Consider the following 228921-nt stretch of genomic DNA (forward strand, 5'->3'; position numbering starts at 1 on the left):
TGGACCACTCGCCAACGGCGCGCACTTCTTCCACGAGGGTCTTGATCACCTCGGGATTTTTCTGTGCGTAAGGCTTGGTCGCGAGGTAGAACTGGTGGTTGTCGACGATGCCTTTGCCGTCACGCAGGGTGTGCGCTTGCAGTTGTTTCTCGGCCGCAGCCTGATACGGATCCCAGATGACCCAGGCGTCGACGCTGCCACGTTCGAACGCGGCGCGGGCATCGGCTGGCGGCAGGAATACGGTTTGAATATCGGTGTACTTGAGGCCGGCGTCTTCCAGTGCGCGCACCAGCAGGTAGTGCACGTTGGAACCTTTGTTCAGGGCGACTTTCTTGCCCTTGAGATCAGCTACCGATTTGATCGGCGAGTCTTTCGGCACAAGGATCGCTTCGCTGTTCGGCGCTGGCGGTTCGTAGGCAACGTAAAGCAGATCGGCGCCGGCCGCCTGAGCGAAGACGGGCGGGGTTTCGCCGGTGACACCGAAGTCGATCGAGCCGACGTTCAGGCCTTCCAACAGTTGCGGGCCACCGGGGAACTCAGTCCATTGCACGTCGACGCCTTGAGCGGCCAGACGTTTTTCCAAAGTGCCCTTGGCTTTGAGCAGCACCAGCGTGCCGTATTTCTGATAACCGATGCGAAGGGTCTCGGCTTGAGCTTGAGTGATGGCGCCGAAGGTGACAGCCGCAGCAAACAGAGCGACCAGACCACGACGCAAAAATACAGTGCGCATAGCGCTCTCCTTTTTGCTGTTGGGTTTTGGCTGCACCTGCTTGACCGTTAGCGGCGAAGTAAGGTGAGTTACATCAAATGCGGGTGTGGCTTAAATGCTCCAGCGAGCACTCAACAAACGTTCGTTCAACAGGCCCGGTTCCAGCGGTTTCGGCCGGCGGGCCATGGCGCCGACAAACTGATCCAGCGCTTCATGCAGTCGCTGCTCCAGCGCCGGTGCCAGTTGTGCTGCGGCACTGCCTTCGCCGTAAGCGATCTGGCTGTCCTCGGCGAAAATCCCTTGGAGCATTTCCTGGGCTTTCAGCGCGGACAACACAGGCTTGAGCGCGTAATCGACCACCAGCATGTGGGCGATGCTGCCGCCAGTGGCCATTGGCAAAACAATCTTGTGGTTCAGGGCACGCTCCGGGAGCAGATCCAGCAACGTCTTCAACGCGCCGGAAAACGAAGCCTTGTACACCGGCGTGGCGATCAACAGGCCGTCGGCGTTTTCGATCTGTTGCAGCAGGTCGAGCACCTTCGGGCTGTCGAAGCGGGCGTGAAGCAAATCTTCGGCCGGGAAGTCCCGCACCTGATAACTCACCACTTCCACCCCTTGCGCCTGCAACCAGCGTTGCGAGCGTTCCAGCAGCACCCCGGAACGGGAGCGCAGGCTGGGACTGCCACCGAGTGAGACGACCAGCATTGAGACAATTCCTTAAGCGTTTCAGGCGATTCGCGGGTTGCAATCTCGCTTCGATGGAGTGACCTTACCAGCTGATTTATATATCCATAAATCATATTTATTCATTTGGTTATGCATTTTGGAGATATGCGATTCGCTTTGTTTCGGGCGAAAAAAAAGGCCGTCGAAACGGCCTGAAATCCCCTGCTTAGTAGCAACCACTGATCGTTCCCACGCTCTGCGTGGGAATGAATCCATGGACGCTCCGCGTCCACTGTGACGCAGAGCGTCACGGGCGGCATTCCCACGCGGAGCGTGGGAACGATCTGCCCGGTGAGATCACTTGTTCGGCTGCGGCGTCAGGCGCAGGTACGGCTTCACCGCGCGATAGCCCTTCGGAAAGCGCTGCTTGATCTCGTCCTCATCCTTGAGCGACGGCACGATCACCACCTCTTCACCGTCCTGCCAGTTGGCCGGCGTAGCCACCTTGTAGTTGTCGGTGAGCTGCAGCGAATCGATCACCCGCAGAATCTCGTGGAAATTACGCCCGGTGCTCGCCGGATACGTGATGGTCAGACGAATCTTCTTGTTCGGATCGATCACGAACAGCGAACGCACGGTCAGCGTGTCGTTTGCGTTCGGATGGATCAGGTCATACAGATCCGAAACCTTGCGATCGGCATCGGCGAGGATCGGGAAGTTGACGACCGTGTTCTGGGTTTCGTTGATGTCTTCGATCCACTTGTGGTGCGAATCCACCGGGTCGACCGACAGCGCGATGGCTTTGACGCCGCGCTTGCTGAACTCATCCTTGAGCTTGGCGGTGAAGCCCAGCTCAGTGGTGCACACCGGAGTAAAGTCCGCCGGGTGGGAGAACAGCACGCCCCAGCTATCGCCCAGCCATTCGTGGAAACGAATCTTGCCGGCGCTGGAATCCTGTTCGAAATCGGGGGCGATGTCGCCGAGTCTGAGGCTCATGGTGCTGCTCCTGATGAGTTGTTCGAGACCTCAACTGTAGCCCGTGATTTGCCATCATGAAAAAGAATAAATAATGAGATATCTAGATCATAAGTGAATATTAAACATCTGTTCATTGGACGCTGGCAGGCATCCCGACGAATATCGGTCGCAAGGTTCGAGAAGGCCTTGAGTTGCTGTAAAGAGGGAAATCGGGGATGGCTTACGGGGGTGGGCCTGACTCGAAAACGCAAAAGCCCCGTCCGGCGCGATGCCGGACGGGGCTTTTTTACATCAGCGAATCGAGGCGCGCTATTACAGCAGCGGGATCGAGTAGCTGACGATCAGGCGGTTTTCATCCTGGTCGCGCTGACCTGGGATGTCGTTGCGCCACATGGCGTTTTTCCACATCACGCCAACGTTTTTCAGCGGGCCTTCTGGTACGACGTAACCGATGGTCAGGTCGCGTTCCCACTCGGAACGGCCGGTCGCGTTGGTGCTGACTTGGCGGTCGCCGACTTTACCGGTGGTGTCGATGTTATCGCCACGCAGGTAAACCACACCGGCGGTCAGGCCAGGTACGCCAACTTTGGCGAAGTCGTACGAGTAGCGAGCTTGCCAGGTACGCTCGCCAGCGCGGGCGAATTTGGCAATCTGCATGTCGGTAGTGATGTAAGCCGACGAGCCGTCACCCTGGTTCAGCCAAGGGAAGTCGCTGTTGCCGTTGCTGACCTGATAACCGCCACCGAAGGTGTGACCTTCAACGGTGTACAGGAACAAGCCGCTGTACAGGTTGTTGTCGACTTTACCTTTGGTGATGCCAGTGCCGTAGTCACCGGTGGTGTAATAGGCAGGGTCGTTACCGTTGGCGCCATCGTCACGGCTGTTGAAGTAACGGAAGTCAGACTTCAACACACCCGGGCCGATTGCCCAGTTGTGCACCAGACCGAGGAAGTGCTGCTTGTAGTAATCCTGCAAGTTGCCGTAGTAGTACTGGGCAGTCAGGTCTTTGGTGATTTTGTAGTCACCACCACCGTAGATGAACTTGTTGCTGTCACGACCGGCAGCGGTGTGAGCGTTGGAGCCAGCAATCGACAACTCTTCGTTGTTGCTGGAGTTACGGCCCTTGGCGTGCTCGATTTGACCAGCAACCAGCGTCAGATCCTTGATCTCATTGGAAGTGATCTGGCCACCCTGGAAGGTTTGCGGCAGAAGACGACCGTCGTTGGTCACGATAACCGGCAGTTTTGGCTGCAGAGTGCCGAGCTTCAGTTCAGTCTGGGAGATCTTGGCTTTGGCCGTCAGACCCAGGCTGGAGAAGTCATTAACCGCTTTACCGTTGGATTCGCTTGGGAAAACGGTGCCGCCGTAGGAGGTCTTCGAGGCGCCGTTGGTGCCGCCACCCGAATCCAGACGCACGCCCAACAGACCGATAGCGTCGATACCGAAGCCTACGGTGCCTTGGGTGTAGCCGGAGATGAAGCGCAGATCGAAGCCTTGGCCCCATTCTTCTTGCTTGTTCTGAGCGCCGGCAGCCTTGGTATCGCCATCACGGTTGTCAGTGTTGATGTAGAAGTTACGCAGCCCCAAAGTAGCTTTGCTGTCTTCGATGAAACCGGCGGCGCCTGCCTGCTGCGCCATAACCCCTACGGCCACAGCCAGGGCCAAGGTGGACTTGTTCATGTAAAGCTCCTCTCGTTTCTAATTCTTGTGTTCCTGGCCCTGGGTCTGATGCCCTGGGTCCTAAGATGCGCGATTAGCGCCAGACCGTGACTGACAAGTCAATCGTAACCTTGTGTGTCTACGACCAAGGTCTAATCGCAGTGATTTGGTCCGTGCAGAGTAAAGATTTCCTGATAAACCCAAAAAGAATTTATTCATTCTTTTTCATACCATTTCGGAATATGGCCAGTATCTTGCCACCTCCGCCGGGAAACAGCGTATCGGCGACTAAGCTCATTCCTAAATGGTATTTGTTGGCCTTTTTTTATATCGATTAGCTTTGGCGCAACCGCAATTCGTCAAACCCTATCGAAAAGGCGACGCCATGATGGCCAAACGCGCACTATCTAGTCAATTTGTTACAGTTTGTGTGTCGGCGATGATTAGTTTTTCCGCCCATGCCGCCAACCTCACCGTCGGCTATCAAACCGGTATCGACCCGAGCAAAGTCCCCCAAGCCGACGGCGTCTACGAGAAAACCATCGGCGAGAAAATCGACTGGCGCCGCTTCAACAGTGGCCCGGAAGTTGTGACAGCCATTGCTTCCGGTGATGTGCAGATCGGCAACCTTGGCTCCAGCCCGTTGGCCGCTGCCGCTTCGCGCAATCTGCCGATTGTGGCGTTCATCGTTTCGGCACAGATCAATGCCGCCGAAGCCTTGGTGGTGCGCAATGGCAGCGGCATTAACACACCGCAGGATCTGGTCGGCAAAACCATCGCCACACCTTTCGTCTCCACCTCACACTACAGCTTGCTCGGCGCCCTCAAGCACTGGGGCCTGGACGCCTCGAAAGTCAAAGTGGTGAACCTGCAACCTGCAGAAATCGCTGCCGCGTGGAAACGTGGGGATATCGATGGTGCGTTTGTCTGGTCGCCGGCGCTTGGGGAAATTCGCAAGACCGGCAAGACCCTGACCGATGCGGCGCAAGTGGGCCAATGGGGCGCGCCGACCTTCGAGGTCTGGGTCGCGCGCAAGGACTTCGCCGAGAAGCATCCTGACGTTGTCGCGAAGTTCGCCAAGGTTACGCTGGATTCATTTGCCGATTACGCGGCGCATAAAGACAGCTGGACGGCTGACTCGGTGCCGGTACAGAAAATCGCCAAACTGACCGGTGCCAATGCCGCTGATGTGCCGGAATTGCTCGCAGGGTCGGCGTTCCCGGACGCCAAGGCGCAGCAAACCACGGCGCTGCTGGATGGCGGCACGGCGAAAGCGATTGGCGAGACGGCGAAGTTTTTGAAGGAGCAGGGCAAGGTTGAAACGGTGCTGCCGGATTATTCGCCGTATGTCAGCGCGAAGTTTGTGGCGCAATAAAAGCTTCGCGAGCAGGTCGAATCGTCGCACCGTCGCTCCCACAGGAGTGGGAGCGAGCCTGCTCGCGAATGGAGCAACTCGGTTAAAGGGTTTTTTCGAAGATTTTCGAATTGCGCTGGAAGTTGTACAACGAAGCCCGCGCCGCTGGTAGGCGTTCAACGCTGCTTGGCTCGAACCCACGCTCACGGAACCAGTGCGCGGTGCGTGTGGTGAGGACGAACAGCGTCTTCAAACCTTGCGCCCGCGCACGGGTTTCAATGCGCTCCAGCAGTTCATCACCGCGACCGCCATGGCGGTACTCCGGGTTCACCGCCAGGCACGCCAGCTCACCGGCATCGGAATCGGCAATCTGATACAGCGCCGCGCAGGCGATGATCATGCCTTCACGCTCGACCACGCTGAACTGCTCGATCTCACGCTCCAGCACTTCGCGCGAACGACGCACCAGAATCCCCTGCTCTTCCAGCGGGCTGATCAAGTCGAGCAAACCGCCGACGTCTTCAATCGCCGCCTCACGCACCAGTTCGAATTGCTCTTGCGCGACCAGCGTACCGCCACCGTCACGGGTGAACAGCTCGGTCAGCAGCGCGCCGTCTTCGGCGTAACTGACGATATGGCTGCGCGCCACGCCGCCACGGCAAGCCTCGGCAGCGGCATCCAGAAGCTCTGCCTGATAGTTGCTGCTGCCCAGACGCTGTAAATGCGCCGGCACTTGCTGTGGACGCAACTCACGCACCAGTTTGCCGTTCTCGTCGATCAGACCGAGATCAGCACCGAACAGCAGCAGCTTGTCAGCGCCCAGGTCGATAGCGGCGCGGGTGGCGACGTCTTCGCAGGCGAGGTTGAAGATTTCACCGGTCGGCGAGTAGCCCAAAGGCGACAGCAACACGATCGAACGCTCGTCGAGCAGGCGATTGATGCCCTTGCGGTCGACCCGGCGCACTTCGCCGGTGTGGTGATAGTCGACGCCTTCCAGCACACCGATCGGCCGCGCGGTAACGAGGTTGCCGCTGGCCACGCGCAGACGCGAGCCCTGCATCGGCGACGAAGCCATGTCCATCGACAGGCGCGCTTCGATGGCAATGCGCAATTGGCCGACTGCATCGATCACACATTCCAGGGTTGCGGCATCGGTGATGCGCATGCCGTGGTGGTAATGCGGGGTCAGGCCACGGGCGGCGAGGCGGGTTTCAATCTGCGGGCGCGAACCGTGCACCAGCACCAGGCGCACGCCGAGGCTGTGCAGCAGGACGATGTCGTGGACGATGTTGCCGAAATTCGGATGCTCCACGCCGTCGCCAGGCAGCATGACGACGAAGGTGCAGTCGCGGTGGGCATTGATGTAAGGAGACGCGTGACGAAGCCAATTGACGTATTCGGGCATGAACCTGGGCCTGTAATAAATAGCAGCCGAAAAAGGGGCGAAACGGAAAACGCACAGCGGGCTGATGGTTATCGTCGGAACAGGCTTGGCGACACGCGTGCTCTCCTCATGAATACGGGTTGGATTCCCACTAATTTAACGACTTGCCCCTGTAGGAGTTGCCGCAGGCTGCGATCTTTTGATCTTCTGAAACAAAAGCAAAAGATCGCAGCCTTCGGCAGCTCCTACAAGGGATGCGTTCAATTCTTCAGGCAGTAATGTTCAATCAGTTGCCGTAATAGATGCACGGTAGGCTGCAAACGTGACATTTCAAGGTACTCGCCGGGCTGATGCGCACAGGCAATGTCACCGGGGCCAAGCACGATGGTTTCGCAACCAAGGCGCTGAAGATAAGGCGCTTCGGTGCCGAACGCTACTGCTTCGGCGCAGTGGCCGGTGAGCTTTTCGGCGATGCGCACCAGTTCGGCATCTTCAGACTGCTCGAACGACGGCACTTCCGGGAACAAAGGTTTGTAGTCGATCTTCACCTGATGCCGCTCAGCCACCGGGTTGAGTTTGCGCAGAATCTCCGCACGCAGGACTTTCGGGTCCATACCCGGCAATGGCCGCAGATCGAACTCCAGCGAACACTGGCCGCAGATACGGTTGGGATTGTCGCCGCCGTGGATGCAGCCGAAGTTCATCGTCGGTTGCGGCACGCTGAACTGCGGATTGTTGAATTCACGCTGCCACAGCAGACGCAGGCCGCGCAGTTCGCCGATCGCATCGTGCATGGCTTCGAGCGCGCTATGGCCCAGACGCGGATCCGACGAATGGCCGCTCTGCCCGAGAATGTCGATGCGCTCCATCATGATGCCTTTGTGCATGCGGATCGGTTTGAGCCCGGTCGGCTCGCCGATCACCGCTGCGCGGCCGATTGGACGCCCGGCCTCGGCCAATGCGCGGGCACCGGACATCGAGCTTTCTTCATCGCAAGTGGCGAGGATCAACAGCGGTTGTTTGAACGGTTGCTCAAGCAGCGGTTGCACCGCTTCGATGATCAACGCGAAGAAGCCCTTCATGTCGCAACTGCCCAAGCCGACCCAACGGCCATCGACTTCAGTCAGCTTCAGCGGATTGGTCTGCCACAACGCATCGTCGTACGGCACCGTGTCGCTGTGTCCGGCCAGCACCAGCCCGCCGGGGCCGCTGCCGAAACTGGCGAGCAGATTGAATTTGCCGGGGCTGACCTGCTGGATATCGCAATTGAAACCCAGGTCGCCCAGCCAGCCGGCGAGCAAATCGATCACCGCGCGGTTGGATTGGTCGAGGTTCGGTTGGGTACAGCTGACCGATGGCGCGGCGATCAGCGCAGCGAACTGGTCTTGCATGGACGGCAAAGGCATCGCTGACTCCAACTCCCGATTTGAAGTCCATCATAGAACCATCCGGCGTCAGGAATAAACCGTCGCAGGGCGTAGGACGAATCAGTCCTGTACACTGCACGGCCTTGGCAGCCACATATTCCCCGGCTGCGCTCCCGATCCTGGATTTTCCGGCCATGCAGAAAGAAACCGAAATCAAACTCCGCGTCAGCCGCGAAACCCTCGCCGCCCTGCGCGAGCACCCGTTACTGAAAAAACGCAACAAAAGTGGCTGGGAACGCCGTGAGTTGATGAACCAGTACTTCGACACCCCCGAGCGCGATCTGGCCCAGGCCAAAGTCGCCCTGCGCCTGCGCAAGGACGGTGACGAAGTGATTCAGACCCTCAAGACCCGAGGCCAGAGCGTTGCTGGTCTGTCCGAACGCAATGAATACGACTGGAAGTTGCCGAAAGCCAAGCTCGACGTGAAAAAACTCGACGGCGAATGCTGGCCCGAGTCGCTGGCCGAGCTGGACAAGAAAACCCTGAAGCCGATCTTCACCACCGACTTCGTCCGCGAGCGCGCCGAAATCGCCTGGGGCCGTGGCAAGACCAAAGTGGTCATCGAAGCCGCGCTGGATCTCGGTCACGTTGTGGTAGGCAAGCAGAAAGAAGAAATCTGCGAGCTGGAACTGGAGCTGCGCGAAGGCGAGCCTGCCGCGCTGCTGGAACTGGCCGCCGAACTGGCTGAAACCCTGGCGTTGATGCCGTGTGACATCAGCAAGGCTGAGCGCGGCTACCGTCTATACGACGCCAACAGCTACTCGTTGAGCCTGCCGGCGCCGGAGCTGACCCCGGAAACCCAACTCGACGACGCCTTCGCCGCGCTGAGCTGGCATTTGCTCGGCAGCAGCCAGCGTCTGGCCGAACAGTACCGTTTCAACGGCCACTGGCGCCTGTTGCTCGACTGGGTCGAGAACCTCGCGGAAATGCGCGCCCTGCTCAGCAGCCTCGGCCAGGCCGCGCCGCGTCAGTCGACTCACGATTTGCGCGTCGCGCTTGATGCATTGCTGGAAGACTGGCGTCCGCTGGTACAGGCCGGCATCGAAGATGAAGACGTACGCAAGGCTGCGCCGGAGCAGTTCCTCGAAGAACTGGAAGATCCGCGCTGGGGTCTGTTCTCGCTGAGCACGTCACGCTGGTTGCTGGCCCGTACCTGGACCGCCGACCGCAACGTTCGCGGCAATCGTCAGGGCGGTGCGCAGTTGCATAGCTGGTTGCCGCGCCTGTTGGGCGAAGAAGCTACGGCCCTGCAATTGCAGCGCTATCAGCAGCAGCCGGAAGATCTGGCTGAACAACTGCCGCGTATCGAGCGCATTCAGGTCTGGCTGCACCACGCGCGCAACGTGCTGGAAATCCCGGAAATGGATCGTCTGTACGGCGAGCTGAACAAGTTGGCGCAACTGGCCAACGAGCCGACGATCACTGACGAACTGCTCGACGCGCGCAAGCAACAGGCGATTGCGGTTTACCAGAATCGCGCATGGAAAATGCTCCTGCGTATGTGATGACCCTGTGGCGGGGGGCTGCCCCCGTTGATGATCGTTCCCACGCTCCGCGTGGGAACGATCAGGGTCAGACAGGCAAACTGGTGGTGGACTTGATCTCCGACAACGCCACAATCGAATTCACTTCCTGAATCCCCGGCACCAGCGACAGCTTCTCGAAAAAGAATCGCTCATACGCCTCGATGTCCGCCGCAACAATCCGCAGCAAAAAATCCACCGCCCCCATCAGCACATAACATTCCAGCACTTCCGGAAAGCCACGAATCGCTTCGGTGAACTCAGTGAAGTTCGAACGCCCGTGCGCGTTGAGTTTGATCTCGGCGAAGATCTGCGTGTTCAGGCCAATCTTCTTGCGATCGAGCAAGGTCACCTGGCCACGAATGATGCCCTCCTCCTTCATCCGCTGAATCCGTCGCCAGCACGGTGATTGCGACAGGCCGACCTGCTCGGCGATCTGCGCGCTCGACAGTGAAGCGTCCTCTTGCAGCAAGGCGAGAATCTTGCGGTCGTAGCTGTCCAGCTCACTGTGCATAGAAAAACCTCGATTACGTAATTCCGCGAATTGATCATTTCGATCAATCGTCAATAACGACGATCATAGCCAAGAAATACCCGGCGTCGAATGTAAAAATTCCTCCAGAGATTTTGGAGACTCGCCATGCCGCACCTCGAAGCCGTCACCACCGTGCCAACCCGCGCCGATGTCTGGAACGTCAACAACGCCCATTGCCTGGCGCAGTATCAGATCCTCGCCGAAGCCGAGCCCGACTTGCTGGTGCGGGTGCTCAACCTGTTCGCCCTGCAATTCCTCACACCGGAGCAGGTCAATGTGCAGCGCATGGATGATCTGCTGTCGATCGACCTGGTCATGGGCGGTCTCAGTTGGCATCGCGCGCAAGTGATCGCGGAAAAACTTCGTAACCTGATCAGCGTCTGCTCGGTCAATCTGCAAAACGCCGACAGCGCTTGGGATGCGCGGACGCAAGCGGCCGGCTGACAAGTTCGGCAACGGCTTCGTCGGGTAGTGGCCCAACGGTCTGCGGGGCCGCGACTATCCTTTTGCGCACTGTCGCTCAAAAGGAAGCCCGCATGTCCGTTCAACTTGCCACTCAGGACCGCTGGCTGGAACTCAACGAAGTGCTGCGTGAACTGGTCGCCCAAGGGTTTATTTGCCAGGACTCGGCGGAGCAGGCGCTGAATGCCCGCCGCCGTCTCGCGGCTCATGCTCAGATGCATCCGCTGGAGTTCATCGCCAGCCAGCAACTCGACGACCTCAGCCGGCCAGGCAAACACCTCGACCTGGAAAGCCTGACCCTGTGGCTGGCGCAACAGGCCGGCCAGCCGTACTTGCGTATTGACCCGTTGAAGATCAACGTCGCCGCGATCACACCGTTGATGTCCTACGCCTTCGCACAACGGCACAAGATTCTCGCCGTGGCGGTCGACCGCGATTCGGTGACCGTGGCCAGCGCCCAGCCTTATGTCACCGGCTGGGAGGCCGATCTCACCCACGTATTGAAGCTGCCGATCAAACGGGTGGTGGCCAACCCGGCGGATATCCAGCGCTTCAGCGTCGAGTTCTTCCGCTTGGCCAAATCGGTCAGCGGCGCCAGCAATGCCGATCAGCAGAGCGGTAACCTCGGCAACTTCGAACAACTGCTCAACCTCGGCGCCAGCGATCAGGAGCCGGATGCCAACGATGCGCACATCGTCAACATCGTCGACTGGCTGTTCCAGTACGCCTTCCAGCAGCGCGCCAGCGATATCCACATCGAGCCTCGGCGTGAACAAGGCACGGTGCGCTTTCGCATCGACGGCGTGCTGCACAACGTCTATCAATTCCCGCCGCAGGTGACCATGGCAATTGTCAGTCGCCTGAAAAGCCTCGGGCGGATGAACGTCGCCGAAAAGCGCAAACCCCAGGACGGCCGGGTCAAGACCAAGACCCCGGACGGCGGTGAAGTGGAGCTGCGCCTTTCGACGCTGCCCACCGCGTTCGGCGAAAAAATGGTCATGCGGATTTTCGACCCGGAAGTGCTGCTCAAGGATTTCGACCAGCTGGGTTTCAGTGCCGACGATTTGCGCCGCTGGCAAGACATGACCCGCCAGCCCAACGGCATCATTCTGGTCACCGGGCCGACCGGCTCGGGCAAGACCACCACGCTGTACACCACGCTGAAAAAACTGGCGACGCCGGAAGTGAACCTCTGCACCATCGAAGACCCGATCGAAATGGTCGAGCCGGCGTTCAACCAAATGCAGGTGCAGCACAACATCGACCTGAGCTTCGCCGCCGGGGTGCGTGCGCTGATGCGGCAAGACCCGGACATCATCATGATCGGCGAGATCCGTGACCTTGAAACCGCTGAAATGGCGATTCAGGCGGCGCTCACCGGACACTTGGTGCTGTCGACCCTGCACACCAACGACGCCCCCAGCGCGATCAGTCGTCTGCTCGAACTCGGCGTGCCGCACTACCTGATCAAAGCCACCGTGCTCGGGGTCATGGCCCAGCGTCTGGTGCGCACCTTGTGCCCGCATTGCAAGGCACCGCTGACGCTGGCAGAGGAAGACTGGCAAACCCTGACCCGCCCGTGGCAGGCGCCGCTGCCGGGCAATGCACAACGTGCCATTGGTTGCGTGGAATGCCGCGACACCGGTTATCACGGCCGCGCCGGGGTCTACGAGATCATGCAACTGAGCGACAGCCTCAAGGCGTTCATCACCCCGGACGCCGACCTCACGGCGATTCGTCGGCAGGCGTTCAAGGAAGGCATGCGCAGTTTGCGTCTGTCCGGGGCACAGAAAGTCGCAGCAGGGCTGACGACGGTGGAAGAAGTGCTGCGGGTGACGCCGCAGAGCGAGCAGAAATAAGCCGCCACGGAACCGGATCAGGGAATGGCGATCCAAGGCCCTAGTTAACCCCCTGGAGTCATCTCATCATGCGTCTCAAACTTGCTGTCGCCACTCTGGCCTTGCTGTCCCTTCCCGTTGGTTCGGCCATGGCGGACAGCTTTTGGCGTAACGTCATCTCGTCCGGTGCCACTACCGGTTCGACCTACCTGACCTTCAAGGATCACAAGCTGATCATCGCCGCACAGGACGATGCCGGCAGCTTCGTTGCCAGTGATGGCGGCATTCGCGGACCGTATCTGGAAGCGGCGATGCAGAAAGTCCGCGCCGACAATCCGGGCCTTCAGGCGACCGATATGGAATTGGCGAATGCGATCCTGGCGAAGAACGCCGTGGCTTCCGAGTAAGCCGTTCGCCGAAGCAAAAATGCCGCTCAACAGAGCGGCATTTTTTTGCCCGGATTTCAGGCTTACCACAATCCCTTGTAGGAGTGAGCCTGCTCGCGATAGCGGTGAATCAGTCACCGGAGAATTTGCCTGATACACCGCTATCGCGAGCAGGCTCACTCCTACAGGGGAACTGTGTGAACCTACATATCAGCGGTAATCATCCACCGGTACGCAGGCGCAGAACAGGTTGCGATCGCCGTAAACGTTATCCACCCGATTCACCGCCGGCCAATACTTGTGCGCCTTGGTGTGCGCATCCGGGGTGATGCCCTGCTCGATGCTGTAGGGTCTCTCCCAAACCCCGGTGACATCCGCCAGGGTATGCGGCGCCCGTTTCAACGGGTTGTCCTCGGCCGGCCAGTTGCCGTTTTGCACTTCAGTGATTTCTGCACGAATGCTCAGCATCGCACCGATAAAACGATCCAGTTCAGCCTTCGATTCGCTCTCGGTCGGCTCGACCATCAACGTGCCCGGCACCGGGAAGGACATGGTCGGCGCATGGAAGCCGTAATCCATCAGGCGCTTGGCGACGTCTTCTTCGCTGATCCCGGTCAGCGCCTTTAAGGGCCGCAGGTCGAGAATGCATTCGTGAGCGACCCGCCCGTTGCGCCCGGTGTACAACACCGGGAATGCGCCGGATAAATGCTGCGCCAGATAGTTCGCCGCCAGAATCGCCACCTCGCTGGCATCCGCCAATTGCGGGCCCATCATGGCGATGTACATCCAGCTGATCGGCAGAATGCTCGCGCTGCCCCAGGGCGCCGCGCTGACCGCGCCGTTCTGCGCCAGCGGCCCTTCAATTGGCACCACCGGGTGATTGGCGACAAACGGTGCCAGATGCGCGCGAATGCCGATCGGCCCCATGCCCGGCCCACCGCCGCCGTGAGGGATGCAGAAGGTCTTGTGCAAATTCATGTGCGACACGTCGGCGCCGATGTCCGCCGGCCGCGCCAGCCCGACCTGCGCATTGAGGTTGGCGCCGTCCATGTAGACCTGACCGCCGTACTTGTGGATAACCTCGCAGATCTCGCTGATGCCCTCCTCGTACACACCGTGGGTCGACGGATAGGTCGCCATCAGGCACGACAACTTATCCCCAGCCTCGGCGGCTTTCGCTTTCAGATCCTCCAGATCGACGTTGCCCGCCTCGTCGCACTCGACGATCACTACGCGCATCCCGGCCATTTGCGCCGAGGCCGGGTTGGTGCCATGGGCCGAGGACGGAATCAGGCAGATCTCCCGCGCCCCCTGCTGACGGCTTTCGTGGTATTTGCGGATCGCTAGCAACCCGGCGTACTCGCCCTGAGCGCCGGAGTTGGGCTGCATGCAGATCGCATCGAACCCGGTGATTGCGCACAGCCAGCGCTCCAGCTCCTCGATCATCAGCGTATAACCGACCGCCTGCTCACGCGGCACGAACGGATGCAGGTCGGCGAATTGCGGCCAGGTAATCGGGATCATTTCGCTGGTGGCGTTGAGTTTCATCGTGCACGAGCCCAGCGGGATCATCGACTGATTGAGCGCCAGATCCTTGTTCTCCAGTTGCTTGAGATAACGCAGCATCTCGGTTTCGCTGTGATGGGCGTTGAACACCGGGTGACGCAGGTAAGGGGTGTTGCGCTGGAGATTGTCGGGGATACCGGAATAAAGGGTTTCGGCGTCGAGTTCCTCGACGTTCAACCCATGATCGGCACCGAGCAGCACATCGAACAAATTCGCCACGGTGCGTTCATCGCAGGTCTCATCGAGACTCAACCCGACCCGACCGCGCCCGAGAATCCGCAGATTTATCTGCGCAGCCTGGGCACTCTCGATGATCGCCGTTTGCGCACCGCCGACGTCCAGCGTCAGCGTGTCGAAGAATTGTGCGTTGACCCGACTGATGCCCTTGCGCTCAAGCCCAGCCGCCAAAATGCAGGTCAGTCGATGCGTGCGCTGGGCGATGCGCTTCAAGCCTTCCGGGCCGTGATAGACCGCGTAGAAACTGGCAATGTTGGCCAGCAGGACTTGTGCGGTACAGATGTTCGAATTGGCCTTCTCACGACGAATATGTTGTTCGCGGGTTTGCAGCGCCATGCGCAATGCGACGTTACCCCGAGCGTCCTTCGACACGCCGATGATCCGCCCGGGAATCGCCCGTTTGTATTCCTCGCGGCTAGCAAAGAATGCTGCGTGCGGCCCGCCGTATCCCATCGGCACGCCGAATCGCTGGGAGGAACCGAACACTACATCGGCACCCAACTCGCCCGGCGGCGTCAGCAACAGCAGACTCAATAAATCCGTCGCGACACAAGCCAGCGCCTGTTGCGCATGCAGGTGGTCGATCAATGGCCGCAGATCGTGAATCTCGCCGTGGGTGTCGGGATACTGCAGCAATGCGCCGAACACCTGATGTTGTTTCAAGTTATCCACAGCGTCGATGATCAGCTCGAAACCGAAGCCTTCGGCACGGGTCTGCACCACGGAAATGGTTTGCGGGTGGCAGTTCTCATCGACGAAAAACAGATTGCTCTTCGACTTCGCCACACGCTTGGCGAGTGCCATGGCTTCGGCAGCCGCCGTCGCTTCATCGAGCAGCGAAGCGTTGGCCAACTCGAGGCCGGTGAGGTCGATGGTCAGTTGCTGGAAATTCAACAGCGCTTCGAGCCGGCCTTGAGCGATCTCCGGTTGATACGGCGTGTACGCGGTGTACCAGCCGGGATTTTCCAGCACATTGCGCAGGATGACGGTTGGCGTCAGGGTGCCGTGGTAGCCCATACCGATCAGGCTGGTCCAGACCTGATTCTGCTCGGCGTAACTGCGCAGCTTGGCCAGCGCGGCTTGTTCATCCAGCGCGGGTGGCAGCTCGAGCGCGCGATTGAAGCGAATGCCTGGCGGCACCGTTTGCTCGATCAGTTCAATTCGACTACCGAGGCCAAGGCTGTCGAGCATCGCCTGTTGCTCGGCTGCATCGGGGCCGAGGTGACGGCGCAGGAAGGCATCGGGATCGCGTAACTGGCTCAGGGACGGCAACTGGGACATGACGGGCTCTCTCTTGGCTGGCGCTCGGCGTCAATGCAACACGGTCAAACCAGCATAGCAGCCGATGTGGCAACCCATTTTCAGTGCACCCCGTCCCCCTGTAGGAGTGAGCCTGCTCGCGATTGCGGTGTGTCAATCGCATTAATGAGTCTGAAAGAACGCTATCGCGAGCAGGCTCACTCCTACAGGGGATTTGTATCGTGCATAAAAAAGCCCCGACAAGTCGGGGCTTTGGGTATTGCTTAGAACTTACTCGCCGATAGCAGCCTTGTAAGCGCCGGCATCCAGCAGCTTGTCCAGCTCAGCCTTATCGCTTGGCTTGAGCTTGAAGATCCATGCGCCGTACGGATCGGAGTTCAGCAGCTCTGGCGAACCGCCCAGCTCTTCGTTGATCGCGATGACTTCACCGCTGATCGGCGAGTAGATGTCGGAAGCAGCTTTCACCGATTCAACGACGCCAGCCTGATCTTCAGCGGCGAACACCTTGCCTACTTCGGTCAGCTCAACGAACACCACATCGCCCAGCGCTTCCTGCGCGTGATCGCTGATGCCCACGGTGACGGTGCCGTCGGCTTCCAGACGTGCCCATTCATGACTTTCGGCAAAACGCAGTTCAGCGGGAATATTGCTCATCTTCGGTGTCCTCTGGAATTGGGTCAGCGGTCATGCCCGCCGGAAAAAGGTTAGATCAAAGTTTTGCCATGGCGTACGAAGGTCGGTTTGACCACCCGTACCGGGTACCACTTGCCACGGATTTCCACTTCGGCGCGGTCGGCGGTGGCCATCGGAACACGCGCCAGGGCAATCGATTTGCTCAGCGTAGGAGAGAAACTACCACTGGTGATCTCCCCTTCGCCAACATCGGCGATGCGAACCACTTGATGAGCGCGCAAAACACCACGTTCTTCCAGGACCAGACCAACCAGTTTGTGCGCAATGCCGGCAGCTTTTTCCGCCTCCAGCGCAGCACGGCCGATGAACTGGCGGGTGGCCGGTTCCCAGGCAATGCTCCAGGCCATGTTCGAGGCCAATGGCGAAACGTCTTGGTGAATGTCCTGACCGTAGAGGTTCATACCGGCTTCAACCCGCAGGGTATCGCGGGCACCGAGGCCGATCGGGGAAATGCCGGCACCGACCAGATCGTTGAAGAACCCCGGCGCCTGATTGGCCGGCAGGCAGATTTCCAGGCCATCTTCACCGGTATAACCGGTACGCGCGATGAACCAGTCACCGTCGGTATAGCCTTCGAAGGGTTTGAGGTGCTGGATCAGCGTGGCGCGCGACTGGGTCACCAGTTCGGCAATCTTGTGCCGGGCCTGTGGGCCTTGGATGGCGAGCATCGCCAGCTCGGAGCGCTCGTGCAGCTGCACGTCGTAATCGCCGCGCTGCGCGCTCATCCAGGCCAGATCCTGATCGCGGGTCGAAGCGTTGAACACCAGTCGATAAGCGCCGTCGAGGCGGTAGACGATCATGTCGTCGACGATGCCGCCACGCTCGTTGAGCATGGTGCTGTACAACGCACGACCGGGGCGGTGCAGGCGGTCGACATCATTGGCCAGCAAATGCTGCAGCCAGGCCTTGGCCTGGGTGCCGGTGACATCGATCACGGTCATGTGGGAAACATCGAACACCCCGCAATCGCGGCGCACTTCGTGGTGCTCCTCGACCTGCGAGCCGTAATGCAGTGGCATGTCCCAACCGCCAAAATCGACCATCTTCGCGCCGAGGGCGAGATGCAGGTCATACAGAGGCGTACGCTGTCCCATGGGTTTCTCCTTCCGGGCGTGGCGAAGGTGCGGACAGCCGCTGTACGGGGTGAAAGCCGCGAAATAGAAGGCTTTCAGCCGATTTCAGCGAACGGGTCTGTCAGACGAACCGCACCGAATGCCGCGCATTGTAGCCGCATGATTCAGGACTGACGACTAAGTGTTTCGGTGCGCCGAGCGGCGGATCAGTCCGATGACCGGCAATAGACCGACCAGAACCAGGGTCAGCGCTGGCAAAGACGCCCTCGCCCATTCACCTTCACTGGTCATTTCAAAGATCCGCACCGCCAGCGTGTCCCAGCCAAACGGGCGCATCAGCAGGGTCGCGGGCATTTCCTTGAGCACATCGACGAACACCAGCAGCGCCGCGCTCAGCGCGCCGGGCAGCAACAGCGGCAGATACACTTTGAAAAACAGTCGCGGCCCACTGACACCCAGGCTACGTGCTGCTTCGGGCAAAGAGGGCCGTATACGCGCCAGACTGCTTTCCAGCGGCCCGTACGCCACCGCAATAAAACGCACCAGATAGGCCATCAGCAACGCCGCCAGACTGCCAAGCAGCAGCGGTTTGCCCGCGCCGCCGAGCCAACCGGAGAGTGGAATCACCAGCTCGCGATCCAAATAACTGAACGCCAGCATGATCGACACGGCCAACACCGAACCCGGCAAGGCGTAGCCCAGGTTGGCCAGACCAACACCAGAGTTGATCGCCTGCGTCGGCGCCAGCCGCCGGGCAAACGCCAACAACAGCGCAACACTGACGGTAATCAGCGCCGCCATGCCGCCCAAATACAAGGTGTGCAGGATCAGCCCCGCGTAGCGCTCGTCCAGATCGAAACGGCCGCGCTGCCAGAACCAGACGATCAGTTGCAGCAGCGGAATGACGAAGGCGCAGGCGAACACCAGTGCGCACCAGCTCATCGCCGCGAACGCCTTGAGCCCGCGCAAGTGATACAGGGCTTTCACCCGTGGCCGCTCGTTGCCCGCCCGATTGGCGCCACGCGCGCGACGTTCGCCGTAGAGCACCAGCATCACCACCAGCAGCAACAGACTGGCCAGCTGCGCCGCACTCGACAGGCTGAAGAAGCCGTACCATGTCTTGTAGATGGCGGTGGTGAAGGTGTCGAAGTTGAACACCGAGACCGCGCCGAAATCCGCCAGGGTTTCCATCAGCGCCAGTGCCACGCCGGCGCCAATGGCCGGACGCGCCATCGGCAACGCCACACGCCAGAACGCTTGCCACGGCGATTGGCCAAGCACCCGCGCCGCTTCCATCAGGCCTTTACCCTGAGCGAGGAATGCGGTGCGCGCCAACAAGTAAACGTAGGGATAGAAGACCAGCACCAGCACGATGATCACCCCGCCGGTGGAGCGCACCCGTGGCAGGCGCAGATCGGTGCCGAACCATTCGCGCAGCAGGGTTTGTACGGGGCCGGCGAAGTCGAGCAGGCCGACGAAGACGAACGCCAGTACGTAGGCCGGAATGGCAAAGGGCAGCATCAGCGCCCAGTCGAGCCAGCGCCGCCCGGGGAACTCGCAGAGGCTGGTGAGCCAGGCGAGGCTGACACCCAGCAGCGTCACACCGACACCGACGCCAACGACCAGCGTCAGGGTATTGCCCAGCAGGCGCGGCATCTGGGTTTGCCACAGGTGCGACCAGATCTGTTGATCGATGGTCTGCCAGGAGAGCAGCAGAACGCTCAGGGGCAACAGCACCAGCGCGGCGATGGCGAAGACGATGGGATACCAGCGGCGTTGGGCGGGGTGGGCCAAGGAAACAGTCTCGTTCAAATGATTGTGCCCACGCTCTGCGTGGGCACACATCCTGTGACGCTCTGCGTCACGCTGTCGGCGGCACGACGCAGAGCGTCGATGGATGCATTCCCACGCAGAGCGTGGGAACGATCACAAGTCTATCGAAAAAGCCTCAATTCCAACCCGCCCGATCCATCATCCGGATCGCTTCAGCCTGACGCTTGCCCGCCACTTCCACCGGCAAGGTGTCAGCGACAAACTTGCCCCACGCCGCCACTTCTTCCGAAGGCGCCACCGCCGGGTTGGCCGGGAACTCCTGGTTCACGTCAGCAAAGATCTTCTGCGCCTCAGGTGTGGTCATCCACTCAACCAAAGCCTTGGCCGCTTCCGGGTGCGGCGCATGCTTGGTCAAGCCAATGCCCGACAGGTTCACGTGCACGCCACGATCCGCCTGGTTCGGCCAGAACAGTTTCACCGGCAGCTCGGGCTTCTGCTTGTGCAGGCGGCCATAGTAGTAAGTGTTGACGATGCCGACATCGCATTGCCCGGCGTTGATCGCTTCGAGCACCGCGACATCATCGGAGAACACGTCGGTGGAGAGGTTGTTGACCCAGCCCTTGAGGATCTTTTCGGTCTTCTCGGCGCCATGGACTTCGATCATGGTCGCGGTCAGCGACTGGTTGTAGACCTTCTTCGCCGTACGCAGGCACAGGCGCCCTTCCCAGTTCTTGTCGGCCAGTGCTTCGTAGGTGGTCAGCTCGCTCGGCTTCACGCGTTCAGTGGAGTAGGCGATGGTCCGCGCGCGCAGGCTCAGGCCAGTCCAGGCGTGAGTAGACGAGCGATATTGCAGCGGAATGTTGGTATCGATGACTTTCGAAGTGAACGGCTGGAGGATGCCCATCTGCTCGGCTTGCCAGAGGTTGCCGGCGTCAACGGTGAGCAGCAGGTCGGCGGTGGCGTTCTCACCTTCGGCCTTGATGCGCTGCATCAGCGGCGCTTCCTTGTCGGTGATGAACTTGATCTTCACCCCAGTCTTGGCGGTGTACGCATCGAAGACCGGTTTGATCAGCTCATCGATGCGCGACGAGTAAACCACCACCTCATCAGCGGCCTGGGCCGTTGTGCTGCCGATCAGGGTCAGGGCCAGTGCGGTCAGAAGACGCTTGGGTGCCAACATGGGAGTGGTCTCTCGGTCGGGAAATGTGGGCCAAATGATAAGGACTCACATTTACCACCTCAATCGAACTCTTTTTGAAGGAGTTACCAGATGTTGCACAGTTTGAAAATTGTGGTGCCTGGCCGGGCGCCATTGCGAGCAGGCTCACTCCTACAGTTGGAATGCGTTCCCCTGTAGGAGTGAGCCTGCTCGCGATGAGGCCATCAGCAGCAACGAAGAGATCAGGGTTTGGCGAGGGCCGGAAGATCCCCGGTCAACCCAAGGGCTTCACGCACAAACAGCGCCTTCGCTTCCGGCATCTGCTCCACCAGCTTCAACCCGGCATTACGCAACCACCTGACCGGCAACGGATCCGCCTGGAACAACCGCTCAAAGCCTTCCATCGCCGCCATCAGCGCCAGGTTGTGCGGCATGCGCCGACGCTCGTAACGGCTCAGCACCTTCGCATCCGCCAAACGCTCGCCACGCTCGGCCGCCTGCAATAGCACTTCGGCCAACACCGCCGCATCGAGGAAGCCAAGGTTCACACCCTGCCCCGCCAACGGGTGAATGGTGTGCGCCGCATCGCCGATCAACGCCAGGCCTTCAGCCACGTAACGTTTGGCATGACGCTGACGCAGCGGCACGCACAGTCGCGGATCGGCACTGATGACTGCGCCGAGGCGGCCTTCAAAGGCACGCTCCAGCTCTCGGCAGAACGCCGCTTCATCCAGCGCCATCAAGCGCTCGGCTTCGCTCGGCGTGGTCGACCAGACGATCGAACACCAATCCTGCTGCCCGTCACGCTCCAGCGGCAGAAACGCCAATGGCCCGTGATCGGTAAAGCGCTGCCACGCGGTCATCTGGTGCGACTTGCTGCTGCGCACGCTGGTGACGATGGCGTGGTGCATGTAATCCCACTCGCGCGTGGCCATCCCGGTGAGGCGGCGAACGGCCGAGTTGGCACCGTCAGCGGCAATCACCAATGGCGCGCGCAACTGACGACCGTCAGCCAGCGTCAGCAACCAGTCATCGCCCGAGCGGCGCATCTGTTCCAGCCGCGCATTAGCGAGCATGCCCAGATCGCAATCGTGCAAACGGTCGAGCAAGGCGTCCTGCACCACACGGTTTTCGACGATATGACCCAGCACCTCGGCGTGCACACTGCTCGCCGAGAAATGGATCTGCCCGGTGCCGCTGCCGTCCCAGACGTGCATGTCGGTGTACGGGCTGCTGCGGCGCTTGGCGATGCCGTCCCACACGCCGAGGCGTTCGAGGATGCGTTGGCTGGCTGCCGACAGCGCGCTCACACGCGGTTCAAATGCCGCGTCGGCATCGAACGGCTTGACGCTCAGCGGGCTGCCATCGAGCAGCAGGACTTCCAGCCCGCTGTCCTGCAACGCCAACGCCAGGGCGCTGCCGACCATTCCGGCTCCGACAATCAGCAGATCTGCGCGCATTTCCATGCTTTAAGCCTGTCTCGCTTGCGGCTTGAGCCGCACGTATAGGGTTTTACCGACCCGCGCCACCAGATTGCCGGCGCCGTCATGAATGTCGACCTGCAACTGCGGCAGGTATTTCTCGCCGTTGGCGGTTTGCCGGCGAATCTCGGCGAGCAAGGTCTCGTCGATATTGAAGCGGGCGAATACCGGGCCTTTGCCCGGTGCAATGAAATCGATGTCGGCAGCCTTGTCCCAGACAATGTACTTCGAGCCGAGGTTTTCCATGAGCATCAGCATGAAGAACGGGTCGACCATCGAATACAGACTGCCGCCAAACTGAGTGCCGACGTAGTTGCGGTTGTACCAGCCCAGCCCCATCGACACCTGAACGTCGCGGAAATCATCGCTGATATGCCGAACCCGTACACCGGCGCCAAGATACGGCGGGTAGAACGTCATCACCCAACGCATCAACCGCGCCCTGCCGAATTTAGCGGTCAACCACTTAAGCATCCGGACGTGTTCCCAAACCCATGGCCTGACGGGCAAACCAGCGCTTGGCCGGCGGCAACAGATCAAGGCCGAGCAGGCCGATGTTACGGCCCAACGAAACCAATGGCTGCGTGCTGCCGAACAGGCGTGTGACCTGATCGGAAAAACCGACGGTGAGATCCTGATCGAGACGTTGACGCTCGCGATAAGCCTGCAATGTGGCGAAGTCGCCCAGCGGCTTTTCACTGGACAACAATGCGGCGGCCAAGGCATCGGCATCACGCAGTGACAAGTTGAAACCCTGACCGGCAATCGGGTGCAGGCTGTGCGCCGCGTTGCCGAGCACAGCCAGATGCGAGCGCACCTGTTCTTCGGCCTCGACCAGCGTCAGCGGATAAAGATGCCGCGCGCCAACCTGTTTCAACGTGCCGAGGCGATATCCGAACACGCCCTGCAATTCGCTGAGGAAATCGCGCTCGCTCAAATCGGCCAGGCGCTGCGCGTCCATGCCCAAACGGGTCCAGACCAGAGCACAGCGGTTTTCCGGCAGCGGCAGCAAGGCCATCGGCCCTTCGTCGGTGAAACGCTCGAAGGCCATGCCGTTGTGCGCTTCGCTCGGGGTGATGTTGGCGATCAGCGCGCTCTGGTTGTACGGACGCTTGCGCACGTTGATGCCCAACTGCTCGCGCAGACCGGAGCGACCGCCATCGGCGAGCACCGCGAGGTCGCATTCAAGGGTGGTTTCATCATTGAGGGTCAGGCGATAGCCATCGGGCAGCGGTTCCATACGCGTGACTTCCGCCGGGCAGCGCCAACTGATCACGTCTTTATCGATGTGCTGCCACAGGCACTGGCCGAGCCAGGCGTTTTCCACCACATAACCGAGCGCTGGCACACCCTCTTCCATCGCCGACAAGCGCGCGGTAGAGAAACGGCCACGATCGGAGACGTGAATCTGTTTGATCGGCTCGGCGCGACGGGAGATTTCCTGCCACACGCCCAGCCGTTGATAAATCTGCCGCGAGCCGAAGGACAGCGCCGACGAACGTGCGTCGTAGCTCGGCTGCCAACTGTCGCCGGGAGCGAACGGCTCGATCAGGACGATCTTCCAGCCACGCGCCTTGGCCCCGGCCTGCAAGGCCAACGCCAGACTGGCGCCGACCAGACCGCCACCGATGATTGCCAGATTGACTCGACTCATGCCGCGTGGGTCCTTGCTTGCGCCATCAGCGCTTCGATTCCAGCGACGGTTTTCGGCACGCCGCTGGTGAGGATTTCACAACCGGTTCTGGTCACCACCACGTCGTCCTCGATACGTACACCAATGCCGCGCCATTTCTTCGCGACGTTCTGATTGTCCGGGGCGATGTAGATGCCCGGCTCTACGGTCAGCGCCATGCCGACCTCGAGCACTCGCCATTCGCCGCCGACCTTGTACTCACCAACGTCATGCACATCCATACCCAGCCAGTGGCCGGCGCGGTGCATGTAAAAAGCTTTATAGGCTTCGCTGGCGATCAACTCGTCGACCTCGCCATGCAGCAATCCCAGTTTCACCAGCCCCGTGGTAATCACTCGAACCGTGGCTTCGTGCGCTTGATTCCAGTGCTTGTTCGGGGCGATTTCGGCGAACGCGGCTTCCTGCGAGGCCAGCACCAATTCGTAGATCGCTTTCTGCTCGGGCGAAAACTTGCCGTTGACCGGCCAGGTGCGGGTGATATCGCTGGCGTAGCAGTCGATCTCGCAACCGGCGTCGATCAACACCAGATCGCCGTCCTTGAGCAACGCGTCATTCTGCTGGTAATGCAGGATGCAGCTATTGCGCCCGGCGGCGACGATCGAACCATAAGCCGGCATTTTCGCCCCGCCCTTGCGGAATTCGTAGTCGAGTTCGGCTTCGAGGCTGTACTCGTAGAGCCCGGCCCGACTGGCCTGCATCGCGCGGATGTGGGCTTGCGCCGAGATCCGTGCGGCTTCGCGCATCACCTTCACTTCTGCCGCCGATTTATACAGACGCATGTCGTGCAGCAGATGATCCAGGGCAACGAATTCGTTCGGCGGCTGGGCGCCGAGGTGCGCCTTGGAGCGGATCACGTTGATCCAGTCCATCAGGTGACGGTCGAATTCAGGGTTGCTGCCCATCGCCGAATACACCCGGTCGCGGCCTTCGATCAGGCCGGGGAGGATGTCGTCGATGTCGGTAATAGGGAAAGCGTCGTCGGCACCGAAGTCGCGGATCGCGCCCTCTTGCCCGGCGCGCAAACCGTCCCACAATTCGCGTTCGGCGTTGCGCTCACGGCAGAACAGCACGTATTCGCCATGTTCACGGCCGGGCATCAAAACGATGACGGCTTGCGGCTCGGGAAATCCGCTGAGGTACTGGAAGTCGCTGTCCTGACGGTAGACATGCTCGACGTCGCGGTTGCGAATGGCGACCGCGGCGGCGGGCAGGATCGCGATGCTGTTGGGTTCCATCTGCGCCATCAGGGCCTTGCGGCGACGGCTGTATTCCGCTTTCGGGATATGGGTCATGGGCAGATGGCTTTCCCTGGCACGCGATTAATGCAGCGACGGCTTGGCGGCTGGCGGCACGTCGGCTTTCTTGGTTTCCGAGAACAGCAGCAACGGCGCAACGCGCAGGTACTCCATGACTTCCATGTAGTCGGTTTCGCCGTCTTCGGATTCTTCGAGAGCATCCTGCACTTGGGAAATGGCGGCCAGATCCTGCAGCACTTCGGTGGCTTCAGTGCTGAGCATGCTGCTGTCGCGGCAGTTCAGGCCGAAACCGCTGAGGAAGCCCTGGCACCATTGGCCCAGTGCAGCGGCGCGGTCAGCCAGCGGTGCGTCATCGGTCGGCAGCAGCAGAACGACAGTGACGTCGTCGCCGGTCAGCTCGCCTTTGACCATCTCTTGCAGGCCGATGAGGGCGTTACGGACGTTGTCCTGGATATCGCCTTCGAGCAGTTCGGCGGCGTCGATCAACCAGCCTTCGTTATCGAAGCCGGCACCGGCGCAACTGCGCCCGAGCAGCACGCCGTGCAGTTCGGCAGGCGAAACGTTGTGGCCGCTGGAAGTCAGCAGGGTGGCAAAGGCTTGGTACGGGGAATTCGCATTGGTCATGGGCAGCTAGGCGCCAGACGGCGCTATGTCTAGAATGAAGGCCTTGTATCCTACATCGACAGACTCGCCAAGACTATTAAAGGCTGTCCGCCAGCTACCCCCCATCAGACGAACACGTGGACACAATGGAAGACACCGACCTGCAAGCGCTGATGGCCAGACTCGAACTGTTGATTGGCCGAGTCGAGCAACTAAAGAGTCAAAATGCACTCTTACTAGCTCAGGAAAAGACCTGGCGCGAGGAACGCGCTCACCTCATTGAAAAAAACGAAATCGCCCGGCGTAAGGTCGAATCGATGATTTCGCGCCTCAAGGCCCTGGAGCAAGACTCATGAGTTCAAGCAATAGCGTCACCGTGCAGATCCTCGATAAAGAATATTCGATCATCTGCCCGCAGGAAGAACGCAGCAATCTGGTCAGTGCCGCGCGCTATCTGGATGGCAAGATGCGTGAGATCCGCAGCAGCGGCAAAGTCATCGGTGCCGACCGTATCGCCGTGATGGCCGCGCTGAACATCACCCATGACCTCTTGCACAAAGAAGAGCGTCCGGACATCCAGGCCAGCGGTTCGACCCGTGAACAGGTGCGTGACTTGCTCGATCGTGTCGATCTGGTGCTCGCCGACGATCAGAACACCAGCAAGGGCTGATTCAACTGGCCGCTTGCGGTATACTCGCGGCACTCCCTGGGGTGCTTGCCAGTTGACGATGTCCCTGAGCCGATTCGCACTACCCTGGAAGTTGCACGTTGGGCTGGTGTGCATGTCCGCTAGACGGAAAGCCTTAAAGTCTACTGCATCTTCCACCTTGAACTTTCGGGTTCAAGGGCTAAGTTGACAGCGGTTCATCCGGGGAGCCTGATTCGAATCCGATGTCGGTGAAAACCGCCATCGGATTTTTTATGCGTACGTTTTCGTCCAACCTGCCGAAGCCGAACCATGACCGAACCCGCGCTGCTGCCCCGCCCGCAACTCCGCCGCCTGCTGCGCAAGGCGCGTCGTGCGCTGACCAAGAGCGAACAACGCCAGGCCGCCAAGGGCCTGTACCGGCAACTGGCGCAAGACCCGCACTTTCGCCGGGCCAGACATATCTCTTTGTATTTGCCCACCGATGGTGAAATCGATCCGCGCCTTCTGCTGCGCGAAGCCCAACGTCGGGGTAAATCGACTTATCTGCCGGTGCTCAGCGCCTGGCCACGCACCAAGATGGTTTTCCAACGCATTCGTCCCGGCGAGAAACTTAAACCCAATCGCTTCCGCATTCTCGAGCCGCGAGCCAATCTGGCACAGCAACGCAAGGTCTGGGCACTGGATCTGGTGTTATTGCCGTTGGTAGGGTTTGACGATGTCGGCGGGCGACTGGGGATGGGCGGCGGTTTCTATGATCGCAGCCTGGCGTATCTGGCTCGGCGAAAAAGCTGGCGCAAGCCTACGCTACTGGGCCTGGCCCATGAATGTCAGAAAGTCGAACGCTTGGCGCAGGCAAGCTGGGATGTACCGTTACAAGGCACGGTCAGCGACAAGGCGTGGTATTTCGCGGGATAGGACGCCGCGCAGATCAGCGGCGTCGAGAAAGCCGTTTCAGCGTTTGAAGGCTGTCGACTGTTGCACCTGTTGCGCGACTTCAATCGGCGCGTCGGCCTTGTTCGACCACAAGCTCTGCGCATAACCGGTGGTTACGACGCCCAAGCCAAACAAAATTACCAAAGTCCATAGTAGATCCGGTTTGCGTTTCATCGATTGCCCCCCTCAAGGCACATCATCACGATGACAGCAGCGGTTTCCGTTCGTAGGCCGTGCAGCAGCGTCAAGCTTTAAAGGCCGGCATTTTGCGACAACGTGAACCTGCGCGCAAACGCTGACGTCAACCGACTGTCGGTTTGTCATAAAATTGCCCGACAACCTGCCCAATGACCGTTTCAGGAGCAAAAACCATGGCCTATTGGCTGATGAAGTCCGAGCCCGACGAACTCTCTATCAAAGGTCTGGAAAAGCTCGGCACAGCGCGCTGGGACGGAGTTCGCAACTATCAGGCGCGTAACTTCCTGCGCTCGATGGCCGTGGGTGACGAGTTCTTTTTCTACCATTCCAGCTGCCCGGAGCCGGGGATTGCAGGGATTGGCAAGATTATCGAAGCGGCGTACCCGGATCCCACCGCACTGGAGCCGCAGAGTCATTACTTCGATGCGAAAGCTACACCCGAGAAAAACGCCTGGAGCGCGATTGATGTTGCCCACGTAGAGACGTTCGCCCGGGTATTGAAGCTGGATTACCTCAAGCAGCAAACCGCGCTGGCCGACATGCCACTGGTGCAAAAAGGCAGTCGCCTGTCGGTCATGCCCGTGACGGCCGAACAGTGGGCCGCCGTGCTCGGCTTGCGCTGAGAACTGCCCGGTCACGGTTATTAGCCGAAAAAGGGGCTAGGCTTGGCGCTCGGTTGACTGACATCAAGCGACTGCAACGCTTGAACAGTCAGACTGCACGCCACAGCCGCAGGATGCCCCCATGTCGACGCACAGCCGCTCTTCACTTTTATACGCCGGGTCGCTTCTGGTGTTACTCGCCGCCGCCGGCGGGCTCGGTTACTGGATGTCGATCAGCAGCCGTCTGGTCGAAGGGCTGTCGATGGGCAACGGGCGGCTGGAAGCCACCGAAGTGCAGATCGCCAGCAAGACACCTGGACGCCTGGCCGAGGTGCTGGTCGATGAAGGCGACAAGGTCAACAAGGGCCAACTGCTCGCGCGCATGGATACCCGCACCCTCGAAGCCCAGCGCACTCAAGCCGAAGCCGAAGTCTTGCGCGCCCGGGAAAACCTCAACGCCGCCGAGGCCAATGTGCAATTGCGCCAGAGTGAATTGCTGCTGGCCCAGCAGGAACTCGGGCGCTCTCAGTCGCTGTTCAAGCACGGTTTCGTCAGCGCCCAGGTTATCGATCAATTGCAGTCGCGTATCGGCACCGGCAATGCTGCCGTGACGGCGGCCCGCGCCCAAGTGTCGGCGGTCGCTGCAGCGATCGGCGCGGCGCAGGCACAGGTCGCTCAACTGACCAGCGAAATCGACGACAGCAGCCTGCGCGCGCCGATTGATGGGGTGATCCAGTTGCGCATGGCCGAACCCGGCGAAGTGCTGGGGGCCGGTGGCCGCGTCCTGCTGTTGATTGATCCCAACGATCAGTACATGAACCTCTACCTGTCTGCCTCGGTGGCCGGGCGTCTGGCCGTAGGCGATGAAGCCCGGGTGCTGCTCGATGCCCTGCCCGACAAACCCTTGCCGGCGAAGATCAGTTTCGTCGCCGGCAAATCGCAGTTCACCCCCAAAGAGGTCGAGACCCGTGACGAGCGGCAAAAACTGGTGTTCCGCGTCAAGCTGCGCCTGACCCAACCCAGCGCCGTGCCGCAAGCCAAGCCCGGCATGCCCGGCGCCGGTTATGTGCGCACCGCGCCGATTGCCTGGCCGGCCAATCTGCAATGAACAGCCTCGCGGTTCAGGCGAACGCTATCGCGCACCGCTACGGCAAACAGCAAGCACTGAGCGATATCACCTTCAGCCTGCCAGCCGGCACCCGTTGCGGGCTGATCGGCCCCGATGGCGCGGGCAAGTCCAGCCTGCTCGGGCTGATCGCCGGCGTGAAGGCCTTGCAGCAAGGGCAACTGGACGTCCTCGGCGGGCCGATCCAGCAGCGCCGCCACCGCGACACGCTGTATGCGCGCATCGCCTTCATGCCCCAGGGCTTGGGCGGCAACCTGTATCCCGAGTTGTCGATCCGCGAAAACATCCAGTTCTTTGCCACGCTGTTCGGCCTGTCGAAAGCCGACAGCGAGCAACGCATGCACAATCTGCTGCTCGCCACCGACCTGCTAAAGTTCGCCGAGCGCCCTGCAGGCAAGTTGTCCGGCGGCATGAAACAGAAGCTGGGCCTGTGCTGCGCGCTGATCCATGAGCCGGATCTGTTGATTCTCGATGAGCCGACCACCGGCGTCGACCCGCTCTCACGCCGACGCTTCTGGGAGCTGATCGACGATGTACGGCGCGAGCGCCCGCAATTGACCCTGCTGGTCGCCACTGCGTATATGGAAGAAGCTGAACAGTTCGAGCATTGCCTGATGCTCGACAACGGCCAGTTGATTGCCACCGGTCTGAGCCGCGAGCTAGCGGCCGTCACCCCCAGCGGCAAACTCGATGAAGCCTTCACACACTTCCAGGGCGACAGTCATCACGACGCTCAGCCGTTGGTCATTCCGCCGCGTACTGGCGGTACCACCGACATTGCCATCGAAGCCCACGACCTGACGCTGCGCTTCGGCGACTTCACTGCGGTGGATCACGTCAGCTTCGCCATCGGTCGCGGCGAGATTTTCGGTTTTCTCGGCTCCAACGGCTGCGGCAAGACCACGACCATGAAAGTCCTGACCGGGCTGATGCCGGCCAGCGAAGGCAGCGCGACACTGCTGGGCAATCCGGTGAACGCCAAGGATCTGGCCACGCGCAAGCGGGTCGGCTTCATGTCCCAGAGCTTTTCGCTGTATGGCGAACTCAGCGTGCGGCAGAACCTTGAGCTGCACGCCCGTCTGTTCGACTTGCCCAAGTCCGAAAGCGCGCAACGCATCGACGCATTGATTCAGCGCTTCAACCTGCTCAGCGTCGCCGATCAGCCGTCCGGTGCCCTGCCTCTCGGGCTGCGTCAACGCCTGTCGCTGGCGGTCGCGGTGTTGCATCGTCCGGAAGTGCTGATCCTCGATGAGCCGACCTCCGGCGTCGACCCGGCAGCCCGTGATGACTTCTGGCGACTGCTGATCGAACTGTCCCGCGAGCAAGGCGTGACGATTTTTCTCTCCACCCACTTCATGAACGAAGCCCAGCGCTGCGACCGCATTTCGCTGATGCAAGCCGGCAAAGTCCTCGCTTGCGACACCCCGGCAGCGCTGCAGCGTCAGTTTGCCGGAGAGACGCTGGAAGCCGCTTTCGTGACGTGTCTGGAACAGGCCCAAGGCACTGCCCCATCGCCTCCCGCGAGTGAATCGCCGACAGCGCCGACAGCGCCATCAGCGCCAGCCGCCGCGCCGCCAGACCAGCAACGCGGTTTCAGCCTCGGTCGCCTGCTGGCCGTGGCCAGTCGCGAAGGCAAGGAGCTGCTGCGCGACAAAGTGCGCATGGCTTTTGCGCTGGCGGGGGCGATTTTCATGATGGTGATTTTCGGCTATGGAATTTCCCTCGACGTAGAGAACCTCGCGTTCGCCGTTTACGATCAGGATCAAACCCCGCAGAGCCGAACCTATCTGGAAGCCTTTCGCGGCTCGCGCTACTTCGATGAACGGCCAGCCATCCACGACGCTCAAGAGCTGCACCGCCGCCTGCAACGCTCGGAAATCAAACTGGCGCTGGAAATCCCGCCCGGATTTGGCCGCGACCTGTACGCCGGACGCCAGCCTGCGGTGGCGGCGTGGCTGGACGGCGGCATGCCGTTTCGCGCCGAGACCAGCCGCAATTATGTCGAAGCAGTGCACCTGGCCAACCTGCAACAGTTGGCCGAACAGAGCAGCCCCGCCATCAACCACCAGGCGGGTGCCAGCCTGGAAACGCGCTTTCGCTACAACCAGGATGTGGTCAGCGTCAACGCTATTGGCCCCGGGGTCATGGCGCTGATTCTGGCGTTCATTCCGGCTATGCTCACCGCACTCGGCATCGTGCGCGAAAAAGAACTCGGCTCGATCACCAACTTCTACGCCACGCCCCTGACCCGCCTGGAGTTTCTGCTGGGCAAACAGGCGCCATACCTGCTGGTCAGTCTGGTCAATCTCGCGCTGCTGGTGGCGATGAACCGCTGGCTGTTTGGCGTGCCGTTCAAGGGCAGCCTGCTGACGCTGGCGTTTGGCGGCCTGCTGTATGTGCTAGCGACCACTAGCATGGGCCTGCTGATCTCGGCGTTCACCCGCACGCAAATCGCCGCGATCCTCGGCACCATGATCATTACCAGCCTGCCGACCATCCAGTTCTCCGGACTTATCGTGCCGCGTTCTTCACTGGAAGGAGCGGCTGCGGTGATGGGCATGCTGTTTCCGGCAGGACACTTTCTCGACATTGCCGTGGGGACGTTCACCAAAGCGCTGGACCTGCGGCAGCTGTGGCCGCAGTGCCTGGCGCTGTTCGGGTTCTTTGTCGGGTTCACCGGGCTGAGCCTGATCATGCTGAAAAAGCAGGAGGCCTGATGCACAAGTTCGCGCACATCCTGCGCCTGGGGCTCAAGGAACTGACCAGCCTGCGCCACGACAGCGTGTTGCTGCTGTTCCTGTTCTACGCCTTCACCGTGGCGATCTACATGCCTGCCGCCGGCTCGGTGATCGGCGTGCACAACGCCAGCGTGGCGATCGTCGACGAAGACCACAGCGCCCTCTCGCGCCAGTTGGCCCAGGCCCTGCAACCGCCGGAATTCCAGACGCCAGTGCTGCTCCCCTACCCGCAACTGGACCAGGTCATGGACAGCGGCCAGTACACTTTCGTGATCAACATTCCGGCGGGGTTTCAAACCGATCTACTGGCGGCGCGGCAACCGGCCATTCAGGTCAACGTCGATGCCACCGCGATGAGCCAGGCGTTCATGGGCGCTGGCTACATCAGCCGGATTTTCCAGCGCGAGCTGCAGGCCTATGGCGACCAGGGCGATGCCGCGAGCAAAACGCCGATTCAACTGACCACCCGCGCGCTGTTCAACACCAACCTGGAGGGTGGCTGGTTTCTGGCGGTGATTCAGATCGTCAACAACATCACCATTCTGGCAATCATCCTCACGGGCACGGCGCTGCTGCGCGAACGCGAGCACGGCACGCTTGACCATTTGCTGGTGCTGCCGCTGACGGCGCTGGAAATCATGCTGGCGAAAATCTGGAGCAACCTGCTGGTGGTGGTGCTGTGCACCTGGCTGTCGCTGGAGGTGGTGGTCAAAGGCGCACTCGGCGTGCCGCTGTCCGGCTCGATGAGCCTGTTTTTGCTGGTGACTGCGGTTTATCTGTTTGCCAGTACCGCGTTGGGGATCTTTCTGGCGACACTCGCACGCTCGACACCGCAGTTCGGCTTGCTGGCGATTCCGGTGATCATCCCGATGTTGCTGCTGTCGGGTGGCAGCACGCCATTGGACAGCATGCCGCAATGGCTGCAGTGGGTCATGCAGGGCTCGCCGTCCACACATTTTGTCAGCCTCAGCGCCGCGATTCTGTTTCGCGACGCCGGGCTGAGCGTGGTCTGGCCGGACTTGCTGGCGCTGACGGCCATCGGCCTGCTGTTCTTCGTCATCGCGCTGGCGCGCTTTCGCAAAAGCCTGGCGTCCTGAACAGCAGCCAACGCACTTACTGAATGATCAGGTTATTGAACAACAGATCCTCAACCACCGGCTTGCCGGTCTCGTCATTCATCACTTGCTGGGTCTGCTTCAACGCTTCCTGACGCAGCTTCTCTTTACCCTCGATGCTGCCCATCGCCTCGGTGGTCTGCTGGGTGAACAGTGCCACCAGCTGATTACGGATCAGCGGCTCGTTGGCCTTGACCAGTTTGGTCGCCTCCTCACCGGTCACGCGCAATGCCACATCGGCCTTGTAAACCTTAAGCTTCGGCGTGCCGTCCAACCCGTAGTTGCCCACGAACGGCGGGCTCAGGGTGATGTAGTTGACCTTCGGCGCCTCGCCTTCTTTAGCTTCTTCGGCCAGCGCTGCCACAGGCAGAGACAGGGCCAGCAACAACATGATCCACGCTTTCACAATTCGCTCCTTATCCGGTTTGCGGCCTAGCATAACGACCCGCCACGCAAGCACAAGCTTATGGCTGACTATCAGGGCCGGGCATGCTCGTTGACCCGTTGACTGACACACCTACACTTATCGGCCATCACTCCCAAAGGAATAGCCCTGATGAAAGCCGTGCTGTGCAAAGCCTTCGGCCCTGCCGAATCGCTGGTGCTGGAAGACGTCGCCAGCCCTGTCGCGAAGAAGAACGAAATCCTCCTGGAGGTGCACGCCGCCGGGGTCAACTTCCCGGACACGCTGATCATCGAGGGCAAGTACCAGTTCAAGCCACCCTTCCCGTTCTCGCCGGGTGGTGAAGCGGCTGGCGTGGTCACGGAGGTCGGGGAAAAGATCAGCCACCTCAAGGTCGGCGACCGGGTCATGGCCCTGACCGGTTGGGGCAGCTTCGCTGAACAGGTCGCGGTGCCGGGCTACAACGTGCTGCCGATTCCGCCGTCGATGGACTTCAACACCGCCGCCGCGTTCAGCATGACTTACGGCACCTCGATGCACGCCCTCAAGCAACGCGCCAACCTGCAAGCGGGGGAAACCCTGCTGGTACTCGGTGCATCCGGCGGCGTCGGCCTGGCGGCGGTGGAAATCGGCAAAGCCATGGGCGCCCGCGTCATTGCTGCCGCCAGCAGCGCGGAGAAGCTCGCCGTGGCCAAGGCTGCCGGCGCCGATGAGCTGATCAACTACAGCGAAACCAGCCTCAAGGAAGAAATCAAACGCCTCACCGACGGCCAGGGCGCCGACGTGATTTACGACCCGGTCGGCGGTGATCTGTTCGACCAAGCCATCCGCGCCATCGCCTGGAATGGTCGCCTGCTGGTGGTGGGCTTCGCCAGCGGGCGCATTCCGGAACTGCCGGTAAACCTCGCCCTGCTCAAAGGCGCGGCGGTACTCGGCGTATTCTGGGGTTCCTTCGCCCAGCGCCAGCCGCAGGACAACGCGGCGAACTTCCAGCAGTTGTTCGGCTGGTTTGCCGAGGGCAAGTTGAAACCGCTGGTATCGCAGGTGTATCCGCTAAGCAATGCGGCGCAGGCGATCAATGATCTTGGCCAGCGCAAGGCCGTGGGCAAGGTTGTAGTGCAAGTGCGCTGAGTAATCTTTCGATGCAGGCCAGAATGCCCGGTTCGGTCGTTCTGGCCTGTGTTATCAAAGCAACTCACGAATCTCCGCTGGTAACAGGCTTATGAATTTACGCGTCGGACTCTGCCGACAAGCCCTGACGATCTTTTCAACCTGCCGATTCATCTTGGCAATCATCGCCAGACGTTGTGCGTCCGGTAGCTGAGTTTTATGGAAGACGTTCGAGAGATAGGCGCGGGTTTGAGCAAATACCGCCGAATCGATCCATGAGTACTCTGCAATGTTGGCGAGGTTCTCGTTAACCGTACGGCATCGCAAGGCTTTCAGTTGCTGATTGACGTGAATGGGCAGATCCAGATCGAGCCTGAAAATCATTGGCGCGATGATTTCCTGCTGTTCAGGTTTATTCCCTTCAACCGTCCAAGGCTTGAAACGCCACTGCGCTATAGCGTCTCGAACCGCATCGGCCAAGTCAGGATGAGTGCTCTCTCGAATGCTGATTTCGCTGACTGAACCATCCGCACTGGCAATGAAACTAACCTTCACCTCGCCCGTTACACCCGCCCTTTGCAGCTCCAGCGGGTAAATCGGCTGGGGATTGTTTTCCGGTATCAAAAACACTTCTGAGGCCAGCGCAGAACCGCCGATTACCAACAAAAGCCCAGCAAAAATCCAGCGCATGATCCTGCCCCTCCCTAGTGAGTTGCCCCCTCCGGCAACAACACAAAGGTTACTGAGCAGTGACTTTTAACTGAATGGCGCACCTTCGCCGCTGCATGCAGGACGTTTCCCTGATCCCCTCGGGAAACCGGGAAAATCCGCTGCGCGAATAGTCGCAGGTAATTTTTCCGACGGATGTTTAGCTGCCGTTTGCGCCTGCAACGTCACCGGGCATCAACTGTTCCTGAACCTTCCGACTACGAGATTGGACCAACTGCCCCTTGTCATCGAAGCGCAGAACAATCAGCCAGTCATACACATCCACTGGCCATTTCGCCTGACCGATCAGCGCCGGGCCATCGCCGCCGAAAGCGGCAATCAGCTTATTGATGTGCCCATGGTGCCAGGCAATCAGCACGGTTTTTGCCTGATTGTGCTTGCGCAGCCGAGTGACCAGCTCGTCGACCTGGTTATTGGCGCAGGGCTGTTCGATGGGCAGTTGCAGGCGCTGGGACAGCGGGATCAGTGTCTGCCGTGGCCGCATACTTTCCGGGCTGTCGGCGGTAGCGATCAGACGCTGAGGGGTGAGCGCCTGGCCATCCAGTTTCAACGGCGTGAAATAGTCGGCATAAGCCGCAGCGCGTTGTTCGCCCCGGGCATTCAGTTCACGGCCTACATCAGGCTTTTCCGCATGACGAACGATCAACACGGTGACATTGCGCAGGCCTGGCGCCGCAGAACCTTGGGCGAAGCTCAGTGCCAACACTGAAACAGTCACCACTGCGACCATCAACAGTCTGGGCAATAGCCTGCGAACTTTCGGGGTCATCGTTTATCTCGCGAAATCAGTCGATCCATAGATCGCGAGTCTAAGACACAACATTCCAGGCGCGACAAAAACGCCCTGTTCTTACAGCTGAGCGACAGGTTCGTAAAGGAACGCGCGACTTCCAACATTTTCCGCTATTTGCTCGATGCGAACCGGTGCTATTTTCGGTAACGAAACTGTAACATTCGCATCCGCAGTCAAAACAAGAAATCTGGAGCTCTTGAATGTTTGCTTTCTTTCGTCCTGCCGCACATCAGGCTCCATTGCCTGAAGAAAAAATAGACAGCACGTACCGACGCCTGCGCTGGCAGATCTTCGCCGGTATCTTCTTTGGCTACGCGGGTTACTACCTGCTGCGCAAAAACTTCTCGCTGGCCATGCCGTACCTGATCGACGAAGGCTACAGCCGTGGCGATCTGGGCCTGGCGATGTCGGCGATTGCCATCGCCTACGGCCTGTCGAAATTCCTCATGGGCCTGGTGTCCGACCGTTCCAACCCGCGCTACTTCCTGCCGTTCGGCCTGCTGGTCTCGGCTGGGGTGATGTTCATTTTCGGTTTCGCGCCTTGGGCAACGTCCAGCGTGACCATGATGTTCATCCTGCTGTTCATCAACGGCTGGGCCCAGGGCATGGGCTGGCCGCCAAGTGGCCGGACCATGGTGCACTGGTGGTCGCAGAAGGAACGCGGTGGCGTGGTATCCGTGTGGAACGTGGCGCATAACGTTGGCGGCGGCCTGATCGGCCCGCTGTTCCTGCTCGGCATGGGCTTGTTCAACGACTGGCACGCGGCGTTTTACGTACCGGCAGCAGTGGCGCTGGGCGTGGCGGTATTTGCCTTCATCACCATGCGCGACACCCCGCAATCGGTCGGCCTGCCGCCCATCGAGAAGTACAAGAACGATTACCCGGAAGGGTACGACGCCAGCCACGAAGACGAATTCAGTGCCAAGGAAATCTTCGTCAAATACGTGCTGCGCAACAAAATGCTCTGGTACATCGCCATGGCTAACGTCTTCGTTTACCTGCTGCGCTACGGCGTACTGGACTGGGCGCCGACCTACCTGAAAGAAGCCAAGGGTTTCACCGTCGATAAAACTTCGTGGGCTTACTTCTTCTACGAGTGGGCGGGCATTCCGGGCACGCTGCTGTGCGGCTGGATGTCGGACAAGATCTTCCGTGGCAACCGTGGCCTGACCGGTATGGTGTTCATGGCGCTGGTGACCGTGGCGACCCTGGTTTACTGGCTGAACCCGGCCGGTAACCCGACCGTCGACATGATCGCGCTGTTTTCGATCGGCTTCCTGATCTACGGCCCGGTGATGTTGATCGGTCTGCAGGCGCTGGAACTGGCGCCGAAGAAAGCCGCCGGCACGGCTGCGGGTTTCACCGGCCTGTTCGGCTATCTGGGTGGTTCGGTCGCGGCCAGTGCGGCGATGGGCTACACCGTTGACCATTTTGGCTGGGACGGCGGTTTCGTCCTGCTGGTGGGCGCTTGCCTGCTGGCGATGGCCTTCCTGGCCCCGACGCTATGGCACAAGCAAGTCGCCAGTCAGAGCCGTGAAGCAGTCGCTTGATCGCTTTGTGATTTACAGCGCTTGAGCCGCGCCTCCAGATTACGGTCTGGCATGGCGTGGCTGCGCAGGGCGTGGGCGGTCTGCTCGACATAATCGCGAGTGGTGCCGTAACGCCCGCAAGCGCTTGCGAACACCTGGCTCAGCACGTGATCCGGCAAGTTGCCGGCATAGCTGGGCAGGTGTCGCTCCAAAACGAATCCCAACGCCTGAACCTGACTGCCATCTTCGAGCCGGCAGTTGAGCCAGTGTGGCCGGTAGGAAGGCACTGGCATCTCGCGTTTCCACAAGGCGTACAGCGCCGCGTCGAGATTATCTTCCGGCAAGCGATAGGCGAAGCCACTGCACGAACCGCCGCGATCCAGACCAAACACCAGACCGGGCATTTCCGGCGTGCCGCGATGCTCGTGCGACCACAGGTACAAACCGCGATGGTAACCATGCACGCGTCCGCGCACCCGCTCCACCGCCGAGCATTCAGGCCGCCAGATCAGTGAGCCATACGCGAACAGCCACACCGGCCCGCCCTTGTGGCGCGCCATGGTTGATTGCATGGAAGCGAGAAGTTGTTCGTGCGTCAGCTGCGGCCCAAGATCGAGCCGCGGAGGGTAATTCAAATTCAGAAAAGCGTTTTCAATGGCGCTCATGGCGAATAGCGTTCAGCTCCCCGCGGGTGAAGAATTACTTAATAGAACGCACCGCTGTAACAATAAGGCACATATGTTTTAAGGCAATTTGAGTGCCATGGCACAGTTCTTAATTGATTGCCTGATTGATATATAACCTAGCGGTATTTATGCGATTACATAAATACCGATCGGCTATATAGCGAGTTATAACGAATCAGGAGCGGGGGGCGTAAGCGAACACGTCGGCGCGCATTTGATGGGCGTCCATGCCCGCTTCAACCAGTGCGTCCAGAGTGCCGTAGACCATGGCCGGCGAGCCGCTGGCGTAGACGTGCAGCGGTTTCAGATCCGGGAAATCTTCACAGACTGCCTCGTGCAGCATGCCGCAGCGCCCTTCCCAACCGCATTGATCGCTGACGACTTTATGCAGGAACAGATTGGGTAATTTCAGCCACTCGTCCCAATGTTCGATCTCATAGAAATCTTCCGGACGGCGCACGCCCCAGTACAGATGCACCGGGTGTTTGAAGCCTTTAGCGCGGCAGTGTTCGATCAGGGCGTGAATCTGGCCCATGCCGGTGCCGGCGGCAACCAACACCAGCGGCCCGTCGGGCAGCTCGGCCAGATGCGTATCGCCGAACGGCAACTCGACCCGCACCATCGCGTTGCGTTGCAGCTGTTCGATCAGGCTCAGTGCACTGGCTTCGCGCGCCAGCACGTGGATTTCAAGATCACGCCCGCCGTGCGGTGCCGAGGCCATGGAGAACGCTGACTTCTCACCGTTCTCGCGCTCGATCATCAAATACTGCCCGGCGTGATAACGCGGTGGCTTGCCCGCCGGAGCGCGCAGCCGCACACGCCAGGTGTCGCCACCCACGTCGCGGCATTCGATGACCTGACATGACAGGCTGCGCACCGGCAGTTCTCCCAGCGCGAGCACGCCATCCCACAGCAGGATGCAGTCTTCCAGCGGCTCGGCTATGCAAGTGTAGAACTCGCCGTGGTCGTGCACTTTGCCATCCTGCGCGACGCGGCCTTCAACCAGCAACGCCGCACACACATGACAATTACCGTTGCGGCAGCTTTGCGGGCATTCGTAGCCCAGACGCCGCGCGCCGTCGAGAATCCGCTCACCGGGCTGTATCTCAAGCACTGCTCCGGAGGGCTGCAGGGTTACACGCATCAATCTATTCCTAACTGATTCCAGATGGCATCGATCCGTTGGGTGACGGCGTCGTCCTTGACGATCACACGGCCCCACTCGCGAGTGGTTTCGCCCGGCCACTTGTGGGTGGCATCGAGGCCCATTTTCGAACCCAGGCCGGAGATCGGCGAGGCGAAGTCGAGGTAGTCGATCGGCGTGTTATCGATCATCACCGTGTCGCGCTTGGGGTCCATACGCGTGGTGATGGCCCAGATCACGTCGTTCCAGTCACGGGCGTTGATATCGTCGTCAGTGACGATAACGAACTTGGTGTACATAAACTGTCGCAAAAACGACCAGACACCGAGCATCACGCGCTTGGCGTGCCCCGGATACGACTTCTTCATCGTCACCACAGCCATGCGGTACGAACAGCCTTCCGGCGGCAGGTAGAAGTCGGTGATCTCCGGGAACTGCTTCTGCAGGATCGGCACGAACACTTCGTTCAACGCAACGCCGAGGATCGCCGGCTCATCTGGCGGACGACCGGTGTAGGTGCTGTGGTAGATCGGTTTGATCCGGTGGGTGATGCGCTCGACGGTGAACACCGGGAAGCTGTCGACTTCGTTGTAGTAACCGGTGTGATCGCCGTAAGGACCTTCGTCAGCCATCTCGCCCGGGTGGATTACGCCTTCGAGGATGATTTCGGCGGTGGCCGGCACTTGCAGGTCGTTACCACGGCACTTGACCAGTTCGGTGCGGTTACCGCGCAAGAGCCCGGCGAAAGCGTATTCGGACAGGCTGTCCGGCACTGGCGTCACGGCGCCGAGAATGGTCGCCGGATCCGCACCCAGGGCGACGGACACCGGGAACGGCTGGCCCGGATGCTTCTCGCACCACTCGCGGAAGTCGAGAGCGCCGCCACGGTGGCTGAGCCAGCGCATGATCACCTTGTTGCGGCCAATCACTTGCTGACGGTAGATACCGAGGTTCTGGCGATCCTTGTTCGGGCCTTTGGTGACGGTCAGACCCCAGGTGATCAGCGGGCCGACGTCGCCGGGCCAGCAGGTCTGCACCGGCAGCATGGCCAGATCGACGTCGTCGCCTTCGATGACCACTTCCTGGCACACCGCGTCTTTGACGACTTTCGGCGCCATCGAGATGATCTTGCGGAAGATCGGCAGTTTCGACCATGCGTCTTTCAAGCCCTTCGGTGGCTCCGGCTCCTTGAGGAACGCTAGCAGCTTGCCGATTTCGCGCAGCTCGCTGACCGATTCGGCGCCCATGCCCATCGCCACCCGTTCAGGCGTGCCGAACAGGTTGCCGAGCACCGGGATGTCGTAGCCGGTGGGTTTCTCGAACAGCAACGCCGGGCCCTTGGCCCGCAGCGTGCGATCGCACACCTCGGTCATTTCCAGCACCGGCGAGACGGGAATCTGGATGCGTTTCAACTCTCCGCGCTGCTCAAGCTGCTGCACGAAATCCCGAAGATCCTTGAATTTCATTGACGATGGCACCCTCAAAATAGGCGTACATCCTACCTGCTCTGACGGGCAAACAGCAGCCCGTCAGAGCCTGGCATCAATCAATTGTCGCTGGTGCCCAGCATCAATGGCGCAAACAACGGGCTCAGTCTGGCGCTGCCAACGTCCGAAAGATGATCGGCATCCTTGTATTGCGAGTGGCCATCGACATCGATGGCGCACAAGCCGTCCTTGCACATCAGCGGCGTCGGATCGATGACATGAATGCCGGAATCAGCGGCGCTCATCGAGCCGAACAACGAAGTGAAAAACTGCTGGCGAGCCAAATGTTCGTTGAGCGGGCGACCGAGACCTTCTGCCGAACGGCCGATGCGCGCCAGACTGGTCAGACGGTCGATGAAGCTCTTGTGTTGCAGTGGCACTTCCTTGAACAGCCAGACTTGCACACCCGCTTCACGCAACTCGGCCACTTGCGCCTTGAGGGCGGCAGCCATGCGCTGCTCTGCCTGGCGCGGGTTGTCCTTGCGATCAAGCAGGAACTGTATATCGCCATCGCCGTCTTCACGACCATAAACGTACAGGCTCCAGTTCGCCGCCAACACCACGTCCTTGATCCCCAGACTCCTGACGCGGTCCATGTTGCGCTGGTTGAAGTCTTTGCACTGAGGGCGTAAGTGGTCATCGATGATCGGCGGGCACCCGGTCAAGCTGTACAGCCACACCGGCTGCACGTTGCGCCCGGCATTGCCTTCGATGGCTGGCAACAACGCGGCGGCGTGACTGTCGCCCCAGAACATTTTCGTCGCCGTTATATGTTGATCACCACCCACAAGGCAGGATTTGGTCAGTGCCTTGTCCGTGCTCAAGTGCATGCAGTTCGACTGCCCCGCATTCCACTCGCGCGATTGCGCATATTCCAGTGCCTTGCCGGTCAGGCGCTGCGGCACGCCGTCTGCCGAACGAATGGCCGAACCGGTAATCGCCAGCACGGCGATCGACACCAAACCTCCTATCAACACTGAGTTACGGCTGGCGAATACACGCTTTTCACGGAAGGGTAGTTCGATATAGCGCAGGCTCAGCCAGGCCAGCGCCAATGCCAGGGCCATCCAACCGAGCGCTTCCAGCGGCTGGATACCGTCGATGGAGATCGCATTGGCATACACGTAAACCGGCCAATGCCACAGATACAGCGAATAGGAGAGCAAGCCGATCCACACCAGAACCCGGATACTCAACAACCGGCCCGCCCACGTTGGGCCCTGTGCACCCGACCAGATCAGCGCCGTCGTGCCCAATACCGGCAACAGCGCCGCCCAACCCGGGAACACTGTGGTTTTGTCGAAGGTAAACACCGCCACCAGCACCGCCGCAAGCCCGACAAGGCCAACGGACTGCCGCAGCCATGGCCGCGCAACATGCTTAGGCACGGGTATTACCGCCAGCATGGCCCCGCAGAGCAGCTCCCACGCGCGGGTCGGCAACGAGAAAAAGGCAAACTCCGGCCGGCGTTCGATGTAGATGATGTTCAGGCCGAACGACACCAGCAGCACGGCGAACAGCATCCAGCGCCAATGACGGAGGTAGCGCATCAGCAAGACCATCATCAACGGGAAGAAGATGTAGTACTGCTCTTCCACCGCCAGCGACCAGGTATGCAGCAACGGCTTGAGTTCCGACGCCGGCGCAAAGTAGCCGTCTTCACGCATGAACAGGATGTTGGAAATGAACAGCGACTGGTAACGAATCGTTCGCCCCAGTTCGGCAAGGTCCTTGGCCGTCAGCAACAGCCAGCCTAATGCCAGCGTCACCACCACAACCACAGTCAACGCCGGCAGGATGCGTCGGGCGCGACGCCCCCAGAAGTCGAGGAAGCTGAAGCGCTGCGCGCTGATTTCACGAAACAGGATTGAAGTGATCAGAAAACCGGAAATGACGAAGAACACATCAACGCCGACAAAGCCGCCGCTGAATGTGTTGAATCCGAAATGAAACAGGACGACGGGAATAACCGCCAGCGCCCGTAATCCGTCGATATCACGGCGATTGCCAAACGTGTGCATAACCTTTCTTATCCTTGTAGGTACAAACCGCTCCAGACAAGGACAGTAGCGCGTTACGAAAGTTATGCGGCGCGTACGCAAAAAAAACGCCCCCTTTCGGGAGCGTTCTTTTTTACAGCGTGTGTATTACTTACGCTTCATCGACAAGAAGAACTCGTCGTTGGTCTTGGTCGTCTTCAGCTTGTCGACCAGGAACTCGATGGCAGCCACTTCGTCCATCGGGTGCAGCAGCTTGCGCAGGATCCACATACGCTGCAGTTCGTCGTCGGCGGTCAGCAACTCTTCGCGGCGGGTGCCGGAGCGGTTGATGTTGATGGCCGGGAACACACGCTTCTCGGCGATCTTACGATCCAGAGGCAGTTCCATGTTGCCGGTACCCTTGAACTCTTCGTAGATCACTTCGTCCATCTTCGAGCCGGTTTCAACCAGCGCGGTGGCGATAATGGTCAGCGAGCCGCCTTCTTCGATGTTACGCGCGGCACCGAAGAAACGCTTTGGCTTCTCGAGGGCGTGGGCATCGACACCACCGGTCAATACCTTGCCGGAGCTCGGGATCACGGTGTTGTAGGCACGGGCCAGACGGGTGATGGAGTCGAGCAGGATCACCACGTCTTTCTTGTGCTCGACCAGGCGCTTGGCCTTCTCGATCACCATTTCGGCTACCTGTACGTGACGGGTCGGCGGCTCGTCGAAGGTCGAGGCAACCACTTCGCCGCGCACGGTGCGCTGCATTTCGGTTACTTCTTCCGGACGTTCGTCGATCAGCAGCACGATCAGGTGAACTTCAGGGTTGTTACGGGCGATGTTCGCGGCGATGTTCTGCAGCATGATCGTTTTACCGGCTTTCGGCGGTGCAACGATCAGACCACGCTGGCCTTTGCCGATCGGGGCGCACAGGTCGATGACACGACCGGTCAAGTCTTCGGTGGAGCCGTTACCGGCTTCCATCTTCATGCGCACGGTCGGGAACAGCGGAGTCAGGTTCTCGAAGAGAATCTTGTTTTTCGCGTTCTCGGGACGATCGAAGTTGATCGTGTCGACCTTGAGCAGGGCGAAATACCGCTCGCCTTCCTTCGGAGGGCGGATCTTGCCAACGATGGTGTCACCGGTGCGCAAGTTGAAACGGCGGATCTGGCTTGGCGAGACGTAGATATCGTCCGGGCCGGCCAGGTAGGAAGCGTCAGCGGAGCGCAGGAAGCCGAAGCCGTCCTGGAGAATCTCCAGCACGCCATCACCGGAGATTTCCTCGCCGCTTTTCGCGTGCTTTTTCAGCAGGGAGAAAATCACGTCCTGCTTGCGCGAACGGGCCATATTTTCTATGCCCATCTGTTCGGCCAATTCGAGCAGTTCGGTAATCGGCTTTTGCTTGAGTTCAGTCAGATTCATATAGGAATGACGTAATCATTTATGGAGGGGGGGAAATTAAGCTTTTGGCTTAATGAGGCCGCGCCGCGGAGAAGGCGACAGGATCGCGAACTAATTCGAAAAGGAGTGCGTCGGCGACGGCTAGCAGGGGGCAATGGAGAAACCAGTGCGGGGCCGAATGTACCACCTGAGTTTCGGAGCGTCTAGCCCTGAATACGCAAAAAGCCCCGCTAATTTGCGGGGCTTTTTTTCAGGCACTTTACAGCGACGCTTAGATGTTGGCGTCGAGGAAAGCCGCCAGTTGCGACTTCGACAGGGCGCCGACTTTGGTCGCTTCAACGTTGCCGTTCTTGAACAGCATCAGGGTCGGGATACCACGCACGCCGTGCTTGGCCGGGGTTTCCTGGTTTTCGTCGATGTTCAGTTTGGCAACGGTCAGCTTGCCTTTGTAAGTCTCGGCAATCTCGTCCAGAACCGGAGCGATCATTTTGCAAGGACCGCACCATTCAGCCCAGTAATCGACCAGGACAGCGCCTTCGGCCTTGAGTACGTCGGCTTCGAAGCTAGCGTCGCTAACGTGTTTGATAAGATCGCTGCTCATGGAATTCTCCAGGTTGTAAGCAAAAAAACGTGGCCCATCATAGCCGCCCTTCCCCTGTTCAGGAAGCCGCAGTTGATTGAGTCTTGCTATGGCACTCGATGAGTTTGGGTATAGCTCAAGTCACGTCGTGGCGGGGGCAATGAAAGCAATTCCGGTACGCAGGGCGGCGTTGCGCACGTGTTCCTGCATGGCTTTTTGTGCAGCACCGGAGGCGCGGCGTGTAAGGGCCCGGAGGATCTTGCGGTGTTCCTGCCAGGTTTCCATGGCGCGCTCGGTGCGGATGAACGGTAGTTTCTGGCTCTCGAGAAAGATCTCGGCGCTGGCAGTGAGGATGCTCAACATCGCCTGATTGCCGCTGGCCAAGAGGATTCGGCGGTGGAATTCGAAGTCCAGTTTTGCTGCTGCCTCAAAGTCACCAGCCCTCAATTGGTCACGCATGGCCGCAACGTTGTCTTCGAGCGCATCCAGATCGAACGTGCTTAACGTGACCGCCGCCAGCCCTGCGGCGAAGCCTTCCAGCGCATAGCGCAACTGAAAGATATCCAGCGGTGACGCTTGCGCCGCAAATGGCCAGCCCGGTGCCTGCGCGCCACGCGGCAACTCTACGGGCGACTGCACGAACACGCCTTTGCCCGGCTGAATACTGACCACACCCAGCGCACTCAGCGAGGACAACGCCTCACGCAACGACGCCCGGCTGACGCCCAGTTGCAGCGCCAGGTCCCGTTGCGACGGCAACGCATCGCCCGCACCGAAACCCTGCTCAGTGATCAGTTTGCGGATCGCTTGCAGCGCCACTTCGGGTACCGCACGGGAAATCGAGTTCATGGTTTTTCAGACGCGCCAGGCCAATGTGCGGCTAGTTGTAAAGCTATTCGCCGAGTCCGGCAAGTCGTGCCCCAGCAGGGTTCGGCGAACCACACCGGTGCGCCATGGCAGTGCGAAAAACAACCTGACTGTTCAGACCAGTAAGACCGAACAAAGCCGCTGAAACCGCGGTCTGCCGCGTCGAAACCGGTGTATTGGCACGGCCCATGCTCTGTCCGATCGCAGAAATCACTTCCCGCCGATCCGGAGATTGTCCATGACCAAGCGTTACAGCGCCCTCCTCGCCGCTCTGTTTTCCAGCCTGTTGCTCAGCCAGGCCCCCGCGCACGCCGACGGTCTCGACGACGTGGTCAAACGCGGCACGCTGAAAGTCGCCGTGCCCCAGGACTTCCCGCCATTCGGCTCGGTCGGCCCGGACATGAAACCGCGCGGCCTCGATATCGACACGGCAAAACTGCTGGCGGACCAGCTCAAGGTCAAACTCGAACTGACCCCGGTGAATAGCACCAACCGCATCCCGTTCCTGACCACCGGCAAAGTCGATCTGGTGATCTCCAGCCTCGGCAAAAACCCTGAGCGCGAAAAAGTCATCGACTTCTCCCGTGCTTATGCGCCGTTCTACCTCGCCGTGTTCGGCCCGCCAGATGCGGCCATCGCCAGCCTCGACGACCTCAAGGGCAAAACCATCAGCGTCACCCGTGGCGCCATCGAAGACATCGAACTGAGCAAAGTCGCCCCCGAAGGCGTGACCATCAAGCGCTTCGAAGATAACAACTCGACCATCGCCGCCTACCTCGCCGGCCAGGTTGATCTGATCGCCAGCGGCAACGTGGTGATGGTCGCGATCAGCGAAAAGAACCCGAAACGCGTCCCTGCGCTGAAAGTGAAGCTCAAGGATTCGCCGGTCTACGTTGGCGTGAACAAGAACGAAGCGGCGCTGCTGGCCAAGGTCAACGACATCCTGACCACCGCCAAGGCTGACGGCGCACTGGAAAAGAATTCGCAGACCTGGCTGAAAGAGCCGCTGCCGGCCGATCTCTGATCGACTGCGCGGGAGACCTTCATGGCTTATCAGTTCGATTTCATGCCGGTGGTGGAAAACACCGACCTGTTGCTGCGCGGGGCGCTGTTCACCCTTGAGCTGACGGCCATCGGTGCGTTGCTCGGGGTCGGTGTCGGAGTTGTCGGGGCTTTGGTGCGGGCGTGGAACATCCGCCCGTTCTCGGCAATCTTCGGCGTCTACGTCGAGTTGATCCGCAACACGCCGTTTCTGGTGCAGTTGTTCTTTATCTTCTTCGGCCTGCCGTCGCTGGGCGTGCAGATTTCCGAGTGGCAAGCGGCGGTGCTGGCGATGGTGATCAACCTCGGTGCTTATTCGACGGAAATTATTCGCGCCGGCATTCAGGCAATCCCGCGCGGACAGCTGGAAGCCGCAGCGGCATTGGCGATGACGCGTTTCGAGGCGTTCCGCCACGTGGTGCTGCTGCCGGCACTGGGCAAGGTCTGGCCGGCCCTGAGCAGCCAGATCATCATCGTCATGCTCGGCTCGGCGGTGTGTTCGCAAATCGCCACCGAAGAGCTGAGTTTTGCCGCCAACTTCATTCAGTCGCGCAACTTCCGCGCCTTTGAAACCTATGCGCTGACCACGCTGATCTACCTGTGCATGGCGCTGCTGATTCGCCAGTTGCTGAACTGGATTGGCCGACGCTATATCAGTCGAAGCGGGAGCCGCGCATGAGCGATTTCACCTTTTGGGACATCCTGCGCAACCTGCTCACCGGCCTGCAATGGACACTGGCGCTGTCGCTGGTGGCGTTCATTGGTGGCGGGATCGTCGGGCTGCTGATCCTGGTCATGCGTATCTCGAAAAACTCTGTGCCGAGCAGCATCGCCCGCACCTGGATCGAGCTGTTTCAGGGCACGCCGCTGTTGATGCAGTTGTTTCTGGTGTTCTTCGGCGTAGCGCTGGCCGGGATCGAAATCTCGCCGTGGATGGCCGCAGCGATTGCCCTGACCTTGTTTACCAGCGCTTATCTGGCGGAGATCTGGCGCGGCTGCGTCGAGTCGATCGCCCATGGCCAGTGGGAAGCCTCGGCGAGTCTGGCGCTGAATCCGCTGGAACAACTGCGCTACGTGATCCTGCCGCAAGCACTGCGCATCGCTGTGGCGCCGACCGTGGGTTTCTCGGTGCAGGTGGTCAAGGGCACTGCCGTGACCTCGATCATCGGCTTCACCGAACTGACCAAGACCGGCGGCATGCTCGCCAATGCCACGTTTGAACCGTTCATGGTCTACGGCCTCGTCGCCCTCGGCTACTTCCTGCTCTGCTACCCCTTGTCCCTCAGTGCGCGCTACCTGGAAAGGAGACTGCATGCCTCTGCTTAGAATTTCCGCCCTGCATAAATACTACGGCGATCACCATGTGCTTAAAGGCATCGACCTCAGCGTCGAGGAAGGCCAGGTCGTGGCAATCATCGGCCGCAGCGGATCGGGCAAATCCACCCTGCTGCGCACCCTCAATGGTCTGGAATCGATCAATGACGGCGTGATCGAAGTCGACGGCGAATACCTCGACGCCGCCCGCGCCGATCTGCGCAGCCTGCGGCAGAAAGTCGGCATGGTGTTTCAGCAGTTCAACCTGTTCCCGCACCTGACCGTGGGCGAAAACGTCATGCTCGCGCCGCAGGTGGTACAGAAAGTGCCGAAAGCCAACGCTGCGGAGCTGGCCAGGGAGATGCTGGAGCGCGTGGGGCTCGGGGAAAAGTTCGATGCCTTCCCGGATCGGTTGTCTGGGGGCCAGCAACAGCGGGTAGCGATTGCCCGGGCGCTGGCGATGTCGCCAAAAGTGTTGCTTTGCGATGAAATCACCTCGGCGCTCGACCCGGAACTGGTCAATGAAGTGCTCAGCGTGGTGCGACAACTGGCCAAGGAAGGTATGACGCTGATCATGGTCACCCATGAAATGCGCTTTGCCCGCGAGGTCGGCGACAAACTCGTGTTCATGCATCATGGCAAAGTCCATGAGGTGGGGGATCCGAAGGTGTTGTTTGCCCATCCGCAGACGGCAGAGCTGGCGAACTTTATTGGCACGGTGGAAGCGACAGCCTGAATCTGCCTCATCCTGATCGTTCCCACGCTCCGCGTGGGAATACAGCCAGGGACGCTCCGCGTCCCAAAAGCGGACGCAGAGCGTCCGGTGAGGCATTCCCACGCAGAGCGTGGGAACGATCAGGTTCGGGGTGCGCGCTCCGGCGGTTTGAACCATGCGCGTTGGCGCCAGCGTTTGATCGTGGCACGATGACGGGGTTATCGACCGAGACCCCCTGACCATGCCGCAATCCCAAGCCAAGAATCTGTCCCTGATCGCCGCAATCGACCTGGGCTCGAACAGCTTTCACATGGTCGTGGCCAAGGCCCAGAACGGTGAAATCCGCATTCTCGAACGCCTCGGCGAGAAGGTTCAACTTGCCGCCGGCATCGACGATGAGCGCCATCTCAACGAAGAATCGATGCAACGCGGCCTCGATTGCCTCAAGCGTTTTGCCCAACTGATCAACGGTATGCCGCTGGGCGCCGTGCGCATCGTCGGCACCAACGCCCTGCGTGAAGCGCGCAACCGCCTCGAATTCATCCACCGCGCCGAAGAAATCCTAGGTCATCCGGTGGAAGTCATTTCCGGCCGTGAAGAAGCGCGCCTGATTTATCTGGGCGTGTCGCACACCCTCGCCGACACCCCGGGCAAACGTTTGGTCGCCGATATCGGCGGCGGCAGTACCGAATTCATCATTGGCCAGCGCTTTGAGCCATTGTTGCGCGAAAGCCTGCAAATGGGCTGTGTCAGCTTCACTCAACGCTACTTCAAGGACGGCAAGATCACCCCGGCCCGCTACGCCCAGGCGTATACCGCGGCGCGGCTGGAGATCATGAGCATCGAACACGCCCTGCATCGCCTGACCTGGGATGAAGCCATCGGCTCCTCGGGCACCATCCGTGCCATCGGCCTGGCGCTGAAGGCCGGCGGTCACGGCACTGGCGAAGTGAATGCCGAAGGCCTGGCGTGGCTCAAGCGCCGCCTGTTCAAGCTCGGTGACGTCGACAAGATCGATTTCGAAGGCATCAAGCCTGATCGCCGGACAATCTTCCCGGCGGGTCTGGCGATTCTCGAAGCGATTTTCGACGCCCTCGAACTGCAACGCATGGACCACTGCGACGGCGCTCTGCGTGAAGGCGTGCTCTACGACCTGCTCGGCCGTCATCATCATGAAGACGTGCGCGAGCGCACCCTGACCTCGCTGATGGAGCGTTACCACGTCGACCTGGAACAGGCGGCGCGGGTTGAGCGCAAAGCCTTGCACGCGTTTGACCAGGTGGCAGTGGACTGGGAGCTGGACGACGGCATCTGGCGCGAACTCCTCGGTTGGGCAGCGAAAGTGCACGAAGTCGGTCTCGACATCGCGCACTATCACTACCACAAACACGGTGCTTACCTGATCGAACACTCGGACCTCGCCGGGTTCTCCCGCGAAGACCAACAGATGCTCGCGCTATTGGTGCGTGGTCATCGCCGCAACATTCCCAAGGACAAGTTTGCCGATTTCGGCGACGACGGCGACAAGCTGATTCGCCTCTGTGTGCTGCTGCGCTTTGCGATCCTGTTCCACCACATTCGCGGTACTCAGGCGATGCCGCAGGTGGTGCTGCATGCCAAGGGCAACACCCTCGATGTGGAATTCCCGGAGAACTGGCTGGATGAGAACCAGCTGACTCAGGCGGATTTCGGGCTTGAGGCGGATTGGCTGACGCGGGTTGGTATCGTCCTTACCGTCCACTGAGTCGGGCAGGCACAAAAAAGGCGATCCACAGGGATCGCCTTTTTTATTGGGTTCGGCTTGAAATTGGAGGTGGGCCTTCCCCCTCACCCCAGCCCTCTCCCGAGGGAGAGGGAGCCGATCTCCGTTGGCTTCAAGGCCTGAGTTCGACTCGGTAGTTCAGGTCGGCGTAACTCGCCCATCCAACCCGGTCAGTCCCCTCTCCCTCTGGGAGAGGGTTAGGGTGAGGGGCTTTTGACCTTCAAGGCCTCAACTGCTCACCGGCAAGATCGGGCTACCCAACCGCTCCAGCAACGTCGCCTGCGCACTCCGCGGGTTCTGGTTGCCGGTCGGCGTGTTGCGGATGTAACGACCATCCGACTGCAAACTCCAGCTGTGGGTATTGTCGGTCAAATACAGCTCCAGTTCTTTCTTCACCCGGGTCAGCAGCTTTTTACCTTCGACCGGGAAGCAAGTCTCGACGCGCTTGTCGAGGTTGCGCTCCATCCAGTCGGCGCTGGAGAGGAACATCTGCTCATCGCCGCCATTGAGGAAGTAGAACACGCGGGTGTGTTCCAGGAATCGGCCGATGATCGAGCGCACATGGATGTTGTGCGAAACACCGGCGATGCCCGGACGCAGGCAGCACATGCCGCGCACCACCAGATCGATGCGCACGCCGGACTGGCTGGCCTTGTACAGCGCGCGGATGATCTTCGGATCGGTCAGCGAGTTGAACTTGGCGATGATGTGCGCCGGTTTGCCGTCGAGCGCAAATTGCGTCTCGCGGGTGATCATGTCGAGCATGCCCTTCTTCAGGGTGAAGGGCGCATGCAGCAGCTTCTTCATGCGCAGGGTTTTACCCATGCCGATCAACTGGCTGAACAGTTTGCCGACGTCTTCGCACAAGGCATCGTCGGAGGTCAGCAGGCTGTAGTCGGTGTAGAGCTTGGCGTTACCGGCGTGATAGTTCCCGGTGCCGAGGTGCGCGTAACGGACGATCTCGCCGGCCTCGCGACGCAGGATCAGCATCATCTTGGCGTGGGTCTTGAAGCCGACCACGCCGTAGATCACCACCGCACCGGCCGCTTGCAGACGGCTGGCCAGTTGCAGGTTGGACTCTTCGTCGAACCGTGCACGCAGCTCGATGACTGCCGTCACTTCCTTGCCGTTACGCGCGGCATCCACCAGCGCATCGACGATCTCGGAGTTGGCACCGGAGCGGTACAGCGTCTGGCGCACAGCGAGCACGTGCGGGTCTTTCGCCGCCTGACGCAGGAGGTCGACCACCGGGGTGAACGACTCGAACGGGTGCAGCAGCAGGATGTCCTGCTTGCTGACCACGCTGAAAATGTTTTCGCTGTTCTGCAGCAGTTTCGGGATCTGCGGGGTGAACGGCGTGTATTGCAGCTCCGGATGACTGTCCAGACCGGTGATGCTGAACAGCCGCGTCAGGTTGACCGGGCCGTTGACCTGATACAGCTCGCTCTCGCTCAGGTTGAACTGCTTGAGCAGGTAGTCCGAGAGGTGTTTCGGGCAGGTGTCAGCGACTTCCAGACGCACCGCGTCACCGTAACGACGCGAGAACAGCTCGCCACGCAGGGCGCGGGCCAGGTCTTCGACGTCTTCGGAATCGAGCGCCAGGTCGGCATTTCGGGTCAGGCGGAACTGATAGCAGCCTTTTACCTTCATGCCCTGGAACAGGTCATCGGCGTGGGCGTGGATCATCGACGACAGGAACACATAGTTGTCACCCGGGCCGCCGACTTCTTCCGGCACCTTGATGATTCGTGGCAGCAAACGCGGTGCCGGGATGATCGCCAGACCGGAATCGCGACCGAAGGCATCGATGCCTTCGAGCTCGACGATGAAGTTCAGACTCTTGTTCACCAGCAACGGGAACGGGTGCGTCGGGTCGAGGCCGATCGGGGTGATGATCGGCGCGATCTCGTCGCGGAAATAGCGGCGCACCCAGGTTTTGATCTTGGTCGTCCAGTGGCGGCGACGAATAAAGCGCACCTGATGCTTTTCCAGCTCCGGCAACAGGATGTCGTTGAGGATCGCGTACTGACGGTCAACGTGACCGTGAACCAGCTCGCTGATCCGCGCCAGCGCTTGATGCGGCTGCAAGCCGTCAGCACCGGCTTGTTCACGGGCGAAGGTAATCTGCTTCTTCAGGCCGGCGACGCGAATTTCAAAGAATTCGTCAAGGTTGCTGGAGAAGATCAGCAGGAACTTCAGGCGTTCCAGCAACGGATAGGACTCGTCCAGCGCCTGTTCCAGCACGCGGATGTTGAATTGCAGTTGCGAAAGCTCACGGTGGATGTACAGGCTGCTGTCATCCAGGCCCGGTATGGCAATCACTGGCGCCGCCGCGACAGGTTCGGCGACTGGCGCGGGTGGCGCAGGCTCCAGCTCCGGCGGGGTCTCGGTGATTTGCTCGACCACCGGTTGAGCTTCTTTTACTGCAACTTCCGTGAGTCCTTCGGTATTCATTGAATGTTCCTGGGAGGGCTATTTCTGCTCTCGTAACAATTGAGCGGCGCGGACAGCAAAGTAAGTCAGGATGCCATCAGCGCCGGCACGTTTAAAGGCGGTCAGTGATTCGAGAATCACCGCCTCGCTCAACCAGCCATTCTGGATCGCCGCCATGTGCATGGCGTATTCGCCGCTAACCTGATAGACGAAGGTCGGCACTTTGAAGGCATCTTTTACCCGGAAAAGAATGTCCAGATACGGCATGCCGGGCTTGACCATGACCATGTCCGCGCCTTCAGACAAGTCGGCGCCGACTTCGTGCAGCGCTTCGTCGCTGTTGGCCGGGTCCATCTGATAAGAGGCCTTGTTGGCCTTGCCGAGGTTCGACGCCGAACCGACAGCATCGCGGAACGGGCCGTAATAGGCGCTGGCGTACTTGGCCGAATAAGCCATGATCCGCACGTTGACGTGGCCGGCGATTTCCAGCGCTTCGCGGATTGCCTGAATGCGACCGTCCATCATGTCCGACGGCGCCACCACCTGCGCGCCAGCTTCAGCATGGGACAACGCCTGACGGACCAGTGCGTCGACGGTGATGTCGTTCTGTACGTAGCCTTCTTCGTCGAGAATGCCGTCCTGGCCGTGGGTGGTGAATGGATCGAGCGCGACGTCGGTGATCACGCCCAGCTCAGGGAAACGCTCACGCAGAGCGCGGGTGGCGCGCTGAGCGATGCCTTCGGGATTCCAGGCCTCAGCGGCGTCGAGGGATTTCAGCTCGGGCGGAGTGACCGGGAACAGCGCCAGCGCCGGAATCCCCAGTTCCACCCACTTGGCCGCTTCTTCGAGCAGCAAATCGATCGTCAGCCGCTCTACCCCAGGCATCGAGGCCACGGCTTCGCGGCGGTTTTCACCGTCGAGCACGAACACCGGCAGGATCAGGTCATCGACTGTCAGCACATTTTCCCGCACCAGCCGACGCGAAAAATCATCACGACGGTTGCGACGCAGGCGAGTGGCAGGGAACAGACGATTGGCAGGGGTAAAGCTCACGGCGGACTCCTGAGCCCGCGCAAACGGGCGAGCGTGACAGTTATAGACGGCCATTATGACGAACAGATGACAGTTATGTGTGCCCCGTGACATGTAGCCGCATTCCATTGTCAGTGTAGGAATTGTTCACGTCGAGACACATTTGGACACTTTCATGAATGTGTCCGAAGGGTTAGGCTGCGCGTTCATTTCGCCAGCACCCAGACAATGCTCCAACAATTTCTGCATGACTTTGGCTACTTTGCCTTGTTCCTCGGCACGTTCTTCGAAGGCGAAACCATTCTGGTGCTCGCGGGCTTCCTCGCGTTTCGTGGATACATGGACATCAACCTGGTGGTGGTCGTGGCGTTCTTCGGCAGCTATGCCGGCGATCAGCTGTGGTACTTCCTCGGCCGCAAGCACGGGCGCAAATTACTCGCGCGCAAACCGCGCTGGCAGCTGATGGGCGACCGCGCGCTGGAGCACATTCGTAAGCATCCTGACATTTGGGTACTGAGTTTCCGTTTCGTTTACGGTCTGCGCACAGTGATGCCGGTGGCGATCGGTCTGTCGGGGTATCCGCCGGGACGTTATCTGCTGCTCAACGGCATCGGTGCGGCGATCTGGGCGACCGCATTGGCTGCCGCCGCTTACCACTTCGGTGCGGTACTGGAAGGCATGCTCGGCAGCATCAAGAAGTACGAGTTGTGGGTACTCGGGGCGCTGCTGATTCTTGGCGTCGGCCTGTGGCTGCGCCGCCGCTTCAAGAATGCGCGGCTGGCCAAACAGGTTTACGCCGACGAGCAAGCCGCGAAAGCTGCACTGCTGAATCAAGCCGAAGAACGCAAGCCTGCCGCACCGAAGACGCCAGCCGAATAACTCGCTGGCGACTTGCTACAGCCCGCCGGCACTGAGCGGGCTGGCCGACCCTTTCAGTCAGACGGATCACTTTTATCCTCGCTACTCTGGGGCATTCAAGTTCGCCAGCGGCGTTGTCACGCCAAAAATCTCCCGCTCGTTACGCCGCAGGCAACCCCAAATAATGAACACCCCGCCGTCGTTGCGATCCATGTAGAAAGCGCTCCATGCAGGTGCAGCCGCCACTTGGGCCTATGGCAACGCGCGACAATTTAGTGGACATTTAGCGCCATGAATCTGGAGAGAAACCCATGAGCAAAAAAGTTGCAGTGATCCTGTCCGGCAGTGGCGTGTACGACGGCGCCGAGATCCATGAAAGCGTCATCACCCTGCTCCGTCTCGACCAACGCGGTGCGCAGGTGCAGTGCTTCGCCCCGAACATCGCGCAATTGCACGTGATCAATCACCTGACCGGCGAAGAAATGCCCGAGTCGCGCAACGTTCTGGTGGAATCGGCGCGCATTGCCCGCGGCAACATCAAGGACATCCGCGAAGCCGACGTCGATGACTTCGATGCGCTGATCGTGCCGGGTGGGTTTGGTGCGGCGAAGAACCTGTCGAACTTTGCTGTTGAAGGCGCTGGCTGCAGCGTGCAGCCGGAAGTACTGGCGCTGGCCGAGGCATTTGCCGAAGCGGGCAAACCGGTCGGTCTGATGTGCATCTCGCCGGCACTGGCGGCGAAGATCTACGGCCCGGGCGTAACCTGCACCATCGGCAACGACGCCGACACCGCCACGGCGCTGAACAAGATGGGCGCCACCCACGAAGACTGTGCGGTGACGGAAATCATCGAAGACAAGGCGCGCAAACTGGTGACGACCCCGGCTTACATGCTGGCACAGAACATCAGTGAGGCGGCTTCGGGGATCAACAAACTGGTCGACCGCGTGCTCGAACTGACCCACGAAAACGACGCCTGATACGGTCTACTGTAGGAGTGAGCCTGCTCGCGATGTCGGTGTATCAGGCAACATATCTGTTGAATGACCGGCCGCTATCGCGAGCAGGCTCACTCCTACAAGGGGATTTGTGCAAGGCTTAAGGTTTGCGGGTCAGGCGCGTGAGAATGCGATCCAGCGCATTGGCAAACGCCTGCTTCTCACGATCGCCAAACGGGGCCGGTCCGCCGCTCATCTGGCCTTGTTCGCGCAGATCAGTGAACAGGTTGCGCACGGCCAGGCGCTCGCCCATGTTCTGCGCATCGAACTCCTTGCCGCGCGGATCCAGCGCCGCGACGCCCTTCTTCACCAAACGATCGGCCAGCGGGATATCGCTGCAAATCACCAGCTCACCGGGCACTGCGTGTTCGACCAGATAATCGTCTGCCGCATCCGGACCGCTCGGCACCACGATCAGTTTGACGATGGCCAGTCCCGGCTTGATCTGCGGCTGCCCGGCCACCAGCACTACTTCGAACTGGCGCTTGAGGGCGAACTTCACCACCAGATCCTTCGCCGCCCTTGGGCAGGCGTCGGCATCGATCCATACACGCATTTTTCTAATCTCCAAAAACAATTCGCTAGCAGGTCGAATCGTCGCACCGTCACTCCCACAGGTTACGCGTAAACCCTGTGGGAGCGAGCCTGCTCGCGAATGTGAGCGCAGCGAATGCTATTCAGGCGACTACCCGCCGCTTTTCCGCCATCCAACTACGCCCATACAACACAGCAATCGCCAGAATCGCCACCGCCTGCGCCGTCAACGAATACGCATCGGCATGAATCCCCAGCCAATCGAATTCAAAGAACGCCACCGGCCGCGTGCCGAAGATCCCGGCTTCCTGCAACGCCTTCACGCCATGCCCGGCAAACACCACCGACAACGCGCAGAGCAGCGCCGCGTTGATGCTGAAGAACAGCGTCAGAGGCAGCTTCGCCGAACCGCGCAGAATCACCCACGCCAGACCGACCAGCAGCACCAGCGCCGTGGCGCCACCCGCGAGCACCGCGTCATGCCCGGCCGGGCCGGCTTGCAGCCACAGGGTTTCGTAAAACAGGATCACTTCGAACAACTCGCGATACACCGAGAAGAACGCCAGAATCGCGAAGCCGAAACGCCCGCCGCCGCCGACCAGGCTGCTCTTGATGTAATCTTGCCAGGCCGCAGCATGGCGACGGTCATGCATCCACACGCCCAGCCACAAGACCATGACACTGGCGAACAGCGCCGTCGCACCTTCGAGCAGTTCACGCTGCGAACCGCTGACGTCGATCACATACGCCGCCAGCGCCCAGGTGCCGAGGCCGGCCAGCAACGCCAAGCCCCAACCGACGTTGACGCTGCGCACCGCCGATTGCTGGCCGGTATTGCGCAGGAAAGCGAGGATAGCTGCCAGCACCAGAATCGCTTCCAGACCTTCACGCAGCAGAATCAGCAAACCGGAGATGTAGCTCAGCGACCAGCTCAAGCCGTCACTGCCGAGCAACCCGGCGGACTCTTTAAGCTTGGCTTTGGCGGCGTCCAGGCGCTGCTCGGCCTGCTCGACCGACAAACCGTCCTGCAACGATTGCCGATACGCCATCAGTGATTTTTCGGTGTCCTTGCGCACATTGGCGTCAACGTTATCCAGCGAGCTTTCGACCAGCTCAAAGCCTTCCAGATACGCCGCCACCGACAGGTCGTAAGCCTGATCGTGTTCACCGGCGCGATAGGCGGCAAGGCTCTTGTCCAGCGTTGCGGCGGTGTAGTCGAGCAACTGCGCCGGGCCACGCTTGACCTGCGGCGGCTGCGCGCGTTGTGCACGGAACGTCGCTGCAGCTTGCGGACCATCGGCGGCCTGCACTTCGGCCGGTGTCTGGCGCGCCAGATCGGCGATGTTGTAGGTTTTCTCGGCTTTGGCCGCCGCCGGATCAGCGCTGAACCCGGCGATGTAGGTCGCCAGATCCCAACGCTGCCGATCATCGAGCTGATCGGCAAACGCCGGCATGTCGGTGCCTTCGACGCCTTGGCCGAGGGTGTTGTAGATCGCGTACAGACTCAGGTGATCCAGCCGCGCCGCATCACGCAGATTGGCCGGTGCCGGGGTCATGCCGAGGCCCGCCGGGCCGTCACCGGCGCCACTGTCGCCGTGGCACACCGAGCAATTCTGCGCATAGAGCGGCGCACCCCGGGTGGGATCGGGGGTGATGATCGGCGCTTGGCTGACCTCATACGCCACCGCCAGTTGCGCGCCCAGTTGCCGTGCCTGCCGGGCCACTTCGGCGCCATCCTGCCTGGCAGTGATTGCCGCGTGCAAAGCGCTGACACCCTGCTCCAGCGCAACCTTTTCAGGCTTGGCCGGCATGCCGGCGATCAAGCCTTGCAGCGCCCGCGTGAACTCCAGTTGCTCGCGGTATTCGGAATCATCGACAACCTTGCCCGCCGCTACCGTCGGCGGGTAGTCGGCGCTGATGTAATCGAGCAGGTGCAGCGCTTGCGGCGCGCCTTCCACGGTATCGGCCAGCAGATTAAAGCTGCTCAGGGCAAACAACGGGAACACCAGCCAAGCCAGAAAACGGGACGAGGCAGTCATGAATGAGTCTCAAATGGAAATGCGAAGTTACATATTGTTCACTTCGAACGCGTTTCCCTCAAGCTTTGTCGACGTAACGCCACACAAGACGCGAGCCATCGGCCTGCAAAAACGCCACATCACTTAGCCACTATTGCACCCTATACTGCGCGACCTGTCGCATTTCCCGCTCAAGGATGAACCGCTTTCATGCGCCACCGCTTGCACTTGCCCCTGTTGATCGCCGCCGTTGTGCAACTGAGCGGCTGCGGTGCATATCGCAACTACGATCTGGAACTGCAACAGACCACCGACCCGTTAAAGGCCGGCAACATCAACAGCGCCCTGGCCGTGATCGAAGCGAACAATCCGGCTGCGGAAAAAGACCTGCTCTACTATTTCGAAAAGGGCGCCGTACTGAGTGCGGGCGGCGAGTTTGCGCAGAGCCAGACAACCTGGCGCAGCGCCGAGCAGATGATCATCGAGCGCCAGGACACGATCCAGACCACCGGCGACAAGTTGCTCGCTGCCATGGGCGATCACTGGGGCAGCATCATCAATGACAAGCTGCGCCGCTACGATGGCTACGACTACGAAAAAGTCATGCTGACCACGCAAATGGCCCTCAACCAACTGGCCATGAATGATTTTGACGGCGCCCGTGCCGACATCAAGAAAACCCACGAGCGCGAAGCGCTTATAGCCCGACAGCGGGAGCTGGAATACGAGCGTGTCGAAGCAGCGGCCAAGGCCCAGGGCGCGCGCGTGCATTACAAGGACCTGCAAGGTTACCCCGTGGTGATGCTCGAATCGCCTGCGGTGATTGCGCTGAAAAACGGCTACCAAAGTGCATTCAGTCACTATCTCGCCGGCTTCACCTACGAAGCACTGGGCGAGAAAGATCTGGCAGCGCCCGGCTATCGTCAGGCAATTGAACTGCGTCCGGACATGGCGTTTTTCCAACAGGCACTGCGCGACCTCGACAGCCCTGGTCTGAAGGCAGATGAAAGCGATGTGCTGATCATCGTACAAAGCGGCCTGGCGCCGGCCCGCAGCTCCGTGCGTGTGCCCTACCCGGTGAAGCTCGCGGACGGTCAGGTCATCGTCGCCAATATCTCGTTCCCCATAATGGTGCCCGACACCTCGACGCCTTCATTCAACCAACTGAGCATCGATGGTCGTCAAAAAAAGCTGATTGCGGTCAACAGCATTGCCGACATGTCCTTGCGCACCCTGCGTGACGACATGCCGGGCATTATTCAGCGCACAACCTATCGGGCATTTCTGGCAGCCGATGTTCAGGCCAGGGACAATCGACGCGATCCGAGCAAAGCCTCCTACGTCACCCACTGGGATGCTTTCGAGCATGCCGACACGCGCACTTGGCGCACCTTGCCCAACCTCACCCAAGTCGTGCGCCTGCGCCTGAAAAAAGGTGAGCACCTGATCAGCCTGCCCAACGCTCCCGGCGCTACGCCCATGAAAATCCGCATCGACCAGAGCCGCCAGGTCATCGGCCTGCGGGCTTTGGGTGAGCGAGTGTTTGCCAATGGCAGCGCATTCCAGCCCAGCGGAGCGCCGACCGGCAGTGCGGTATCCGACCTGAAATAAGTAATGGCACCAAACTAACAAGTGCAATTAAAAAGATATTACATAGCCACCACCGCCCGCCTATAATGCCGCGCCCTCGCTATCGCGAAACGGCATTAAAGCTCCTCAGGTTATGAGGAATTGGCAGGAGGCCAGCGCCACTGTCGATGGGTCACACCAGCCCGACCAGCATTCGCGGCTGTATTACTCCAGGGAAGAAGTACCCCCATGGCATTCCGCGCTCCCACTCTGATTGCGCTCAGCGCCGTCACTCTGCTGTCCGGCTGTTCGGCGTTTCGCAACTACGACTCCGAACTCGCCCAGACCAATCAGCAACTGGCCACCGGCAATGTTGACGCCGCGCTGACTCTGCTGGAAAAGAACAACACCGGCCCGGACAAAGACCTGCTCTATTACTTCGAGAAAGGTGAATTGCTGCGCGCCAAGGGCGACCTGTCCGGCAGCCAGAACGCCTGGACCAGCGCTGATCAGGTGGTGGGCAAGTGGGAAGATTCGGTCAAGCTCGACACCGACAAATATCTGGCCCAGTTCGGCAGTTTCCTGGTCAACGACAAGGTGCGTCGCTACGAAGGCTACGACTACGAAAAAGTCATGCTGACCACACAGATGGCCCTGAACCTGCTGGCGGTTAATGACTTCGACGGCGCGCGTACCGCGATCAAGAAGACTCACGAGCGCGAAGCGGTGATCGCCGAGCTGCGTGACAAGGAATACCTCAAGAGCGAAGAAGAGGCCGAGAAAGAAGGCATTAAAACGCAGTACAAAGACTTGCAGGGTTATCCGGTCGCCAGCCTCGACGCACCGGAAGTGGTCGGTCTGAAGAACAGCTACCAGAGTGCTTTCAGCCATTACCTGTCCGGGTTCGTCTATGAAGCACTGGGCGAAAAAGGCCTGGCTGCACCGGGCTACCGCAAGGCTGCCGAATTGCGTCCGAACACGCCGCTGCTGGAACAGGCGCTGGTCAACCTCGACAAGCCGGGCAAATCCGACGACAGCGACATTCTCATCGTCGTCCAGAGTGGTCTGGCGCCAGCCCGCGACTCGATCCGCGTGCCGCTGCCATTGCCGATCTCAAACAATGTGGTGATTACGCCGCTGTCGTTCCCGATCATCAAGCCAGACACCTCCACCGCGCCGTTCGCGCAGATCGGTGTCGATGGCCAGCAGGTCGATCTGACCGCCCTCAACAGCACCACCGCGATGTCCCGCCGCGCCCTGCGTGACGACATGCCGGGGATCATCCTGCGCACCACCGTGCGGGCAATCACCAAGGGTGTTGCGCAGAAGCAGATCAACGAAACCAACCCGCTGGCAGGTCTCGCCGTCGGTATCTCTTCAGCTGTGCTCGAAGGTGCCGATACCCGTACGTGGCGCACCCTGCCGGACAACACCCAAGTGGTGCGTCTGCGTCTGAAAAAGGGTGAGCATCAGGTTACCCTGCCAAGCGCCGTGGGCGGTTCGGTGGTCAAGGTCACCGTCGATCAGCGTTATCAAGTGATCACTCTGCGCGCCGTGGGCAACCAGGTGTTCGCCGGTGGCCTCGCCGCCCACGTCATCCCGAGCGCCAGCGCGACCAACGTCGCCAGCCTCAAACAACCTTAAGAACGGAGTCTTTGCATGCGCTTCAAACTCATCGCCGTCGCCGCCCTCGCCTTGCTGGCGAGCGGCTGCGCCACCCCGCCACCGCCAGAGCCGGGCAGCGCCGCGAGCAAAGTCGTGGCCATGGGTCCACAGAAACACATTGTCGTCGGCGCCATGCGCGTGGCCCGCGAAAACGGCTTCATGACGGTCAACGTGCAGTTGAGCAACACCCTCAACAGCAACAAGATTTTCTACTACCGCTTCGCCTGGCTCGGCGCGGAAGGCTTCCCGATTGCCGAAGAAGAAGTGTGGAAAAGCCAAATGATGTACGGCGCCCAGACCAGCTTCATCCAAGGCATCGCCCCGACCCCGAAAGCCGTGGACTTCCGTCTGGAAATCAAGACGCCGTAAGCCTGTCACCCTATTCCTGTTTTAGAGAGCATTCCCATGTTTGCACGCTTTTCCTGCATCGCTGTTATCGCCCTACTGGCCTCCGGTTGCGCCAACACCTCGCCGACCCTGGGCAGCAAGAACATCAGCTACGGCGACACCAAAGCGGTTGAAACCGTGACCAACGAATTCGGTTCGACCGACCTGCAAATGATCGCCGAGTCGATGACCCGCTCGCTGGCCCAGTCCGGCATTCTGCAGGGCCGTCCGGTGGTTCAGGTCTACGACGTGAAGAACAAGACCAGCGAATACATCGACACCCGCGAAATCACCACCAGCATCAAGACGCAGCTGATGAAAACCGGCGTGGCCCGCTTCGCCAGCGACAACAACGCCATGCAGAGCCAGGTTGACCAGCTCAAGCTGCAAAACCAGAGCGGCCTGTACAAGAAAAGCACCGTGGCCAAGACTGGCAACATGGTTGCCGCCAAGTACCGCATCGAAGGCTCGATCAGCTCGATCGTCAAGCGCAGCAGCGATTACAAGGACGTCTTCTACAAATTCAGCCTGCAACTGATCGACGTTGAAAGCGGTCTGGCCGAGTGGATGGACGAAAAAGAGATCCGCAAAACCACGGAGCGTTAATTGATGCGCGCATGGATTGGCATGATGGCCCTGGCTTGCGCGTTCAGCGTGCAGGCGGCCCCGAAAGTCGCGGTGACGGATCTGGCCTATCAGGAGCGTGTGGAGCAATACATCCACATCGTTTCGGCCCAGAGCAATCATCGCGAGGGTTACTACAGCTCCAGCGGCTCTTCGAGCTATAACGAGATCGAAGCGAGCACCAGCTACATCGAGCAAGGCGAGTTGCGCAAATTCACCGGCGACATTAAGGGTGAAATTTTGCGCACCGGCATGTTCCAGCTAGTGCAAGGCACGCCGTACACCGCGTCGTCCAAGGGTGACGTCTACGACGTGATCAAGCGCATCAAGGCCGGCAACTTCAAGGGCGCCGACTATGTGCTGTTTGGTACGGTGTCGGACATCGACTTCACTCAGGACATCAACGAACTGGCGCACACCGACAGCTATTCGGCGGTACTGGGCCTGACGCTGGTGGCGGATTTCAGCCTGATCAACACCAAGACCTTCGAAATCACCTCGGCCTTCACGGCGATGGGCGAAGCGCAGGACACCAAACTGGTGAACCACCGCGACATCAAGATCTCGCTGAACCGCCCACGGGTGGTGCGTGACGTGTCGAAGGCGCTGGGTGAGGACGTGGCCGGGCAACTGAGCATGCAGCTCGGTGGCGGCGGTTACGAGCAGCCGCGCGAAGCACCACAGCGCAACAATCTGCCGCGTGATACTGCGCCGGTGATTTTGCGCTGATGACTGGCGCCTGATCGTCCCCGTGCTCGACGTGGGAATGCATCCCGGGACGCTCTGCGTCCCAGCCACAAAAAAGGCGACCCGCAAAGGTCGCCTTTTTTGTGCTCGCGAGGTTTACGCCGCCGCTTTACGCAACGTCGCCATAAACGCCGCCGCACCGATGAACAGTCCGGCAAACGTGCGGTTCATACGCTTCTGCTGCTGCGGGGTGCGTAGCAAACGCAGCACCTTCGACGCCAGACCGGTGTAGCCCGCCATGACAATCAGGTCGACGAAGATCATCGTTACACCGATTACTACATACTGAATCAGCAACGGCGCATGCGGGTTGATGAACTGCGGCAGCACCGCGAGCATGAACACCAAAGCCTTGGGGTTGCTGATGTTCACCAGAAAGCCGCGGAACACCAGCGCCAGCGGCTTGCCGATCGGTCGTACCGCCGCGTCGTCGCTCATGTCCATGGGCAGCGCGCGCCATTGCTTGATGGCCAGATAAACAAGATAAGCCACACCGAACCACTTGATCGCGTGGAAGGCGGTGGCCGAGGCGGTCAGGATCGCGCCAACACCGGCGCCGACGATCGCGATTTGCACCGCCAGGCCAATCTGCAGGCCGAGGGCGTTCCAGTAACCGCGCCAGAAACCGTATTGCAGACCGCTGGACATCGACGCAATGGCGCCAGCACCCGGGGACAGACTGATCACCCAGCAGGCGGCAAAAAATGCCAGCCATGTTTGAAGCTCCATCGCACACCTCGCATCTGAATCGTGACAGACGCTCAAGCTAATGCGGATTGGGCCTAAAAGCAAAAGATCGCAGCCTCCGGCAGCTCCTACTTTGGAATGCGATCCCTGTAGGAGCTGCCGAAGGCTCGGGCCGCGATCGGACGATCTTTTGATCTTGCTGTAAGACTTACTTCTCAAACCCGCTGGAAGGAAACACATCAGTCCCGCGCCAACGTCGCACCGAGCGCTGGAAAAACAAGCTGTTCGGCACCTGCACCATCGCGCTGCCAGTCCCCAACTCTTCCGCCTCGATCAACGTGGTGTAAAGCAGATTGATCGCCACCACCCGGCCTTTGACACCAGGCTTGTCCGTGGTGTCCACCAGCTCAACGATATCGCCCAGCCGGAACGGCCCAACCGTGAAGATCAGAATCGCGCAGAGCAGATTCGACAGCACACTCCACATCGCGAAGAACGCCACCGCCGCCACGGCGACGAACCCTGACAGCGCCGTCCACAGCACCGTGGCCGAGACACCGAGGCGTTCCAGAACAAAGATCAGCGCACTGCCCATGATCAGCCAGCGCAACACGCCGCGCAGTGGCATCAGCAACTGCGGCGGGAATGGATAGCGCTCACCCAGGCGGGTCAGGGCTTTGGCGACGAAGCGCTGGGTGAGATAACCGGCCAGCAGGATCAGCAGAATCTGCACCGCGAACCAGATCGGCTCGACCCACTCCGCCGGCAGCGGCAGCTTGAACGCTTCCATCAGGACAGCGCCTCCAGCTCCGCCTGCATGCTTTCCAGCACCTCTAGGGCTTCCATCCACGCTTCTTCCAGCTCGCCTTCGCGAACCTTCAATTTGGCCTGCTCAGCGAGCAGATCACGCAGTTCGTTCTTACGCGCCGGCTCGTAAATGTCGCTGTCGCCAAGGCTGGCGTCGACCTTGGCCAGTTTCTCGTGAAGCTTGCCCAGCTCGGCTTCAAGCTTGTCGGCTTCACGCTTGTGCGGGGCCAGTTGCTGACGCAACGCAGCAGCAGCCTGACGCTGGGCCTTTTTGTCGGTCTTGTCCGGATTCACCGGGGTGGTGCTGACCGGCGCGTTGCGCTGGCGGTATTCCACCAGCCAGCGCGCGTAGTCTTCGAGGTCGCCATCGAACTCTTCGACTTTGCCATCAGCGACCAGGTAGAAGTTGTCGGTGGTGCTCTTGAGCAAGTGACGATCGTGAGACACCACCAGCACCGCGCCGCTGAATTCCTGCAGCGCCATGGTCAGCGCCAGGCGCATTTCCAGGTCGAGGTGGTTGGTCGGTTCGTCGAGCAGCAACAGGTTCGGGCGTTCCCAGGCGATCAACGCCAGGGCCAGACGCGCTTTTTCACCACCGGAGAAATTCAGTACCGGCTCATCAATGCGCGCGCCACGGAAGTCGAAACCGCCGAGGAAGTCACGCAGAGTCTGCTCGCGCTCGGTCGGCGCCAGACGCTGCAAGTGCAACAACGGGCTGGCCTTGGAATCCAGCGAATCGAGCTGATGCTGGGCGAAGTAGCCAACCACGGTGTTTTCGCCACGGGTCAGGCGCCCGGCGATCGGTGACAGCTCGCCGGCGAGGTTTTTGATCAGCGTCGACTTACCTGCGCCGTTCGGGCCGAGCAGGCCGATCCGCGCGCCCGGGGTCAGTTGCAGCTTGACCTTCTCCAGGATGGTTTTGTCGCCATAGCCCAGACGCGCATCCGACAGGTCGATCAGCGGGCTGGAGATCTTGGTCGACTCGCGGAAGACGAAGTCGAATGGCGAATCGACGTGGGCCGCCGATAGCTCTTCCATCCGCTCCAGGGCTTTGATCCGGCTCTGCGCCTGACGGGCCTTGGTCGCTTGCGCCTTGAAGCGGGCGATGTAGCTTTCCATGTGCGCACGTTGCGCCTGCTGCTTCTCGTAGGCCTGTTGCTGCTGCGCCAGACGCTCGGCACGGGCGCGTTCGAACGCGGTATAGCCGCCGCGATACAGGGTGATTTTGCGCTGATCGACGTGGGCCACGTGATCGACGACTTCATCGAGGAAATCACGGTCGTGGGAGATCAGAAGCAAGGTGCCCGGGTAGCTTTTCAGCCACTCTTCGAGCCAGATGATCGCGTCGAGGTCCAAGTGGTTGGTCGGTTCGTCGAGCAACAACAGGTCGGACGGGCACATCAATGCCTGCGCCAGATTCAGACGCATCCGCCAGCCACCGGAGAAATCTCCTACCTGGCGATCCATCTGCTCGTTGGTGAAGCCGAGACCGGCGAGCAATTTGCGCGCCCGCGCGTCGGCGGTGTAGCCGTCGGCGCTGTCGAGTTCCGAGTGCAGGCGGGCCTGAGCGGCACCGTCGTGCGCCGCTTCGGCGGCGGCGAGGTCACGTTGCACCTCGCGTAGACGCAAATCGCCATCGAGCACATAGTCGACGGCAAGACGCTCAAGGGTCTCGATCTCCTGGCGCATGTGGGCGATGCGCCAGTCAGCCGGCAGGAAGCAATCACCCGAGTCGGGGTGCAGTTCGCCCCGAATCAAAGCGAACAGGCTCGATTTGCCGGCGCCGTTGGCACCGATGAGGCCGGCTTTGTGGCCGGCGTGCAGGGTCAGCTCGGCGTCTTCTAGCAGACGTTGCGGGCCACGCTGTAAAGTCAGGTTCTGAAGTCGGATCATAATGGCGGCGGAGTCTACCAGCTTCGCTCACAACTGGCGCGAGTAGCACGATGTCCTCTGACCTGTGGAGCTTTTCCCTTGCCACCTACGCCCGCCCGGGCGTGGAAGATGCCTGCCTGCGACTGCAAACGGCGGGCGCCAATGTGTGCCTGCTGCTGTGCGGTTTATGGCTCGAACAACGCGGGGTGATCTGTGATGAACAACGTGTAAGCCAGCTTCAGACGCTGACCGAGCCTTGGGATACCGAGGTGGTACAGCCGCTGCGCTCCCTGCGGATGCTATGGAAAGTACGGGCCGTTGATGATGCGGTGCTGAAAGGCATGCGCGAGCAGATCAAATCACTGGAGCTTGAGGCTGAGCGAGCGTTGCTGTCACGGCTTGAAGGGGTGGCGCAGGAATGGGCGCTAAACGATGCAGGCTCGAAGACCTGGCTTGAAGGATTGGCCGGCATGGCGGCCAGCCCGAACCGCGACGCGCTGCAAGTGCTGCGCGTCGCGGCAACCGGCACTTAGGAAGCGCTGGTCGGGTTGTTGCTGACGCTCGACGCAGCGGCTGGCGATGGCGCAGTCGAAGGAGTCGAGGTGGCGGCGGCTGGAGCAGCGGCGGCTGGCGTGGCCGGAGTGGCTGGCACGGCAGGCTTGGCAGCTGGAGTGGTAGCCGGTTTGGCGGCAGCTGGTTTGGCAGCGGCAGGCTTTTTCACGGCTGGTTTGGCGGCAGGTTTGGCAGTTGGTTTGGCGGCCGGTTTTGCAGCAACAGGCTTGGCAGCAGTGGTCGCTGGTTTAGCAGCGGCGGCCGGTTTCGCGGCTGGCTTGGCGGCGGCTTTCACTGCTGGTTTTGCAGCCGGCTTGGCGGCAGGTTTTGCGGCGGCTTTTACAGCGGGTTTAGCGGCAGCCGGTTTTGCGGCTGGCTTGGCAGCGGCGGTTTTGGCAGCAGGTTTTGCGGCTGGTTTCGCCACAGCTTTCGCCGCAGGTTTAGCGGCCGGTTTGGCAGCTGCAGCTTTCGCCGGAGCAGCTTTGCTCGCGGCTGGTTTTGCAGCCGGTTTGGCGGCGGCCGTTCTAGCGGCTGGCTTGGCAACAGCTGGTTTTGCAGCAGTGGTTTTAGCCGCCGGTTTGGCAGCGCTCGTCGCAGCCGGTTTTTTCGCCGCAGGTTTTGCCGCGGTTTTGGCAGCTGGCTTGGTCGCCGCTTTCACCGGTGCCTTGGCAGCAGGTTTGGCCGCCGTTTTTGCCGCAGGTTTAACCGCTGCGGTTTTCGCTGCAGGCTTGGCTGCAGCCGGTTTGGCAGCCGCTTTCTTCGCCGGTGCCGCTGCCGGTTTGGCGGCGCGGGTGGACAGTACTTTGCCCACGGCTTCTTGAACGCGACCCACACCCTGGGCCAGTTTCAGGCTTTCCTGTGCATCGCGCTTGAGTTGCAGAATGTAGCTGCGAGTGTCGGACTGACGATCCTTCAAGGCATCGAGCAGGTCTTCCAGTTCTTTCACTGCGGCCTTGGCTTTGTTCTGTGCCTTGGCTTTACCGGCAGTGGCTGCGTCCTGCAATTTGGTGCGGGATTTGTGCAGTTTTTCTTGCGCCTTGCCGCGTTGCTTTTCCAGTTTGGCGAGCAGTTTTTCAGCATCAGCCAAGGCTTGGGAGCAAGCGTTTTCCAGATGCTCGAGCAGGCTGCCCGAGAGTTGTTGGAGTAAGTGCAACGGAGTATTTACAGGCTTCTTGGTGGCCGACATGGTTTACCTCCTGGCTGACGTGAGTGCGGCTCATACTAGACCTCTGCAGTTACCGCCGCTAGGGCATCTTGACAGTATCGATTGCGTTGCGTTGCACCGAATCGAAAATGTTCTGCGCGAAGTCAAAAGCAGTTCACCGTTGCAGACGTTCGCGCTGGCATAATCCACCGCATCTCAGGACGGAGTGTGCCCATGTCGCGCTACTTTTTTTTATCCCTCTGCATGGTTTTTTCGGCCGTTCACGCTGACGAAAAAAACACCGCGAACGATGCTCACGATCTGGCCTACAGCCTCGGTGCCAGCCTCGGTGAACGACTGCGTCAGGAAGTCCCGCAACTGCAGATTCAGGCGTTGGTCGATGGCTTGCAGCAAGCCTACCAAGGCAAGCCGCTGGCGCTGAGCGAAGCACGCATCGAGCAGATTCTGGCTGATCATGAAGCGCAAAACGCCGAGCACTCTGCACAGCCTTCAAGTGATGCGGCGATGGAAAACGAGCAACGCTTTCTCATCGCTGAAAAAGCCAAACCGGGTGTTAAGGAACTGGCTGACGGCATCCTGCTCACCGAGCTGACACCGGGCACTGGCGGCAAGGCTGGCCCCGATGGAAAAGTGCAGGTGCTGTATGTCGGACGGCTGCCGGATGGCACCGTGTTCGATCAGAACACTCAGCCACAATGGTTCAACCTCGACAGCGTGATTGCCGGCTGGCGCACCGCGTTGCAGAACATGCCGGTAGGCGCGAAATGGCGCCTGGTGATTCCATCGGATCAGGCCTATGGCGCTGACGGTGCCGGTGACCTGATTGCGCCGTTCACACCGCTGGTGTTTGAAGTGGAATTGCGTGGAGCGACGAGTTGATCAGGCAATAAAAAACGGTGCGCTTTCGGGCGCACCGTTTTTTTTGATCAGGGTTCGGGATCAGGCCTGAACCGGATCTTCTTCCTTGTGTGCTGTGTGCAGCACTTCAATCAGGCAGTCTTCAAGTTCGAAGCGTTCGTGGAGCAGGCCACCTAGCTCTTTGAACTTCTCTGCAACGCATTTGCCTTCATCGCACAGGTCGTTGAAGGCTAGAAGCTTCTCGGTGATGACATCGATGCGCGGATAGATCGTCTCGGCGAGTTCGAGGCCGCGCTTGTCGTTGAACGCCTTGGCTTCGCCAGTCAGCTGTTCGTAGATTTCGAAGTGCCCGGCCGACACGTAATCGACCAACACGCCGCAGAACTCCTGCAAGGGCTTGCGGCTCTCGGACAGCGAATCAGGCTCTGCGCCGAGCTTGTCGTAGGCACCGATCAGCTCTTCACGCTCTTGCAACCAGCGGTCGATCAGCAGATGAACCCCACCCCAACGTTCCTGAGCATTCTGACAACTTTCGAGCATGGCGATCTCTCTTCCCTTGTGGGTCATGCTGCTCTACACCCGCGCCCCTCTTTTGATTCTGGCTTGGGGGTCGGCCGGGCAGAGCGTCATCGAGCAACATAAATCCAATGACACGTGCGGGCCAGATTATGCCCGCACGCCTATGGCTTCAAGGTACGCAGGAGATAAAGTTCATACAAGTGTTTAATCCCGCAACAGCACCGGGTGCGACGCTTGGCCGCTGAGCGGGCGTTGCAGAGCACTCCATACCAGCCGCAACAATTGATACACCGCCAGAATCGATACCGCGACAAAGAACAGCAGGCTCCACTCCGGGACACTCAGGTCGAACAGCGTCCAGGATATTTCCGCACAATCGGTACCGCCGCTAAACATTGTTTGCAGGGCACAGATCCATGGCAGACCACTGAACAAGGCCTCGGGAGCAGGCGAGCAATTGAGCAGGTGCAGCATCGGATCGCTCTGTATCAGTACCTGCCGCCAGGCCGCCGTGGTCCCACCCAGGCTGGCGCCCAGGGTCAACAGCCAGTAGAACCACAAACCGACACGTTTGGGACCGTGCACCGCCGCCAGACCACTGACTACGCACAACAGCGTGAGGAACAGGCGCTGCACCAGACACAGGCTGCACGGCGTCAGGCCGACTGCATATTCAAGATAATAGGAAGCTCCCAGAGCAAAGGCCCCCGCAGTGAAAGCCATGAAGAACAAGGAGCGTGAGCAGGCCAACGACATGGCTTTTCCGTAACAGTAGAGACAGACGGTTACGGTAGAGGAAAGCGTGTCAGCCTTTCAAGGCAAGGCCCTGCCGACAGTTCACCAGAGGTGTAGGGAAAACCCGACAGGATCGAGAGGAATTGGTGTAGACCGCTGTAGGAATTTGCCTCAAGCGCTCAACGAAGTGGAAAAATCAGCCACAAAAGGTAAGCGAGGGAGCGAACTCCCTCGCCACTTCAGACATGGGCCGGAACCGGCAACGGCGCGGCCAGCAGGCGCTCGTCCAGCAGACCAAGGCCTTCCTGGAACAACTGATTGCTGCGCTCGGTATCGCCCAACTGGGCGAGTAGGCGCGCCAGCTCCGCACAGGCCTCGGGATTGCGCTGCACACGCAGACTGCTTTCCAGGTAATCCCGTGCCTTGCCCCACAGACTGGTTTGCAGACACAGTCGGCCGAGGGTCAACAGCAGGCTTGGATCGTTCGGATGCTCCTTCAGCCAGCCTTCGGCGGTTTGCAACTGGCGGGCCGGATCGCTGCCGCGCACCAGCCCGTAGAGACGGGCCAGATGGCTGTCGTACTTGCGTTTGAGGGCAGTGCGCAGCACTTCTTCCGCTTCGACCTGGGCGCCCAACTGCCGCAACTGTTCGGCGTACGCCAACACCAGCGGCGGCTCCTGCCGTTGCGCCGAAGTGAGCTGCTCCCAGGCGCGCGTGAGCGACTGCAAACCCACGCTGCCATCCTCTTCCCGTTGCGCAGCCAGCGAGAGGTTTTCACCCCAGGCGCGGCGCTCGAGTTCAGCCAGTTCGGCGCGCGGCAGGACTTTGTCCTTGCGCAATTCCGGCAGCAAACGAATCACCGCCGACCATTCGCCGCGCTGCTGATACAAGCGCTGCAACTGACGCAACGTCTGCGCATTGTGTGGATGGCGATCGTGCATCGCTTGCAGCGTCACCAAGGCACCGTCGGTGTCGCCACGGTCAGTCTGCAACTGCGCATGACTCAAAGCGATGGCCAGCTCCGCCTGGGGCTGACGCTCAAGCGCCCGCTCCAGCAAACGATCGCACTCTTCGTAAAGACCTTGCTCGTTGGCTGCGCGAGCAGCACCGAGGTAGTACAGCAATGGCTGGCGCTCGGCTTCAGCCGCTCGAGACAGGTGACGCTGAGCGCTGGCCCAGCGACCTTCGGCCAGATCCAGTTGACCGTGCTCGATCGCCACCTGCACGCGCCGACTGCGGTTGCGGCGCGACCATGGGTTGACTACGCCACTGGAGGCCATGACCAATTCGACCAGTGCCTTGATCCCCCAGATCAGCAGCCACAACACCGCGATGACCGCCAGCGTCGCCCACAGGCTGGACTCGTAGCGGAAGCTTTTGTAGGCCACCAGCACGTAACCGGAATGCTCGGCAATCGCCAGACCCAGCGCCGCTGTCGCAGCGATCACCAGAAACACGATCACATACAGGCGTTTCATGGCGTGATCTCCTGCGCGGTGTTGGCGGCAGGCTTGGCGAAGGGTTTCACCGACTCTTCGGCGTTAACGTTGCGCCGCTCAAGGTAGGCTTGCACCGCACTCAGCGTGCCGGCCAGATCAGGCGTCGTGACCGTGACCGGTTCCTTGCTCAACTCACCGACCTGTTCGAGCATCACTTTGCTTTGCGGATTGTCCGGGTTGAAATTGCCCTTGAGCACATCGCGCGCTTCGGCCAGCGCCTGGGTATAGACCGGCGCCTGACCGTTGAGGGCTGCCCACTGCGCCTGCTCAAGCGCAAGGCTCAGGGCCAGACGCACCTGACTCAGGCTCTGCCCGGCCAGCAGCGGCCGCACATTCTTGTCGGCATTGAAATCGATACGGATATAGCGCGAGACCTGATCCCACCACTGCGCCCAACGACTGGCGCCGTCACCGTCAGCAGTCAGGCCCAGCAGCGATTCGCCACGATCCTTGTACTCCGGCGCAAGCTCGGTGAGGTCGATGACTTGATCACGCAGCGCACCGAGGCGCAGGAACAGACCGGTGCGATCCGGTTGCGAAGTACTGCGCAGCGCCACCAGGGTTTTCGCCACTTGCTCGCGGGCGGCGAAAGAGCCTGGATCGTTTTGCTCACGGAGGATTTCGTCAGCGCCTTGGACCAGCGCCTGAGCGCTGCTGATGTCCTGCAACGCCGAAAGACGCAGACTGGCTAGACGCAGCAAATGCTCAGCCTCAGCCAGACGCCAATCCTTGCGGCTGGCGCCAAGAACGGTTTCCAGGCGCTGATTTAGGCGCTGTTGATCACCTTGAAGCTGGGTCACCAGACGCTGGCGCTCGACAAGTTCGTCAGCACCCGGCAGTTGCGCGAGGCGCTCGGTCAGACGCTGTTCATTGAGCTTCAGGCTCTGCGCCTGATCGTTCAATGCCTGCACTTCACCGGACTGCTGTTGAGTGTTGGTCTGCAGGTGACGAACCTGCCAGACACCCCAGCCGCCGATCGCGACACCGGCGGCGCCGAGCAACAAGGCGACGATGGCCAATCCATTGCCTCGGCGCGGCTCTGTGGCCGGCGGTGGAGTTTCAACCTGGGGTTCAATCACAGGCTGGACGTCATCTTTTGGCAAGGCTGTTTCGCTCACGTATCCATCCTTTGCATTAGAAAACGGGTTCGGGATACTCCCGCAACGCCGTCAGCAAAGCCGCGGCACTCGCGCCGCGGCAATCCACAACTGTTTGAGCCCCGGCGGCACGTGCCAGCTCGGCGACCCTTGGGCTTGGTACAAACAACGGCAACGACGCGATGGCCGGCCAGGTATTACCGGCCATTTGGCGCAGGTGCTCGAAACCCTGTCCACTGCTGACCACCAGCCCGTTCAAGCGTTCCGCTTCGATCCGCCGTGGCAGCTCATCCGGGGCATAGGCTGGCAGGTCGCGTCGATACAATTCCAGATACTCGACACTAGCACCTAGCTCACGCAAGCGCTCGGCGAGCAGTTCACGCCCACCCTCCCCGCGCAAGATCAACACCTGCGCTCCGGGCTGGCTGACCGCCTCACGCAGACGCGGCAATTGCAGCAAGGCTTCGCTGTCATCGCCGGTGGCCGGGAAGCTCGCGTCCAGACCGTGATCCAGCAAAATCTGCGCAGTCGCCGCGCCGACACTGAACCACGGCATCGTCAGCGCAGATGCACCTTCGAGCAGATCCAGCGCAATACGCGCCGCCGGTTTGCTGACGACAATCACTGCACTGCAACTTGGCAACTGCGTAATCGCCTGACGAATTTTCTCAGAGACTGGCAGCGGGACAATGTCCAGAAGCGGCAAACAGCTACTGAAAACGCCCTGCCCAGCCAACGTCTGCGCCAGCGCCGCACAGTCTTCCGCGGGGCGCGTCAGCAGCAGGCGCCAATCGGTCACTCGTGACCTGCCTCGCCGTAGACCGCTTTGAGAATGTCGTCGGCGCCCTGGCTGAGCAGGTCTTCGGCGACCTTCACCCCCAGTGCTTCGGCATCGGCACGTGGCGCGCGGGCTTGGGCGCTGAGCAGCTTGCCGCCGCTTGGCTCACCGACCAGACCACGCAACCACAACTGCTCGCCTTCGAGCACGGCATAGCAGGCGATCGGCACTTGGCAGCCGCCATTCAAATGTTTGTTGAGAGCACGCTCGGCAGTCACACGCGACGAGGTGTCGGCGTGATGCAGCGGTGCGAGCAAGGCGTGGATTTCGGTGTCGGCGCTGCGGCATTCGATGCCGACTGCACCTTGGCCACCGGCCGGCAGGCTGTCATCAACACTGATCGCCGAAGTGATGCGATCTTCGAAGCCGAGGCGGATCAGGCCGGCGGCGGCGAGGATGATCGCGTCGTACTCACCGGCATCGAGTTTGGCCAGGCGGGTGTTGACGTTGCCGCGCAGAAAGCGGATCTGCAGATCCGGACGACGGGTGAGCAACTGTGCCTGACGACGCAGACTCGACGTACCGACAATGCTGCCGGCAGGCAATGCTTCCAGGCTGGCATAAGTATTGGAAACGAAGGCATCACGCGGATCTTCACGCTCGCAGATGCAGAACAGGCCGAGGCCTTCCGGGAAGTCCATCGGCACATCTTTCATCGAGTGGACGGCGATGTCGGCTTGGTTTTCCAGCAGCGCAGTTTCCAGCTCCTTGACGAACAGGCCCTTGCCACCTATTTTCGACAGTGGCGAATCGAGCAGTTTGTCGCCGCGACTGACCATGGGCACCAGCGTCACCAGCAGGCCCGGGTGGGCCGCTTCAAGACGGGCTTTGACGTATTCGGCCTGCCAGAGGGCAAGCGCACTTTTACGGGTGGCGATGCGGATTTCGCGAGAGGACATGGATCAATCCGTACTGAATAGATACGGCGGATAATAACAGCTCAGCCAAATCCACTTTGACTTGAATCAGAGTCGGCGCGGCCTCCCTGGCCCGCAGTGCCTGGTAAAAAGGAGCTGGAGCTGTCCGGAATGACCGGGTTACAGGCCCTGCATCATCTTGCGCACACCGGCCACGTGCCGACGACTGACGATCAGCGCGTCACCATTTAGACCCTTGAGAAACAGCTGGAAATGCCCCAGCGGCGTACGCTGCAGACGTTCGATGCGGTCGCGGGCGACCAGCGCGTTGCGATGGATACGCACAAAGCGCTCGCCGAATTCGTCTTCGAGGGCTTTGAGCGGCTCATCCAACAGCACTTCACCGGCCTCGTGGCGCAGGGTCACGTACTTGTGGTCGGCGATAAAGTAGACAACCTGATCCAGCGGGATCAGTTCGATGCCTTTGCGGGTTCGGGCGCTGATATGGCTGCGCGGGCCGTTGCCACTTTCGGCAGCGGGACGGGTCAGGGCTGAGAGTTGCGCCCGATTGGGACGTTCAGCCCGTTTCAGGGCGTCATGCAGATGTTCGGTTCGCACGGGTTTCACCACATAGCCCACGGCGCTGGCCTGCAGGGCTTCCACGGCAAATTCATCGGGGCTGGTGCAAAACACCACGGCCGGCGGCGTTTCACGTTCGCACAGACGGGCAGCAACCTGCAGGCCATCGAGACCCGGCATGCGAATATCGAGCAGCACGATATCCGGCTTGTGGCTGTCGATCAGTGCCAACGCCTCTTCGCCATTCGTGGCGCCGGGCTCCAGAACTGTATAACCCTCGAGCTCGCTCACCATTCGGCTGAGGCGCTCGCGAGCCAGTGGTTCGTCATCAACGATCAGGACATTCATATTGCGCTGGATTCCTGCGTGAGTCTCGCACAAGGATAGCGTAGACAGGTGAAGTGACGTCCGTCACCGCGATCCACGCTAAGACTAGCCCGAGCGCCAAAAAGTGCCGTACGTCGGCCAGCAATATTTGCCAGTGTCCGGGTCGTACTGCTCAAAGCCCGCTGTTTCCTGCGTTTCTCACGGGGTTTGCCGAAGGACAAAACACCCACCCCCTCTTCTTATAGTCGCCGGCCAGACCTTTGCGCGATCCAGAGCCGCGTCGACCCTTATGTCCAACTGTAGACGCTCGCCGGGCCGATATTGCTCAATCGAAAAATATCCTTGTGCAAATCTCCCAGCACCAGCGGCCACTATGGCTGACGCAATGAGAAAAAAACGTATCGACCAGTGTCAGCGACAGGATTGGCAACCCTGTTATTATCCGCGCCAGCGTTTCACGCCTTCTTTCTTCAAGCCGATACGAGCGAATTCATGAGCACTGACAAGACCAATCAGTCCTGGGGCGGCCGCTTCAGTGAACCCGTCGACGCCTTCGTCGCCCGCTTCACCGCCTCCGTCACTTTCGACCAGCGCCTGTATCGCCACGACATCATGGGCTCGATCGCCCACGCCACCATGCTGGCCAAGGTCGGCGTGCTGACCGATGCCGAGCGCGACAGCATCATCGACGGCCTGAAGACCATTCAGGGCGAAATCGAGGCCGGCCAGTTCGACTGGCGTGTCGACCTCGAAGACGTGCACATGAACATCGAAGCACGCCTGACCGACCGCATCGGCGTTACCGGTAAAAAGCTGCACACCGGCCGTAGCCGTAACGACCAGGTCGCCACCGACATCCGCCTGTGGCTGCGTGACGAAATCGACCTGATCCTCGCCGAGATCACCCGCCTGCAGAAAGGCCTGCTGGAGCAAGCCGAGCGCGAAGCCGCGAGCATCATGCCGGGCTTCACCCACCTGCAGACCGCGCAGCCAGTGACCTTCGGGCACCACATGCTGGCCTGGTTCGAAATGCTCAGCCGCGACTACGAGCGTCTGGTCGACTGCCGCAAGCGCACCAACCGCATGCCACTGGGCAGCGCCGCGCTGGCCGGCACCACCTACCCGATCGACCGCGAATACACCGCGCAACTGCTGGGCTTCGACGCAGTTGGCGGCAACTCGCTGGACAACGTCTCCGATCGCGACTTCGCCATCGAATTCTGCTCGGCCGCGAGCATCGCGATGATGCACTTGTCGCGCTTCTCCGAAGAGCTGGTGCTGTGGACCAGTGCGCAGTTCCAGTTCATTGATCTGCCGGACCGCTTCTGCACCGGCAGCTCAATCATGCCGCAAAAGAAAAACCCTGACGTACCGGAGCTGGTGCGTGGCAAGACCGGCCGTGTGTTCGGTGCACTGATGGGTTTGCTGACCCTGATGAAAGGCCAACCGCTGGCCTACAACAAGGACAACCAGGAAGACAAAGAGCCGCTGTTCGACGCCGCCGACACACTGCGCGATTCGCTGCGTGCCTTTGCCGACATGATCCCGGCGATCAAACCGAAACACGCGATCATGCGTGAAGCGGCGCTGCGCGGTTTCTCCACCGCGACCGACCTGGCAGATTATCTGGTGCGCCGTGGTCTGCCGTTCCGTGATTGCCACGAAATCGTCGGTCACGCGGTGAAGTACGGCGTCGACACTGGCAAGGATCTGGCCGAGATGAGCCTGGAAGAACTGCGTCAGTTCAGTGATCAGATCGAGCAGGACGTGTTTGCCGTGCTGACCCTGGAAGGCTCGGTGAATGCCCGTGATCATATCGGCGGCACTGCGCCGGCGCAGGTCAAGGCAGCGGTGGTGCGCGGTCAGGCGCTGATCGCTAGCCGCTAAAGGCCAAAAGCCAAAAGCTTCGCGAGCAGGCTCGCTCCCACAGGGGATTTTTGTCGGCCACAAATTTTGTGTTCAACAAAAATCCAAATGTGGGAGCGAGCCTGCTCGCGAAGGCTTCCTTCAGAGCGCTATAAAACTCACTTCTTGGCAGCGATCATCGCCAAAAACGCCGGCATCGCAGCTTCCTTGTCTGCCGCGATCTTCTGCACATGCGGATTCTGCTCCAACCGCTCCAGCAGCGCCTTCGCCTGCGGCATCTCCGCCAGCAAATCAATCCCGAACAGCTTCTGCCCGACCGCATAGGCCAGCGGCACGCTGTAGAGGAAATACAAATCGGCAATGCTCATACTGTCGCCCGCCACGTACGGAGAAAATTTTCCGTGTCGTCCCAGCGCGGCGAAACCCAGCTGCAATTCAGTCTTGGTCTTTTCCTTGATCGCCTCCGGCAGGGTCATGCCGAAGAACGCCTCGCCGTAACAAGCGCGTCCCGGCAACTCGATGTACAGCTCGATTTCCTTGGCAATCGCCAGCACCTGCGCGCGTTGGAACGGATCGCTCGGCAGCAGCGGCGTGCCTTTCTGGGTCTGTTCGAGGTATTCGAGGATGATCGCGGTTTCGTTGATAAAACCATCGTCTACACCCAGCACCGGCACTTTGCCGCGCGGGCTGATGGCCAGAGACTCCGGTGTCTGCGTCGGGTAGAACGTGACCTCTTCGAACGGCAGGCCTTTTTCCAGCAGTGCCAGTTTGACCATGTTGTAGTAGTTGCTGACTGAGAATCCGTAGAGCTTGAACATCACATAGCCTCCAGGCCGTGCGGGGTGGGCAGTGCCTGTTTATAGATCGCTCAAGCCTTTCCCGCCAGCAGCATCACGCCACTGAATGCGGGTAAACTGGCGCCTTTCCATGAGGAGCCTGCCATGAGCGAGCCGACAGACATCGACAATGACAACGACGAAGAAGAGTTCACCGAAGCGACGTTGATCGAAGCCATCGAAAACCAGATCGAAAGCGACAATCCGCCGGCCGCCAAAGCGACGTTCAACAAGCTGACCCTGGTGGGTGTCGAGCGCGAAGAAATCCTCAATCTGATGGCTCACGTGCTGGCTTACGAAATCGACGCGATGCTCGATGAAGACCGTGCGTTCAATACCGAATGGTACGAAGCGGCGCTGCGCGCCTTGCCGGAATTACCGCCAGAAAAGCAGTAAGCCAAACACATCCCCCTGCTCGCGAATGCCGTGCATCAGCAAAAACAACGCTAAATGACACACCGCTTTCGCGAGCAGGCTCGCTCCCACACAATTTGTCACCCATCCATCCAGCCAACTCCCGCCTCCCGACTACACTGCAATCCGCCTCAAGACAAAATCCCTGATCTGAGCACTGGACATGCCGCAAAAGCGGGTTCACCTTAGGGACGCTGTCGTCCAATTCCTAGAAAGTCTGGAGTCCTTATGTCGCTTACCCCTGAGTTGGTTGCCGAACTGGAAGTCCTCGCACTCTTCAACCTGGACAGTTCCCAGGAAGGTCTGAAAATTCATCAGACCGCTGCCCCGAAACACATCGCCGCCGCCAAACGCCTCTTTGAAAAAGAACTGACCGACCAGCCCGATGGCGGGTATCTGACCAGCCTCGGTCGCGATGCCGCACAAAGTGTGCAAACCGTGCTGACCATTCTGAGAGAGCAGGAAACCGCCTGATTCCCCCTGACTTCGCCCACGGGAACTCCTGCCACGGGATTTCCGCGGGCTTGCCCGGCCATCCGCGATAGAAATCTGACGTCAAAAAACAAATTCAGCTTAAAAGTCCCGCTGCGCAAAGGCTAAACTGCCTCCCATTCCGAGACCCTCTTCGTCCGAGCTTGCGAGCCGGTTTGAGCTGACATGACGCGCACCCACGAAATCCGCCCCGACCTGGACGAAGGCATCGACCGCAAGGTACTCAGCCAGCTGCGCGCGCGTTTTCTCAAACTCAATGAAGGCCGCCTCGGTCGTGCCCTTGAAGGGCTGTCGACACGCCAGCAAAGCGTACTGACGCTGTTGCCGCTGTTCTTTCATGTTAATCACCCGCTGCTGCCGGGCTACGTGTCGGGCAGCACGCCGGCCGGCCTGTCGAATTACGAGCCCGACGCCAACGTGCTGACCGAAGCACAGCGTCTGACTCGTTCGTTTTCGTACAAACCGCGTCACGGCAGCAATCCGCCGCGACCGATTCACGGCCTGTTCCTGATGGGCAGCCTTGGTACGCTGGCGCAAGCCGATCAGAGTGACATGGACGTGTGGGTCTGCCACGCGCCGGACCTGAGCGAAAGCGAGCTCGCCGAACTGCGCAAAAAATGCCAGTTGCTGGAAGCCTGGGCGGCGAGTCAGGGCGCCGAAGCGCATTTTTTCCTGATCGACCCGGAGCGCTTCGTCAAAGGCGAACGCGACACCCAGCTCAGCTCGGAAAACTGCGGCAGCACTCAGCACTATCTGCTGCTCGACGAGTTTTATCGCACTGCAATCTGGCTGGCAGGGCGCACACCGATCTGGTGGCTGGTGCCGGTTTACGAAGAAACCGCGTACGACCTTTACACCCACACCCTGCTGTCCAAGCGTTTTATCCGCGCCGACGAAACCCTCGACCTTGGTCATCTGGCGCGGATTCCGCCGGGCGAGTTCATCGGCGCCGGATTGTGGCAGTTGTTCAAGGGCATCGAGTCACCCTATAAATCGGTGCTCAAGCTGCTGCTGACCGAGGTCTACGCCAGCGAACACCCGCAGGTGCAGTGCCTGAGCCTGCGCTTCAAAAAAGCCGTGTTCGCCAACCAGCTGGATCTGGATGAACTGGATCCGTACATGGTCGTGTACCGGCGTATCGAGGAATACCTCACCGCGCGCAACGAGCCGGAACGGCTGGAGCTGGTTCGTCGCGCGTTGTACCTGAAGGTCAACCGCAAGCTCACTGGCAACAGCCGCACCCAGAGCTGGCAACGCACGTTGCTGGAACGACTGGCCAGCGAATGGCATTGGGATCAGCGACAACTGACGCTGCTCGACAGCCGCAGCCAGTGGAAAGTCCGCCAGGTCAGCGCCGAGCGTCGCGCACTGGTCAATGAGCTGAACTACAGCTACCGCTTCCTGACCCAGTTCGCCCGCACAGAACAAACCGTCAGCCTGATCAATAAACGCGATCTCAATGTGCTGGGGCGCCGGCTCTACGCAGCCTTCGAACGCAAGGCCGACAAGGTCGAGTTCATCAACCCCGGCATCGCCCCGGATCTGGCCGAAGACACCCTGACCCTGGTGCAGTCGCGCAACAAGAAGGAACCGGGACAAACCCAGTGGGGCTTATATAACGGCAGCCTGACCGCACTGGAGTGGGAACACTTCGCACCGATCAAGCGCAGCCGCGAGTTACTGGAGCTGCTGACCTGGTGCCACCGCAACGGCGTGATCGACAGCAGCACCCGCCTGGCCCTGCATCCCGGCACCAGCGACCTGAGCGAGTTCGAGCTGTTCAACCTGCTCGGCAGCCTGCAACAGTGCATCGCCCTGCCCTTGCCCACCGTCGCGGAAGAACCGTTGCTGCGTGCAGCGGTGCCAAGCGAAGTGCTGATTCTGGTCAACGTCGGCGTCGACCCGCTCAAGCATCACCGCGACCTCAATATCCTGATGACCACCGAGCGTACCGACTCGCTGAGTTACGCCGGGGTGCGCGAAAACCTCGTGCTGACGCTGGATCAGGTCACGCTCAACAGCTGGAACGAAGTACTGGTCAACCGCTTCGACGGCCCGCATGCGCTGCTCGACTGCCTACGCGATTACCTCAACAACCTGCCGCGCGGGCCGTTGCAGCCGTCATTGAAGGTACGCTGCTTCTGCCACAACCGCGCGCAGTTCATTGCCCGTCGCGTTGAAGAAATCATCGACACCGCGCAGAACCTGTTGCTCAGCGAGTTGAACCATCGCTACCTGATTCAGGTGCAGCAGCATTATCACGTGCTGGAATTGGTGCCGGGCCAGGTCAACCATGTGGCGCTTGCCACCCTTCCGGCCCTGCTCGATTACCTTGGCGAAGAACAGCCGCGCTACAGTCCGCTGCACCTGGATCCCATGGCACTGGAAGATCACGACCTTGCACTGATCCTGCCGATGGGCCAGCCGGAGTGCATTCAAGTGTTCTATCGGATCACCGAGCAGCAGGCCGAGCTGTACGTGCTGGATGAGTTCAACGCGCTGTGGCAGCAACATTTGCCCTATCACGACGAGCAGAGTCTGTTGGTGCCGTTGCAGCGCTTCCTGCAATCGATTCTGTTTCGCCGCGAAGCCGTGCTGCCGATGGACGCCGGTCCCGACGGCCGTCTCGACACTTTGTATTACCAGCTATTGCCTTCAGGTCCGGGGCGCGCGCGCCGGGTCGAAGCGCGGCCGGCACCGCAGACGCCAGTGAACAAGCCGTTCTACGACGTGCAAGCGATCGTCGGCAAAGCCGCACCGGGCGAAGTGCAGGTCACCCTGTATTGCAATCAACGGGAATTCAGCGAACTGGAACATGGCGACCAGCTGTTCAGCGTGGTCGCCCGGGAGATCGTCGAGCAGCGCCGCGAGAGCGAACGCTATCGCTGCTACATCACCGACCTCGACCTTTCGGGCCTGCTCGGTGACGGGCAGAGTTCAAGCAATCTGTATCTGCGCTACAAGGCTGATCTGGAGCGCGCCCTGAACGAGGCACTCGAACAGGTCTGAGGCGGGTTACTCGGGAAACGCGCCACCGTTGGCCGGTTGCGATTCGACTTCCAGCAAAGTCAGTTTGAGGGTCTTGCCACCGGGTGCCGGCCAGTCAATGTGCTGACCGACTTTCAGGCCCAGCAACGCGCTGCCGACCGGAGCCAGGATCGAGATCTTGCCTTCATCGGCGTTGGCGTCCTTCGGATAGACCAGCGTCAGGTGGTAATCCTTGCCACTGCCTTCTTCGCGGCAATGCACACGGGAATTCATCGTCACGACATCGGCGGGCACTTCATCGTGACCGACCACGGTGTCGGCGCGATCCAGCTCGGTTTGCAGCGCAATCACGCCCGGCAGCGTGTCATCCAGGCTGTCGATCAGGCGCTCCAGACGTTGCACGTCCAGACGGGTAAGGGTGATGGAAGGTGCGGTCATGATCCGGGCAGACTCCTTTCTTCTGCACACAAAAAAAGCAAAACCCCGCCAAAAAAGACGGGGTTTTCACCAGGCCTCGATGGGTTGAGGCGTGTTCGGACACTATCACAGCTCAAAAAATATACAAGTCACGCCCCGCCGCACTGTTTGCGCTGCGACGCCTGCGCGCAAATCACACGTCGCCGGTCATCGTCTGCCGAGCGCCATTCGCGAATGTCTTCGACATGGCGGAAGCAGCCGAGGCAGACCTTCTGCTCATCCAATCGGCAAACGCCGCTGCACGGCGAAGGCACGGCCGGGCTGATGTTGCTGTACAGCGGCTTCGGTGGACGAACGGGAGCGGTGTCAGTCACGGAATCACAGACCTTCGAAATCGAATTCAGCGCCAGCCTGCTGCTTGACGATGCGCTCTAGCATTTCGCCCAGTTGCTCTTCGCTCTTGTCGCACATCCAGCGCTCGCTTTCTTCGTCGTAATCGAAGTGGAAACCACCGGACACCGCTGCCAGCCACAGCTGACGCAGCGGCTCCTGGCGGCTGAAGATCAGCTGCGAGCCGTTTTCGAACTTGACGGTCAGCACACCGGCCGAACTTTCCAGATCGATGTCCAGGTCGCTCTCGTCAAAGATGTCTTCCAGTTTTTCCTGGGTTTCATCGACCAGATCGTGGAAACGGGCTTCGGACAAACTCATTGCGGCAACCTCAAAAAATGTCTGATCAGGCTCAAGCGCCGAAAGATACGGACGCTGCCGGCCGATTGCAAAGATTAACGACCAAGCACCGGTCAGGGCATCGAACACCCAACCCTGTGGGAGCGAGCCTGCTCGCGAATGGCCGGCACATTCAACATTATTGTTGCCTGACACACCGCCATCGCGAGCAGGCTCGCTCACACAGGGTTACCAGTGCTCACGGGCAAGCCCCGCCGGACGGGAAGGCCATCACATAGGCAAGCCGCCGGGTGGCCGGTATACTCCGGCGCAATTAACGCATTTTCAAGGATTTCGCCATGAAGCGCCTGATCTCTTCCCTTGCTGCGCTCGTCGCGGTTGCCTGCCTCGTTTCGGCCTGTGGTCAAAAAGGCCCGCTGTACCTGCCGGATGACGATCAGGACCCGGCCGAGCAAGCCCAGTCTTCGCAGAAGCAACCGTCCAAAGCACATAAGCACGACGTTTACCAATAAGGGATCGCCATGGACGCTTTTAACTACCGTGGCGGGGAACTGTTCGCGGAAGGTGTGGCGCTGTCCGCCATCGCCGATCGTTTCGGTACGCCTACTTATGTGTACTCGCGCGCGCATATCGAAGCTCAGTATCTGGCTTACGCCGATGCTTTGGCCGGCATGCCGCACCTGGTCTGCTTTGCGGTCAAGGCCAACTCCAACCTCGGCGTACTGAATGTCCTGGCCCGTCTCGGTGCCGGTTTCGACATCGTTTCCCGTGGCGAGCTGGAACGCGTTCTGGCCGCTGGCGGCAGCGCTGACAAGATCGTCTTCTCCGGTGTCGGCAAGACCCGTGACGACATGCGTCGCGCCCTCGAAGTCGGCGTGCACTGCTTCAACGTCGAATCCACCGACGAGCTGGAGCGCCTGCAAGTGGTCGCCGCCGAGCTGGGCGTTCGCGCCCCGGTTTCGCTGCGCGTGAACCCGGACGTCGATGCCGGCACCCACCCGTACATTTCTACCGGTCTCAAAGAGAACAAGTTCGGCATCGCCATCGCCGACGCCGAAGACGTGTACGTGCGCGCCGCGCATCTGCCGAACCTGGAAGTGGTCGGTGTCGACTGCCACATCGGTTCGCAACTGACCACCCTGCCACCGTTCCTTGATGCGCTCGATCGCCTGCTGGATCTGGTCGACCGTCTGGGCGACTGCGGCATTCACCTGCGCCACATCGATCTCGGTGGTGGTTTGGGCGTGCGCTATCGCGATGAAGAGCCGCCATTGGCTGCCGACTACATCAAGGCTGTGCGCGAGCGTTTGAACGGACGTGACCTGGCGCTGGTGTTCGAGCCGGGCCGTTTCATCGTCGCCAATGCCGGCGTGCTGCTGACGCAGGTCGAGTACCTCAAGCACACCGAACATAAAGACTTCGCCATCGTCGACGCGGCGATGAACGACCTGATCCGCCCGGCGCTGTATCAGGCGTGGATGGACGTCACCGCGGTCAAACCGCGTGACACCGCTGCGCGCAAATACGACATCGTCGGCCCGATCTGCGAAACCGGTGACTTCCTCGCCAAGGACCGTGAATTGGCCCTGGCCGAAGGCGATCTGCTGGCCGTGCATTCGGCCGGTGCCTACGGTTTTGTGATGAGTTCCAACTACAACACCCGTGGCCGTGCTGCCGAAGTGTTGGTAGACGGTGCTCAGGTTTTTGAAGTGCGCCGCCGCGAAACCGTGGCCGAGCTGTTTGCCGGCGAAAGCCTGCTGCCGGAGTAACCCATGCTGCTGCGTTTTACTAAAATGCACGGCTTGGGCAATGACTTCATGGTTCTCGACCTGGTCAGCCAGCACGCGCATATTCAGCCAAAGCACGCCAAGCAGTGGGGCGACCGCCACACCGGCATCGGTTTCGACCAGTTGCTGATCGTTGAGGCTCCGAGCAATCCGGACGTGGATTTCCGTTACCGGATCTTCAATTCCGATGGCTCGGAAGTCGAGCAGTGCGGCAACGGTGCGCGCTGCTTTGCACGCTTCGTGCTCGACAAGCGTCTGACCGCCAAACGGCAGATTCGCGTCGAGACCAAGGGCGGCATCATCGAACTGGACGTGCGTAACGACGGCCAGATCGGCGTGAACATGGGCGCCCCGCGTCTGGTGCCAGCGGACATTCCGTTCGAAGCGCCAGCGCAAGCGACCAGCTATCAGCTGGAAGTCGACGGCACCACGGTCGAACTGGCAGCCGTGTCGATGGGCAACCCGCACGCCGTGTTGCGCGTGCAGGACATCAACAGTGCACCGGTGCATGAGCTGGGGCCGAAAATCGAACACCATCCGCGCTTCCCCGCGCGAGTGAATGTCGGTTTTCTCCAGGTCATCGACCGTAACCGTGCGCAGTTGCGCGTGTGGGAACGCGGTGCCGGGGAAACCCAAGCCTGCGGTACCGGCGCCTGTGCAGCGGCTGTCGCTGCGATCAGCCAGGGGTGGATGGATTCGCCGCTATTGATCGACCTGCCCGGCGGGCGCCTGTCCATTGAATGGGCAGGCCCTGGCCAACCGGTGCTGATGACCGGTCCGGCAGTGCGTGTATACGAAGGACAAGTACGTCTTTGAGTGAGCAGAAACCATGACCGATAAGCCTCAGGTACCCGCCCGACAGTCCGACGAATCAGCGTCCGAGAGCCTGGAGGCGGCAGCGGTTGCCGCATACCTCGAGGCTCATCCGGACTTCTTCGTCGAGCACGAAGAACTGCTGCCCGCCCTGCGTATTCCCCACCAGCGTGGCGATACCGTTTCGCTGGTCGAGCGGCAGATGACCCTTCTGCGCGACCGTAACATCGAGATGCGCCATCGCCTCTCGCAGTTGATGGACGTCGCCCGCGACAACGATCGCCTGTTCGACAAGACCCGCCGCCTCATACTGTCCCTGATGGACGCCGCCAGCCTCGAAGACGTGGTGATCAGCGTCGAAGACAGCCTGCGCCAGGATTTTCAGGTGCCCTTTGTCAGCCTGATCCTGCTCGGTGACAACCCGGCGCCGGTCGGTCGCTGGGTCACTCACGCTGACGCCCAAGTCGCCATCGGCGGCTTGCTTACCGAAGGCAAAAGCGTCAGCGGCAGCCTGCGTGAGCATGAACTGGACTTCCTCTTCGGCGAAGAACAACGCAAGCAGATCGGCTCCACTGCCGTCGTCGCGGTCAGCCATCAAGGCATCCACGGCATTCTGGCGATCGCCAGCCGTGACCCGCAGCACTACAAGAGTTCGGTCGGCACGCTGTTCCTCAGCTACATCGCCGAAGTCATGGGCCGTGTGCTGCCACGGGTCAATAGCTCCCTGCGCTCGGTACGCTGAGCATGGAACGGCAACTGGACGCTTACTGCGAACACCTGCGCAGTGAGCGACAGGTGTCGCCGCACACGCTCTCGGCCTATCGCCGCGACCTCGATAAAGTCCTTGGCTGGTGCGTCAAACAGAACATCGGCAGCTGGGCGGCGCTGGACATTCAGCGCCTGCGCAGCCTGATCGCCCGTCTGCATGCGCAGGGGCAATCCTCGCGCAGCCTCGCGCGGCTGCTCTCGGCAGTACGCGGGCTCTATCACTATCTGAATCGCGAAGGTCTTTGCGACCACGACCCGGCGACGGGTCTGGCACCGCCAAAAGGCGAGCGCCGACTGCCGAAAACCCTCGATACTGATCGCGCACTGCAACTGCTTGAAGGGGCGGTCGAGGATGATTTTCTCGCGCGGCGCGATCAGGCGATTCTTGAGTTGTTCTATTCTTCCGGCCTGCGCCTTTCCGAACTGACCGGACTCAATCTCGATCAACTCGACCTCGCCGATGGCATGGTTCAAGTCCTCGGCAAGGGCAGTAAAACCCGGCTGCTGCCGGTGGGCAAAAAGGCCCGCGAAGCCCTCGAACAATGGCTGCCTCTGCGGGCCATGACCAACCCCGCAGACGACGCCGTATTCGTCAGCCAGCAAGGCCGACGCCTCGGTCCACGGGCGATTCAGGTGCGAGTGAAACTCGCCGGCGAACGCGAACTGGGGCAGAACTTGCACCCGCACATGCTGCGCCACTCCTTCGCCAGCCACCTGCTCGAATCCTCGCAGGATCTGCGCGCGGTGCAGGAATTGCTCGGCCACTCGGACATCAAGACCACGCAGATCTACACCCACCTGGACTTCCAGCACCTGGCGGCGGTCTACGACAGCGCCCACCCCCGGGCCAAACGCATGAAAGGCGATGATTCATGAGCATCCAGTTGATCACCTTCGACCTCGACGACACCTTGTGGGACACCGCTCCGGTGATCGTCAGCGCCGAAGCGATATTGCGCGAATGGCTGAGCGAACATGCGCCGAATCTGGGTGCGGTGCCGGTGGAGCATTTGTGGGGGATTCGTGAGCGGGTGCTGGCCAATGAGCCGGGGCTAAAACATCGCATCAGCGCGCTGCGCCGGCGGGTGTTGTTCCATGCACTGGAAGAAGCCGGGTACGCCCATGACGAGGCGTCGACGCTGGCGGACAAGAGTTTTGAAGTGTTTCTGCATGCTCGGCATCAGATCGAAGTGTTCCCTGAAGTCGAACCAGTACTGGAGATTCTCGCCAATCATTACTCGCTTGGCGTAGTCACCAATGGCAATGCCGATGTGCGTCGGCTGGGTTTGGCGGACTACTTCAAGTTTGCGTTGTGCGCGGAAGACATCGGCATTGCCAAACCGGATGCCCGGTTGTTTCATGAGGCGTTGCAGCGTGGTGGTGCTACAGCCGAAACTGCCGTGCATATTGGTGATCATCCGGGCGATGATATTGCCGGCGCGCAGCAGGCCGGGTTGCGGGCGATCTGGTTCAACCCGGCGGGGAAAGTCTGGGAAGCGGATCGTCTGCCGGATGCTGAAATCCGTAGCCTCACGGATCTGCCAGCCGTACTCGCGCGCTGGAATGCCACCTCAAACTGATCTACTACCCCCTGTGGGAGCGAGCCTGCTCGCGAAGGCATTCTGTCATTCAATACTGATGTTGACTGACCCACCGCTTTCGCGAGCAGGCTCGCTCCCACAGGGAATTGCATTCGTTTCGATAGCTTTATTCCAGGCATGAAAAAGCCCGCAGCGACGGCGGGCCTTTTCAGCAAGCCAGCGGCACGCCTCAGATAGGGCGGCTGCCGTACTTGTTGTCCGGCTTTTTCGGAGGATCGGCGACCACGTTGGCCTCCACTTCCTGAACCTTGCCGCCACGCGACAGGAACTCTTCCATGGCCTTGGCCAGGGCGTCGCGTTCCTTGTTCTTGGCTTCAATGCTCGGCAATTCGTCAACCGACACCGCAGCCTTGGCTTTGCCTTTGGCAGCCGGGGCCGGCGTATCGTCACCGCCATCGTCGTCAGCAACGTCTTCCGCTGCTGCTTCCAGGCCTTCTTCGGCCTCGTCTTCGTCGCCTACTTCGAGGTCGTCGTTTTCCAGATCATCGTCGCTCATGTTCTACCTCATGACTTGCGAAAAGCAGATTAGTTATAGACCAGCTTTGGCAACTGTCGAAAGTCGCCGTTAAAAAATCAGTAACCATTGATGACCAACGGTTTACGCCCCTTCACCGTGCAAGGTGGCGAGGACTTTTCGGGCACCGCCATGATCACGGTGCTCGCCCAGATAAACGCCTTGCCAGGTTCCCAGTGCCAGGCGACCTGCCGAAACCGGCAGACTGATCTGGCAGCCAAGCACACTGGCCTTGAAGTGCGCCGGGAGGTCGTCCAGGCCTTCGTCGTTATGCTCATAGCCGTCTGTTCCTTGTGGGATCAGACGATTGAAAAATCGTTCGAAGTCGCGACGTACCGCCGGATCGGCGTTCTCGTTGATGGTCAACGACGCCGAGGTATGCTGCAGCCACAAATGCAACAGACCGACCCGACACTGCCTGAGTTCAGGCAGCCCGGCGAGTAACTCGTCCGTTACCAGATGAAAGCCCCGGGGCCGCGCCCGCAGGGTTATCAGAGTCTGTTGCCACATACAGTTCTCCGCACGTTCGGGGCGCATTCTAGCGCGCTCTGGGAAAAAACAAAGGCCCTAATATTCCTGCAATGATGTAAGCCATTGGCCGCAGAAAAACGCTCGTCGTAAACACGACCAAAGCCGTACGAAAAATCCTTTCAGCTATTCTCTCTGCGACAAATTCCAGACAAAAAAATGCCCGGCGAACCGGGCAAGTTTTTTAGTGCGCGTACTTACAGGTTGTAGCCGCGTTCGTTGTGTTGTGCCAGATCGAGGCCCACCGACTCTTCTTCCTCGGTCACACGCAGACCCATGACGGCGTCCAGGACCTTGAGGATGATGAAGGTGACGATCGCGGTGTAGATCACCGTGAAGCCCACGCCTTTGACCTGAATCCAGACTTGCGCACCGATATCGGTAACGGTGCCGAAGCCACCCAGCGCCGGCGCAGCGAACACACCGGTGAGGATCGCGCCGAGGATACCGCCGATACCGTGCACGCCGAACGCGTCCAGGGAATCGTCATAACCGAGTTTGCGTTTCAGGGTTGTGGCGCAGAAGAAGCACACCACGCCTGCGGCCAGACCAATCACCAGTGCGCCCATCGGGCCCACGGTGCCAGCAGCCGGAGTAATCGCTACCAGACCGGCAACCACACCCGATGCGATACCCAGTGCGCTTGGCTTGCCGTGGGTGACCCACTCGGCAAACATCCAGCCCAGTGCCGCAGCAGCGGTAGCAATCTGAGTGACCAACATCGCCATGCCGGCAGTGCCGTTGGCCGCCGCAGCGGAGCCGGCGTTGAAGCCGAACCAGCCGACCCACAGCATCGCCGCGCCCATCAGGGTGTAACCGAGGTTGTGCGGCGCCATCGGGGTGGTCGGGAAGCCTTTGCGCTTGCCCAATACCAGGCAGGCAATCAGACCAGCCACACCGGCGTTGATGTGCACCACGGTGCCGCCGGCGAAGTCGAGCACGCCCCAGTCCCACATCAGGCCGCCGTTGCCGGACCAGACCATGTGCGCGATCGGTGCATAAACCAGGGTGAACCAGATAGCCATGAAGATCAGCATCGCGGAGAACTTCATCCGCTCAGCGAACGCACCGACGATCAGCGCCGGGGTGATGATCGCGAAGGTCATCTGGAAGGTGATGAACACCGCCTCAGGGAACAAAGCCGCTGGGCCGGTCAGGCTCGAAGGCGTGACACCGGCGAGGAACGCCTTGCCCATGCCGCCGAAGAACGAGTTGAAGTTGACGACGCCCTGCTCCATGCCGGTGGTGTCGAACGCAATGCTGTAGCCATAAATGACCCACAGGATGCTGATCAGACCGGTAATGGCGAAGCACTGCATCATCACGGAAAGAATGTTTTTCGAGCGAACCATGCCGCCGTAGAACAGCGCCAGGCCCGGGATGGTCATGAACAGCACGAGGGCTGTCGAGGTGAGCATCCAGGCAGTGTCGCCGGAATTGAGGACCGGGGCCGCCACTTCGTCTGCCGCCATTGCAAGGCTTGGCATTACGATGGACAACAGGGCTCCTAGCCCTGCGAATTTACGCAGAGTCATATTGTTTTCTCCTGGGGCGTTGGGGTTTGTGGCGGCGCTTAGATCGCGTCGGTATCGGTTTCGCCGGTACGGATGCGGATCGCCTGTTCCAGATTGACCACGAAGATCTTGCCGTCACCGATCTTGCCGGTGTTGGCCGCTTTGGTTATCGCCTCGATAACCCGATCCAGATCCTTGTCGTCGATGGCCACGTCGATTTTCACCTTGGGCAGAAAATCGACCACATATTCCGCGCCGCGATACAGCTCGGTGTGACCCTTCTGCCGGCCGAAGCCTTTGACTTCAGTAACGGTAATGCCCTGCACGCCGATTTCGGACAGCGACTCGCGCACGTCGTCCAACTTGAACGGCTTGATGATGGCAGTGACTAGCTTCATGAAACTCTCTCCCGAATTGGTGGACTTGCCCCAGGAAAACAAACCCGACTCAAGTCTAAGCGCAGTGCCTGGCTTTGTAACGCATCGTCGGCCTTACCTGCCCGACTGACGCCAGCTAACCGCTGCTGACGAAACTCCCCGCTCCGTCTGCCGCACTGCATTCGTCACAGCGACTGCATCAGTGCATGGGTCGAAGGTGACTAAGCAGAAAGCTTGCCATCTCGCCAAAATCCCCTGATTTCAATCCCTTGGCCGCTGCCGCAAGCCATCCCGTGCAGAAGGCACAGCGGATACGCACAACAACGGTGCGTCGCCGTCCGTCCGCCTGCGCGAAAAGCGTGCATCCCTGACCACGAGATTGACTATAGACACTGCGTGATACACTGCCGGCCATTGTTTCCAGGACATCCACCATGCTCGCGCCCAAAGACTTCCTCGACGCCCTGAGCGGCACCGCCTCCCGCCTGTTCAACGGCGACACCCCGCTGCCAAAAGCCGAAATCGAAAGCCAGTTCAAGATGCTGCTGCAGAGTGCGTTCAGCAAACTCGACCTGGTGAGCCGTGAAGAATTTGATAGTCAGATGGTTGTGTTGGCGCGTACTCGCGCTCGACTTGAAAGCCTCGAAGCCAAAGTTGCCGAGATGGAAGCGAAGCTGACGCCGTCCGCTGAATAATCCGCGCCCCCTGTAGGAGCTGCCGAAGGCTGCGATCTTTTGATCTCCAGCCCTTCAACCATCCCGGCAACGTCCTACAACCTGCACCACCGCCGTCCGATTGCGCCGAAAAGCCCAGGTTTCTAAGCTCATCCGATGCTGAATGTTCAGCAGCGGGTTTGGCGACCCGGATCGAATTTGACGCAATGCAACTAAACTCACAGAGATTTTTTCTCTCAACGAGTTATGGCGGCTTTGCGTGGGAGACCTCAGGGTCTGCCGGTTTCGAATTCACCGGTTCGCCAACCCGCGCATAGCTGCCACCCTTTTCGTTTGGCGACGAACAGAAGCAGTTTTCTTCACTTGAATTCGAGAACTGAACCATGGACGAAAACTACCTGACACCTAGCATCTTCACCCGCCACAAACTCCCCCTCCACGCTCTCCTCATCCAGAACCAACCCTGGTTCTGCGCCCGAGACCTGAGCCGCCTGCTGCACATCTACCTCAACGAACGCATGCTGCGAAAACTCGACCCCGACCAATACCAGACCAGCAAAACCCTGATCCACAATCAAATCGAAAACACCCTGCTGATCAGCGAATCCGGCATCTACGCCCTCCTCGTCTACCACTACTGCCCCGAATACCGGCCCTGCGCGAATGGCTCACCCACCAAGTCATCCCCACCCTGCGCGACGCCCAACACCCCAGCACAAGCGAACGTCCACACCTCAGCTTGCTCAGTTGGCCGGACATGACGTTGAGTTTGTTGCATTGGAATAATCAGCCGTGGATACGGTTGCAGGATGTGCCGTTGATGGTGGTGGAACGAGAGCAGGTAAAACGTCCGATAGGAACAGCAGGTTCTTGGTGGAAAAAGGCATTGCAGTTGATATGAATACCCAACCTAAACGCCAAAAGCACAAGGTCCGTATGAGTCTAAAAAAGCGAAAAGCAAAGCTGCTTAAAATTTTTGAACTGCGCGCAGAAACGCTTAGTTTGAGCGTGCGCCCTTCAGCCAATCAACTGAGGTTTATTGAAGTTGCCGTGACGTGTGGGCCAGAGCTTGAGCCAAGTGGCCTGCTGGCTGGAAGAAGACAGTGAATTTGACTAGATAGCAAAAAAAGGCGTCCAAAGGACGCCTTACAAATGTTCTCTGAGAAATAGTTACCGCAACTCTTGAGCTCCCAACCGTCCGACCTTGAATTCGGATTCAAGCGCAATGTGCCAGCCGTTCAACTTGATCACGGATGGAAGCTCCTTTCTCAATTTCAGCTTTTCGCAAATCGTAAGTCGATTGCAGGTTCAGCCAAAATTCAGGGGTGGTGTCCAGGCAGATAGAAAGCCTTAACGCCATATCAGCGCTGACACCTCGCCGCCGTAGAACAATATCGTTCACCGTCGGAGTCGACACATTTAGTGCTCTCGCCAACGCAGCTGCTGTAAGGCTCAAAGGCTCCAGGTATTCCTCTTTGAGGATCTCACCGGGATGAACCGGACGCATACCATTCTTAGTCATAGTCACCTCAGTGATAATCGACGATTTCCACACCCTCAGGGCCATTAAGCCCCCAAACGAAGCAAATTCGCCATTGGGCGTTGATCCGAATGCTGAATTGCCCTTTTCGATCTCCTTCCAGAGCTTCGAGCCGATTTCCCGGAGGAGACCGGAGATCAGCTAATGCCGCTGCCGCATCAAGCATCGTCAGCTTGCGTTCCGCGACACTCAATATGGCTGACCAGAAACGGGTTTTACCGCTGCGGAACAGGTATTCGGTTTCAGAACATCCGAAGCTAACGATCATAATTTAAAGCTTAACGTTATGCATTAATCTTGAGTGTATTCGCGGAAATCATCAAAGCAAACAGTCCATCTTGTGATTTGGGTGTTCTTTCAAGACTCTCAGAAATGGACTACTCACGCGGCTCGGTCCTCACCGAATCCGTTGCTTTTTCCTACACAAACAACTCGCATGTCCGCTTGCAGTACTGGATAGATTCCTTGCGACTTGTTCCAGCAACATCCTGAGAAATTTTCGCGCTCCGCTCGATCCGCTTAAGCGTCTTCTCCCAACTACCCTTAAAAAACCCGCAGGAAGCGGCTCCCCGATTCAGCTCAAGGAACGACCATGTCCCTCTCCATCGTCCACAGTCGCGCCCAGATTGGCGTGGAAGCCCCCGCTGTCACCGTCGAAGTCCATCTGGCCAACGGCCTGCCGTCGCTGACCATGGTCGGTCTGCCCGAGGCGGCGGTGAAAGAGAGCAAGGATCGGGTGCGCAGCGCGATCATCAATTCCGGGCTGCAGTTTCCGGCGCGGCGGATCACCTTGAATCTGGCGCCGGCGGATCTGCCCAAGGATGGCGGGCGGTTTGACCTGGCGATTGCCTTGGGAATTCTATCGGCGAGTGTGCAGGTGCCGTGTCTGACGCTGGATGATGTGGAATGTCTGGGTGAGTTGGCGTTGTCCGGCGCGGTACGAGCGGTGCGTGGGGTGTTGCCGGCCGCACTGGCGGCGCGCAAGGCGGGTCGTGCGCTGGTGGTGCCGCGAGCGAATGCTGAGGAAGCCTGCCTGGCATCGGGGTTGAAAGTGTTTGCGGTGGATCATCTGCTGGAGGCGGTGGCGCATTTCAATGGGCATACGCCGGTTGAGCCCTATGTATCAGACGGGTTGATGCATGCCAGCAAGCCTTATCCCGACTTGAATGAAGTGCAGGGGCAAGTGGCGGCGAAACGGGCGTTGCTGATTGCTGCTGCGGGTGCCCATAACCTGCTGTTCAGTGGGCCGCCGGGAACGGGTAAGACATTGCTGGCCAGCCGATTACCGGGACTGTTGCCGCCGCTGGCCGAGAGTGAAGCGCTGGAGGTTGCGGCGATTCAATCTGTCGCCAGCGGCGTGCCGTTGACCCATTGGCCACAGCGGCCGTTTCGCCAGCCGCACCATTCCGCATCCGGCCCGGCACTGGTCGGGGGCAGCTCAAAACCGCAACCCGGCGAGATCACCCTCGCCCACCACGGCGTGCTGTTTCTCGATGAGCTGCCGGAGTTTGATCGCAAGGTGCTGGAGGTGCTGCGCGAGCCGCTGGAGTCCGGGCATATCGTGATTGCCCGGGCCAAGGATCGCGTGCGTTTCCCGGCGCGATTTCAGTTGGTGGCGGCGATGAACCCGTGTCCCTGTGGATATCTTGGCGAGCCGAGTGGCAAGTGTTCCTGCACGCCGGACATGGTGCAGCGCTATCGCAACAAACTGTCGGGGCCGTTGCTGGACCGGATCGACTTGCACCTGACAGTGGCGCGGGAAGCGACGGCATTGAACCCGCAGGTGAAGCCGGGAGAGGACAGCGCCAGCGCTGCGGCGTTGGTAGCCGAGGCTCGCGAACGACAGCAGAAGCGTCAGGGCTGTGCCAATGCGTTTCTCGATCTGCCGGGATTGAAGCGGCACTGCAAGTTATCCACAGCCGATGAGAAATGGCTGGAATCAGCCTGTGAACGGCTGACGCTTTCGCTGCGCTCGGCCCATCGCCTGCTCAAGGTCGCCCGCACTCTGGCAGACCTCGAGCAAGTCGATGCAATCAAACGTGAACACTTGGCCGAGGCACTGCAATACCGGCCGGCGACACCTTAATGCTCGGTCAGATCAACCAGCGGCGTCTGCCGCACTTCGGTTTCGCGCCCGGCCTGAATCTCAGTCACGCGCTTCAAGGCGTTATCCACAGCACCTTTGTCCGCGAGCAGGCTGTAGCTGATCTGGAACTGTTTGTGTTCCTTGGGTGCAATGGTCGGCACCAGATTCAGCGGACGCTGATAGCGACGGTTGTAGGAAAAACTGGTGCCCGGCTCCAGCCCGGTGACATAGCCCTGGCCTTGAGTGTCGGTATTTTTCCACAGGGAGAACACCGGCAACTGCTGGGTATTGAAGCCAACAGAAACACCGAGGCTGCCAGCCTTGTTGTGCAAAACAGTGAGGGTTTCGCCTTTGGCGTCAGCATAGGGCACGACGTTGTAGACGGTTTCGTCATAGTCCTTGGTCGGCGCGCGATAGGTCTGCCAGTCGGCCAGATCACCCTTGGCCTTGTCGTTGAACGGCGACACCTGTTTTACCGGCGCAGCAAATCGTGCGCCTTGCTCGAGGAACGGCGTACTGAAGTTGCTGTGATACAGCGCCTGGTATTCCTTCGGATAGTCGCCGTTGTTGGTCAGCGTATCGTTGAGTGCAAAGCGCACGCTGCCAGGCTCGGTGACCAGTTCAGTAACGACCGAGAAGTCGACTTTCTTGAAGGCTTGCTCTTGCAGCTCACCACGCAGACTGATGGCGTAGGGCGGCTTTTCATCGATGTGCAGCGTGACGGTGCTGGCCGGAATGTTGGCGGCGCGGCCATGCAAGGTCAGCAGTTCGCCATTGTCGATGCCGGGATGGCCGACCCATTCGTAACCGCAGCGGGCGACCAGTTCATTGAAGCCCTCCAGCCAACCCAGCCCACCACGCCCGTTGAGCTCGATAAAGGCCGGGTTGACCACGTCCTTGACCGGCGAATCCCAACCCATCCGCACGTCGCCGACAGAAGCCTGCAAGACGTTCATGCCTCGGGTGGGCACCACCGAGAGTTTCATTGTGCCGTTATCGATATCAACGATGCTGACACCTTCCTGCCGCCCACCGTGCAAGGTACGCAGGCTCACGGAGAAGGGTTTGGCGGTTTTCACGCCGAGCTGCTCACTGGTGATGGTCCAGTTTTGCGCGGGCTTGTTGGTATCGAGAAGGACGTAATCCCAGGCCATGGCGTGGGAAGCAGCGGAGAATGCGCCGAGGGCGACGGCGAGTTTGAGCGGGGTCATGGCAGCAGCCTTTATTGGAGTTGTGTCATTTTTATAGCGCTGCGGAAACGTTTCAGCAAGTGTATTAGATCGACAGATTGCAGGTTCAGCCGAAGATCTGCAGTGTTGCATTCGCAAGCAGGCTCACTCCTACAGGGGATCCGGGTCTTCACAAAATCTGTGATTCGCACCGGACACTGTGGGAGCGAGCCTGCTCGCGAAAGCTATATCAAGGCTGTATCAACGAAAGCGATCAACCTCGGAACGCAGATCCGCCGCCAGCTTCTCAAGCTCCTTGGCGGTAACAGCCAGGTTCGACACAACCTCACGCTGCTCACTGTTGGCCAGTGCGATGCTCTGCAAATTGCTGCTCAACAGAGTCGCGGTGCTGCTCTGCTCCTGAGTGGCCGTGGTAATCGCGGCAAACTGCTGCCCCGCCGAACGGCTCTGTTCATCGATTCGCGCCAGCGCCGACGCGACGTTGGCGTTGCGCGACAAACCTTCCTGCATCAGCACATTGCCCTGCTCCATGGTGCTGATCGCGTTACCGGTTTCCTGCTGGATGCTGTGGATCATGCTGGAAATTTCATCCGTCGCCTGACGGGTGCGCGAGGCCAGGCTGCGCACCTCATCGGCCACCACAGCAAAGCCACGACCCTGCTCACCAGCACGGGCAGCTTCGATTGCTGCGTTAAGTGCCAGAAGGTTGGTCTGCTCGGCGATCGAGGTGATCACACCCACGATGCCGCCAATTTCCTGCGAGCGCTGACCGAGGGTGTTGATCACGGTGGCGGTGCTGTTCAGGGCGCCAGCGATTTGCTCCAGCGAGGACGACGCTTCTTCCATCGAGCTGCGGCCAATCTGCGTTTGCTGGGCGTTTTCCTGCGCCAGACGCTGGGTTGCGCCCATGTTGTCGGCAATGTTCAGCGACGTTGCGCTGAACTCTTCCACCGCGCCGGCCATGCTGGTGATTTCGCCAGATTGTTGCTCCATGCCTTCATAGGCACCGCCGGACAAACCGGACAGGGCCTGGGCACGGCTGTTGACCTCTTCCGAAGAGCGGCGGATGTGCTCGACCATGGTCGACAGCGCCTGGCTCATCTGGTTGAACGCGCGAGACAGCTGACCGATTTCGTCGTTGCTCGATACGTTCAGGCGCACGCTCAGATCACCGGCGCCCAAGGCCTCGGCCTGACGCACCAGATCCCCCAGAGGCGCCAGTTTGCTGCGCAGCAGCCAGACCACAGATCCGACCGCCAGCAGCATCGCCAACAGACTGCCAATGGCCAGTTGCGTACCCACGCTCCAGGTCACCGCGCGGATCTCAGCTTTCGGCATGCTCGCCACGACCGACCATGGTCCGCCATCGAACGGCACGGCAATGCTGTAGAAATCTTCCGAGGTGTCGCTCCAGAACTCACCCTTGCCCGGCTTTGCAGCCAAACCTTTGATCACCGGAACGGCTTGATCCAGCGCCTGCACCCCCGCTGGCGCGACCAGCCATTTGTTTTGCTCGTCGAGCAACGCCAGCGAACCGCTCTGGCCAATGCGGAAGCGCTTGAGGTTATCGAACTGGATGTTCTGCGCGTCGGTGTAATCGAAGCCGACGAACAGCACCGCAATCACCTTGCCGCTGCCATCACGCACCGGGGTGTATTGGGTCATGTAGGAGCGATCGAACAGCAAGGCGCGACCGACGTAACCCTGCCCCGCCATCAACTTCGCGTAGGCCGGGTGCGCGTGATCGAGCAAGGTGCCGATGGCACGGGTGCCATCCTGTTTGGTCAGCGAAGTGCTGACGCGGATGAAGTCTTCGCCGCTGCGCACGAACAGGGTGGCGACGCCGGCGGTCATCTGCTTGAACTCGTCGACTTCCTTGAAGTTGTTGTTCAGCACTTCGCTGCCCAGATGCAGACCCGGGGTCTGGGTGCCGGCAACATTCACCGGCTCACTCGGGTGAATGCTCAGACCTGCGCTGAAACGCTTCTCGAACAGCCCGCTCAGGCGCTGGGTGCTTTCACGCAGCGTGCCGTGGAAGGTGCTCAGTTGGTCGGCCAGCAGCCGCGCCTCACTGGCCAGATGCTCTTCACGAGTGGCGAGGTTGGCGGAGTCCAGCGAACGCAAGGCGAACACCGTACTGCCACTGATAACTATCGCCAGTATTACAGCGAGCGCGAGGCCCAGCTGCGAGGCGATCCGAGCGCGAGGTTGAGACATGGACAGCTCCTGGCCGAGCCACGGGATCCTCCTTGATCTCGACTCGGAAATTTTTCTGGTTGTGGGGGTGAATCGTGGATACCGGCACGACGGTTCCACAAGCACGTATTCGGCGGTGGATCCAAATACTTGAGCGGAAAACAAGGTTATGGCACAAGGCCGGCATTGTGGCGGCTCTAACGTTTCAGCTCAAGCGCGCGACCGCCGGCAACTCCATGGCGCGGACTTCGCTTTGCAGAAAGTCGCTGAGACGGCGCAAACGTTCACCTCCCGGGCGGGTCTTTGGCCACACAAGGTAGTAATTCAAACCGCTGGCGACCGCGGTTGGCCACGGCAGGCTCAGCCTTCCCTGCGCCACATCTTCGGCGACCATTAACAGGTCGCCCATCGACACACCGTACCCGCGCGCCGCCGCGATCATGCCCAATTCGAGGGTATCGAACACTTGCCCACCCTTGAGTGACACCTGATCGGACAGCCCCATGTGTTCCAGCCAACTGCGCCAATCGCGACGGTCCGGTGTCGGGTGAAGTAATTCGGTGCAAGCCAGTCGAGCCAGATCCCACGGTTGATCATTCAGCAAGTTTGGCGCCCCCACCGGAATCAGCTCTTCGGGAAACAATAAACTCGCCTCCCAATCCGGCGGAAAATGCCCGTCACTCAACAAAACAGCGCAGTCGAAAGGCTCATCGTTGAAATCCACCGAATCGACGTCCATCCACGCACTGGTCAGTTGCACTTCGTTGCCAGGCTGCAAATGGCGGAAGCGACTCAGGCGCGCGAGCAACCAGCGCATAGTCAGGGTCGAGGGCGCTTTCATGCGCAAAATGTCGTCCTCGGCACGCAAGGTATTGCAGGCCCGCTCCAGCGCACTGAAGCCTTCGCGGATCCCGGGCAGCAGCAACCGCGCCGCTTCGGTCAGCTGCAGATTGCGACCGCTGCGATGAAACAGCCGACAGGCGAAGTGTTCTTCGAGGGTCCGAATATGCCGACTTACCGCACTCTGGGTGATCGACAGTTCCTCGGCAGCCCGGGTGAACGAACTATGTCGCGCCGCCGCTTCAAATGCGCGCAGGGCATACAAGGGAGGAAGACGACGAGACATGCAGAAAGCTCCGATAGCGGGATAAAGCCAATCTTAAACCGTTTATCCAGGATGAGTTTTAATCATGCTACCCATCCTTTTTATCCCTTTGTGCAAAGCCCGCCAAGCGCCGAGAATCGACGGTCTCCTGTTCCCTCTGAAATTGAGTGGTGATGACCATGCAGCATCCTGTGCGTACCGAACTCTGGGCCATTCTGCGGCTGGCAGGGCCGTTGATTGCTTCACAGTTGGCGCACATGTTGATGGTGCTGACTGACACGTTGATGATGGCGCGCCTGAGTCCTGAAGCGCTCGCGGGCGGCGGTCTCGGTGCGGCGACTTATTCGTTCGTGTCGATTTTCTGCATCGGCGTGATTGCAGCGGTCGGCACATTGGTGGCGATTCGCAAGGGCGCCGGCGACATCATTGGCGCTGCGCGTCTGACCCAGGCCGGATTGTGGCTGGCGTGGCTGATGGCGCTGGGCGCCGGGTTGCTGCTGTGGAACCTGAAACCGGTGTTGCTGCTGTTCGGCCAGACCGAAACCAACGTCAACGCGGCCGGGCAATTCCTGATTGCCCTGCCCTTCGCCCTGCCCGGCTACCTCAGTTTCATGGCCCTGCGCGGTTTCACCAGTGCAATCGGCCGGGCGACACCGGTGATGGTCATCAGCCTGGCCGGCACGGTGGCGAATTTCCTGCTCAATTACGCGCTGATCACCGGCATGTTCGGTCTGCCGAAAATGGGCCTGACGGGCATCGGCCTGGTCACAGCGATTGTCGCCAATTGCATGGCGTTGGCGCTGGCCTGGCACATCCGCCGGCATCCGGCCTATGACGCGTACCCGCTGCGCGCGGGCCTGTCGCGGCCGAACCGGCAGTACCTGAAAGAGTTGTGGCGCCTCGGCCTGCCAATCGGCGGCACGTATGCGGTGGAAGTCGGTTTGTTCGCGTTCGCAGCTCTGTGCATGGGCACCATGGGTAGCACGCAGTTGGGCGCGCACCAGATTGCCCTGCAAATTGTCTCGGTGGCGTTCATGGTGCCGGCGGGGATGTCGTACGCGATCACCATGCGCGTCGGCCAGCATTACGGCGCCGGGCAACTGAGTGATGCGCGGATGTCCGGACGGGTCGGGATCGTCTTTGGCGCGGTGGTGATGTTGGGATTCGCGATGGTGTTCTGGCTGTTGCCCAACCAGTTGGTCGGGTTGTTCCTCGATCACAACGATCCGGCGTTTGCCGAGGTGATTCGCCTGGCGGTGAGCCTGCTAGCAGTGGCGGCGTGGTTCGAGCTGTTCGACGGCACGCAGACGATTGCCATGGGCTGCATCCGTGGACTCAAGGATGCGAAGACCACGTTTCTGGTCGGGCTCGCTTGCTATTGGCTGATTGGCGCACCGGCGGCGTGGTGGATGGCGTTCCACCTCAATTGGGGGCCGACGGGCGTCTGGTGGGGATTGGCGTTGGGCCTGGCGTGTGCGGCGGTGAGTTTGACGCTGGCGTTCGAGTGGAAAATGAAGCGGATGATTCGGCTGGAGCCTGCGTCATCAAGTCAGTTTACGGTCCCGCAGACCGACTGAGATCCCTTGTAGGAGTGAGCCTGCTCGCGATTGCGGTGTGTCAGTCGAAGCAAATGTTGACTGGTAGATTGCTATCGCGAGCAGGCTCACTCCTACAGGGGTTATGTGTTCAGCTTACGATCTCGAGGGCTGGCTGCTGGCTTGAGCCGAAAGTGAGATATTCAACCAATTCCGCCAAGGGCAACGGCCGGCTGATCAGATAACCCTGCACCTGATCGCAACCAAACCCGCGCAACAGTTCTAGCTGTTCAGGGGTTTCCACCCCCTCCGCCACCACTTCCAGATGCAGGTTGTGCGCGAGATTGATCATCGCGTGCACCAGTTTGCGGTTCTCTTCGCGCTGCTCCATGCCGCCGACAAAGCTTTTGTCGATCTTCAGCAAGGTGATCGGCAGGCTGTTGAGGTGCACGAACGACGAGAACCCGGTGCCAAAGTCATCCAGCGAGAAGCGCACACCGAGACGGCCGAGAGCGTCCATGGTCTGCTTGACCAGATCGCTACGGCGCATCACGGCGGTTTCTGTCAGTTCGAATTCCAGCCACTGCGCCTCAACGCCACGCTCGGCAATCAACCGGCTCAGCGTCGGCAACAACTGACTGTCTTGAAACTGGCGGAATGACAGGTTGATCGCCATGTGCAGCGCCGGCAGCCCGCGCTCGCGCAACGCCTGCATGTCACGCAAGGCCCGGGAAATCACCCAGTAACCCAGCGGCACGATCAAACCGCTCTGCTCGGCCAAAGGGACAAATTCACTCGGCGGCAGCAAACCGCGCTCGCCATGACGCCAGCGCACCAACGCTTCGAGGCCGACAATCTGGCCATCCTCAAGATTCAGGCGTGGCTGGTAATGCAATTCCAGCTCATCGCGACGCAACGCTCGGCGCAACTCGCTTTCGAGGTCGGCCATGCTCCGCGCATTGCGGTTGATGCGTTCGTTGAAGATATGGAAGGTGCAGCCCTGGGTGCTCTTGGCCTGCTGCATGGCGATGTGGGCGTGCCACATCAGCGGATCGGCGCCGCCCTGCGCACGGGCGTGGGCGATGCCGAGACTGGAGCCGATCAGCAGGCTTTCGCCATCGACCCAATACGGTTCGGCGAGCGCTTCGGTGATGCGTTCGGCCATCCACTCGGCGCGCTGCGGTGCACGGCGGGTGTCGATCAGCAGGGCAAACTCATCGCTGCCCAGCCGCGCCAGTTGATCACCGGCTTCGAGCTGACTTTTCAGCCGTGCGACCACTTGCAGGATCAAGCGATCGCCCGCCTGATGGCCAAGCGCATCGTTGGCGTGGCGGAAGTTGTCGAGATCGAGATGCCCGAGGGCCAGGCCGCGACCGTCGTTTTCCGCGAGGCGCGCAGCAAGCAAGGTCTGGAAACCCTGACGGTTGGCGATGCCGGTCAGCGGATCCTGCTCGGCGAGGCGTTGCAGGGTGTTTTCGAGAACGCCGCGTTCGCGCACATGGCGCAGGCAGCGGCGCAGCATGCCGGCGTCGAGGGCGTCGAACACCAGCCAGTCACTGACGCCAACCGGCGCGGTGTCCGGTTCATGTTCCAGCAGCAAGACCGTCGGCAGGCTGCACCGGCCCGGTGCCGGTTGCAATGCCGGAAGGGTCAACAACACCGCATGGCGGTTGTCTTCGAACAAACTGCTGACCGAATCCCAGCTCGGCGCGCTGATCAGCACCGCCGCGCTCCCCATCGGAGCCAGACACTCACGCAATAACGCTGTCCACGCTGGCTCTTCGGCCAGTAGCAGCAAACGCAAGGGTTCGACAGGCGTAGACAAGCTAGCTCCCTAGACTCTGCAATGATGTGGGCGGGGCATTATGCCGTTGCGCCGTTCAATGACCAAATGACAACGGTTATCAAAACGTTATTTTGTGTCACGAATGAGAACATTAGCCGCAAAATCACCGCGCATCCTCCGCGAAAGTAACAAAACCGGCAAATTTGAATCGCGTGGTACGTCACAAGTCGGAGAGAGCAGCACAAATCGCTGAGCCTGTTAAAATGCCGGCCCATTTCGTCAACGACTCCCGAATTTTCGTATGTCCCGACTCAATCCCCGGCAGCAAGAAGCCGTGAACTACGTCGGCGGCCCTCTATTGGTGCTCGCCGGTGCTGGCTCCGGCAAGACCAGCGTGATCACGCGCAAAATCGCGCACCTGATCCAGAACTGCGGCATCCGTGCCCAGTACATCGTCGCCATGACCTTTACCAACAAGGCCGCGCGCGAGATGAAAGAGCGGGTCGGCACCCTGCTGCGGGCCGGCGAAGGTCGCGGCCTGACGGTCTGCACGTTCCACAACCTCGGTCTGAACATCATCCGCAAGGAACACGTGCGGCTGGGCTACAAACCCGGTTTCTCGATCTTCGACGAGACCGACGTCAAAGCCCTGATGACCGACATCATGCAGAAGGAGTACGCGGGAGACGACGGCGTCGACGAGATCAAGAACATGATCGGCGCCTGGAAAAACGACCTGATTCTGCCGCCTCAGGCGCTGGAGAACGCGCGCAATCCCAAGGAACAGACCGCCGCCATCGTCTACACCCACTACCAGCGGACGCTGAAAGCGTTCAACGCGGTGGACTTCGACGACCTGATCCTGCTGCCGGTAAAACTCTTCGAAGAACATGCCGACATCCTCGAAAAGTGGCAGAACAAGGTGCGTTACCTGCTGGTCGACGAATACCAGGACACCAACGCCAGCCAATACCTGCTGGTAAAAATGCTCATCGGCAAGCGCAACCAGTTCACCGTGGTTGGCGACGACGACCAGTCGATCTACGCCTGGCGCGGCGCGCGGCCGGAAAACCTGATGCTGCTCAAGGACGACTATCCGTCCCTGAAAGTGGTGATGCTCGAGCAGAACTACCGCTCCACCAGCCGCATCCTGCGCTGCGCCAACGTGCTGATCTCGAACAACCCGCACGAATTCGAAAAGCAGCTGTGGAGCGAGATGGGCCACGGCGACGAGATCCGCGTGATCCGCTGCCGCAACGAGGACGCCGAAGCCGAGCGCGTGGCCATGGAAATCCTCAGCCTGCACTTGCGCACCGACCGTCCGTACAGCGATTTCGCCATCCTTTATCGCGGCAACTACCAGGCCAAGCTGATCGAACTGAAGCTGCAGCACCACCAGGTGCCGTACCGCCTGAGCGGCGGCAACAGCTTCTTCGGCCGCCAGGAAGTGAAAGACCTGATGGCCTACTTCCGCCTGATCGTGAACCCGGATGACGACAACGCCTTCCTGCGCGTGATCAACGTGCCACGCCGCGAAATCGGCTCGACCACCCTGGAAAAACTCGGCAACTACGCCACCGAACGCAAAATTTCGATGTACGCCGCCACCGACGAAATCGGTCTGGGCGAACATCTGGACAGCCGCTTCACCGATCGCCTGTCGCGCTTCAAACGCTTCATGGACAAGGTCCGTGAGCAGTGCGCCGGCGAGGATCCGATCTCGGCGCTGCGCAGCATGGTCATGGACATCGACTATGAGAACTGGCTGCGCACCAACAGCTCCAGCGACAAGGCGGCCGATTACCGGATGAGCAACGTCTGGTTCCTGATCGAGGCGTTGAAAAACACCCTTGAAAAGGACGAAGAAGGCGAAATGACCGTCGAGGACGCCATCGGCAAACTGGTCCTGCGCGACATGCTCGAACGTCAGCAGGAAGAGGAAGACGGCGCCGAAGGCGTGCAGATGATGACGCTGCATGCGTCCAAGGGTCTGGAATTCCCTTACGTGTTCATCATGGGCATGGAAGAGGAAATCCTCCCGCACCGCTCCAGCATCGAAGCCGACACCATCGAAGAAGAACGCCGACTGGCCTACGTGGGCATCACCCGCGCGCGCCAGACCCTGGCCTTCACCTTCGCCGCCAAGCGCAAGCAGTACGGCGAGATCATCGACTGCGCGCCGAGCCGCTTCCTCGATGAGCTACCGCCGGACGATCTGGCCTGGGAAGGCAACGACGACACACCGACCGAAGTCAAAGTCGTGCGTGGCAATAGCGCATTGGCTGATATACGCGCGATGTTAAAGCGCTAGAATTGACCACTTTTTTTACTAGACCTTCGGCGCACAAAGCGCCAAAAGAGGACAGCTTCATGGAAGCATTGCACCAGAAAATCCGCGAACAAGGCATTGTGCTTTCCGACCAGGTCCTGAAGGTCGACGCCTTCCTGAACCACCAGATCGACCCGGCCCTGATGAAGCTGATCGGCGACGAATTCGCCTCGCTGTTCAAGGACTCGGGCATCACCAAGATCGTCACCATCGAAGCCTCAGGGATAGCCCCGGCGATCATGACCGGTCTGAACCTCGGCGTGCCGGTGATCTTCGCCCGCAAGCAACAGTCCCTGACCCTGACCGAAAACCTGCTGTCGGCGACCGTTTACTCCTTCACCAAAAAGACCGAAAGCACCGTGGCGATCTCTCCGCGCCACCTGACCAGCAGCGACCGCGTGCTGATCATCGACGACTTCCTGGCCAACGGTAAGGCGTCGCAAGCGCTGATCTCGATCATCAAGCAGGCCGGCGCGACCGTTGCCGGTCTGGGCATCGTGATCGAGAAGTCGTTCCAGGGCGGGCGTGCCGAACTGGATTCGCAGGGCTACCGCGTTGAATCGCTGGCTCGGGTGAAATCGCTGAAGGATGGCGTGGTCACTTTCATCGAATAAAGCCACACCGCAGCCCCCCTGTAGGAGTGAGCCTGCTCGCGATAGCGTAGTGTCAGTCGATATATTCGTCGGTTGAAACACCGCTATCGCGAGCAGGCTCACTCCTACAGTTGTTTTGGGTCAGGCAGTTATTGGGTGGTGGCTTTGAGGCCGGTGAGCAGCAGGCGTTGGAAGAGGTCTTCTTTCAGGCCTTCCGGGTTTGTCAGCTGCATGCGTTCGAGGTGTTCGGGGTATAGCGATGCCTCGGGCGCATCGAGGGCTGCTTTGCCGAGATCGAGGATTTCGGTGAGTTTGAATTTGCTCTTCAGCCAGTTCAGCGCCCGCAGCAAATCCCGTTCGATCGCAGTGAAATCACAGCCCAGCGGATACTCCGGAAACAGGTTCGGATGCCGTGCGGCGATCGCCTGCAGACGCTGCGGTGTGTTATCGGCAAAGCGTGGGTCGAGGCGGAAATCCTTTGGCAGCTTGCCGACCTTTTGCGCTTGCTCGATCAAACCCTGCTGGAAGCGGGAATCGCTGATATTCAGCAATGACTCGATCACCAACGCATCGGACTTGCCGCGTAGGTCGGCGATGCCGTATTCAGTCACGACGATATCGCGCAAATGCCGTGGGATCGTGCAATGGCCGTATTCCCAGACGATGTTGGAACTGACGTCACCACCGGATTCGCGCCAGCTACGCAGGATCAGAATCGATCGGGCATCGTGCAGCGCGTGGCCCTGCGCGACGAAGTTGTACTGCCCGCCGACACCGCTGAGTACCCGTCCATCCTCCAGTTGATCCGCCACACCGGCACCGAGCAAAGTCATGGTGAACACGGTGTTGATGAATCGCGCGTCAAGACGCTGCAAGCGCTTGAGCTCTTCCTGCCCATACAACTCGTTGATGTAACTGATGCGGGTCATGTTGAATTCGAGGCGTTTGCTCTGCGGTAACTCACGCAGGCGCTCGTAGAAACTGCGCGGGCCAAGGAAGAAACCGCCGTGCACCGAGATGCCGTCAGTCTGCGCCGCCTCGTCGAGGGTGCCGGCGTTGGCCTGTTCCTGCGTTGGCACATCGGGGTAGACCTTGCGGCGGATGATCCCGGCATCCGCCAGCACCAGCAGGCCGTTGACGAACATTTCGCTGCAACCGTACAGGCCTTTGGCGAACGGCCCCGTGCCGCCCTCGCGTTCGATCAATTGCGCCCACTGGCTGAGGTTGATGTCGTCGAGCAACGCCTTATAACCGGTGTTATCCGCCTGACGCGCCAGCAATGCGGCGGTCAACGCGTCGCCCATCGAACCGATGCCGATCTGCAACGTACCGCCGTCGCGCACCAGCGTACTCGCGTGCAAGCCAATGAAATGATCCTGAAATCCCACCGGCATGTTCGGCGTGGAAAACAGCGTGCTGCTGTCCTTCGCGTCGATCAGCAGGTCGAAGGTGTCGATATCGACTTCGGCATCACCGGGCATGTACGGCAGATCGGTGTGCACCTGACCGACCAGCAAAATGGTCTCCCCGGCGTGGCGGCGCTTGGCGATCATCGGCAACAGGTCGAGGGTGATGTCGGGATTGCAACTCAGGCTCAGTCGATCGGGATGCTCGCTGCTGCTGGCCAGTAATTGCGCCACCAGATTGAGCCCGGCGGCGTTGATGTCGCGGGCGGCGTGGCTGTAATTGCTGCTGACGTAATCCTGCTGGGCCGGCGCGCTGTTGAGCAGGCTGCCGGGCTGCATGAAGAATTGTTCGATACGGATGTTGGCGGGCAAGCTGTCGCGGTGCAGGTCGCCAAGGAAATCGAACTCCGAGTAGTCACCGAATACGCGTTCGACGAAGGGTTCGATAAAGCGCTTCTGCAAACCATCGCCCAGGTTCGGCCGGCCGAGGCACAGCGCGGTGTAGATCGTCAGTTGCCGCTCGGGCAGGCCTTTGATCCGCCGGTACAGCGCGTTGACGAAGTGATTGGGTTTGCCCAGGCCCAGCGGCATGCCCATGTGGATATGCGCCGGCAACCGCGCCAGCACGTCGTCCACCGCCTGTTCGATCGAACACAACTGCACCATCTGAAGCCTCCTGCCCGTTCCGTGAATAGGGGTAGACCGAGCTTGCCGGGGATTTACTTCCGAGGGAAGGCAATTAATGCGAAAAAAACGTGAAGTAGGCGAGTGCAGTGCTTGGCGCAACCACACCCAGAGAACTTTCAACAATAACAATGAATTAACAACACCAAAAGAATCATCGCACAAGCCCGTGACTTCTTTCCTACATTGGCTCGAATTTAATCACGCAGAACTTCAGGACACTTCTGAATTGAAGTTATCTGAGTCACAGCTAGCATTAAAAACGTAACACTTCATTAGCAATCAATACTTTTAGGCCAAACATAAACTTATAAGGAAAAATTATGGAAATCGACTTCTTAGCAATCCGTAGTGCGAGGGCACACATTCTAAATTCAAGCGCACCTATTTCAACGCTGGCAATTCAAGCATTCAGCAACTTAAGCGCAGCCAGCAGCGGTTCGCGACCATGCACTAGTTGTTGCTCACAATGTTGGCAAGGGTGCTGCTACGCGACTTACATGTAGTTATGAGCCGGGGGCGGTCAATACGTGCCGCCCCTTTCAATTACTTTAGGATTCTTTACATTGAAAACGCCGATTGAGTTTTTAACTGAACCCTTGAACTCGCACCGAAGCCTGACCACAGACTGCCCGCTATGGCCATACCTGTCTTACTATATTTACCACATCGAAAATAAACTTCCAAAAACATCCGGAAGCGCCTTGGAAACTCAGTCAGTTATTATCAGCGGTTTCGCAACAAACCTGGCAGCGAGAATTACCAACGCAGCTAATAACGTTTTAATCACCGAAAAACAAATATTTGAAAAATCCATCATCGGCAGAGAGATGGAAACCTCCTCTTACTACAAGTTAGTTAGCGAAAATAAAAGCTATCTCACCGACATCATTAAAGCTTATCCAGAGCTAGATCGAGTCCTCACCAAAATATCACAAAATTTTGTCGAATTTACATTACAGTTTTTTACTCATTTAAAAGAAGACAGACAGGAGATTAACGAAGTATTCAATATTGGGTCTGACGTCAACCTCTCCGCTATTGATGTCGCGACTAGCGAAACGCATTACGGATCGAGGACCGTTTGCACGCTTTCCTTTAACTCCATAAAAATAATTTACAAACCAAGAAATCTTAAACTTGAAGCGGAAGCTTCCGGTTTTCTACTGTCTTTGAGCAGTGCCGCAGGCACTGACTTTTGCGAATGGAAAATACCAATTTATTTGGTGAAAAAAGAACATGGATGGTCAGAGCATACACCTCAAAAGCAGGCAGAAACTGAAGAAGAGGTACATCAATACTTTAAAAGAGCAGGATTTTTATTAGGTTATTGCACGGCCTTTATGGCTGCGGACATTACCTCTGACAATCTGATTGCGCATGGATCAAGCCCTATACCCATTGATCTGGAGACAATTTTTTACAGCACCTTAAACATTGAGACAATCCCGAGAGAAGTTCGGTGGAACGTTACCCAAACAAGCATTCTTCCGAATTGGACTTGGAAAGGCACCGATGGTATCGGTGTAGACTTGAGTGCGCTGGGTGGATTATCAGAGCAATATGTCAGCCTAAACCTGTACCAACACTTAGAAGACGAAACTGGTCACAGTCAATTTGGCATGGACGGAGTTAAAATATTCCCAAATCAGAATGTTTTATATCTTAACGGGAAACCGGCGCAGCCGTGGGACTACGAAAATCAAATCATTGATGGCCTAACCACTCTATTTTCTATATTGAACAATGCGCAACCGTCAATTATCGAAACAATTAAATCTTTTAGAGGCCGACAAAACAGGTATATCCCCAGACCGACCGCGACATATCACTACGCCATTCAATGCTCCCTGCATGCAACCTTAATGCGTTGCACTGACAAACGAACGGCCTTCCTGGAAAATATCCTTAATAACGACACAGCTCCCGCGATAGGCTTTCTCAACGCGGAGGTCTCAGCTTGCTTGGATCTGGACATACCTTTTGCTCGAGGACAAGCCGGTGTTCTTGAGTTCTACGAACCCGGTTACAGCGGTTCAGGGCACCTCGATAGTAAAGATTATATAAACGGAATAGACAACAGTATCCAATACATCAAAACCTTGGACAAAAACAGAATTGCATTTGAAGAGAAACTAACTTCAAACACCCTTTTAGCAATGAAAAACATGTATGAACACGGAAATAAACTCACGGACCACTCCTTCAAACAACACGACGATGTGAGAGACCCTCGTTATTCAAATACAGACGAGATCATTAACAAAATCAGGACATCATCGAAAATCAACGCATGCTTGATCAATGAACTGTTACGCACCGAAATTTCAAGTAATGGGCTCTGGCTAGGATTTCACTCATCACCAGGTGGCTATATGGAGTTCTCGGAGTTAGGAGATGACTTCTACTACGGATTGTCTGGTATTCTTTATGGCTGCGTAGTGGCGGCCAGTCATAGCAGCGCCATAGATAAAGCTCTGGTAACTGAACTACTAAATCATTGCCACAGTAGAATAGTTAAAAAACTGACAAATAAGGGTACGCACTTAGGGGGCTTTCACTTCGGTCTATCGTCCGCAATCGTTCCGCTCCTGATAGGCTTAAATTATTTCGACGATGAAAGGCAGAGCCAACTACTACAGCTGTATAAAAAATATGTTGAAGACGTACTGGGAGAACCATGGTGGCAAAAATATTTTTGGGGCTCTGACTTTCTTTCTGGAATGTTCGGCACTCTAAATGTACTCACGCTATTATTCGATCTTACTAAAGATTTATCGTTTTCCGATTTAGCCAACTCCTTATACAAAAAAATAGAGACCGAACTCACCTTTATATCTGGAAGCAAACTACCCACATTCGACAATGCAATCACAACGAGAAGCGACGCTTTATTGAGTGGCCTGTCTCACGGAATAATGGGGTGCGCATACTCATTATTTTACTTTAATAAACTTATCGCAAAAAAAGATTCAATCCACGAATTATTCCTAGGCTTTTTGTCTTGGGAGCTTAACGAATATGATGAGTCAATTGAAAATTGGCGCGACTACAGAAAACGCTCGGAATCAAGCGCCGGTGAGTTTGCGTGGAGCCACGGTTTACCTGGTAATTATTTGGCGATCAGTTATTTCGCAAACAATGGAGTACAGCCTGCGCTAGATTTCTTGGAAAAGCACCCATCAAAAGCCGCATTCTCATATTCGAATCTCGAAAAACGAAAGAGACCCGTCAATGACTCTTTATGTCATGGCGCTTATGGGATTCTGAATATCATGAAAAAGATCTCACCGGAATCGTTGCTCGACCCACAAGTTTTTCTATGGTCGAACATCGTTAACTTAAGTGAACAAAATTCGAGAATCTTGAGAACAAAAACTGCCGATCCATTAGGATTATGGATCGGACGCGTGGGTTCACTACTTGGCTCTATTGGTTTGACTGACCGTAACTACGAGTTTCCATTTCTTCCGCACCAAATGGAATTTATCAAACCATGAAAAGCAACCTAATACTTTGCTGCTTTGGCCTAGGCATCTCAGTTCTAACAAGCGCATCGCCCTACCTAATCGGCAGTTCAATTAATTTTTACCTATCCCAAGACCGCTCATATTTATATGCACTCGCAGGCGCTTCGCTTCTTATCATCGCGACGCCCCCCTTGAAACTAGCAGCCAACATTTATCTACAAAGGACTGCTGCCAAGACAAGATATATCCTGAAAAGGACAATTCTAACGCACCTGCGAAGCAAGGCAACCACATATAGGGGAAACCCAGGTGAGCAGATCGAACTTATCGACGGTGATGTTGACGGCTCGATATATCTATACCATTCGGCATTCTTTGACACTTCACTCAACTTCAGCATCATAATCTTCGCGCTGATTATAACGGCTCAGTATCATCCTCTTCTGGTGCTCGCCCCCCTTAGCGGCCTGCTATATGCCTCAGCTGCATATTTTATAACCCGGAGAAAGAGCGACACCCTTTTTGAAGAATACGTCCAAGAAAACACCGTTATAATCGGGACAATCTGTGCGCATGTATGCGATGCCAAACCGTACAACGACAGAGTCAAGCTGGACATCAAAAAAATTGAGCGCCTCGCTTTTCGTTCAAACCTGAAGGCATCTTTTTTCGAATCAATTTCAGGCACATGTTACTTGGTAGCGATAGTTGTTTTATTCTTGATATCCGCTCATTTAATAAGTGAAAGCGCTTTGACAACAGGCGCTATCTTTGCCTCAGCCATCTACCTTGAGCGTGTGCTCAGCCCAACAATGTCACTTATATCCATTTACTACTCAAGCAGAGAGGCCTCTTATCGCCGCAATCGAATTCTGAGCTATAAACTACAACTCGGGAGGCGCTGAATTATGCTTATGTGCTTGCGAAAAAACGGGGCATTATTTTTGTTTTCAACAGTATGCCTGAGTTTAGCAGCTGCATGTCAGTTGCTAATACCTTCGATCGTGGCAGAGGGACTTACAGCTCTCAGTAGTGGTGCTGTCAGCACTAATCTGTATTTCCTTCTCACCGTTATTTTTTTATCTAAACTCGCGACTCAAACTCTGGGCAGCTCCATGGCGGCGCTCATGGAAGCGAAATCTCGCTTTTCACTCATCAATTTCATTGTGCATGATGAAAGACCTCGCCCGTTAAGCTCTCGCGTGACGATGATCAAAGAAGATGCCGAGAAAATTGCTTCAGTCCTTCATGACTTAATTCATCTGGCAGGATCTTGTATTTTGACCTTTGCCACAGCCTATATCTTACTTCGTGAAAACGCTTATTTTCTCATCCCCTTGATATTTATTACGACATTGACTTGTGTGCAGTTGAAATTTGCAAAACCACAAATCCAGAGTCTGTATAAAGACGAAATGAGTAATGAAGACCTGTACAAGGAATCGTTAATCAGCACTTTCAGCACACCCACAATTGATGAGCAAAGTTTTCAATCACTTATCAGCAATAGTAATGGATGTTTGAGCAACACAATACAAGCACGTTACAAATATCAAAAAGCCAACGCAATTCAGTGCTTCTGGCCGGAAATGGCTATCTCGGCCGGGACAGTATCAGTCATCATTTTTAGCGCCACTGCGACGCCGGAGTTATTCGGCGAGCGTCTTATTGCTTACCTTGGTTACGTCGGAATTTTTACCATGGCCAGCACGAGTTCGATAAGACTTGGTATAACAATGATTGGAGTAAAGGTATCCGTCGGTAGAGTATTCAGGGGGCACCAATATGAATGATTTGTTCATTCAGCAGATACGCCTTAAGTTAGACAGAGTTGCGGCTCATTTTCTACGCGGCCTTTTTCCGCTTCAATTCAATAACAGAATTACCGTATTTATCGGAGAAAACGGTTCTGGAAAATCCACCCTGCTTGAAGCACTTGCCATCAAATTGGGATGCAATCCAGAAGGCGGTGGGAAAAACTTCAATTTCTCGACTGAGAACACCCATTCGAAACTGCACGAAACCCTGACGCTTTCAAAAGGCTACCGAAGGGAGAAGGACGTTTTTTTCTACAGAGCAGAAACCTTCTATAACTTGAACACTGCGATCCGCAAGCTTGATGCAGAGGGGAGCTTTGATCCCGAAATAAAGACCTATTACGGCGGCGTGGATATGCATTGCATGTCGCACGGTGAAGCAATGGAGGCGCTGTTTCAAAACCGATTCAAAGCCCAGGGACTGTACGTTCTCGATGAACCGGAAGCGTCGTTATCCCCATTGAGGCAATTAGTTTTTATCAACCGAATGATGGAGCTGGCACGCAAGGGCGCACAGTTCATCATCGCCACTCACTCACCTCTCATTATGTCGATCCCGGGATGTGATCTGAGACAGATATCGGAAGGGCGCTCCGAACCAATAACTCCGGCAGATACTGATGCTTATGCTGTGTACAAAGCCGTACTTAATTCTTCCGGTGCCTTTATCGCGAAAAGCATGCAGTGATGCTGCAGACACAAAAAAACCGTCCGAAGACGGTTTTTTTCGTCAGAAGTGCGCCTTACTTCAGGCCAGACATCTTCTGGATCGCGCCCTTCAACTCATCATCCGAGCAATCGGCGCAGGTGCCTTTCGGCGGCATGGCATTGATGCCGGTAATGGCCTTGGCCAGGATGCCGTCGAGGCCACCCTGATGATCAGCACGCTCTTTCCACGCTGCGGTGTCACCGATCTTCGGCGCGCCCAACAACCCGGTACCGTGGCAAGCATTGCAATGCTTGGCAATCACCTCATCCGGGGTTTTCGCCCCGCCACCGCCGCCTGCGGAAGCGGCAACTTCCATCCCCTTGCATTCCTGACCTTGTACACACACCTGGCCAACCGGCTCCAGGCGTTTGGCAATGTCGTCATTCGTCGCAGCTTGAGCGCTGACAGCCCAGAGGGCCAGTACGGTTGCTGGTGCGGCCAGCATTTTCATAATTAGGTTCACGCGTTCACCCTCAATGGTGGCTATTCACGCCTGCGGCCACGGTTCGCAGGCGGGCGGAAGTATAGCGGGTAGCCCGCCACACTGAAACAACCCCATAGTCGAAGGGGTTATACCGCACGGTAGATAAACGGTCCGGATGCCTTTGCCATCATGGCTTGGCACCTCTTTGTTAAAAATTCGCCGGCGTGGCTGCGCTGATTAGTCGCGCAGGCGCGTCGAACGGATTACGAAAACGGTGCGGCTTGGTACTTTCAAAGTAGTAGCTGTCGCCGGCTTCGAGAATAAAAGTTTCCAGACCCACCACCAGTTCCAGACGACCTTCCACCAGAATCCCGGTTTCTTCGCCTTCATGGGTGAGCATTTCTTCGCCGGTGTCGGCACCCGGTGGGTAGATTTCGTTGAGGAAGGCGATGGCGCGGCTGGGGTGCGCGCGGCCGACCAGTTTCATGGTCACGGCGCCGTCGGAAATGTCGATCAGCTCGTTGGCCTTGTAGACGATCTGGGTCGGGACTTCCTGCAGGATTTCTTCGGAAAAGAACTCGACCATGGACATGGGAATCCCGCCCAGTACCTTCCTCAGCGAACTGATCGAAGGGCTGACGCTGTTCTTTTCGATCATCGAAATGGTGCTGTTGGTGACGCCCGCGCGTTTGGCGAGTTCACGCTGGGAAAGCCCTTTGAGCTTGCGGATCGATTGCAGTCGTTCACCGACGTCCAAGGCGGGAGCCTCCTGATGTTGTAAGAATATTGAGCGTTATCATGGCGACAGCGTTCAGTATTTACAACACTTCGCCCCCGCAGCGGCGTCAACCCTCGGAATAGAGCCTTGGCACTCGGCGCAGATTGCAAAAGATCTGGTACGGAATGGTGTCGGCCCACTGCGCCACTTCGCTGGCGAGGATGTTTTTGCCCCACAGCTCAACGCTCGAACCGAGGCCAGCTTCAGGCACATCGGTGAGGTCGATGCAGAGCATGTCCATCGACACGCGACCGAGAATCCGGCTGCGTTTACCCGCCACCAGTACCGGCGTTCCGGTCGGCGCCTGACGCGGGTAGCCGTCGGCGTACCCCATGGCGACCACGCCGATGCGCATCGGTTTGTCGGTGATGAATTTGGCGCCGTAGCCGATCGGCTCGCCAGCGGGCAGCTCACGCACACAGATGACTTTCGATTCGAGGGTCATCACCGGTTGCAGGCGCTCGGCCACAGCGTTGGCTTCTTCAAACGGCGTCGCACCATAAAGCATGATGCCCGGGCGCACCCAATCGCTGTGAATCTGCGGCCAACCGAGCACAGCCGGCGAGTTGCGCAAGCTGACTTCCGCCGCCAGGCCCTGACGCGCCGCTTCAAACACCGCGACTTGTTCGGTGCTGCTCTGCGCGTGCAGCTCATCTGCACGGGCGAAGTGGCTCATCAACACGATCTTCGCCACTTTGCCGCTGGCCAGCAGACGCTGATAGGCCGCCGGATAGTCCTTCGGATGCAGACCAACGCGGTGCATGCCCGAATCGAGCTTCAGCCACACGGTGATCGGCTTGCTCAGTGTCGCCTGCTCGATCGCTTCGAGCTGCCACAGCGAATGCACCACGGTCCAGAAATCATGCTCGACAACCAGCGCCAGCTCATCGGCTTCGAAGATGCCTTCGAGCAACAACACCGGGGCCTTGATGCCGGCCGCGCGCAACTCCAGCGCTTCTTCGATGCAGGCGACGGCAAAACCGTCGGCCTCGGCTTCCAGTGCCTGGGCGCAACGCACCGCGCCATGGCCGTAGGCGTCCGCCTTGATCACCGCAAGCGCCTTGGCGCCAGTGACTTCGCGGGCAATTCGGTAGTTGTGGCGCAGGGCTTCTAGGTCGATCAGGGCACGGGCAGGACGCATGGCGGCAGACTTCTAGGCGGTCATGGGAAGAAAAACCGGCGCCGACTGACGACGTGAACCGCCAACAGCGCCGGGAGAGGGATCTTTACAACGGCTACGGCAGCGCGGCGACGATGGAAATTTCCACCAGAATGCTCGGCTTGGCCATTTTCGCTTCGACGGTGGCGCGGGCCGGGGCGGCGCCTTTGGGCAGCCACTGGTCCCACACCGAGTTCATCCCGGCAAAGTGGGCTTCGATATCGTTCAGGTAGATCGTCGCCGACAGCAGATGCTGTTTGTCGGTGCCGGCCAGATCGAGCAAGCGCTCGATATTGGCCAGTACCTCGCGAGTCTGCTGTTCAATCCCGGCGTCGAAGTCGTCGCCGACCTGCCCGGCCAGATACACGGTGCCGTTGTGGCTGACGATCTGACTCATGCGCTCATTGGTGAGCTGGCGCTGGATTGCCATGTTTTGCGGACTCCTGGGTCTTGTTGCCGTAACGGGAAATATCGAGGCCTTCGGCGCTGATCTGCGGCTTTTTCTTCGCCATCAGATCGGCCAGCAAACGACCGGAGCCGCACGCCATGGTCCAACCGAGCGTGCCGTGACCGGTGTTGAGGAACAGGTTCTTGAACGGCGTGGCGCCAACGATCGGCGTGCCGTCCGGGGTGGTCGGACGCAGGCCGGTCCAGAAGCTCGCCTCGGCCAGATTGCCGCCCTGAGGATAAAGGTCGTTGACGATCATCTCCAGGGTTTCACGGCGACGCGGATTCAACGACAGGTCAAAACCGGCGATCTCGGCCATGCCGCCCACACGGATACGGTTATCGAAACGGGTGATCGCGACCTTGTAGGTCTCGTCGAGAATTGTCGAAGTCGGGGCCATCGCCGGGTTGGTGATCGGCACGGTCAGCGAGTAACCCTTGAGCGGATACACCGGCGCCTTGATGCCCAGCGGCTTGAGCAGTTGCGGCGAGTAGCTGCCGAGCGCCAGTACGTAGCGGTCAGCGGTTTCCAGCTTGCCGTCGATCCACACACCGTTGATGCGATCACCGGCGTAGTCGAGTTTCTGAATGTCCTGGCCAAAGCGGAATTCGACACCGAGTTTCACGGCCATTTCGGCGAGGCGCGTGGTGAAGATCTGGCAGTCGCCGGTCTGGTCATTCGGCAGGCGCAGGGCACCGGCGAGGATGTCAGTGACACCCGCCAGGGCCGGCTCTACGCGGGCAATGCCGGCGCGGTCGAGTACTTCAAACGGCACGCCGGATTCTTTCAGCACGGCGATGTCTTTGGCGGCGTTATCCAGTTGTGCCTGGGTGCGGAACAATTGAGTCGTACCGAGGCTGCGGCCTTCGTAGGCGATGCCGGTTTCGGCGCGCAATTCATCGAGGCAGTCGCGGCTGTACTCGGACAGACGCACCATGCGCTCCTTGTTCACCGCGTAACGGCTGGCGGTGCAGTTGCGCAGCATCTGCGCCATCCACAGGTACTGGTCGATGTCGGCGGTGGCTTTTATCGCGAGAGGGGCGTGGCGCTGCAACAGCCACTTGATCGCCTTCAGCGGCACGCCCGGCGCGGCCCACGGCGAGGCGTAGCCCGGCGAGACCTGGCCGGCGTTGGCGAAACTGGTCTCCATGGCCGCGGCTGGCTGTCGGTCGACCACCACCACTTCAAACCCGGCACGGGCCAGATAGTAAGCACTGGCGGTACCGATGACGCCGCTACCCAAGACCATAACGCGCATTTTGTATCCCTCATCGCGGCTTTTCGCCGAGCTGTGTTGTTAGAGCAATGATGGGCGCAGTGTAAAAAAGAAATGCCAGTGCTTTTCACTATATAAGCGCCTATATTTGGCGACAATTCTCGGCAAAAACCCTTTTCACGGAGGCGCATCCCCTATGCGTACCAACACTCAGACCAAACGTGAGCTGGACAAGATCGACCGCAATATCTTGCGGATCCTGCAGGCGGACGGGCGGATTTCCTTTACCGAACTTGGGGAAAAGGTCGGCCTCTCTACCACGCCCTGCACCGAACGAGTACGGCGTCTGGAGCGCGAAGGAATCATCATGGGCTACAACGCCCGGCTGAATCCGCAGCATTTGAAGGGTAGCTTGCTGGTGTTCGTCGAGATCAGCCTCGACTACAAATCCGGCGACACTTTCGAGGAGTTCCGACGCGCGGTGCTGAAGTTGCCGCACGTGCTGGAGTGTCATCTGGTGTCGGGGGATTTCGACTATCTGGTGAAGGCGCGGATTTCCGAGATGGCGTCTTACCGCAAGCTGCTCGGCGACATTCTGCTGAAGCTGCCGCATGTGCGCGAGTCGAAGAGCTATATCGTGATGGAAGAGGTGAAGGAGAGCTTGAGCTTACCTATTCCGGATTGAAGATCGCTGGCGCTCCACTCGCGAGCAGGCTCGCTCCCACAGGGGGAACGCATTCCAAATGTGGGAGCGAGCCTGCTCGCGATGGCGTCGACTCGGTTCCGAGTGAACGCGCTAAACCAAAACCTGCCGATTCGCCGCCATGTACTCGAATATCTGCTTCTCCACTCTCGGATGAATCAGCTCCACCGGGCGCCGCTCATTCGGGCAAGGCAAGGTCTTGGTCGTGCCGAACAAACGGCAAATCAACGGCCGCTCTTCATACACCGTGCAGCCGTTCGGCCCCAGGTGCACACAGTTCAGCTCTTCCATCGCCGCATCTTGCTCGGCGCGGGTCTTGCGTGGCAGGCGGGCCATTTCTTCCGGCGAAGTGGTCACCGGGCCGCAGCAATCGTGGCAGCCGGGCACGCACTCGAACGAGGGTATCTGCTGGCGCAAGGTGCGGATTTTCTGGCTGTTGCAGCTCATTGCAGCGATGACCGAGGAGGAATAGGCGACAATTGTGCCGCAAAAGCCGAGATCCAGACACCGCAGGCCGACCAATGTTGCCCACATTCGGGCGTGCGGCTTATGCTCCGTCAAATTTTCTCGACACTTAGCCGTTGGATGACGCCCATGACTGCCCGCGCCTTTACCTCCGCGAGCCAACCCCACGTTGCCTCTTACTACGCCGCCAGCAGCCTGCCGCAGCCCGATCACCCGGTGTTGCAAGGTGACGTGCTGACCGACGTCTGTGTGGTCGGCGGCGGCTTTTCCGGGTTGAACACGGCGCTGGAACTGGCCGAACGCGGCCTCAGCGTGGTGTTGCTGGAAGCGCACAAGATCGGTTGGGGCGCCAGCGGTCGCAACGGCGGGCAGCTTATTCGCGGCGTCGGTCACGGCCTCGATCAGTTCACCAACGTCATCGGTGCCGACGGCGTGCGCGAGATGAAACTGATGGGCCTGGAAGCAGTGGAAATCGTTCGCCAGCGCGTCGAGCGTTTTCAGATTGCCTGCGACCTGACCTGGGGCTATTGCGACCTCGCCAACAAACCGTCCGACCTCGAAGGCTTTGCCGAAGACGCCGAAGAACTGCGTGGCCTTGGCTATCGCTACGAAACCCGCTTGCTGCAAGCCCACGACATGCACACGGTGGTCGGTTCCAAACGCTATGTCGGCGGCTTGATCGACATGGGCTCCGGGCATCTGCATCCGCTGAACCTGGCCTTGGGCGAAGCAGCAGCAGCGCAGCAACTGGGCGTTAAACTGTTTGAACACTCGGCAGTGACGCGTATCGATTACGGCCCTGAAGTCAAAGTCCATACAGCTCAAGGTTCGGTGCGCGCCAAGACCCTCGTGCTTGGCTGCAACGCGTATCTCAGTGATCTGAATCCGCAACTCAGCGGCAAGGTCCTGCCCGCGGGCAGCTACATCATCGCCACCGAGCCGTTGAGCGAAGAACAGGCGCATAACCTGCTGCCGCAGAACATGGCGGTCTGCGACCAACGTGTCGCGCTGGATTATTACCGACTCTCGGCGGATCGTCGTTTGCTGTTCGGCGGCGCCTGCCACTATTCGGGACGCGATCCAAAGGATATCGGCGCCTACATGCAGCCGAAGATGCTCGAAGTGTTCCCGCAACTCGCTGGCGTGAAAATCGACTATCAGTGGGGCGGCATGATCGGTATCGGCGCGAACCGCTTGCCGCAGATTGGCCGGCTCGCGGACCAGCCGAACGTGTATTACGCCCAGGCCTATTCAGGCCACGGGGTGAATGCCACGCACCTGGCGGGCAAGTTATTGGCCGAAGCGATCAGCGGGCAGCAAAGCGGGGGCTTTGATCTGTTTGCCAAGGTGCCGCACATCACCTTCCCGGGCGGCAAGCATTTGCGTTCGCCGTTGTTGGCGTTGGGGATGTTGTGGCATCGCCTTAAAGAGTTGGTCTGAGTGATCGTTCCCACGCTCTGCGTGGGAATGCATCCAGTGACGCTCTGCGTCACAGCGGACGCGGAGCGTCCGGCGCGGCGCTCCCACGCAGAGCGTGGGGGCGATCAGTGGTTGTCAGATCCGCCAGAACGGCTTCAACCCCTCCTCCTGCGCCTGCTCACGCGTCAGCCCGATGTCCTTGAGCTGATCCGCCGTCAGCGCCAGCAACGCCTTGCGCGTGTGCAGACGATGCCACAACAGACTCCAGCGACTCAGGCCGGACGGCGTATTGCGCATGATCTCATTGCGCGCACTGTCCTTCTGCCCTGCCGCCAGTTCCTGACCGTGTAACGTCAACCGCACATCGCTCAAGCCGTTCATTTTCAATGCTCCTGTTTACTTGGGTAGCCAGAGATTCCATGATGCGCGGGCGAGCAAAACCATTACAGATTCAAAGACACTGTATTAACTACATACAGATTTGCCGCTTTGTCGACTGAATTGTCGATTTTTGCGAGATCTGTACTGGTTTATCGAATCACCGCACCGAGGCAGCGCCATGACCCTTTATGTAAACCTCGCCGAATTGCTCGGCACGCGCATCGAAAACGGCTTCTATCGCCCAGGTGACCGGCTGCCATCGGTGCGCGCCTTGAGCGTCGAACACGGGGTCAGTCTGAGCACGGTGCAACAGGCCTATCGCGTGCTCGAAGACAGCGGCCTGGCCACGCCGAAACCCAAGTCCGGCTACTTTGTGCCGGTCGGCCGCGAACTGCCGGAGCTGCCCGCCGTCGGCCGTCCGGCGCAGCGCCCGGTGGAGATTTCGCAGTGGGATCAAGTGCTGGAGTTGATTCGTGCGGTGCCGCGCAAGGATGTCGTGCAACTGGGTCGTGGCATGCCGGACATCAGCTCGCCGACGATGAAGCCTTTGCTGCGTGGGCTGGCGCGGATCAGCCGCCGTCAGGACATGCCCGGTCTGTATTACGACAACATCCACGGCACTCTAGAACTGCGCGAACAGATCGCTCGACTGATGCTCGACTCCGGCTGCCAGTTGAGCGCGAGCGATCTGGTGATCACCACCGGTTGCCACGAAGCGCTGTCTACCAGCATCCACGCGATCTGCGAACCGGGCGACATTGTCGCGGTGGACTCGCCAAGCTTTCATGGCGCCATGCAGACCCTTAAAGGCCTGGGCATGAAAGCCCTGGAAATTCCCACCGACCCGCTCACCGGGATCAGCCTCGAAGCGCTGGAACTGGCACTGGAACAATGGCCGATCAAGGTCATCCAGCTCACGCCCAACTGCAATAACCCGCTCGGCTACATCATGCCGGAGTCGCGCAAACGCGCCCTGCTCAACCTCGCGCAGCGCTTCGACGTAGCGATCATCGAGGACGACGTGTATGGCGAACTGTCCTACACCTACCCGCGCCCTCGCACGATCAAATCCTTCGACGAAGACGGCCGTGTGCTGTTGTGCAGTTCGTTTTCCAAGACCCTTGCGCCGGGGCTGCGCATTGGCTGGGTCGCGCCGGGTCGATACCTTGAGCGGGTGTTGCACATGAAATACATCAGCACCGGCTCGACCGCGCCGCAGCCGCAGATCGCTATCGCCGAATTTCTCAAGGCTGGCCATTTCGAACCGCATTTGCGGCGCATGCGCACGCAATACCAGCGCAGTCGCGACCTGATGATCGATTGGGTGACCCGCTACTTTCCGGCGGGCACCCGCGCCAGCCGGCCGCAAGGCAGCTTTATGCTGTGGGTCGAGTTGCCGAAAGGTTTCGACACCCTGAAACTCAATCGCGAGTTGCTTGACCAAGGCGTACAGATTGCCGTCGGCAGCATCTTTTCCGCCTCAGGCAAGTACCGCAATTGCCTGCGGATGAACTACGCTGCCAAACCGACAGCGCAGATCGAAGAGGCGGTGCGCAAGGTCGGCGAGACCGCTGTCAGATTGCTGGCGGAAGCCGACTGACCTTTTTCCAGAGAACCGCGTCCATATGCCGACCCTTGCCGCCAACCGGAATGATCCTACGTGAGCTTCAGACAGCCCCTACTCGCTTCGCTGTTACTCGCCTCGTTCCTGAGCGGCTGTGCCAGTCTCGATGTCCCGCGCGAGCCAAGTCAGGCGTTGCCGGCATCCGATTCCAGCTTCGGTCGTTCGATTCAGGCGCAAGCGGCGCCCTACCATGGCCGCTCAGGGTTTCGCCTGCTGTCCAACAGCAGCGAGGCGTTCACCGCCCGCGCCGAACTGATCCGCAACGCCCAGACCAGCCTTGATCTGCAGTACTACATCGTCCATGACGGCATCAGCACGCGAATGCTGGTGGAGGAACTGCTCAAGGCTGCCGATCGCGGCGTGCGCGTGCGCATTCTGCTCGACGACACCACCAGCGACGGTCTGGACCAGATCATCGCCACGCTGGCGGCGCATCCGCAGATCCAGATTCGTCTGTTCAACCCGCTGCATCTGGGCCGCAGCACCGGCGTCACCCGCGCGGCAGGCCGCTTGTTCAACCTGTCGCTGCAACACCGGCGCATGCACAACAAGTTGTGGCTGGCGGATAACAGCGTGGCCATCGTCGGCGGGCGCAATCTCGGTGACGAATATTTCGACGCCGAGCCCAACCTGAATTTCACCGACATCGATATGCTCAGTGTCGGGCCGGTGGCCGAGCAGCTCGGGCACAGTTTCGACCAGTACTGGAACAGCGCCCTGAGCAAACCGATCGACGAATTCCTTACCAGCCAACCGACCGTCAAGGACCTGGAGAACACCCGCACACGCCTGGAAGAATCGCTGGAGGAAACCCGCAAACAGAATCACGCGCTGTACCAGCAGTTGATGACGTTCAAGACCGCACCGCGCATGGACATCTGGCGCAAAGAGCTGATCTGGGCATGGAATCAGGCGCTGTGGGATGCGCCGAGCAAGGTCTTGGCCAAGGGTGAGCCGGATCCGCAATTGCTGTTAACCACGCAGTTGGGTCCGGAGCTGCGCGGCGTCAGCAAAGAACTGATCATGATTTCGGCGTATTTCGTGCCGGGCCAGCCAGGGCTGGTTTACCTGACCGGTCGTGCCGATGCCGGCGTCTCGGTAAGCCTTCTGACCAACTCGCTGGAAGCCACCGATGTGCCAGCGGTGCACGGCGGCTATGCGCCGTATCGCAAAGCGTTGCTGGAGCATGGCGTGAAACTGTATGAACTGCGCCGTCAGCCTGGGGATAACTACGGCAGTGGCCCGCATGTTTTTTACAGCAAATCGTTTCGCGGCTCTGATTCAAGCTTGCACAGCAAAGCGATGATCTTTGATCGGCAGAAGTCGTTTATCGGCTCGTTCAACTTCGACCCGCGTTCGGTGTTGTGGAACACCGAGGTTGGGGTCTTGGTCGACAGTCCGGAGTTGGCCGAGCATGTGCGTGAGCTGGCCTTGCAGGGGATGGCGCCGGCGCTGAGTTACGAGGCGAAGTTACAGGATGGCCAGATCGTCTGGATCACTGAGGACAACGGCCAGATGCACACCCTGACCAAGGAGCCGGGGAGTTGGTGGCGGCGGTTCAATGCGTGGTTCAGCACCACGGTAGGGCTTGAGCGAATGCTTTAAAAAAGCAAAGGATCGCAGCCTTCGGCAGCTCCTACAGTTGAAGTGCATTCCTCCTGTAGGAGCTGCCGAAGGCTGCGATCTTTTGATGTCAGGCAGGCTCAGTAACTGCGCCAAATGCACCTTGGCGCAACAGCAATATCACCAACCCGAACGCTCCGATCGCCATCAACAACGGCAACGCATGCCCACTGATCCACTGGCTGCCCGCCCCCGCGGCCAGCGGCCCGACCAGACAACCGACACCCCACAACTGCGCAATGTGCGCATTCGCCCGCACCAGCGCATCGTCACGATAACGCTCGCCAATCAGAATCAGCGACAGAGTGAACAAACCACCGGCACTCGCCCCGAACAATACCCACAATGGCCAGATCAGTAGCGTGTCGAGCAACAGCGGAATCGCCAGACTCGACACCATCAACACCACCGCACAACCGGCGAATAGCGTACGCCGTGACAGATAATCGGCCAGCGCACCAATCGGCAGTTGCAGCAGCGCATCACCCACCACCACCGTGCTGACCATCGCCAGCGCAATCTCGGCAGTGAAGCCCTGTTGCAGGCAATACACCGGCAGTAACGTCAGGATCATCGCCTCGAATGCGGCGAACAACGACACCGCCCAGGCAATCGCCGGCAATTCACGGGCGAAGCCCCACAATTCCTTGAACGTTACGCTGCTGGCTTCACTGCTCGGCGCACCGCTGCGACCCAGCAAGAGCAATGGCGACAGCAACAGCAAAGCGACACCGACCCAGAAACCGTAATCATGCTCGGTACCCAGCGCGCCCAACAGCAACGGACCCGACAGTTGGCTCAACGCATAGCTGCTGCCATACAGCGCCACCAGTCGCCCGCGCCAGTTCTCGACCACCAGTTGATTGATCCAGCTCTCGCCGAGGATGAACACGATGGTCAGGATCACCCCGATCATCAGCCGTAGCACCAGCCAGATCGGGTAGCTCGGCAGCAACGCCAACAGACCGATCGACAGCGCCCCGGCCCACAGGCACAGGCGCATCAGGTTCGCCGTGCCGAAACGTGCCGCCAGATGACTGGAAATCTTCGCGCCCAACAACACGCCAATTGCTGGCATCGCTGCCATTACGCCAATGGCGAAGGAGCCGTAGCCCCAACCTTCGAGGCGCAACGATACCAACGGCATGCTGACCCCCAGGGCCAGGCCGACACTCAAGACAGACGCCAACACGGCGAAATACGTCGCCCACCGCATGTTCCACGCTCCTGTGGATTATTTTTTTAGAGGCCACATCAAACAAATGTGGGAGCGAGCCTGCTCGCGAATGCGGCTGCACATTCAGCACATGGGCTGACTGATACACCGCTTTCGCGAGCAGGCTCGCTCCCACAGGGATCTGCCTCGTCTGGAGGATCTGCTCTTGCGAACAGACCCTCCTAACGGCTTACAGCTTGATCCACGTCGCTTTCAGCTCGGTGTACTTGTCGAACGCGTGCAGCGATTTGTCGCGACCGTTACCCGACTGCTTGAAGCCGCCGAACGGTGCGGTCATATCACCACCATCGTACTGGTTAACCCACACGCTGCCGGCGCGCAGTGCCTTGGCGGTCAAATGCGCCTTGGAGATGTCCTGGGTCCATACCGCAGCGGCCAAGCCATACGGCGTGTCGTTGGCGATCTGGATCGCTTCTTCAGCCGTATCGAAAGCGATGACCGACAGCACCGGGCCGAAGATCTCTTCCTGAGCGATCTTCATCGCGTTGCTCACGCCATCGAAAATGGTCGGCTCAACGTAAGTGCCGCCGGTTTCCTGAAGAATGCGCTTACCGCCAGCCACCAGTTTGGCGCCATCGGTGTGCCCGGATTCGATGTACGACAGCACGGTGTTCATCTGCTGAGTGTCGACCAGCGCACCGACGTTGGTCGCCGGATCCAACGGATTGCCCGGCTTCCAGGTTTTCAGCGCCTCGATCACCATCGGCAGGAATGTGTCCTTGATCGAACGCTCGACCAGCAGACGCGAACCGGCGGTGCAGACTTCGCCCTGGTTGAACGCGATGGCGCTGGCAGCGGATTCGGCAGCCGCTTGCAGATCCGGCGCATCGGCAAAGACGATGTTCGGGCTCTTGCCGCCGGCTTCCAGCCAGACGCGTTTCATGTTCGATTCGCCGGAGTAGATCATCAGTTGCTTGGCGATTTTGGTCGAACCGGTGAACACCAGCGTGTCGACATCGTTGTGCAGGGCCAGCGCCTTGCCGACGGTGTGACCGTAGCCCGGCAGCACGTTGAGCACGCCTTTCGGAATACCGGCTTCAACAGCCAGCGCAGCGATACGGATGGCGGTCAGCGGGGATTTTTCCGACGGCTTGAGGATCACCGAGTTACCGGTCGACAGTGCCGGGCCGAGTTTCCAGCAGGCCATCATCAGCGGGAAGTTCCACGGCACGATGGCGCCGACCACGCCTACCGGCTCGCGGGTTACCAGACCCAGCTGGTCGTGCGGCGTAGCGGCGACTTCGTCGTAGATCTTGTCGATCGCTTCACCGCTCCAGCTCAGCGCTTGCGCCGCACCCGGAACGTCGATGTACAGCGAATCGCTGATCGGCTTGCCCATGTCGAGGGTTTCGAGCAGGGCCAGTTCTTCGGCGTGCTGCTTAAGCAGGCCGGCAAAACGAATCATGGTGGCTTTGCGTTTGGTCGGCGCCAGGCGCGACCAGACGCCGGAATTGAAAGTAGCGCGGGCGTTTTCCACGGCGCGCTGGGCGTCGGCGGCGTCACAGCTGGCGATCTTGCCAAGCAGACGGCCATCGACCGGACTGATGCACTCGAAGGTCTCGCCGGAGACGGCGTCGGTGTATTCGCCATTGAGGTAGGCGCGGCCTTCGATTTTCAGGTCGCGGGCGCGTTGTTCCCAGTCGGCACGAGTCAGGGTGGTCATTTCGAGTGTCCTCCGCTTGTTGAATACGAGCGCCGCGCGATCTTCGCCAGCGTCCTCAGGAATTCTGCCCGGCCAGCCGGTTTTTCGGCCAGAGGCACCCGCCACCCTAAACCAGCGGCCGGGGTTGTTTCAATATATTTGACATAAGGTGGTCATACGGCCTTGCGGTGTTGATTTTAATCAACATAGACTTTGACCCTTTCCAGCCAATCGCGCCGTATTCACGGGGGATAACAACAATGAACATCCAGAACGTCGTCGACATCAGCCTGACCAGCAGCGAAGCCGAACGCTATCGCCCGGACCCGGCGAAGGTGCTGAAGGGAGATCCTGAGCAAGCGGTGTTCCATCAGTACGAAAGCCCCTGTGGGCAGATGGGCGTTGGCGTTTGGGAAGGTGCGATCGGGCAGTGGACGGTGAATTACACCGAGCATGAGTACTGCGAAATCCTGCAGGGGGTCTCGGTGCTGCGTGACGGCGAGGGCAATGCCAAGACGTTGCGCGTTGGCGACCGGTTTGTGATTCCGGCAGGGTTTCGGGGCACTTGGGAAGTGCTTGAGGCTTGCCGCAAGATCTATGTGATCTTTGAACAGAAGGCTTGAGGATTTTCGCTGGCTGATCCGGCCCTATCGCGAGCAGGCTCACTCCTACAGGTGACCGCATTCCAATTTAGGAGTGAGCCTGCTCGCGATAGGGCCAGAACAGGAAACACAAAATCCGAGGCAACAAAAAAGGCCCGTATCGTGAGATACGGGCCTTTTTCGTAAGTCGGGAAAAATCAATTACTTGATTTTGCCTTCCTTGTAGATCACGTGCTTGCGAACAACCGGATCATATTTCTTGATCTCGATTTTGTCCGGGGTAGTACGCTTGTTCTTGTCGGTAGTGTAGAAGTGACCAGTACCGGCGCTCGAGATCAAACGAATCAATTCACGCATGATTAGCTCCCTTAAATCTTGCCATCGCGGCGAAGTTCGGCGAGCACGACAGTGATGCCACGCTTGTCGATGATACGCATGCCTTTGGCAGATACGCGCAGACGCACAAAACGTTTCTCTTCTTCAACCCAGAAGCGGTGATGCTGCAGGTTCGGCAGGAAACGACGACGGGTTTTGTTGTTTGCGTGGGAAATGTTATTCCCAGTCACCGGACCCTTACCGGTAACTTGACATACTCTCGACATGCCTCAGCCCTCTAAAACCACATGCCCAACCCGGCATGGGTTGGCCGCTTAATCTCTCAGTCATTTGGCGCCAGGCGCCGCGTTTCTTTAGAGGTCTTACCGGCTACACCTACAGTGAAGGAACCGGGCCCCTAGAAAAGAGCGCTGCTTTATACCAGAAAGACTTCAGAGCAACAACATTCGGTGTGCAAACAATCCACAAAAAGGCGCTTTTTCAGCCTGCGAACGGCTTGGATAAAGGCTGGCATCGATTTTTACCACTCGTCGCAGAAAACCACCCTTGCGGGCGATTCAGACTTTTTACCGCGCACCGCGGTCTGAAAAACCGCCATCACTGTGCCCCGAAAATGCAAAAAGGGGATAGTCATTTGTAATCCAGACCTCTAGGGTAGGCCTTTTCCAGACTGCACTTGCAGATGGGCCTTCGATCTGTAAAAGGAAACCGACCATGCGCCTCGCTGCCCTACCCCTGTTGCTCGCCCCGCTCCTGCTGAGCCCCCTGGCCCAGGCCGCCGCGCTGAGCGTCTGCACCGAGGCCAGCCCTGAAGGGTTCGACGTGGTGCAGTACAACTCGCTGACCACCACCAACGCCTCGGCCGACGTGCTGATGAACCGTCTCGTTGAATTCGACACCGCCAGCGGCAAAGTCGTGCCGAGCCTGGCCGACAGCTGGGAAGTCAGCACCGATGGCCTGACGTATGTCTTCAAGCTACACCCGCAGGTGAAGTTTCATACGACTGACTACTTCAGGCCGAGCCGTGAGCTGACCGCAGAAGACGTCAAATTCAGCTTCGACCGCATGCTCGACCCGGCCAACCCGTGGCACAAAGTCGCCCAAAGCGGCTTCCCCCATGCGCAATCGATGCAGTTGCCAGCGCTGATCAAGAAGATCGACGCGCTCGATCCGCTGACCGTGCGTTTCACCCTTGATCACCCGGACTCGACCTTCCTGGCGACACTGAGCATGGGCTTCGCCTCGATCTACTCCGCCGAATACGCCGACAAATTGATGAAGGCCAACGCCACGGACAAGCTCAACAGCCAGCCGATCGGTACCGGCCCGTTTGTGTTCAACCGCTTCCAGAAAGACGCGGCGATTCGCTACAAGGCCAACCCGGATTACTTTGGCGGCAAGCCTTCGGTAGACCCGTTGATCTTCGCCATCACCCCGGACGCCAACGTGCGCCTGCAAAAGCTACGGCGCAACGAATGCCAGATCGCCCTGTCGCCAAAACCTTTGGACGTACAGGCCGCGCTGAAAGAGCCGACACTAAAAGTCGAAAAGACTGACGCCTTCATGACCTCTTTCGTTGGCATCAACAGCCAGCATCCGCCGCTGGACAAGCCAGAGGTGCGTCAGGCCATCAACCTCGCCTTCGACAAGGCCAACTACATCAAAGCGGTGTTCGAAGACACCGCCGAAGCGGCCAATGGCCCTTACCCACCGAACACCTGGAGTTATGCGAAGAACCTGCCGGGTTACCCGCATGACGTGGCCAAAGCCAAGGCGCTGATGGCCAAGGCCGGTTTGAAAGACGGCTTCCAGACCACCATCTGGACGCGTCCATCAGGCAGCCTGCTCAACCCGAACCCAAGCCTCGGTGCACAGTTGTTGCAATCGGATCTGGCGGAAATCGGTATTCAGGCGGAAATCCGCGTGATCGAGTGGGGCGAACTGATTCGCCGCGCCAAGGCGGGCGAGCATGACCTGCTGTTCATGGGCTGGGCCGGCGACAACGGCGACCCGGACAATTTCCTGACACCGCAGTTTTCCTGCGCCGCGGTCAAATCGGGCACCAACTTCGCGCGCTACTGCAATGCCGATCTGGACAAGCTGATCAGCGCCGGCAAGACCACCAGCGAACAAGGTGTACGCACCAAGCTGTACGAGCAGGCGCAGGCGCAGATTCAGCAGCAGGCGTTGTGGTTGCCGCTGGCGCATCCGACCGCGTATGCGCTGACACGTAAGGACGTGCAGGGTTACTCGGTAAGCCCCTTTGGCCGCCAGGACTATTCGAAGGTAAACCTGAAATAACCTGCCCTGCACATAACGTGTAGGAGTGAGCCTGCTCGCGATGGCGTCATTTCAGTCAACCCATTCGGTGACTGGAAAATTGCTATCGCGAGCAGGCTCACTCCTACAGGGGTTTAGCGTTTTTCCCCTGAACTTTACATCCAGCCACACTCAGCCATCGACAACGGCTCACCATCGCCGACGATGAAGTGATCGAGCACCCGCACATCAATCAGCTCCAGTGCCTTTTGCAGTCGCTTGGTCAGCAGCCGATCTGCCTGACTGGGGTCAGTGTTCCCCGATGGATGGTTGTGGCACAGGATCAACGCAGCGGCGTTATTGGCCAAACATCGCTTCACAACCTCGCGTGGATGCACGCTGGTGTTGTCGATTGAGCCGCGAAACAGTATCTCGAAATTCAGTACTTGATGTTTGGAGTCGAGAAACAGGCAACCAAACACCTCATGCGGTTCGTGACGCAGCATCGATTTCAGATAATCGCGAACGACCTGAGGGTTTTCCAGGGCTGGTTTCTGCCGTGATTTCTCAGCCAGATGCCGCCTGTTCATTTCCTGAGCAGCTTGCAGTTGCGCAAACTTCGCCGGCCCGAGCCCCAATTGTTTGCTGAATTCGTCCTGATCGGCCTCAAGCAGCAAACGCAGGCTGCCGAATTGAGTCAACAGATTGCGCGCCAGATCCACAGCACTTAGTCCGGGCAACCCGGTGCGCAGAAAAATCGCCAGTAACTCAGCGTCTGAAAGGCTCGCTGCCCCGTGTTCCAACAACCTTTCCCGCGGACGTTCCGCCGCAGGCCAATCGCGAATACTCATAGCACTTCCCTGTCTGTGGGCGCCGCTGTTCCGTAGCGGTCGCTGTGATATCGTAGCCCATCTTTTTTGCGGGCGAATTCACCCTGGGGAGGGGGTTTCGCCACGTATGTCACCCACGAAATGAAAGGCAGACCTATGCAGCGGCTGTATCGGAAACGCATCGTGCTCGGCGTCGGCGGCGGCATCGCGGCCTACAAGAGCGCCGATCTGGTTCGTCGCCTGATCGATCAGGGTGCCGAAGTACGCGTGGTCATGACCCATGGCGGCGCCGAGTTCATCACCCCGCTGACCATGCAAGCGCTGTCCGGCCACCCAGTCCACCTCGACTTGCTCGACCCGGCTGCCGAAGCCGCGATGGGCCACATCGAGCTGGCGAAATGGGCCGATCTGGTACTGATCGCCCCGGCCACCGCCGACCTGATCGCCCGCCTGGCCCAAGGCATCGCCAACGATTTGCTGACCACCCTGGTGCTGGCCACCGACGCCGTTGTGGCAGTCGCGCCGGCAATGAATCAGGCGATGTGGCGTGATCCGGCGACCCAGGCCAACCTGCAACTCCTGGAAAGTCGTGGCCTGAAGACCTTCGGCCCGGCCTCGGGTAGCCAGGCCTGCGGCGACGTCGGCATGGGCCGCATGATGGAGGCCACCGACCTCGCACAATGCGCGGCGGACTGCTTCCAGCGCCAGGCGCTGACCGGCAAACACGTCGTCATCACCGCCGGCCCGACTCAGGAAAACATCGACCCGGTTCGCTACATCACTAACCACAGCTCCGGCAAAATGGGCTTCGCCCTCGCTGAAGCCGCAGTTGAGGCCGGCGCCCGCGTCACGCTGATCAGCGGCCCGGTGCACCTGCCGACACCGGATCGCGTCACGCGTATCGACGTGGTCAGCGCCCGCGACATGCTCGCGGCTTGCGAGTCGGCGATCCCGTGCGATGTGTTCATCGCCTCGGCAGCCGTTGCGGACTACCGCCCGGAAGTCGTCGCCCCGCAAAAACTCAAGAAAGATCCTACGAGCGGTGACGGCTTCGTCCTGCAAATGGTGCGTAACCCGGACATCCTGGCCACCATCGCGACGCGTCCCGACCGTCCGTTCAGTGTCGGTTTCGCCGCCGAGACCGAACACCTGCTCGACTACGCTGCACGCAAGCTGAAGGACAAGAATCTCGATTTGATCGTCGCCAACGACGTCGCCAACCCGAGCATCGGTTTCAACAGCGAAGAAAACGCCTGCAGCGTGATTGACCGTGCGCTGCACGCCACGGTTTTCGCCCAGACCAGCAAGAGCAAGATCGCTCGCCAACTGGTCACCTTTATCGCCGAACGTCTGAACCAGGTTTAATTTACATGCACGCTTTGCAAGCCAAGATCCTCGACCCACGCATCGGCACCGAATTCCCGCTGCCGCAATACGCCACCCCGGGTTCCGCCGGCCTCGACCTGCGCGCCATGCTGGATCAGGACATCGTGATCAAGCCGGGTGAAACCGTGCTGATCCCCACCGGTCTGTCGGTTTACATCGGCGACCCGAACCTCGCCGCGCTGATCCTGCCGCGCTCGGGCATGGGCCATAAGCACGGCATCGTGCTGGGCAACCTCGTGGGTCTGATTGACTCGGATTATCAGGGCCCGCTGATGGTGTCTTGCTGGAACCGTGGCCAGACCGACTTCACCATGACCGTCGGCGAACGTCTGGCGCAACTGGTGCTGGTACCGGTGGTACAGGCGCATTTCGAAATGGTTGAAGAGTTCGTCGAAACCGAACGCGGCACTGGCGGATTTGGCCATACCGGCACCAAATAACCGGAGCCATCTTCTGTAGGAGCTGCCGCAGGCTGCGATCTTTTGATTTTTAAGATCAAGATCAATAGATCGCAGCCTGCGGCAGCTCCTACAGGGGGAAGTTTCAGCAGATCAGCTGAAAGGTTTAACACCGAAAATCAAGGTTTTGCCGGCCGAAAGCCACGCCCGCCGAGGCATCATGGCCCTTTCATACCACGAACTCTCCGTGGAAAACGCCGTCATACCCTTCAGTTTGAGCCTGCCGTCGAACGATTCGTCGGTCTGTCCCGCCACTTTCGAGATGGAGCATTTCCGTAGATGAGCACCCCAGCCAAGATCGCCCCGAAGCTGCCCGACAGCATTTTCCGCGCCTATGACATTCGCGGCACCGTGCCGGAATTCCTCAATGCCGAAACCGCTTACTGGATCGGCCGCGCCATCGGTTCGCAGAGCCTGGCCCAAGGTGAGCCGAACGTTTCCGTCGGTCGCGACGGCCGCCTGTCCGGCCCGGAGCTGGTTGCAGAACTGATTCGCGGCATCGCCGAAAGCGGCTGCCACGTCAGCGATGTCGGCCTGGTGCCAACGCCCGCGCTGTACTACGCCGCCAACGTCCTGGCCGGCAAATCCGGGGTGATGCTCACCGGCAGCCACAACCCGTCGAACTACAACGGTTTCAAGATCGTCATCGCCGGCGACACCCTCGCCAACGAACAGATCCAGGCCCTGCACGAGCGCCTCAAGACCAACAACTTGAGCAGCGGCACCGGCAGTGTCACTCAGGTCGAGATCCTCGACCGCTACAACACCGAAATCGTCCAGGACATCAAACTGGCGCGGCGCATGAAGGTCGTGGTCGACTGCGGCAACGGCGCGGCCGGTGTGATCGCCCCGCAACTGATCGAAGCGCTGAATTGCGAAGTCATCCCGCTGTTCTGCGAGGTCGATGGCAACTTCCCGAACCACCACCCGGATCCGGGCAAGCCTGAAAACCTCGTCGATCTGATCGCCAAAGTCAAAGAAACCAACGCCGACATCGGCCTGGCTTTCGACGGCGACGGCGACCGTGTCGGCGTGGTGACCAACACCGGCAGCATCGTTTACCCCGATCGCCTGCTGATGCTGTTCGCCCGTGACGTGGTCGCGCGCAACCCGGACGCGGAAATCATCTTCGACGTCAAATGCACCCGTCGCCTGGTGCCGCTGATCAAGGAATACGGCGGCCGTCCGCTAATGTGGAAGACCGGTCATTCGTTGATCAAAAAGAAAATGAAACAATCCGGTGCACTATTGGCCGGTGAAATGAGTGGGCACATCTTCTTCAAGGAGCGCTGGTTCGGTTTCGACGACGGCATCTACAGCGCCGCACGGCTGCTGGAGATCCTCAGCAAGGAAAAATCCACCGCGGAAGAGCTGTTTGCGACCTTCCCGAACGATATTTCTACGCCGGAAATCAATATCCATGTGACCGAAGAGAGCAAATTCAGCATCATTGATGCACTGCACGACGCACAGTGGGGCGCAGGCGCTGACCTGACCACCATCGACGGCGTGCGAGTCGATTACGCCAAAGGCTGGGGCCTGGTGCGCGCGTCCAACACCACACCGGTGCTGGTGCTGCGCTTCGAGGCCGATGACGAGGCAGAACTTGCGCGTATCAAGGACGTATTCCACGCCCAATTGAAACGTGTTGCACCTGATCTCCAACTACCGTTCTGATCCACCCGGAGCCCTGAATGACCCTCGAACGCGAAGCCGCCGCCCATACCGCCCAGGTCCTGTCCGAAGCGTTGCCTTACATCCGACGTTATGTCGGCAAGACCCTGGTGATCAAATACGGCGGCAACGCGATGGAAAGCGAGGAGCTTAAAACCGGCTTCGCCCGCGACATCGTGTTGATGAAAGCCGTGGGCATCAATCCGGTGGTGGTTCATGGCGGCGGCCCGCAGATCGGTGATCTGCTCAAGCGCCTGTCGATCGAAAGCCACTTCGTCGATGGCATGCGCGTCACCGACGCGGCGACCATGGATGTGGTGGAAATGGTCCTTGGCGGCCAGGTCAACAAAAGCATCGTCAACCTGATCAACCGTCACGGCGGCAGCGCCATCGGCCTGACCGGTAAAGACGCCGGGCTGATTCGTGCGAAGAAGCTCACCGTCACCCGTCAGACCCCGGAGATGACCCAGCCGGAAATCATCGACATCGGTCAGGTCGGCGAAGTGGTCGGGATCAACACCGAACTGCTGAACCTGCTGGTCAAAGGCAACTTCATTCCGGTGATTGCGCCGATTGGCGTGGGTGAGAACGGCGAGTCGTACAACATCAACGCGGATCTGGTGGCTGGTAAAGTCGCCGAGGCACTGAAAGCCGAGAAGCTGATGTTGCTGACCAATATTGCCGGCCTGATGGACAAGTCGGGCACCGTGTTGACCGGCCTGAGCACGCAGCAGGTCGACGACCTGATCGCCGACGGCACTATCTACGGCGGTATGCTGCCGAAGATCCGTTGCGCACTGGAAGCGGTTCAGGGCGGCGTGGGCAGCTCGCTGATCATCGACGGCCGCGTGCCGAACGCGATCCTGCTGGAAATCTTCACCGACACCGGTGTGGGCACGCTAATCAGCAATCGCAAGCGTCCGTAAGCGCAGACGCAAACAAAAAGACCCCGCTCAGCCAGGCTGAGCGGGGTCTTTTTTTGCCTGCAACCTCAGACTTCTGCACCTCTCCTGTGTAGGAGCTGCCGAAGGCTGCGATCTTTTGATCTTGCTCGCAAATGCCAAAATCAAAAGATCGCAGCCTTCGGCAGCTCCTACAGAGAAGGTGTGTCAGACGCCGAATTGGGCGCGGTAGGCTTCCACGGCTGGCAGGTGCTGCTTGAGTTGCGGGTCGTCAGCGAGGAATTCCAGCACCTGGTTCAGCGAAACAATGCTGATGACGGGGATGCCGAAGTCGCGTTCTACTTCCTGAATCGCCGACAACTCACCGTTGCCACGCTCCTGACGGTTCAGCGCGATCAGCACGCCCGCAGCTTTGGCGCCGTCCTGGGAAGCGATGATTTGCATCACTTCGCGGATTGCCGTACCAGCGGTGATCACGTCGTCGATGATCAGCACATCGCCAGTCAGCGGCGCGCCGACCAGACTGCCGCCCTCGCCGTGGGCCTTGGCTTCCTTGCGGTTGAAGCACCATGGCAGATCACGGTCGTGGTGCTCGGCCAACGCGACAGCTGTGGTCGCTGCCAACGGGATGCCTTTGTAGGCCGGTCCAAACAGAACGTCGAAGGGAATACCGCTTTCGGCAATGGCTGCAGCGTAGAAACGCCCCAACTGCGCCAGGGCCGAACCCGAGTTGAACAGGCCGGCGTTGAAGAAGTAAGGACTGGTGCGCCCGGACTTCAGGGTGAACTCACCGAAGCGCAAAACGCCGCGATCGATGGCAAAACGAATGAAATCGCGCTGATACGCTTGCATGAAAAAAACCCCAAATACCACGGATTTAGCTAATTAGCTTGACGCCGTGTATCATACACGCACGCGATTTTTGGGGCCATTTATGCGGATCATCAGTGTGAACGTCAATGGTATTCAGGCTGCAGTCGAGCGTGGTTTGCTCAGTTGGCTGCAAGCACAGAATGCCGACGTCATCTGCCTGCAGGACACCCGTGCCTCCGCCTTTGAACTGGATGACCCAGCCTTCCAACTGGATGGCTACTTCCTTTATGCCTGCGATGCTGAAGTCCCTGCCCAAGGCGGCGTGGCTTTGTATTCGCGGTTGCAACCGAAGGCTGTCATCAGCGGTCTCGGTTTCGAGACGGCCGACCGCTACGGGCGCTACCTGCAAGCAGATTTCGACAAAGTCAGTATTGCCACCTTGCTGCTTCCTTCGGGGATGAACGGCGATGAGGACTTGAACCAGAAGTTCAAGCTCATGGACGACTTCGGCAAGTACCTGGACAAACAGCGGCGCAAACGTCGCGAGTACATTTATTGTGGCTCGCTGTACGTGGCGCAGCAGAAGCTCGACATCAAGAACTGGCGCGACAGCCAGCAATCCCCGGGCTTCCTGGCGCCAGAACGCGCCTGGATGGACGAGATTGTCGGCAACATGGGCTATGTCGATGCCCTGCGCGAAGTCAGCCGCGAAGGCGACCAGTACAGCTGGTGGCCGGACAACGAACAGGCCGAGATGCTCAATCTCGGCTGGCGGTTTGACTACCAGATCCTGACCCCGGGCCTGCGGCGCTTCGTGCGCAGTGCTCGCCTGCCGCGTCAACCACGGTTCTCGCAGCACGCACCGCTGATCGTCGACTACGACTGGACGCTGACCATCTAAGCGTCGTTTCGCAGTTAAAAATGCCCGTATCGCAAGATACGGGCATTTTTTGTGCGTCAGTGCCAAGCCGATTCGGACTCAGACAGCGGCGAAGAACGGTAAGGTCAGGTAGAGCTTGATCACGACGACATTAATGATATCGATGAAAAACGCTCCGACCATCGGCACCACCAGAAAGGCAATCTGCGACGGCCCATAACGCTGCGTCACTGCCTGCATATTGGCAATCGCCGTCGGCGTCGCACCCAATCCGAAACCGCAATGCCCTGCCGCCAGCACGGCCGCGTCGTAGTTGCGCCCCATCATCCGGAATGTCACGAAAATCGCGAACAACGCCATGACCAGCGCCTGTACAGCCAGAATGATGAAAATCGGCAACGCCAGTGCGGCCAGATCCCACAACTTGAGCGACATCAGGGCAATCGCCAGAAACAGCGACAAGCTGACATTACCCAGCACCGACACCTCACGCTCGAACACCTGATACAGACCCAACGCCGAAAGCCCGTTGCGCAAGACCACGCCAACAAACAGAACACAAACGAACGTCGGCAACTCGAATGAAGTACCGTGCAGCCAGCCATTCAGAAGATTGCCCGCCAACAAGCTGACTGCAATCAGGGCGAGTGTTTCTATAAACGAAAACGGGGTAATCGAGCGTTCTTTGTTTGGTTGCTCGAAGCCTCTTGGCAACCGCGGCGTTTGCTGATTCTGACAACCGGGCACCTGCACTCGCTTGATGAGCAACCGTGCGACCGGTCCACCAATCAAACCACCCAGCACCAGACCAAACGTCGCGGAGGCGATCGCCAGCTCGGAGGCAGAGGCCAGACCGTATTTCTCACTGAATACCGTACCCCACGCAGCCCCAGTGCCGTGACCGCCCGCCAAGGTGATCGATCCGGTCAGCAGTCCCATCAATGGATCGAGCCCGAGCATTGTTGCCAGCCCGATCCCCATCGCATTTTGCACCACCAACAATCCGGTGACTGCCAACAGAAATATCCCGACAACGCGCCCGCCTTTCTTCAAGCTGGCAAAGTCTGCACTTAGACCAATGGTGGCAAAAAAGGCCAGCATCAAAGGTGTCTGCAGCGAAGTATCGAAACGAATTTCAATATTTAGCGTTCGCAGCAGCAACAAGATCAAGGCAACTACCAGGCCACCCGCGACCGGTTCAGGGATATTGTAACTGCGCATGAAGCCAACACGCATAACTAGCCCGCGCCCTAGCAAAAGAACTAAGGAGGCGGCCACAAGTGTTCCGTAAAAATCGAGCTGAATCATTGGGATTATTCTTGGCTATATATTCAGAGGCGAGCTGTTTACCTGCACGCACCTCATGAACCGGCTGATTGTCTCAACACTGATTACTCGGAAATTCAATAGCCTTCGATGGCTTGAATATATCTTAATATTTCAGGAGAAATATTATCCGAGCAACTTTAACAATCGTCGCCTTTGATTCCAAGGCCATGAATCCGAACTAAGCCGATGCAGTTGTGACTAAAAGTGTATATACAGAAAGAGTATCGACCGATCATCGCGATCAGATCATTCCTACCCATAATAGCGATTAATTTTGTTGCATTAATAAAATGCCCTGACAGGTCAGGGCATTTGTTTTAAAACTTTTCGAGCGCCTTATTTGATCAGTCGCCAGGTAAACGGATATCGGTAAGGAAAACCTTCATTGGCCTTCACACCGGCGATGATGGTCAAAACGAGCGCACCGATAGCCAGTATCCCCAACAGGAAGAACCCGATGATCAGCACCATCAGCAGGAAACAGATCAACGAGGCGATGGCGACGGTGATCTGAAAATTCAGCGCCTCCTTGCCTTGAGCGTCGATGAACGGGTCCGTTTCGCGCTTCATCTGCCAGAGGATCAACGGCCCGATCAGATTGCCGAACGGAATCCAGATCCCCAGCAAGGCCGACAAATGACAAAACATCGCCCACTGGCGAACCTCCTGGCTCGGTTTGGGCAGCAACTCTTGTTCGTCACTCATCGCGTCCTCCTTGCGGTTATGAACCTGCTCAGTCGGCCAGTGCTGCCTTTTGCAGTTCGAAGATTTCGTTCATGCCTTGCTTGGCCAGTTCCAGCATGGCGTTCAAGTCTTCAGGCTGGAACGGCGCGCCTTCAGCCGTACCCTGCACCTCGATGAAACCACCGGTGCTGGTCATCACCACGTTGAGGTCAGTCTCGGCGGCGGAATCTTCAAGATAGTCCAGATCCAGCACAGCCTCACCCTGATACATGCCGACCGACACGGCACCGATCATCTGCTTGAGCGGATCGCCACCCTTCAGGCCGCCACGCTTCTTGATTACTTTCAGCGCATCAACCAGTGCAACCATGGCGCCGGTGATCGAAGCCGTGCGAGTACCACCGTCGGCCTGGATCACGTCGCAGTCGACGTACAGGGTCACATCGCCCAGCTTGGACATGTCCAGCGCAGCGCGCAGGGAACGGCCGATCAGGCGCTGGATTTCCAGGGTGCGGCCGCCCTGCTTGCCACGGCTCGCTTCACGCTGGTTACGCTCGCCAGTGGCGCGCGGCAGCATGCCGTATTCGGCGGTCAACCAACCCTGGCCCTGGCCTTTGAGGAAGCGCGGCACACCGTTTTCGACGCTGACGGTGCAGATGACTTTGGTATCACCGAATTCGACCAGTACGGATCCCTCGGCGTGTTTGGTGTAGTTGCGGGTAATGCGGATCGAGCGGAGCTGATCGGCAGCGCGACCACTTGGACGTTTCATAGGGAATACCTGTACTGGGGACGGAAAACTGCCGAGCATTATAGAGCGCTGCACCGCGCGTGGGCACTCGTTAAAAATCCAGCCCGACGATCGAAGGCCCTGAAACACCCGTTACCGACGGGATGCAGCCCTTTGTCACACCGTGTGTTTGGGCGCATTCGCCGCACTGCGCTACAATCCTGCGCCTTTGCTGCCAGTCGGCTTAAATTCATACATATCGCGCCTGCGGAACACAGGTTTCGCGCCGATCTGCATTTGCGAGGTCACCGCCATGGTGCACAGCATGACCGCCTTCGCCCGCGTCGAAAAAGCCGGCGCACAGGGCACCCTGAGCTGGGAACTGCGCTCGGTGAACAGCCGCTATCTGGAACCCCACCTGCGCCTGCCGGAGTCGTTTCGCGACCTCGAAGGCGCGGTGCGTGAAGCGCTGCGTCAGGGCCTGTCGCGGGGCAAACTCGAATGCACCCTGCGTTTCACCGAAGAAAGCACCGGCAAAACCCTGCAAGTCGATCGCGAGCGCGCCGCGCAGCTGGTTGCTGCAGCCGAGACCGTTGCCGGGCTGATCAAAAACCCTGCCGCACTCAACCCGCTGGAAGTGCTGGCTTGGCCCGGCGTACTGGTGGGCGATGCGAGCGACCCGCAGGCGCTGAATGCCGACGCACTGGCGCTTTTTAATCAAGGCCTGAAAGAGCTGAAGGCCGGCCGCGAGCGCGAAGGCGCGGAGCTGGCACGCCTGATCAACGAGCGTCTGACCTCCATCGAAGAAGACGTCGTGACCCTGCGCGAACTGGTGCCGCAGATGCTCGCGACCCAGCGTCAGAAAGTCCTCGATCGCTTCGCTGACATGAAGGCCGAGCTGGATCCGCAGCGCCTGGAACAGGAAATGGTCATCCTCGCGCAAAAGAGCGACGTGGCCGAAGAACTGGATCGCCTGAGCACCCACATCATCGAAGTTCGCCGGGTGCTCAAGTCCGGCGGTGCCGCTGGTCGGCGCCTGGACTTCCTGATGCAGGAACTCAACCGCGAAGCCAACACACTGGGCTCCAAGGCCTTCGACCCGCGCAGCACCCAAGCCGCCGTCAACCTCAAGGTGTTGATCGAGCAGATGCGCGAACAAGTGCAGAATATTGAGTAAGGCTACCCCGACATGACCCACAGCACCGGCACCCTGTACATCATTTCCGCGCCATCGGGCGCGGGCAAGAGCAGTCTGGTCAAGGCGTTGACCGATGCCATACCGGAAATTCGCGTTTCGGTTTCCCACACCACCCGCGCCATGCGTCCGGGTGAAGTGGACGGCGTGAACTATCACTTCGTGACCCGCGAAGAGTTCGTGAAGATGGGCGAGCATGGCGACTTCCTCGAACGCGCCGAAGTCTTCGGCAACTTCTACGGCACCTCGCAAAGCCGCCTGCAGCAGACGCTGGACGAAGGTCACGACCTGATTCTGGAAATCGACTGGCAAGGCGCCGAGCAAGTGCGCAAGCTGATGCCGCAAGCACGCTCGATCTTTATCCTGCCGCCGTCGCTTCAGGCCCTGCACCAACGCCTGACCAATCGCGGCCAGGACAGCGACGAGATCATTGACGGGCGGATGCGCGAAGCGGTCAGCGAGATGAGTCACTATGTCGAATACGACTACCTGATCATCAACGACGATTTTGCTCACGCACTGGACGATCTGAAGGCGATTTTCCGCGCCAATCAACTCCAGCAGAAACGCCAGCAAGTACGTTTCGGCAAATTGCTGGCCGAATTGCTCGGATAATCAGCACTTCCCAAAACAGCTGCAAGCGCTTTACATTGGTGCTTGCAGCGCGTTGAAGGGCTTGGTCAAAAAATCAGCGCTTCCCTAATCGCTGGTGATTTTTTAAACTGTTGAGTCCGCTCGCCCAACCGGGCAGCGCGCATATTGCATTCGCTCCGAGGAATACCATGGCCCGCGTAACCGTTGAAGACTGCCTAGAACACGTGGAAAACCGCTTTGAGCTGGTCATGCTCTCTACCAAGCGTGCCCGTCAACTGGCCACCGGCGGCAAAGAGCCATTGGTCCAGTGGGAAAACGACAAGCCGACTGTTGTCGCACTGCGTGAAATCGCTGAAGGCCTGATGAGCTACGAGTTCATCGCCGAGCAGGAAATCGTCCAGGATGAGCCGCTGTTTGCAGCGTTCGAGGACGAGTCCAACGAGGCCGTCTAAGCCTATGCCTGGTCGACGTAGCACGGCGCGGGATCACAGCTTACGGCAGGAATTATCATGCCGAGCATAGACGCCCTCGCCGATCGCTTATCGACCTACCTCGGCAACGACCAGGTCAACCTGGTCCGCCGAGCGTATTTCTACGCCGAACAAGCCCATGACGGTCAACGCCGTCGCAGCGGCGAGGCGTACGTCACGCATCCCCTTGCCGTGGCCAATATTCTTGCCGACATGCACATGGACCATCAGAGCCTGATGGCGGCGATGCTGCATGACGTGATCGAAGACACCGGTATCGCCAAAGAAGCGCTGCAAGCGCAGTTCGGTGAAACCGTGGCCGAACTGGTCGACGGGGTCAGCAAACTGACCCAGATGAATTTCGAGACCAAGGCCGAAGCCCAAGCCGAAAACTTCCAGAAAATGGCCATGGCCATGGCACGCGACATTCGCGTGATCCTGGTCAAACTCGCCGACCGCCTGCACAACATGCGCACGCTGGAAGTGCTGTCCGGCGAAAAGCGCCGACGCATCGCCAAGGAAACCCTGGAAATCTACGCGCCCATCGCCAACCGGCTGGGCATGCATGCCATTCGTATCGAATTTGAAGACCTTGGCTTCAAGGCCATGCACCCGATGCGTTCCGCGCGGATCTACCAAGCGGTCAAACGCGCCCGGGGCAACCGCAAGGAAATCGTCAACAAGATCGAAGAATCCCTCGGTCACTGCCTTGCCATCGACGGCATCCAGGGCGAAGTCAGCGGTCGTCAGAAACACCTCTACGGCATCTACAAGAAAATGCGCGGCAAGCGTCGGGCCTTCAACGAGATCATGGACGTCTATGCGTTCCGGATCATCGTCGACAAGGTCGATACTTGTTACCGCGTGCTGGGTGCTGTGCATAATTTGTACAAACCGTTGCCAGGGCGCTTCAAGGATTACATCGCGATTCCCAAGGCCAACGGCTATCAGTCGCTGCACACCACGCTGTTTGGCATGCACGGCGTGCCGATCGAAATCCAGATCCGCACCCGCGAAATGGAAGAGATGGCCAACAACGGCATCGCCGCCCATTGGCTGTACAAATCCAGCGGTGACGAGCAGCCAAAAGGCACTCACGCCCGCGCCCGTCAGTGGGTCAAAGGCGTGCTGGAGATGCAGCAACGTGCCGGCAACTCGCTGGAATTCATCGAGAGCGTGAAGATCGACCTGTTCCCGGACGAGGTCTACGTGTTCACGCCAAAAGGCCGGATCATGGAGCTGCCGAAAGGCTCCACGGCGGTCGACTTTGCCTACGCGGTGCACACCGATGTCGGCAACAGCTGCATAGCCTGCCGGATCAACCGCCGTCTCGCACCGCTGTCCGAACCACTGCAAAGCGGCTCCACAGTCGAGATCGTCAGCGCCCCGGGCGCACGGCCAAACCCGGCGTGGCTCAATTTCGTCGTCACCGGCAAGGCACGCACGCACATCCGCCATGCGCTGAAACTGCAACGTCGCTCCGAGTCCATCAGCCTCGGCGAACGCCTGCTGAACAAGGTGCTCAACGGTTTCGACAGTTCGCTGGAGAAGATCCCGGCCGAACGCGTCAAGGCGATGCTCACCGAGTACCGCCTCGAACTGATCGAAGACCTGCTCGAAGACATCGGCCTCGGCAACCGCATGGCCTATGTGGTCGCCCGCCGCCTGCTCGGCGAAGGCGAACAGTTGCCAAGCCCGGAAGGCCCGCTGGCGATTCGTGGCACCGAAGGCTTGGTGCTGAGCTACGCCAAGTGCTGCACGCCGATCCCAGGCGACCCGATCGTCGGGCACCTGTCGGCGGGCAAAGGCATGGTCGTGCACCTGGACAACTGCCGCAACATCAGTGAAATCAGGCACAACCCGGAAAAATGCATCCAGCTCTCGTGGGCCAAGGATGTCACCGGCGAATTCAACGTCGAACTGCGCGTCGAGCTGGAACACCAGCGCGGCCTGATTGCCCTGCTGGCCAGCAGCGTCAACGCAGCCGACGGCAATATCGAGAAAATCAGCATGGACGAACGCGATGGTCGCATCAGCGTGGTCCAGTTGGTGGTCAGCGTTCACGACCGTGTGCACCTGGCCCGCGTGATCAAGAAACTGCGCGCCTTGACCGGGGTGATCCGCATCACCCGCATGCGTGCATAACCTGCCTATTACAAGGAGTCATATATGACCAAAACCGTAATCACCAGCGACAAGGCCCCGGCCGCCATCGGTACTTACTCCCAGGCGATCAAGGCAGGCAACACCGTTTACATGTCGGGCCAGATTCCTCTGGACCCAAAAACCATGGAACTGGTTGAAGGCTTCGAAGCCCAGACCGTCCAGGTGTTCGAGAACCTCAAAGCCGTGGCTGAAGCCGCTGGCGGCTCGTTCAAGGACATCGTCAAACTGAATATCTTCCTCACCGACCTGAGCCACTTCGCCAAGGTCAACGAGATCATGGGCAAGTACTTCGACCAGCCATACCCGGCCCGCGCCGCCATCGGCGTGGCTGCCCTGCCAAAGGGTTCGCAGGTTGAAATGGATGCCATTCTGGTCATCGAGTGATGCGCACGGCGCGGCCTCCAAAGCCGCGCCGACTGCTCTGCAAGAAAAGGTTTTGAAAGGATTCCACCATGCGCAAAGCGCTAGCTCTCCCGCTGCTCGCCATTTTCCTCGGCGGCTGCGCCAGCAACCCTGCCGACCGTGACATCAGTGGCACCTGGATCAATCAGGTGGCGATCGATGCCGCAGCCAAGGGCGGCCCCCTGCGCGAAGCGCTTCAGGCTTACGGCCCGAACCTTGAGTGGGACGTCAACACCAAGGCCAGTCAGGCCCGCTACACCAACGGTTTTGAGAACGTCGAAGGACGGCTGCTGGGTGAAAAATCCGGCGCCTGGAAAGTCGACTTCTATGGCAGTTCTGCTAGCGAGCTGAAACGCGACGGCGGACAACTGCAGCAAGCCGCCAGCGAGAACGAACCGGAGCAGGTTTTCGACCGTGCACAGATTCCGGTGCCGGAAGGCGCACCGATCGGTGCCAGTTTCGAACGTGCACTGTATTCCGCCTACATGGGCGGCAACTGGACAATCGCCAGCGGTCAGGGCGAAGGCGGCACCGTGCAGTTTCAGGCTGACGGCCAGGTCTCCGGGCTGCCAGGAGCCGACCGTTATGCCTTGTGCCTGGCAGGTGATTGCGCGTCGATGAGTAGCACCAACGACAACATGTGGTTGCAGCTCAACGGTCAGGGCAATGCCTACATCTTTGCGCGCAAGGGCAAGGAACTGGAGATTTTCCAGGCCGTGAACACGGCGCTGGCAGATGAAATGCCGCAGTACACGCCGGGCGAGCGCAAGTGGTTGCTGGAGAAGCAGTAACCTGCTTCTGAATTCGCAGATATCCCCTGTAGGAGTGAGCCTGCTCGCGATAGCGGTGTAACAGTCAGCACAAGTGTTGAATGTTATGACCTCATCGCGAGCAGGCTCACTCCTACAGTTGTTTTGGGGTGTCAGGAAGTCAGCATTTACCTTCTAGGATCGCGGCATAGCCTTCGCGGTAGCTCGGGTAAATTGGCGTCCAGCCCAACGCTTTAGCCCGGGCATTGCTGCAACGCTTGCTGCCCGTGCGCCGAACGCTCGCGTCTTCCGACCATTCGGTAACGCCCAGATACTCACGCAACCAGCCCACTACCTCGGCCAAGGGTGCCGGCGCGTCGTCGACGCCGATGTAGAAATCCTCCAGCTTCACGCCCTGCCGATCTCTCTCCAACAGGAACGCCAGCAACCCTGCCGCGTCGTCAGCATGAATCCGGTTGCCATACAGCGGCGGCTCGACCGCCACGCGATAGCCGCGACGCACTTGAGTCAGCAGCCACTCGCGGCCCGGTCCATAGATCCCGGTCAAACGCAGAATGCTTGCCGGAATACCGCTGTTGAGCGCGACCTGCTCAGCCTCCAGCATCAATCGCCCGGAATAACCGGCAGCGATGGTCTCTGAGTTCTCATCGACCCACTCACCCTCCTGCTGCCCATACACACTGCTGCTGGAGACGAAGATCAGCCGCTCAGGCACCTGCCCATAGTCGTCGAGCCAGCTCAGGACATTCTGCAAACCCTGCACATAAGCCGCGCGATAACCGGCCTCATCGTGATCAGTCGCTGCAGCGCAATACACCAGATAGTCCACGGCCCCCACCGGCCAGGTCGCCGGGCAGTCCTCATTGAACAAGTCGCCGGCAACGCCAATCACCCCGTCGGGCAGCTTCGAAACATCCCGGCGCAAGCCATGAACTTCCCAACCAGCCGCCAGCAATTGCCTGGCCAGACGACTGCCGACATCACCACAACCGGCAATCAAAACAGAAGGCGCGGACATCAAAAAACTCCTATCGGAAAGACACAGACTAGCGCTGGCAAAGGACGGGCGGCTAGCAATGAAGGAAAAAAAGATACTCTATTACTTTTGTTAACAAGAATTACTTGCAATAATGCACCTCACTTTTGTTCTCGGCCTCACGAGGCCTGGAAGAGCATCAACGTTTTTCTATCTCAGGTCCGGCCAGCATGACACGCAATCAAATCCCCGCTTCGCCAACCAATCGACCTCGCGCCTGGAGCGCGCTGGCGGCTCTGCTGCTCAGCCTGATGCTGGCGCCGACCGCTGCATTCGCCGACGCCCAGGCGCCTGCAACGCCAGCCGCCACCGAGCAAAGCGCACCAGCCGCTGCTCCGGCTGCCCCGGCCGCTACCGATCCGGTGCAAGCGGTTGACGCTGCCGACGTCCCTGAAGTTCTTGAAGCCGACAACAGCCTGGGCATGGCTCACGACCTGTCGCCGTGGGGCATGTACCAGAACGCCGACATCATCGTGAAAATCGTGATGATCGGTCTGGCCATCGCTTCCATCATCACCTGGACCATCTGGATCGCCAAAGGCTTCGAGCTGATGGGCGCCAAGCGTCGCCTGCGTGGCGAGATCGCCGCCCTGAAGAAAGCCACCACCCTTAAAGAAGCCAGCACCACTGCCGGCAAGGAAGGCACCCTCGCCAACCTGCTGGTGCACGACGCCCTCGAAGAGATGCGCCTGTCGGTCAACAGCCGCGAGAAGGAAGGCATCAAGGAACGCGTCAGCTTCCGCCTCGAGCGTCTGGTAGCTGCCTGCGGTCGCAACATGAGCAGCGGCACTGGCGTCCTCGCCACCATCGGTTCCACCGCGCCGTTCGTCGGCCTGTTCGGTACCGTGTGGGGCATCATGAACTCCTTTATCGGCATCGCCAAAACCCAGACCACCAACCTTGCTGTCGTAGCGCCCGGTATTGCTGAAGCACTGCTGGCCACTGCATTGGGCCTGGTTGCGGCGATTCCTGCGGTAGTGATCTACAACGTCTTCGCCCGTTCCATCGCCGGTTACAAGGCGCAGGTTTCCGACGCGTCGGCAGAAGTTCTGCTGCTGGTCAGCCGCGACCTCGATCACCAGCCTGAGCGCAGCTCGCAACCGCACATGGTGAAAGTGGGGTAATCGGCCATGGGCCTGCATTTGAAAGAAGGCGCAGACGACGATCTGGCCGAGAACCACGAAATCAACGTCACGCCGTTCATCGACGTGATGCTGGTGCTGTTGATCATCTTCATGGTGGCCGCTCCATTGGCCACCGTGGACATCAAAGTCGACCTGCCTGCCTCGACCGCCAAACCGGCGCCGCGGCCAGAGAAACCGGTGTTCCTCAGCGTCAAGGCTGACCAGCGCCTGTACATCGGCGACGATGAAGTGAAAGCCGAAACCCTTGGCGCCGTGCTCGACGCCAAGACTCAGGGCAAGAAAGACACCACCATCTTCTTCCAGGCCGACAAAGGCGTGGATTACGGCGACCTCATGAGCGTGATGGACAAGCTGCGCTCCGCCGGTTACCTGAAGGTCGGTCTGGTCGGACTTGAGACGGCAGCCAAGAAATGATCACGACGCGCCATAAGCTGACGCGTTACAGCGGTAGCCTGGCCGTGGTGCTGGGCGTTCACGCGCTGGCCATCGCGCTGGCGCTGAACTGGACCGCCCGCCCGCCCATCGAATTGCCCCCACAGGCAATGATGGTCGAGCTGGCCCCGGTTCCGGCCCCGCCACCGCCTGCTCCGCCGAAAGTCGTCACACCGCCGCAGCCACCGGCTCCGGTTGAAGAGTTGCCGATTCCGAAACTGGCCGAAGCACCGAAAGCTGAAATCGCGGTGCAGAAACCCAAGCCAAAGCCCAAGCCCAAGCCTAAACCGCCGAAGCCGGTCGAGAAGAAGCTGCCAGATCCGCCGAAGGAAAAACCTTCCGAGGAGAAACCGGCTGACACTCAACCGACTCAGGCACCGACGGAGAAATCCGCCCAGCCTGCACCGGGTCCGTCGCCGGCTCAGATGGCTGCCAAGGCCAGTTGGCAAGGCACCCTGCTCGCGCATTTGGCCAAGTACAAAAAGTACCCGGCCAGTGCTCAGGCACGCGGTAAAGAAGGCTTGAACCGTCTGCGCTTCGTGGTGGATGCCGAAGGCAATGTGTTGTCGTTCGAACTGGTGGGCCGCTCCGGCAACGCCGATCTGGACCGGGCTACCCTGGAAATGATCCGCCGCGCGCAACCGCTGCCCAAGCCACCGGCCGACATGCTGAACAATGGCTCGATTGAAATTGTTGCGCCGTTTGTTTACTCCCTCGAACGCCGCCGCTAAGTAGCAAGATCAAAAGATCGCAGCCTCCGGCAGCTCCTACAAAGGATCGCATTCCAATGTAGGAGCTGCCGAAGGCTGCGATCTTTTGCTTTTTGCAGTAGTCGCATTGAGCGCTCAGTCTGATAACGTGCGTCTATCGATTGCAGCCGGTATGCTTGGCCCGCATCTTCATGGACGCTTGCTATGACCCTCACAGAATTACGCTACATCGTCACCCTCGCCCAAGAGCAGCATTTCGGCCACGCCGCCGAACGTTGCCACGTCAGCCAGCCGACCCTGTCGGTGGGCGTGAAAAAGCTTGAAGACGAACTCGGTGTGCTGATTTTCGAGCGCAGCAAAAGCGCCGTGCGCCTGACCCCGGTCGGCGAAGGCATCGTCGCCCAGGCGCAGAAAGTCCTCGAGCAAGCGCAAGGCATCCGCGAACTGGCCCAGGCCGGCAAGAACCAGCTGACCGCGCCGCTGAAAGTCGGCGCGATCTACACCGTCGGCCCGTACCTGTTCCCACACCTGATTCCGCAACTGCACCGGGTCGCCCCGCAGATGCCGTTGTACATCGAAGAAAACTTCACCCACGTGCTGCGCGACAAACTGCGCAACGGCGAGCTCGACGCGATCATCATCGCCCTGCCGTTCAACGAAGCTGACGTGCTGACCCTGCCGCTCTACGACGAGCCGTTCTACGTCTTGATGCCGGCCCAGCACCCGTGGACACAAAAAGAAACCATCGACGCCGGTCTGCTCAACGACAAGAGCCTGCTGCTGCTCGGCGAAGGCCACTGCTTCCGCGACCAAGTGCTGGAAGCCTGCCCGACCCTGACCAAGGGCAACGATGGCGCCAAGCACACCACGGTTGAATCCAGCTCGCTGGAAACCATCCGCCACATGGTCGCGTCCGGTCTGGGCATCTCGATCCTGCCGCTGTCGGCGGTCGACAGCCATCACTACGCCCCCGGCGTGATCGAAGTGCGCCCACTGTCGCCGCCGGTGCCGTTCCGCACCGTGGCCATTGCCTGGCGCGCGAGCTTCCCACGGCCAAAAGCCATCGAGATCCTCGCCGACTCCATTCGCCTGTGTTCGGTGGCCAAGCCAGCGGCACCGGTTACAGCCGGTTAAGCGAGCGTCATGACGGAGCTGTCGCAAGTGTCGGTGACGGCACTCAAGGGTGTCGGCGAAGCCATGGCCGAGAAACTGGCCAAGGTCGGTCTTGAGAACCTTCAGGACGTGCTGTTTCACCTGCCGCTGCGTTATCAGGATCGCACCCGTGTGGTGCCGATCGGCGCGCTGCGACCGGGACAGGACGCCGTGGTCGAAGGCACCGTCAGCGGCGCCGACGTGGTCATGGGCCGCCGGCGCAGCCTCGTCGTGCGTTTGCAGGACGGCACCGGCGGTCTCAGTCTGCGCTTCTACCATTTCAGCAACGCGCAGAAAGAAGGCCTCAAGCGTGGCACGCGGGTTCGCTGCTACGGCGAAGCCCGGCCCGGCGCATCAGGACTGGAAATCTACCACCCGGAATACCGCGCCATCATCGGCGACGAACCGCCGCCCGTGGATGAAACCCTGACCCCGGTCTACCCGCTCACCGAAGGCCTGACCCAAGCGCGTCTGCGCCAGTTGTGCCTGCAGACGCTGACAATGCTTAAGCCAGACACCTTGCCCGACTGGCTGCCAACCGAACTGGCCCGCGACTACCAACTGGCGCCACTGGCCGATGCGATCCGCTACCTGCACAACCCGCCCGCCGATGCCGACGTCGACGAACTCGCCCTCGGCCATCACTGGGCCCAGCATCGTCTGGCCTTCGAAGAACTGCTGACGCACCAACTGTCGCAACAACGCCTGCGCGAAAGCATGCGTTCGCTGCGCGCGCCAGCGATGCCGAAAGCGAAAAAGCTGCCGCCGAAATACCTGGCCAACCTCGGTTTCAACCCGACCGGCGCGCAACAGCGCGTCGGTAACGAAATCGCCTACGACCTCAGCCAGCACGAACCGATGCTGCGGTTGATTCAGGGCGACGTCGGCGCGGGTAAAACTGTGGTCGCCGCCCTCGCTGCATTACAGGCGCTGGAGGCCGGTTATCAAGTCGCGCTGATGGCGCCGACCGAGATCCTCGCCGAACAGCACTTCATCACCTTCAAGCGCTGGCTCGAACCGCTGGGCATTGAAGTCGCGTGGCTGGCCGGCAAGCTCAAGGGCAAGAACCGCGTCGCCGCGCTGGAGCAGATCGCCAGCGGCACGCCGATGGTGGTCGGTACCCACGCGCTGTTCCAGGACGAAGTGCAGTTCAAGAACCTCGCGCTGGTGATCATCGACGAACAACACCGCTTCGGCGTGCAGCAGCGTCTGGCGCTGCGGCAGAAAGGCGTCGGCGGGCGCATGTGTCCGCATCAACTGATCATGACTGCCACGCCGATTCCGCGGACGCTGGCGATGAGCGCCTACGCCGACCTCGACACCTCGATCCTCGACGAACTGCCGCCCGGGCGCACCCCGGTCAACACCGTGCTGGTCACCGACACCCGTCGCGTCGAAGTCATCGAACGCGTGCGCGGTGCCTGCGCCGAGGGCCGTCAGGCCTATTGGGTGTGCACGCTGATTGAAGAATCCGAAGAGCTGACCTGTCAGGCCGCCGAAACCACGTTTGAAGACCTCACACTTGCCCTCGGCGAACTGAAAGTCGGGCTGATTCACGGGCGCATGAAGCCCGTCGAGAAGGCCGCCGTCATGGCCGAGTTCAAGGCCGGCAACCTGCAACTGCTGGTCGCCACCACGGTGATCGAAGTCGGCGTCGACGTGCCCAACGCCAGCCTGATGATCATCGAAAACCCCGAGCGCCTCGGTCTCGCGCAACTGCACCAGTTGCGCGGCCGCGTTGGCCGGGGCAGCGCCGCCAGCCATTGCGTGCTCCTCTACCATCCGCCGCTGTCGCAGATCGGTCGCCAGCGCCTGGGCATCATGCGCGAAACCAACGACGGTTTCGTCATCGCCGAAAAAGACCTCGAACTGCGCGGCCCCGGGGAAATGCTCGGCACCCGCCAGACCGGTCTGCTGCAATTCAAAGTCGCCGACCTGATGCGCGACGCCGACCTGCTGCCCGCCGTCCGCGACGCCGCGCAAGCCTTGCTGGAACGCTGGCCAACCCACGTCAGCCCATTACTCGATCGCTGGTTGCGTCACGGGCAGCAATACGGCCAAGTGTGAGCACCGTCGCAGTTTCTGACAGATCGTTCCGACCAAGCTGGTTATACTCCTGCCATTGTTTCAAAAACGGATACAGACCATGACCGAAGCCGCTCTCGCCCCCGAATCCCCGCACGCGCCGTCTGTTATTCGGCTGCTGCTAGGCAAGCTGGGCATCGCCTACGAAGAAGTGCTCGACCACCACGGCCTCAATGCATCGCGCAAGGTACAAGCCGTGTTGCTGGACGACGCCGTCGGCGCGCTGATGGTGCTGTTTCCGCAGAGCCAATTGCTCGACCTCAACCGCCTCGCCGAACTCACTGGCCGGCGTCTGACTGCCGTGTCCACCGAGCGCCTGGAAAAGATGCTCGGCAAACACAGCCTGAGCCTGCTGCCGGGCCTGCCAGCGCTGACCAGCTCGCCGTGCCTCTACGAAGAAAGCCTGCTGCGCGAACCGAAGTTGCTGATCAACTCCGGCGAGCCGGGCCTGCTGCTGGAAATCGCCAGCGAAGACTTCAAGACCATGCTGACCAAGGCCAGCGCCGCCAACTTCGGCGAAGCCCTGAGCAGCATCCGCCCGAACCTCGACCGCCCGGACGATGACCGCGAGGAAATCACCCAGGCCGTGCAAGCGTTCACCGCGCGGCGCATTCAGCAGCGTCTGGAAGCGACCATCGAGATTCCGCCGCTGGCCGAAACCGCGCAAAAAATCATCAAACTGCGCGTCGACCCCAACGCCACCATCGACGACATCACTGGCGTCGTTGAAACCGACCCGGCGCTGGCCGCGCAAGTGGTGAGCTGGGCGGCATCGCCATACTACGCCTCGCCGGGCAAGATCCGTTCGGTGGAAGACGCGATCGTTCGCGTACTCGGCTTCGATCTGGTGATCAACCTCGCGCTGGGTCTGGCCCTCGGCAAGACCCTGAGCCTGCCCAAAGACCATCCGCAACACACCACGCCGTACTGGCAGCAGTCGATCTACACCGCCGCCGTCATCGAAGGTCTGACCCGTGCCATGCCGCGCGCCCAGCGCCCGGAAGCCGGCCTGACGTATCTGGCCGGTCTGCTGCATAACTTCGGTTACCTGCTGCTGGCCCACGTCTTTCCGCCGCACTTCTCGCTGATCTGCCGCCACCTGGAGGTCAACCCGCACCTGTGCCACAGCTACATCGAGCAACATCTGCTCGGTATCAGCCGTGAACAGATCGGCTCGTGGCTGATGCGCTACTGGGACATGCCGGATGAGCTGGCCACCGCCCTGCGCTTCCAGCACGACCCAAGCTACGACGGCGCCTACGCCGAATACCCGAACCTCGTCTGCCTGGCCGTGCGCTTGCTGCGCAGCCGCGGGATTGGCTCCGGCCCGGATGAAGACATCCCGGACGCCCTGCTCGACCGCGTCGGCCTGACTCGCGACAAGGCCAACGACGTCGTCAGTAAAGTGCTTGAGGCCGAGGTGTTATTGCGCGAACTGGCTTCGCAGTTCAGCCAGGCCTGAATGCAAAGCGGGCAAGCGACCTCCAGTTGGAGCGACGCTTGCCCGCGATGGGCCAACCTGCGGCTTAAGCCGACTTGTCCAGGTAACGGATCACCCAGCCTTTATCGTACCCAGAGTCGGTGAAATACACTCCGCCCACCAAGATGCGCCCATCGTCCATTACCGCCATGCCGTGGGGGTATTCGAAACCCGCGCTTTCATTGAAAACGGTAAATCCCGAACCAAAGAAAGAGGAGTCTGGAGAACCATCCGCCAGAAAGCGTGCGGTGACCGCGCTGAGATTCTCATCAAGCGCGCCAGTGCCACTGTTACCGCAAACGATGACTGAACCGTCCGTACGCGGCACGCAATGCAACCATCTGACGCCTTGGGACACAGGTGACGAAATCAGTGGTTGACCATCATTGAACACCCGATTGTAGGAGCCGCTGAGATTGAGCACCGCAATCAAGCCCTGAGAGACGCCCTCCACCGCCGCACCGCCGGCCACAACAATCTTGTCGTCGACGATTGCCGCAACGTCCAGGCTTATCCATTGATCGTGGGGCACGTCCACCGCGCCTTTGATTCCAAAACCTGTGTCAACCTTACCCGTAGCGTCGAAACGAGTAACGAAGGCGCCATGCGCACTCACCGCAAAGTAATTGCCGCAGATCACCACGGCGCCGTCAGCCTGGGTCGCGGCCGCTTGCGCAACGATGTCAGAAGGCGAAATCTCTGCAAGCTCTAAGAACGCAAAGCCCGTGTCGTTGAAGGTCGTATCGGGTGAGCCATTCGGCTCGAACCTCAGAACGATACCTTTTGTCCGGCCGGAAGCATCCTCAACGTTACTGACCACGACGATTTTTTCGTCCAGTTGTTGAGCGACCATCCCTGCTGCGCCAGCCCCTGCGGCACCGCTGGCAGACGCTTGCACCACCCCGGTATATCCGCCGCCGCCCATCTTCGCGTAGGGAAGATAGAGCACACCTTGTTCCCCGAAAGACGTCTGCAGTTGGCCGTCCTCGCGCTGTCTGACCAGCACCAGACCCGTCGAGTTATTCGCGCCCTCTTCCGTGTACTGAGCACGAACCAGCCAGCCGCCATCGCTCAGCGGTGTAAACCCGAGGATCCGGCTCATGTAAAAATTTTCTTTCAGCCTGATCTCGACGTAGCCGGAGCCTTCTCCACCGAAAGCTGAGTCGAGAACACCGTCTTCAAGCAGACGAACGATCCGCGTAGGCGCACCGGGCGTTGAAAGGCGAACGGCAACCAACAATTTGTTTTGCGGCAGCGCCAGCAGCGCCCTGACGTCATATCCCGAGAATTCCGGGAATGGAAATCTGAGGATGCCACCGTCGCCGAAGGTCGGATCGTTATTCAAGGATGGCGTGCCCGCCAGATAGCGCACGAAACGCCCAGGGACGTTGGGAAGATCAGAATGGACGGAGAGTTCGATGCACACCACGATCCGGCTGTCCCCCATGACGGCCAAACCTCGCGCAAAGGCTTCCCCTGCGCTGTCTTCAAACAGCGCATGCCCCGTACCGTTGAAAGCCGTATCCGGTTTTCCATCAGCAAGGAAGCGCGCCGTCACCATGGCTGATTCACCCTGACCGACAACAACGATCGAACCACCCACCTGTGAGGTGTGCGTCCATGCCAACCCTTTTAGTAACGGCGAAAACAGCGGCTTGCCACCATTGAACACAAGGTTGGCCGCGCCGCTGGTCGTGAATGCAGCGATCAACCCACCGTCGAGACCATTACGCAGAGCTTGGCCCGCGACGATAATCCTGCCATCGCCTTCACGTACCGAAATCGATTGCAGAAAACTCTCGCCTTCATCATCGGGCATCAACACGGCCACACCGTTGTTGAATTGACTGTCCGGCGCGCCACTTGCGTCCAGACGCGCCAGAAAAACTCCACGACCTCCCGATCCGTCCTGGTATGAACCGCAGACCAGCACCTTGCCATCGGCTTGAATGGTGATGCCGTAGACGTTATTCGATGTGGCGACATCCACAACCACATAGCCCGAACCGTTGAATGATTGATCGAGTGACCCATCCGCTAGCAGACGAATCACAACACCCGCCGGCAGTGGTGCATCATCAAAAAACACGAAATGGAGCAGGACGATTTTGCCATCCACCTGCCGGGCCGTTGATCGTGATGGGAGGTGGGCAGTCTGTGAGGATCCGGTGTTCGGGTGACTTGCCTCACGCGGCACGCTAGCGGGATGGGGATTGCCGTAATGGGAGATAAACCGCATGCCGTTGGTGCCGAACGCGTCGTTCAGTTCACCGGTATTTTTCAGGCGGACCAGTGCAAGGCCAACGTCATTGGAGGTAGTCGAGGAATATTGAAGGTGTATCAGCCAACCATCATCCTCAAGCGCATCGAGACCGGATACATAGCTGATCCGAGCCCCTTCCAGCGCTATTTCAACAAAACCTCTGCGCGCCGGACCGAAGGTTTCGTCCAGCGAACCGTCGTCATTCAGCCTCGCAATGGCAACCGGGGCATTCGCTCCCGTTAAAGGTATCGCAACGAGTAATTTTGCATCGGGGAGCGCCAGGACCGCCGCCGCTTCGTCGCCCGCGATACCAGGTATCGGTAAGGTCAGCACGCCATCCTGAGCAAATGTCGGATCGAGAGACCTAGGGATCGAAATACTGTGTGTCTGCGTCATGAGCTTGCTCCATCAAGTCAGTTAAGTCCCTTAATGCCGGAACTGGAACTTGAGTAGAGCATCGCGCCTGTGCACGAAACACCTGATAGAAATGACAGTTCGGCTGTCTTTGCGAGCCTGAGTAATGGCCTTACAAGACAAGCGCACCGTTATTCAGTGCGCGTGCATGGGTTTGTTCAAGTCAACGACTTCTTAAGCTTTAGCCTTCGCCTTTCTTGGTTTCAAATACTTCATCAACCCTTGAAACCACATCACTAGCGCAGGGTTGCCCTTAAGCTGGATCGACTTGTCCTGAATGCCCTGCATAAACGCCAACTGCTTGTTCTTCGCCTGCATCGTCGCAAAGCCATAACCGGCATCTTTAAACGCAATCGCAAACGCCGGCTCCGCCACCACGCCAGACTTGCTGGTGATGCGCTGATCCTTGACCACGAAATGCCGCGCCACTTTCCCATCCAGCGTCTGCAGCTGAAACACCAGATCCTTGTCACCCAACTGCTGCTGGAACGCAGGATTTGTCCGGCTGGCCTTACCCATCAACAAACCCATCATCCACAGAAGAAAACGAAATTTCATGCGCACAGCCTCAAAAGGAAAATGAACGGCCGGGGCAGTGTAAGGGATTCGGACGATAACGCCACTATCTGACTCTGTTGGAGGATGATGCAGACTATTTCCCGCACGATGACCGCCAAGTCACGATTCAGCGCTCGCCGACTGATCGTTCCCACGCTCCGCGTGGGAATGCATCCCGAGACGCTCCGCGTCTCACCACTCACCGTTCCTACACCTGTTGAAACACATCCCTGTAGGAGCCGGCGAAGCCTGCGATCTTTTGATCTTCCGCCCCGCGAATCTATGGGAAATTTCCTGCAAAGTGCGGTGCTGTGCGTGAACTAGGCGAGTTGGCTGGCTATCGATAGGCTCTGTGTGTCGCCGCAGATTGGCGATACGGACGTGCAAGTCCGATTGGAGTACACATTGGTTATGGCAATTCGCCGAGCGTTTTCCTATGCTCGCGGATCGTTATGGCGGCTGTGTATGGGAGGCCTTCGGGTCTGCCGGGTTACTCCACCGGTCTTGCACACCTATGCACAGCTGCCACCACTTTCGAAGTGCGAGCGAAACGGTGTCGGCTCCTTAAACTGGAGTAAGACCGAATGATCAAACCAACACCCAATCCCCCCGAAAACCCAGACGTTTCGCCCTACGAAACCCTGGAATCAAAGAAATTCCACGAAGCCGCCGAACGCGCCCTCGACCACCATTTCAAACCAGCCGTCGAACCACATCCCAAACGTGAAAACGGCCTCTTCAAACTCTCCCCCGGCACCGACGCCGAAGCCCTCATGGCCAACGCCTCCGAAGATCTCCTGTCCATCAGCGTCATCGCCTGCGACCTCGCCGACGATCTCCACGGCTCCCGCCGCTCGGTGGCGCTGGCCCTGAGCAGAATGGCGGACGGGGTGAGATTGATGGTGGAAGGGACACTCGACCAGATTGAAGTGCGAAGCGTGGCGGCCAAGCCGTAGCGAAGTTTGTGGATGAAAAAAGGGGACGTTAAGTCCCCTTTTCTAAATCTCGATAACAAAAACTAGCGAAAGTCCTCTGCGCTTTTTGGGCGCGCTTCCAAGCCCTGGAGCGCCGCCCGGTTTATGTAGGCATTCCCTCCCTCACCGCAATACTGCCGGAACACTGCCTTGTCGTCCCTGAGCACCGTCAGATAACTCAGAAAGGCTTGATTAACGAGGTAGGTATAAGCACCGTTTTTGAACTTGATGATGTTCAAGTTCACGCTGCCTTCCGAAGCGTTCACGACAAAGAATTTGCCCTTGGGCGGCAAAGCCGTCTTCGGATAGACCATCTCTATTTTGCTCGGCACGCCGTAACGGTACTGAACAAAACCGGCCGTGGGCTTGTTGTTTCCCCGTGCACAAACGGAAACCGTCTTACCACCCTCCAACGGGCAACTGAAGTAAATGTCTTCGTCATCTGAACACAACGTTCCATCCTGCCCGCCCTTCAAAGGCGCTGTTTCTTGCGAGACGCGTTCTGGTATTTGAGTGACATCGGCGCAATTGGACAAACACACCAGCTTCGAAAGCTCCGGAACATCACTTTCAGTAAACAGGTACGTCGCTGAACCGTCACGGTTGCGGGCGTGGTACACGGGAACACTGACGGCCAGCCCCTTGGCAGACACCGGCACCTCGGTATTCCGACCCGAGACGACCCAGCCTTCGGCCTCCCCGCACAACTCCTCCAAAGCGACATCATTGAACGGATCTTTCGTGGGCACGGCGAACGGCTTGGCATCACCTCGGCAGTCGTAGCCATGCCAATAGGGCCCGGTGTTCATATCAATGTCGATCGAGAAAACATAAGCGCCGTCGAGCACCACTTTTCCGCTGTCGTAGGTGAATACCAGCCAGCGACGCGACTTCGCCTGTGATGAGTTTTCCTCCTCCAGGATGTAGCGCTCACCATCTCGATACAGCCAGAAAACACTCATCGCTCCGGCCGATACCGGCCTTTCGGAGAGACTTTGCCCGGACTTAGCGTCTACAAGGAAATCGTCTTTCAGCGCCAGCGCACAGTCGCTGTCGGCGGCCATGCAAGACTCGAGTGACGGGAACATCGGCCCTGCCCCCACAGAGAAAGAACACAGCAATAACGCGATCAAGCCTAATCTTTTCAACTTGCCACCTGTTTCAAAGCGAGTAATCCATCACTTCTTCAAGCCACCAGCATTGCCCACGAACAAACCGATACTCGAATACATAATCGGTATCCGGTTTCTGCAGGATGGCGACGGCGTGATCACCCTGCTCTTCCTTGACGGTCAACGTCAGGCCCTGGGCCTCTCGCTTCGCCGGATCCGGGATTATTGGGAACTTGAGCTGATCACCGCTGAGACTGTTTTTTTGCATCTCGGGCTCGGGGTCGCCGGCCACGGTTGTGACCATTTTCAGCGGCTGTAGGACGAAGGCTTTCTGCAACTCCGCGCGTTCAGAGAAGGCTGAGAGGAATGTTGAAAAGTCGGGCGAGGGACACACTTCACCGTCGATCTTTAACGCTTTCTGGCGGATCTCCTGTTGCAGTTTCGAATCGGCAATGATTTTTGCATCAAGGTCTGCCAGACGCTTTTTGATACTAGTTGCATCCTTGTAGGCACACACAACATCGACGCCGTTTTCAAGGTCTCGGCCGTCTCGGCAATCCTGCAATTCGGGGTCTGGTGGATCACCGCGAAAAAACCGCAACGACAACTGTTCGCCCTGCTTGATGAGTGGCAATTCCAGCGTCCAATAGGTGTAGCCTTCGAAACCACCGTTTGCCTCTTTTTGCCTCATGAGCACGTAAAGGGACTTCCCCGCTCGCTCAGGGAATTTGCGTTCGAAAAAAAACACCGATGCGACTTCATCACCCACGAGCGGCGCCACAAACGAGAGTTCTGGCCTCGTGGCACTCATTGTCGTGTAGAAAACCTCCCCACCGGGAACGTAGGCACCTGTCGTCTGACCTTTGAGTGTGTTCTTCAAGAACAACACGGTGATCTTCTGCCCGCCCACCGTTGCCACCACCGGCGGATGCATTTGCTTGATGGTTTGCAGGTCATCCGCCGTTGCCGTTTGCGCGGTAAAACCGATGATCGATGCGAGCAAGCACACACAACTTGAAAACCTGTTCACTTCCATTACTTCCTTGTCGATCGACGAATTGATCAATCTTCAATAACTAGCGCGAGGGCATCACGATGACTCAGGTTCGCCACATTTCAGCGCTTTTATTTGCTCGTTCTTGATCGGAATCACACAGGCGCGACGCTTCTCACCGGGCGCGCGAAGCTCCGTAGTGCTTAACGTCAGGTGCAGACCGTCATCTGTAAATACAGGGGCCTCGAATCCAGCATCGGCGTAACCGGACTGGAATGACTTGCCGTCAAAACTGCAGAACCGCGTCAATGACAACACTCGCCATCCACCGTCAGGCGCGAGAATTTGGACCGTCAAGCATGGGTTGTCGAACGAGTAGAGATAGCGCGCGACTACATCCTGGTAACGCTTCGCGCCGGATCTGGACACCTTATTCATATCAACCACATCACCCGAGTCATCTGCCACGATCCTGTCCAGATATGCAGCGCGTTCCAGGCTCATTCTGATGATGCAGCTATCGACGGTTGTAGAGTGAAGCGCCGTATCAGGGTCGATATCCGTGGCTTCGAGCGGGCATGTGGTATCGCGCAACTTGATCCACGCACGCTGTGACTCTCTGGCGATGGCCATGAAAGCCTTGCCCTGTTCAGGGTCGCGTTTTTGCTGAACCTCAAACCTTGCCATCAGCTTTTTGTAGCTGGCATTGAGGTTGGCGTCGGCCCGCTTAAGTTCGGCCGCCACGCATTGATTAAATTCCAAGCTAGAGGTAATGACTTCGCATTCGTCCTCGGCGTGCGCATATAACGCGCATAGCATCCCAAGAGGTAACGCGATAAAGCGGACAATCCTGTTCAATTTTTCATTCCCTGATGTGCAGTTCGCTCAATCACTCTTTGCGGAATTTTCTGCGCCTTGCCGTCGGCGCTCATCGCGTCGCGGTACTCGCGGTAATAACGCTGCGCTTCTTCTTTCCGATCAAGGCGCCAGAGTGAATCGGCGATGTTCAACATCAGTACCGTGCGCTTACCAACGGCCTCAACGCCGCGATAAAACTTCAGCGCCAGCTCATCGTTACCGCCCTCGGCCAAGTAGAAAGCCAGATCGTTAAAAGCTTGAACATTGCGCGCCGGTGGGTGACAAGCCATATAGGACTCTGGACTTATAGTGCGAAGATTGAATGCGAGTTCTTCCACGCGAGATTGCGGCATCTCAATATTTGAGACCTGCTTCAATAAGTCCTTTGGAGACGGCGTCTGCATTACGAGATCAGGCGCATCCTCTTCCCCGGAAGTCCACCGATTGCCCTCCCACTTGCCGTAGCAAAACCTGGCTGCGTGCTGACTGAGCACGCAACCGGTCTCCATTGAAATGACCCCGCAACCAGTTTCCTCTGTCGGGATTTCTTCACCCTCCTGGCCAATGACAACGCCATACAGAGTCTGAAGGAGGAGCAATGTTTTCTTGTCGGGACTTAACCAAGCCTCATGCGTTTCAGTACCCACCGCGGGTACATAGAGGGGAAACGTTTTTCCATTGGCGGTAAACGAGGCAACCGCCGCCTCCGCAGCAGGCCTGCCCCATGTCTTGTCCTTCAGCGTCACTAAGTGCCCGCCAACCCCCACGATCTGAATATTTTCAGACAAGGCATTGGCTGAAGCTGACAGGCTCATGACAATCATCAACCACTTAAGACCGCCCGCGAGAAGACGGTTCATCCACTCACTCCTCATCCATCGGCGACGATTCCACGTCGGTCACGCTCAGCAGCCGGAATTCGTTGTTCACAAATTCGTAGTAACGGTCCCGGTTGCCGCTTTCCAACGCGTTCCCCTGGGCGTCTTCTTCACCGTCGAGCGTGATGCCGGAGACGATGATCAGGCGACTGTTGGGCTGGTAGACCATGCCGAACGTGCTGCCGTCGTAAGCATTGGGCAGACCGCCAACCACTTCACCGGTCTGAGCGTCCAGCACTTCGCCGCAAATCGCGCTGCCGCCACAGCCGAGCCTGTGCAGGATGTAATGGCCGGCGAAGTTGACCTTGCCTTTCAGGGCTTGCACCCGTGCTTGGTCCATCATTGGGCTGCTGTTTTCTTGCGGCACCAGCTTATGGTTGGGGCCGGTAAAAACTGGCGTGATGGTGTAATCCTTGAAGGTTGGATCGGCAGCGAATGCCATGGACGCGGCAGCCAATATCAAGCTGCCGAGAAGAACCGAAAATCCTTTCACGTAGTAACTCCATCGAGGCAATGCATTTTGGGTGTGTTCATTTGAAGGCAATGCCGCGCACCGCTTTCCTGATTTTCTCGAACTCTTCGTTGCTGATCGCCAGCGGGGCGGATGAACCCGATTCCGCCGAGCCAATCAGCACGTCTTTACCCCTCAGCAGGCAAAAAGCGATGCGGGTAATGTGCCGTCGTGACTTGTCGTGGAAACCGAAGATAAAACCCGAAGAGTTCTCCCCACCCCATTGTTCGAAGGTGTAGGTATTCGCACGACCCGCCAGAGAGTTGGGCACCCAGCCCTGATCGGTAAGGGTCGCCGGACACCTGCGGTCGTTGTCGTCACGCAGGACTTGCACCGCAAACGCATCGTCTACCGGGGGTTTCCAGTCGGTGAGAAGCGAAAAGTACTCCGAGTTTTCACACATCAAACCAAACCACGGCTGGCTGAGTTCACCGTGTTTCTCGAAGTGCCAGTCGGCACCACTCGACGTCTGCGCTTGCCACAAGCTGGGGGCGCTGGACGGTTTGGGCAGTTGTTTGGCTGCGATAAATACCGAATAGAAATCATCGAACTTCAGCCATTGGTTCTGCAGCAGCGGCATGGAGAACCGACACGAACCCATGTCTACAACTGTCTCGGTCGGGCCTTGCGCAACCGGCGACTGGCCGGGCTCGTTACCGACCAACACAGCAGCTGCGGCGGTCACATAACCCACCTGTAAAAGCACGACCAGACCAAAGATCAATTCGCGGAGGTATCGTAGTTTCACTTCGCATCCTTCGAATTAATCAATTGCAACTCACCATCCCGATACAACACCTCACACCCCACCCACGCCGGATCCACCTGCGGCATCACCGCCGACGGCTTGCGCAACTCCCGCAACAACGTCGAGCCATGCGACAAGCGCCCACCCATTCGCGCAATCACCGCCCGCGCCGCTTGATAGTGCGCGTGCCGCCCCGGATCGAGGGTGTCTTCGAGCAGGATGTCCTCGCCGAGGATGCCTTGCACCTGCCCCGGATAAATCATGAACCCGGTGGCCTGCTCCGCACCTTCGCGACCGTCCTGCCAAAAACTGCCATCGCGGGTGCGCACATCGGGGTGCGGTGCAAACCAGTGCTCGCGATCCGCCAGCGGCATGGCGTGATGCAGACGGAAGAAGATGCGCATGAGGTTGTCGCGGTACCACTCGCGCACTTGCAGGTAGTAACCGCGCAGGCCCGGTAGGCCGGTCGAATGCGCGAGGCGGATCAGCCCTGACCATTGCGGGAATGGCTGTAGCGGCAGATCGCTCGACGCGGGCCGAGGGGTGGCCGGATCAGTTTCCCACGGCAATCGATGCGGGCTGTTTTCAAGGTTGTCGTAAGCGGTTGGCGGGCGGCCCAGCCAATCACCGCCGCTGCTGGCCAGCGCCGTGGCGATACACAGATTGCCTTGCACCACGAACACGTAAAACCGGGTGAACCAGTCCGCGAGTTGTTGGCCATCGGCAGCTTGGGCGACGAGTTCGGCCAGTTCCTGATCGAAGCGCTGCAAGCCGTTTTCAAGATTCAGCAAATGCCCGCGAGCCTTGCGTTGCATACGCAAAAACAACGGCAACGAACGCAGCATCTTCAGCGGTTGCCACGGCAGATGCGGAGTCGCGCCACCGATTTCACCAGCGTAGTTACTCGCGCTAATGCCCCAGTCGGCCAGCCGGGCGAGAAACAGATCATTGTTGATGTAGGACGCGCCGCCGAAGACGGCGGTGAACGGCTCGTTGTCCTGCAACACCCGCGCATCCCAACGCGCCATGATCGCCGGGATACTTACGGCGGCGCGGCGCTGGGCGTACTCAACCAGTGCGCTCGGTTGCGGCGGCAGGATCTCGGCGATGTTGGCGGCTGTGAGGTGCCGGCGCCAGCCGTAATCGCTGATTGGCCGATATTGCAGCAGCCACAGTTGCGAGCCATCCCAGGCCCATTCGACGTCGCCGGGCACGTAGTGGAACACGCGCAACACGTCTTGCAGAAAGCGCCAGAGCAGGTCTTCGGTCAAACCGTGGGACGGCGTGAACGTGCCGCTTCGCCAAGCATCGCCGAGCAGCGAAAGCGTTGCCCGTGAGGGGCTGACGTGACCGTCGGCGAGCGATTCGAGATGGCCTTCAACCCATTCCAGTTCTACCGAGAGATGGCGCACGAAAGCGATCCCGGACACTACCGGCGTGATGAAGCGTTGCACCACCACTTCCTCGACGCCCTCGGCCGTCAGTTCGGCAATGCGTTTCGGCACATTGGCGGTCGGTTCGCGCAGATAGGTGGTGCTCAAACCGGCATTCGCCGAATCTGCCTGATCCTCGCCGTAACTGGAGGAGCGCACCGCCCAGGTCACATCAGGTTGGGCGGCGAGAAATGCCGGCAGACGCGGATCGGTGCAATCGTTGAGGGTCAGCGCTGCCGGTACCGCTTGCCGCGCCAGTTCAGCCAGGCGCAAACGCCCACCCTTGGTGTGCGCGACAAACCCGCGCTCGCCCGACTCCAGCCACTGCGCGAACTGCGCAGGCGAGTCGATCCACGGGTAATGACCCCAACCAGATTTGAGGCTGATGGTCAGATCAGCGCGCGCAAGAATCGCCGACCATGCCGCCGCTTGCTCGATGCCGAGCACCGCGTCCTGATCGCCCCAAACCAGCTCGACCGGATCGGTGATCCACTCCAGCAGCGGCAACGCGGTGTCGGCCCGCACCAGATCCCAATGCGGCACAAACGCACGGCAGCGCGCATAGCCGGCGCCCATGCGCTGGTACTGCGCGGGCGTCCAGGTCTGGTTGGAGAACTTGCGCGCGAACAGCGTGGGTTTGTTCGACAGCAGCCAGTGAATGGTCTTACGAATCGGCAGTGGCGACATCAGTGCCGGTAACCGCCGCTGCCACAAAAACGCACCGACCGGCGCCAGCAAAACACTGCGGGAAAAGTGCCCGGGCCGACGTTGCAGCGCATGCAGCACCAGCAACGCATTGACCCCGACCGCCATGATCGCGCTGTCCTTCTGCGTCATCGCCAGCAAGGTCTGCGCGTAGTCCGCCAGATCCTCGCAGGGCGGTTGTGGATTCGCGCCGAAGCCCGGCAACTCCAGCGGCACCACGTCGTAGCGCTGAAAGTGCGGCAGCGCGTCATCCCACCAATCGGCGGCGCTGCCGTTGCCGGCCAGCAGGTACATCATGGACTTGCTCATGAACGATCCTCAGGTCAGATCGCGCAGAGCGGCGTCGAGGGTTGGAAAGCGGAATGTGTAGCCAGCCTCGGTCAAACGCTGCGGCACCACGCGCTGACCGTCGAAAAACAGCTCCGCCATTTCCCCGGCCAGCGCGCGTACTGGCGCCGCCGGAATGTGGAACCACACCGGGCGTTTGAGGACCTTCCCGGCATTGGCGGCGAACGCTGCTTGAGTGACCGTTTCGGGCGCGACCATGTTGTAAGTGCCGACTAGACTTTCATCGTCGAAGGCCCGGGCGATCACCTGAAGCACATCGTCGCGATGCACCCAGCTCATGATCTGCCGACCATCGCCCATACGACCGCCGAAGCCCAGGCGGAACGGCAGCAGCAACGGCGTCAACGCACCGCCGGGGCCGAACACCACACCGAGGCGCAGCACCACCTGACGCACGCCGAATTCCGTGGCCGGTTGCGCGGCAGCCTCCCAACGCGCGCAGAGTTCGGCCATGAAACCGTCGCCCTTGCTGGCGTGTTCGTCGAGGTTTTCGCTGGCATCGCGCACACCGTAGAAGCCGATGGCCGAGGCCTGAATCCACAGCGCGGGTTTGTGCTTGGTGTTCTTCAGCCAGGTCATCAGCGCTTCGGTGGTGCCGACCCGGCTGGCGAGCAGTTGCGCCTGACGCTTGGGGCTCCAGCGCGGCCCGGCAACCGGCGCACCCGCGAGGTTGATCACCACGTCGAAGGTTTCATCGTGGCTGAGTTCGCTCAGGGACTGCACGCTGCGAACGCGACCGCCGAACAGATTGGCTGCTTTCAATGGATCACGTGCCAGCACACTCACGGTGTGGCCGGCGTCGAGTAATTGATTGACCACCGCCTCGCCAATAAACCCGGTTCCACCGGTGATCAGCACTCGTTTGTAGGCGCTGCCGGTAAACGGGTTGGACTCGTTCGGTGCTTTTTCTGGACGGGATTTTTTGCGGTCATGGCGATACAGCCAGATTAGCGGCGGCAACAGCACCAGCAGCGCAAAACCGTCGAGCCACAGGTGCGACCAGACCTGTTGTTGCGCCGAGAGCCACATGTCCTGCGGCGCCCATAACAGGATGCCGCCCATCAACCAGCCCCACACCATCGGCGCTTTCGAACGATTGCCGATGTGCACCAGCGCGAGCATGTACAGCGAATAACTTTGCAGCGTCGCGCCGAACAGCGCGAGCCACCAGACCTGTTGTTCGTGGCCGGCGGCGGGTACTGCGTCGGTGCCCCAGAACGACAGTTCGAGAACGTGCAGATAGCCGTCGAGTAATCCGGAATGACCAGCCCAAGTCAGGGTGAGACCGGCGAGAATGTGCACGATTGCGGCGGCGTATAGCCAGAGCACCAACGCTTGGCGAAGGGAGTTCGAGGGGACTGGCATTCCGTGTCCTGAGCGCATTCCTTGGGGGTGGGGAGTTTAAAGGAAAATCGCGGTCGTCAGATGCTCAAAAACTAAACGTTTTACCGGACGTATTCAGACTCAACGACTGCGAAAACGCATCAGACATGACCCGGCATTTCAGATGCAGTGACTGGCCTTGATCGGTTCAGTGCCCTGCGATCCCAATCGCTCCACGTTGAAGATGCCCAACTGATTACCTTTGTCAGCCGCCATTTGATAACAGGCTAACGCTCGGGACATATCCTTCGTTCCAAGCTCGCCACCTTCAAAGGTCGAGGCCAGATAATTCATCGCGTCTGTGGAACCCATGGTGATCGCCCGAATGACCTGCTCTTTCGCTTGCTCGGGATGGAGGCAAGGGCCGCTATAGTCGGTGGAGTTTCCGACACAAAAAAACGTGGCATAGGCCAACGCGCCACTCGGTATTTTCGAGGCCGCTTTGAACAGCGCCTCAACCTTAGCGGTTTCCAACTGAGACGCCATTTGCGAAAGGCTTAGGCTTGCCGCCGACAGGCTCGCCTGTGCATCACCCGATTCTGCAGCACACACAAAATTTTCCAGCGACGCTTCAATCAACTCCACCGTCAGCGGGTATTGTTCAAGAAACCCCAGCCCACCCAACGCTTCGGCACGCTGATAACAGAAGTTCTCGGCCCGGCTCATTCCAGGGTTGTCCGTTGCGACAAGATCCTTTTCGTTGATCGACCAATCCTCAATCCCCTCAAGCACCCAGCACGCCTGACGAGAGAAGTTGAAGATTTTCACATTGCTGTTACCCGCCCGTTTATCCACAACGTTGACGTGACTGTCATCGACCTCTTCGATCTCGACTCCAGGTGTCTTGCCGGGTGTAATGGCGGCCATCAGCGGGTAGGTGAACGTTGTTCCACTAACACCGGAGGTCGAAGGTTCAAAGGTACTTCGATCCTTTCCCGCCACCGGTTTCAACACCAGGGACTTGACCGTCATCGCAGTGAGACGGCGTTGTGATTCGCTGTTGGCGGAAAACGCTGTCAGGAAAGGCGCGAACTCCTCCGAGGGGCAAGCGTCGCTGGTGGGAGCCGTCGAAGCGCTCTTATCGGATGCAAGCGCAGGGACAATCTTGTCCAGATACGCCGAACGCTCACGACTCATTCTGGCGATGCACGAGTTGACGGCGAACACATGCGCCGGCATCCCAGTCTCGATTTCGAATGCTTCCAAAGGGCAGTTCGCATCGCGCAACTTCAACCACGCACGTTGCGACTCCTTGACCTTCGCCGCGTACTCCGCGCCCAACGCCGGATCTGTTCGATAGTCAGACTCAAGCCGCGTCATCAACTGCTTGTAGCTGACGTTCAATTGCGCATCGGCAGCCTTCTTCGCCGCCTCCGAGCAGGGCACCATTTCCAGACTTGAGGTGACCTGGCTGCAGTCATCCTGCGCATAGACCGCTGAAACCGACAGCAGCAGAGTGGCCAGCAGCGTAAAAACAAAACGGTTCACTGTGTTCATCCTTGAGTCATTCAGGTTTTGCGTTTGGTGAATCGGGTGATGCATTGCTTGGGTATGTTCATTTCCCAGTAAGTGCTGAGCAACGCCTTACGTTTTTTGTCGACGCGCAGGTTAACGAAGCCATCGCCGCAGTCCGGCTGCAACTCTTCGAACACGCCGGTTTTGGCTTGATAAATGAACACTCGGTAGTAGTCATAAGTGCCCATGCCGTCATCGAGCTGCCAGATCGCGAAATCCTTGTCGCCGTCGAAATTGAAATCGTCGAACTGCATGTGGAGTTTATTCTCGGCTTCAAAATCGATTGTTCGCGACTCGCTGTGCGTTTCACTTTTTACTGCGATGTTCAGCTTGGAGCCTTCGAGAACCAGCGTCGCTTCGACGCCTTTGGTTGGGCTGAACGTGGTGGTTTCGGCTAACGCCGGGATCGTCCACATCAGGAAAATCAGTAATAGCGTGATATTTTTCAATTGCATAAACTCGCAATAATTCCACTTGCACCCACCGATGCTAAATTCAATTCATAGTTTTCATCTGCACACCTAATATACGTCACCACAGGGAGAGACACCTTTCAGTAGTCCTCCCCTGACACCCCCAAAGCTTCAAAGGCCGGGGTATGTTATTTTTTTTGCAAAAGAACTTTCATCCACCAAATCTTTCTTACTAACACCATACTTATTAATTAAATCGTCACGCGACCCTAACGACCCAAAAGAGCGAAACGAATTACTATAAACGTAATTCACCAACTTTCCATCTAACGAATAATAACCATGCCACTCAGGGCACGCACCACAGCCGCCGTAACCGCCGATGGAAATTAAGCTTCCCTTGCTCCCTTTAACACAAGCCATCGAAACGACCACATTAGAAAGTATCTTCACATTCGATCCGCTGCTGGTCACCTGTGATATTTTATCAACCTTCCGACGGTTCTCTTGTCCATTTATCTTGATTATCTGATCTGTACATACTGGGAGGCCACTGTGATCCTCCGACTTTGCGACGGTGTCATTTTGACAAATAGATACAAGCTCCACCTTCGATCCATCACATTCCAAGATATCTATTTTTTCAGGCAAGCTGGGATTTTGAGCAGAAGCAGCCATTGCCGAAGCACAAAGAAATGCTGCGACACCAACACGATATTTATTGAAATTCACCACATCACTCCATCAAGTCTGCAACAAAACCGACTTTCATCGGCAGATCACTTTCACCAGCCAACTCTTGACTTACCATATTATTATACTCTGCAACGACATCCTCCAGCTTCACGGTAGGCTGACCATAAGGAGACCCTGGAAGACTCGCCCACTCTTTATTACATTTTTTAATAGCTGCCTTTATATCCCCTCTCATGATCTCTGGAAGTGCATCTCGACGATATTTCAGAATAACAACGCAGTATCTATCTTGCATTGCAGGTGTAAAATCTGTAATACCGTGCTCTTCCCGCAGCTTAATGATACCTGGGTCATCCCAAACATATCTCATGACCTGATAGGCGCCGGCAGCAGTAGAAGAGATAACTTGACCGGTTTTCTTAACCGTCTTTTCCATAAGAAGACGAGGATGATCTGCAAACGTTTTTCCATAATCCTTAATAAAGGATTCTCCGCCAAACAGATGCTCATAACCTTCGAGGCCGATCGTTCCCTCACCAATCTTGAGCATTCTCAGGAAAGCCCGAATCCGCGCCTCCTCAATGGTCATAACATGAATTTTCTTCAAGTTATCGATAAATGCTATTGGGTGAAAGTGATAAATAGATTTCGGCAAAGCAATTTGCATTGCCCCTGCCATTTCGTCCCAAAAAACGAGCTTATCTATTCTTTCTTGTTCGAGTTTGAGTACAGCTGGGGATTCTAAAAGAATTTTGTTTAAGCGTGCCCACTTCGGTTCAGATGATTTTGCCTGCCATTCCGTAGGATGATAGGCAATAAGTTTGGTCCAGCGACTCCGGAGTTCTGCGTCTCGCAGCGCCGACTGCAACTCTTCAACAGTAACATTACCGTCCGCCACACCCTTGCTGTCGATTTCCGAGTAAATTTTCTTAAAGAAATCCGGCATTGCATCAACATCGAGAAAACCATCAGCACTTTCGTTATTCTCTTTGACAATGCTGAATCCTAGCCTTTCCCAATCATGCTGACTGATTACCGTAGCACTCTCTTTTTGCAAGAAACCTTCAAGCGAAGTAGTCTCCCCCTTTACTGAAAGCCCAAACCATTCTTTTCCGCTTGAATCCTTTGTAACTTTCGCCTTACTCAAAGCTACAATTATTTTTTCCCCAAGAGGTGGCTGCTTTGGAGAAAAAGAGATTTTTCCATCCGTCTCAGTTTTTTCATATAGTACTGTGCCACTTTCAAGAACGAGATGCTGATTACCGCCTGTTAACCCTTTTGGATTTTTTATAAGGCTAGCGATATCATCACTACTGAAGACTTCAAGATGGACCTGACGCTTACTTATTTTCCCGCCACCTGGCCCTGCCAACACCTCATTCAAACCCAGGTAACCAATCGGGTCGCCAGCTTTGATTGCAATATTAGTAAGAACCACGCGATCATAATTAACAGGTATAACTGGCGCCCAATCAACAAGATGATTTGACTTATCATTCTCCACACAAGCCCAAAATGTAGATGGAACCGATCCACCTTTTTTCAATCCAGTAGGAGCGCCTGAACTACTAGGTACAAAAGTGCACTCAGCCATTTTCAGCAGCTTACCTCTCACATCTAAATTCAGAACTTTTTCACTATCAAATTCGATAACACTAGAAGTACACAAAACCATTTCTGAACTTATTGGACTACCTGCTTTTGCACCGTTAACTTGTGACTCTGGCGGATTACGCAATTGCAGGCCTTTCGCGGTGACCGTAGCTCGAACCTTACCCTGCCAATATACAGGTCTCAACCTCTCAGTTTTAGCCTCTGATGGGTATTGCGCAAAAGGCAGCAGATGCATATAAAGACTGAAAAAAGTCATTACATCTTCTGAAACCACATTACCTTTTTCAACAGGCCTCCCAGGAAACTTATAATCATGCCTCACCAAGCAAAACGAATTTGAATAACGCAATTCGGTACTTGCGCCATCTTGCTCAAATACTGACTTGACGTAGTCTTCATTCAAACGATAGGCAACTACAACGCCGTCAGCAATACACCGAACAGGTTGGACGTCGGTGCATTGTGGCGCACTCAGCTCACTTACATGGATGCCACCATGCCAAAAACTATGCCCGCCCAGCAAATAGTTTCCTGATACTTCTTTTTCAAGCACCGAATAGATTTCGTCCGAGCTCTCATATTGACTCCCATCCGCCTTTCGAATTGGAAACTGAAAAGTCATTATTGGTGCAGGACTATTCTGTTTTGGTGCAGGAACTGGTGCGGGGGACGAAGCTTCGCCTGTTCGAAACTCTTCTTTAGCCCTGAGAAACTTTGTAGGAATCGGCCAGTAGAAGGCCGGATCTTTAGTGCCAAAATAAGTAAATGATGGCCCTTTCCTCGTCTGCGCACCGAAGAACTTGCCTGCAGTACCGGTGGGATTAACGTCAACAACAATACCGGTATGAAATAACTTATCCCCACCACCCAGCGGATCTTCATTAATCCAAAGAGCGATATCACCTTTCTTGACGTCGGGTGGCACCACGGTTGTGTAGTAAGTGGAATCCACCATTACACGGGTATCTTGATACGGGATTTTGTAGCCAGCCCCCGTCAGCAACAAATTAACCATGTGCGAGCAGTCGATTAACTTATTACCGGCCGCATTTGTTTTTATGCCATCGCCACCCATCTTGTACACGTAGCCACGGTTTTCGTAATTACCCGTTAAATCTAATGGTTCTGTCATTTCTGCATCCTGCAAATCAATAGCAATGGCTGGTTTCTGTGGCGTCAGCGGTTTGCGATTTCAATCTGGTTAAATTACTCAGGGCGATGGCATTTCCTTTACTGGCGGCCAAGCGATAGCAATCCAGTGCTCTGGAGGCATCCTTGGTTACCAATCTTCCGGTCTCGAATGTATCACCCAGTTTATTTTGAGCATCGGAAGAGCCCATTGATGCGGCGCGAATCAATTCCCTTTCTGCTTCTTCAGGATGCTGACAAGGACCCTCGGGGTCTGTGTCGTTGCCATAACAATAGAAAGTGGACAATGCAGAAGCTCCGCTTGCCAGAGTAGCGGCGGCGGCCTTGAGCAGGGCTTCGACCTTTTCTGTTTCCAATTGAGATGCCATTCCGGAAAGACTCAGACTGGCAGCACTGAGACTTGCCTGAGGATCGCCGGAAGCTGCTGCACACAGGTAGTTTTCCAATGCTGCTTCAAAGAGTTCTCCCGTCAGGGAGTATTTGTCCAGGCCACCAAGGCGTCCGTAAGTTCGCGCACGCTGATAGCAAAAGTTCTCGGCGGTACTCAGGGTCGGCGTGGTCCCTTCAACAAGGTCTTTATCATTGATCGACCAGTTCTCGACGCCCTCGAGTACCCAGCATGCCTGACGAGAAAAATTGAAAATCTTGATGTTGCTGTTACCCGCTCGCTTGTCCACAACGTTGACGTGACTGTCGTCGATTATTTCGACTTCAACCCCGTCTGTCTTGTTTGTGGCTAAAGGTGCCATCAGCGGAAACGCCAATGTGGAGCTGTTGATCTCCGCCGTTTGCGGCTCAAGAGTCCGCCCCTCTCCTTCGGGTTTCAACACCAGCGATTTCACCGTCATCGCAGTCAACCGCCGCTGAGTTTCGGCATTCGCAGAAAACGCCGGCAGAAACTGGGAAAAGTCCTCGGACGGACATTCATCCGCATAAGCGCTGCCATGAAACAGGCTCAACAGCGACGCGGTGAAAACCGCTATCGCGATGCCATTGCTCTTCTTCAAAACACGATTCATGTCGATCACTCGGAAAACACAAAAAAAGCCTTCGGTTTAACCTTCTCAGGCGGTGCATTCAACAACGCCTGATCCATCAAACTCCCCGCCTTATCCTTGTCCGCCGCCCCCGGCAGCACCGGCGGCTTAATCCCGATGCCAGTACCCGACCCAGCCGAACCACCCGCATTGATCTTGATCACCGGCCCAACCACCGTCACCCCACCGCCATCCAGCTTGATAAAGCTCCCACCCCCAAGAATGGTCAGCTCTGTCCCCGCCTCAATAACAATCTTGTCCCCAGCCTTGAGGTGTATCTCTTTCCCCACGCTGGTCAGTTGCGCAGTCCCCAGCTTCACATTCTGGTTTTGCCCAACCGTCAGGTGATCATCCAGCTTCGCTTCAATCTTACGGTCGGAGATCGTGGTGCGATGTTCTTCAGCCTTGAGCTCGGTGTAGGTGTTCTTAACCACCGTGTCATGACGCTCATTCCCGACCCGAATTTTCTGGTCATGCTCAACGTTTTCATCCCAATCACGCTGGGCATGAATGTAGATCTGCTCCGCACCTTTCTTGTCTTCGATGCGCAGTTCGTTATACCCACCGCCACCCGGTGAGCTGAGTGTTTTGAACACGCTGCGCGTCTTGTTCGCCGGCAGTGCGTACGGCACCGGGTTTTCCTTGTGGTACAGGCAACCGGTCACCAGCGGTTGGTCGGGGTCGCCTTCGAGGAAGGTGACGAGGACTTCCATGCCGATGCGCGGGATGCTGATGGCGCCGTAGCGGTCGCCGGCCCAGGAGCTGGAGACGCGCAGCCAGCAGCTGGTTTTGTCGTCGGCCTGGCCTTCGCGGTCCCAGTGGAACTGGACTTTGATGCGGCCGTACTGGTCGCAGTGGATTTCTTCGCCTTTGGGGCCGGTGACCATGGCGGTCTGGCTGCCGAGTACGCGCGGTTTCGGGTGTTCGAGGGCCGGGCGGTAGAACACGTCCCACGGGGTGGCGAGGAAGGTGTTGCGGTAGCCCTGGTGGAAGTCGTCCTTGTTGTCAGTGGTGTCGCTGGTCACGCCTTCTTCGAGCACTTGCGGCTGTTTGCCTTCGTGGAAGAGTTCGGTGAGCAGCCACAGGTCGTTCCACTCGCTGCGCGGGTGGTCGGACAGTTCCATGAAGTGGCCGCTGACCAGTTTGGTCTGGTCGCCGCGACCTTCGGCCTGCCGGTAGTCGGCGCGATGGCGTTCTAGGGCGCGTTGGCTGAGGAACTTGCCACGGGCGCGGTCGATGAAGCGGCCCGGGTAGTCGTAGTCTTCGAGATCCGGCTCAGTGCTCTCGCCTTCGGGTTTGTAGGCGGCTTCCATTTGCAGGCGCGGTTTTTCGAAGTCGTAGTCGCGCCGTGTGATGCGGCTGGTGCGGGTTTCCAGGCGCAGCTTGAAGCCTTTGATCACCGGTTCTTCGGCGACCATGCCGCTGCCCTGCACGTACGCAGTTGGCTGACCGAGTTTGCGGAACACGGTCTGGTCGTCGCCGAATACCAGCAGGTGGCCTTTGTCGCTGTGCTGGAAGTGGTAGTGGATGCCTTCCTCTTCGCACAGGCGCTGGACGAAGTGCAGGTCGGTTTCGTCGTACTGCACGCAGTAGTCGCGGTCCGGGCACGGCTGGCTGAGCTGGAAGTTGTAAGCGTTGCCCTTGATGCCGTGTTCTTCGAGGATCAGCGCAATGATTTTCGGCGCCGACATCTGCTGGTAGATGCGCTGGTTGGTGCGGTGATGCAGGTATTGCAACTGCGGCACCATCGACACTTTGTAGCGGGTCAGGCGCTTGCCGGCATCGCCTTGAGCGACGCGGTAGATCTGGCCGTGGATGCCCGAGCCTTGTGGATCGAATGCCAGAAACGCTTGCTTGTGCAGCAGTTGTTCGAGGTCCAGATCCGGGTTTTCGCTGACCAGTTCGAGGTCGAAACGAAACGGCTGACTGATGCCTTCGGTGCCGGTGAACGACAGCACTTGCAGGTCGCCGACGTAGTCTTCGACCTTGAGGCTGAAGTGGGTTTCGTTAGCTGGGTTGAACATAAAGTGCTCCCTGTTCGAATGTCATCCGTTACGCCCGAAGTCGCAGACGTTGCAGCCAGGACGAAGTGGCGCCCAAGGCGTCACGCAATTGTTGGGCAGTTATGGTGCGTTCTGCCGGGTTGAAGCTCAGCGCGGTTCGCAGCGCTGGCCAGCCGTGTTTCGGTAAGTTCGCCGGGGCTTGCAGTTCGCGCTCCAGGTGCTCATCGCGCGCCTGAGTCGAGGGCAAGCGGCGGAACGGGTGTTTGCCGCCCGCCAGTTCGTAGATCACGCAGGCCACGCCGTACACGTCCGCGCTGGCCGACAAAGGTTGGCCCTCAAGCAGTTCGGGGGCGGCGTAGCCCGGGGTCCAGGCGTTGAAGCGTTCGCGACTCAGATGCGGCAGGCCGGGCATCACGCCCTCCTCTGCCTGACCGAGGCCGAAGTCAAAGAGGCGCAAGCCGTCTTCGCTGAGCATGACGTTGCTCGGTTTCATGTCACCGTGCAGCACGCCGCGACCGTGGGCGTAGGCCAGCGTGTCGAGCAGCGGCAGGACGATGTCGCGCAGTTCTTGCCACGGCAGGCCGAGGGGCCGCTCGCAGAGCAATTTGTCCAGGGTCAGGCCACGCATATATTCCATGGTGATGAAGGCCCGCTGGCAGTCGGTGTCGACTTCAAAGGTGTGCGCACGCACGACGTTGTCGTGGCGCAGGCGTCGGGTCAGGGCGAACTCGCTGTAGAGCAAGGCACTGGCGTCCGGCGATTCGGCAAATTCTTCGCTGAGGATTTTCAGCGCAATGTAAGGGTCGGGATCGCCGAACTGTTCGTGCAGCAGATCCCGCGCCCGGTAAACGGCGCCCATGCCACCGGCCCCGAGCAGACGCTCGAGGTGGTAGCGACCGGCGAGTACATCCGGCAGTGCACCGATGCTGGCCTTGGTTGGCGCCAGCAAAGGCTCTGCCTTGTTTTCCTTGGCGAAGGCGAAGTAGGTCAGGTTGTTGGCCTGTTCTTCGCTCATCAGCAAGTCATCGATTGGCGATTCGATTTTGGTCATTGGCGGATCACCACGGCTGTCAGGTTGTCGCGCGCGGCGCCGCGCAGGGCGCCGTCGAACAAACGTTCCAGCGCCACGTGCGGCGCGCTGAGGCTGAGGGCGGTGCCGAGGGCATCGCTGCTCAGGCCCTGATACAAACCATCGCTGCAGAGCAAAAACGCATCGCCCGGATAGACCTCGAGTTCCAGTACATCCAGGGTCAGTGTTTCGGCCGCGCCAACAGCTCGGGTCAACGCCTGAGCCGCCGGGTGTGCTGCCGCTTGTTCGACGCTCATTTGTTGCTCGTCGATCAGTTGCTGTTGCAGCGAATGATCCTTGGACAGCTGATACAGCCGCTGCCCACGCCACATGTAGCAACGACTGTCGCCGGCCCAGATGCAGGCCGCGCGATTACCTTCCACCAGCAGCGCGACGACGGTGCTGCCCATGATGCTGTCGTGACGTCCGGCGGTGACCGTCAACTCCTGCCCCAAACGCCGGTTCAACCAGTGCAGGCACTGGCGAATGGCTTTGAGGCGTTCGTCGAAGTCCTCGTGTTGCGGCAGTTCAGCCAGGCTGGCGACGATCAACTGGCTAGCGATGTCGCCACCCTGATGACCGCCCATGCCGTCCGCGACCACCCACAGCCCCTGCTGTGGCGAGTCGAGGAAGGCATCTTCGTTGCGCGCCCGCACCTTGCCCGGGTCGGTCCGCGCCGCGCTGCGCCAGGCACTGGCCACCAACATCAGAGCTGCACCGGCATACGGAAGGTGCGCAGCACGCCCATGTCGAACGGGTTCGGCGTGCGCTGGCTGGTCAGCAGGTAGTTGGCGCGCAGGCCACCCACGTCGGCTTTCAGCACCAGCACGTCGCGACCGCTCAGGTACTCGGTCTGCATCAGGTCGAACAGGCGGAACAGCGACCATGGGCCGGAGTTCTTCTCGATGCCGATCGGGCGCCCGGCCATTTTGTCCATGACCAGACTGGTGCGACCGTCTTCAGCATCGGTCGGCCATTTGAACGACATTGGCAGGATCGGACCGTGGCGGTATTCCATGGTCTTGTCGCCGAACTTGAACTCGGAACGACTGACTGCCGGGTCGAGGGTGTAGGGCTCCAGTTTGAACTGCACGGTCGGCTCGGCCGGGTTGATCGAGAAGAAGCTCTGACGAATCGTCAGCGCCGCTGCCATCTGGTCCAGGTACATCTTCGATACCGGCAAGCTGTGACCGTCGACGCTGCGCATGCGGTAGTTGCCCGGATCGCCGCTGACGAACGGACGCAGGTAGCTGTCGAAGAAACGGTCGACGGTGCCTTGAGCGCGGAAGAACTCGCGGAAATCGCTGATCGCTACGTCGCTGGTGCTGCTGGCGCTGAACGGATAACGCTTGCTGATGGTTTTGCCATACACGCTGTACAGCTCGTTTTGATAACGACCGTTCAGGTATTGGTAAGCATCGTTAAGCACCAGACGCCAAGAGTCTTCGGCCAGCACGTTGAACCACACGCTGAGCGGACGCGGCAGACGGCCAGACGCATTGCGCAGGTTGGTCAGCGCATCACGCTGGCCGCTCATGCGGGTTTTCGCCATTTCGAACGCGGCTTGTTCCGGCGTGCTGGAACGGGCCAGACCGGCCAGTTGCAGTTGCAGGTCGTTGAGCGCGCTCAGTGCAGGCGTCAGGTCCGCAGCCGGGCCGTTGTTGTCATCGAGCAAACGATGCAACGGTTCGAAGCGGCGTTGCAGCGACTTCTTCGCGGTGTCCGGCAGGGTCTTCGCCACGTTCAGGGCCGAAGCCTTGTCCGCGGCGGCGGCGGCAAGTTTGCCAACCTTACCCAGTTTGCCTTTCTGCCCAGCCAGCGCATCAGCAGCGTCGCCAGCTTCTTCGACAGGGTCTGCAGCGGCCTGGAAGCGGGTGTTCTCACGCACTTCAGTGAGCAATGCCAGCACCGGCGAGTTGGCCGAGGTCAGGCCCGCCAGTTGCTCGGCGCCTTCACCGGCATCGCTGATCGGCGGCAGGGCAACCTGGCCAACGGCTTCGCTCCAGTAGTTGGCGTAGTCGCGGAAGTACAGCTGCTCCAGCTCGACCATCAGGCGACGCAAGTCCATGTCGCTGATGCCCGCGCCTTCGCCCAGTACCCAGTTGTCACGCAGGATGTCGGTGACCAGCGCCGAACCCTGCACCGAGAAATACTGCTGATAACCGGTTTGCGTATAGAAACCCGGGATCACGTATTCGGTGCCGATAAACAGCGAGCCTTGTGGGCCGAGGTGTTGGCTGAAACGGTAGTCCGGCAGGTTGCGCGCCTGCTCGCGGAGCATGCGGTAAACCACCGTGGCCAGCGATTCGCTGCGCAATACCTGACGCGCCTGAGTGACCAATTGGTCGTTCAGCGGGTAGATAAACGGCTGCTTCAGCAGGCGATCGAGGTGCGCACTCAAACCGTTCTGTACGGCGGTGTTGCCGGTATAGCGCGTCGACCAGTCAGTAGCGACCCAGTCCTTGAGCCACGCGGCATCGCGACGATCCTTCATGTTCAACATCAGGTACGCGCGCAGGCTGTTGAGCAGGCGGTCGCGGTCCTTCATATTGGCGCGGATCTGCCCTTCGAGCATGGTCGCCACCCGTGGCAGCAGTTGCTTTTCAAGCTCGCGCTCGTAAGCCTCTTTGACCACTGGATTGACGTCTTCACCTTGATACAGACCGCCGCGCTCGTGATACGACACGTCGCCTTTTTTCGGGAAGACCTGGGTCGCGGCGTAGCTGGTGTCGAGGGTTTTCAGCACGCCCATGGCGTCATCACGCGGCGAAAGTGCCGTGCGCTGCTGCGTCCAGTTCTGCGCCAGATTGCGCAGGTTTTCCAGGCGCTCGTAGTTGGCCGAGAAACCACCGGCCCAGAGCATGCCGAACAGCGCCAGCGAAGCGAGTGCGCCGACGTACAGCGCACGCTGGCCCCAATGGATGCGGCTGCGTTCGCGTTTGTCCAGACCGGCCAGATCGGCTTCGGGGAAAATCACTTGGCTGAACAAGTGATGGATAAACCGCGAGCGACCGCTGCGCAAGGTCGGCAGCACACCGGCGCTCATGCCGAGGCTGGCGCCGATGCCGGCGGTGGTCGCATCCATCTCTTGAGTCAGGTGCGGCGCGCTGGTCAGGTAGAAACCACGCAGTTGCGTGGCACGCTGATAACGGTTGCCGGTGAACGCCATGTCGACGAACAGGCACAGGCGCTCGCCGATCTGCCCCAATTGATGCGGGAAGTCGAGGATGCGGCCACGGCGCTGGGTATCGCGCTCGGAGTGCATGCGCATGATCACTTGGCTGTTGAGGCGACGCAGCAGTTCTTCGAACTCGTTGCGCAGCACAGCGACGTCGGTGCCGACCTGATCCTTGCGGAAACTGGTACCGAGCACTTGATCGCTTTCTTCGCGAGTCAGTTGATCGAAGAACTCGTCGAAGCCGAGCAGCTTGTCAGCCTTGCTCAGGACCAGATACACCGGCACATCGACGTGCAGTTTCTGATGCACGTCTTGAAGACGGCCGCGAACCTGGCGTGCGAGGGTATCGATGTCCTGTTCGCTGCCGCCGAGCAGGGTTTCCACCGGGATGGTCACCAGCACACCGTTCAACGGACGCCCGCGACGGCGCTTGCGCAGCAGTTCCAGCAAGGTGGTCCAGGCGCTGCCGTCGACTTCCGCGTCAGGCTGGGTCATGTAGCGCCCGGCGGTGTCGATCAGCACACCGTGGTCGGCGAAGTACCAGTCGCAATGACGAGTGCCGAGGGTGTCGCGGGTCAGCTTGCGGTCGATCTTGTTGATCGGGAATTCCAGACCGGAAAAGTCCAGAAGACTGGTTTTGCCCGAGGCCTGCGGACCGATCAACAGGTACCACGGCAAGTCACTGCGCCAGCGCTCGCTGCGGCCGCGATACAGGCTCGACGTCTTCAGGGTTTTCAGCGCGTCTTTGAAGCGCGCCTTCAACTCCTTCTGTTCTTCGTCGATCAGCTCTTCGCGGCGAATGCGGTCCTGGCCGTCCTCGCTTTCTTCCTCGGCTTTCTTGCGGATACCGCTGCGCCAGCTGACGAAGACCATGGTCAGGCCCCAGATCAGGAACAGCACAGCGATGGTCAGCAAGCGAGAGGTCGAGCTCTCCCAGAACTTGTAATCATCAACCGCCAACAACGGGCCGACGAACCACACCAGCAGCGCCACGAACAGCACCAGCAGCAAGGTCCAGACCCAGGTCTGGCGCAGGAAGGCGCCGACTTTCTTGAAAAACTTTTTCATCACACGTCCCTGTTTACGGCTGCGACTGCGGTTGCACCGCGGCCGGATCAAGCGGCTGATATGGTTGCAGAACGGTGTCGCGCTGCTCGCCCAAGACCCAGGCGAAGCCCGAATACATCACCACCAGACAGACGAAAGTGAACAACACCACCATCCACGCCGGCACGATGCGCACCAGGTTACGGCGCTGATCGTTCAAGCCTTCCCAGTGCGGCGACAACTCGCGCGGCACGTCGCCACGCAACTGACGGATCTGCCGATACAAGGCGTCACGGATGCCTTCAAGTTCGAGCATGCCGCGCGCTTGCACGCGGTACTTGCCTTCGAACCCGAGGGACAGGCACAGGTACATCAGCTCGAGCATCGGCAGATGCTTGACCGGGTTCTTCGACAGTCGATCGAGCAACTGGAAGAACTTCTCGCCACCAAAGGTTTCGTTGTGGAAGCTGCTCAGCAGGCTCATCTGCGACCATTCGCTTTCGTTGCCCCACGGTGTGGTCACGACAGCTTCGTCGACCACGGTGCAGAGCACGTAACGCGCGGCCATCACCTGGCTGCTTTCGGCGCCATTGTGCAGGGCACGCACTTCAAACAGCTTGAGCCCGGCGGTCAGGCGCTCGTTGAGCGCGTACAAATCTTCGCGGGTTTCGCTGTGCTTGAGGCGCACCACTTCCGAAAGCAGTTCGGACGAAGCAGCGACCAGCGAATTGAGGCTGATGTTGAACGCTTCTGCCGGGCGCAGGCGCGCGGCGTAGATCATGCGTTCTTCCAGTTGCTCGAAACGCGGCGGCGCGGCGAAGTCGGTCAGCGGACTCGATGCCGGTCCGTGGCCTTGACGATCGAGCAGGACGGTTTTGTCGTCCTGGTTGTAATCCGTTTCCTTGATCATGTCGGTCAGTTCCTGATGGCCCAGAATTTCAGTTCAAGCTCGGCGAATTCGCCGGACACATGGAACGCGAAACCGCCGGAGCGCTCGAGTTGTGCCAGGTCTTCGGAACTGAGTTCGAGGATGAAATAGGTTTTGTTCGAATGGAACGCGATCTGCCGCGGGGCCACCGGCAACGGTTTGACCTTGATCCCCGGCAAGTGCAGGTTGACCAGTTGGCGGATACGCTCCACCGGGCCGACCTTGAGGTGCGCCGGCAAGCGGTGGCGCAGTTCTTCGGAGTCGCAGTTGGCACTGGCTGCCAGCACGAACGACGCCGAGCCGAGCAGTTTGTGGTCGTGCAACGGCGAGACGATGATGCCGTACTGACGCGCTTGCAGGATCAGTTCGATGGCGTGCTGTTCGAGCACCATCGACAGCACCTGACGAATCGCTTCCATCAGTTTGCGGAAGCTCCCGCCCTGGTCAGCGTGGGAATAGCGGCTGTCCAGACGCGGGCGTTTGCTCTCGCCGGAGAAGGTCGCCAGATCGCCGAGCATGGTCAGCAACGTGCGGTACAACTCTTCCGGGTGCACTTGCTCCAGACCAAGGTAGTGGCGCAGCAATAGTTCGGTGCGGTTGATCAGTTGCAGCATCATGAAGTCACCGACCTCAGCACCGCCGACCTTGCCGTTGGAGCGAATCCGCTCGGCAATCGTGTCGCCACGGTGGTTGAGCATGCTGATGACTTCTTTCAGGCACGACAGCAGATAGCTGGAGGCGTGGGCCTGAATGTAGGTCGGCACGAAGTCCGGGTCGAGGCTGATCACGCCGTCCGGCGTGGTGTCGAGCACGTCGCAGATCTTCAGCTTGACGTAGGCCTGATCGCTCTGCTGCTCGCCGAGCAACAGTTTGAAGTCCGGGCGACCGCAGCTGACCTGGCTGGCGGAATCGTCGCCGGCGTTGGAGTCGGCCACTTCGGCGTCGTACGCGGTGTAACGCGCGAGCACGTCGGATTGCTCCGGACGGCGCGACTCGATGTGGTTGCCGGTGACCAGCGGCAGCGCCAGGTAGATCGGCGTGTTGCCGGTGTTCGGCGGCACGTCCAGCGCCAGCGGCTCAGTGTTGCCACCGAGTTCGAACAGGCTGCCGTCCGGCAGAATCCCCGAGGCTTCACTGATCACCAGTTTGCCCATGTTGAGGAACTGCAAGTCGATCTCCAGATTAAGGAAACCCCAGGTGTAGCCACCCAGCAACTGGGTGCGGGTTTTCATCTGGTGATCGTAATAACGATCGTTGTGCTGGAAGTGCTGCGGACGCAGCAGCATGCCTTCCTGCCAAATGACTTTATGGGTATTCATGTTCAGTCATCCGCCTTGGCGAGCACTTGATTGGTGTTGCGGATGCCGGTCTGGTCCAGAGTCAGATCGACTTCGGTGACTTCCAGCGGAGTGATCTGAACGGTGTGGCGCCATTGGGTTTCCGGCAAGTCGCGGTAAGCGGCGAGAACGCCAACATAAAGGCTGCCCTCTTCCACCTTGAGCTTCATCTCCACGGTTTCACCCGGGCGCAGTTCGAGCTCTTCGCTGGCCACCAGATCCGGGTTGAGGGATTCCTTGGCGCGTTCGTAAAGGCTGAAGAAATCAGCGTTCTCGAAGGTCACCGGGTGCTTGAGTTCGAACAGGCGCACGACGATCGGCGACGGCCGACCGTTGAGGTCCGGGTTGAGCTGATCGCTGCCGGTCAGCTTCAGGTTGATCTTGGTCACTTTCGAGTACGGCGACAGCGACGAGCAACCGGCGAGCAGCACCAGCACGGTGAGCGCAGTCAGCGTCTTGAAAAAAGCGGTCGAGCGGCGAGACATGCGCATCATCCTTGGTGGTCGGTGTGGAGGGTGGAGATCAGGCGGATCTGTTCTTCGTAGGCCTGGGCGAAGTCGCGGGCCAGCAGACGCTCGCTCCAGTCATCGTCCTGACGCAGCGCCTGGTGATAGCGGCCGAACGCTCTCCAGCGCCCGCCCGATGTCGCGATCAACGGCTTGTTGTCACGCTCGAAACGCAGGGTCAGTTGCTCCGGCGAGAAGTGCTCCAGGGTGCCGCGTACGGCGGCGCGGCTGGCGGTCAGCAGTGCGACTTGATGCGCCTGCAGATCGCGGAACGCGCGGGAAATCGCTTGCTCGGCCGGCAGATGGCCGGGCTTGCTTGGCTGCAACAGAATCTGCAGCGCTTCGCTCGGATCGACGGCGAATTTCAGCGGATTCTTGTTGGTGCCTTGCACGGTGGTCTGGGCCAGACGCAGTTCGTTTTTCAGCTCCGAACGGGTGCGCAGGCTCTGCTGCAAACCGCCGATGCTTTGGCGCAGCAAGCGCGCCGCGTTCAACGCCAGGGCTTCGCGTTCGTCGTGGCTGAGGCCTTTGACGTCGACACCCAGCGCCGCACCGAAATGATCCCAGAAACCTTCGCTCTGGCGCTCGACGGCTTTCGGTGCCGGAGCGGGCTCAGGTTCGACCGGAGCGGCAATCAGCTCCGGCACCATCAGGCTTTCCATGTCGATACGTGCGTAGTCGGCACGCTGACGGGAATCCTCAGGCTTGGTGTTCGGTGCCAGCAGTTCGTCGATTTCCGAGTACACACGCTCTTGCTGTTCGAGAGCATTGAGCGGATCGAGATCCAGAAATGCGTCATCGGGAATGATGCTGCCGGCAGCGCGTGGACGGCCGACTTCACCGTCGAAGGTCGCCGGGTCACGCACCAGGCGCGCGCGAATCTCGAAGTCACCCAGTACGTAGGTGCTGCCGTGTTCGATGCGCACCGGTTCGCCTTTGTGCAGGCGTGCGCCGCTCTCGCCGTCCTGGACACCGTTGCTGCTGGTGTCGGTGAGGAAGAACGTGCCCTCGCGGTAACTGACAATCGCGTGGTGATTGGACAGATGACGCTTGCGGTCAGGGATGATCCAGTCGCAGTCCTCGCCCCGCCCAATCACGCCGCCGGCCTGTTTAAAGGTCTTCTGGCACAACTCGGTGGGCACGAACTGCTTGGTGTTCAGCATTTCGAAAACCAATTCCATGTTTGATGCTCCTTGCGGTCACTTGCCGCGATTGACCGCTTGCGGATCACCCAACGGGCGATAGTCGTTGTCGTTGAATTTGTAATTGCCGCTACAGCCGCCAAGGCCGCATAGAACGACGAGGGTCAGCAGGACAGCGTGCCAGTGACGAACAGACATCAGAGGGTCTCCAGGTGTAGACAAAGCACAAAGCGCCGACCCTTGCGGGCGGCGCTGAAATTGGTTTTTGTGGGGATTTCGATGAAGTTTTGCCTACCCATCGAAATCTCCCAGATTGATGTTCAAACGGCCGAGCCGATACAGCAGCGTGCGTCGCGGCAAGCCCAGTTCACGGGCGGCGAGGGTCTGGTTGCCGTCGTTTTTGCGCAGGCAATCGAGCAATAACGTGCGTTCGACCTGCTCCAGACGTTCGCGCAAATTCAAGTGGCTGTTGTCTTCCGGCATTGCCTCCATGCGCAGGGAGAAATGCTCGGCGAGCAACTCGCCGCCTTCGCACAACAGCACCGCACGTTCGACCAATGCCTTGAGTTCACGCACGTTGCCGGGGAAGTTGTAGCCGGACAGGTGTTCCAGCGCCGCACTCGACCAGCGCACCGGATCGCGTTGCAAATACGTGCAGGTCTTCTCGGCGAAGTGCTGGGCCAGTTCGAGGATGTCGCCTTCACGCTGACGCAGCGCCGGCAGCTCGATCGGGAATTGCGCGAGGCGGTAGTACAAGTCCTCGCGGAATTTGCCTTCGCTGACCAGCGTCGACAGATCGCGGTGCGTTGCGGCGATGATGCGTACATCGATTTTGTGCGTGTCGTTGGAGCCCAGCGGACGGATCTCGCCTTCCTGCAACACGCGCAAGATCTTCGCCTGCAACGACAACGGCATGTCGCCGATCTCGTCGAGCAACAACGTGCCGCCATTGGCCGCATCGAACAGGCCGGCGCGGTCGCGATCGGCACCGGTGAACGCGCCTTTGCGATAGCCGAACAGCTCGCTTTCCAGCAGATTTTCCGGAACCGCCGCGCAGTTCTGCACGATAAACGCCTGGGAACGGCGCGGGCCGCAATCGTGAATCGCCCGCGCAACGACTTCCTTGCCGGTGCCGGTTTCGCCGCGCAACAACACGGTGTACGGGCTGTGCAGGACTTTGCTGATCAGCGAATGGGTCTGACGCATCGCCGCGCTTTTGCCGATCAAACCATAACCACTGATGCTCGGCACGCTGCGCGCTACCGTTGCCGATTCCGCCAGTGGCTGGCGCAGACGTTGCAGCAAATGCAACTGGCCAAGCACGAACGAGCCGAGCTGGCCGAGGGAATCGGCGAAGCCTTGCAGGTTGGTACGACGACGGCTGGCGCACAACAGCAAACCTTCAACAGCTTTGTGCTGATTGACCAGTGGCACGCACAACAGCGACTGCCACGGCGAGGTCGCCGCTGGCAGGAAACTGGTTTCGTGCAGGCTGCCGCTCAAGTCGTCGAGGCACACCACGCGGTTCTGGCACAGGGCGAATTGCAGCAGTTGCTCACCGTTGTAATCCGCCGGCAGGCTCGCCGCTTCACGCGGTTGCAAGGCGCCGTCGAGGTATTCGGCATTCATCCCCAGGCACGTGTGGGTGGCGTCGAGCAGATACAGCTGCGTCAATTCGCAACCGCTCAACTCGGCCAACCCACGCACGAAGTCACCCAGCAACGCAGCACCGTCCGCCGCCCGCGACAGACTGGCGAACTGCGCCAGCAACGCTTCGGCATAGACCAGTGGCTGCGGCACCTGAGTGAACATCACACCCACCTCAGGCGAACTCGCACGTCACGCTGGACTCGCCGTCGAGCGTGGCATGCACACGCTTGAGGCTTTCACCGGTGGCCATGGCGTCGAGCAAGCGGTCAGCCACCAGCGGCAGCACGTGCTGATCGAGCAGATGGTCGATCAGACGCGCACCGCTTTCGCTTTGCGTGCAACGCTCGGACAGGTGATCGACGAGGTTCTGGCACCAGCTGAAATCCAGCTGACGACGGTTGAGGCGCTCGCCGAGACGACCGAGTTTGATCTCGATCAGCTCGCGCAATACCGGGCCGCCGACCGGGTAGTACGGCACCACTTTCATCCGCGCCAGCAGCGCCGGTTTGAAGTGTTTGCTGAGTACCGGGCGAATGGTTTCTTCGAGGACTTCAGCGGTCGGGCGTGCGCCGTTTTCGCAGAGGTCGCTGATCTTGTCGCTACCGAGGTTCGAGGTCATCAGGATCAACGTATTGCGGAAGTCGATCTCGCGACCCTCGCCGTCGTTGGCCACGCCTTTGTCGAAGATTTGGTAGAACAGGTTGAGCACGTCCGGGTCAGCCTTTTCGACTTCATCGAGCAACACCACCGAGTACGGTTTCTGGCGTACGGCTTCGGTGAGCATGCCGCCCTCGCCGTAACCGACGTAGCCTGGTGGTGCGCCGATCAGACGGGAGACGGTGTGCTTCTCCTGGAACTCGGACATGTTGATGGTGGTGATGAAACGATCACCGCCGTACAGCAAGTCAGCCAGGGCCAGCGCGGTTTCGGTTTTACCGACGCCGCTCGGGCCGACCAGCAGGAACACACCGACCGGCGCGTCAGGCTTGTTCAGACCGGCAGCGGTGGCGCGCATCGAGCGATCCAGTGCGTGCACGGCCTGTTCCTGACCACGGATGCGCGTGCGCAGGTCAGTGGCGAAACTGGCGACTTTGGCGTTGTGCTCACGGGCCAGTTGCGCCAATGGCACGCCGGTCCAGGCGCTGATCACTTCGGCGACCAGACGCGGGCAGACTTCGAAGCTGACCAGACGCTCTTTGACTTGGGCGGCGGTCAGGGCGCTGTGGGTTTCGTTGAGCTGGGCTTCCAGCGCTTCGACGCTTTGGCCTTCTTCAACCTCAGCGGAGACGGTTTCGATCACGGTGCCTTCGGCGTCTTCTTCAACGGTGACCACTGGCTCGACCGCAGCAGCTTCGCGGGCCTTGGCCAGTTGCTGACGCAGTTCCAGCAGGCGCTCGGCCAGTTGCTTCTGTTCAGTCCACAGGGTTTCCAGCGCGACCATTTCAGTTTCGGCTTCGTCGAGACGCGCTTCCAATGCATCCAGCGCTTCGTGGTCGATCAGCAGACCGGCTTCGGCATCGCGGCGCAGGGCCTGACGCTGGCGGCCACCTTCAGCCAGTTCGCCACGCAGGCGCTCAAGGCTTTCCGGGGCGGCGGCGAGGCTGATGCGTACGCGGGCGCAAGCGGTGTCGAGCACATCGACAGCTTTGTCCGGCAGCTGCCGACCGGCCAGATAACGTGCGGACAATTCAGCCGCCGAAACCACCGCGTCATCGCGCAGGTAAATGCCGTGGCTCTTCTCGTAAACCTGGGCCAGACCACGAAGGATGGTCACCGCTTCACTGACGGTCGGTTCGTGCAGTTGCACCGGTTGGAAACGACGGGCCAGCGCCGGGTCTTTCTCGAAGTATTTCTTGTACTCGGCCCAGGTGGTCGCAGCGATGGTGCGCAGTTCGCCACGGGCCAGTGCCGGTTTCAGCAGGTTGGCCGCATCGGAACCGCCAGCGTTGCCGCCCGCGCCGATCAGGGTGTGGGCTTCGTCGATGAACAGAATGATCGGTTTTGGCGAGGCTTTGACTTCGTCGATCACGCCTTTAAGACGACGTTCGAACTCACCTTTGACGCTGGCGCCAGCCTGCAGCAGGCCCATGTCCAGCGACAGCAGTTCTACGCCTTTGAGCACTTGCGGCACTTCACCGGCGGCGATTCGCGACGCCAGACCTTCGACGATGGCGGTCTTGCCGACACCGGCCTCACCGACGACGATCGGGTTGTTCTTGCGGCGACGGGCGAGGATGTCGACCATCTGCCGAATCGCGCCGTCACGGCACAGCACCGGGTCGAGTTTGCCGTCGCGGGCCTGTTGGGTCAGGTTGTGGGTGAAGCGCTGCAGCAGCGATTCGCCCTGCGCCGCTGGTTTGCCGTTGGCCGCCGGTTGCTCCTGTTGCGACAGGGCAAATTCCTTCAGGCGATCAATGTTCAGCTTGGCGAGCAGCGGCTGATAACGGCTGCCGGCGTAGCGCATCGGATTACGCAGCAGCGCGAGGATCAGCGCGGCGTCTTCGACCTGGGTCTGGCCCAGTTCGAGATTGGCCACCAGCAGCGCGTCTTGCAGCCACTGCACCAGTTCCGGGGCGAACACAGGGTTACGCGAAGCGCTGTGTTCGACCCGCGATTGCAGCGCGGCGCTGAGTTCACCGGCGTCGACGTCTGCATCCTGCAGTGCGCGCGACAACAAGCCATTCGGGCGCTCGAGCAGGCCGAGCATCAAATCTTCGACGAGGATCTTGCTGCCACCACGGGCCACGCAACGCTCGGCAGAACGTTCCAGATCACGACGGGTTTCGGCGTCCAGCGCCTGGATGAGTTGTTGCAGGTCTACGTTGATCATGGCTCACGTCCTTAATGAATTTTGCTGCCCAGGGTCACCACGCCGTCCGCTTTCTCGCGGCCCAGCCAACTGGTCCAACCGAGGCGACAGGCGTTCTGCTCACCGATGCGCAGTTCGCGGATTTCTTCCTGGCGCAGGACCAGGCGAATGTCGTAATCGAGCGGGTCACGCAGGGTGAACCGCACCAGCGCGCAGAGCGGCTGGTAACCGAAACCGATCGGCAGGAATTCATGGAATCGCTGCCAGTCGAGTTCGGTGATGTGAATGCGGAATTTGCCGCTGCGGTCGCGCACGTGTTCGCCGAGCACCAGGTCTTCACCGAGCATGCTGTTGGCACGACCCAAACGATTGCGCTGCTCTTCGAGAATTTCTACGCGGCGCTCGATGCACTGCTCGATGACCAGGTCTTCGTGCTTGAAGTAGTAACGCAGTACGGCTTCGATCAGCGCCGCCGAGTGCGCCCGCAAGCTGAGCAGGCCGAGGTACGGCAGCAGGCGTTTCCAGTTGAGTTCCTTGGCCTTGCGGATCTCGTCGCCGCCCAGACCGATCAGGGCGAACAGCTGCGAGGAGAACGGGTCAATCGCGCCGCTCTGGAAGCTTGCGCGGTAACGATATTTGCGCCAGATCGGCAGCATCAGCCGTTGCAGGCGATGGTGAAAGAGGTCGAGGAAATTGCGCGTCGGGTTGCCGTCCTCGCTGTCGCCCAGGGCTTGTTCGCCATAGAACGCCGGCAGCGGCGAGCCGGAACCGACCAGGCCGATCAGGTTGAAACGCATGCGCGCGCGCATCTGCCCGTGCTCTTCGAAAAACTCGACGCGATCGACGTCGCTGCGCGGAAAGCCCAGGCTCGGGTTGGCCTGGAACTCCACGTGGTCGTACAGATCGTCTTCGCTCAGGTACGGGTGTGCTTCGCGCAGCCGGTCGATCACCAGCAGCACGGCCTGAAACAGCGAGTACTCGCGTATTACCTTGGTCAGCCCGCTTAAAGCAGGGGCTGCAGGCCCATACGTGGTGTCCATTGGTACACCTCTCCCTGTGTGCTTTTTACGCGCAGCTCATGGAATGAATTGAGACTGGCGTAAAGCGCGAAAAACTCGTTAAGAACCGAAGCGAAGACGAACAGGTCGCCTTCGCCGATGTACCCTTCCGGGTCGATGGTCAGTTCGGTGCGCAAACCGCGCACCGGCAACCCACGGTGCAAGCGGTCGACGTGGTGATGCTTGATGTGCTTGAGGCCGCCGAGCAAGCGTTTGCTGACCTTCTCCGCGTGCTGGTCGTAGTAGCGCGGCAAGTCGTAGGTTTCGAGAATCACCTTCAACGCATTGACGTCGGCCAGCGACAGATAGTTAAGCGACATGTTGCTGATCAGCTTCCACAGGAAGTCACGGTTCAGCGGTGGCGCGAAGCTGGAAGTGGCCGGGGTAATGTTGCGGAAGCTCAAGAACTCCGGCGTCTCTTCACTGGCCATGCAGATGTCGCCGAGCTTGAGCTTGCGCGGCAGGTTCTGGTTGGTGCACATCAGCTCGATCGACAGGGTTTCGTGGGCTTCGGTATGGCGAATACCGAAGCTCAGGTAGGTGTCGAGGCCGTCGTGCAGCAAGGACGAACGCTGGCGGATGCTGTAATGCGGACGGCTGTTGGGCACGTCGAAACTCGGGTCGTGCTCGAAGGATTCGAACGGCACGTATTCCTGATAACCGAGGCCGCCGGGCTTCCAGCCGGTCACGGTTTCCACCGAGAACACACCGCAGTTTTCCAGATCGTATTCCGCCGGCAGCAACAGGTATTCATCCTGCTTGCCGTCGAGGCGAATCGGCAGTGCGTCGTGGGCGAACAGGTTGGCAATCGGTGTGCAGAACAGTTTCACGTTATCCAAGGTCGGACGCATGCGCATGATGCCGCTCTTGCGAATATCGAAGCGCAATTCGAGGCCACGCATCTGCTTGAGGGTGTCTTCCGGCAGCGCGTTGATGATGTCCAGGCCGTTGACGTCGACGAACAGGAACTTGTCCTGGAAGGCGAAGTATTCCTGCAGGTAGCGATAGCCACGGAAGGTGTTCAGCGGATACGGGATCAACGCTTCTTCTTCGGCAAAGCCCACCGGTTTGACCCGATCACCGGGAATCTTGAACGCCATCGGCTTGCCGCTGACGCCATCGATCGGTTTGCCGGCACCGTCGAGCGGGATCAGTTCGATACCTTCGAGGTTGCGCAGCAGGCTCAGGTAGAGCATCTGACTGATATAGCGCTCACCGGCAAAGTGCAGACGCAGTTTGCTCAGTTCCAACTCACCGAGGTGGCCGTCGGCGCTCATTTCCAGGCGCAGGCTGAGCAGCGAGCCGTCGCCCTTCACCGAGTAATTCAGCGCGGCCAGATCCAGCGGCAACACTTCGGTCGGGTAGCAGGTGCGGAAGCGGCAACGCACGTCTTCGATCGGCTTGCTTTCAATCGGCGTATCACGCTCGACACGCAACGCCGGCCCGGATCGCTTGAGCGGATCGAACTGCAAAATGCTGAACGCCGGCAGCGGGCGCATGTAGTTCGGCCACAGCAGTTGCATCAGCGAATGGCTGAGTTCCGGCAGCTCGTCATCGAGCTTCTGGCGCAGACGCCCGGTCAGAAACGCAAAGCCTTCGAGCAACCGCTCCACATCCGGATCCCGCCCGGCCTGGCCCAGATACGGCGCCAACGCCGGACTACGCTCGGCGAAACGGCGACCGAGTTGGCGCAGCGCGGTGAGTTCGCTTTGGTAGTAGTGGTTAAAGGACACGGGTTACCTGCCTGGTAGTGGAACTCATCAAAAAAATATCCTGTAGAGCGCGACCGTCACGCCGGCACAGACGTAACCGCCAATCAGGAGAAACGGCACAATCGAGATCCAGCCGTACGCCATGTAGGCATCACTGAGCTGACCGACGGCCAGACTGAGCAAGCCATACAGCATCCATGGCACGGCATAGAACGGGATGAACTTCACCGGCGCCCACCAAACCATCCGCAATGCCTGCTGCTCGTTGCGGCTCTGCGCCGATCGGGACATCCATAGCGAAAAACCCAAAAGCCCGGGAATTCCCCACCACAACAGGTACTGCCAATAAATCCCGGACGACTCGGGTGTTGAATACTCGCCATTCCACAGGTCATAGGAACTGATCGCCAACACCGCCAGCAATGGCCACCATAAGGCCACCATGAAGAAGCTCAGTTGCGTGCGACTGAGCATAAGCATCTCGCTTGATGAGTCGGTCATCTGCGAACCTCCACAGCGTGATCCATGCACCATGTGCGGACATCGCGCTTGTCGAAGCCTGCGCACCCATTGTCTTTTGCGATCACGCGATATGAATGTTCAGGGACGTACGCAAAAAAGTAATAGTTGTCCCTGTCCTCACCGTAGAGCCAGTAAGACGAAGAGCCTTGATTGATTTCGTAAGGTTCGAATGTCCAGATGGACGACTGCGCAGGGATAAAATTTTCGCGGTCCATCAGCAACATAAAAGCGTTGGAAAGCGCGTGCGCAGCAAAATAGAGCATGCAGGCGAACGCTCCCACCACGAGTAGCAAGCGCTGCAGCCAAATCATTGCGAAGCGACCTGAGTCGGTCATGCGTCCGTCTCCTGCCCCGGGGTCGCTGGCACATATTTATTCATCGCTGCGCAACTCCCTGTTTTTGCGCCGTGATCGCGACACCCGTATAGACATAGAGCTCTTCACCGCCGTAGCCACCAATTGCCGCAGCGCTGAGTGGATGGCTGTCCCTGGTGCCATATCGAACCCAGCCTTCAGTCCACATCCCTCCACTTTCGTGACGAATTTCCACGTAATAGTCCGGCGCTTCGTGCTTAGTAATCTCGACGAATACCCCCCCATCCTCGGCGCCAATCCACAACGCGTGGGGATGAGCGAACAGCTTTGGTTCGGTCGAGCTTTCCATCCGCAGCAGCAGCGTCAAGCCGACCAAAATCGCCAGCAAACCAACCGAGCTGAGAAAAGCCACAAGACATTGCCAGGCTCTGTGTTTCATTGAGCCGACCCGAACATGTGCTTCATGGACAGAACGCCCCGCTATCGACTATCCATGAACGAACAACGCCACTCAGGTGTTTCTTAGTCATCAGCTCGACCCTGGCGAATTGCCGATAATCACCGTCCCGGAACCTGCCGTGACCTTGTTTCCGTGAATACCAACCGAACCCACGGTCGCGGCCGGTTTGCCATTGATCAAAACCGTGGTCGCCAGATCGCCGACCATCGCACCACCACACGCCGAGGCATCGCCTTGGCGGGCGGCCGCGAGGCCGTCGAAGAACACGTCGCCGGAACCGGCGGCGATCGGGTTGGTACCGTGGCCTGGAAGTGGGCAAGCGGTGGGGTCGGATACGCGTGCTGCTGGTTTGCCAGACATCGGGGATCTCCTTAGGTGACCTTCACTTGTCCGCTGCCATCCAGGCGCGCGGAAAAACTGACCTGACGCTTGAACCCTTCAACTTCCAGCAGGCCTTCGATGCTGAAGGCGAGGCGAAGTTGATCGTGGTCACGCGGCAGGGAAATGACACGCACGTTGCTCAGGCGCGGCTCGTAGGCTTCGATGAAATTCTCGATGGCCAGACGGGCCTGACTCAGGGAGTCGTGCAGGCTCAGACGCATGTCATTGAGATCGGGCAACCCGTAGTCGGCCAGCGTTTGCACGCTGCCGGCCCGGGTGCTGAGCATTTTGGCCAGATGGGCAGCCACTGACGCCATGGCACAAGCCTCAAGGCTGTTGCCCTTGCGTAGTTGCGCGTCGCCGTTAAGGCGTTCGAACAGGCTGCCGTATCCGTCCATGAGTCGCTCTTACTCTTTGTCCAGCTTGCCAACCAGCGACAGGGTGAAATCGGCACCCATGTACTTGAAGTGCGGACGCACGTTCAAGCTCACGCGGTACCAGCCCGGCTCGCCTTCAACGTCGCTGACGATCACTTGCGCAGCGCGCAGCGGACGACGGCCACGCACTTCGGCGCTCGGGTTTTCCTGGTCGGCAACGTACTGACGGATCCACTTGTTCAGTTCCAGCTCGAGGTCGGTACGCTCTTTCCACGAACCGAGTTGCTCGCGCTGCAGCACTTTCAAGTAGTGAGCCAGACGGTTGACGATCATCATGTACGGCAGTTGGGTGCCGAGCTTGTAGTTCAGCTCTGCGGCCTTGCCTTCTGCGCTGATGCCGAAGAACTTCGGCTTCTGTACCGAGCTTGCGGAGAAGAACGCCGCGTTGTCGGAGCCTTTACGCATGGTCAGGGAGATGAAGCCTTCCTCGGCCAGTTCGTATTCACGACGGTCGGAAACCAGAACCTCAGTAGGGATCTTGGTTTCGATTTCGCCCATGCTTTCGAAATGGTGCAACGGCAGGTCTTCAACCGCGCCACCGCTCTGCGGGCCGATGATGTTCGGGCACCAGCGGAATTTGGCGAAGCTGTCGGTCAGCTTGGTGCCGAACGCGTAAGCCGTGTTGCCCCACAGGTAGTGCTCGTGGCTGTTGGCAACGGTTTCCTTGTACACGAACGATTTGACCGGGTTTTCTTCCGGATCGTACGGGTTACGCAGCAGGAAACGCGGCACGGTCAGACCAACATAGCGGGAGTCTTCCGAAGTACGGAAGCTCTGCCATTTGGCGAATTGCGGGCCTTCAAAGTGGTCTTTCAGATCTTTCAGATCCGGCAGGCCGGTGAAGCTTTCCAGACCGAAGAATTTCGGGCCGGCAGCAGCGATGAACGGCGCGTGCGACATGCACGAAACGCTGGCCACGTACTGCATCAGCTTGACGTCTGGCGAGCTTGGCGACATGTAGTAGTTAGCGATGATCGCGCCCACAGGCTGACCACCGAACTGGCCGTATTCAGCAGTGTAGATGTGCTTGTACAGGCCCGACTGCATGACTTCCGGCGAGTCTTCGAAATCGTCCAGCAGGTCTTCTTTCGAGACGTTGAGGATTTCGATTTTGATGTTTTCGCGGAAGTTGGTGCGGTCGACCAGCAACTGCAGGCCACGCCACGACGACTCCAGAGCCTGGAAGTCCGGGTGGTGCAGGATCTCGTCCATCTGACGGCTGAGCTTGGCATCGATCTCGGCGATCATGCGGTCAACCATGGCCTTCTTGACCGGCTCACCGTTGTTCTGCGGCTTGAGCAGTTCTTCGATGAAGGCCGACACACCGCGCTTGGCGATGTCGTAGGCTTCGTCGTCCGGAGTCAGACGGGTTTCGGCGATGATGCTGTCGAGAATGCTGTATTCGCCGCTGGCGGCGCTCTTCTCTTGTGCTGCGCTAGTGCTCATTGTGTTGGCTTCCTTGGCTGGAGTCTCAGGCGTCCGGGGCTGCGGCGTTCAGGCCCAGCTCACCGAGTACGCGACCGCGGGATTCGTCGTCGGCGAGCACGCCTTCGATCGCTTTACGGAACGCAGGTGCGTTACCCAGCGGGCCTTTGAGGGCCACCAGCGCATCGCGCAGTTCCATCAGTTTTTTCAGCTCAGGCACTTGCTCGACCAGGCTGGCCGGGTTGAAGTCCTTCATCGAATTGACGCGCAGTTGCACAGCCAGCTCGTCGGCCTCGCCATCTTCCTGCAGACGGTTCGGCACGCTCAGCGTCAGACCCAGTTCTTGCTTGGCCAACACTTCGTCGAAGGTCATCTTGTCGATGCTGATCGGCTTGCGATCTTCGATTTTGCGATCGTCCTTGCGGTGGGTGTAGTCACCGATTGCCAGCAGCTTCAGCGGCAGTTCAATCTCTTCCTGAGCACCGCCGGTGGCGGGTTTGAAGGTGACGTTGATGCGTTCCTTGGGGGCTACCGAGCCTTCTTTGGCCATGGCTTTTCTCCTTGCGGTTGTGGCCCTGGGGCCTATTCGAGTACCACTTCGAGGTCGAGGTGGCACAGCCTGCGATAAATCTCTTCCTTGCGTTCACGTACGGCATGGTTCTGCGGCAACAACTCGCAGCAACTGTGCAGCAGGTGCAGCACTTCCAATGCAAGATCGGGCTCCCAGGCGTGCAGGCCTGAGTCCTGTAATGTCTGATCGAGGGTTTCCAGCTGGTTCTTGGCCAGTTCGTATTTCTTGGCCATGAAGCACAGCCGCGCGAGGGCGAACTGCCAGAAGAAACGTTCGCGTCCGCCGTGGGCGGATTGCAAACCCTGCTTGAGGGTCTGCACGGCCGGCTTCAGGCCTTCCTTGCGCAGCAGCGGCAGAACTTCTTCGAGGGCTTTTTCCCAGGCTGGCTGGGTTTCGACGTTTTCGCTTTCGACCTTGCGCGGCGCGCTGGCGCTTTGCAGGTGCGGCATGACATTGGCGGCGATCCACGCCCGGGTGGACGGATCGGCAAACGGCGCGCCGTCATGGAAGCGCAACTCGACAATGCCGGGCAGCCGTTGAATCAAAAGCGCGAAGTGGATTTCCACTTCGCGCATTGCCAACTCGGCGTTGAGGTTCTGGAGACACTCCCAGACCATCCTCTGCCCATCGAACCAGAACGGCGCCTTCGCCAGGCTCGCCTCCAGTTCCACCAGCAGGTCAGCGTATTTGCCTTGATCGAAACGGTCTTGGTAGAGCTTGAGTTTTTCCAGTGGCAGGCCGCGCAACACGGTGATCTGTTCGGCGTTGCGCTCGGGTACTGCGTCGATGGTCATCCACAGCAACGTGCGATTCAGGCGCAGGGCGCGCAGGTCAGTAGCCTTCTGCTTGAGCCACCAGGCGCACAGCGGGCGCGCGCTTTCCTGTTGGGCGCGCAGGGCTTTGTGTGCATCTCGTTCGTTGTCGATCGGTGCGCCGGGGGTGAGCAACTGGCTCGCCGCCTGCTTGACCTGCGCCACCGCCGCACCGACCACACCGGGGGCCGGCTGATTGTCGGCCGCGCGCTGGATCATGGTTTTCAGGCGACGGGAGATCGGCAGCAGCAATGGCGAATCATCGCCCAGGTGCTCAGCACACGCCGCTTCAAGGCCGGACAGGTGCTCGGAGAGCTGCCGGAACATCGGCAACTGCTCTTTGATCGCAATGTTTTCGGTGATGACTTGCTCGAGACGCGGTACCAGCCAGCCGATGGCGGCGGCACGAGTACGGGGTTTGAGCGGGTGAACGTCGGCCCAGTTGTTTTCCGACAGATGGTGCAGCAGACCGAGACCGGCCAGCAGCCCGGGGAAGGATTCGCGCTGGTACAGCGACCAGGTCAGCCAGGCGCCGACACGTAAATCCTTGGATTGGGTACGCAGCAGATTTTCGCTGTTTTCGCGAATTTTCAGCCAGTCGATCTGCCCGCTTTCGTGCATCGACGAGGCTTTGGCGAGCTCACTTTCCAAGGCCTCGAATTCGCTCGAAAAACGAACGTCTTCGCCCGCGAAATTCTCTTTGGAAACAGAGACTTTAGCGAGTTCGAGGTAATGGGCGGAAAGTTTGCTTGAGTAGGACATCCATGGCCTTTATTAAGGATTACAGTCAGGCGCCTATTGGAGTTACCGCGGCGCGGGACAGTATCGAAGAGCGGTGAAGCGACTCATCCAATTGAGATGTGCTCTTTCAAGTGGGCGCATCGTAATCACTATGATGGCCACTAGCAAGCATCTGATTAAACAACAAGACGAACTGTTCTTTGTTTGTTGTAGGAGGTTTCCCTATATTTAGTCAGGGAATCCCCGATGCCGTCTTCATATATACGCAGCCGCACGAAACACCTGAAAACCCTGATTTAGAGCGATCGTTCCAATCTGCCGTGATCACCGAAAACCGGGGCCGACGACAATGGCGCGGAGCATGACGGGTTTTGAAAAAAACGGATGTAGGATGATTCCGAAAGATTTCAGTGTTGTTTCAACAATTCACAGCGAGACAACCAACAATGGCAAAAGTGCCATCACTATGATGGCTTTTATATATAGGGTATTGATTTAAGTGTGAGGCAGATCGATCGCCAACCAATGCAATTGGTTACGTGGCTTTATTATTGCTGCAGTGCATAACAAATAGGCAGGCATAAAAAATGGGCACCCGACCGCAATCGGTGTGCCCATTTTTTCAGCGGTTCTCCCCGTTATTCGAGGAGTTCGCCGCAATTAAGGATTTACGCTGTCTTTCAACGATTTGCCTGGCTTGAACGCAACAGTGTTGCTGGCCTTGATTTTAACCGGCTCGCCGGTTTGCGGGTTTTTGCCGGTGCGGGCGCCGCGGTGGCGTTGCAGGAAGGTGCCGAAGCCGACCAGCGTCACGCTGTCCTTGCGGTGCAGAGCGCCGGTGATTTCTTCGAGAACGGCGTTGAGTACGCGGTTGGCCTGTTCTTTGGTCAGATCTGCTTTTTCAGCGATTGCAGCGGCGAGTTCTGGTTTACGCATTAGTGAAGCCCCTTTGACGGTTTTTTGTTGTTATGTCCGTGCTGTTCTCGTTGGAACAGCGCCCAAGGCGCCGCAGGCTCTACTCTGCGGCAGACGGGAGTGAGAATGGCACGCGGATACCGGCGGCGCCAGTCTCCACGCGACCTTTGTAGGGGCAAAAGCGGGGTGATTCCGACAGAACGACCGGTATTTACGCCAGCAGGGCCGGAAGCTGTTTGTTGAGGGCGAGTTTTTCCATCACGGCTGCACCGGTTAGCGCGTAACCGAGCAATTGGCCGTCGGCGCTGTGACACAGCGCCTTGATGTCGGCGCCCTGGCCTTCGACGGTCCAGACACCTTCGCTGCCCCGTGGTGGCGGCGAAACCACCAGCGGGCACACCGGGGTTTTCACGGTGATCGGCATCGGGCCGTAGCTCACGGCGGTCGGGTTACCCGTCAGGGTTTGCGCCAGCGCGCGCGCGCAACTCATCAGGGGCATCACGTACAGCAGATTCAATCCGTCGACCTCGGCGCAGTCGCCCAGGGCGTAAATATTGGCGTGGGAGGTTTTCAGGTGCCGGTCGACCACGACGCCGCGGTTGACCTGCACGCCGGCAGCCGCCGCCAGATCGATACGCGGGCGCAGGCCGATGGCCGAAACCACTACGTCGCAAGGAATGACCTGGCCGTCGGACAGGTGCGCTTCCAGGCCGTCGGCGACTTTTTGCAGGCGGGTCAGTACCGGGCCGAGGTGGAATTTCGCACCGAGGCTTTCCAGCCCGGCCTGCACCGCCGCCGCAGCGGCCGGGTGCAGCAGCATCGGCATGACTTGTTCACAGGGTGCAACCAGTTGCACTTCGTAGCCGCCAAGTATCAGGTCGTTGGCAAACTCACAGCCGATCAGGCCAGCGCCGAGCAGTAGCACCCGACGCTTGCCCGCCGCAGCGGCGCGGAAACGCGCATAGTCTTCGAGATCATTGATCGGGAACACCAGATCGCTGCCATCGCCTTCAATCGGCACACGCACGGTTTCCGCGCCCCAGGCGAGAATCAGGTCGCGATAGCTGACCGCCTCCTCGCCAATCCACAGGCGCTTGTGGCCAGCGTCGATGCCGCTGATGCGCGTGTGTGTGCGCACTTCGGCCTTCAACTGCTCGGCCATGGTGCCCGGCTCGGCCATGCTCAGGCCGTCGGCGTCCTTGTTCTTGCCGAAACCGGTGGAGAGCATCGGCTTGGAGTAAGAGCGGCCGTCATCAGCGGTGATCAGCAGCAACGGGGTTTCGCTGTCGAGCTTGCGAAACTCGCGGGCCAGGTTGTAGCCCGCCAGGCCAGTGCCAATGATGACGACAGGTGCGCTCATGCCTTATTCCTTGATTGTGCTTAGTTGATTTCGATCATTTCGAAGTCCATTTTGCCGACGCCGCAGTCCGGGCACAGCCAGTCTTCCGGCACGTCTTGCCACAAGGTGCCCGGCGCAATGCCGTCATCCGGCCAACCGTCGGCTTCGTTGTAGATCAGGCCACAGACGATGCATTGCCACTTTTTCATTCAGATACTTCCTCAGGGTTCAGGCTGGGTGCCGGCGCGGACGGTCGATGGGTGCTGCGCTGCCATCCGGCTCAGGGCGTTTTGTACTGATGGTGCCGGGCAGATGCAAGCCTGTTCGGCGCAACGGCGACCCGGATCAATCAATAGCGCAGCTCGCCATGGTAAGCTCGCCGCCTCATTTGCGGCCAATAATGACTCATTGTGCAACATTCAAATGCCTGCCCGACCCCGCTCTGGCTGACCCAAAGCCGACTGACGCCCCTCCCCGATTCGTTGACCCTCGACTGGTTGTTCGACGAAGGCTCCCTCACCCGCCGACTGACCCGGTTGTCCAATGACGGCTTCAGCGTCACGCCGCTGTTTGAAGGCTGGGACACCTTGCGCGCTGACGAATGTGCGGCGCTGGATCTGGCTGAGGGCAGCGAAGGCTGGGTACGCGAGGTGTATTTGCGCGGTCACGGCGAGGCTTGGGTGTTCGCCCGCAGCGTGGCTTCGCGCGCCGCTTTGCAGGGCGACGGTTTGCACATGGACGAACTGGGCAGCCGCTCGCTGGGCGAATTGCTGTTTTGCGATCAGGCCTTCCAGCGTCGCGCCCTCGAAGTTTGTCACTACCCTGAACAATGGTTGCCGCCAGACGTGAAGGCGCCTGAGCTGTGGGGTCGGCGTTCGCGTTTCGACCGTGGCGCTTTGAGCGTATTGGTCGCGGAAATCTTCCTGCCGAGCCTGTGGCGCACCGCTCGCGCCCATCCGGAGAACTGCTGATGTATCAGAGCCTGCTCAAGTCGCTGAACCGCTTGAACCCGCGCGCCTGGGATTTCATTCAGTTGACGCGGATGGACAAGCCGATCGGCATCTACCTGCTGCTGTGGCCGACCCTGTGGGCGTTGTGGATTGCTGGCAAAGGCTCGCCGTCGCTGGCCAACGTGGTGATTTTCGTCCTCGGCGTGGTACTGACCCGCGCCGGCGGTTGCGTGATCAACGACTGGGCCGACCGCAAGGTCGACGGCCACGTCAAACGCACCGCGCAGCGACCGCTGGCCAGCGGCAAGATCAGTTCGAAAGAAGCGCTGGTGTTCTTCGCCCTGTTGATGGGCGTGAGTTTTCTGCTGGTGCTGTGCACCAATGCACCGACGATCTGGCTGTCGCTCGGTGGTCTGGCGTTGGCCTTCACTTATCCGTTCATGAAGCGCTACACCTATTACCCGCAAGTGGTGCTAGGCGCGGCGTTTTCGTGGGGCATGCCGATGGCGTTCACGGCCGAGACCGGTGAACTGCCGGCGGCAGCGTGGCTGCTGTGGATCGCCAACCTACTGTGGACGGTGGGTTACGACACCTATTACGCGATGACCGATCGGGATGACGATTTGAAGATTGGCGTGAAATCCACGGCGATTCTGTTTGGCGAGGCGGACCGGGTGATCATCCTGAGTTTGCAGGCATTGTCGCTGGGTTGCCTGATGCTGGCGGGATCCAAATTTGAGCTGGGAATCTGGTTCCATCTTGGCTTGCTGGTGGCTGCCGGGTGTTATGCGTGGGAATTCTGGTACACGCGGGATCGCGACCGGATGCGCTGCTTCAAAGCGTTTTTGCACAACCACTGGGCTGGATTGGCGATTTTCGTCGGGATCGTGCTGGATTACGCGTTGCGCTAAACGCAAATCAATGTAGGAGTGAGCCTGCTCGCGATAGCGGTGTATCAGTTAACGAAAATGCCGACTGATACACCGCTATCGCGAGCAGGCTCACTCCTACAAGGGACCGCGTTTATTTGGCTTTGGCGACTTTCCAGGCGCCGTCCATTTTGCCGTCACCGGTCATGTCACCGGCCTTCTTGTCCATCACGAAGGTGTACAGCGGCATGCCTTGATAGGCCCACTGCATTGAGCCGTCGTCGCGCTTGATGACAGTCCAGTCACCCATCGACTTGTCACCCGCCGTCGCCATCAACGGAGGCCAGTTCGTTGCGCATTTGTCGTTGCACATCGACTTGCCGCCCGAGTCCTTGGCGAAGGTGTACAGAGTCATGCCCTTGTGATCGGTGTACATGCCGTCCTTCTCCATCGCAGGATCCGCGGCCAGTACAAATCCAGGCAGAGTCAGGGCAGCAGCCATCAGCATGGCTTTGAAAGAAACAGTCATTTGAGTCATGGAAACCTTCTTTTGTGGTTGTCAGGATTCGGACTTAGAGCTTAGTTGAGGATTTGCACAATCGCCGCCGGACTAAAATACTGTCACACGACTGCAATAATTCCGTTATCTAATGCGGCGCAAGACAGTTAAATGACAAGAGGATTAAGGCATGGTTGGCAGGAGCATTCTGATCGTCGACGACGAAGCGCCCATTCGCGAAATGATCGCCGTTGCGTTGGAGATGGCCGGCTATGACTGCCTTGAGGCAGAGAACTCGCAGCAGGCGCACGCCATCATCGTCGACCGCAAGCCGGACCTGATCCTGCTCGACTGGATGCTGCCCGGCACCTCCGGCATCGAACTGGCCCGTCGTCTCAAGCGTGACGAGCTGACCGGGGACATCCCGATCATCATGCTCACCGCCAAGGGCGAAGAGGACAACAAGATCCAGGGTCTTGAAGTCGGCGCCGACGACTACATCACCAAACCGTTTTCCCCGCGCGAACTGGTCGCCCGCCTCAAAGCCGTGTTGCGCCGCGCCGGCCCGACCGACGGCGAAGCGCCGATCGAAGTCGGCGGCCTGCTGCTCGACCCGATCAGCCACCGCGTGACCATCGACGGCAAACCCGCCGAAATGGGCCCGACCGAATACCGTCTGCTGCAATTCTTCATGACCCACCAGGAACGCGCCTACACCCGTGGCCAGTTGCTGGATCAGGTCTGGGGCGGCAACGTCTATGTTGAAGAGCGCACCGTCGACGTGCACATCCGGCGCCTGCGCAAGGCGCTCGGCGACGCCTACGAAAATCTGGTACAAACCGTGCGCGGCACCGGCTACCGGTTTTCCACCAAGGCCTGATCCGACCGCCAGACTCGCTGACAAGGACCGTATTTTCCGTGAATCAAAACTGGCATGGCACCCTGATTCGCCACATGCTGCTGTTGGTCACCGCCTGCCTGGTGATCGGCCTGATCACCGGCTATTACGGCTGGAGCCTCGCCGCGGGCCTGGGGATTTATCTGGCCTGGACGCTCAAGCAATTGCTGCGTCTGCACGAATGGCTGCGCCAGCATCAACCCGACGAAGCACCGCCCGATGGCTATGGCCTGTGGGGCGAAGTATTCGACAGCATCTACCATTTGCAACGCCGCGATCAGCGCGTGCGCGGGCGCCTGCAAGCGGTGATCGACCGGGTGCAGGAATCCACCGCTGCGCTGAAAGACGCGGTGATCATGCTCGACAGCGACGGCAATCTGGAATGGTGGAACCGCGCCGCCGAAACCTTGCTTGGCCTCAAGACCCCCCAGGACAGCGGCCAACCGGTGACCAACCTGGTGCGCCATCCGCGTTTCAAGGAGTACTTCGAGCAGGACAGCTACGCCGAGCCGCTGGAAATCCCCTCGCCAACCAACGATCGCGTGCGCATTCAGCTGTACCTGACCCGCTACGGCAACAACGAACACTTGATGCTGGTGCGCGACGTCACGCGTATCCATCAGCTGGAACAGATGCGCAAAGATTTCATTGCCAACGTCTCCCACGAATTGCGCACGCCGCTGACAGTGATCTGCGGCTACCTGGAAACCCTGCTCGACAACGTCGAGGAAGTGAATCCGCGCTGGAGCCGAGCCCTGCAGCAGATGCAGCAACAGGGCGGACGCATGCAGACGCTGCTCAATGATTTGTTGTTGCTGGCGAAACTCGAAGCCACCGATTACCCGTCGGACAACCAGCCAGTGCAGATCGACACCCTGCTGCAATCGATCAAGAGCGATGCGCAGCAATTGTCCGGCGCGAAGAAACAGCGCATCAGCCTCGAAGCCGATGCCGGCCTGTTGCTCAAGGGCAGCGAGGCGGAGTTGCGCAGTGCGTTTTCCAATCTGGTGTTCAACGCGGTGAAGTACACCCCGGCCGAGGGCAACATCCGCATTCGCTGGTGGGGTGACGATCAAGGCGCACACCTGAGCGTGCAGGATTCCGGCATCGGCATCGACAGCAAACACCTGCCGCGCCTGACCGAACGTTTCTACCGCGTCGACTCCAGCCGCAACTCCAATACCGGCGGCACCGGGCTTGGCCTGGCCATCGTCAAACACGTGTTGCTGCGCCACCGCGCGCGCATGGAGATCAGCAGCGTGCCCGGTCACGGCAGCACGTTCACCTGCCATTTCGCCCCGGCTCAGGTGGCTCAGGCGCGAGCCATCAGCGCCGCCGAGTAAGACCGACCGGCACTCGCCACTAGGCAATCGCCATGTCAGCCGCTACATTGGCTGACTTGTGCCTGCCTTTCAGGCGCGACTTTTCTCTCTTTTGAATCACACGGAACCCGCAAAACTCCATCATGGACCCTTCCCCTGGCTTGTCCCTCGCTACAATTTTCGCCGACTTCGGCATGATCCTTTTCGCTCTGATCCTGGTTTTGCTCAACGGCTTTTTCGTTGCGGCGGAATTTGCCATGGTCAAACTGCGCTCGACCCGGGTCGAGGCCATCGCTGATCAGAACGGCTGGCGCGGGCACATCCTGCGCACCGTACACAGTCAGCTCGATGCGTATCTCTCGGCGTGTCAGCTCGGTATTACCCTCGCCTCCCTTGGCCTGGGCTGGGTCGGTGAGCCGGCCTTCGCGCACATTCTCGAGCCGCTGCTGAGCGCGGTCGGCGTGCAGTCGCCTGAGATTGTCAAAGGCGTGTCGTTCTTCACCGCGTTCTTCATCATTTCGTACCTGCACATCGTGGTCGGTGAGCTGGCCCCGAAGTCGTGGGCGATCCGCAAACCCGAGTTGCTGTCGCTGTGGACGGCGGTGCCGCTGTACCTGTTCTACTGGGCGATGTACCCGGCGATTTACCTGCTCAACGCCAGCGCCAACGCGATTCTGCGTATCGCAGGGCAAGGCGAACCCGGTCCGCACCATGAACACCATTACAGCCGCGAAGAACTGAAACTGATCCTGCACTCCAGCCGTGGCCAGGATCCGAGCGATCAGGGCATGCGCGTTCTGGCGTCGGCGGTGGAAATGGGCGAGCTGGAAGTGGTCGACTGGGCCAACTCCCGCGAAGACCTGATCACGCTTGAATTCAACGCGCCGCTGAAAGAAATCCTCGCGATGTTCCGTCGCCACAAGTTCAGCCGTTATCCGGTGTACGACAGTGAGCGCCAGGAGTTCGTCGGCCTGCTGCACATCAAGGATCTGCTGCTGGAACTGGCGGCGCTGGACCACATTCCCGAGTCGTTCAACCTGGCTGAGCTGACCCGTCCCCTGGAGCGCGTGTCGCGGCACATGCCGCTGTCGCAGTTGCTGGAGCAGTTCCGCAAGGGCGGCTCGCACTTCGCTGTGGTCGAGGAGGCTGACGGCAACATCATCGGCTACCTGACCATGGAAGACGTGCTGGAAGTGCTGGTCGGCGACATTCAGGACGAACACCGCAAGGCTGAGCGCGGGATCCTCGCCTATCAGCCGGGCAAGCTCTTGGTGCGTGGTGACACGCCGCTGTTCAAGGTGGAACGCCTGCTGGGCATCGACCTTGATCACATCGAAGCGGAAACCCTCGCCGGGCTGGTCTACGAAACCCTGAAACGGGTGCCGGAAGAGGAAGAAGTGCTGGAAGTCGAAGGCCTGCGCATCATCATCAAGAAGATGAAAGGGCCGAAGATTGTGCTGGCGAAGGTGTTGATGCTGGATTGAGTGCAATGCGGGAAACCGCGTTGCCTGCTAAAAGATCGCAGCCTGCGGCAGCTCCTACATGGGAATGTGAACCCCCTGTAGGAGCTGCCGCAGGCTGCGATCTTTTGCTTTTAGAGGCTTATTGCTTGCCCAACGCAAAGTTGGGCAACGCCCCCAGCGGCTGGATGAACTGATACGGAATCGACACCAGCCCCTCGCTAGTATTGCGCTGCACCACAAAGTGCAGGTGCGGGCCGCTGCTGTTGCCGGTGTTGCCCGACAAGGCCAGCGAACTGCCCACCGCCACCCGTTGCCCTTCGCGTACGCTCACCGAGCCTTGCTTGAGGTGCAGGTACACGCCCATGGTGCCGTCGTCATGCAGCACGCGCACGAAATTGCCGGACGCATCCGAACCGCGCCCGCTCTGCGAGTTTTCGGTCTTCACCACCACCCCGGCCCGCGCGGCAATGATCGGCGTGCCCACCGGCATGGCGATGTCCATCGCATAGCGATTCTTCGGCCCATAGTGACTGTACTGACCGTTGGCGCCCTGACTCAGACGAAACGGCCCGCCACGCCATGGCAGTGGATAGCGATAGCCCTGCGCGATGCCTGTGGGGTCGCCGAGGGAGTAATGGAACTGCGGCGTATACACCAGCGGCTGCTTGCCGGATATCGCCGTCAGCAACGCCAACCGCGTGTTGCTACGCGCCGGCAGCACCCGGTGGATGGTTTGCGCCGGCGCACCGCGCACATTACTCAGCCCGGTGAATGCCAAGGCAATTTTGACCGGCGCATACAGATCGTTGCGCACGAAGACCACGTCAGTGCCCTTCTGCTTCTTGATGTCGAGGTACACCTGCCGCTCCAGGCGCTCGACCATGCGGTCTTGAAAGACGAACACCTGCGCGCCTTTGCTCGGCCGGTCACTGTAGGAGACCACGCCGTTGGCATCGGTGGATTTGTAAATGGTCATGGCCACAGCCGATGTGGAGGCCACGAAGAGACCACAGAAAAACAGCAGGCGTGCGAGCATGGGCAAGAGTCTGTCGAAGTAAGGCCTGGGAATGAGCCTAGCAGGTGAAGCAGACCAGGCTAGTCGACAGATGTTTCAAATGATCGTCCCCACGCTCTGCGTGGGAATGCAGCCCGGGACGCTCTGCGTCCCATGCGAGAGGACGCGGAGCGTCCGGTTGAGGCATTCCCACGCAGAGCGTGGGAACGATCAGTGTAAAGCTGTGATCACGCGCCGGGAACGAAGTGCTTCTGCGCCGTGCCGCGGGCGATCAGGCGCGAGATGTAGTCGAGTTTCTGCGCGTCCTGATCGACGAAACGGAAGGTCAGTTGCAGCCAGTCGCTGTCCGGTTTCGGCTCAAAAGCGACAACCGCGTGCAAATAGCCATTGAGACGGGCGATTTCAGCGTTGTCACCCTGCTCCAGATCGAGCACGGCGCTGTCGAGGATCTGCGGCAGGGTGTCGGTGCGTTTCACCACCAACAACGCTTCCTTGATGCTCAGAGCCTTGATCACGCATTGCTGAGTACCGCTTGGCAGACGCAATTGGCCCTGACCGCGACCACTGGCCGGAGCGGATGCGGCGGCTGGAGCCTTGACCGGAGGGCTGTTGAGCAGGCCACGGGATGGCGCAGCAGCCGGCGCTGGTGCGGCAGCAGCCGGTTTGGCGAACGGGTTGACCGCCGCAGCTGCCGGGGCGCCGCCGACCACGGCAGGCTTGCCACCGGTCAAGGCGCTGAGGGAATCGTTGCCGAACGCCGAGTTCATTTTGGTTGGCGCGCTGTTCATCAGGGTGTCGAGCTTGCCGACCTTGTTCAGCGCCTGTTTGACCTTGGTCAGCAGTTGCTCGTTGGTGAACGGCTTGCTGACGTAGCCGGAAACGCCGGCCTGAATCGCCTGCACGACGTTTTCCTTGTCGCCACGGCTGGTGACCATGACGAATGGCATGGTCTTGAGGTTGTCTTGCTCGCGGCACCAGGTCAGCAGTTCGAGCCCGGACATTTCCGGCATTTCCCAGTCGCACAGGACCAGGTCGAATGCTTCCCTGGCCAGCATAGCCTGAGCCTTTTTACCGTTGACGGCGTCCTCGGTGCGGATCCCCGGGAAGTAATTACGCAGGCACTTTTTCACCAGGTCACGAATGAACGAAGCATCGTCCACGACCAACACACTGATCTTGCTCATCCAACACCCCTATTAAAATCCCGGCAAGCATAACGCTGGCTGATGGCACATTGCCAAAACTCTTCAGTCACGCCGGGACTTTTCGTTCGCGGGTGCTGCTTTTTAATCGAATCTGCCCATGAAAAGCACAAACAAAAACGCCCGGCCAAAGGGCCGGGCGCTTTTCTCAGGCAATCTTACTTATCGTCAGCATTGCCAGGAACATTAGCGGTTTCGCCGCTTGTGCCTTCAACTTCTTCTTTCATGCGCTTGAGGCCCATGTGGCGCACGTCGGTGCCGCGCACCAGGTAGATGACCAGTTCGGAGATGTTGCGCGCGTGATCGCCGATGCGTTCCAGCGAACGCAGCACCCAGATAATGCTCAAGACCCGCGAGATAGAGCGCGGGTCTTCCATCATGTAGGTCGCCAGCTCACGCAGGGCGGTCTTGTATTCGCGGTCGATGATCTTGTCGTACTGCGCCACCGACAACGCCAGATCGGCGTCGAAACGGGCGAACGCGTCCAGCGCATCGCGAACCATGTTGCGCACCTGGTCGCCGATATGGCGAACCTCGACGTAACCGCGCGGCGCTTCACCTTCTTCGCACAGCTGAATGGCGCGGCGAGCGATCTTGGTCGCTTCGTCACCGATGCGCTCCAGGTCGATCACCGACTTGGAAATGCTGATGATCAAACGCAAGTCGGACGCCGCCGGCTGACGACGGGCGAGAATGCGCAGGCATTCTTCGTCGATGTTGCGCTCCATCTGGTTGATCTGGTCATCGATCTCGCGCACTTGCTGAGCCAGACCGGAGTCGGCTTCGATCAGTGCGGTGACCGCGTCGTTGACCTGCTTCTCGACCAGCCCGCCCATGGCCAGGAGGTGGCTGCGCACTTCCTCAAGCTCAGCGTTGAACTGCGCGGAGATGTGGTGGGTAAGGCCTTCTTTACTAATCATGTTGGCGTCCTTGGAGCGTCCGGTAAGGTGCGGTGGGCCGCAGCGTCAATTCTGTGAATAACCCGCAACTGTCAGCCATAACGACCGGTGATGTAGTCTTCGGTCTGCTTCTTCGCCGGATTGGTGAACAGGGTATCGGTGTCGCCAAATTCCACCAGTTTGCCCATGTACATGAACGCCGTGTAGTCGGACACCCGCGCGGCCTGTTGCATGTTGTGCGTAACGATAACGATGGTGAACTTGGACTTCAGCTCGTAGATCAGCTCTTCGACTTTCAGCGTCGAGATCGGGTCGAGGGCCGAGCACGGTTCGTCGAGCAGCAGCACTTCCGGCTCAACCGCGATGGTGCGGGCGATGACCAGACGCTGCTGCTGACCACCGGACAGGCCGAGTGCCGATTCATGCAGGCGGTCTTTGACTTCGTCCCACAACGCCGCGCCCTTCAACGCCCACTCGACCGCTTCGTCGAGGACGCGCTTCTTGTTGATGCCCTGGATGCGCAGACCGTAAACGACGTTTTCGTAGATGGTCTTCGGGAACGGGTTGGGCTTCTGGAACACCATGCCGACGCGACGACGCAGCTCGGCAACGTCTTCGCCCTTGCGATAGATGTTGTTGCCATACAGGTTGATCGCGCCTTCTACGCGGCAGCCGTCAACCAGGTCGTTCATGCGGTTGAAAGTGCGCAGCAAGGTCGACTTACCGCAGCCGGACGGGCCGATGAACGCGGTCACGCGCTGCTTCGGGATGTTCATGCTGACGTCGAACAGCGCTTGTTTCTCGCCGTAGTACAGGCTCAGGCCGGGTACTTCGATGGCCACGGTTTCCTGCGCCAGATTGAGGCTCTGCTTGTCGCGGCCCAGGGCGGACATGTTGATGCCGTGGGTATGTGTTTCGTGCTGCATGGGAGGCTCCCTGTGCTAACAAATTCGGTTTGTTGAACCGCTGGCCAAACCAGCGGGTAACGCAAATTCAGTTTTTGTCGCGGTCCCTGTGGGAGCTGGCTTGCCAGCGATGGCATCACTGCGGTGTAACTGAAACACCGCGTCGCCTGCATCGCTGGCAAGCCAGCTCCCACAGGGTTTGTGTTAACTGTCCAAAGCTTTGTATTTTTCGCGCAGGTGGTTACGGATATACACCGCCGACAGGTTCAACGTCGCGATCACCAGCACCAGCAACAGCGCCGTGGCGTACACCAGCGGACGCGCCGCTTCGACGTTCGGGCTCTGGAAGCCGACGTCATAGATGTGGAAGCCCAAGTGCATGATCTTCTGATCCAGGTGCAGGTACGGGTAGTTGCCGTCCACCGGCAGCGACGGCGCCAGTTTCACCACACCCACCAGCATCAGCGGCGCCACTTCACCGGCGGCGCGGGCCACGGCGAGGATCATGCCAGTCATCATTGCCGGGCTGGCCATCGGGATGACGATCTTCCACAAGGTTTCAGCCTTGGTCGCGCCCAGTGCCAGCGAACCTTCACGCACGGTGCGCGGAATACGTGCCAGACCTTCTTCAGTCGCGACGATCACCACCGGCACCGCCAGCAGCGCCAGCGTCAGCGAGGCCCAGAGCAGACCCGGTGTACCGAAGGTCGGTGCCGGCAGTGCTTCGGGGAAGAACAAGCGGTCGACCGAACCACCGAGTACGTAAACGAAGAAGCCCAGACCGAACACGCCGTAAACGATCGCCGGAACGCCAGCGAGGTTGTTCACCGCGATACGGATGATCCGCGTCAGGGTGTTCTGTTTGGCGTATTCACGCAGGTACACCGCCGCCAGCACACCGAACGGGGTGACGATCATCGCCATGATCAGCGTCATCATCACGGTGCCAAAGATCGCCGGGAAAATCCCGCCTTCGGTGTTGGCTTCACGCGGGTCGTCCGAAAGGAATTCCCAGATCTTGCTGAAGTAGAAACCGACCTTGGTGAAGGTGCTCATCGCGTTTGGCTGGTAGGCGTGAACCACTTTGCCCAGACCGATTTCAATCTCTTTGCCGTTGGCATCGCGAGCGGTCAAGGCATCGCGATTGAACTGTGCATGCAGATCGGCAAGCCGCGCTTCGATGTCCTGATAACGCGCATTCAGCTCGGCACGCTCAGATTCCATGTCCGCTTGCGCGGTGGCGTCGAGCTTGCCTTCCAGTTCCAGTTTGCGACCGTGCAGACGGATGCGCTCCAGCCCTGCGTTGATTGCACCGATGTCGGTCTTTTCCAGCGACTTCAGTTGCGCCGCCAGACCGTTCACACGGTTGATCCGCGCTTGCAGCTCTGGCCACGCAGCCTCGCCTTCGGCGATGACCTTGCCGTCCTGTTTGACGTTGACCAGATAGCCGTAGAAGTTGCCCCACTCGCGACGTTCGATCGCCATCAACTCGGGCGGCGTAGTCTGGTTGGTCAGCCACTCACCGACGACCCAGGTGAAGTCGTTGCCATTCAGATCCCGGTTGCCGACCTTGATCAGCTCGCGGGTCATGAATTCCGGGCCGACGTCAGGCACCGGCAAACCGGCACTCTTCAGGCGAGCACGTGGCACTTCTTCTTTCTGTACCACTTCGCCGACCACAAGATGCTGGGCCTGGCCCGGCACGTCGTAGCTGGCATGCACCAGATCCGCCGGCCAGAAGTGACCCAGACCGCGCACGGCAATCACCGCCAGCAGGCCAATGGTCATGATGACCGCGATGGACACCGCGCCACCGCTGATCCAGACGCCCGGGGCGCCGCTCTTGAACCATCCTTTCAGGGAGTTCTGTTTCACAGACTTCTACCTTTGCTTAAAGCGACGAGTATTTCTTGCGCAGACGCTGACGAATCAGTTCTGCCAGGGTGTTCATGACGAAGGTGAACAACAGCAGCACCAGCGCCGAGAGGAACAGCACGCGGTAGTGGCTGCCGCCGACTTCCGACTCGGGCATTTCCACCGCGACGTTGGCAGCCAGAGTGCGCAGGCCTTCGAACAGGTTCATTTCCATGACCGGGGTGTTACCGGTGGCCATCAGCACGATCATGGTTTCGCCGACCGCACGGCCCATGCCGATCATCAGCGCCGAGAAGATCCCCGGGCTGGCGGTCAGGATCACCACGCGGGTCATGGTCTGCCACGGCGTGGCACCCAGCGCCAGCGAGCCGAGGGTCAGGCCACGCGGCACACTGAACACGGCGTCTTCAGCGATCGAGTAGATGTTCGGGATCACCGCGAAACCCATGGCCAGACCGACCACCAGAGCGTTGCGCTGGTCGTAGGTAATGCCCAGGTCGTGAGAGATCCACATGCGCATGTCACCGCCGAAGAACCAGTTCTCCATGAACGGACTCATGTACAGCGACAACCAGCCCACAAACAGGATCACCGGAATCAGCAGCGCACTTTCCCAGCCATCCGGGACTTTCAGGCGGATCGATTCAGGCAGGCGGCTGAAGGTGAAGCCGGCGACCAGGATGCCGATCGGCAGTAACATCAGCAGGCTGAAGATGCCCGGCAGATGCCCTTCGACATATGGTGCGAGGAACAGACCGGCGAAGAAACCGAGGATCACCGTCGGCATCGCTTCCATCAGCTCGATCACCGGCTTGACCTTGCGGCGCATGCCCGGGGCCATGAAGTACGCGGTGTAGATCGCAGCGGCAACGGCCAGTGGAGCAGCGAGCAGCATGGCGTAGAACGCAGCTTTCAGAGTGCCGAAGGTCAGTGGCGACAGGCTCAGTTTCGGTTCGAAATCGGTGTTGGCGGCGGTCGATTGCCAGACGTATTTTGGCTCGTCGTAGTTCTCGTACCAGACCTTGCTCCACAGCGCGCTCCAGGAAACTTCCGGGTGCGGGTTGTCGAGCAGAAGCGGTTGCAGCTTGCCGTCGGCTTCGACGATGACACGGTTGGCACGTGGCGACAGACCGAACACGCCCTGGCCTTCTACCACTTGATCGACCAGCAAGGTGCGATGCGCGGTGCTGTGGAACACGCCAAGCTTGCCGCTAGCATCCAGAGCAAGGAAGCCCTTGCGACGCTCTTCGGCGGTGATTTCAACGATCGGCGTGGTGCCCATCTGGAAAGTGCGGATCTGCTTCAGGCGCAGCTCACCATCGGTGTCACGGGCCATGAACCACTGGGCCAGACCACCCTTGGAGTCACCGACGATCAGCGAGATACCACCGACCAGTTGCGTGGTCGCGGTGACTTCGGCGTCAGCGTTTTCCAGCAGTTTGTAGCGACCGTTGAGGCTCTTGTCGCGCAGGCTGAACACATCGGCCTGAGCGCGACCGTTGACCACGTACAGCCACTGCTGGCGCGGGTCGACGAAGATGTTTTTCACCGGCTCAGTCATTTGCGGCAGATCGATACGCTTCTGCTCGTTGGTGACTTCGCCAGTCATCATGTTTTCTTCGCTGGTCAGCGACAGCACATTGAGTTGCGAACCGGTCGAACCGACCAGCATCAACGTCGTGTCGGTGGCGTTCAGGCTGACATGCTCCAGCGCGCCGCCGGCTTCGTTCAGCGCGATCGGCGTCTCGCCATACGGATACTCGATGGCCGGGCTGATGGTTTTCTTGCCATCGGGGTAGCTGACTTTATAGGTGTGACGGAACACCAGCGCCTGACCGTTGGACAGACCCACGGCCACCAGTGGATGGCCCGGCTGGTCTTCACCAATCGAGGTCACGGTTGCGCCGGCAGGCACTGGCAGATCGACGCGCTTCAGTTCAGCGCCACTGTCGATATCAAAGAACAATGCCTGGCCTTTGTCGGAAACGCGCATGGCCACCTGATTCTGCTCTTCGAGCGAAATCATCAGTGGCTTGCCGGCGTCCTGCATCCAGGCCGGGGTGATCGAGTCTTTCGCGGTGAGGTCGGCACCCTGAAACAGCGGCGCGACCACGTAGGCGAGGAAGAAAAAGATCAGGGTAATGGCTGCCAGCACCGCGAGACCGCCAACGAGGACGTACCAGCGGGTGAAGCGATCCTTGAGCGCACGAATGCGGCGCTTGCGTTGCAGCTCAGGCGTATTGAAGTCAATGCGCTTGGGAGGATTAGTAGTCATTTGGGAATTGGCCAGATCATTCATGCGCTCACCCTAGCGATCCTGTATGACAGAAAGATGACAATGCAGTGACGCAGCAAATCCACCGCCAGCGGGACTGGCAGAGGATCAAAAATTTGAGGTGTGTAAAAGGCCGGCCTGCGCGCAGGTCCGGCCTTTTACCTGAGTCCGGTGGGGTTCACCCTGGACTCAATTTGTTACTTCTTTGCGACAGCGCCGCCTTCCTGCAGACCCAGGTCAGCCAGTGCTTTTGCAGCAACCTTGGCTGGCAACGGGATGTAACCGTCTTTCACCACAACTTCCTGGCCCTGTTTCGACAGCACCAGCTTCACGAACTCAGCTTCCAGCGGAGCCAGAGGCTTGTTCGGGGCTTTGTTGACGTAAACGTAGAGGAAACGCGACAGCGGGTACTTGCCGTTCAGGGCGTTTTCTTCGGTGTCTTCGATGAAGTCAGTGCTGCCTTTCTTGGCCAATGGCACGGTTTTCACGCTGGCGGTCTTGTAACCGATACCCGAGTAACCGATGCCGTTCAGCGAGGAGCTGATCGACTGCACCACCGACGCCGAACCTGGTTGTTCGTTGACGTTTGGTTTGTAGTCGCCTTTGCACAGGGCTTCTTCTTTGAAGTAGCCATAGGTGCCGGATACCGAGTTACGACCGAACAGTTGTACTGGCTTGTTGGCCAGGTCGCCGGTCACGCCCAGGTCACCCCAGGTTTTCACGTCGGCTTTGGCGCCGCACAGACGGGTGGACGAGAAGATCGCATCAACCTGTTCCATGGTCAGGTGCTGGATCGGGTTGTCCTTGTGCACGAACACAGCCAGGGCGTCCACGGCAACCGGGATAGCGGTTGGCTTGTAGCCGTACTTCTGCTCGAAGGCCGCCAGTTCGGTGTCCTTCATCTTGCGGCTCATCGGGCCCAGGTTGGAGGTGCCTTCAGTCAGCGCAGGTGGCGCAGTGGCGGAGCCAGCGGCCTGAATCTGGATGTTTACGTTCGGGTATTCTTTTTTGTAGTTCTCAGCCCACAGGGTCATGAGGTTGGCCAGGGTATCGGAGCCGACGCTGGACAGGTTGCCCGACACACCAGTGGTCTTGGTGTAGCTCGGGATAGCAGGGTCAACAGCGGCGAACGCGTTGGCAGTCGCAACGCCAGCAGCGACAAAAGTCATTGCCGCCATCAAACGCTTCAGTTTCATGCCTTACTCCTAGCAGATAGGGTGTGTTAAGTCGGGGCCAAGTATCAGCAGGCCGTGTGAACACTCTATGGCTGAAATATGACAATTGGATGAAAGGCCAGCATGTCGCGACAGATCGTTCCCACGCTCTGCGTGGGAACGCCGCCATGGACGCTCTGCGTCCGCATTTGAGAGGTGACGCGGAGCGTCACAGGATGCATTCCCACGCGGAGCGTGGGAACGATCAGGCGGGAGAGAAAATCAGCGCCCTTTCTTCCAGAGCCACGCCCCGACCAGAATCCCCATCGCACACAGCACTGCCACGTAGTAGGCCGGGCCCATCGCGCTTTCTTTCAGCAGCAGACTCACCACCATCGGCGTCAACCCACCGAAAATCGCATAAGCCACGTTGTACGAGAACGACAACCCGCTGAAACGCACCACCGGTGGAAACGCTTTAACCATCACATATGGCACCGCACCGATGGTGCCGACCAGAAAACCGGTCAACGCGTACAGCGGGAACAACCAGTTCGGGTGATCGGCAAGGCTGTGATAGAAGGTCCACGAGCTGATCAGCAAGCCCAGGCAGCCAAACACAAACACGCGACCGGCACCAAAGCGATCCGCCAGTGCACCGGAAATGATGCAGCCGATGCTCAGGAACACAATCGCCAGACTGTTCGATTGCAACGACTCGGTCGGCGTGAAGTGATAGACCGTTTGCAGCACGGTCGGGGTCATCAGGATCACCACAACGATGCCGGCCGACAGCAACCAGGTCAGCAGCATTGAAATCGCAATCGCGCCGCGATGATCACGCAGCACCGCGCGCAGCGGCACTTCTTCGGCCAGCGCCTTGCGCAATTGCAGTTCGGCGAACACCGGGGTTTCGTGCAGCCAGCGACGCAGGTAGACCGAGAACAGGCCGAACACGCCACCGAGCAGGAACGGGATCCGCCACGCGTAATCGGCAACCTCGACAGGCGTATAAATGCTGTTGATCGCGGTGGCGACCAGCGAGCCGAGCAAAATGCCGGCGGTCAGGCCGCTGGTGAGGGTGCCACAGGCGTAACCCATGTGCTTTTGCGGTACGTGTTCGGAAACGAAGACCCACGCGCCCGGCACTTCACCGCCAATTGCCGCGCCTTGAATCACCCGCATCAATAGAAGAAGGATTGGCGCCCACAGGCCGATCTGCGCGTAGGTTGGCAGCAGACCCATGATCAGGGTCGGCACGGCCATCATGAAAATGCTCAGGGTGAACATCTTCTTGCGCCCCAGCAGGTCGCCGAAGTGCGCCATGACGATGCCGCCCAGCGGTCGCGCCAGATAGCCGGCGGCGAAAATGCCGAAGGTCTGCATCAGGCGCAGCCACTCGGGCATGTCGGCGGGGAAGAACAGCTTGCCGACCACAGTGGCGAAGAAGACGAAGATGATGAAATCGTAGAATTCCAGCGCGCCGCCAAGGGCGGACAGCGATAGAGTCTTGTAGTCATTGCGGGTCAACGGTCGTGCGGGTTGCTCGGGCTGCGCGAGGCTCGAAGGCGCTGTGGTCATGGCAAGGGCTTCTCTTATAGTCGGATCTGCCGCCACAACAACGCTGGCGGTGGCTTGGGCAGGTTCGGCACCATAGCAAATTGTTCGAAAAAGCACATAGAGGTGCGTATTTGACGGTCAAAATCAGAACCGGATGGTCGTCGTGGAGTCTACCGACCGATATACTCGCAACCTGCTCCGGTTTGTAGGGGGTTGCTGTGCGAAAACGTCGTTGGCCCGGCCTTTGCTCGGGATTAGCCGGTTTCGCAGAGTTTCTCCTTAGGCGCCTGATGGAAAACGTGACGAACGTAGTATGTTCGGTGCTGAATCGTTTTTCCCGAAGACGGCTACCACCAGCAATACCAACGAAGAGTCACGGGTCAGAGGCACCCCCGGCATGATAGAGCTCGAACAAGAAGATCCAATCCCGCAAGGCGACCTGGCCCTGCAAATCACCGCACTCCCTCGCGAAACCAACGGCTTTGGCGATATTTTCGGCGGTTGGCTGGTAGCACAGATGGATTTGGCCGGCACCGCAATGGCCAGCCGTGTCGCTGGCGGACGCGTCGCCACCGTCGCCATCGACCGCATGGCGTTCCTTGTGCCTGTGGCTGTCGGCGCGCAATTGTCCTTTTATACCCAGACCCTGGAAATCGGCCGCAGCTCGATCCAGATGATGGTCGAAGTGTGGAGCGACGACCCGTTGTCCAGCGAGTGGCGTAAAGTCACCGAAGCGGTCTTCGTCTTCGTCGCCATCGACGGCAGCGGCCGCACTCGCTCGGTTCCACCACGCGCGCGTTAAACATCGTGGCCGTTTTACGGTCGATAGTTGTCCTTGTTACTGATCGAGAGCTGTCCCATGAACACGCCCAACGTTGAAGCCGTGAAACTGGATGAACTGAACTGCTGGCGCATCCGCCACGGTCAGGCCGAAGTGCTGGTGGCCCAGCAAGGCGCGCACATCCTCAGTTATCAGATCGATGGCCAGCCGCCGATCATCTGGCTCAACGACAAGGCCGAGTTCAAGACCGGCAAAAGCATCCGCGCCGGTGTACCGGTGTGCTGGCCGTGGTTCGGCAAGTTCGAGCGCAACCCGCAGAGCGTGCAGGCCATGTATACCGGTGAGCAACCGGCACCCGCGCACGGTCTGGTGCGGGCGATGGATTGGGAGTTGGGCGGCATCGAATCAGAGGCTGACGGCGTCAAGGTCGAATTCAAGCTGCCTTACCCCGAAGGTGGCCTGCCGGGCTGGCCGCATCAGGTCGATCTGACCCTGACCCTGCATTTGTCCGAGCAACTGAGTTTCAGCCTGACCAGCCATAACCGTGGCAGTGACAGCGTCAGCCTGAGCCAGGCGCTGCACACTTACTTCGCGGTCAGTGACGTGCGCAATGTGCATGTCGATGGCGTGGATGGTTTGAATTACATCGAGACGCTGGACGACTGGAAAACCCACAGTCAGCAAGGCGACCTGCATTTTGCCGGTGAAACCGACCGCATCTATCTCGATGCTCCACCACAACTGAGCATCATCGACCTGGCCTGGGAACGACGCATTGTGCTGACGGCTACCGGCTCACGCACGGCGGTGATCTGGAACCCGTGGATCGACCGCGCCGCCGCGCTGGCCGACATGGATAACGATGGCTGGCAGCGCATGCTGTGCATTGAGACGGCGAATGTGATGGATGACATCGTCACGCTGGCGCCGGGGGCGAGCCATACCATGGGCGTCAGCGTCGCCAGCAAACCGCTCTAACCAGCACCGCAATACAAAATGTGGGAGCGAGCCTGCTCGCGAAGGCGTTGTATCAGTCAACATTCAAATGTCTGATACACCGCTTTCGCGAGCAGGCTCGCTCCCACAGTTGCTTCGTGGTGATTGTTAGAGATCAGATTCCTGCACCACCCGCACCTTGTCGGCTTCCAGCGCATACGCCGCATCGGCCAGATCATTGCTGACCTTCTCGACCTTCAGCGTGCCGGTCACCCACAGCGGTGTGTAGATATCATCCAGCTTCAAGCCTTTCGGATAACGCACCAGCACCAGTTGATTCGGCGGCGGTGGCGGCACGTGGATACATGCGCCCGGATACGGCACGAGGAAGAACAGCGTGCTGCGACCCTTGGCGTCGGATTCCAGCGGCACCGGGTAACCACCGATGCGGATGTGCTTGTCGTTCATCGACGCCACGGTTTTGGTCGAATACATCACCGCCGGCAGACCTTTGGCCTGCTTCATCCCGCCCTTCTCAGTGAAGGTACCGGTGGCTTCCGGGGAGTTGTGGTCGATTTCAGGCATGGCCTCGAGGGCCTTTTGGTCCGACTTGGGCATCAATTCGAGCCAGTCGGTTTCCGGCAGTTCGCCGGCGTGGGCCAAACCGCTGCCCAGGAAAAGGAGAGTCAACAGAAGACGGCGCATGAAGGTGCTCGGTATAGAAAGGAAAGAACAGTAAATCGCCGAGCATTCTAGCCCTCCCGGCCACTTTGGCAGAGAGGGCTTTGTCGCTTTGGATCAGTTCTTTTTGATCAGGCCGTAGATCACCAGCAACACGATAGCGCCGACCAGTGCGCCGATGAAACCTGCGCCCTCGCCTGCGTGATAGATGCCCAGAGCCTGGCCGCCGTAGGTGGCTGCCAGCGAACCGCCGATACCGAGCAGGATGGTCATGATCCAGCCCATGCTGTCATCGCCCGGTTTCAGGAACCGCGCCAACAGGCCGACGATCAAGCCGATAAAGATGGTTCCGATAATTCCCATGGCATTTCCCTCTGAATAGTAGATATGCGAAGCCTAGTCAGACTTTGGCATCCTGCAATCAGAGAACGGCGGCCCCTGAATGGTTCCGCCGCTGCCAAATGAAACTGTCGTTACTCGGCGATCAGCGCTTCGACCTTGACGATCTGCGCCTGCAGCGTAGCCATGTCGGCGCAACGCAGATTGGCGTGACCGACCTTGCGCCCGGCCTTGAAGGCCTTGCCGTAGTGATGCAGATGGCAGTCTTCGATAGCGATGACTTTCTCAACCGGCGGTACAACACCGATGAAGTTAAGCATCGCGCTCTCGCCGACTTTGGCCGTCGAACCCAGCGGCAGGCCGGCAACGGCGCGCAGATGGTTTTCGAACTGACTGCACTCGGCGCCTTCAGTGGTCCAGTGCCCGGAGTTGTGCACGCGCGGGGCGATTTCGTTGGCCTTGAGGCCACCGTCGACTTCAAAGAACTCGAACGCCATGACGCCGACGTAGTCGAGTTGCTTGAGCACGCGGCTCGAGTAGTCTTCGGCCAGCGCCTGCAATGGGTGATCGGTACTGGCCACCGACAGCTTGAGGATGCCGCTGTCGTGGGTGTTGTGCACCAGCGGATAGAACTTCGTTTCACCATCGCGGGCACGCACGGCGATCAGCGAGACTTCACCGGTGAACGGCACGAAGCCTTCCAGCAGGCAGGACACGCTGCCCAGTTCGGCGAAGGTGCCAACCACGTCTTCCGGCTTGCGCAGGACTTTCTGGCCCTTGCCGTCATAACCCAGGGTGCGGGTTTTCAGCACGGCCGGCAGACCGATCGAAGCGACGGCGGCATCCAGATCGGCTTGCGATTGAATGTCGGCGAAGGCCGGCGTCGGGATGCCCAGATCCTTGAACATGCTCTTTTCGAACCAGCGGTCGCGCGCGATGCGCAGGGCTTCGGCGCTCGGGTAGACCGGAACGAATTGCGAGAGGAATGCCACGGTTTCGGCCGGGACGCTTTCGAACTCGAAGGTCACCAGATCGACTTCATCGGCGAGTTGGCGCAGATGATCCTGATCGCCGTAATCGGCCCGCAGGTGTTCGCCCAGCGCAGCGGCACAAGCGTCCGGCGCAGGGTCGAGAAAAGCGAAGTTCATGCCCAGCGGCGTACCCGCCAGAGCCAACATGCGACCCAACTGGCCGCCACCGATTACACCGATCTTCATCTCAACAACCTCAGGCAATACGTGGGTCTGGATTGTCCAGGACGCTGTCTGTCTGCTCGGCACGGAAGGTTTTCAGTACCGCGTGGAACTGTGGATGCTTGGCGCCGAGGATGCTCGCCGAGAGCAGGGCAGCGTTGATCGCGCCGGCCTTGCCGATGGCCAGGGTGGCGACCGGAATGCCCGCTGGCATCTGCACGATCGACAGCAGCGAGTCAACGCCCGAGAGCATGGCCGACTGCACCGGCACACCCAGCACCGGCAGGTGGGTCTTGGCCGCACACATGCCTGGCAAGTGGGCTGCGCCACCGGCACCGGCGATGATCACCTCGATGCCACGACCTTCAGCCTCTTCGGCGTACTGGAACAGCAGATCCGGGGTGCGGTGGGCAGAGACCACTTTGACCTCGTACGGGATGCCGAGCTTTTCCAGCATATCGGCGGTGTGGCTAAGGGTGGACCAATCGGACTTGGAGCCCATGATCACGCCAACCAGTGCACTCATCGTCGCGCCTCTTCTCTCTGGAGCGCCCGCAGGCGCGTCATAAAACAACAAGCCACGCAGGTTGCGTGGCTTGATTGTACGAAAAATGGCCGGACGTGCCGGCCGAAGGCCGCGCAGTATACCGCAAAGAAAGCAATAAACAGCCCCCCGCACGACCATCTGTCATCTGCCGCAAATGCCCGGTTTTATTGACCTGAAGGTCAGCGACAGAACACCGCAAATCCCCTGTAGGAGTGAGCCTGCTCGCGATGGCGGTGTGTCAGTCACATCGTCGCTGAATGTGCTGACGCTATCGCGAGCAGGCTCACTCCTACAAGGGGTCCGCGTAGGCTCAGGAAGCTTGTGCAGCGCCACCCTCGAGCTTGCGCCACAGCAGGCGCACGTTGGCTTTGCGCACCAGTGCGCAGCGATACAGGCGAATTTCCAGCGGCACATGCCATTGCGGGCCGCCGCAAACCACCAGTTCGCCGCGAGCCAGTTCGGCGCGCACACTCAGCTGCGGCACCCAGGCGATGCCCAACCCCTCTAGCGCCATGCTTTTCAGGCTGTCGGCCATAGCGGTTTCGTAAATAGTGGTGAAACGCAGCTGACGCTGACGCAGCAAACCATTCACCGAACGTCCGAGAAACGCACCGGCGCTATACGCCAGCAACGGCACGCTCGCATCTCCTTCCAGATCGAACAACGGCTTGCCCTCGGCATCCGCCGCACACACAGGGAGCATTTCCGTCTGGCCCAAATGCAATGAAGGGAAAATCTCCGGGTCCATCTGCATTGCCGCATCCGGATCGTAGAACGCCAGCATCAAATCACAGCCACCTTCGCGCAACGCATGCACCGCATCGCCGACGTTGGTTGCAACCAATCGGGTGGCGATGTTCAGCCCTTCATTACGCAACTGAGCGATCCAGCGCGGGAAGAAACCCAGCGCCAAGGAGTGAGCGGCAGCGACCTGCATCACTTCGCCCTGCCCGCCTTCCAGATGATGCAGATGGCGCAGCACTTCACCGAGCTGTTCGACCACGGTGCGCGCGGTCACCAGAAACAACTGCCCCGCCGCCGTCAGTTCAACCGGCGTACGCGAGCGATTGACCAAGGTCAGCCCCAGCGCAGCCTCCAGACTGCGAATCCGTCGGCTGAACGCCGGCTGGGTAACGAAGCGCCGTTCGGCCGCCTGCGAAAAGCTGCGGGTGGCGGCCAGAGCACTGAAGTCCTCGAGCCATTTGCTTTCCAGATTCATCACGTCCTCCAGGACACGCACCAAAACAGGTCACACGTCTGCCGCGCACGCGGCGTCACACGGGCATTATGCCGAATGTGCATAGGGCAGTGCTGAACAGCATTGGCCCAAAATTTCCCACAAGCCTAGCATTCGCAGCGTTCCGGCACAGACCGGGTCCATATCGAGATGATTTCTATCATGTCCTCCGCTGCATCTTTCCGCACAGAAAACGACCTGCTTGGCGCCCTCGAAGTACCGGCTCAAGCGTATTACGGCATCCAGACCCTGCGAGCGGTGAACAACTTCCGTCTCTCCGGCGTTCCGATTTCGCATTACCCGAAACTGGTTGTCGGCCTGGCGATGGTCAAACAGGCCGCCGCTGACGCCAACCGCGAGTTGGGTCACCTGAGCGAAGCCAAGCACGCTGCCATCAGCGAAGCCTGTGCCCGATTGATCCGCGGTGATTTCCACGAAGAGTTCGTGGTCGACATGATTCAAGGTGGCGCCGGTACTTCCACCAACATGAACGCCAACGAAGTGATCGCCAACATTGCGCTCGAAGCAATGGGTCACCAGAAAGGCGAGTACCAGTACCTGCACCCGAACGACGACGTCAACATGGCGCAGTCGACCAACGACGCCTACCCAACGGCGATCCGCCTGGGTCTGCTGCTCGGTCACGACACCCTGCTGGCCAGCCTCGACAGCCTGATTCAGGCGTTCGCGGCCAAGGGCAAAGAATTCGATCACGTCCTGAAAATGGGCCGTACCCAGCTGCAAGACGCCGTGCCGATGACCCTCGGCCAGGAATTCCGCGCGTTCGCCACCACCATGGGCGAAGACCTGGCGCGTCTGAAGTCGCTGGCCCCGGAACTGCTGACTGAAGTGAACCTGGGCGGCACCGCGATCGGTACCGGCATCAACGCCGACCCGCGTTATCAAGCGCTGGCGGTACAGCGTCTGGCCCTGATCAGCGGTCAACCGGTAGTGCCGGCGGCCGACCTGATCGAAGCGACTTCCGACATGGGCGCCTTCGTGCTGTTCTCCGGCATGCTCAAGCGCACCGCAGTCAAGCTGTCGAAGATCTGCAACGACCTGCGCCTGCTGTCCAGCGGCCCACGCACCGGCATCAACGAAATCAACCTGCCAGCGCGTCAACCAGGCAGCTCGATCATGCCCGGCAAGGTCAACCCGGTGATCCCGGAAGCCGTTAACCAGGTGGCGTTCCAAGTCATCGGTAACGACCTGGCGCTGACCATGGCAGCCGAAGGCGGCCAACTGCAGCTGAACGTGATGGAGCCGCTGATCGCCTTCAAGATCTTCGACTCGATCCGTCTGCTGCAACGCGCCATGGACATGCTGCGCGAGCACTGCATCGTCGGCATCACCGCCAACGAAGCGCGCTGCCGCGAACTGGTCGAGCACTCGATCGGTCTGGTCACCGCACTGAACCCGTACATCGGCTACAAAAACGCCACCCGTATCGCCGGCCTCGCGCTTGAAAGCGGCCGCGGCGTACTGGAACTGGTACGCGAAGAAGGTCTGCTCGACGAAGCCATGCTCGCCGACATCCTGCGCCCGGAAAACATGATTGCTCCGCGTCTGGTTCCGCTTAAAGCCTGAGCCGACGCGTAATTTGTAGCACCGCTCACCAGGTCGAGGGACTAGACACCTCTCACCTTTTGAGGGCTTGGGGATTTGTCCCCAAGCCCTTTTTTTTAACTTTCTGACCCTGAGACCCGTATGTCTGGGGACTGAACAATGTGGGAGCGAGCCTGCTCGCGAAGACGGCGGCACATTCAAAAGCAATGTGTCTGCAATACCGCTTTCGCGAGCCGGCTCGCTCCCACACAGAGCAGTTCCTGCACAAGCCCGGCGCCGGTAACGCCGGGTGTTTCACAGCTTCGTTTCGTCGCTTGCACCACTACCGTGCAGACGGGCGCGTCACTGATCGGTATAGTGCCGCCCCTCTTCGCGTGAGCGGTCGTCGGTAACGAGGCCATAACCCATGCGAAACCCGAACTAATAACAAACCCGCGAAATGGATCCGGGACGAAACCATCGCCTCACCTGTCGTGCCGCGCACACACCGGTGTAACACGATATTTCTACCATCCAGCATTTGCTCACACAAAAAACAGCGAGGAAAAATCCATGCTCGAAGTCATCAACGACTTCCTCTCAGGGAAAGTACTGATCGTGCTCATTGTCGGGCTCGGTAGCTACTTCACGATTCGCTCGCGTTTCGTTCAATTGCGGCACTTCTTCCACATGTTCGCGGTGTTCCGCGACAGCCTCAAAGGCAGCGCCGGGCAACTCAGCTCGTTCCAGGCCCTGATGCTCAGCCTTGCCGGCCGTGTCGGTGCAGGCAACATCGCCGGTGTCGGCATCGCCGTGACCCTGGGTGGTCCAGGTGCGGTCTTCTGGATGTGGGTGACCGCACTGGTCGGCATGTCCAGCAGCTTCTTCGAATGCACCCTGGCCCAAGTCTACAAGCGCGCCGATGGCGACGGCCTGTACCGTGGCGGTCCGGCTTACTACATCCAGCACGGCCTGAAACTCAAAGGCATGGCGGTGGTGTTCTCGGTCCTGCTGCTGGTCACCTACGGCTTTGCCTTCATTGGCCTGCAGTCCTACACCGTGACTCACTCGCTGCAGAACGCCTTTGAATTCAACCCACAACACACCGGTATCGTCCTGGCAGTGTTGCTCGCCATCACCTTCATCGGCGGCATCAAGCGCATTGCCTCGGTGTCCGACCTGCTCGTACCGATCAAGACCCTGGCCTATATCGGCGTGACCCTGTACGTGATCGGTACCCAGATCGAACACGTACCAGCCATGCTGGAAACCATCTTCAAGAGCGCCTTCGGCCTCGACCCGGCCTTTGGTGGCCTGCTCGGCAGCGCCATTGTCATGGGCGTGAAGCGTGGCGTGTTCGCCAACGAAGCGGGCCTGGGCAGTGCGCCGAACGTCGCCGCTGTGGCTGCCGTGAAGCACCCGGGCGCCCAGGGCGTGGTTCAGGCCTTCAGCGTGTTCCTCGACACCTTCGTGATTTGCACCTGCACCGCGCTGCTGATTCTGCTGTCGGGCTTCTACACCCCGGGCTTCGAAGGTGACGGCATCGTCCTGACCCAGAACTCGCTGGCCGCTGTGGTCGGTGACTGGGGTCGCATGTTCGTCAGCGTCGCGTTGTCGCTGTTCGTCTTCACTTGCATCCTCTACAACTACTACCTGGGCGAAAACAGCCTGCAGTTCCTCACCCGCAACCGCGCCGCGCTGATGATTTTCCGCGGCCTGGTGCTGGCGCTGGTGGTATGGGGTTCGATGCAGGACCTGTCGACCGTGTTCGCCTTCGCCGACATCACCATGACCTGTCTGGCCTTCGTCAACCTGGTGGCCTTGGCCATGCTGTTCAAGGTCGGCATGCGCGTAATGCGCGACTACGACGAGCAGCGCCGTGCCGGCGTTAAACAGCCCGTGTTCGACTCAAGCAAATTTACCGATCTGGATCTCGACCTGAAGGCCTGGCCGACCAACCCGTCTGCCGCTGCCGACAAGACCGAAGCCGAGCCGCAAGGCGTACCTGCAGCGCAACGCTGACAGGTGAATGACGGGCGCATCCTCTGCGCCCGTCAGTTATTGTGATGCAATAACTTGTAGGAGTGAGCCTGCTCGCGATAGCTGTCTTTCAGCCAACATCAATGTTGAATGATGAACCGCTATCGCGAGCAGGCTCACTCCTACAATGTCATCTCTTGTGGAGACCCTCAGATGATTGCCAATTCCTACCCCGCCGCCCAACACGTCATGGTGCTCTACACCGGTGGCACCATCGGCATGCAGGCCAGCGCCAATGGCCTGGCCCCGGCGTCCGGTTTCGAAGCGCGGATGCGCGACTACCTGCACAGTCAGCCTGAGCTCGTTGTGCCGCAGTGGCGCTTCCGGGAAATGTCGCCGCTGATCGACAGCGCCAACATGACCCCGGCCTATTGGCAGCAACTGCGTGAAGCGGTGGTCGATGCCGTGGATGTGCAAGGTTGCGACAGCGTGCTGATCCTGCACGGCACCGACACCCTGGCTTACAGTGCGGCGGCGATGAGCTTCCAGTTACTGGGGCTGAATGCTCGCGTGTGTTTCACCGGCTCCATGCTGCCGGCCGGTGTTACCGAAAGCGATGCCTGGGAAAACCTCGGCGGCGCACTGGTCGCCCTCGGCCAAGGCCTGGCGCCCGGTGTGCATCTGTACTTCCACGGTGAGCTACTGGCGCCAACCCGTTGCGCGAAGGTGCGCAGCTTCGGCCGTCATCCGTTCAAACGACTTGAGCGTCAGGGCGGCGGCGTAAAAGCGCCTTCGATTCCAGCGTCGTTGAACTACAACCAACCGAAGCAACTGGCCAAGGTTGCCGTGCTGCCACTGTTCCCCGGCATCAGCGCCGAAGTCCTTGATGGTCTGCTCGCCAGCGGCATTCAGGGTCTGGTGCTGGAGTGCTACGGCAGCGGTACAGGGCCGAGCGACAACCCTGAGTTTCTGGCAAGCCTTGGCCGTGCGCGGGATAACGGCGTAGTCGTTGTGGCGGTCACGCAATGCCATGAAGGCGGCGTTGAGCTGGATGTTTACGAGGCTGGCAGTCGATTGCGCGGTGTCGGCGTGTTGTCCGGTGCTGGCATGACTCGTGAGGCGGCGTTCGGCAAGTTGCATGGGGTGCTCGGTGCGGGGCTTGAAACAGCTGAAGTCCGCCGACTGATTGAACTCGACCTCTGCGGTGAGCTGATCAACCCCGAGGATTAAACCAATCTCATCGTGGATTGAAATATCGAGCCGCTCTCATTGAACCTCAAAGACAGCGGCTCGCAATAACTATCAGTCTTCCCATACTTCAAAGGTACCGCTCACTGCTTTGGGGATATTGGGAGGAACACTCGCACTGAATTGCGCCGCAAAAGTTCCAAGATATTTACCACTAAGATCTTTCTCAATCTTTAACGTCCCGCCGGGAGTATCCCAAGGAATTGAAGCACCACCAACATTATAGGAAACAAGCAGATATCCGCCGATATTATTCACTGATATGTAAATTCCATGCCGCTCGCCAAAGGCGGCACTAACACCATTATTCTCTTCGATAAAGTAGAAAGCGGTGAACTCTTCATCAACATCATCAACCTCAGCTTTCATCGTGCCACGAATGGTTTTTTTCGAGCGACCAGGCTTAACCTTTATTTCCGCTTTTTTAGAACTCATAATTGTATTCCCTTACTCCAGAATTTAGACAGCTTTACTAACAAGCAAAACTCTAATGACCGACAAACATCAAAACGAAAGGAACTTACAAACAAAAACAACCCTACGATATACCTACACCGCGCACACCTGCCAACTGTCAACATTGACAGTTGCCGACAACTAATTATCTGCTTAATCTCGCGAGGCAAATCCAATCTATTTAATGACCCCAGTGAAACAGTAAAACCCTCCTGCGCCCTGATCAGACTGCTGCCCGGCATGCAACTTGCTAACCTTCAATGAGGCCCTGACCTGGAAGCACACATGCTCCACTCCCACCTCACCACCCTCAACGCCGTCTCGCTAATCCTCAACACCTTCAAAGCCGAAGGCCTGTCGAGCGAAGCGTTGCTGGCCGGCAGCGGCATCAGTGCGGCGGATCTCAGCCGGGCCGACACGCGCATCACCACCAATCAGGAGATGCAGGTCTGCGCCAATGCGGTCGCGCTTAAGCACGACATCGGCCTGGAGCTGGGCCGGCGCATGCACGTTTCCTGCTACGGCATCCTTGGCTATGCCTTGCTGACCTGTGCCACCTTCGGTGACGCTTTGCGTCTGGCGATTCGTTATCCGGCGCTGTTGGGAACACTTTTCGAACTCAGTCTGGAGGACGATGGCGAACGCGTCTGGTTCGTCGCGGCCGATTATCGCGAGAGCCCGGCGATGGCGGTGTTCAATGCCGAGTTCTGCCTGGTGTCGCTGAAAGTCATTTGTGATGACCTGCTCGGGCATCCGCTGCCCTTGCTCGCCACGCGCTTCGAACACGCCGCACCGGATTACCGTGACAGTTATGCCGAGCACTTCGACAGCTCGCTGCACTTCGCCGCCAAGGACAACGCCTTCGCCTTCGACCGTCACTGGCTCGATCA

210 protein-coding genes, 1 other RNA gene and 4 pseudogenes (2 of these 215 running past the window's edge) are annotated in these 228921 nt (G+C 59.3%); 85 read left to right on the forward strand and 130 right to left on the reverse strand.

The genetic code is table 11. The features are described from left to right. From ACOYXH_RS24040 to ACOYXH_RS24055, 4 genes are all read right to left on the reverse strand, one after another. Positions 1-730, reverse strand: partial view of a sulfonate ABC transporter substrate-binding protein gene (locus ACOYXH_RS24040; RefSeq protein ID WP_038358995.1) — the 5' portion only. It extends 236 nt beyond the left edge of the window; the window shows 730 of its 966 coding nt (coding positions 1-730); it begins with the start codon at positions 728-730; its stop codon lies off the left edge, out of view. Positions 731-820: 90 nt separating this feature from the next. Then, positions 821-1414 carry an NADPH-dependent FMN reductase gene (gene ssuE, locus ACOYXH_RS24045; RefSeq protein WP_007913832.1) on the reverse strand — a complete coding sequence of 198 codons (594 nt, stop codon included), beginning with the start codon at positions 1412-1414 and terminating at the stop codon, positions 821-823. A 318-nt stretch (positions 1415-1732) separates the two neighbouring features. Then, on the reverse strand, positions 1733-2371 hold the full coding sequence (locus ACOYXH_RS24050) for a peroxiredoxin (RefSeq protein ID WP_095125823.1): 639 nt from the start codon (positions 2369-2371) through the stop codon (positions 1733-1735). 294 nt (positions 2372-2665) lie between these two features. Then, positions 2666-4033: an OprD family porin gene (locus ACOYXH_RS24055; protein ID WP_220557146.1), complete on the reverse strand. Its 1368-nt coding sequence runs from the start codon at positions 4031-4033 to the stop codon at positions 2666-2668. A 418-nt stretch (positions 4034-4451) separates the two neighbouring features. On the opposite strand from ACOYXH_RS24055, the gene tauA reads away from it, so the two are divergent. After that, positions 4452-5387, forward strand: coding sequence for a taurine ABC transporter substrate-binding protein (gene tauA, locus ACOYXH_RS24060; RefSeq protein ID WP_371857752.1), 936 nt, complete (start codon positions 4452-4454; stop codon positions 5385-5387). Positions 5388-5469: 82 nt separating this feature from the next. Here the strand turns inward: tauA and argA are convergent, their stop codons facing one another. Both argA and argE read right to left on the reverse strand, forming a co-directional pair. Then, entirely contained in the window at positions 5470-6771 is a 1302-nt protein-coding gene (gene argA / locus ACOYXH_RS24065; protein WP_064116338.1) for an amino-acid N-acetyltransferase, read from the reverse strand. 239 nt (positions 6772-7010) lie between these two features. Then, positions 7011-8156 (reverse strand): acetylornithine deacetylase, encoded by a 1146-nt coding sequence (gene argE, locus ACOYXH_RS24070; RefSeq protein ID WP_258708960.1) that lies wholly within the window; start codon positions 8154-8156, stop codon positions 7011-7013. A 155-nt stretch (positions 8157-8311) separates the two neighbouring features. On the opposite strand from argE, the gene ACOYXH_RS24075 reads away from it, so the two are divergent. Beyond that, positions 8312-9682 (forward strand): CYTH domain-containing protein, encoded by a 1371-nt coding sequence (locus ACOYXH_RS24075; protein WP_220557148.1) that lies wholly within the window; start codon positions 8312-8314, stop codon positions 9680-9682. 67 nt (positions 9683-9749) lie between these two features. Here the strand turns inward: ACOYXH_RS24075 and ACOYXH_RS24080 are convergent, their stop codons facing one another. Continuing rightward, positions 9750-10214 (reverse strand): Lrp/AsnC family transcriptional regulator, encoded by a 465-nt coding sequence (locus tag ACOYXH_RS24080; protein WP_016983809.1) that lies wholly within the window; start codon positions 10212-10214, stop codon positions 9750-9752. Positions 10215-10340: 126 nt separating this feature from the next. On the opposite strand from ACOYXH_RS24080, the gene ACOYXH_RS24085 reads away from it, so the two are divergent. From ACOYXH_RS24085 to ACOYXH_RS24095, 3 genes are all read left to right on the forward strand, one after another. Further along, the gene (locus tag ACOYXH_RS24085; RefSeq protein ID WP_095049401.1) at positions 10341-10679 is read left to right on the forward strand and encodes a hypothetical protein; all 339 of its coding nucleotides are present in this window, start codon (positions 10341-10343) and stop codon (positions 10677-10679) included. 92 nt (positions 10680-10771) lie between these two features. Beyond that, the gene (locus tag ACOYXH_RS24090; RefSeq protein ID WP_095125819.1) at positions 10772-12556 is read left to right on the forward strand and encodes a GspE/PulE family protein; all 1785 of its coding nucleotides are present in this window, start codon (positions 10772-10774) and stop codon (positions 12554-12556) included. 65 nt (positions 12557-12621) lie between these two features. Next, a complete protein-coding gene (locus ACOYXH_RS24095; RefSeq protein ID WP_171057234.1) occupies positions 12622-12942 on the forward strand; it encodes a DUF2388 domain-containing protein in 321 nt (106 codons plus the stop codon). Between the two features lie 189 nt (positions 12943-13131). Here ACOYXH_RS24095 and gcvP read toward each other — a convergent pair whose 3' ends face one another. The 10 genes from gcvP to ACOYXH_RS24145 form a co-directional block, all read right to left on the reverse strand. Beyond that, a complete protein-coding gene (gcvP, locus tag ACOYXH_RS24100) occupies positions 13132-16005 on the reverse strand; it encodes an aminomethyl-transferring glycine dehydrogenase (RefSeq protein WP_220557149.1) in 2874 nt (957 codons plus the stop codon). Between the two features lie 249 nt (positions 16006-16254). Next, positions 16255-16638: a glycine cleavage system protein GcvH gene (gcvH, locus tag ACOYXH_RS24105; RefSeq protein WP_095049398.1), complete on the reverse strand. Its 384-nt coding sequence runs from the start codon at positions 16636-16638 to the stop codon at positions 16255-16257. A gap of 50 nt (positions 16639-16688) precedes the next feature. Continuing rightward, the gene (gene gcvT / locus ACOYXH_RS24110) at positions 16689-17771 is read right to left on the reverse strand and encodes a glycine cleavage system aminomethyltransferase GcvT (RefSeq protein ID WP_320413629.1); all 1083 of its coding nucleotides are present in this window, start codon (positions 17769-17771) and stop codon (positions 16689-16691) included. Between the two features lie 156 nt (positions 17772-17927). After that, positions 17928-19544 (reverse strand): ABC transporter permease, encoded by a 1617-nt coding sequence (locus tag ACOYXH_RS24115; RefSeq protein WP_095049396.1) that lies wholly within the window; start codon positions 19542-19544, stop codon positions 17928-17930. 154 nt (positions 19545-19698) lie between these two features. After that, positions 19699-20703, reverse strand: coding sequence for an extracellular solute-binding protein (locus ACOYXH_RS24120; protein ID WP_460409986.1), 1005 nt, complete (start codon positions 20701-20703; stop codon positions 19699-19701). Between the two features lie 221 nt (positions 20704-20924). After that, on the reverse strand, positions 20925-22142 hold the full coding sequence (locus ACOYXH_RS24125) for a 2-octaprenyl-3-methyl-6-methoxy-1,4-benzoquinol hydroxylase (protein WP_177409260.1): 1218 nt from the start codon (positions 22140-22142) through the stop codon (positions 20925-20927). A gap of 9 nt (positions 22143-22151) precedes the next feature. Continuing rightward, a complete protein-coding gene (locus ACOYXH_RS24130) occupies positions 22152-22637 on the reverse strand; it encodes a DUF4442 domain-containing protein (RefSeq protein WP_460409987.1) in 486 nt (161 codons plus the stop codon). Beyond that, positions 22630-23817 (reverse strand): 2-octaprenyl-6-methoxyphenyl hydroxylase, encoded by a 1188-nt coding sequence (gene ubiH, locus ACOYXH_RS24135; RefSeq protein ID WP_095049392.1) that lies wholly within the window; start codon positions 23815-23817, stop codon positions 22630-22632. The genes ACOYXH_RS24130 and ubiH overlap by 8 nt, the downstream gene beginning before the upstream one ends. Then, the gene (gene pepP / locus ACOYXH_RS24140) at positions 23814-25148 is read right to left on the reverse strand and encodes a Xaa-Pro aminopeptidase (protein ID WP_460409988.1); all 1335 of its coding nucleotides are present in this window, start codon (positions 25146-25148) and stop codon (positions 23814-23816) included. Before pepP ends, ubiH begins: the two co-directional genes overlap by 4 nt. Positions 25149-25175: 27 nt before the next feature. Next, positions 25176-25736 (reverse strand): YecA/YgfB family protein, encoded by a 561-nt coding sequence (locus ACOYXH_RS24145; protein ID WP_095049390.1) that lies wholly within the window; start codon positions 25734-25736, stop codon positions 25176-25178. A 125-nt stretch (positions 25737-25861) separates the two neighbouring features. Here ACOYXH_RS24145 and ACOYXH_RS24150 point away from each other — a divergent pair, with 125 nt between their 5' ends. From ACOYXH_RS24150 to ACOYXH_RS24165, 4 genes are all read left to right on the forward strand, one after another. Next, on the forward strand, positions 25862-26071 hold the full coding sequence (locus tag ACOYXH_RS24150) for a TIGR02449 family protein (RefSeq protein ID WP_007911197.1): 210 nt from the start codon (positions 25862-25864) through the stop codon (positions 26069-26071). Continuing rightward, positions 26068-26385, forward strand: coding sequence for a cell division protein ZapA (locus tag ACOYXH_RS24155; RefSeq protein WP_093429754.1), 318 nt, complete (start codon positions 26068-26070; stop codon positions 26383-26385). The genes ACOYXH_RS24150 and ACOYXH_RS24155 overlap by 4 nt, the downstream gene beginning before the upstream one ends. A gap of 30 nt (positions 26386-26415) precedes the next feature. Next, positions 26416-26594, forward strand: a non-coding RNA gene (gene ssrS / locus ACOYXH_RS24160) — 6S RNA. Positions 26595-26673: 79 nt separating this feature from the next. Continuing rightward, positions 26674-27279, forward strand: a complete 606-nt coding sequence (locus tag ACOYXH_RS24165; protein WP_093429753.1) for a 5-formyltetrahydrofolate cyclo-ligase — start codon at positions 26674-26676, stop codon at positions 27277-27279. Between the two features lie 36 nt (positions 27280-27315). Here the strand turns inward: ACOYXH_RS24165 and ACOYXH_RS24170 are convergent, their stop codons facing one another. Beyond that, the gene (locus tag ACOYXH_RS24170) at positions 27316-27471 is read right to left on the reverse strand and encodes a hypothetical protein (RefSeq protein WP_016985917.1); all 156 of its coding nucleotides are present in this window, start codon (positions 27469-27471) and stop codon (positions 27316-27318) included. A 197-nt stretch (positions 27472-27668) separates the two neighbouring features. Here ACOYXH_RS24170 and ACOYXH_RS24175 point away from each other — a divergent pair, with 197 nt between their 5' ends. The 4 genes from ACOYXH_RS24175 (at position 27669) to ACOYXH_RS24190 (ending at position 33058) form a co-directional block, all read left to right on the forward strand. Next, positions 27669-28118, forward strand: a complete 450-nt coding sequence (locus ACOYXH_RS24175) for an EVE domain-containing protein (RefSeq protein WP_095049389.1) — start codon at positions 27669-27671, stop codon at positions 28116-28118. A gap of 121 nt (positions 28119-28239) precedes the next feature. After that, complete coding sequence (locus tag ACOYXH_RS24180; protein ID WP_095049388.1) at positions 28240-29205, forward strand: HlyD family secretion protein; 966 nt, start codon at positions 28240-28242, stop codon at positions 29203-29205. Continuing rightward, entirely contained in the window at positions 29202-31940 is a 2739-nt protein-coding gene (rbbA, locus tag ACOYXH_RS24185) for a ribosome-associated ATPase/putative transporter RbbA (protein WP_460409989.1), read from the forward strand. The genes ACOYXH_RS24180 and rbbA overlap by 4 nt, the downstream gene beginning before the upstream one ends. Beyond that, on the forward strand, positions 31940-33058 hold the full coding sequence (locus ACOYXH_RS24190; RefSeq protein WP_095049386.1) for an ABC transporter permease: 1119 nt from the start codon (positions 31940-31942) through the stop codon (positions 33056-33058). The genes rbbA and ACOYXH_RS24190 overlap by 1 nt, the downstream gene beginning before the upstream one ends. Positions 33059-33074: 16 nt before the next feature. On the opposite strand, the gene ACOYXH_RS24195 is transcribed toward ACOYXH_RS24190, so the two are convergent. Continuing rightward, positions 33075-33482, reverse strand: coding sequence for a flagellar basal body-associated protein FliL (locus ACOYXH_RS24195; protein ID WP_027610485.1), 408 nt, complete (start codon positions 33480-33482; stop codon positions 33075-33077). A 150-nt stretch (positions 33483-33632) separates the two neighbouring features. Between ACOYXH_RS24195 and ACOYXH_RS24200 the strand changes: the two genes are divergently transcribed. Next, a complete protein-coding gene (locus tag ACOYXH_RS24200; protein ID WP_460409990.1) occupies positions 33633-34610 on the forward strand; it encodes an NADPH:quinone oxidoreductase family protein in 978 nt (325 codons plus the stop codon). Positions 34611-34664: 54 nt separating this feature from the next. On the opposite strand, the gene ACOYXH_RS24205 is transcribed toward ACOYXH_RS24200, so the two are convergent. Together ACOYXH_RS24205 and ACOYXH_RS24210 are read right to left on the reverse strand one after the other, a co-directional pair. Further along, positions 34665-35279, reverse strand: coding sequence for an energy transducer TonB (locus tag ACOYXH_RS24205; RefSeq protein WP_220557152.1), 615 nt, complete (start codon positions 35277-35279; stop codon positions 34665-34667). Between the two features lie 178 nt (positions 35280-35457). After that, the gene (locus ACOYXH_RS24210) at positions 35458-36087 is read right to left on the reverse strand and encodes a flagellar basal body-associated protein FliL (RefSeq protein ID WP_258708962.1); all 630 of its coding nucleotides are present in this window, start codon (positions 36085-36087) and stop codon (positions 35458-35460) included. Between the two features lie 224 nt (positions 36088-36311). Between ACOYXH_RS24210 and glpT the strand changes: the two genes are divergently transcribed. Next, positions 36312-37661, forward strand: a complete 1350-nt coding sequence (gene glpT, locus ACOYXH_RS24215) for a glycerol-3-phosphate transporter (protein WP_016985912.1) — start codon at positions 36312-36314, stop codon at positions 37659-37661. Here glpT and ACOYXH_RS24220 read toward each other — a convergent pair. The 7 genes from ACOYXH_RS24220 to ACOYXH_RS24250 form a co-directional block, all read right to left on the reverse strand. After that, positions 37637-38305 carry a gamma-glutamylcyclotransferase gene (locus ACOYXH_RS24220; protein ID WP_095049382.1) on the reverse strand — a complete coding sequence of 223 codons (669 nt, stop codon included), beginning with the start codon at positions 38303-38305 and terminating at the stop codon, positions 37637-37639. The two genes, glpT and ACOYXH_RS24220, sit on opposite strands and share 25 nt — an antisense overlap. A 196-nt stretch (positions 38306-38501) precedes the next feature. Continuing rightward, entirely contained in the window at positions 38502-39470 is a 969-nt protein-coding gene (locus ACOYXH_RS24225; protein ID WP_095049381.1) for a CDP-6-deoxy-delta-3,4-glucoseen reductase, read from the reverse strand. Then, the gene (gene ubiD / locus ACOYXH_RS24230; protein WP_095049380.1) at positions 39470-40936 is read right to left on the reverse strand and encodes a 4-hydroxy-3-polyprenylbenzoate decarboxylase; all 1467 of its coding nucleotides are present in this window, start codon (positions 40934-40936) and stop codon (positions 39470-39472) included. Before ubiD ends, ACOYXH_RS24225 begins: the two co-directional genes overlap by 1 nt. 80 nt (positions 40937-41016) lie before the next feature. After that, on the reverse strand, positions 41017-42978 hold the full coding sequence (locus ACOYXH_RS24235) for an acyltransferase family protein (protein WP_258708963.1): 1962 nt from the start codon (positions 42976-42978) through the stop codon (positions 41017-41019). A gap of 126 nt (positions 42979-43104) precedes the next feature. Continuing rightward, positions 43105-44364: a transcription termination factor Rho gene (rho, locus tag ACOYXH_RS24240; protein ID WP_003229334.1), complete on the reverse strand. Its 1260-nt coding sequence runs from the start codon at positions 44362-44364 to the stop codon at positions 43105-43107. A 250-nt stretch (positions 44365-44614) separates the two neighbouring features. Next, the gene (gene trxA, locus ACOYXH_RS24245) at positions 44615-44944 is read right to left on the reverse strand and encodes a thioredoxin TrxA (protein ID WP_003206727.1); all 330 of its coding nucleotides are present in this window, start codon (positions 44942-44944) and stop codon (positions 44615-44617) included. Positions 44945-45064: 120 nt separating this feature from the next. Next, on the reverse strand, positions 45065-45772 hold the full coding sequence (locus ACOYXH_RS24250) for a FadR/GntR family transcriptional regulator (protein WP_095049378.1): 708 nt from the start codon (positions 45770-45772) through the stop codon (positions 45065-45067). A 256-nt stretch (positions 45773-46028) separates the two neighbouring features. Here ACOYXH_RS24250 and ACOYXH_RS24255 point away from each other — a divergent pair, with 256 nt between their 5' ends. The 5 genes from ACOYXH_RS24255 (at position 46029) to ppx (ending at position 50604) form a co-directional block, all read left to right on the forward strand. Next, a complete protein-coding gene (locus ACOYXH_RS24255; RefSeq protein ID WP_095049377.1) occupies positions 46029-46814 on the forward strand; it encodes a transporter substrate-binding domain-containing protein in 786 nt (261 codons plus the stop codon). A 21-nt stretch (positions 46815-46835) separates the two neighbouring features. Further along, the gene (locus ACOYXH_RS24260) at positions 46836-47510 is read left to right on the forward strand and encodes an amino acid ABC transporter permease (RefSeq protein ID WP_095125810.1); all 675 of its coding nucleotides are present in this window, start codon (positions 46836-46838) and stop codon (positions 47508-47510) included. Then, positions 47507-48157 (forward strand): amino acid ABC transporter permease, encoded by a 651-nt coding sequence (locus ACOYXH_RS24265; protein ID WP_095049376.1) that lies wholly within the window; start codon positions 47507-47509, stop codon positions 48155-48157. Before ACOYXH_RS24260 ends, ACOYXH_RS24265 begins: the two co-directional genes overlap by 4 nt. Continuing rightward, positions 48144-48881, forward strand: coding sequence for an amino acid ABC transporter ATP-binding protein (locus ACOYXH_RS24270; protein WP_220557154.1), 738 nt, complete (start codon positions 48144-48146; stop codon positions 48879-48881). Before ACOYXH_RS24265 ends, ACOYXH_RS24270 begins: the two co-directional genes overlap by 14 nt. Before the next feature lie 220 nt (positions 48882-49101). Beyond that, entirely contained in the window at positions 49102-50604 is a 1503-nt protein-coding gene (gene ppx / locus ACOYXH_RS24275) for an exopolyphosphatase (protein WP_093429742.1), read from the forward strand. Between the two features lie 246 nt (positions 50605-50850). Here ppx and ppk1 read toward each other — a convergent pair whose 3' ends face one another. Together ppk1 and hemB are read right to left on the reverse strand one after the other, a co-directional pair. Next, complete coding sequence (ppk1, locus tag ACOYXH_RS24280; RefSeq protein WP_093429741.1) at positions 50851-53076, reverse strand: polyphosphate kinase 1; 2226 nt, start codon at positions 53074-53076, stop codon at positions 50851-50853. Positions 53077-53094: 18 nt separating this feature from the next. Further along, entirely contained in the window at positions 53095-54108 is a 1014-nt protein-coding gene (gene hemB / locus ACOYXH_RS24285) for a porphobilinogen synthase (RefSeq protein ID WP_008084506.1), read from the reverse strand. A 207-nt stretch (positions 54109-54315) separates the two neighbouring features. Between hemB and ACOYXH_RS24290 the strand changes: the two genes are divergently transcribed. Further along, positions 54316-54966 carry a DedA family protein gene (locus tag ACOYXH_RS24290; RefSeq protein ID WP_460409992.1) on the forward strand — a complete coding sequence of 217 codons (651 nt, stop codon included), beginning with the start codon at positions 54316-54318 and terminating at the stop codon, positions 54964-54966. Positions 54967-55256: 290 nt separating this feature from the next. Then, positions 55257-55925 carry an isoprenoid biosynthesis glyoxalase ElbB gene (gene elbB / locus ACOYXH_RS24295; protein WP_449122558.1) on the forward strand — a complete coding sequence of 223 codons (669 nt, stop codon included), beginning with the start codon at positions 55257-55259 and terminating at the stop codon, positions 55923-55925. A gap of 118 nt (positions 55926-56043) precedes the next feature. On the opposite strand, the gene ACOYXH_RS24300 is transcribed toward elbB, so the two are convergent. Both ACOYXH_RS24300 and ACOYXH_RS24305 read right to left on the reverse strand, forming a co-directional pair. Next, positions 56044-56499, reverse strand: a complete 456-nt coding sequence (locus ACOYXH_RS24300; RefSeq protein ID WP_007911138.1) for a YaiI/YqxD family protein — start codon at positions 56497-56499, stop codon at positions 56044-56046. Between the two features lie 121 nt (positions 56500-56620). Continuing rightward, complete coding sequence (locus tag ACOYXH_RS24305) at positions 56621-58516, reverse strand: FTR1 family protein (protein ID WP_095049371.1); 1896 nt, start codon at positions 58514-58516, stop codon at positions 56621-56623. A 189-nt stretch (positions 58517-58705) separates the two neighbouring features. Here ACOYXH_RS24305 and ACOYXH_RS24310 point away from each other — a divergent pair, with 189 nt between their 5' ends. The 5 genes from ACOYXH_RS24310 to ACOYXH_RS24330 all read left to right on the forward strand — a co-directional run bounded on the left by ACOYXH_RS24310 (position 58706) and on the right by ACOYXH_RS24330 (position 63469). Beyond that, a complete protein-coding gene (locus ACOYXH_RS24310; protein ID WP_258708966.1) occupies positions 58706-60106 on the forward strand; it encodes a COG3014 family protein in 1401 nt (466 codons plus the stop codon). Positions 60107-60313: 207 nt separating this feature from the next. Continuing rightward, the gene (locus ACOYXH_RS24315) at positions 60314-61708 is read left to right on the forward strand and encodes a COG3014 family protein (protein WP_095049369.1); all 1395 of its coding nucleotides are present in this window, start codon (positions 60314-60316) and stop codon (positions 61706-61708) included. Between the two features lie 15 nt (positions 61709-61723). Continuing rightward, positions 61724-62098 carry a YcfL family protein gene (locus ACOYXH_RS24320; RefSeq protein ID WP_007911131.1) on the forward strand — a complete coding sequence of 125 codons (375 nt, stop codon included), beginning with the start codon at positions 61724-61726 and terminating at the stop codon, positions 62096-62098. A gap of 36 nt (positions 62099-62134) precedes the next feature. Continuing rightward, positions 62135-62722 carry a penicillin-binding protein activator LpoB gene (lpoB, locus tag ACOYXH_RS24325; RefSeq protein ID WP_016772610.1) on the forward strand — a complete coding sequence of 196 codons (588 nt, stop codon included), beginning with the start codon at positions 62135-62137 and terminating at the stop codon, positions 62720-62722. A gap of 3 nt (positions 62723-62725) precedes the next feature. Continuing rightward, the gene (locus ACOYXH_RS24330) at positions 62726-63469 is read left to right on the forward strand and encodes a penicillin-binding protein activator LpoB (RefSeq protein WP_095125000.1); all 744 of its coding nucleotides are present in this window, start codon (positions 62726-62728) and stop codon (positions 63467-63469) included. Between the two features lie 114 nt (positions 63470-63583). Here the strand turns inward: ACOYXH_RS24330 and ACOYXH_RS24335 are convergent, their stop codons facing one another. From ACOYXH_RS24335 to ACOYXH_RS24345, 3 genes are all read right to left on the reverse strand, one after another. Further along, positions 63584-64216: a LysE family transporter gene (locus ACOYXH_RS24335; protein WP_095049367.1), complete on the reverse strand. Its 633-nt coding sequence runs from the start codon at positions 64214-64216 to the stop codon at positions 63584-63586. A 166-nt stretch (positions 64217-64382) separates the two neighbouring features. Beyond that, the gene (locus ACOYXH_RS24340) at positions 64383-64964 is read right to left on the reverse strand and encodes a mechanosensitive ion channel family protein (protein WP_095049366.1); all 582 of its coding nucleotides are present in this window, start codon (positions 64962-64964) and stop codon (positions 64383-64385) included. After that, a complete protein-coding gene (locus tag ACOYXH_RS24345; protein ID WP_095049365.1) occupies positions 64964-66874 on the reverse strand; it encodes an ATP-binding cassette domain-containing protein in 1911 nt (636 codons plus the stop codon). The genes ACOYXH_RS24340 and ACOYXH_RS24345 overlap by 1 nt, the downstream gene beginning before the upstream one ends. A gap of 50 nt (positions 66875-66924) precedes the next feature. On the opposite strand from ACOYXH_RS24345, the gene ACOYXH_RS24350 reads away from it, so the two are divergent. After that, a complete protein-coding gene (locus ACOYXH_RS24350; RefSeq protein ID WP_095125002.1) occupies positions 66925-67386 on the forward strand; it encodes a TIGR02444 family protein in 462 nt (153 codons plus the stop codon). Here ACOYXH_RS24350 and ACOYXH_RS24355 read toward each other — a convergent pair. After that, positions 67383-68591 carry an AlgP family protein gene (locus ACOYXH_RS24355; RefSeq protein ID WP_460409993.1) on the reverse strand — a complete coding sequence of 403 codons (1209 nt, stop codon included), beginning with the start codon at positions 68589-68591 and terminating at the stop codon, positions 67383-67385. The two genes, ACOYXH_RS24350 and ACOYXH_RS24355, sit on opposite strands and share 4 nt — an antisense overlap. Positions 68592-68783: 192 nt before the next feature. Here ACOYXH_RS24355 and ACOYXH_RS24360 point away from each other — a divergent pair, with 192 nt between their 5' ends. Next, positions 68784-69449: an FKBP-type peptidyl-prolyl cis-trans isomerase gene (locus tag ACOYXH_RS24360; RefSeq protein WP_095049362.1), complete on the forward strand. Its 666-nt coding sequence runs from the start codon at positions 68784-68786 to the stop codon at positions 69447-69449. Between the two features lie 60 nt (positions 69450-69509). Here the strand turns inward: ACOYXH_RS24360 and rsd are convergent, their stop codons facing one another. The 8 genes and pseudogenes from rsd to ACOYXH_RS24400 all read right to left on the reverse strand — a co-directional run. Further along, entirely contained in the window at positions 69510-69968 is a 459-nt protein-coding gene (gene rsd / locus ACOYXH_RS24365) for a sigma D regulator (RefSeq protein WP_095049361.1), read from the reverse strand. A gap of 183 nt (positions 69969-70151) precedes the next feature. Next, a complete protein-coding gene (locus ACOYXH_RS24370; protein ID WP_095125006.1) occupies positions 70152-70703 on the reverse strand; it encodes a disulfide bond formation protein B in 552 nt (183 codons plus the stop codon). 218 nt (positions 70704-70921) lie between these two features. Next, on the reverse strand, positions 70922-72160 hold the full coding sequence (locus ACOYXH_RS24375; RefSeq protein ID WP_095049359.1) for a heme biosynthesis protein HemY: 1239 nt from the start codon (positions 72158-72160) through the stop codon (positions 70922-70924). Further along, the gene (locus ACOYXH_RS24380; protein WP_460409994.1) at positions 72157-73299 is read right to left on the reverse strand and encodes a uroporphyrinogen-III C-methyltransferase; all 1143 of its coding nucleotides are present in this window, start codon (positions 73297-73299) and stop codon (positions 72157-72159) included. The genes ACOYXH_RS24375 and ACOYXH_RS24380 overlap by 4 nt, the downstream gene beginning before the upstream one ends. 16 nt (positions 73300-73315) lie before the next feature. Then, positions 73316-74077, reverse strand: a complete 762-nt coding sequence (locus ACOYXH_RS24385) for a uroporphyrinogen-III synthase (RefSeq protein ID WP_460409995.1) — start codon at positions 74075-74077, stop codon at positions 73316-73318. Next, positions 74074-75015, reverse strand: coding sequence for a hydroxymethylbilane synthase (gene hemC / locus ACOYXH_RS24390; protein WP_093429722.1), 942 nt, complete (start codon positions 75013-75015; stop codon positions 74074-74076). The genes ACOYXH_RS24385 and hemC overlap by 4 nt, the downstream gene beginning before the upstream one ends. Positions 75016-75153: 138 nt before the next feature. Then, complete coding sequence (locus ACOYXH_RS24395; protein WP_093429721.1) at positions 75154-75900, reverse strand: LytR/AlgR family response regulator transcription factor; 747 nt, start codon at positions 75898-75900, stop codon at positions 75154-75156. Next, positions 75897-76037: pseudogene (locus ACOYXH_RS24400) on the reverse strand (sensor histidine kinase); the annotation flags it as partial. The pseudogene ACOYXH_RS24400 and the gene ACOYXH_RS24395, both read right to left, overlap by 4 nt. A gap of 334 nt (positions 76038-76371) precedes the next feature. Between ACOYXH_RS24400 and argH the strand changes: the two are divergent. Beyond that, positions 76372-77766 carry an argininosuccinate lyase gene (gene argH, locus ACOYXH_RS24405; protein ID WP_095049356.1) on the forward strand — a complete coding sequence of 465 codons (1395 nt, stop codon included), beginning with the start codon at positions 76372-76374 and terminating at the stop codon, positions 77764-77766. 137 nt (positions 77767-77903) lie between these two features. On the opposite strand, the gene ACOYXH_RS24410 is transcribed toward argH, so the two are convergent. Continuing rightward, positions 77904-78563: a glutathione S-transferase family protein gene (locus ACOYXH_RS24410; RefSeq protein ID WP_095049355.1), complete on the reverse strand. Its 660-nt coding sequence runs from the start codon at positions 78561-78563 to the stop codon at positions 77904-77906. A gap of 123 nt (positions 78564-78686) precedes the next feature. Here ACOYXH_RS24410 and ACOYXH_RS24415 point away from each other — a divergent pair, with 123 nt between their 5' ends. The 3 genes from ACOYXH_RS24415 (at position 78687) to ACOYXH_RS24425 (ending at position 82496) form a co-directional block, all read left to right on the forward strand. Then, positions 78687-78977 (forward strand): hypothetical protein, encoded by a 291-nt coding sequence (locus ACOYXH_RS24415; RefSeq protein WP_093429718.1) that lies wholly within the window; start codon positions 78687-78689, stop codon positions 78975-78977. A gap of 246 nt (positions 78978-79223) precedes the next feature. After that, positions 79224-79469 (forward strand): TIGR02647 family protein, encoded by a 246-nt coding sequence (locus ACOYXH_RS24420; protein WP_047596728.1) that lies wholly within the window; start codon positions 79224-79226, stop codon positions 79467-79469. Between the two features lie 183 nt (positions 79470-79652). After that, complete coding sequence (locus ACOYXH_RS24425; RefSeq protein WP_460066427.1) at positions 79653-82496, forward strand: class I adenylate cyclase; 2844 nt, start codon at positions 79653-79655, stop codon at positions 82494-82496. Between the two features lie 6 nt (positions 82497-82502). On the opposite strand, the gene rnk is transcribed toward ACOYXH_RS24425, so the two are convergent. The 3 genes from rnk to cyaY form a co-directional block, all read right to left on the reverse strand. Further along, a complete protein-coding gene (gene rnk / locus ACOYXH_RS24430; RefSeq protein WP_007911103.1) occupies positions 82503-82913 on the reverse strand; it encodes a nucleoside diphosphate kinase regulator in 411 nt (136 codons plus the stop codon). Between the two features lie 128 nt (positions 82914-83041). Beyond that, entirely contained in the window at positions 83042-83266 is a 225-nt protein-coding gene (locus ACOYXH_RS24435) for a DUF1289 domain-containing protein (protein WP_093429716.1), read from the reverse strand. A gap of 4 nt (positions 83267-83270) precedes the next feature. Beyond that, on the reverse strand, positions 83271-83603 hold the full coding sequence (gene cyaY / locus ACOYXH_RS24440; protein ID WP_077575013.1) for an iron donor protein CyaY: 333 nt from the start codon (positions 83601-83603) through the stop codon (positions 83271-83273). Positions 83604-83920: 317 nt separating this feature from the next. On the opposite strand from cyaY, the gene lptM reads away from it, so the two are divergent. The 6 genes from lptM to ACOYXH_RS24470 are packed head-to-tail and all read left to right on the forward strand — an operon-like array spanning position 83921 to position 88530. Then, the gene (gene lptM / locus ACOYXH_RS24445) at positions 83921-84094 is read left to right on the forward strand and encodes an LPS translocon maturation chaperone LptM (protein WP_007911098.1); all 174 of its coding nucleotides are present in this window, start codon (positions 83921-83923) and stop codon (positions 84092-84094) included. Between the two features lie 9 nt (positions 84095-84103). Then, on the forward strand, positions 84104-85351 hold the full coding sequence (gene lysA, locus ACOYXH_RS24450; RefSeq protein ID WP_095049352.1) for a diaminopimelate decarboxylase: 1248 nt from the start codon (positions 84104-84106) through the stop codon (positions 85349-85351). A 3-nt stretch (positions 85352-85354) separates the two neighbouring features. Next, complete coding sequence (gene dapF / locus ACOYXH_RS24455) at positions 85355-86185, forward strand: diaminopimelate epimerase (protein ID WP_007911094.1); 831 nt, start codon at positions 85355-85357, stop codon at positions 86183-86185. A 13-nt stretch (positions 86186-86198) separates the two neighbouring features. After that, the gene (locus ACOYXH_RS24460) at positions 86199-86924 is read left to right on the forward strand and encodes a DUF484 family protein (protein ID WP_220557159.1); all 726 of its coding nucleotides are present in this window, start codon (positions 86199-86201) and stop codon (positions 86922-86924) included. 2 nt (positions 86925-86926) lie between these two features. Beyond that, positions 86927-87826 (forward strand): tyrosine recombinase XerC, encoded by a 900-nt coding sequence (gene xerC, locus ACOYXH_RS24465; RefSeq protein WP_007950060.1) that lies wholly within the window; start codon positions 86927-86929, stop codon positions 87824-87826. After that, positions 87823-88530: an HAD family hydrolase gene (locus tag ACOYXH_RS24470; protein WP_220557160.1), complete on the forward strand. Its 708-nt coding sequence runs from the start codon at positions 87823-87825 to the stop codon at positions 88528-88530. Before xerC ends, ACOYXH_RS24470 begins: the two co-directional genes overlap by 4 nt. Positions 88531-88720: 190 nt before the next feature. On the opposite strand, the gene sutA is transcribed toward ACOYXH_RS24470, so the two are convergent. The 4 genes from sutA to glnK all read right to left on the reverse strand — a co-directional run bounded on the left by sutA (position 88721) and on the right by glnK (position 91505). Next, on the reverse strand, positions 88721-89047 hold the full coding sequence (gene sutA, locus ACOYXH_RS24475) for a transcriptional regulator SutA (RefSeq protein WP_007920420.1): 327 nt from the start codon (positions 89045-89047) through the stop codon (positions 88721-88723). Between the two features lie 102 nt (positions 89048-89149). Continuing rightward, positions 89150-89575, reverse strand: coding sequence for a secondary thiamine-phosphate synthase enzyme YjbQ (locus ACOYXH_RS24480; protein ID WP_095049349.1), 426 nt, complete (start codon positions 89573-89575; stop codon positions 89150-89152). 215 nt (positions 89576-89790) lie between these two features. Further along, on the reverse strand, positions 89791-91128 hold the full coding sequence (locus ACOYXH_RS24485) for an ammonium transporter (RefSeq protein WP_038359173.1): 1338 nt from the start codon (positions 91126-91128) through the stop codon (positions 89791-89793). A gap of 38 nt (positions 91129-91166) precedes the next feature. Next, positions 91167-91505: a P-II family nitrogen regulator gene (gene glnK, locus ACOYXH_RS24490; RefSeq protein WP_002555808.1), complete on the reverse strand. Its 339-nt coding sequence runs from the start codon at positions 91503-91505 to the stop codon at positions 91167-91169. 413 nt (positions 91506-91918) lie between these two features. Between glnK and ACOYXH_RS24495 the strand changes: the two genes are divergently transcribed. The 3 genes and pseudogenes from ACOYXH_RS24495 (at position 91919) to ACOYXH_RS24505 (ending at position 93265) form a co-directional block, all read left to right on the forward strand. After that, entirely contained in the window at positions 91919-92179 is a 261-nt protein-coding gene (locus tag ACOYXH_RS24495) for an accessory factor UbiK family protein (protein WP_095049348.1), read from the forward strand. Positions 92180-92541: 362 nt separating this feature from the next. Then, positions 92542-93059: pseudogene (locus ACOYXH_RS24500) on the forward strand (BRO-N domain-containing protein). Further along, on the forward strand, positions 92951-93265 hold the full coding sequence (locus ACOYXH_RS24505) for a hypothetical protein (RefSeq protein ID WP_460411551.1): 315 nt from the start codon (positions 92951-92953) through the stop codon (positions 93263-93265). Before ACOYXH_RS24500 ends, ACOYXH_RS24505 begins: the two are co-directional and overlap by 109 nt. A 109-nt stretch (positions 93266-93374) precedes the next feature. Here the strand turns inward: ACOYXH_RS24505 and ACOYXH_RS24510 are convergent, their stop codons facing one another. Both ACOYXH_RS24510 and ACOYXH_RS24515 read right to left on the reverse strand, forming a co-directional pair. Then, positions 93375-93680: a HigA family addiction module antitoxin gene (locus ACOYXH_RS24510; protein ID WP_150706289.1), complete on the reverse strand. Its 306-nt coding sequence runs from the start codon at positions 93678-93680 to the stop codon at positions 93375-93377. 7 nt (positions 93681-93687) lie between these two features. Continuing rightward, positions 93688-93966 carry a type II toxin-antitoxin system RelE/ParE family toxin gene (locus tag ACOYXH_RS24515; protein ID WP_095049344.1) on the reverse strand — a complete coding sequence of 93 codons (279 nt, stop codon included), beginning with the start codon at positions 93964-93966 and terminating at the stop codon, positions 93688-93690. Positions 93967-94290: 324 nt separating this feature from the next. Between ACOYXH_RS24515 and ACOYXH_RS24520 the strand changes: the two genes are divergently transcribed. Then, complete coding sequence (locus tag ACOYXH_RS24520; RefSeq protein WP_220557162.1) at positions 94291-95784, forward strand: YifB family Mg chelatase-like AAA ATPase; 1494 nt, start codon at positions 94291-94293, stop codon at positions 95782-95784. Here ACOYXH_RS24520 and ACOYXH_RS24525 read toward each other — a convergent pair. From ACOYXH_RS24525 to ACOYXH_RS24535, 3 genes are all read right to left on the reverse strand, one after another. Then, entirely contained in the window at positions 95781-96995 is a 1215-nt protein-coding gene (locus ACOYXH_RS24525) for an aldose 1-epimerase family protein (protein ID WP_095125012.1), read from the reverse strand. The two genes, ACOYXH_RS24520 and ACOYXH_RS24525, sit on opposite strands and share 4 nt — an antisense overlap. Positions 96996-97214: 219 nt before the next feature. Then, complete coding sequence (locus ACOYXH_RS24530; protein ID WP_007920409.1) at positions 97215-99191, reverse strand: methyl-accepting chemotaxis protein; 1977 nt, start codon at positions 99189-99191, stop codon at positions 97215-97217. Positions 99192-99375: 184 nt separating this feature from the next. Then, positions 99376-100296: a LysR substrate-binding domain-containing protein gene (locus tag ACOYXH_RS24535; RefSeq protein WP_095049341.1), complete on the reverse strand. Its 921-nt coding sequence runs from the start codon at positions 100294-100296 to the stop codon at positions 99376-99378. 158 nt (positions 100297-100454) lie between these two features. Between ACOYXH_RS24535 and ACOYXH_RS24540 the strand changes: the two genes are divergently transcribed. Beyond that, complete coding sequence (locus ACOYXH_RS24540; protein ID WP_095049340.1) at positions 100455-101852, forward strand: NorM family multidrug efflux MATE transporter; 1398 nt, start codon at positions 100455-100457, stop codon at positions 101850-101852. A 109-nt stretch (positions 101853-101961) separates the two neighbouring features. Here ACOYXH_RS24540 and ACOYXH_RS24545 read toward each other — a convergent pair whose 3' ends face one another. Then, the gene (locus ACOYXH_RS24545) at positions 101962-103635 is read right to left on the reverse strand and encodes a putative bifunctional diguanylate cyclase/phosphodiesterase (RefSeq protein ID WP_095049339.1); all 1674 of its coding nucleotides are present in this window, start codon (positions 103633-103635) and stop codon (positions 101962-101964) included. A 262-nt stretch (positions 103636-103897) separates the two neighbouring features. Between ACOYXH_RS24545 and rep the strand changes: the two genes are divergently transcribed. Further along, complete coding sequence (rep, locus tag ACOYXH_RS24550; RefSeq protein WP_220557163.1) at positions 103898-105907, forward strand: DNA helicase Rep; 2010 nt, start codon at positions 103898-103900, stop codon at positions 105905-105907. A 59-nt stretch (positions 105908-105966) separates the two neighbouring features. Beyond that, a complete protein-coding gene (locus ACOYXH_RS24555; RefSeq protein WP_007920398.1) occupies positions 105967-106539 on the forward strand; it encodes a xanthine phosphoribosyltransferase in 573 nt (190 codons plus the stop codon). Between the two features lie 128 nt (positions 106540-106667). Here the strand turns inward: ACOYXH_RS24555 and ACOYXH_RS24560 are convergent, their stop codons facing one another. Beyond that, positions 106668-108590, reverse strand: coding sequence for an acetyl-CoA hydrolase/transferase C-terminal domain-containing protein (locus ACOYXH_RS24560; RefSeq protein ID WP_320413643.1), 1923 nt, complete (start codon positions 108588-108590; stop codon positions 106668-106670). Positions 108591-109174: 584 nt separating this feature from the next. Between ACOYXH_RS24560 and lanM the strand changes: the two genes are divergently transcribed. The 4 genes from lanM to ACOYXH_RS24580 are packed head-to-tail and all read left to right on the forward strand — an operon-like array spanning position 109175 to position 114583. Beyond that, complete coding sequence (gene lanM, locus ACOYXH_RS24565; protein ID WP_320413644.1) at positions 109175-112108, forward strand: type 2 lanthipeptide synthetase LanM; 2934 nt, start codon at positions 109175-109177, stop codon at positions 112106-112108. Beyond that, positions 112105-112983, forward strand: a complete 879-nt coding sequence (locus ACOYXH_RS24570) for a 6TM ABC transporter family protein (protein ID WP_460409996.1) — start codon at positions 112105-112107, stop codon at positions 112981-112983. Before lanM ends, ACOYXH_RS24570 begins: the two co-directional genes overlap by 4 nt. 3 nt (positions 112984-112986) lie before the next feature. Further along, positions 112987-113871, forward strand: coding sequence for a 6TM ABC transporter family protein (locus tag ACOYXH_RS24575; protein ID WP_460409997.1), 885 nt, complete (start codon positions 112987-112989; stop codon positions 113869-113871). Continuing rightward, entirely contained in the window at positions 113864-114583 is a 720-nt protein-coding gene (locus ACOYXH_RS24580) for an AAA family ATPase (RefSeq protein ID WP_320413646.1), read from the forward strand. Before ACOYXH_RS24575 ends, ACOYXH_RS24580 begins: the two co-directional genes overlap by 8 nt. Positions 114584-114638: 55 nt before the next feature. Here the strand turns inward: ACOYXH_RS24580 and ACOYXH_RS24585 are convergent, their stop codons facing one another. From ACOYXH_RS24585 to dadA, 5 genes are all read right to left on the reverse strand, one after another. Continuing rightward, positions 114639-115055 carry a c-type cytochrome gene (locus ACOYXH_RS24585; protein ID WP_095049336.1) on the reverse strand — a complete coding sequence of 139 codons (417 nt, stop codon included), beginning with the start codon at positions 115053-115055 and terminating at the stop codon, positions 114639-114641. Between the two features lie 181 nt (positions 115056-115236). Next, positions 115237-115785, reverse strand: a complete 549-nt coding sequence (locus ACOYXH_RS24590) for a cupin domain-containing protein (RefSeq protein WP_007920393.1) — start codon at positions 115783-115785, stop codon at positions 115237-115239. An 88-nt stretch (positions 115786-115873) separates the two neighbouring features. Further along, positions 115874-116947, reverse strand: a complete 1074-nt coding sequence (alr, locus tag ACOYXH_RS24595) for an alanine racemase (protein ID WP_220557165.1) — start codon at positions 116945-116947, stop codon at positions 115874-115876. A 94-nt stretch (positions 116948-117041) separates the two neighbouring features. Beyond that, entirely contained in the window at positions 117042-117395 is a 354-nt protein-coding gene (locus tag ACOYXH_RS24600; protein WP_042561737.1) for a RidA family protein, read from the reverse strand. After that, positions 117367-118671, reverse strand: a complete 1305-nt coding sequence (dadA, locus tag ACOYXH_RS24605) for a D-amino acid dehydrogenase (protein WP_095049334.1) — start codon at positions 118669-118671, stop codon at positions 117367-117369. Before dadA ends, ACOYXH_RS24600 begins: the two co-directional genes overlap by 29 nt. Positions 118672-118825: 154 nt before the next feature. Between dadA and ACOYXH_RS24610 the strand changes: the two genes are divergently transcribed. Beyond that, positions 118826-119314: an Lrp/AsnC ligand binding domain-containing protein gene (locus ACOYXH_RS24610; RefSeq protein WP_003177284.1), complete on the forward strand. Its 489-nt coding sequence runs from the start codon at positions 118826-118828 to the stop codon at positions 119312-119314. A gap of 111 nt (positions 119315-119425) precedes the next feature. On the opposite strand, the gene ACOYXH_RS24615 is transcribed toward ACOYXH_RS24610, so the two are convergent. Beyond that, positions 119426-119779: a YkgJ family cysteine cluster protein gene (locus ACOYXH_RS24615; RefSeq protein WP_064389779.1), complete on the reverse strand. Its 354-nt coding sequence runs from the start codon at positions 119777-119779 to the stop codon at positions 119426-119428. Between the two features lie 147 nt (positions 119780-119926). Here ACOYXH_RS24615 and ACOYXH_RS24620 point away from each other — a divergent pair, with 147 nt between their 5' ends. Then, the gene (locus tag ACOYXH_RS24620; RefSeq protein ID WP_460409998.1) at positions 119927-121237 is read left to right on the forward strand and encodes an NAD(P)/FAD-dependent oxidoreductase; all 1311 of its coding nucleotides are present in this window, start codon (positions 119927-119929) and stop codon (positions 121235-121237) included. A gap of 114 nt (positions 121238-121351) precedes the next feature. Here the strand turns inward: ACOYXH_RS24620 and ACOYXH_RS24625 are convergent, their stop codons facing one another. After that, entirely contained in the window at positions 121352-121597 is a 246-nt protein-coding gene (locus ACOYXH_RS24625) for a DUF1127 domain-containing protein (RefSeq protein WP_449122548.1), read from the reverse strand. A gap of 178 nt (positions 121598-121775) precedes the next feature. Between ACOYXH_RS24625 and ACOYXH_RS24630 the strand changes: the two genes are divergently transcribed. Next, on the forward strand, positions 121776-123197 hold the full coding sequence (locus ACOYXH_RS24630; protein ID WP_460409999.1) for an aminotransferase-like domain-containing protein: 1422 nt from the start codon (positions 121776-121778) through the stop codon (positions 123195-123197). Between the two features lie 60 nt (positions 123198-123257). Next, positions 123258-124826 (forward strand): phospholipase D family protein, encoded by a 1569-nt coding sequence (locus tag ACOYXH_RS24635; protein ID WP_095049330.1) that lies wholly within the window; start codon positions 123258-123260, stop codon positions 124824-124826. A gap of 88 nt (positions 124827-124914) precedes the next feature. Here ACOYXH_RS24635 and ACOYXH_RS24640 read toward each other — a convergent pair whose 3' ends face one another. After that, positions 124915-126060 (reverse strand): MFS transporter, encoded by a 1146-nt coding sequence (locus tag ACOYXH_RS24640; RefSeq protein ID WP_095125019.1) that lies wholly within the window; start codon positions 126058-126060, stop codon positions 124915-124917. A 190-nt stretch (positions 126061-126250) separates the two neighbouring features. Continuing rightward, on the reverse strand, positions 126251-127744 hold the full coding sequence (locus tag ACOYXH_RS24645) for an aldehyde dehydrogenase (protein WP_016985821.1): 1494 nt from the start codon (positions 127742-127744) through the stop codon (positions 126251-126253). Between the two features lie 239 nt (positions 127745-127983). On the opposite strand from ACOYXH_RS24645, the gene ACOYXH_RS24650 reads away from it, so the two are divergent. Beyond that, positions 127984-128346, forward strand: coding sequence for a cupin domain-containing protein (locus ACOYXH_RS24650; RefSeq protein WP_095049328.1), 363 nt, complete (start codon positions 127984-127986; stop codon positions 128344-128346). A gap of 180 nt (positions 128347-128526) precedes the next feature. Here ACOYXH_RS24650 and rpmG read toward each other — a convergent pair whose 3' ends face one another. Continuing rightward, the gene (gene rpmG, locus ACOYXH_RS24655) at positions 128527-128682 is read right to left on the reverse strand and encodes a 50S ribosomal protein L33 (RefSeq protein ID WP_003177274.1); all 156 of its coding nucleotides are present in this window, start codon (positions 128680-128682) and stop codon (positions 128527-128529) included. Between the two features lie 11 nt (positions 128683-128693). Beyond that, complete coding sequence (gene rpmB, locus ACOYXH_RS24660) at positions 128694-128927, reverse strand: 50S ribosomal protein L28 (RefSeq protein WP_007920377.1); 234 nt, start codon at positions 128925-128927, stop codon at positions 128694-128696. A gap of 448 nt (positions 128928-129375) precedes the next feature. Between rpmB and ACOYXH_RS24665 the strand changes: the two genes are divergently transcribed. Continuing rightward, entirely contained in the window at positions 129376-130962 is a 1587-nt protein-coding gene (locus tag ACOYXH_RS24665; protein WP_095049327.1) for an ABC transporter substrate-binding protein, read from the forward strand. A gap of 134 nt (positions 130963-131096) precedes the next feature. On the opposite strand, the gene radC is transcribed toward ACOYXH_RS24665, so the two are convergent. Continuing rightward, positions 131097-131771: a RadC family protein gene (gene radC, locus ACOYXH_RS24670; RefSeq protein ID WP_093429665.1), complete on the reverse strand. Its 675-nt coding sequence runs from the start codon at positions 131769-131771 to the stop codon at positions 131097-131099. 135 nt (positions 131772-131906) lie between these two features. Here radC and coaBC point away from each other — a divergent pair, with 135 nt between their 5' ends. The 4 genes and pseudogenes from coaBC to argB all read left to right on the forward strand — a co-directional run bounded on the left by coaBC (position 131907) and on the right by argB (position 136194). Beyond that, positions 131907-133115 carry a bifunctional phosphopantothenoylcysteine decarboxylase/phosphopantothenate--cysteine ligase CoaBC gene (coaBC, locus tag ACOYXH_RS24675; protein ID WP_007920365.1) on the forward strand — a complete coding sequence of 403 codons (1209 nt, stop codon included), beginning with the start codon at positions 131907-131909 and terminating at the stop codon, positions 133113-133115. A 5-nt stretch (positions 133116-133120) separates the two neighbouring features. Next, positions 133121-133576 carry a dUTP diphosphatase gene (dut, locus tag ACOYXH_RS24680; RefSeq protein WP_095049326.1) on the forward strand — a complete coding sequence of 152 codons (456 nt, stop codon included), beginning with the start codon at positions 133121-133123 and terminating at the stop codon, positions 133574-133576. A 318-nt stretch (positions 133577-133894) separates the two neighbouring features. Next, positions 133895-135271 (forward strand): annotated as a pseudogene (locus tag ACOYXH_RS24685) (phosphomannomutase/phosphoglucomutase); the annotation flags it as partial. Between the two features lie 17 nt (positions 135272-135288). Continuing rightward, complete coding sequence (argB, locus tag ACOYXH_RS24690; protein ID WP_003229488.1) at positions 135289-136194, forward strand: acetylglutamate kinase; 906 nt, start codon at positions 135289-135291, stop codon at positions 136192-136194. Positions 136195-136377: 183 nt separating this feature from the next. Here the strand turns inward: argB and pyrE are convergent, their stop codons facing one another. Continuing rightward, entirely contained in the window at positions 136378-137022 is a 645-nt protein-coding gene (gene pyrE / locus ACOYXH_RS24695; protein WP_008078597.1) for an orotate phosphoribosyltransferase, read from the reverse strand. Between the two features lie 82 nt (positions 137023-137104). Here pyrE and ACOYXH_RS24700 point away from each other — a divergent pair, with 82 nt between their 5' ends. After that, a complete protein-coding gene (locus tag ACOYXH_RS24700; protein ID WP_007920349.1) occupies positions 137105-137884 on the forward strand; it encodes an exodeoxyribonuclease III in 780 nt (259 codons plus the stop codon). Between the two features lie 78 nt (positions 137885-137962). Here the strand turns inward: ACOYXH_RS24700 and gltS are convergent, their stop codons facing one another. From gltS to rph, 3 genes are all read right to left on the reverse strand, one after another. After that, positions 137963-139171, reverse strand: coding sequence for a sodium/glutamate symporter (gene gltS, locus ACOYXH_RS24705; RefSeq protein ID WP_095049324.1), 1209 nt, complete (start codon positions 139169-139171; stop codon positions 137963-137965). 357 nt (positions 139172-139528) lie between these two features. Next, positions 139529-139897, reverse strand: a complete 369-nt coding sequence (locus tag ACOYXH_RS24710; RefSeq protein ID WP_007920344.1) for a DUF4870 domain-containing protein — start codon at positions 139895-139897, stop codon at positions 139529-139531. A gap of 28 nt (positions 139898-139925) precedes the next feature. Next, positions 139926-140648 carry a ribonuclease PH gene (gene rph, locus ACOYXH_RS24715; protein ID WP_016985814.1) on the reverse strand — a complete coding sequence of 241 codons (723 nt, stop codon included), beginning with the start codon at positions 140646-140648 and terminating at the stop codon, positions 139926-139928. A 271-nt stretch (positions 140649-140919) separates the two neighbouring features. On the opposite strand from rph, the gene ACOYXH_RS24720 reads away from it, so the two are divergent. The 6 genes from ACOYXH_RS24720 to ACOYXH_RS24745 all read left to right on the forward strand — a co-directional run bounded on the left by ACOYXH_RS24720 (position 140920) and on the right by ACOYXH_RS24745 (position 146224). Next, positions 140920-141783, forward strand: a complete 864-nt coding sequence (locus ACOYXH_RS24720; protein ID WP_093429970.1) for a YicC/YloC family endoribonuclease — start codon at positions 140920-140922, stop codon at positions 141781-141783. A gap of 12 nt (positions 141784-141795) precedes the next feature. Then, a complete protein-coding gene (gmk, locus tag ACOYXH_RS24725; protein ID WP_008078609.1) occupies positions 141796-142416 on the forward strand; it encodes a guanylate kinase in 621 nt (206 codons plus the stop codon). 167 nt (positions 142417-142583) lie between these two features. After that, positions 142584-142847 carry a DNA-directed RNA polymerase subunit omega gene (gene rpoZ, locus ACOYXH_RS24730; RefSeq protein WP_008030604.1) on the forward strand — a complete coding sequence of 88 codons (264 nt, stop codon included), beginning with the start codon at positions 142584-142586 and terminating at the stop codon, positions 142845-142847. Positions 142848-142904: 57 nt separating this feature from the next. Beyond that, entirely contained in the window at positions 142905-145010 is a 2106-nt protein-coding gene (gene spoT / locus ACOYXH_RS24735; RefSeq protein ID WP_007920338.1) for a bifunctional GTP diphosphokinase/guanosine-3',5'-bis pyrophosphate 3'-pyrophosphohydrolase, read from the forward strand. 24 nt (positions 145011-145034) lie between these two features. Then, the gene (locus tag ACOYXH_RS24740) at positions 145035-145415 is read left to right on the forward strand and encodes a RidA family protein (RefSeq protein ID WP_003229509.1); all 381 of its coding nucleotides are present in this window, start codon (positions 145035-145037) and stop codon (positions 145413-145415) included. Positions 145416-145483: 68 nt separating this feature from the next. Then, positions 145484-146224 carry a hypothetical protein gene (locus tag ACOYXH_RS24745; RefSeq protein WP_460410000.1) on the forward strand — a complete coding sequence of 247 codons (741 nt, stop codon included), beginning with the start codon at positions 145484-145486 and terminating at the stop codon, positions 146222-146224. Between the two features lie 139 nt (positions 146225-146363). On the opposite strand, the gene ACOYXH_RS24750 is transcribed toward ACOYXH_RS24745, so the two are convergent. Beyond that, positions 146364-147221: an SDR family oxidoreductase gene (locus ACOYXH_RS24750; RefSeq protein ID WP_460410001.1), complete on the reverse strand. Its 858-nt coding sequence runs from the start codon at positions 147219-147221 to the stop codon at positions 146364-146366. Between the two features lie 188 nt (positions 147222-147409). Between ACOYXH_RS24750 and exbB the strand changes: the two genes are divergently transcribed. From exbB to ACOYXH_RS24780, 6 genes are all read left to right on the forward strand, one after another. Then, a complete protein-coding gene (gene exbB, locus ACOYXH_RS24755; protein ID WP_150729004.1) occupies positions 147410-148363 on the forward strand; it encodes a tonB-system energizer ExbB in 954 nt (317 codons plus the stop codon). 6 nt (positions 148364-148369) lie between these two features. After that, positions 148370-148798 carry a TonB system transport protein ExbD gene (gene exbD, locus ACOYXH_RS24760; protein ID WP_007920333.1) on the forward strand — a complete coding sequence of 143 codons (429 nt, stop codon included), beginning with the start codon at positions 148370-148372 and terminating at the stop codon, positions 148796-148798. After that, positions 148795-149547 carry a TonB family protein gene (locus tag ACOYXH_RS24765; RefSeq protein WP_460410002.1) on the forward strand — a complete coding sequence of 251 codons (753 nt, stop codon included), beginning with the start codon at positions 148795-148797 and terminating at the stop codon, positions 149545-149547. The genes exbD and ACOYXH_RS24765 overlap by 4 nt, the downstream gene beginning before the upstream one ends. 183 nt (positions 149548-149730) lie before the next feature. Then, positions 149731-150660 carry a hydrogen peroxide-inducible genes activator gene (locus ACOYXH_RS24770; RefSeq protein ID WP_007920331.1) on the forward strand — a complete coding sequence of 310 codons (930 nt, stop codon included), beginning with the start codon at positions 149731-149733 and terminating at the stop codon, positions 150658-150660. Between the two features lie 9 nt (positions 150661-150669). Further along, the gene (gene recG, locus ACOYXH_RS24775) at positions 150670-152745 is read left to right on the forward strand and encodes an ATP-dependent DNA helicase RecG (RefSeq protein ID WP_460410003.1); all 2076 of its coding nucleotides are present in this window, start codon (positions 150670-150672) and stop codon (positions 152743-152745) included. 79 nt (positions 152746-152824) lie between these two features. Then, on the forward strand, positions 152825-154225 hold the full coding sequence (locus ACOYXH_RS24780) for an aminoacyl-tRNA deacylase and HDOD domain-containing protein (protein WP_460410004.1): 1401 nt from the start codon (positions 152825-152827) through the stop codon (positions 154223-154225). 64 nt (positions 154226-154289) lie between these two features. On the opposite strand, the gene ACOYXH_RS24785 is transcribed toward ACOYXH_RS24780, so the two are convergent. Beyond that, positions 154290-156902, reverse strand: coding sequence for a hypothetical protein (locus ACOYXH_RS24785; protein ID WP_460410005.1), 2613 nt, complete (start codon positions 156900-156902; stop codon positions 154290-154292). Between the two features lie 192 nt (positions 156903-157094). After that, positions 157095-157478 (reverse strand): hypothetical protein, encoded by a 384-nt coding sequence (locus ACOYXH_RS24790; protein ID WP_007920327.1) that lies wholly within the window; start codon positions 157476-157478, stop codon positions 157095-157097. A 584-nt stretch (positions 157479-158062) separates the two neighbouring features. Between ACOYXH_RS24790 and ACOYXH_RS24795 the strand changes: the two genes are divergently transcribed. After that, entirely contained in the window at positions 158063-158434 is a 372-nt protein-coding gene (locus ACOYXH_RS24795; RefSeq protein ID WP_034152070.1) for a DUF6124 family protein, read from the forward strand. A 62-nt stretch (positions 158435-158496) separates the two neighbouring features. Here ACOYXH_RS24795 and ACOYXH_RS24800 read toward each other — a convergent pair whose 3' ends face one another. The 37 genes and pseudogenes from ACOYXH_RS24800 to ACOYXH_RS24980 all read right to left on the reverse strand — a co-directional run bounded on the left by ACOYXH_RS24800 (position 158497) and on the right by ACOYXH_RS24980 (position 200411). After that, a complete protein-coding gene (locus tag ACOYXH_RS24800; protein ID WP_320413653.1) occupies positions 158497-159516 on the reverse strand; it encodes a hypothetical protein in 1020 nt (339 codons plus the stop codon). 97 nt (positions 159517-159613) lie between these two features. Beyond that, positions 159614-160600 carry a hypothetical protein gene (locus tag ACOYXH_RS24805; RefSeq protein WP_320414548.1) on the reverse strand — a complete coding sequence of 329 codons (987 nt, stop codon included), beginning with the start codon at positions 160598-160600 and terminating at the stop codon, positions 159614-159616. Positions 160601-160654: 54 nt separating this feature from the next. Continuing rightward, on the reverse strand, positions 160655-161416 hold the full coding sequence (locus tag ACOYXH_RS24810; protein ID WP_238156312.1) for a lysozyme inhibitor LprI family protein: 762 nt from the start codon (positions 161414-161416) through the stop codon (positions 160655-160657). Further along, entirely contained in the window at positions 161413-162276 is an 864-nt protein-coding gene (locus ACOYXH_RS24815; RefSeq protein WP_460066463.1) for a tetratricopeptide repeat protein, read from the reverse strand. The genes ACOYXH_RS24810 and ACOYXH_RS24815 overlap by 4 nt, the downstream gene beginning before the upstream one ends. Positions 162277-162280: 4 nt before the next feature. Beyond that, positions 162281-162736: a hypothetical protein gene (locus tag ACOYXH_RS24820; protein WP_460067313.1), complete on the reverse strand. Its 456-nt coding sequence runs from the start codon at positions 162734-162736 to the stop codon at positions 162281-162283. A gap of 88 nt (positions 162737-162824) precedes the next feature. Beyond that, complete coding sequence (locus ACOYXH_RS24825) at positions 162825-163553, reverse strand: hypothetical protein (protein ID WP_460066465.1); 729 nt, start codon at positions 163551-163553, stop codon at positions 162825-162827. Then, on the reverse strand, positions 163550-166000 hold the full coding sequence (locus ACOYXH_RS24830) for an alpha/beta hydrolase (protein ID WP_460066468.1): 2451 nt from the start codon (positions 165998-166000) through the stop codon (positions 163550-163552). Before ACOYXH_RS24830 ends, ACOYXH_RS24825 begins: the two co-directional genes overlap by 4 nt. A gap of 9 nt (positions 166001-166009) precedes the next feature. Next, positions 166010-167404 carry a TIGR01777 family oxidoreductase gene (locus ACOYXH_RS24835; RefSeq protein ID WP_460066471.1) on the reverse strand — a complete coding sequence of 465 codons (1395 nt, stop codon included), beginning with the start codon at positions 167402-167404 and terminating at the stop codon, positions 166010-166012. Between the two features lie 138 nt (positions 167405-167542). Then, a complete protein-coding gene (locus tag ACOYXH_RS24840; RefSeq protein WP_320413657.1) occupies positions 167543-168910 on the reverse strand; it encodes a lysozyme inhibitor LprI family protein in 1368 nt (455 codons plus the stop codon). 20 nt (positions 168911-168930) lie between these two features. Beyond that, positions 168931-169392, reverse strand: coding sequence for an XAC2610-related protein (locus ACOYXH_RS24845; protein WP_320413658.1), 462 nt, complete (start codon positions 169390-169392; stop codon positions 168931-168933). A 129-nt stretch (positions 169393-169521) separates the two neighbouring features. Continuing rightward, complete coding sequence (locus tag ACOYXH_RS24850) at positions 169522-170082, reverse strand: hypothetical protein (RefSeq protein ID WP_320413659.1); 561 nt, start codon at positions 170080-170082, stop codon at positions 169522-169524. Between the two features lie 4 nt (positions 170083-170086). After that, positions 170087-172792: a glycoside hydrolase family 24 protein gene (locus tag ACOYXH_RS24855; protein ID WP_460066474.1), complete on the reverse strand. Its 2706-nt coding sequence runs from the start codon at positions 172790-172792 to the stop codon at positions 170087-170089. A 16-nt stretch (positions 172793-172808) separates the two neighbouring features. Further along, positions 172809-173828 carry a tetratricopeptide repeat protein gene (locus tag ACOYXH_RS24860; RefSeq protein ID WP_320413661.1) on the reverse strand — a complete coding sequence of 340 codons (1020 nt, stop codon included), beginning with the start codon at positions 173826-173828 and terminating at the stop codon, positions 172809-172811. A gap of 5 nt (positions 173829-173833) precedes the next feature. Further along, positions 173834-175870 (reverse strand): type VI secretion system Vgr family protein, encoded by a 2037-nt coding sequence (locus ACOYXH_RS24865; protein WP_460066477.1) that lies wholly within the window; start codon positions 175868-175870, stop codon positions 173834-173836. A 28-nt stretch (positions 175871-175898) separates the two neighbouring features. After that, positions 175899-176900 (reverse strand): serine/threonine-protein kinase, encoded by a 1002-nt coding sequence (locus tag ACOYXH_RS24870; RefSeq protein WP_316917331.1) that lies wholly within the window; start codon positions 176898-176900, stop codon positions 175899-175901. Beyond that, positions 176897-177625, reverse strand: coding sequence for a PP2C family protein-serine/threonine phosphatase (locus tag ACOYXH_RS24875; protein WP_397483744.1), 729 nt, complete (start codon positions 177623-177625; stop codon positions 176897-176899). Before ACOYXH_RS24875 ends, ACOYXH_RS24870 begins: the two co-directional genes overlap by 4 nt. Continuing rightward, the gene (gene tssM, locus ACOYXH_RS24880) at positions 177625-181164 is read right to left on the reverse strand and encodes a type VI secretion system membrane subunit TssM (protein WP_449122534.1); all 3540 of its coding nucleotides are present in this window, start codon (positions 181162-181164) and stop codon (positions 177625-177627) included. Before tssM ends, ACOYXH_RS24875 begins: the two co-directional genes overlap by 1 nt. Before the next feature lie 13 nt (positions 181165-181177). After that, entirely contained in the window at positions 181178-182053 is an 876-nt protein-coding gene (gene icmH, locus ACOYXH_RS24885; protein ID WP_016985783.1) for a type IVB secretion system protein IcmH/DotU, read from the reverse strand. 5 nt (positions 182054-182058) lie between these two features. Next, complete coding sequence (gene tssK, locus ACOYXH_RS24890; RefSeq protein WP_007920300.1) at positions 182059-183390, reverse strand: type VI secretion system baseplate subunit TssK; 1332 nt, start codon at positions 183388-183390, stop codon at positions 182059-182061. 2 nt (positions 183391-183392) lie between these two features. After that, positions 183393-183893: a type VI secretion system lipoprotein TssJ gene (tssJ, locus tag ACOYXH_RS24895; RefSeq protein ID WP_166221888.1), complete on the reverse strand. Its 501-nt coding sequence runs from the start codon at positions 183891-183893 to the stop codon at positions 183393-183395. A 5-nt stretch (positions 183894-183898) separates the two neighbouring features. Further along, positions 183899-185095: a type VI secretion system-associated FHA domain protein TagH gene (gene tagH / locus ACOYXH_RS24900; protein WP_034152083.1), complete on the reverse strand. Its 1197-nt coding sequence runs from the start codon at positions 185093-185095 to the stop codon at positions 183899-183901. Between the two features lie 18 nt (positions 185096-185113). After that, complete coding sequence (locus ACOYXH_RS24905) at positions 185114-185254, reverse strand: hypothetical protein (protein ID WP_003229566.1); 141 nt, start codon at positions 185252-185254, stop codon at positions 185114-185116. 93 nt (positions 185255-185347) lie between these two features. Next, positions 185348-186868, reverse strand: a complete 1521-nt coding sequence (locus ACOYXH_RS24910; protein ID WP_095125041.1) for a sigma-54 interaction domain-containing protein — start codon at positions 186866-186868, stop codon at positions 185348-185350. 10 nt (positions 186869-186878) lie between these two features. Continuing rightward, the gene (gene tssH, locus ACOYXH_RS24915; protein WP_095049658.1) at positions 186879-189536 is read right to left on the reverse strand and encodes a type VI secretion system ATPase TssH; all 2658 of its coding nucleotides are present in this window, start codon (positions 189534-189536) and stop codon (positions 186879-186881) included. Positions 189537-189547: 11 nt separating this feature from the next. Next, positions 189548-190555 carry a type VI secretion system baseplate subunit TssG gene (gene tssG / locus ACOYXH_RS24920; RefSeq protein ID WP_095049657.1) on the reverse strand — a complete coding sequence of 336 codons (1008 nt, stop codon included), beginning with the start codon at positions 190553-190555 and terminating at the stop codon, positions 189548-189550. Then, positions 190519-192306 (reverse strand): type VI secretion system baseplate subunit TssF, encoded by a 1788-nt coding sequence (gene tssF / locus ACOYXH_RS24925; protein WP_016985778.1) that lies wholly within the window; start codon positions 192304-192306, stop codon positions 190519-190521. Before tssF ends, tssG begins: the two co-directional genes overlap by 37 nt. 27 nt (positions 192307-192333) lie before the next feature. Then, positions 192334-192786 carry a hypothetical protein gene (locus tag ACOYXH_RS24930; protein WP_460410006.1) on the reverse strand — a complete coding sequence of 151 codons (453 nt, stop codon included), beginning with the start codon at positions 192784-192786 and terminating at the stop codon, positions 192334-192336. Then, the gene (locus tag ACOYXH_RS24935) at positions 192783-193142 is read right to left on the reverse strand and encodes a hypothetical protein (RefSeq protein ID WP_007920282.1); all 360 of its coding nucleotides are present in this window, start codon (positions 193140-193142) and stop codon (positions 192783-192785) included. Before ACOYXH_RS24935 ends, ACOYXH_RS24930 begins: the two co-directional genes overlap by 4 nt. A 40-nt stretch (positions 193143-193182) precedes the next feature. Beyond that, positions 193183-193560 carry a hypothetical protein gene (locus ACOYXH_RS24940; RefSeq protein WP_095049654.1) on the reverse strand — a complete coding sequence of 126 codons (378 nt, stop codon included), beginning with the start codon at positions 193558-193560 and terminating at the stop codon, positions 193183-193185. A gap of 105 nt (positions 193561-193665) precedes the next feature. Further along, positions 193666-193941 (reverse strand): annotated as a pseudogene (locus ACOYXH_RS24945) (PAAR domain-containing protein); the annotation flags it as partial. A gap of 11 nt (positions 193942-193952) precedes the next feature. Further along, positions 193953-194360, reverse strand: coding sequence for a type VI secretion system baseplate subunit TssE (tssE, locus tag ACOYXH_RS24950; protein WP_007920274.1), 408 nt, complete (start codon positions 194358-194360; stop codon positions 193953-193955). Between the two features lie 9 nt (positions 194361-194369). Next, positions 194370-195845 carry a type VI secretion system contractile sheath large subunit gene (gene tssC / locus ACOYXH_RS24955; protein ID WP_016772499.1) on the reverse strand — a complete coding sequence of 492 codons (1476 nt, stop codon included), beginning with the start codon at positions 195843-195845 and terminating at the stop codon, positions 194370-194372. A gap of 25 nt (positions 195846-195870) precedes the next feature. Then, positions 195871-196374, reverse strand: a complete 504-nt coding sequence (gene tssB / locus ACOYXH_RS24960; protein WP_003229587.1) for a type VI secretion system contractile sheath small subunit — start codon at positions 196372-196374, stop codon at positions 195871-195873. 32 nt (positions 196375-196406) lie between these two features. Further along, positions 196407-197969: a type VI secretion system protein TssA gene (gene tssA, locus ACOYXH_RS24965; RefSeq protein ID WP_095049653.1), complete on the reverse strand. Its 1563-nt coding sequence runs from the start codon at positions 197967-197969 to the stop codon at positions 196407-196409. A 639-nt stretch (positions 197970-198608) separates the two neighbouring features. After that, positions 198609-198884 (reverse strand): HU family DNA-binding protein, encoded by a 276-nt coding sequence (locus ACOYXH_RS24970; RefSeq protein WP_003213368.1) that lies wholly within the window; start codon positions 198882-198884, stop codon positions 198609-198611. A gap of 190 nt (positions 198885-199074) precedes the next feature. Continuing rightward, entirely contained in the window at positions 199075-200223 is a 1149-nt protein-coding gene (locus ACOYXH_RS24975) for an NAD(P)/FAD-dependent oxidoreductase (protein WP_460410007.1), read from the reverse strand. A 20-nt stretch (positions 200224-200243) separates the two neighbouring features. After that, positions 200244-200411: a rubredoxin gene (locus tag ACOYXH_RS24980; protein WP_003437744.1), complete on the reverse strand. Its 168-nt coding sequence runs from the start codon at positions 200409-200411 to the stop codon at positions 200244-200246. A gap of 201 nt (positions 200412-200612) precedes the next feature. Between ACOYXH_RS24980 and ACOYXH_RS24985 the strand changes: the two genes are divergently transcribed. Together ACOYXH_RS24985 and ubiA are read left to right on the forward strand one after the other, a co-directional pair. Then, positions 200613-201173 (forward strand): chorismate--pyruvate lyase family protein, encoded by a 561-nt coding sequence (locus tag ACOYXH_RS24985; protein WP_460410008.1) that lies wholly within the window; start codon positions 200613-200615, stop codon positions 201171-201173. Next, positions 201173-202063 (forward strand): 4-hydroxybenzoate octaprenyltransferase, encoded by an 891-nt coding sequence (gene ubiA / locus ACOYXH_RS24990; protein ID WP_093429631.1) that lies wholly within the window; start codon positions 201173-201175, stop codon positions 202061-202063. The genes ACOYXH_RS24985 and ubiA overlap by 1 nt, the downstream gene beginning before the upstream one ends. A gap of 112 nt (positions 202064-202175) precedes the next feature. Here ubiA and ACOYXH_RS24995 read toward each other — a convergent pair whose 3' ends face one another. Beyond that, positions 202176-202559: a COG4315 family predicted lipoprotein gene (locus ACOYXH_RS24995; RefSeq protein ID WP_095049648.1), complete on the reverse strand. Its 384-nt coding sequence runs from the start codon at positions 202557-202559 to the stop codon at positions 202176-202178. Between the two features lie 151 nt (positions 202560-202710). On the opposite strand from ACOYXH_RS24995, the gene phoB reads away from it, so the two are divergent. The 3 genes from phoB to ACOYXH_RS25010 all read left to right on the forward strand — a co-directional run bounded on the left by phoB (position 202711) and on the right by ACOYXH_RS25010 (position 206224). After that, positions 202711-203400 (forward strand): phosphate regulon transcriptional regulator PhoB, encoded by a 690-nt coding sequence (phoB, locus tag ACOYXH_RS25000; RefSeq protein ID WP_007896474.1) that lies wholly within the window; start codon positions 202711-202713, stop codon positions 203398-203400. A 74-nt stretch (positions 203401-203474) separates the two neighbouring features. Beyond that, on the forward strand, positions 203475-204761 hold the full coding sequence (gene phoR / locus ACOYXH_RS25005) for a phosphate regulon sensor histidine kinase PhoR (protein WP_256587191.1): 1287 nt from the start codon (positions 203475-203477) through the stop codon (positions 204759-204761). Between the two features lie 122 nt (positions 204762-204883). Next, positions 204884-206224: a hemolysin family protein gene (locus ACOYXH_RS25010; protein WP_007920256.1), complete on the forward strand. Its 1341-nt coding sequence runs from the start codon at positions 204884-204886 to the stop codon at positions 206222-206224. Between the two features lie 118 nt (positions 206225-206342). Here ACOYXH_RS25010 and ACOYXH_RS25015 read toward each other — a convergent pair whose 3' ends face one another. The 8 genes from ACOYXH_RS25015 to ACOYXH_RS25050 form a co-directional block, all read right to left on the reverse strand. Next, complete coding sequence (locus ACOYXH_RS25015; protein WP_095049646.1) at positions 206343-207239, reverse strand: peptidoglycan DD-metalloendopeptidase family protein; 897 nt, start codon at positions 207237-207239, stop codon at positions 206343-206345. 206 nt (positions 207240-207445) lie between these two features. Beyond that, the gene (locus ACOYXH_RS25020) at positions 207446-208402 is read right to left on the reverse strand and encodes a response regulator (RefSeq protein ID WP_095049645.1); all 957 of its coding nucleotides are present in this window, start codon (positions 208400-208402) and stop codon (positions 207446-207448) included. 176 nt (positions 208403-208578) lie between these two features. Further along, complete coding sequence (gene phoU / locus ACOYXH_RS25025) at positions 208579-209340, reverse strand: phosphate signaling complex protein PhoU (RefSeq protein ID WP_016985766.1); 762 nt, start codon at positions 209338-209340, stop codon at positions 208579-208581. A gap of 71 nt (positions 209341-209411) precedes the next feature. Next, a complete protein-coding gene (gene pstB, locus ACOYXH_RS25030; protein ID WP_095049644.1) occupies positions 209412-210245 on the reverse strand; it encodes a phosphate ABC transporter ATP-binding protein PstB in 834 nt (277 codons plus the stop codon). Between the two features lie 183 nt (positions 210246-210428). Next, positions 210429-212099 (reverse strand): phosphate ABC transporter permease PstA, encoded by a 1671-nt coding sequence (gene pstA / locus ACOYXH_RS25035; RefSeq protein ID WP_095049643.1) that lies wholly within the window; start codon positions 212097-212099, stop codon positions 210429-210431. Between the two features lie 16 nt (positions 212100-212115). Then, entirely contained in the window at positions 212116-214149 is a 2034-nt protein-coding gene (locus ACOYXH_RS25040) for an ABC transporter permease subunit (RefSeq protein WP_176471262.1), read from the reverse strand. A gap of 422 nt (positions 214150-214571) precedes the next feature. Further along, positions 214572-215570, reverse strand: a complete 999-nt coding sequence (locus tag ACOYXH_RS25045; RefSeq protein WP_038359380.1) for a phosphate ABC transporter substrate-binding protein PstS — start codon at positions 215568-215570, stop codon at positions 214572-214574. A 240-nt stretch (positions 215571-215810) separates the two neighbouring features. Next, positions 215811-217109, reverse strand: coding sequence for an MFS transporter (locus ACOYXH_RS25050; RefSeq protein WP_095049641.1), 1299 nt, complete (start codon positions 217107-217109; stop codon positions 215811-215813). Positions 217110-217485: 376 nt separating this feature from the next. Here ACOYXH_RS25050 and ACOYXH_RS25055 point away from each other — a divergent pair, with 376 nt between their 5' ends. Together ACOYXH_RS25055 and ACOYXH_RS25060 are read left to right on the forward strand one after the other, a co-directional pair. Continuing rightward, on the forward strand, positions 217486-217890 hold the full coding sequence (locus tag ACOYXH_RS25055) for an acyl-CoA thioesterase (RefSeq protein ID WP_003229628.1): 405 nt from the start codon (positions 217486-217488) through the stop codon (positions 217888-217890). 57 nt (positions 217891-217947) lie between these two features. Continuing rightward, positions 217948-218847, forward strand: a complete 900-nt coding sequence (locus tag ACOYXH_RS25060) for a D-hexose-6-phosphate mutarotase (protein WP_095049640.1) — start codon at positions 217948-217950, stop codon at positions 218845-218847. A 126-nt stretch (positions 218848-218973) separates the two neighbouring features. On the opposite strand, the gene ACOYXH_RS25065 is transcribed toward ACOYXH_RS25060, so the two are convergent. The 5 genes from ACOYXH_RS25065 to ACOYXH_RS25085 form a co-directional block, all read right to left on the reverse strand. Further along, a complete protein-coding gene (locus ACOYXH_RS25065; RefSeq protein WP_007920225.1) occupies positions 218974-219510 on the reverse strand; it encodes a DUF3299 domain-containing protein in 537 nt (178 codons plus the stop codon). Between the two features lie 93 nt (positions 219511-219603). Then, entirely contained in the window at positions 219604-219849 is a 246-nt protein-coding gene (locus tag ACOYXH_RS25070) for a GlsB/YeaQ/YmgE family stress response membrane protein (protein WP_007920223.1), read from the reverse strand. Between the two features lie 110 nt (positions 219850-219959). Beyond that, positions 219960-221042, reverse strand: a complete 1083-nt coding sequence (locus tag ACOYXH_RS25075; protein ID WP_007920221.1) for a 5-(carboxyamino)imidazole ribonucleotide synthase — start codon at positions 221040-221042, stop codon at positions 219960-219962. Positions 221043-221052: 10 nt separating this feature from the next. Next, positions 221053-221544: a 5-(carboxyamino)imidazole ribonucleotide mutase gene (gene purE, locus ACOYXH_RS25080; RefSeq protein WP_007954291.1), complete on the reverse strand. Its 492-nt coding sequence runs from the start codon at positions 221542-221544 to the stop codon at positions 221053-221055. Between the two features lie 331 nt (positions 221545-221875). Beyond that, positions 221876-222784 (reverse strand): LysR substrate-binding domain-containing protein, encoded by a 909-nt coding sequence (locus tag ACOYXH_RS25085; protein ID WP_095113189.1) that lies wholly within the window; start codon positions 222782-222784, stop codon positions 221876-221878. A 180-nt stretch (positions 222785-222964) separates the two neighbouring features. Here ACOYXH_RS25085 and aspA point away from each other — a divergent pair, with 180 nt between their 5' ends. The 3 genes from aspA to ACOYXH_RS25100 all read left to right on the forward strand — a co-directional run bounded on the left by aspA (position 222965) and on the right by ACOYXH_RS25100 (position 227557). Beyond that, positions 222965-224389, forward strand: coding sequence for an aspartate ammonia-lyase (aspA, locus tag ACOYXH_RS25090; RefSeq protein WP_095049638.1), 1425 nt, complete (start codon positions 222965-222967; stop codon positions 224387-224389). Between the two features lie 531 nt (positions 224390-224920). Next, positions 224921-226369, forward strand: coding sequence for an alanine/glycine:cation symporter family protein (locus ACOYXH_RS25095; RefSeq protein ID WP_095049637.1), 1449 nt, complete (start codon positions 224921-224923; stop codon positions 226367-226369). A gap of 171 nt (positions 226370-226540) precedes the next feature. Further along, on the forward strand, positions 226541-227557 hold the full coding sequence (locus ACOYXH_RS25100) for an asparaginase (protein ID WP_460410009.1): 1017 nt from the start codon (positions 226541-226543) through the stop codon (positions 227555-227557). A 72-nt stretch (positions 227558-227629) separates the two neighbouring features. Here the strand turns inward: ACOYXH_RS25100 and ACOYXH_RS25105 are convergent, their stop codons facing one another. Further along, positions 227630-228010 carry a hypothetical protein gene (locus tag ACOYXH_RS25105; RefSeq protein ID WP_460066505.1) on the reverse strand — a complete coding sequence of 127 codons (381 nt, stop codon included), beginning with the start codon at positions 228008-228010 and terminating at the stop codon, positions 227630-227632. Positions 228011-228316: 306 nt separating this feature from the next. On the opposite strand from ACOYXH_RS25105, the gene ACOYXH_RS25110 reads away from it, so the two are divergent. After that, positions 228317-228921: the 5' portion of an AraC family transcriptional regulator gene (locus tag ACOYXH_RS25110; RefSeq protein ID WP_460410010.1), read on the forward strand. 388 nt of this gene lie beyond the right edge of the window; only the first 605 of its 993 coding nucleotides appear in the window; it begins with the start codon at positions 228317-228319; its stop codon lies beyond the right edge, outside the window.

It is taken from the genome of Pseudomonas sp. Mb7, from assembly GCF_054790525.1.

Bases quoted from the DNA above. Each gene is read 5' to 3' on its own strand.
- ACOYXH_RS24175 (WP_095049389.1), top strand. From the start codon at position 27,669: ATGGCCTATTGGCTGATGAAGTCCGAGCCCGACGAACTCTCTATCAAA.
- dut (WP_095049326.1), top strand. From the start codon at position 133,121: ATGCACGCTTTGCAAGCCAAGATCCTCGACCCACGCATCGGCACCGAA.
- ACOYXH_RS24150 (WP_007911197.1), top strand. From the start codon at position 25,862: ATGGAAGACACCGACCTGCAAGCGCTGATGGCCAGACTCGAACTGTTG.
- ACOYXH_RS24770 (WP_007920331.1), top strand. From the start codon at position 149,731: ATGACCCTCACAGAATTACGCTACATCGTCACCCTCGCCCAAGAGCAG.
- rnk (WP_007911103.1), bottom strand. From the start codon at position 82,913: ATGACCGCACCTTCCATCACCCTTACCCGTCTGGACGTGCAACGTCTG.
- rep (WP_220557163.1), top strand. From the start codon at position 103,898: ATGTCCCGACTCAATCCCCGGCAGCAAGAAGCCGTGAACTACGTCGGC.
- tssH (WP_095049658.1), bottom strand. From the start codon at position 189,536: ATGATCAACGTAGACCTGCAACAACTCATCCAGGCGCTGGACGCCGAA.
- ACOYXH_RS24650 (WP_095049328.1), top strand. From the start codon at position 127,984: ATGAACATCCAGAACGTCGTCGACATCAGCCTGACCAGCAGCGAAGCC.
- pyrE (WP_008078597.1), bottom strand. From the start codon at position 137,022: ATGCAAGCGTATCAGCGCGATTTCATTCGTTTTGCCATCGATCGCGGC.
- glpT (WP_016985912.1), top strand. From the start codon at position 36,312: ATGTTTGCTTTCTTTCGTCCTGCCGCACATCAGGCTCCATTGCCTGAA.
- ACOYXH_RS24645 (WP_016985821.1), bottom strand. From the start codon at position 127,744: ATGACCACCCTGACTCGTGCCGACTGGGAACAACGCGCCCGCGACCTG.
- recG (WP_460410003.1), top strand. From the start codon at position 150,670: ATGACGGAGCTGTCGCAAGTGTCGGTGACGGCACTCAAGGGTGTCGGC.
- rph (WP_016985814.1), bottom strand. From the start codon at position 140,648: ATGAAACGTCCAAGTGGTCGCGCTGCCGATCAGCTCCGCTCGATCCGC.
- phoU (WP_016985766.1), bottom strand. From the start codon at position 209,340: ATGATTAGTAAAGAAGGCCTTACCCACCACATCTCCGCGCAGTTCAAC.
- tagH (WP_034152083.1), bottom strand. From the start codon at position 185,095: ATGGAATTGGTTTTCGAAATGCTGAACACCAAGCAGTTCGTGCCCACC.
- ACOYXH_RS24710 (WP_007920344.1), bottom strand. From the start codon at position 139,897: ATGAGTGACGAACAAGAGTTGCTGCCCAAACCGAGCCAGGAGGTTCGC.
- ACOYXH_RS24795 (WP_034152070.1), top strand. From the start codon at position 158,063: ATGATCAAACCAACACCCAATCCCCCCGAAAACCCAGACGTTTCGCCC.
- ACOYXH_RS24335 (WP_095049367.1), bottom strand. From the start codon at position 64,216: ATGGAGCTTCAAACATGGCTGGCATTTTTTGCCGCCTGCTGGGTGATC.
- ACOYXH_RS24225 (WP_095049381.1), bottom strand. From the start codon at position 39,470: ATGCGTGTAACCCTGCAGCCCTCCGGAGCAGTGCTTGAGATACAGCCC.
- ACOYXH_RS24970 (WP_003213368.1), bottom strand. From the start codon at position 198,884: ATGCGTAAACCAGAACTCGCCGCTGCAATCGCTGAAAAAGCAGATCTG.
- ACOYXH_RS24170 (WP_016985917.1), bottom strand. From the start codon at position 27,471: ATGAAACGCAAACCGGATCTACTATGGACTTTGGTAATTTTGTTTGGC.
- ubiH (WP_095049392.1), bottom strand. From the start codon at position 23,817: ATGAGTCGAGTCAATCTGGCAATCATCGGTGGCGGTCTGGTCGGCGCC.
- tssJ (WP_166221888.1), bottom strand. From the start codon at position 183,893: ATGTCTCGCCGCTCGACCGCTTTTTTCAAGACGCTGACTGCGCTCACC.
- argA (WP_064116338.1), bottom strand. From the start codon at position 6,771: ATGCCCGAATACGTCAATTGGCTTCGTCACGCGTCTCCTTACATCAAT.
- ACOYXH_RS24625 (WP_449122548.1), bottom strand. From the start codon at position 121,597: ATGAACGGCTTGAGCGATGTGCGGTTGACGTTACACGGTCAGGAACTG.
- ACOYXH_RS24220 (WP_095049382.1), bottom strand. From the start codon at position 38,305: ATGAGCGCCATTGAAAACGCTTTTCTGAATTTGAATTACCCTCCGCGG.
- ppx (WP_093429742.1), top strand. From the start codon at position 49,102: ATGCCGCAATCCCAAGCCAAGAATCTGTCCCTGATCGCCGCAATCGAC.
- ACOYXH_RS24350 (WP_095125002.1), top strand. From the start codon at position 66,925: ATGTCCTCTGACCTGTGGAGCTTTTCCCTTGCCACCTACGCCCGCCCG.
- rbbA (WP_460409989.1), top strand. From the start codon at position 29,202: ATGAACAGCCTCGCGGTTCAGGCGAACGCTATCGCGCACCGCTACGGC.
- ACOYXH_RS24835 (WP_460066471.1), bottom strand. From the start codon at position 167,404: ATGCCAGTCCCCTCGAACTCCCTTCGCCAAGCGTTGGTGCTCTGGCTA.
- ACOYXH_RS24975 (WP_460410007.1), bottom strand. From the start codon at position 200,223: ATGAGCGCACCTGTCGTCATCATTGGCACTGGCCTGGCGGGCTACAAC.
- ACOYXH_RS24395 (WP_093429721.1), bottom strand. From the start codon at position 75,900: ATGAATGTCCTGATCGTTGATGACGAACCACTGGCTCGCGAGCGCCTC.
- ACOYXH_RS24055 (WP_220557146.1), bottom strand. From the start codon at position 4,033: ATGAACAAGTCCACCTTGGCCCTGGCTGTGGCCGTAGGGGTTATGGCG.
- ACOYXH_RS24145 (WP_095049390.1), bottom strand. From the start codon at position 25,736: ATGACCAATGCGAATTCCCCGTACCAAGCCTTTGCCACCCTGCTGACT.
- purE (WP_007954291.1), bottom strand. From the start codon at position 221,544: ATGAGTGCACTGGTTGGCGTGATCATGGGCTCCAAGTCCGATTGGTCC.
- ACOYXH_RS25085 (WP_095113189.1), bottom strand. From the start codon at position 222,784: ATGAATCTGGAAAGCAAATGGCTCGAGGACTTCAGTGCTCTGGCCGCC.
- ACOYXH_RS25010 (WP_007920256.1), top strand. From the start codon at position 204,884: ATGGACCCTTCCCCTGGCTTGTCCCTCGCTACAATTTTCGCCGACTTC.
- ACOYXH_RS24610 (WP_003177284.1), top strand. From the start codon at position 118,826: ATGCGTACCAACACTCAGACCAAACGTGAGCTGGACAAGATCGACCGC.
- alr (WP_220557165.1), bottom strand. From the start codon at position 116,947: ATGCGTCCTGCCCGTGCCCTGATCGACCTAGAAGCCCTGCGCCACAAC.
- tssC (WP_016772499.1), bottom strand. From the start codon at position 195,845: ATGAGCACTAGCGCAGCACAAGAGAAGAGCGCCGCCAGCGGCGAATAC.
- ACOYXH_RS24120 (WP_460409986.1), bottom strand. From the start codon at position 20,703: ATGTTGGCACCCAAGCGTCTTCTGACCGCACTGGCCCTGACCCTGATC.
- phoB (WP_007896474.1), top strand. From the start codon at position 202,711: ATGGTTGGCAGGAGCATTCTGATCGTCGACGACGAAGCGCCCATTCGC.
- ACOYXH_RS24130 (WP_460409987.1), bottom strand. From the start codon at position 22,637: ATGCTTAAGTGGTTGACCGCTAAATTCGGCAGGGCGCGGTTGATGCGT.
- ACOYXH_RS24765 (WP_460410002.1), top strand. From the start codon at position 148,795: ATGATCACGACGCGCCATAAGCTGACGCGTTACAGCGGTAGCCTGGCC.
- ACOYXH_RS24530 (WP_007920409.1), bottom strand. From the start codon at position 99,191: ATGTCTCAACCTCGCGCTCGGATCGCCTCGCAGCTGGGCCTCGCGCTC.
- ACOYXH_RS24485 (WP_038359173.1), bottom strand. From the start codon at position 91,128: ATGACTCTGCGTAAATTCGCAGGGCTAGGAGCCCTGTTGTCCATCGTA.
- ACOYXH_RS24700 (WP_007920349.1), top strand. From the start codon at position 137,105: ATGCGGATCATCAGTGTGAACGTCAATGGTATTCAGGCTGCAGTCGAG.
- ACOYXH_RS24910 (WP_095125041.1), bottom strand. From the start codon at position 186,868: ATGTTCACTCAGGTGCCGCAGCCACTGGTCTATGCCGAAGCGTTGCTG.
- pepP (WP_460409988.1), bottom strand. From the start codon at position 25,148: ATGACCCATATCCCGAAAGCGGAATACAGCCGTCGCCGCAAGGCCCTG.
- rpoZ (WP_008030604.1), top strand. From the start codon at position 142,584: ATGGCCCGCGTAACCGTTGAAGACTGCCTAGAACACGTGGAAAACCGC.
- ACOYXH_RS25070 (WP_007920223.1), bottom strand. From the start codon at position 219,849: ATGGGAATTATCGGAACCATCTTTATCGGCTTGATCGTCGGCCTGTTG.
- ACOYXH_RS24125 (WP_177409260.1), bottom strand. From the start codon at position 22,142: ATGCGCGCAGATCTGCTGATTGTCGGAGCCGGAATGGTCGGCAGCGCC.
- ACOYXH_RS24520 (WP_220557162.1), top strand. From the start codon at position 94,291: ATGTCCCTCTCCATCGTCCACAGTCGCGCCCAGATTGGCGTGGAAGCC.
- icmH (WP_016985783.1), bottom strand. From the start codon at position 182,053: ATGATCAAGGAAACGGATTACAACCAGGACGACAAAACCGTCCTGCTC.
- ACOYXH_RS24525 (WP_095125012.1), bottom strand. From the start codon at position 96,995: ATGACCCCGCTCAAACTCGCCGTCGCCCTCGGCGCATTCTCCGCTGCT.
- ACOYXH_RS24090 (WP_095125819.1), top strand. From the start codon at position 10,772: ATGTCCGTTCAACTTGCCACTCAGGACCGCTGGCTGGAACTCAACGAA.
- ACOYXH_RS24085 (WP_095049401.1), top strand. From the start codon at position 10,341: ATGCCGCACCTCGAAGCCGTCACCACCGTGCCAACCCGCGCCGATGTC.
- lptM (WP_007911098.1), top strand. From the start codon at position 83,921: ATGAAGCGCCTGATCTCTTCCCTTGCTGCGCTCGTCGCGGTTGCCTGC.
- ACOYXH_RS24800 (WP_320413653.1), bottom strand. From the start codon at position 159,516: ATGGCCGCCGACAGCGACTGTGCGCTGGCGCTGAAAGACGATTTCCTT.
- ACOYXH_RS24980 (WP_003437744.1), bottom strand. From the start codon at position 200,411: ATGAAAAAGTGGCAATGCATCGTCTGTGGCCTGATCTACAACGAAGCC.
- ppk1 (WP_093429741.1), bottom strand. From the start codon at position 53,076: ATGAATACCGAAGGACTCACGGAAGTTGCAGTAAAAGAAGCTCAACCG.
- ACOYXH_RS24750 (WP_460410001.1), bottom strand. From the start codon at position 147,221: ATGTCCGCGCCTTCTGTTTTGATTGCCGGTTGTGGTGATGTCGGCAGT.
- ACOYXH_RS24560 (WP_320413643.1), bottom strand. From the start codon at position 108,590: ATGGTGCAGTTGTGTTCGATCGAACAGGCGGTGGACGACGTGCTGGCG.
- ACOYXH_RS25075 (WP_007920221.1), bottom strand. From the start codon at position 221,042: ATGAAGATCGGTGTAATCGGTGGCGGCCAGTTGGGTCGCATGTTGGCT.
- rpmB (WP_007920377.1), bottom strand. From the start codon at position 128,927: ATGTCGAGAGTATGTCAAGTTACCGGTAAGGGTCCGGTGACTGGGAAT.
- tssG (WP_095049657.1), bottom strand. From the start codon at position 190,555: ATGGACACCACGTATGGGCCTGCAGCCCCTGCTTTAAGCGGGCTGACC.
- ACOYXH_RS24580 (WP_320413646.1), top strand. From the start codon at position 113,864: ATGAATGATTTGTTCATTCAGCAGATACGCCTTAAGTTAGACAGAGTT.
- gcvT (WP_320413629.1), bottom strand. From the start codon at position 17,771: ATGGGACAGCGTACGCCTCTGTATGACCTGCATCTCGCCCTCGGCGCG.
- ACOYXH_RS24345 (WP_095049365.1), bottom strand. From the start codon at position 66,874: ATGATCCGACTTCAGAACCTGACTTTACAGCGTGGCCCGCAACGTCTG.
- ACOYXH_RS25045 (WP_038359380.1), bottom strand. From the start codon at position 215,570: ATGAAACTGAAGCGTTTGATGGCGGCAATGACTTTTGTCGCTGCTGGC.
- ACOYXH_RS24235 (WP_258708963.1), bottom strand. From the start codon at position 42,978: ATGCACACGTTTGGCAATCGCCGTGATATCGACGGATTACGGGCGCTG.
- ACOYXH_RS24200 (WP_460409990.1), top strand. From the start codon at position 33,633: ATGAAAGCCGTGCTGTGCAAAGCCTTCGGCCCTGCCGAATCGCTGGTG.
- ACOYXH_RS24075 (WP_220557148.1), top strand. From the start codon at position 8,312: ATGCAGAAAGAAACCGAAATCAAACTCCGCGTCAGCCGCGAAACCCTC.
- ACOYXH_RS24630 (WP_460409999.1), top strand. From the start codon at position 121,776: ATGACCCTTTATGTAAACCTCGCCGAATTGCTCGGCACGCGCATCGAA.
- sutA (WP_007920420.1), bottom strand. From the start codon at position 89,047: ATGAGCGACGATGATCTGGAAAACGACGACCTCGAAGTAGGCGACGAA.
- ACOYXH_RS24720 (WP_093429970.1), top strand. From the start codon at position 140,920: ATGGTGCACAGCATGACCGCCTTCGCCCGCGTCGAAAAAGCCGGCGCA.
- ACOYXH_RS24860 (WP_320413661.1), bottom strand. From the start codon at position 173,828: ATGAATCGTGTTTTGAAGAAGAGCAATGGCATCGCGATAGCGGTTTTC.
- ACOYXH_RS24310 (WP_258708966.1), top strand. From the start codon at position 58,706: ATGCGCCACCGCTTGCACTTGCCCCTGTTGATCGCCGCCGTTGTGCAA.
- dadA (WP_095049334.1), bottom strand. From the start codon at position 118,671: ATGCGCGTTATGGTCTTGGGTAGCGGCGTCATCGGTACCGCCAGTGCT.
- ACOYXH_RS25100 (WP_460410009.1), top strand. From the start codon at position 226,541: ATGATTGCCAATTCCTACCCCGCCGCCCAACACGTCATGGTGCTCTAC.
- ACOYXH_RS24640 (WP_095125019.1), bottom strand. From the start codon at position 126,060: ATGCGGTGGGCGACGTATTTCGCCGTGTTGGCGTCTGTCTTGAGTGTC.
- ubiD (WP_095049380.1), bottom strand. From the start codon at position 40,936: ATGAAATTCAAGGATCTTCGGGATTTCGTGCAGCAGCTTGAGCAGCGC.
- ACOYXH_RS24665 (WP_095049327.1), top strand. From the start codon at position 129,376: ATGCGCCTCGCTGCCCTACCCCTGTTGCTCGCCCCGCTCCTGCTGAGC.
- ubiA (WP_093429631.1), top strand. From the start codon at position 201,173: ATGTATCAGAGCCTGCTCAAGTCGCTGAACCGCTTGAACCCGCGCGCC.
- ACOYXH_RS24415 (WP_093429718.1), top strand. From the start codon at position 78,687: ATGAGCGAGCCGACAGACATCGACAATGACAACGACGAAGAAGAGTTC.
- ACOYXH_RS25065 (WP_007920225.1), bottom strand. From the start codon at position 219,510: ATGCGCCGTCTTCTGTTGACTCTCCTTTTCCTGGGCAGCGGTTTGGCC.
- ACOYXH_RS24830 (WP_460066468.1), bottom strand. From the start codon at position 166,000: ATGAGCAAGTCCATGATGTACCTGCTGGCCGGCAACGGCAGCGCCGCC.
- ACOYXH_RS24785 (WP_460410005.1), bottom strand. From the start codon at position 156,902: ATGACGCAGACACACAGTATTTCGATCCCTAGGTCTCTCGATCCGACA.
- dapF (WP_007911094.1), top strand. From the start codon at position 85,355: ATGCTGCTGCGTTTTACTAAAATGCACGGCTTGGGCAATGACTTCATG.
- ACOYXH_RS24780 (WP_460410004.1), top strand. From the start codon at position 152,825: ATGACCGAAGCCGCTCTCGCCCCCGAATCCCCGCACGCGCCGTCTGTT.
- coaBC (WP_007920365.1), top strand. From the start codon at position 131,907: ATGCAGCGGCTGTATCGGAAACGCATCGTGCTCGGCGTCGGCGGCGGC.
- ACOYXH_RS25095 (WP_095049637.1), top strand. From the start codon at position 224,921: ATGCTCGAAGTCATCAACGACTTCCTCTCAGGGAAAGTACTGATCGTG.
- ACOYXH_RS24270 (WP_220557154.1), top strand. From the start codon at position 48,144: ATGCCTCTGCTTAGAATTTCCGCCCTGCATAAATACTACGGCGATCAC.
- tssB (WP_003229587.1), bottom strand. From the start codon at position 196,374: ATGGCCAAAGAAGGCTCGGTAGCCCCCAAGGAACGCATCAACGTCACC.
- ACOYXH_RS24205 (WP_220557152.1), bottom strand. From the start codon at position 35,279: ATGCGCTGGATTTTTGCTGGGCTTTTGTTGGTAATCGGCGGTTCTGCG.
- ACOYXH_RS25020 (WP_095049645.1), bottom strand. From the start codon at position 208,402: ATGAGCAAGATCAGTGTGTTGGTCGTGGACGATGCTTCGTTCATTCGT.
- ACOYXH_RS24935 (WP_007920282.1), bottom strand. From the start codon at position 193,142: ATGACCGACTCAGGTCGCTTCGCAATGATTTGGCTGCAGCGCTTGCTA.
- ACOYXH_RS24470 (WP_220557160.1), top strand. From the start codon at position 87,823: ATGAGCATCCAGTTGATCACCTTCGACCTCGACGACACCTTGTGGGAC.
- ACOYXH_RS24300 (WP_007911138.1), bottom strand. From the start codon at position 56,499: ATGCGTGTATGGATCGATGCCGACGCCTGCCCAAGGGCGGCGAAGGAT.
- ACOYXH_RS24210 (WP_258708962.1), bottom strand. From the start codon at position 36,087: ATGACCCCGAAAGTTCGCAGGCTATTGCCCAGACTGTTGATGGTCGCA.
- ACOYXH_RS24155 (WP_093429754.1), top strand. From the start codon at position 26,068: ATGAGTTCAAGCAATAGCGTCACCGTGCAGATCCTCGATAAAGAATAT.
- elbB (WP_449122558.1), top strand. From the start codon at position 55,257: ATGAGCAAAAAAGTTGCAGTGATCCTGTCCGGCAGTGGCGTGTACGAC.
- cyaY (WP_077575013.1), bottom strand. From the start codon at position 83,603: ATGAGTTTGTCCGAAGCCCGTTTCCACGATCTGGTCGATGAAACCCAG.
- ACOYXH_RS24480 (WP_095049349.1), bottom strand. From the start codon at position 89,575: ATGTGGCAACAGACTCTGATAACCCTGCGGGCGCGGCCCCGGGGCTTT.
- argE (WP_258708960.1), bottom strand. From the start codon at position 8,156: ATGCCTTTGCCGTCCATGCAAGACCAGTTCGCTGCGCTGATCGCCGCG.
- ACOYXH_RS24615 (WP_064389779.1), bottom strand. From the start codon at position 119,779: ATGAGCTGCAACAGCCAGAAAATCCGCACCTTGCGCCAGCAGATACCC.
- rsd (WP_095049361.1), bottom strand. From the start codon at position 69,968: ATGCTCGAAAGTTGTCAGAATGCTCAGGAACGTTGGGGTGGGGTTCAT.
- ACOYXH_RS24745 (WP_460410000.1), top strand. From the start codon at position 145,484: ATGCGCAAAGCGCTAGCTCTCCCGCTGCTCGCCATTTTCCTCGGCGGC.
- pstB (WP_095049644.1), bottom strand. From the start codon at position 210,245: ATGCAGCACGAAACACATACCCACGGCATCAACATGTCCGCCCTGGGC.
- tauA (WP_371857752.1), top strand. From the start codon at position 4,452: ATGATTAGTTTTTCCGCCCATGCCGCCAACCTCACCGTCGGCTATCAA.
- ACOYXH_RS24265 (WP_095049376.1), top strand. From the start codon at position 47,507: ATGAGCGATTTCACCTTTTGGGACATCCTGCGCAACCTGCTCACCGGC.
- ACOYXH_RS25015 (WP_095049646.1), bottom strand. From the start codon at position 207,239: ATGCTCGCACGCCTGCTGTTTTTCTGTGGTCTCTTCGTGGCCTCCACA.
- ACOYXH_RS24905 (WP_003229566.1), bottom strand. From the start codon at position 185,254: ATGTCTGTTCGTCACTGGCACGCTGTCCTGCTGACCCTCGTCGTTCTA.
- ACOYXH_RS24845 (WP_320413658.1), bottom strand. From the start codon at position 169,392: ATGCAATTGAAAAATATCACGCTATTACTGATTTTCCTGATGTGGACG.
- ACOYXH_RS24790 (WP_007920327.1), bottom strand. From the start codon at position 157,478: ATGAAATTTCGTTTTCTTCTGTGGATGATGGGTTTGTTGATGGGTAAG.
- rho (WP_003229334.1), bottom strand. From the start codon at position 44,364: ATGAATCTGACTGAACTCAAGCAAAAGCCGATTACCGAACTGCTCGAA.
- ACOYXH_RS24855 (WP_460066474.1), bottom strand. From the start codon at position 172,792: ATGACAGAACCATTAGATTTAACGGGTAATTACGAAAACCGTGGCTAC.
- ACOYXH_RS24250 (WP_095049378.1), bottom strand. From the start codon at position 45,772: ATGAACTCGATTTCCCGTGCGGTACCCGAAGTGGCGCTGCAAGCGATC.
- ACOYXH_RS24740 (WP_003229509.1), top strand. From the start codon at position 145,035: ATGACCAAAACCGTAATCACCAGCGACAAGGCCCCGGCCGCCATCGGT.
- ACOYXH_RS24535 (WP_095049341.1), bottom strand. From the start codon at position 100,296: ATGTCTCGTCGTCTTCCTCCCTTGTATGCCCTGCGCGCATTTGAAGCG.
- ACOYXH_RS24570 (WP_460409996.1), top strand. From the start codon at position 112,105: ATGAAAAGCAACCTAATACTTTGCTGCTTTGGCCTAGGCATCTCAGTT.
- glnK (WP_002555808.1), bottom strand. From the start codon at position 91,505: ATGAAGCTAGTCACTGCCATCATCAAGCCGTTCAAGTTGGACGACGTG.
- ACOYXH_RS24940 (WP_095049654.1), bottom strand. From the start codon at position 193,560: ATGAAACACAGAGCCTGGCAATGTCTTGTGGCTTTTCTCAGCTCGGTT.
- tssE (WP_007920274.1), bottom strand. From the start codon at position 194,360: ATGGACGGATACGGCAGCCTGTTCGAACGCCTTAACGGCGACGCGCAA.
- ACOYXH_RS24355 (WP_460409993.1), bottom strand. From the start codon at position 68,591: ATGTCGGCCACCAAGAAGCCTGTAAATACTCCGTTGCACTTACTCCAA.
- ACOYXH_RS24315 (WP_095049369.1), top strand. From the start codon at position 60,314: ATGGCATTCCGCGCTCCCACTCTGATTGCGCTCAGCGCCGTCACTCTG.
- tssM (WP_449122534.1), bottom strand. From the start codon at position 181,164: ATGAAAAAGTTTTTCAAGAAAGTCGGCGCCTTCCTGCGCCAGACCTGG.
- ACOYXH_RS24540 (WP_095049340.1), top strand. From the start codon at position 100,455: ATGCAGCATCCTGTGCGTACCGAACTCTGGGCCATTCTGCGGCTGGCA.
- ACOYXH_RS24865 (WP_460066477.1), bottom strand. From the start codon at position 175,870: ATGTTCAACCCAGCTAACGAAACCCACTTCAGCCTCAAGGTCGAAGAC.
- ACOYXH_RS24930 (WP_460410006.1), bottom strand. From the start codon at position 192,786: ATGACCGACTCATCAAGCGAGATGCTTATGCTCAGTCGCACGCAACTG.
- ACOYXH_RS24995 (WP_095049648.1), bottom strand. From the start codon at position 202,559: ATGACTCAAATGACTGTTTCTTTCAAAGCCATGCTGATGGCTGCTGCC.
- ACOYXH_RS25040 (WP_176471262.1), bottom strand. From the start codon at position 214,149: ATGCAGGACGCCGGCAAGCCACTGATGATTTCGCTCGAAGAGCAGAAT.
- ACOYXH_RS24190 (WP_095049386.1), top strand. From the start codon at position 31,940: ATGCACAAGTTCGCGCACATCCTGCGCCTGGGGCTCAAGGAACTGACC.
- ACOYXH_RS24510 (WP_150706289.1), bottom strand. From the start codon at position 93,680: ATGACTAAGAATGGTATGCGTCCGGTTCATCCCGGTGAGATCCTCAAA.
- phoR (WP_256587191.1), top strand. From the start codon at position 203,475: ATGCTGCTGTTGGTCACCGCCTGCCTGGTGATCGGCCTGATCACCGGC.
- ACOYXH_RS24165 (WP_093429753.1), top strand. From the start codon at position 26,674: ATGACCGAACCCGCGCTGCTGCCCCGCCCGCAACTCCGCCGCCTGCTG.
- spoT (WP_007920338.1), top strand. From the start codon at position 142,905: ATGCCGAGCATAGACGCCCTCGCCGATCGCTTATCGACCTACCTCGGC.
- ACOYXH_RS24555 (WP_007920398.1), top strand. From the start codon at position 105,967: ATGGAAGCATTGCACCAGAAAATCCGCGAACAAGGCATTGTGCTTTCC.
- ACOYXH_RS24875 (WP_397483744.1), bottom strand. From the start codon at position 177,625: ATGTTGGTGGCCAGTGCCTGGCGCAGCGCGGCGCGGACCGACCCGGGC.
- hemC (WP_093429722.1), bottom strand. From the start codon at position 75,015: ATGTCCTCTCGCGAAATCCGCATCGCCACCCGTAAAAGTGCGCTTGCC.
- ACOYXH_RS24080 (WP_016983809.1), bottom strand. From the start codon at position 10,214: ATGCACAGTGAGCTGGACAGCTACGACCGCAAGATTCTCGCCTTGCTG.
- gcvP (WP_220557149.1), bottom strand. From the start codon at position 16,005: ATGTCCCAGTTGCCGTCCCTGAGCCAGTTACGCGATCCCGATGCCTTC.
- ACOYXH_RS24255 (WP_095049377.1), top strand. From the start codon at position 46,029: ATGACCAAGCGTTACAGCGCCCTCCTCGCCGCTCTGTTTTCCAGCCTG.
- ACOYXH_RS24260 (WP_095125810.1), top strand. From the start codon at position 46,836: ATGGCTTATCAGTTCGATTTCATGCCGGTGGTGGAAAACACCGACCTG.
- xerC (WP_007950060.1), top strand. From the start codon at position 86,927: ATGGAACGGCAACTGGACGCTTACTGCGAACACCTGCGCAGTGAGCGA.
- exbD (WP_007920333.1), top strand. From the start codon at position 148,370: ATGGGCCTGCATTTGAAAGAAGGCGCAGACGACGATCTGGCCGAGAAC.
- ACOYXH_RS24330 (WP_095125000.1), top strand. From the start codon at position 62,726: ATGCGCGCATGGATTGGCATGATGGCCCTGGCTTGCGCGTTCAGCGTG.
- ACOYXH_RS24425 (WP_460066427.1), top strand. From the start codon at position 79,653: ATGACGCGCACCCACGAAATCCGCCCCGACCTGGACGAAGGCATCGAC.
- ssuE (WP_007913832.1), bottom strand. From the start codon at position 1,414: ATGCTGGTCGTCTCACTCGGTGGCAGTCCCAGCCTGCGCTCCCGTTCC.
- tssK (WP_007920300.1), bottom strand. From the start codon at position 183,390: ATGAATACCCATAAAGTCATTTGGCAGGAAGGCATGCTGCTGCGTCCG.
- ACOYXH_RS24360 (WP_095049362.1), top strand. From the start codon at position 68,784: ATGTCGCGCTACTTTTTTTTATCCCTCTGCATGGTTTTTTCGGCCGTT.
- ACOYXH_RS24410 (WP_095049355.1), bottom strand. From the start codon at position 78,563: ATGTTCAAGCTCTACGGATTCTCAGTCAGCAACTACTACAACATGGTC.
- ACOYXH_RS24180 (WP_095049388.1), top strand. From the start codon at position 28,240: ATGTCGACGCACAGCCGCTCTTCACTTTTATACGCCGGGTCGCTTCTG.
- ACOYXH_RS24420 (WP_047596728.1), top strand. From the start codon at position 79,224: ATGTCGCTTACCCCTGAGTTGGTTGCCGAACTGGAAGTCCTCGCACTC.
- ACOYXH_RS24340 (WP_095049366.1), bottom strand. From the start codon at position 64,964: ATGGAAGCGTTCAAGCTGCCGCTGCCGGCGGAGTGGGTCGAGCCGATC.
- ACOYXH_RS24820 (WP_460067313.1), bottom strand. From the start codon at position 162,736: ATGGCATTCGCTGCCGATCCAACCTTCAAGGATTACACCATCACGCCA.
- ACOYXH_RS25105 (WP_460066505.1), bottom strand. From the start codon at position 228,010: ATGAGTTCTAAAAAAGCGGAAATAAAGGTTAAGCCTGGTCGCTCGAAA.
- trxA (WP_003206727.1), bottom strand. From the start codon at position 44,944: ATGAGCAGCGATCTTATCAAACACGTTAGCGACGCTAGCTTCGAAGCC.
- ACOYXH_RS24320 (WP_007911131.1), top strand. From the start codon at position 61,724: ATGCGCTTCAAACTCATCGCCGTCGCCGCCCTCGCCTTGCTGGCGAGC.
- ACOYXH_RS24050 (WP_095125823.1), bottom strand. From the start codon at position 2,371: ATGAGCCTCAGACTCGGCGACATCGCCCCCGATTTCGAACAGGATTCC.
- ACOYXH_RS24305 (WP_095049371.1), bottom strand. From the start codon at position 58,516: ATGACTGCCTCGTCCCGTTTTCTGGCTTGGCTGGTGTTCCCGTTGTTT.
- radC (WP_093429665.1), bottom strand. From the start codon at position 131,771: ATGAGTATTCGCGATTGGCCTGCGGCGGAACGTCCGCGGGAAAGGTTG.
- aspA (WP_095049638.1), top strand. From the start codon at position 222,965: ATGTCCTCCGCTGCATCTTTCCGCACAGAAAACGACCTGCTTGGCGCC.
- tssA (WP_095049653.1), bottom strand. From the start codon at position 197,969: ATGTCCTACTCAAGCAAACTTTCCGCCCATTACCTCGAACTCGCTAAA.
- ACOYXH_RS24460 (WP_220557159.1), top strand. From the start codon at position 86,199: ATGACCGATAAGCCTCAGGTACCCGCCCGACAGTCCGACGAATCAGCG.
- ACOYXH_RS24375 (WP_095049359.1), bottom strand. From the start codon at position 72,160: ATGAAACGCCTGTATGTGATCGTGTTTCTGGTGATCGCTGCGACAGCG.
- gltS (WP_095049324.1), bottom strand. From the start codon at position 139,171: ATGATTCAGCTCGATTTTTACGGAACACTTGTGGCCGCCTCCTTAGTT.
- ACOYXH_RS24585 (WP_095049336.1), bottom strand. From the start codon at position 115,055: ATGAAAATGCTGGCCGCACCAGCAACCGTACTGGCCCTCTGGGCTGTC.
- gcvH (WP_095049398.1), bottom strand. From the start codon at position 16,638: ATGAGCAATATTCCCGCTGAACTGCGTTTTGCCGAAAGTCATGAATGG.
- ACOYXH_RS24815 (WP_460066463.1), bottom strand. From the start codon at position 162,276: ATGAACCGTCTTCTCGCGGGCGGTCTTAAGTGGTTGATGATTGTCATG.
- ACOYXH_RS24575 (WP_460409997.1), top strand. From the start codon at position 112,987: ATGCTTATGTGCTTGCGAAAAAACGGGGCATTATTTTTGTTTTCAACA.
- ACOYXH_RS24495 (WP_095049348.1), top strand. From the start codon at position 91,919: ATGCTCGCGCCCAAAGACTTCCTCGACGCCCTGAGCGGCACCGCCTCC.
- rpmG (WP_003177274.1), bottom strand. From the start codon at position 128,682: ATGCGTGAATTGATTCGTTTGATCTCGAGCGCCGGTACTGGTCACTTC.
- exbB (WP_150729004.1), top strand. From the start codon at position 147,410: ATGACACGCAATCAAATCCCCGCTTCGCCAACCAATCGACCTCGCGCC.
- ACOYXH_RS24870 (WP_316917331.1), bottom strand. From the start codon at position 176,900: ATGACCAAAATCGAATCGCCAATCGATGACTTGCTGATGAGCGAAGAA.
- ACOYXH_RS24805 (WP_320414548.1), bottom strand. From the start codon at position 160,600: ATGGAAGTGAACAGGTTTTCAAGTTGTGTGTGCTTGCTCGCATCGATC.
- ACOYXH_RS25060 (WP_095049640.1), top strand. From the start codon at position 217,948: ATGAACACGCCCAACGTTGAAGCCGTGAAACTGGATGAACTGAACTGC.
- lysA (WP_095049352.1), top strand. From the start codon at position 84,104: ATGGACGCTTTTAACTACCGTGGCGGGGAACTGTTCGCGGAAGGTGTG.
- ACOYXH_RS24600 (WP_042561737.1), bottom strand. From the start codon at position 117,395: ATGGCAATCCAGCGCCAGCTCACCAATGAGCGCATGAGTCAGATCGTC.
- lpoB (WP_016772610.1), top strand. From the start codon at position 62,135: ATGTTTGCACGCTTTTCCTGCATCGCTGTTATCGCCCTACTGGCCTCC.
- ACOYXH_RS24290 (WP_460409992.1), top strand. From the start codon at position 54,316: ATGCTCCAACAATTTCTGCATGACTTTGGCTACTTTGCCTTGTTCCTC.
- ACOYXH_RS25055 (WP_003229628.1), top strand. From the start codon at position 217,486: ATGATAGAGCTCGAACAAGAAGATCCAATCCCGCAAGGCGACCTGGCC.
- ACOYXH_RS25050 (WP_095049641.1), bottom strand. From the start codon at position 217,109: ATGACCACAGCGCCTTCGAGCCTCGCGCAGCCCGAGCAACCCGCACGA.
- ACOYXH_RS24370 (WP_095125006.1), bottom strand. From the start codon at position 70,703: ATGTCGTTGGCCTGCTCACGCTCCTTGTTCTTCATGGCTTTCACTGCG.
- argB (WP_003229488.1), top strand. From the start codon at position 135,289: ATGACCCTCGAACGCGAAGCCGCCGCCCATACCGCCCAGGTCCTGTCC.
- ACOYXH_RS24620 (WP_460409998.1), top strand. From the start codon at position 119,927: ATGACTGCCCGCGCCTTTACCTCCGCGAGCCAACCCCACGTTGCCTCT.
- argH (WP_095049356.1), top strand. From the start codon at position 76,372: ATGAGCACTGACAAGACCAATCAGTCCTGGGGCGGCCGCTTCAGTGAA.
- gmk (WP_008078609.1), top strand. From the start codon at position 141,796: ATGACCCACAGCACCGGCACCCTGTACATCATTTCCGCGCCATCGGGC.
- ACOYXH_RS24515 (WP_095049344.1), bottom strand. From the start codon at position 93,966: ATGATCGTTAGCTTCGGATGTTCTGAAACCGAATACCTGTTCCGCAGC.